The 230,686-nt window shown below is 66.8% G+C and carries 212 protein-coding genes, 1 tRNA gene and 2 pseudogenes (2 of these 215 running past the window's edge); 125 read left to right on the top strand and 90 right to left on the bottom strand.

The window, feature by feature from the left end; translation table 11 throughout:
• The 4 genes from KV110_RS40510 to KV110_RS40495 all read right to left on the bottom strand — a co-directional run.
• A protein-coding gene (locus tag KV110_RS40510) for an SGNH/GDSL hydrolase family protein (protein WP_246634257.1) crosses the window boundary here: on the bottom strand, positions 1-116 show its start. Its footprint begins 799 nt before the window's first position; only the first 116 of its 915 coding nucleotides appear in the window; the start codon lies at positions 114-116; its stop codon lies beyond the left edge, outside the window.
• 85 nt (positions 117-201) lie between these two features.
• On the bottom strand, positions 202-966 hold the full coding sequence (locus tag KV110_RS40505; protein WP_218472370.1) for an AIM24 family protein: 765 nt from the start codon (positions 964-966) through the stop codon (positions 202-204).
• Positions 967-968: 2 nt separating this feature from the next.
• Positions 969-1,667 (bottom strand): AIM24 family protein, encoded by a 699-nt coding sequence (locus tag KV110_RS40500; RefSeq protein ID WP_218472369.1) that lies wholly within the window; start codon positions 1,665-1,667, stop codon positions 969-971.
• A gap of 9 nt (positions 1,668-1,676) precedes the next feature.
• On the bottom strand, positions 1,677-2,300 hold the full coding sequence (locus KV110_RS40495) for an AIM24 family protein (protein ID WP_218472368.1): 624 nt from the start codon (positions 2,298-2,300) through the stop codon (positions 1,677-1,679).
• A gap of 238 nt (positions 2,301-2,538) precedes the next feature.
• On the opposite strand from KV110_RS40495, the gene KV110_RS40490 reads away from it, so the two are divergent.
• A complete protein-coding gene (locus tag KV110_RS40490; protein ID WP_218472367.1) occupies positions 2,539-3,912 on the top strand; it encodes a TerD family protein in 1,374 nt (457 codons plus the stop codon).
• 31 nt (positions 3,913-3,943) lie between these two features.
• Positions 3,944-5,572 carry a TerD family protein gene (locus tag KV110_RS40485; protein WP_218472366.1) on the top strand — a complete coding sequence of 543 codons (1,629 nt, stop codon included), beginning with the start codon at positions 3,944-3,946 and terminating at the stop codon, positions 5,570-5,572.
• Here the strand turns inward: KV110_RS40485 and KV110_RS40480 are convergent.
• From KV110_RS40480 to KV110_RS40470, 3 genes are all read right to left on the bottom strand, one after another.
• Positions 5,554-7,269: a glycosyltransferase family 87 protein gene (locus tag KV110_RS40480; RefSeq protein ID WP_246634854.1), complete on the bottom strand. Its 1,716-nt coding sequence runs from the start codon at positions 7,267-7,269 to the stop codon at positions 5,554-5,556. The genes KV110_RS40485 and KV110_RS40480 overlap by 19 nt on opposite strands.
• A 132-nt stretch (positions 7,270-7,401) precedes the next feature.
• A complete protein-coding gene (locus KV110_RS40475) occupies positions 7,402-9,576 on the bottom strand; it encodes a transglycosylase domain-containing protein (protein ID WP_246634853.1) in 2,175 nt (724 codons plus the stop codon).
• Between the two features lie 676 nt (positions 9,577-10,252).
• Positions 10,253-10,672: a DUF5318 domain-containing protein gene (locus KV110_RS40470; protein WP_218472364.1), complete on the bottom strand. Its 420-nt coding sequence runs from the start codon at positions 10,670-10,672 to the stop codon at positions 10,253-10,255.
• Between the two features lie 170 nt (positions 10,673-10,842).
• On the opposite strand from KV110_RS40470, the gene KV110_RS40465 reads away from it, so the two are divergent.
• Entirely contained in the window at positions 10,843-11,400 is a 558-nt protein-coding gene (locus tag KV110_RS40465) for a PadR family transcriptional regulator (protein ID WP_218472363.1), read from the top strand.
• Positions 11,393-12,490 (top strand): inositol-3-phosphate synthase, encoded by a 1,098-nt coding sequence (locus KV110_RS40460; RefSeq protein WP_218472362.1) that lies wholly within the window; start codon positions 11,393-11,395, stop codon positions 12,488-12,490. The genes KV110_RS40465 and KV110_RS40460 overlap by 8 nt, the downstream gene beginning before the upstream one ends.
• Before the next feature lie 125 nt (positions 12,491-12,615).
• Here the strand turns inward: KV110_RS40460 and KV110_RS40455 are convergent, their stop codons facing one another.
• The 6 genes from KV110_RS40455 to KV110_RS40430 all read right to left on the bottom strand — a co-directional run bounded on the left by KV110_RS40455 (position 12,616) and on the right by KV110_RS40430 (position 19,414).
• Positions 12,616-13,041: a GyrI-like domain-containing protein gene (locus tag KV110_RS40455; RefSeq protein ID WP_218472361.1), complete on the bottom strand. Its 426-nt coding sequence runs from the start codon at positions 13,039-13,041 to the stop codon at positions 12,616-12,618.
• A 10-nt stretch (positions 13,042-13,051) separates the two neighbouring features.
• Positions 13,052-13,510: a GyrI-like domain-containing protein gene (locus tag KV110_RS40450; protein WP_218472360.1), complete on the bottom strand. Its 459-nt coding sequence runs from the start codon at positions 13,508-13,510 to the stop codon at positions 13,052-13,054.
• A 187-nt stretch (positions 13,511-13,697) separates the two neighbouring features.
• Positions 13,698-15,986, bottom strand: coding sequence for a transglycosylase domain-containing protein (locus tag KV110_RS40445; RefSeq protein WP_246634256.1), 2,289 nt, complete (start codon positions 15,984-15,986; stop codon positions 13,698-13,700).
• A 175-nt stretch (positions 15,987-16,161) separates the two neighbouring features.
• Positions 16,162-17,040, bottom strand: a complete 879-nt coding sequence (locus tag KV110_RS40440; RefSeq protein WP_218472358.1) for a carbohydrate ABC transporter permease — start codon at positions 17,038-17,040, stop codon at positions 16,162-16,164.
• A complete protein-coding gene (locus KV110_RS40435; RefSeq protein WP_246634852.1) occupies positions 17,040-17,972 on the bottom strand; it encodes a carbohydrate ABC transporter permease in 933 nt (310 codons plus the stop codon). Before KV110_RS40435 ends, KV110_RS40440 begins: the two co-directional genes overlap by 1 nt.
• A 137-nt stretch (positions 17,973-18,109) precedes the next feature.
• Positions 18,110-19,414, bottom strand: a complete 1,305-nt coding sequence (locus tag KV110_RS40430) for an ABC transporter substrate-binding protein (protein WP_218472356.1) — start codon at positions 19,412-19,414, stop codon at positions 18,110-18,112.
• Between the two features lie 121 nt (positions 19,415-19,535).
• Between KV110_RS40430 and KV110_RS40425 the strand changes: the two genes are divergently transcribed.
• Both KV110_RS40425 and KV110_RS40420 read left to right on the top strand, forming a co-directional pair.
• Positions 19,536-20,402 carry a DUF2786 domain-containing protein gene (locus tag KV110_RS40425; protein WP_246634255.1) on the top strand — a complete coding sequence of 289 codons (867 nt, stop codon included), beginning with the start codon at positions 19,536-19,538 and terminating at the stop codon, positions 20,400-20,402.
• Positions 20,403-20,436: 34 nt separating this feature from the next.
• Positions 20,437-20,955: a TIGR04338 family metallohydrolase gene (locus tag KV110_RS40420; RefSeq protein ID WP_218472355.1), complete on the top strand. Its 519-nt coding sequence runs from the start codon at positions 20,437-20,439 to the stop codon at positions 20,953-20,955.
• Here KV110_RS40420 and KV110_RS40415 read toward each other — a convergent pair whose 3' ends face one another.
• Positions 20,956-21,933: an o-succinylbenzoate synthase gene (locus KV110_RS40415; RefSeq protein WP_218472354.1), complete on the bottom strand. Its 978-nt coding sequence runs from the start codon at positions 21,931-21,933 to the stop codon at positions 20,956-20,958.
• A gap of 103 nt (positions 21,934-22,036) precedes the next feature.
• Between KV110_RS40415 and KV110_RS40410 the strand changes: the two genes are divergently transcribed.
• Together KV110_RS40410 and KV110_RS40405 are read left to right on the top strand one after the other, a co-directional pair.
• On the top strand, positions 22,037-22,402 hold the full coding sequence (locus KV110_RS40410; protein ID WP_218472353.1) for a hypothetical protein: 366 nt from the start codon (positions 22,037-22,039) through the stop codon (positions 22,400-22,402).
• A gap of 41 nt (positions 22,403-22,443) precedes the next feature.
• A complete protein-coding gene (locus KV110_RS40405; RefSeq protein ID WP_218472352.1) occupies positions 22,444-22,764 on the top strand; it encodes a hypothetical protein in 321 nt (106 codons plus the stop codon).
• A 40-nt stretch (positions 22,765-22,804) separates the two neighbouring features.
• Here the strand turns inward: KV110_RS40405 and KV110_RS40400 are convergent, their stop codons facing one another.
• Positions 22,805-23,974 (bottom strand): thiolase family protein, encoded by a 1,170-nt coding sequence (locus KV110_RS40400; protein ID WP_218472351.1) that lies wholly within the window; start codon positions 23,972-23,974, stop codon positions 22,805-22,807.
• A 99-nt stretch (positions 23,975-24,073) separates the two neighbouring features.
• Here KV110_RS40400 and KV110_RS40395 point away from each other — a divergent pair, with 99 nt between their 5' ends.
• The 3 genes from KV110_RS40395 (at position 24,074) to KV110_RS40385 (ending at position 26,229) form a co-directional block, all read left to right on the top strand.
• On the top strand, positions 24,074-24,607 hold the full coding sequence (locus KV110_RS40395; RefSeq protein WP_218472350.1) for a winged helix-turn-helix transcriptional regulator: 534 nt from the start codon (positions 24,074-24,076) through the stop codon (positions 24,605-24,607).
• 412 nt (positions 24,608-25,019) lie between these two features.
• Positions 25,020-25,637 (top strand): hypothetical protein, encoded by a 618-nt coding sequence (locus tag KV110_RS40390; RefSeq protein ID WP_218472349.1) that lies wholly within the window; start codon positions 25,020-25,022, stop codon positions 25,635-25,637.
• 4 nt (positions 25,638-25,641) lie between these two features.
• A complete protein-coding gene (locus tag KV110_RS40385) occupies positions 25,642-26,229 on the top strand; it encodes a hypothetical protein (RefSeq protein ID WP_218472348.1) in 588 nt (195 codons plus the stop codon).
• A 155-nt stretch (positions 26,230-26,384) separates the two neighbouring features.
• Here the strand turns inward: KV110_RS40385 and KV110_RS40380 are convergent, their stop codons facing one another.
• Entirely contained in the window at positions 26,385-27,467 is a 1,083-nt protein-coding gene (locus KV110_RS40380) for an ABC transporter ATP-binding protein (protein WP_218472347.1), read from the bottom strand.
• A gap of 298 nt (positions 27,468-27,765) precedes the next feature.
• On the opposite strand from KV110_RS40380, the gene KV110_RS40375 reads away from it, so the two are divergent.
• The 6 genes from KV110_RS40375 to KV110_RS40350 all read left to right on the top strand — a co-directional run bounded on the left by KV110_RS40375 (position 27,766) and on the right by KV110_RS40350 (position 32,941).
• Positions 27,766-28,560, top strand: coding sequence for an LLM class F420-dependent oxidoreductase (locus KV110_RS40375; protein WP_218472346.1), 795 nt, complete (start codon positions 27,766-27,768; stop codon positions 28,558-28,560).
• 171 nt (positions 28,561-28,731) lie between these two features.
• The gene (locus KV110_RS40370; RefSeq protein WP_218472345.1) at positions 28,732-30,528 is read left to right on the top strand and encodes an ABC transporter substrate-binding protein/permease; all 1,797 of its coding nucleotides are present in this window, start codon (positions 28,732-28,734) and stop codon (positions 30,526-30,528) included.
• An 84-nt stretch (positions 30,529-30,612) separates the two neighbouring features.
• Entirely contained in the window at positions 30,613-31,338 is a 726-nt protein-coding gene (locus KV110_RS40365) for an amino acid ABC transporter ATP-binding protein (protein ID WP_218472344.1), read from the top strand.
• A gap of 90 nt (positions 31,339-31,428) precedes the next feature.
• Complete coding sequence (locus tag KV110_RS40360; RefSeq protein WP_218472343.1) at positions 31,429-31,725, top strand: hypothetical protein; 297 nt, start codon at positions 31,429-31,431, stop codon at positions 31,723-31,725.
• A 31-nt stretch (positions 31,726-31,756) separates the two neighbouring features.
• Positions 31,757-32,596, top strand: coding sequence for an alpha/beta fold hydrolase (locus tag KV110_RS40355; RefSeq protein WP_246634254.1), 840 nt, complete (start codon positions 31,757-31,759; stop codon positions 32,594-32,596).
• Positions 32,597-32,653: 57 nt separating this feature from the next.
• A complete protein-coding gene (locus KV110_RS40350; RefSeq protein WP_218472342.1) occupies positions 32,654-32,941 on the top strand; it encodes a type II toxin-antitoxin system Phd/YefM family antitoxin in 288 nt (95 codons plus the stop codon).
• A gap of 3 nt (positions 32,942-32,944) precedes the next feature.
• Here the strand turns inward: KV110_RS40350 and KV110_RS40345 are convergent, their stop codons facing one another.
• From KV110_RS40345 to KV110_RS40330, 4 genes are read right to left on the bottom strand one after another with little or no spacing between them, the layout of a single operon-like run.
• Positions 32,945-34,207 (bottom strand): CHAT domain-containing protein, encoded by a 1,263-nt coding sequence (locus KV110_RS40345; protein WP_218472341.1) that lies wholly within the window; start codon positions 34,205-34,207, stop codon positions 32,945-32,947.
• Complete coding sequence (locus KV110_RS40340; protein WP_218472340.1) at positions 34,204-35,724, bottom strand: tetratricopeptide repeat protein; 1,521 nt, start codon at positions 35,722-35,724, stop codon at positions 34,204-34,206. Before KV110_RS40340 ends, KV110_RS40345 begins: the two co-directional genes overlap by 4 nt.
• Before the next feature lies 1 nt (position 35,725).
• Positions 35,726-36,754, bottom strand: a complete 1,029-nt coding sequence (locus KV110_RS40335) for a hypothetical protein (protein ID WP_246634253.1) — start codon at positions 36,752-36,754, stop codon at positions 35,726-35,728.
• On the bottom strand, positions 36,754-38,100 hold the full coding sequence (locus tag KV110_RS40330) for a hypothetical protein (protein WP_218479483.1): 1,347 nt from the start codon (positions 38,098-38,100) through the stop codon (positions 36,754-36,756). The genes KV110_RS40335 and KV110_RS40330 overlap by 1 nt, the downstream gene beginning before the upstream one ends.
• 145 nt (positions 38,101-38,245) lie before the next feature.
• Between KV110_RS40330 and KV110_RS40325 the strand changes: the two genes are divergently transcribed.
• Together KV110_RS40325 and KV110_RS40320 are read left to right on the top strand one after the other, a co-directional pair.
• Complete coding sequence (locus KV110_RS40325; protein ID WP_218472339.1) at positions 38,246-38,779, top strand: lipoprotein LpqH; 534 nt, start codon at positions 38,246-38,248, stop codon at positions 38,777-38,779.
• 191 nt (positions 38,780-38,970) lie between these two features.
• Complete coding sequence (locus tag KV110_RS40320; RefSeq protein ID WP_218472338.1) at positions 38,971-41,037, top strand: PhoX family protein; 2,067 nt, start codon at positions 38,971-38,973, stop codon at positions 41,035-41,037.
• A 70-nt stretch (positions 41,038-41,107) separates the two neighbouring features.
• Here KV110_RS40320 and KV110_RS40315 read toward each other — a convergent pair whose 3' ends face one another.
• Positions 41,108-41,842: a glycoside hydrolase family 25 protein gene (locus tag KV110_RS40315; RefSeq protein ID WP_218472337.1), complete on the bottom strand. Its 735-nt coding sequence runs from the start codon at positions 41,840-41,842 to the stop codon at positions 41,108-41,110.
• A gap of 113 nt (positions 41,843-41,955) precedes the next feature.
• A complete protein-coding gene (gene ggh / locus KV110_RS40310) occupies positions 41,956-43,293 on the bottom strand; it encodes a glucosylglycerate hydrolase (protein ID WP_218472336.1) in 1,338 nt (445 codons plus the stop codon).
• Positions 43,294-43,489: 196 nt separating this feature from the next.
• Here ggh and KV110_RS40305 point away from each other — a divergent pair, with 196 nt between their 5' ends.
• Entirely contained in the window at positions 43,490-44,191 is a 702-nt protein-coding gene (locus tag KV110_RS40305; protein ID WP_218472335.1) for an SDR family oxidoreductase, read from the top strand.
• A 68-nt stretch (positions 44,192-44,259) separates the two neighbouring features.
• On the opposite strand, the gene leuS is transcribed toward KV110_RS40305, so the two are convergent.
• Positions 44,260-47,106 (bottom strand): leucine--tRNA ligase, encoded by a 2,847-nt coding sequence (gene leuS / locus KV110_RS40300; RefSeq protein ID WP_218472334.1) that lies wholly within the window; start codon positions 47,104-47,106, stop codon positions 44,260-44,262.
• 341 nt (positions 47,107-47,447) lie between these two features.
• Between leuS and KV110_RS40295 the strand changes: the two genes are divergently transcribed.
• Complete coding sequence (locus KV110_RS40295; protein WP_218472333.1) at positions 47,448-47,855, top strand: SdpI family protein; 408 nt, start codon at positions 47,448-47,450, stop codon at positions 47,853-47,855.
• A 51-nt stretch (positions 47,856-47,906) separates the two neighbouring features.
• Here KV110_RS40295 and KV110_RS40290 read toward each other — a convergent pair whose 3' ends face one another.
• Entirely contained in the window at positions 47,907-48,713 is an 807-nt protein-coding gene (locus tag KV110_RS40290) for an MBL fold metallo-hydrolase (protein ID WP_218472332.1), read from the bottom strand.
• A 144-nt stretch (positions 48,714-48,857) separates the two neighbouring features.
• Here KV110_RS40290 and KV110_RS40285 point away from each other — a divergent pair, with 144 nt between their 5' ends.
• Positions 48,858-49,847, top strand: a complete 990-nt coding sequence (locus KV110_RS40285) for a bile acid:sodium symporter family protein (protein WP_218472331.1) — start codon at positions 48,858-48,860, stop codon at positions 49,845-49,847.
• An 83-nt stretch (positions 49,848-49,930) separates the two neighbouring features.
• Here the strand turns inward: KV110_RS40285 and KV110_RS40280 are convergent, their stop codons facing one another.
• On the bottom strand, positions 49,931-50,698 hold the full coding sequence (locus tag KV110_RS40280) for an MspA family porin (protein ID WP_246634851.1): 768 nt from the start codon (positions 50,696-50,698) through the stop codon (positions 49,931-49,933).
• A 207-nt stretch (positions 50,699-50,905) separates the two neighbouring features.
• Between KV110_RS40280 and KV110_RS40275 the strand changes: the two genes are divergently transcribed.
• From KV110_RS40275 to KV110_RS40265, 3 genes are all read left to right on the top strand, one after another.
• Complete coding sequence (locus KV110_RS40275) at positions 50,906-51,421, top strand: EXLDI protein (protein WP_218472329.1); 516 nt, start codon at positions 50,906-50,908, stop codon at positions 51,419-51,421.
• Between the two features lie 128 nt (positions 51,422-51,549).
• The gene (locus KV110_RS40270; protein ID WP_218472328.1) at positions 51,550-52,530 is read left to right on the top strand and encodes an ATP-binding cassette domain-containing protein; all 981 of its coding nucleotides are present in this window, start codon (positions 51,550-51,552) and stop codon (positions 52,528-52,530) included.
• Entirely contained in the window at positions 52,527-53,297 is a 771-nt protein-coding gene (locus tag KV110_RS40265) for an ABC transporter permease (RefSeq protein WP_218472327.1), read from the top strand. The genes KV110_RS40270 and KV110_RS40265 overlap by 4 nt, the downstream gene beginning before the upstream one ends.
• 64 nt (positions 53,298-53,361) lie before the next feature.
• Here the strand turns inward: KV110_RS40265 and KV110_RS40260 are convergent, their stop codons facing one another.
• From KV110_RS40260 to KV110_RS40250, 3 genes are all read right to left on the bottom strand, one after another.
• Complete coding sequence (locus KV110_RS40260; protein WP_218472326.1) at positions 53,362-54,093, bottom strand: anti-sigma factor family protein; 732 nt, start codon at positions 54,091-54,093, stop codon at positions 53,362-53,364.
• Positions 54,090-54,626: a sigma-70 family RNA polymerase sigma factor gene (locus KV110_RS40255; protein ID WP_218472325.1), complete on the bottom strand. Its 537-nt coding sequence runs from the start codon at positions 54,624-54,626 to the stop codon at positions 54,090-54,092. Before KV110_RS40255 ends, KV110_RS40260 begins: the two co-directional genes overlap by 4 nt.
• Before the next feature lie 147 nt (positions 54,627-54,773).
• On the bottom strand, positions 54,774-55,418 hold the full coding sequence (locus KV110_RS40250) for a YqgE/AlgH family protein (RefSeq protein ID WP_218472324.1): 645 nt from the start codon (positions 55,416-55,418) through the stop codon (positions 54,774-54,776).
• A 115-nt stretch (positions 55,419-55,533) separates the two neighbouring features.
• Here KV110_RS40250 and KV110_RS40245 point away from each other — a divergent pair, with 115 nt between their 5' ends.
• Complete coding sequence (locus KV110_RS40245) at positions 55,534-56,295, top strand: lysophospholipid acyltransferase family protein (protein ID WP_218472323.1); 762 nt, start codon at positions 55,534-55,536, stop codon at positions 56,293-56,295.
• On the opposite strand, the gene KV110_RS40240 is transcribed toward KV110_RS40245, so the two are convergent.
• Positions 56,289-56,600 carry a GNAT family N-acetyltransferase gene (locus KV110_RS40240; protein WP_218472322.1) on the bottom strand — a complete coding sequence of 104 codons (312 nt, stop codon included), beginning with the start codon at positions 56,598-56,600 and terminating at the stop codon, positions 56,289-56,291. The genes KV110_RS40245 and KV110_RS40240 overlap by 7 nt on opposite strands.
• Positions 56,601-56,817: 217 nt before the next feature.
• Here KV110_RS40240 and KV110_RS40235 point away from each other — a divergent pair, with 217 nt between their 5' ends.
• From KV110_RS40235 to KV110_RS40215, 5 genes are all read left to right on the top strand, one after another.
• Positions 56,818-58,404 (top strand): alpha/beta hydrolase, encoded by a 1,587-nt coding sequence (locus tag KV110_RS40235; RefSeq protein WP_218472321.1) that lies wholly within the window; start codon positions 56,818-56,820, stop codon positions 58,402-58,404.
• Positions 58,405-58,479: 75 nt separating this feature from the next.
• Complete coding sequence (locus tag KV110_RS40230; RefSeq protein ID WP_218472320.1) at positions 58,480-59,031, top strand: GNAT family N-acetyltransferase; 552 nt, start codon at positions 58,480-58,482, stop codon at positions 59,029-59,031.
• Positions 59,032-59,231: 200 nt separating this feature from the next.
• A complete protein-coding gene (locus KV110_RS40225; protein WP_218472319.1) occupies positions 59,232-60,194 on the top strand; it encodes an alpha/beta hydrolase in 963 nt (320 codons plus the stop codon).
• A 98-nt stretch (positions 60,195-60,292) separates the two neighbouring features.
• Entirely contained in the window at positions 60,293-60,982 is a 690-nt protein-coding gene (locus KV110_RS40220) for a nitroreductase family protein (RefSeq protein ID WP_218472318.1), read from the top strand.
• 118 nt (positions 60,983-61,100) lie between these two features.
• Positions 61,101-61,463 carry a hypothetical protein gene (locus KV110_RS40215; protein WP_218472317.1) on the top strand — a complete coding sequence of 121 codons (363 nt, stop codon included), beginning with the start codon at positions 61,101-61,103 and terminating at the stop codon, positions 61,461-61,463.
• Between the two features lie 22 nt (positions 61,464-61,485).
• Here KV110_RS40215 and KV110_RS40210 read toward each other — a convergent pair whose 3' ends face one another.
• From KV110_RS40210 to KV110_RS40195, 4 genes are all read right to left on the bottom strand, one after another.
• A complete protein-coding gene (locus KV110_RS40210; protein ID WP_218472316.1) occupies positions 61,486-62,376 on the bottom strand; it encodes an alpha/beta fold hydrolase in 891 nt (296 codons plus the stop codon).
• A gap of 217 nt (positions 62,377-62,593) precedes the next feature.
• Positions 62,594-62,953 carry an MmcQ/YjbR family DNA-binding protein gene (locus KV110_RS40205; protein ID WP_218472315.1) on the bottom strand — a complete coding sequence of 120 codons (360 nt, stop codon included), beginning with the start codon at positions 62,951-62,953 and terminating at the stop codon, positions 62,594-62,596.
• Positions 62,954-63,041: 88 nt separating this feature from the next.
• A complete protein-coding gene (locus KV110_RS40200) occupies positions 63,042-63,524 on the bottom strand; it encodes a peptidylprolyl isomerase (RefSeq protein ID WP_218472314.1) in 483 nt (160 codons plus the stop codon).
• A gap of 160 nt (positions 63,525-63,684) precedes the next feature.
• Positions 63,685-64,482 carry an ArsR/SmtB family transcription factor gene (locus tag KV110_RS40195; RefSeq protein WP_218472313.1) on the bottom strand — a complete coding sequence of 266 codons (798 nt, stop codon included), beginning with the start codon at positions 64,480-64,482 and terminating at the stop codon, positions 63,685-63,687.
• A 159-nt stretch (positions 64,483-64,641) separates the two neighbouring features.
• Between KV110_RS40195 and KV110_RS40190 the strand changes: the two genes are divergently transcribed.
• From KV110_RS40190 to KV110_RS40180, 3 genes are read left to right on the top strand one after another with little or no spacing between them, the layout of a single operon-like run.
• A complete protein-coding gene (locus KV110_RS40190; protein ID WP_218472312.1) occupies positions 64,642-65,571 on the top strand; it encodes an ABC transporter ATP-binding protein in 930 nt (309 codons plus the stop codon).
• The gene (locus tag KV110_RS40185) at positions 65,568-66,419 is read left to right on the top strand and encodes an ABC transporter permease (RefSeq protein WP_218472311.1); all 852 of its coding nucleotides are present in this window, start codon (positions 65,568-65,570) and stop codon (positions 66,417-66,419) included. Before KV110_RS40190 ends, KV110_RS40185 begins: the two co-directional genes overlap by 4 nt.
• Positions 66,409-66,651 (top strand): helix-turn-helix transcriptional regulator, encoded by a 243-nt coding sequence (locus tag KV110_RS40180; protein WP_218472310.1) that lies wholly within the window; start codon positions 66,409-66,411, stop codon positions 66,649-66,651. Before KV110_RS40185 ends, KV110_RS40180 begins: the two co-directional genes overlap by 11 nt.
• Positions 66,652-66,707: 56 nt before the next feature.
• Here the strand turns inward: KV110_RS40180 and KV110_RS40175 are convergent.
• Together KV110_RS40175 and KV110_RS40170 are read right to left on the bottom strand one after the other, a co-directional pair.
• Positions 66,708-67,595 (bottom strand): annotated as a pseudogene (locus tag KV110_RS40175) (NAD(P)-dependent oxidoreductase); the annotation flags it as partial.
• A gap of 63 nt (positions 67,596-67,658) precedes the next feature.
• Positions 67,659-68,540 carry an NAD(P)-dependent oxidoreductase gene (locus KV110_RS40170; protein ID WP_218472308.1) on the bottom strand — a complete coding sequence of 294 codons (882 nt, stop codon included), beginning with the start codon at positions 68,538-68,540 and terminating at the stop codon, positions 67,659-67,661.
• Between the two features lie 176 nt (positions 68,541-68,716).
• Here KV110_RS40170 and KV110_RS40165 point away from each other — a divergent pair, with 176 nt between their 5' ends.
• Positions 68,717-69,034 (top strand): winged helix-turn-helix transcriptional regulator, encoded by a 318-nt coding sequence (locus tag KV110_RS40165; protein ID WP_218479481.1) that lies wholly within the window; start codon positions 68,717-68,719, stop codon positions 69,032-69,034.
• Between the two features lie 127 nt (positions 69,035-69,161).
• On the opposite strand, the gene KV110_RS40160 is transcribed toward KV110_RS40165, so the two are convergent.
• Positions 69,162-70,286: a glycerate kinase gene (locus KV110_RS40160; protein ID WP_218472307.1), complete on the bottom strand. Its 1,125-nt coding sequence runs from the start codon at positions 70,284-70,286 to the stop codon at positions 69,162-69,164.
• Positions 70,287-70,514: 228 nt separating this feature from the next.
• Between KV110_RS40160 and KV110_RS40155 the strand changes: the two genes are divergently transcribed.
• Positions 70,515-70,961, top strand: coding sequence for a nitroreductase family deazaflavin-dependent oxidoreductase (locus tag KV110_RS40155; protein WP_218472306.1), 447 nt, complete (start codon positions 70,515-70,517; stop codon positions 70,959-70,961).
• Between the two features lie 158 nt (positions 70,962-71,119).
• Here KV110_RS40155 and aroQ read toward each other — a convergent pair whose 3' ends face one another.
• Both aroQ and KV110_RS40145 read right to left on the bottom strand, forming a co-directional pair.
• On the bottom strand, positions 71,120-71,560 hold the full coding sequence (aroQ, locus tag KV110_RS40150) for a type II 3-dehydroquinate dehydratase (protein ID WP_218472305.1): 441 nt from the start codon (positions 71,558-71,560) through the stop codon (positions 71,120-71,122).
• Between the two features lie 16 nt (positions 71,561-71,576).
• Positions 71,577-72,176 (bottom strand): hypothetical protein, encoded by a 600-nt coding sequence (locus KV110_RS40145; RefSeq protein WP_218472304.1) that lies wholly within the window; start codon positions 72,174-72,176, stop codon positions 71,577-71,579.
• Positions 72,177-72,615: 439 nt separating this feature from the next.
• Here KV110_RS40145 and KV110_RS40140 point away from each other — a divergent pair, with 439 nt between their 5' ends.
• Positions 72,616-74,253, top strand: a complete 1,638-nt coding sequence (locus KV110_RS40140) for an NTF2-like N-terminal transpeptidase domain-containing protein (protein ID WP_218472303.1) — start codon at positions 72,616-72,618, stop codon at positions 74,251-74,253.
• On the opposite strand, the gene KV110_RS40135 is transcribed toward KV110_RS40140, so the two are convergent.
• The 3 genes from KV110_RS40135 to KV110_RS40125 all read right to left on the bottom strand — a co-directional run bounded on the left by KV110_RS40135 (position 74,250) and on the right by KV110_RS40125 (position 77,325).
• The gene (locus KV110_RS40135) at positions 74,250-74,630 is read right to left on the bottom strand and encodes a DUF3054 domain-containing protein (protein WP_218472302.1); all 381 of its coding nucleotides are present in this window, start codon (positions 74,628-74,630) and stop codon (positions 74,250-74,252) included. The two genes, KV110_RS40140 and KV110_RS40135, sit on opposite strands and share 4 nt — an antisense overlap.
• 81 nt (positions 74,631-74,711) lie before the next feature.
• Positions 74,712-75,800, bottom strand: a complete 1,089-nt coding sequence (locus KV110_RS40130) for a lysylphosphatidylglycerol synthase transmembrane domain-containing protein (protein ID WP_218472301.1) — start codon at positions 75,798-75,800, stop codon at positions 74,712-74,714.
• A gap of 4 nt (positions 75,801-75,804) precedes the next feature.
• Positions 75,805-77,325 carry an adenylate/guanylate cyclase domain-containing protein gene (locus KV110_RS40125; RefSeq protein ID WP_218479480.1) on the bottom strand — a complete coding sequence of 507 codons (1,521 nt, stop codon included), beginning with the start codon at positions 77,323-77,325 and terminating at the stop codon, positions 75,805-75,807.
• 204 nt (positions 77,326-77,529) lie between these two features.
• Between KV110_RS40125 and KV110_RS40120 the strand changes: the two genes are divergently transcribed.
• The 5 genes from KV110_RS40120 (at position 77,530) to KV110_RS40100 (ending at position 81,951) form a co-directional block, all read left to right on the top strand.
• A complete protein-coding gene (locus KV110_RS40120) occupies positions 77,530-78,783 on the top strand; it encodes an AI-2E family transporter (protein WP_218472300.1) in 1,254 nt (417 codons plus the stop codon).
• 5 nt (positions 78,784-78,788) lie between these two features.
• On the top strand, positions 78,789-79,964 hold the full coding sequence (macS, locus tag KV110_RS40115) for a MacS family sensor histidine kinase (protein ID WP_218472299.1): 1,176 nt from the start codon (positions 78,789-78,791) through the stop codon (positions 79,962-79,964).
• A 67-nt stretch (positions 79,965-80,031) separates the two neighbouring features.
• On the top strand, positions 80,032-80,664 hold the full coding sequence (locus KV110_RS40110; RefSeq protein WP_218479479.1) for a response regulator: 633 nt from the start codon (positions 80,032-80,034) through the stop codon (positions 80,662-80,664).
• A gap of 133 nt (positions 80,665-80,797) precedes the next feature.
• Positions 80,798-81,445 carry a DUF1707 SHOCT-like domain-containing protein gene (locus tag KV110_RS40105; protein WP_218479478.1) on the top strand — a complete coding sequence of 216 codons (648 nt, stop codon included), beginning with the start codon at positions 80,798-80,800 and terminating at the stop codon, positions 81,443-81,445.
• A gap of 131 nt (positions 81,446-81,576) precedes the next feature.
• Complete coding sequence (locus KV110_RS40100) at positions 81,577-81,951, top strand: MerR family transcriptional regulator (protein ID WP_218472298.1); 375 nt, start codon at positions 81,577-81,579, stop codon at positions 81,949-81,951.
• 13 nt (positions 81,952-81,964) lie between these two features.
• Here KV110_RS40100 and KV110_RS40095 read toward each other — a convergent pair whose 3' ends face one another.
• Positions 81,965-83,155 carry a helix-turn-helix domain-containing protein gene (locus KV110_RS40095; protein WP_218472297.1) on the bottom strand — a complete coding sequence of 397 codons (1,191 nt, stop codon included), beginning with the start codon at positions 83,153-83,155 and terminating at the stop codon, positions 81,965-81,967.
• 147 nt (positions 83,156-83,302) lie between these two features.
• Between KV110_RS40095 and KV110_RS40090 the strand changes: the two genes are divergently transcribed.
• Positions 83,303-83,761 (top strand): hypothetical protein, encoded by a 459-nt coding sequence (locus tag KV110_RS40090; RefSeq protein ID WP_218472296.1) that lies wholly within the window; start codon positions 83,303-83,305, stop codon positions 83,759-83,761.
• A 34-nt stretch (positions 83,762-83,795) separates the two neighbouring features.
• Here KV110_RS40090 and KV110_RS40085 read toward each other — a convergent pair whose 3' ends face one another.
• Entirely contained in the window at positions 83,796-83,933 is a 138-nt protein-coding gene (locus KV110_RS40085) for a PIN domain-containing protein (protein WP_218472295.1), read from the bottom strand.
• 605 nt (positions 83,934-84,538) lie between these two features.
• Here KV110_RS40085 and KV110_RS40080 point away from each other — a divergent pair.
• Positions 84,539-86,419: a DUF2339 domain-containing protein gene (locus tag KV110_RS40080; RefSeq protein WP_246634252.1), complete on the top strand. Its 1,881-nt coding sequence runs from the start codon at positions 84,539-84,541 to the stop codon at positions 86,417-86,419.
• Here KV110_RS40080 and KV110_RS40075 read toward each other — a convergent pair.
• The 4 genes from KV110_RS40075 to KV110_RS40060 all read right to left on the bottom strand — a co-directional run bounded on the left by KV110_RS40075 (position 86,385) and on the right by KV110_RS40060 (position 92,422).
• Positions 86,385-89,399, bottom strand: a complete 3,015-nt coding sequence (locus KV110_RS40075; RefSeq protein ID WP_218472294.1) for an MMPL family transporter — start codon at positions 89,397-89,399, stop codon at positions 86,385-86,387. The two genes, KV110_RS40080 and KV110_RS40075, sit on opposite strands and share 35 nt — an antisense overlap.
• A complete protein-coding gene (locus KV110_RS40070; protein ID WP_218472293.1) occupies positions 89,400-90,128 on the bottom strand; it encodes an NYN domain-containing protein in 729 nt (242 codons plus the stop codon).
• Positions 90,129-90,207: 79 nt separating this feature from the next.
• A complete protein-coding gene (gene trmB, locus KV110_RS40065) occupies positions 90,208-91,017 on the bottom strand; it encodes a tRNA (guanosine(46)-N7)-methyltransferase TrmB (RefSeq protein WP_218472292.1) in 810 nt (269 codons plus the stop codon).
• 58 nt (positions 91,018-91,075) lie between these two features.
• A complete protein-coding gene (locus KV110_RS40060; RefSeq protein WP_218472291.1) occupies positions 91,076-92,422 on the bottom strand; it encodes a lipase family protein in 1,347 nt (448 codons plus the stop codon).
• A gap of 152 nt (positions 92,423-92,574) precedes the next feature.
• Between KV110_RS40060 and KV110_RS40055 the strand changes: the two genes are divergently transcribed.
• The 5 genes from KV110_RS40055 to KV110_RS40035 all read left to right on the top strand — a co-directional run bounded on the left by KV110_RS40055 (position 92,575) and on the right by KV110_RS40035 (position 98,848).
• Positions 92,575-93,357: an SDR family oxidoreductase gene (locus tag KV110_RS40055; RefSeq protein ID WP_218472290.1), complete on the top strand. Its 783-nt coding sequence runs from the start codon at positions 92,575-92,577 to the stop codon at positions 93,355-93,357.
• 63 nt (positions 93,358-93,420) lie between these two features.
• Positions 93,421-94,554: a hypothetical protein gene (locus tag KV110_RS40050; RefSeq protein WP_218472289.1), complete on the top strand. Its 1,134-nt coding sequence runs from the start codon at positions 93,421-93,423 to the stop codon at positions 94,552-94,554.
• Complete coding sequence (locus KV110_RS40045) at positions 94,541-96,148, top strand: hypothetical protein (RefSeq protein WP_218472288.1); 1,608 nt, start codon at positions 94,541-94,543, stop codon at positions 96,146-96,148. Before KV110_RS40050 ends, KV110_RS40045 begins: the two co-directional genes overlap by 14 nt.
• 242 nt (positions 96,149-96,390) lie before the next feature.
• Positions 96,391-98,223, top strand: a complete 1,833-nt coding sequence (locus KV110_RS40040; protein ID WP_218472287.1) for a phosphoenolpyruvate carboxykinase (GTP) — start codon at positions 96,391-96,393, stop codon at positions 98,221-98,223.
• 421 nt (positions 98,224-98,644) lie between these two features.
• A complete protein-coding gene (locus KV110_RS40035; protein WP_218472286.1) occupies positions 98,645-98,848 on the top strand; it encodes a hypothetical protein in 204 nt (67 codons plus the stop codon).
• Here KV110_RS40035 and KV110_RS40030 read toward each other — a convergent pair whose 3' ends face one another.
• Entirely contained in the window at positions 98,849-100,291 is a 1,443-nt protein-coding gene (locus KV110_RS40030) for an aldehyde dehydrogenase (RefSeq protein WP_218472285.1), read from the bottom strand. It lies immediately after the preceding gene.
• A 210-nt stretch (positions 100,292-100,501) separates the two neighbouring features.
• Between KV110_RS40030 and KV110_RS40025 the strand changes: the two genes are divergently transcribed.
• Positions 100,502-100,804: a hypothetical protein gene (locus tag KV110_RS40025; RefSeq protein WP_218472284.1), complete on the top strand. Its 303-nt coding sequence runs from the start codon at positions 100,502-100,504 to the stop codon at positions 100,802-100,804.
• Positions 100,805-100,806: 2 nt separating this feature from the next.
• On the opposite strand, the gene KV110_RS40020 is transcribed toward KV110_RS40025, so the two are convergent.
• Positions 100,807-101,595 (bottom strand): class I SAM-dependent methyltransferase, encoded by a 789-nt coding sequence (locus KV110_RS40020; protein ID WP_218472283.1) that lies wholly within the window; start codon positions 101,593-101,595, stop codon positions 100,807-100,809.
• A 252-nt stretch (positions 101,596-101,847) separates the two neighbouring features.
• Here KV110_RS40020 and KV110_RS40015 point away from each other — a divergent pair, with 252 nt between their 5' ends.
• A complete protein-coding gene (locus KV110_RS40015; RefSeq protein ID WP_218472282.1) occupies positions 101,848-103,020 on the top strand; it encodes a glycosyltransferase family 4 protein in 1,173 nt (390 codons plus the stop codon).
• 113 nt (positions 103,021-103,133) lie between these two features.
• Here KV110_RS40015 and KV110_RS40010 read toward each other — a convergent pair whose 3' ends face one another.
• Positions 103,134-105,020, bottom strand: a complete 1,887-nt coding sequence (locus tag KV110_RS40010) for an MmpA family trehalose lipid delivery protein (RefSeq protein ID WP_218472281.1) — start codon at positions 105,018-105,020, stop codon at positions 103,134-103,136.
• Between the two features lie 204 nt (positions 105,021-105,224).
• Between KV110_RS40010 and KV110_RS40005 the strand changes: the two genes are divergently transcribed.
• Positions 105,225-106,463 carry a polysaccharide biosynthesis protein gene (locus KV110_RS40005; protein WP_218472280.1) on the top strand — a complete coding sequence of 413 codons (1,239 nt, stop codon included), beginning with the start codon at positions 105,225-105,227 and terminating at the stop codon, positions 106,461-106,463.
• A gap of 69 nt (positions 106,464-106,532) precedes the next feature.
• Here KV110_RS40005 and pgfA read toward each other — a convergent pair whose 3' ends face one another.
• Positions 106,533-107,684 carry a cell envelope lipid trafficking protein PgfA gene (gene pgfA, locus KV110_RS40000; RefSeq protein ID WP_218472279.1) on the bottom strand — a complete coding sequence of 384 codons (1,152 nt, stop codon included), beginning with the start codon at positions 107,682-107,684 and terminating at the stop codon, positions 106,533-106,535.
• Positions 107,685-107,886: 202 nt separating this feature from the next.
• Here pgfA and KV110_RS39995 point away from each other — a divergent pair, with 202 nt between their 5' ends.
• A complete protein-coding gene (locus KV110_RS39995; protein WP_218472278.1) occupies positions 107,887-109,095 on the top strand; it encodes an acyltransferase family protein in 1,209 nt (402 codons plus the stop codon).
• Between the two features lie 16 nt (positions 109,096-109,111).
• Here KV110_RS39995 and KV110_RS39990 read toward each other — a convergent pair whose 3' ends face one another.
• The 5 genes from KV110_RS39990 to KV110_RS39970 all read right to left on the bottom strand — a co-directional run bounded on the left by KV110_RS39990 (position 109,112) and on the right by KV110_RS39970 (position 116,103).
• Positions 109,112-109,549: a DinB family protein gene (locus KV110_RS39990; RefSeq protein ID WP_246634848.1), complete on the bottom strand. Its 438-nt coding sequence runs from the start codon at positions 109,547-109,549 to the stop codon at positions 109,112-109,114.
• Positions 109,550-109,626: 77 nt separating this feature from the next.
• A complete protein-coding gene (locus KV110_RS39985; RefSeq protein WP_393538204.1) occupies positions 109,627-114,066 on the bottom strand; it encodes an alpha-(1->3)-arabinofuranosyltransferase domain-containing protein in 4,440 nt (1,479 codons plus the stop codon).
• 76 nt (positions 114,067-114,142) lie between these two features.
• A complete protein-coding gene (locus KV110_RS39980) occupies positions 114,143-114,313 on the bottom strand; it encodes a DUF2613 domain-containing protein (RefSeq protein WP_083894819.1) in 171 nt (56 codons plus the stop codon).
• Between the two features lie 136 nt (positions 114,314-114,449).
• Positions 114,450-115,544, bottom strand: coding sequence for an isochorismate synthase (locus tag KV110_RS39975; RefSeq protein ID WP_218472277.1), 1,095 nt, complete (start codon positions 115,542-115,544; stop codon positions 114,450-114,452).
• 70 nt (positions 115,545-115,614) lie between these two features.
• Positions 115,615-116,103: a universal stress protein gene (locus KV110_RS39970; protein ID WP_218472276.1), complete on the bottom strand. Its 489-nt coding sequence runs from the start codon at positions 116,101-116,103 to the stop codon at positions 115,615-115,617.
• Positions 116,104-116,201: 98 nt separating this feature from the next.
• On the opposite strand from KV110_RS39970, the gene KV110_RS39965 reads away from it, so the two are divergent.
• From KV110_RS39965 to KV110_RS39955, 3 genes are all read left to right on the top strand, one after another.
• A complete protein-coding gene (locus KV110_RS39965) occupies positions 116,202-117,365 on the top strand; it encodes a glycoside hydrolase family 3 N-terminal domain-containing protein (RefSeq protein WP_218472275.1) in 1,164 nt (387 codons plus the stop codon).
• A gap of 112 nt (positions 117,366-117,477) precedes the next feature.
• Positions 117,478-118,077 carry a TetR/AcrR family transcriptional regulator gene (locus KV110_RS39960; protein ID WP_218472274.1) on the top strand — a complete coding sequence of 200 codons (600 nt, stop codon included), beginning with the start codon at positions 117,478-117,480 and terminating at the stop codon, positions 118,075-118,077.
• A 132-nt stretch (positions 118,078-118,209) separates the two neighbouring features.
• Positions 118,210-119,340 (top strand): DUF5685 family protein, encoded by a 1,131-nt coding sequence (locus tag KV110_RS39955; RefSeq protein ID WP_218472273.1) that lies wholly within the window; start codon positions 118,210-118,212, stop codon positions 119,338-119,340.
• A 63-nt stretch (positions 119,341-119,403) separates the two neighbouring features.
• Here KV110_RS39955 and KV110_RS39950 read toward each other — a convergent pair whose 3' ends face one another.
• Both KV110_RS39950 and KV110_RS39945 read right to left on the bottom strand, forming a co-directional pair.
• Positions 119,404-120,273 (bottom strand): MaoC family dehydratase, encoded by an 870-nt coding sequence (locus KV110_RS39950; protein ID WP_218472272.1) that lies wholly within the window; start codon positions 120,271-120,273, stop codon positions 119,404-119,406.
• Positions 120,270-121,628, bottom strand: a complete 1,359-nt coding sequence (locus KV110_RS39945; protein WP_218472271.1) for a 3-oxoacyl-ACP reductase — start codon at positions 121,626-121,628, stop codon at positions 120,270-120,272. The genes KV110_RS39950 and KV110_RS39945 overlap by 4 nt, the downstream gene beginning before the upstream one ends.
• A gap of 283 nt (positions 121,629-121,911) precedes the next feature.
• On the opposite strand from KV110_RS39945, the gene KV110_RS39940 reads away from it, so the two are divergent.
• The 3 genes from KV110_RS39940 (at position 121,912) to KV110_RS39930 (ending at position 126,227) form a co-directional block, all read left to right on the top strand.
• Positions 121,912-123,234 carry an acetyl-CoA C-acetyltransferase gene (locus tag KV110_RS39940; protein WP_218472270.1) on the top strand — a complete coding sequence of 441 codons (1,323 nt, stop codon included), beginning with the start codon at positions 121,912-121,914 and terminating at the stop codon, positions 123,232-123,234.
• A gap of 398 nt (positions 123,235-123,632) precedes the next feature.
• On the top strand, positions 123,633-124,904 hold the full coding sequence (locus KV110_RS39935) for a hypothetical protein (protein ID WP_218472269.1): 1,272 nt from the start codon (positions 123,633-123,635) through the stop codon (positions 124,902-124,904).
• The gene (locus KV110_RS39930; protein WP_218472268.1) at positions 124,905-126,227 is read left to right on the top strand and encodes a lipase family protein; all 1,323 of its coding nucleotides are present in this window, start codon (positions 124,905-124,907) and stop codon (positions 126,225-126,227) included.
• A 151-nt stretch (positions 126,228-126,378) separates the two neighbouring features.
• Here KV110_RS39930 and gnd read toward each other — a convergent pair whose 3' ends face one another.
• Complete coding sequence (gnd, locus tag KV110_RS39925) at positions 126,379-127,407, bottom strand: phosphogluconate dehydrogenase (NAD(+)-dependent, decarboxylating) (RefSeq protein ID WP_218472267.1); 1,029 nt, start codon at positions 127,405-127,407, stop codon at positions 126,379-126,381.
• 307 nt (positions 127,408-127,714) lie between these two features.
• Between gnd and KV110_RS39920 the strand changes: the two genes are divergently transcribed.
• On the top strand, positions 127,715-129,625 hold the full coding sequence (locus tag KV110_RS39920; protein ID WP_218472266.1) for a VanW family protein: 1,911 nt from the start codon (positions 127,715-127,717) through the stop codon (positions 129,623-129,625).
• 268 nt (positions 129,626-129,893) lie between these two features.
• Positions 129,894-130,154, top strand: a complete 261-nt coding sequence (locus KV110_RS39915) for a hypothetical protein (RefSeq protein WP_218472265.1) — start codon at positions 129,894-129,896, stop codon at positions 130,152-130,154.
• Positions 130,155-130,362: 208 nt separating this feature from the next.
• Here KV110_RS39915 and KV110_RS39910 read toward each other — a convergent pair whose 3' ends face one another.
• Positions 130,363-130,620 (bottom strand): helix-turn-helix domain-containing protein, encoded by a 258-nt coding sequence (locus KV110_RS39910; RefSeq protein WP_218472264.1) that lies wholly within the window; start codon positions 130,618-130,620, stop codon positions 130,363-130,365.
• A gap of 143 nt (positions 130,621-130,763) precedes the next feature.
• On the opposite strand from KV110_RS39910, the gene KV110_RS39905 reads away from it, so the two are divergent.
• The 36 genes and pseudogenes from KV110_RS39905 to KV110_RS39725 all read left to right on the top strand — a co-directional run bounded on the left by KV110_RS39905 (position 130,764) and on the right by KV110_RS39725 (position 164,614).
• Positions 130,764-130,988, top strand: coding sequence for a helix-turn-helix domain-containing protein (locus KV110_RS39905; protein WP_218472263.1), 225 nt, complete (start codon positions 130,764-130,766; stop codon positions 130,986-130,988).
• Between the two features lie 112 nt (positions 130,989-131,100).
• Positions 131,101-131,349, top strand: a complete 249-nt coding sequence (locus KV110_RS39900; RefSeq protein ID WP_218472262.1) for a hypothetical protein — start codon at positions 131,101-131,103, stop codon at positions 131,347-131,349.
• A complete protein-coding gene (locus KV110_RS39895; protein ID WP_218472261.1) occupies positions 131,346-131,663 on the top strand; it encodes a hypothetical protein in 318 nt (105 codons plus the stop codon). Before KV110_RS39900 ends, KV110_RS39895 begins: the two co-directional genes overlap by 4 nt.
• Positions 131,664-131,753: 90 nt before the next feature.
• A complete protein-coding gene (locus KV110_RS39890) occupies positions 131,754-132,536 on the top strand; it encodes an alpha/beta hydrolase family protein (protein ID WP_218472260.1) in 783 nt (260 codons plus the stop codon).
• Entirely contained in the window at positions 132,536-133,330 is a 795-nt protein-coding gene (locus KV110_RS39885; protein ID WP_218472259.1) for a hypothetical protein, read from the top strand. Before KV110_RS39890 ends, KV110_RS39885 begins: the two co-directional genes overlap by 1 nt.
• 16 nt (positions 133,331-133,346) lie before the next feature.
• Positions 133,347-134,051 (top strand): hypothetical protein, encoded by a 705-nt coding sequence (locus tag KV110_RS39880; RefSeq protein ID WP_218472258.1) that lies wholly within the window; start codon positions 133,347-133,349, stop codon positions 134,049-134,051.
• 472 nt (positions 134,052-134,523) lie between these two features.
• Entirely contained in the window at positions 134,524-134,718 is a 195-nt protein-coding gene (locus KV110_RS39875) for a hypothetical protein (RefSeq protein WP_218472257.1), read from the top strand.
• Between the two features lie 605 nt (positions 134,719-135,323).
• Positions 135,324-135,521: a hypothetical protein gene (locus tag KV110_RS39870; RefSeq protein ID WP_218472256.1), complete on the top strand. Its 198-nt coding sequence runs from the start codon at positions 135,324-135,326 to the stop codon at positions 135,519-135,521.
• Between the two features lie 308 nt (positions 135,522-135,829).
• Entirely contained in the window at positions 135,830-138,799 is a 2,970-nt protein-coding gene (locus tag KV110_RS39865) for a polymorphic toxin type 15 domain-containing protein (protein ID WP_218472255.1), read from the top strand.
• A 3-nt stretch (positions 138,800-138,802) separates the two neighbouring features.
• Complete coding sequence (locus KV110_RS39860; protein WP_218472254.1) at positions 138,803-139,444, top strand: GAD-like domain-containing protein; 642 nt, start codon at positions 138,803-138,805, stop codon at positions 139,442-139,444.
• 58 nt (positions 139,445-139,502) lie between these two features.
• On the top strand, positions 139,503-140,174 hold the full coding sequence (locus tag KV110_RS39855; protein WP_218472253.1) for a hypothetical protein: 672 nt from the start codon (positions 139,503-139,505) through the stop codon (positions 140,172-140,174).
• 21 nt (positions 140,175-140,195) lie between these two features.
• A complete protein-coding gene (locus KV110_RS39850; RefSeq protein WP_218472252.1) occupies positions 140,196-140,630 on the top strand; it encodes a hypothetical protein in 435 nt (144 codons plus the stop codon).
• Positions 140,631-140,680: 50 nt separating this feature from the next.
• Positions 140,681-141,064 carry a hypothetical protein gene (locus KV110_RS39845; protein ID WP_218472251.1) on the top strand — a complete coding sequence of 128 codons (384 nt, stop codon included), beginning with the start codon at positions 140,681-140,683 and terminating at the stop codon, positions 141,062-141,064.
• A gap of 175 nt (positions 141,065-141,239) precedes the next feature.
• Complete coding sequence (locus KV110_RS39840) at positions 141,240-141,824, top strand: phage tail tube protein (protein WP_218472250.1); 585 nt, start codon at positions 141,240-141,242, stop codon at positions 141,822-141,824.
• 124 nt (positions 141,825-141,948) lie between these two features.
• Positions 141,949-142,239 carry a hypothetical protein gene (locus KV110_RS39835; protein WP_218472249.1) on the top strand — a complete coding sequence of 97 codons (291 nt, stop codon included), beginning with the start codon at positions 141,949-141,951 and terminating at the stop codon, positions 142,237-142,239.
• Positions 142,240-142,301: 62 nt separating this feature from the next.
• Entirely contained in the window at positions 142,302-142,616 is a 315-nt protein-coding gene (locus KV110_RS39830; protein WP_218472248.1) for a DUF5361 domain-containing protein, read from the top strand.
• A 62-nt stretch (positions 142,617-142,678) separates the two neighbouring features.
• Positions 142,679-145,183 (top strand): hypothetical protein, encoded by a 2,505-nt coding sequence (locus KV110_RS39825; RefSeq protein WP_218472247.1) that lies wholly within the window; start codon positions 142,679-142,681, stop codon positions 145,181-145,183.
• A complete protein-coding gene (locus KV110_RS39820) occupies positions 145,180-146,076 on the top strand; it encodes a phage tail protein (protein ID WP_218472246.1) in 897 nt (298 codons plus the stop codon). Before KV110_RS39825 ends, KV110_RS39820 begins: the two co-directional genes overlap by 4 nt.
• Positions 146,076-147,695 (top strand): Gp37-like protein, encoded by a 1,620-nt coding sequence (locus KV110_RS39815; RefSeq protein ID WP_246634250.1) that lies wholly within the window; start codon positions 146,076-146,078, stop codon positions 147,693-147,695. The genes KV110_RS39820 and KV110_RS39815 overlap by 1 nt, the downstream gene beginning before the upstream one ends.
• A 23-nt stretch (positions 147,696-147,718) precedes the next feature.
• On the top strand, positions 147,719-148,759 hold the full coding sequence (locus KV110_RS39810) for a hypothetical protein (RefSeq protein ID WP_218472245.1): 1,041 nt from the start codon (positions 147,719-147,721) through the stop codon (positions 148,757-148,759).
• Between the two features lie 6 nt (positions 148,760-148,765).
• Entirely contained in the window at positions 148,766-149,839 is a 1,074-nt protein-coding gene (locus tag KV110_RS39805) for a hypothetical protein (RefSeq protein ID WP_218472244.1), read from the top strand.
• Complete coding sequence (locus KV110_RS39800) at positions 149,836-150,891, top strand: hypothetical protein (RefSeq protein WP_218472243.1); 1,056 nt, start codon at positions 149,836-149,838, stop codon at positions 150,889-150,891. The genes KV110_RS39805 and KV110_RS39800 overlap by 4 nt, the downstream gene beginning before the upstream one ends.
• 99 nt (positions 150,892-150,990) lie before the next feature.
• Positions 150,991-152,283: a hypothetical protein gene (locus tag KV110_RS39795; RefSeq protein ID WP_218472242.1), complete on the top strand. Its 1,293-nt coding sequence runs from the start codon at positions 150,991-150,993 to the stop codon at positions 152,281-152,283.
• A 169-nt stretch (positions 152,284-152,452) separates the two neighbouring features.
• Entirely contained in the window at positions 152,453-152,893 is a 441-nt protein-coding gene (locus KV110_RS39790; RefSeq protein ID WP_218472241.1) for a hypothetical protein, read from the top strand.
• 26 nt (positions 152,894-152,919) lie between these two features.
• Positions 152,920-153,372 (top strand): hypothetical protein, encoded by a 453-nt coding sequence (locus KV110_RS39785; RefSeq protein ID WP_218472240.1) that lies wholly within the window; start codon positions 152,920-152,922, stop codon positions 153,370-153,372.
• Between the two features lie 51 nt (positions 153,373-153,423).
• Positions 153,424-154,197 carry a peptidoglycan recognition protein family protein gene (locus tag KV110_RS39780; RefSeq protein WP_218472239.1) on the top strand — a complete coding sequence of 258 codons (774 nt, stop codon included), beginning with the start codon at positions 153,424-153,426 and terminating at the stop codon, positions 154,195-154,197.
• Positions 154,197-154,406 (top strand): hypothetical protein, encoded by a 210-nt coding sequence (locus KV110_RS39775; protein ID WP_218472238.1) that lies wholly within the window; start codon positions 154,197-154,199, stop codon positions 154,404-154,406. Before KV110_RS39780 ends, KV110_RS39775 begins: the two co-directional genes overlap by 1 nt.
• Positions 154,407-154,706: a hypothetical protein gene (locus KV110_RS39770; protein WP_218472237.1), complete on the top strand. Its 300-nt coding sequence runs from the start codon at positions 154,407-154,409 to the stop codon at positions 154,704-154,706.
• Positions 154,707-154,757: 51 nt separating this feature from the next.
• Positions 154,758-155,066, top strand: a complete 309-nt coding sequence (locus KV110_RS39765) for a hypothetical protein (protein ID WP_218472236.1) — start codon at positions 154,758-154,760, stop codon at positions 155,064-155,066.
• 937 nt (positions 155,067-156,003) lie between these two features.
• Positions 156,004-159,186, top strand: a complete 3,183-nt coding sequence (locus KV110_RS39760) for a Tle-like phospholipase domain-containing protein (RefSeq protein WP_218472235.1) — start codon at positions 156,004-156,006, stop codon at positions 159,184-159,186.
• A gap of 42 nt (positions 159,187-159,228) precedes the next feature.
• Entirely contained in the window at positions 159,229-160,146 is a 918-nt protein-coding gene (locus tag KV110_RS39755) for an ankyrin repeat domain-containing protein (protein WP_218472234.1), read from the top strand.
• 128 nt (positions 160,147-160,274) lie between these two features.
• Positions 160,275-161,129 carry an ankyrin repeat domain-containing protein gene (locus tag KV110_RS39750; protein ID WP_218472233.1) on the top strand — a complete coding sequence of 285 codons (855 nt, stop codon included), beginning with the start codon at positions 160,275-160,277 and terminating at the stop codon, positions 161,127-161,129.
• Positions 161,130-161,282: a hypothetical protein gene (locus KV110_RS39745; RefSeq protein WP_218472232.1), complete on the top strand. Its 153-nt coding sequence runs from the start codon at positions 161,130-161,132 to the stop codon at positions 161,280-161,282.
• A 110-nt stretch (positions 161,283-161,392) separates the two neighbouring features.
• Positions 161,393-162,418 (top strand): annotated as a pseudogene (locus tag KV110_RS41740) (ADP-ribosylglycohydrolase family protein).
• A 584-nt stretch (positions 162,419-163,002) separates the two neighbouring features.
• On the top strand, positions 163,003-163,248 hold the full coding sequence (locus tag KV110_RS39730) for a hypothetical protein (RefSeq protein ID WP_218472230.1): 246 nt from the start codon (positions 163,003-163,005) through the stop codon (positions 163,246-163,248).
• Between the two features lie 283 nt (positions 163,249-163,531).
• Complete coding sequence (locus KV110_RS39725) at positions 163,532-164,614, top strand: GGDEF domain-containing protein (RefSeq protein WP_218472229.1); 1,083 nt, start codon at positions 163,532-163,534, stop codon at positions 164,612-164,614.
• Between the two features lie 54 nt (positions 164,615-164,668).
• On the opposite strand, the gene KV110_RS39720 is transcribed toward KV110_RS39725, so the two are convergent.
• Positions 164,669-166,504 carry an acyl-CoA dehydrogenase gene (locus tag KV110_RS39720; RefSeq protein WP_218479469.1) on the bottom strand — a complete coding sequence of 612 codons (1,836 nt, stop codon included), beginning with the start codon at positions 166,502-166,504 and terminating at the stop codon, positions 164,669-164,671.
• A gap of 227 nt (positions 166,505-166,731) precedes the next feature.
• On the opposite strand from KV110_RS39720, the gene KV110_RS39715 reads away from it, so the two are divergent.
• A complete protein-coding gene (locus KV110_RS39715) occupies positions 166,732-167,328 on the top strand; it encodes an alpha/beta hydrolase family protein (protein ID WP_218472228.1) in 597 nt (198 codons plus the stop codon).
• A 121-nt stretch (positions 167,329-167,449) separates the two neighbouring features.
• Here the strand turns inward: KV110_RS39715 and KV110_RS39710 are convergent, their stop codons facing one another.
• The 5 genes from KV110_RS39710 to KV110_RS39690 all read right to left on the bottom strand — a co-directional run bounded on the left by KV110_RS39710 (position 167,450) and on the right by KV110_RS39690 (position 171,869).
• Positions 167,450-167,683: a hypothetical protein gene (locus KV110_RS39710; protein WP_218472227.1), complete on the bottom strand. Its 234-nt coding sequence runs from the start codon at positions 167,681-167,683 to the stop codon at positions 167,450-167,452.
• Between the two features lie 123 nt (positions 167,684-167,806).
• The gene (locus KV110_RS39705) at positions 167,807-168,508 is read right to left on the bottom strand and encodes a class I SAM-dependent methyltransferase (protein ID WP_218472226.1); all 702 of its coding nucleotides are present in this window, start codon (positions 168,506-168,508) and stop codon (positions 167,807-167,809) included.
• 10 nt (positions 168,509-168,518) lie between these two features.
• On the bottom strand, positions 168,519-169,733 hold the full coding sequence (locus tag KV110_RS39700) for an erythromycin esterase family protein (RefSeq protein WP_218472225.1): 1,215 nt from the start codon (positions 169,731-169,733) through the stop codon (positions 168,519-168,521).
• A 102-nt stretch (positions 169,734-169,835) separates the two neighbouring features.
• Complete coding sequence (locus tag KV110_RS39695) at positions 169,836-170,942, bottom strand: glycoside hydrolase family 183 protein (RefSeq protein ID WP_218472224.1); 1,107 nt, start codon at positions 170,940-170,942, stop codon at positions 169,836-169,838.
• Between the two features lie 177 nt (positions 170,943-171,119).
• Positions 171,120-171,869, bottom strand: a complete 750-nt coding sequence (locus tag KV110_RS39690; RefSeq protein WP_393538206.1) for a crotonase/enoyl-CoA hydratase family protein — start codon at positions 171,867-171,869, stop codon at positions 171,120-171,122.
• Positions 171,870-172,003: 134 nt separating this feature from the next.
• Between KV110_RS39690 and KV110_RS39685 the strand changes: the two genes are divergently transcribed.
• Genes KV110_RS39685 through KV110_RS39675 form a run of 3 tightly spaced genes read left to right on the top strand, consistent with a single transcriptional unit; the run spans position 172,004 to position 174,965 of the window.
• Positions 172,004-173,536: a thiolase C-terminal domain-containing protein gene (locus KV110_RS39685; RefSeq protein ID WP_218472222.1), complete on the top strand. Its 1,533-nt coding sequence runs from the start codon at positions 172,004-172,006 to the stop codon at positions 173,534-173,536.
• Positions 173,533-174,297, top strand: coding sequence for a crotonase/enoyl-CoA hydratase family protein (locus KV110_RS39680; protein ID WP_218472221.1), 765 nt, complete (start codon positions 173,533-173,535; stop codon positions 174,295-174,297). The genes KV110_RS39685 and KV110_RS39680 overlap by 4 nt, the downstream gene beginning before the upstream one ends.
• 50 nt (positions 174,298-174,347) lie before the next feature.
• Complete coding sequence (locus tag KV110_RS39675; protein ID WP_218472220.1) at positions 174,348-174,965, top strand: TetR/AcrR family transcriptional regulator; 618 nt, start codon at positions 174,348-174,350, stop codon at positions 174,963-174,965.
• A gap of 30 nt (positions 174,966-174,995) precedes the next feature.
• Here KV110_RS39675 and KV110_RS39670 read toward each other — a convergent pair whose 3' ends face one another.
• Complete coding sequence (locus tag KV110_RS39670; RefSeq protein WP_218472219.1) at positions 174,996-175,787, bottom strand: alpha/beta fold hydrolase; 792 nt, start codon at positions 175,785-175,787, stop codon at positions 174,996-174,998.
• Between the two features lie 136 nt (positions 175,788-175,923).
• Here KV110_RS39670 and KV110_RS39665 point away from each other — a divergent pair, with 136 nt between their 5' ends.
• Genes KV110_RS39665 through KV110_RS39655 form a run of 3 tightly spaced genes read left to right on the top strand, consistent with a single transcriptional unit; the run spans position 175,924 to position 176,803 of the window.
• Entirely contained in the window at positions 175,924-176,148 is a 225-nt protein-coding gene (locus tag KV110_RS39665) for a hypothetical protein (protein ID WP_218472218.1), read from the top strand.
• Positions 176,135-176,431 carry a hypothetical protein gene (locus KV110_RS39660; protein ID WP_218472217.1) on the top strand — a complete coding sequence of 99 codons (297 nt, stop codon included), beginning with the start codon at positions 176,135-176,137 and terminating at the stop codon, positions 176,429-176,431. Before KV110_RS39665 ends, KV110_RS39660 begins: the two co-directional genes overlap by 14 nt.
• Before the next feature lie 42 nt (positions 176,432-176,473).
• Entirely contained in the window at positions 176,474-176,803 is a 330-nt protein-coding gene (locus KV110_RS39655; protein ID WP_218472216.1) for a hypothetical protein, read from the top strand.
• A gap of 101 nt (positions 176,804-176,904) precedes the next feature.
• Here KV110_RS39655 and KV110_RS39650 read toward each other — a convergent pair whose 3' ends face one another.
• Positions 176,905-177,207: a DUF1905 domain-containing protein gene (locus KV110_RS39650; protein WP_218472215.1), complete on the bottom strand. Its 303-nt coding sequence runs from the start codon at positions 177,205-177,207 to the stop codon at positions 176,905-176,907.
• Positions 177,208-177,356: 149 nt separating this feature from the next.
• Here KV110_RS39650 and KV110_RS39645 point away from each other — a divergent pair, with 149 nt between their 5' ends.
• Entirely contained in the window at positions 177,357-178,577 is a 1,221-nt protein-coding gene (locus KV110_RS39645) for an acyl-CoA dehydrogenase family protein (protein ID WP_218472214.1), read from the top strand.
• Positions 178,574-180,010: an LLM class flavin-dependent oxidoreductase gene (locus KV110_RS39640; RefSeq protein WP_218472213.1), complete on the top strand. Its 1,437-nt coding sequence runs from the start codon at positions 178,574-178,576 to the stop codon at positions 180,008-180,010. Before KV110_RS39645 ends, KV110_RS39640 begins: the two co-directional genes overlap by 4 nt.
• Positions 180,011-180,062: 52 nt before the next feature.
• Here the strand turns inward: KV110_RS39640 and KV110_RS39635 are convergent, their stop codons facing one another.
• Entirely contained in the window at positions 180,063-180,554 is a 492-nt protein-coding gene (locus tag KV110_RS39635) for a GAF domain-containing protein (protein WP_218472212.1), read from the bottom strand.
• Positions 180,555-180,652: 98 nt separating this feature from the next.
• Here KV110_RS39635 and KV110_RS39630 point away from each other — a divergent pair, with 98 nt between their 5' ends.
• The 6 genes from KV110_RS39630 to KV110_RS39605 all read left to right on the top strand — a co-directional run bounded on the left by KV110_RS39630 (position 180,653) and on the right by KV110_RS39605 (position 186,972).
• Positions 180,653-182,038 carry a styrene monooxygenase/indole monooxygenase family protein gene (locus KV110_RS39630; protein WP_218472211.1) on the top strand — a complete coding sequence of 462 codons (1,386 nt, stop codon included), beginning with the start codon at positions 180,653-180,655 and terminating at the stop codon, positions 182,036-182,038.
• A 131-nt stretch (positions 182,039-182,169) separates the two neighbouring features.
• Positions 182,170-183,285, top strand: a complete 1,116-nt coding sequence (sfnG, locus tag KV110_RS39625) for a dimethylsulfone monooxygenase SfnG (RefSeq protein ID WP_218472210.1) — start codon at positions 182,170-182,172, stop codon at positions 183,283-183,285.
• Positions 183,285-184,544 carry an SfnB family sulfur acquisition oxidoreductase gene (locus KV110_RS39620; RefSeq protein WP_218472209.1) on the top strand — a complete coding sequence of 420 codons (1,260 nt, stop codon included), beginning with the start codon at positions 183,285-183,287 and terminating at the stop codon, positions 184,542-184,544. Before sfnG ends, KV110_RS39620 begins: the two co-directional genes overlap by 1 nt.
• 50 nt (positions 184,545-184,594) lie before the next feature.
• The gene (locus tag KV110_RS39615) at positions 184,595-185,104 is read left to right on the top strand and encodes an NADPH-dependent FMN reductase (RefSeq protein WP_393538208.1); all 510 of its coding nucleotides are present in this window, start codon (positions 184,595-184,597) and stop codon (positions 185,102-185,104) included.
• Entirely contained in the window at positions 185,097-185,621 is a 525-nt protein-coding gene (locus KV110_RS39610) for a flavin reductase family protein (protein WP_218472207.1), read from the top strand. The genes KV110_RS39615 and KV110_RS39610 overlap by 8 nt, the downstream gene beginning before the upstream one ends.
• A gap of 223 nt (positions 185,622-185,844) precedes the next feature.
• Complete coding sequence (locus KV110_RS39605; protein WP_218472206.1) at positions 185,845-186,972, top strand: methyltransferase; 1,128 nt, start codon at positions 185,845-185,847, stop codon at positions 186,970-186,972.
• A 21-nt stretch (positions 186,973-186,993) separates the two neighbouring features.
• On the opposite strand, the gene KV110_RS39600 is transcribed toward KV110_RS39605, so the two are convergent.
• The 5 genes from KV110_RS39600 to KV110_RS39580 form a co-directional block, all read right to left on the bottom strand.
• Positions 186,994-188,277, bottom strand: coding sequence for an alpha/beta hydrolase (locus KV110_RS39600; RefSeq protein ID WP_218472205.1), 1,284 nt, complete (start codon positions 188,275-188,277; stop codon positions 186,994-186,996).
• A gap of 294 nt (positions 188,278-188,571) precedes the next feature.
• Positions 188,572-188,642, bottom strand: a tRNA-Gly gene (locus tag KV110_RS39595).
• A 505-nt stretch (positions 188,643-189,147) separates the two neighbouring features.
• The gene (locus tag KV110_RS39590) at positions 189,148-189,582 is read right to left on the bottom strand and encodes a hypothetical protein (protein ID WP_218472204.1); all 435 of its coding nucleotides are present in this window, start codon (positions 189,580-189,582) and stop codon (positions 189,148-189,150) included.
• Between the two features lie 337 nt (positions 189,583-189,919).
• Entirely contained in the window at positions 189,920-190,459 is a 540-nt protein-coding gene (locus KV110_RS39585) for a hypothetical protein (protein ID WP_218472203.1), read from the bottom strand.
• Positions 190,460-190,873: 414 nt separating this feature from the next.
• A complete protein-coding gene (locus KV110_RS39580; RefSeq protein ID WP_218472202.1) occupies positions 190,874-191,281 on the bottom strand; it encodes a hypothetical protein in 408 nt (135 codons plus the stop codon).
• A gap of 650 nt (positions 191,282-191,931) precedes the next feature.
• On the opposite strand from KV110_RS39580, the gene KV110_RS39575 reads away from it, so the two are divergent.
• On the top strand, positions 191,932-192,864 hold the full coding sequence (locus tag KV110_RS39575; protein ID WP_246634248.1) for an MBL fold metallo-hydrolase: 933 nt from the start codon (positions 191,932-191,934) through the stop codon (positions 192,862-192,864).
• Here the strand turns inward: KV110_RS39575 and KV110_RS39570 are convergent.
• Both KV110_RS39570 and KV110_RS39565 read right to left on the bottom strand, forming a co-directional pair.
• Positions 192,861-193,571 carry a phosphatase PAP2 family protein gene (locus KV110_RS39570; protein ID WP_218472201.1) on the bottom strand — a complete coding sequence of 237 codons (711 nt, stop codon included), beginning with the start codon at positions 193,569-193,571 and terminating at the stop codon, positions 192,861-192,863. The genes KV110_RS39575 and KV110_RS39570 overlap by 4 nt on opposite strands.
• A gap of 55 nt (positions 193,572-193,626) precedes the next feature.
• Positions 193,627-194,400: an SDR family NAD(P)-dependent oxidoreductase gene (locus tag KV110_RS39565; RefSeq protein WP_218472200.1), complete on the bottom strand. Its 774-nt coding sequence runs from the start codon at positions 194,398-194,400 to the stop codon at positions 193,627-193,629.
• Positions 194,401-194,586: 186 nt separating this feature from the next.
• Here KV110_RS39565 and dcd point away from each other — a divergent pair, with 186 nt between their 5' ends.
• Positions 194,587-195,186, top strand: coding sequence for a dCTP deaminase (gene dcd, locus KV110_RS39560; protein WP_218472199.1), 600 nt, complete (start codon positions 194,587-194,589; stop codon positions 195,184-195,186).
• 2 nt (positions 195,187-195,188) lie between these two features.
• On the opposite strand, the gene KV110_RS39555 is transcribed toward dcd, so the two are convergent.
• The 3 genes from KV110_RS39555 to KV110_RS39545 all read right to left on the bottom strand — a co-directional run bounded on the left by KV110_RS39555 (position 195,189) and on the right by KV110_RS39545 (position 197,059).
• Positions 195,189-195,569, bottom strand: coding sequence for a hypothetical protein (locus KV110_RS39555; protein WP_218472198.1), 381 nt, complete (start codon positions 195,567-195,569; stop codon positions 195,189-195,191).
• A gap of 80 nt (positions 195,570-195,649) precedes the next feature.
• Positions 195,650-196,459, bottom strand: coding sequence for an AraC family transcriptional regulator (locus tag KV110_RS39550; protein ID WP_218472197.1), 810 nt, complete (start codon positions 196,457-196,459; stop codon positions 195,650-195,652).
• 150 nt (positions 196,460-196,609) lie between these two features.
• Positions 196,610-197,059 (bottom strand): hypothetical protein, encoded by a 450-nt coding sequence (locus KV110_RS39545; RefSeq protein WP_218472196.1) that lies wholly within the window; start codon positions 197,057-197,059, stop codon positions 196,610-196,612.
• A 178-nt stretch (positions 197,060-197,237) separates the two neighbouring features.
• Here KV110_RS39545 and KV110_RS39540 point away from each other — a divergent pair, with 178 nt between their 5' ends.
• From KV110_RS39540 to KV110_RS39530, 3 genes are all read left to right on the top strand, one after another.
• Positions 197,238-198,632 (top strand): helix-turn-helix domain-containing protein, encoded by a 1,395-nt coding sequence (locus KV110_RS39540; RefSeq protein WP_479725018.1) that lies wholly within the window; start codon positions 197,238-197,240, stop codon positions 198,630-198,632.
• 110 nt (positions 198,633-198,742) lie between these two features.
• Entirely contained in the window at positions 198,743-199,990 is a 1,248-nt protein-coding gene (locus KV110_RS39535) for a pyridoxal phosphate-dependent aminotransferase (protein ID WP_218472194.1), read from the top strand.
• A 441-nt stretch (positions 199,991-200,431) separates the two neighbouring features.
• Positions 200,432-201,706: a YibE/F family protein gene (locus KV110_RS39530; protein WP_218472193.1), complete on the top strand. Its 1,275-nt coding sequence runs from the start codon at positions 200,432-200,434 to the stop codon at positions 201,704-201,706.
• Positions 201,707-201,911: 205 nt separating this feature from the next.
• On the opposite strand, the gene KV110_RS39525 is transcribed toward KV110_RS39530, so the two are convergent.
• Together KV110_RS39525 and KV110_RS39520 are read right to left on the bottom strand one after the other, a co-directional pair.
• On the bottom strand, positions 201,912-203,213 hold the full coding sequence (locus KV110_RS39525) for a DUF7159 family protein (RefSeq protein ID WP_246634246.1): 1,302 nt from the start codon (positions 203,211-203,213) through the stop codon (positions 201,912-201,914).
• A gap of 138 nt (positions 203,214-203,351) precedes the next feature.
• Positions 203,352-204,674, bottom strand: coding sequence for a UDP-glucose dehydrogenase family protein (locus tag KV110_RS39520; protein ID WP_218472192.1), 1,323 nt, complete (start codon positions 204,672-204,674; stop codon positions 203,352-203,354).
• A gap of 253 nt (positions 204,675-204,927) precedes the next feature.
• Between KV110_RS39520 and KV110_RS39515 the strand changes: the two genes are divergently transcribed.
• Both KV110_RS39515 and KV110_RS39510 read left to right on the top strand, forming a co-directional pair.
• Entirely contained in the window at positions 204,928-206,157 is a 1,230-nt protein-coding gene (locus KV110_RS39515; RefSeq protein WP_218472191.1) for an acyl-CoA dehydrogenase family protein, read from the top strand.
• Positions 206,157-207,305 (top strand): acyl-CoA dehydrogenase family protein, encoded by a 1,149-nt coding sequence (locus tag KV110_RS39510; protein ID WP_218472190.1) that lies wholly within the window; start codon positions 206,157-206,159, stop codon positions 207,303-207,305. The genes KV110_RS39515 and KV110_RS39510 overlap by 1 nt, the downstream gene beginning before the upstream one ends.
• A 54-nt stretch (positions 207,306-207,359) precedes the next feature.
• On the opposite strand, the gene KV110_RS39505 is transcribed toward KV110_RS39510, so the two are convergent.
• On the bottom strand, positions 207,360-208,073 hold the full coding sequence (locus KV110_RS39505) for a lytic polysaccharide monooxygenase (protein WP_246634245.1): 714 nt from the start codon (positions 208,071-208,073) through the stop codon (positions 207,360-207,362).
• Positions 208,074-208,609: 536 nt separating this feature from the next.
• A complete protein-coding gene (locus KV110_RS39500) occupies positions 208,610-211,726 on the bottom strand; it encodes a (Fe-S)-binding protein (RefSeq protein ID WP_218472188.1) in 3,117 nt (1,038 codons plus the stop codon).
• A gap of 453 nt (positions 211,727-212,179) precedes the next feature.
• On the opposite strand from KV110_RS39500, the gene KV110_RS39495 reads away from it, so the two are divergent.
• Positions 212,180-212,890, top strand: a complete 711-nt coding sequence (locus KV110_RS39495; protein WP_218472187.1) for a DUF8020 domain-containing protein — start codon at positions 212,180-212,182, stop codon at positions 212,888-212,890.
• Positions 212,891-212,947: 57 nt separating this feature from the next.
• On the opposite strand, the gene KV110_RS39490 is transcribed toward KV110_RS39495, so the two are convergent.
• The 6 genes from KV110_RS39490 to KV110_RS39465 form a co-directional block, all read right to left on the bottom strand.
• Positions 212,948-213,835, bottom strand: coding sequence for an NRDE family protein (locus KV110_RS39490; RefSeq protein WP_218472186.1), 888 nt, complete (start codon positions 213,833-213,835; stop codon positions 212,948-212,950).
• A 136-nt stretch (positions 213,836-213,971) separates the two neighbouring features.
• A complete protein-coding gene (locus KV110_RS39485) occupies positions 213,972-215,300 on the bottom strand; it encodes a S1 family peptidase (protein WP_246634244.1) in 1,329 nt (442 codons plus the stop codon).
• 109 nt (positions 215,301-215,409) lie between these two features.
• Positions 215,410-216,759, bottom strand: coding sequence for a S1 family peptidase (locus KV110_RS39480; protein ID WP_218472185.1), 1,350 nt, complete (start codon positions 216,757-216,759; stop codon positions 215,410-215,412).
• Between the two features lie 163 nt (positions 216,760-216,922).
• Positions 216,923-218,032 (bottom strand): hypothetical protein, encoded by a 1,110-nt coding sequence (locus KV110_RS39475; protein WP_246634243.1) that lies wholly within the window; start codon positions 218,030-218,032, stop codon positions 216,923-216,925.
• A 47-nt stretch (positions 218,033-218,079) separates the two neighbouring features.
• Entirely contained in the window at positions 218,080-220,725 is a 2,646-nt protein-coding gene (locus KV110_RS39470) for a LuxR C-terminal-related transcriptional regulator (protein WP_218472184.1), read from the bottom strand.
• Positions 220,718-222,430, bottom strand: coding sequence for an Hsp70 family protein (locus KV110_RS39465; protein WP_218472183.1), 1,713 nt, complete (start codon positions 222,428-222,430; stop codon positions 220,718-220,720). Before KV110_RS39465 ends, KV110_RS39470 begins: the two co-directional genes overlap by 8 nt.
• A gap of 294 nt (positions 222,431-222,724) precedes the next feature.
• On the opposite strand from KV110_RS39465, the gene KV110_RS39460 reads away from it, so the two are divergent.
• From KV110_RS39460 to KV110_RS39450, 3 genes are read left to right on the top strand one after another with little or no spacing between them, the layout of a single operon-like run.
• Positions 222,725-224,764 carry an IniB N-terminal domain-containing protein gene (locus KV110_RS39460; RefSeq protein WP_218472182.1) on the top strand — a complete coding sequence of 680 codons (2,040 nt, stop codon included), beginning with the start codon at positions 222,725-222,727 and terminating at the stop codon, positions 224,762-224,764.
• A gap of 60 nt (positions 224,765-224,824) precedes the next feature.
• Positions 224,825-226,687 (top strand): dynamin family protein, encoded by a 1,863-nt coding sequence (locus tag KV110_RS39455; protein WP_218472181.1) that lies wholly within the window; start codon positions 224,825-224,827, stop codon positions 226,685-226,687.
• A 55-nt stretch (positions 226,688-226,742) separates the two neighbouring features.
• Positions 226,743-228,296 carry a dynamin family protein gene (locus KV110_RS39450; RefSeq protein WP_218472180.1) on the top strand — a complete coding sequence of 518 codons (1,554 nt, stop codon included), beginning with the start codon at positions 226,743-226,745 and terminating at the stop codon, positions 228,294-228,296.
• Between the two features lie 28 nt (positions 228,297-228,324).
• Here KV110_RS39450 and KV110_RS39445 read toward each other — a convergent pair whose 3' ends face one another.
• Complete coding sequence (locus KV110_RS39445; RefSeq protein WP_218472179.1) at positions 228,325-228,891, bottom strand: TetR/AcrR family transcriptional regulator; 567 nt, start codon at positions 228,889-228,891, stop codon at positions 228,325-228,327.
• Between the two features lie 74 nt (positions 228,892-228,965).
• Here KV110_RS39445 and KV110_RS39440 point away from each other — a divergent pair, with 74 nt between their 5' ends.
• Positions 228,966-230,198, top strand: coding sequence for an FAD-dependent monooxygenase (locus KV110_RS39440; protein ID WP_218472178.1), 1,233 nt, complete (start codon positions 228,966-228,968; stop codon positions 230,196-230,198).
• 103 nt (positions 230,199-230,301) lie between these two features.
• A protein-coding gene (locus KV110_RS39435; RefSeq protein WP_218472177.1) for an HhH-GDP family DNA glycosylase crosses the window boundary here: on the top strand, positions 230,302-230,686 show its 5' portion. Its footprint extends 260 nt past the window's final position; the window shows 385 of its 645 coding nt (coding positions 1-385); the start codon lies at positions 230,302-230,304; the stop codon falls past the right edge of the window.

The raw sequence follows: 230,686 nt of genomic DNA, 5'->3' as shown, positions 1-230,686 counted from the left end.
AGTGCGACGTACTGAGCACCGGGCTGCGCGGCGGCCACGGCGGTACCGAGCCCAGCGACAGTTGCGGCGGCGGCCGCGATTACCAAGGGGCGGAACAGCTTCGAACGTTGCGCCACGATTGGGGCCACCTTCCGGAATGCTGGCTAGCTTTAGCTGAAGGTAGCATAAATCGGAGCGCGTCTCTCCGCTTGTCGGCGGCGCTCAGTAGCCCTGCTGCCCACCCAACTGCTGGGTGATGACTCCCTGCAGGCGCTGCAGACCGCTCGGCGTGATTCCGCTCTGGATCTGACCCTCGATGGTGCGTACCAGCATGGCGTCGCTGAGCACCTTCTCGCTGGATTGGATCAGCACCGTGCCCGCGCCGGTGAAGTCGAATTGCCGTTCCTCGCCGGAGTTGACGCCGAACCGGGCGGCGCCCGCGGCGAGGAAGTTGCTGACCCAGCGCTGGTCGTAGTGATGGCTGGGGGAGGGACAATCGGCCCAGCCGACCAGCGCTTCCGGGTCCACCCGCAGCGGCGGCTCGGCGAACATGACCGGGCCATTGGAGGAGGCGAGGAACTTGCCGGTGCCGATCAGGGTGAGAAAGCCTGGCACGATGGACTGGTTCAACGACAGACCCGGCTCGAACGCGAGCAGGTTGGCGGCCCGGATGGTCAGGTTGCCGTTGTCTTCGAGGTCATAGGAATTGATGTCGTAGCCGCGGTCGCCGATGATCAGCTTGCCGTGCCCCTCGGCAACGACGTAGTCGCCGGTGAACAGCGGCGCCGAGAACTGTTGCGCGACCATGTGCAGCAGCCCGCCCTGCAAACCGTGGGCGAGCAGCTGGAACCGCATGTCGCCGTAGTAGGCGATCATCGCGCCCTTGCGCATGAACCACGGCTTGTTCAGGTCGATGCAGTACGCGTAGCTGTTCCCCGGAAGATTGTCGCTCTCGCCGAGATTCATCGGATTCAGGATCTGCGTCATGGTCACAACTTCTCTTCCGAGGCCTGCACGTACACGACACCCTGTCCGACACAATGCAATTGCATGGCCTCACCGGCCCCGCGGCCAACCGCGTCGCGCCAGCTGATCGCCGTCTTCAGCTCGGTCTGCACATTGCCGTACGCGGCGACGAATGCCTGCGGATCGACCACGATCGGATTCGGGCCGCCCACTTGCAGTTCCAGGAAACCGCCGTGTGCGAGCAGCACCGCCGAACCTTGTCCGGACAGTTGCGTGGTGAACATCCCCTGACCGGTCAGCGCACCGGTCGCGGCACCGCGCAGCGCACCCATCAGGCCGCCACCGCCCCCGCCGCCACCCGAACTCATCACCGAGACAATGGAACTCTGCAAGCCCGCGGTGTTGGCGAGCAGCCGCGACGCCTCCACCCGCAGCGTCGCCCCCGGCTGCAGCTGGACCACATGGACCTCGAGTCCCGCGAATCCGTAATGCACTTCGCCGGTGCCATGGGCCAGCATGGTGCGCTCGTGCTCACCGGCCATCATCCGGCCCGCCATCCGCATCAGGCCGCCGCCGCCACCCATGCCCTGTCCGCCCGGAATCTGGTGCGGCGCAAAGGAAACGTCACCGGTGTAGAACAGCATCGCGCCGGTACGCGCGGCAACGCCACCCGCCATTCCGACATTGACCTTGACGACCTTGCCGTTGACCTTCTCGAACATCCGCTCGCCCTACCGTTCCGCCGGCTGGATCAACACCACGCCATGGCCGTCCCAGCGCAGCGAGAACGCCTCGCCCGCATCCTGGCCGACGACCGTCCGCCAGGAGACGTCGGTGACGAAGGACTGATTGAGATTGCCGCGCGCCGCGACGAACGCGTCCGGGTCGACCACCAGCGGGTACTGCGGCGCCACCTCGAGGTGGATCAGCGGCCCGCCCGCCGACAGCAGCGCGACCTGTCCCTGCCCGGTCACCGTGGTGGTGAACAGGCCGGCACCGGACGACGCGCCGCGCAGACCGGCGAATCGCACGTCGGTGCGCAGGTTCCCGGCGAACGCGAGCAGCTGCTGCGACTCCACCTGCAGCGTCTCGTTGTTCAGGTTGACGACGGTCACGTGCTGGCCGTTGACCGCGAAAAAGACCCGGCCGTTGCCGGAGCATTCCATCAGCGAAAGCTTCTCGCCGGTGGCGCGGCGCTTGAGTCCGGCGAGCACGCCGTCGCCGCCGCCGAAACCGGCCGCCTTGAACTGGACATTGCCTTCGTAGGCGATCATCGAGCCGGAGATCGCGCGCAGGCTCGTCCCGGCGAGATGAGCCTCGATCACCTTCTTCGATTGTTCGAACAGTTGCGCCATGAGGTGTTTTTGCCTGCTGTCTTGTTCGGGAACATGGACAATCACCACATTCCAACTGCGTGTCGACACAGTAACGGCGCAGTTGGACGGAGTCCATCCGAGGCCTGCGCATGGCCGGAGCGAATGCGGAGGTACGCATTAATCGATGCCCGTAGAAGTGTCGGGGTTTACCTGAGCCGCTGTCCGCGCGTTTCTCGTAGAGTGGCATTCGAACGCACCGACAAGCGAAGGGTCTAACTTGTCCGCAACACTCGCCAAGGGCCAAAACGGTCCGCTGGCCACGAACGACGTGGTGGTCTCCATCCAGCTCACGGCGCCGGCGGATCTGTCCGCACTATTGGTCACCGAGCAGGGCAAGGTCCGCTCCGATGCGGACTTCGTCTTCTTCAACCAGCCGAGCGGGCCCGGGGTCAACCTGCAGCCCGCGCCAACGGGGCAGCCCGCGTCGCTTGCGGTGTCGTTGAACTCGGTGCCGCCGGATATCGCGCAGATTCGCGCGGTGATCACGTTGGACGACCCGAACAGCAATTTCGGCCGGTTCCCCGCGCCAACCGCGATCGTGTCGGACGCGGCGGGTAATCGGTTGTACGAGTACCAGATCGAGGGCTTGAACACCGAGTCGATCGTCATCGCGCTCGAGCTCTACCGCCGCCAGGGCAGCTGGAAAGTGCGCGCCGTCGGTCAGGGGTACGCGGGTGGTTTCGCCGCGCTGGTCACCGACCACGGTGTGACGGTCGACGATTCGTCGGCGCAGTCCGCCCAGCCCGCGCCGCAGGCCGCGCCACCGCCGCCGGCCTACCCGACGCAGCCGCCGCCCGCTCAGCCGCAGAGCTACCCGCCGCCGGCCGCGCCCGCGTACCCGGCTCAGCAGGGCGCACCGGCCGGTGGTTTCCCGCCGCCCGGACCCGGCTACCCGCCGCCGCCAGGACCGGGTGGCTACCCACCGCCCGGCCCCGGTTATCCACCGGCCGGACAACCGGTTCCGCCGCAGCCGCCGCAGCCGCCCGCCGAGGTCAGCCTGAGCAAGGACCGCCCGGTCAGCCTGGTCAAGGGCCAGCGGGTCACCCTGCGCAAGGAGGGCGGCGCCGCACTCACCTTCGTCAAGATGGGTCTCGGCTGGGACCCGGTGAAGAACCGCGGCATGTTCGGCAACCGCACCGTCGATGTGGATCTGGACGCGTCGGTCGTTATGTTCGCCGACACGAATCCGGTGGACGTCGCCTATTACGGCCAGCTGACCTCGAAGGACGGCTCGATCCGGCACCAGGGCGACAACCTCACCGGTGAGGGTGAGGGCGACGACGAGGTGATCCTGGTCGACCTCACCCGGATCCCCGCGCATGTGAGCACGCTGGTTTTCATCGTGACCTCCTACAAGGGCCACACCTTCGAGCAGGTGCAGAACGCGTTCTGCCGCTTGGTCGACGGCACCAACAATGCCGAGCTGGCCAGGTACACGCTGGCGGGCGGCATGCCGTTCACCGCGCTGGCGATGGCCAAGGTGTTCCGGATGGGCAACGATTGGAAGATGCAGGCGCTCGGCGAAGGCTTCCCGGCCAAGCATCCCGGTGAGGCCGTCCCCCATCTCGGCCGGTTTCTGCAGCACGGCTGATCGGGGCGGCGCGGACAGCAAGGCAGCTAACGTGATTCAACTGAAGGCCGGTCAGAACATGCCACTGACCGGTGATGTCGTTCGATTCAGCGCGAAAGCAGAAGGTGCGCTGGACGTTTCGGCGCTGGTGGTGGCGGAGAACCTGAAGGTGTTCGCCGCCGAGGATTTCGTGTTCTACAACCAACCGGCCGCGGCGGGGGTGCGGCTGGACGCGGACGAGGTGACCATTACCCTTGCCGAAGTGCGCGGCGACGCCAAGGCCGTGCTGTTGGTGGTCAGCGCCGATCCGGCCGTGCCGGGTCGACCGGGCGGGCTCGGTACGGTGACCGCGACCCTGTCCGAAAATGGCGCGGCGGCAGCCGAATTCGTGGTCACCCCGTCGGCGGGCGAGGCGGCGCTCATCTGCCTCGAGGTGTACCGCCGCGGCACGGCCTGGCGGCTGCGTGCCGTCGGTCAGGGCTACTCCGGTGGCCTCGGCGTGCTGCTGACGGCGCACGGCGTCGAGGTCGAGGACGATCCGGCCGACCCGTCGGCGCAGACGGGTTCGGCGGCCCAGACCGGCGATGTGCCGCAGCCGAGCGTGCCGCAACAGGCGGGCCCCGGCGTGCACACCATGTCCGGGCCGATGGCGAGTGAGGCCCGCTCGGCCACGGCCTCGCCGCTGGAAGTCGGCCATGGGCTGGAACGCCTGTGGATGATCTTCGAGGATGCCGCCCGTTCGGCGGCCGCACTGGTCTCCGCCCGCGACTACGCGGCCAAGCGGCTGGATCACGAGTTGTCCGTTGCCGTCTCGGATCCCGCGACCAGGAACACCCCGGCCGCCGACGCGGCACGCCGGGCGGCCCAGCAACGCAACGACGAATTGATCGCGACCGCGGAGAGCAACCATCAACGCGACAGTGCGCAGCTCGTGCGCGAGCTCGCCGACGCCGACCTGATGCTGCCGCCCGCGCTGGCGTCCTGGGACTCACCGGCCTGGGACAAGCCGACCGCACCGAGCGACGGCATTCGGCTCGGCGAGCTGTACGCGCTCGATCGCGGATCGCTGCGCGTGCCGTATTGCGTTCCGGTGCCGTTGAATCGGCCGCTGTGGATCGACACCGAATCCTCCCGCGCGGTCGCGCCGGTGGTGGGTGCGTTGCTCGCGCGGCTGCTCACCGCCGCGCCCGGTCGGCGCACCTTGGTCGACATCATCGATCTGACCGGTGCTTTCAGCGGTTTCACCGGATTGCTCGCCCCGGTGCTGAACGGACCGCCGATCACCGACCACACCGAGATCTCGGAGCGGCTCGATGCGCTGGTGCAGGCCGCCGAACTGGCCGAGCTGGCGGTGGCCAGCGGTATGGGCAGCCCGCCGAGCGAACACCGGATTCTGGTCGCGGCCGACTTCCCGCACGGCTACCAGAGCTCCGACGCGCAGCGAATCGGCTCGCTGATCATGCGGGGCGAACTGATCGGGCTCTCGACGGTGATCGTCGGCAGCGACGAATCCGACGCGAGCGACACCACCGTCGCGATGCTGTCACAGTCCTGCAGGCACCTGCCGACGGTGGACGGGACACCGCTGTTCGATCCGTGGACCGGCAGCCCCTGGCAACTGGATCTGGACCTGCTGCCCCAGGAACCGGCGCAGCTGGCGCGCTACCTGCGTACCCACTGAGTCGAGTCGCCGGCCTGCGAGCGCCACTCGCGGGTCGGCGCGACCCGGGGTCGCAGCGGCTCGGGCAGCCACGGCAGCAACGGATCCGGGGCCCGGTCGACGATGCCGCCGATCGGGTCGTCGACGTAGTCGCGGCGCACCAGATCCTCGTCGGGCCGGTAGATCTGCCGAACGACCAAGGCGCACAGGGCGAGCACCGCGATGTCGCGGACTACGACGGTGCCGGTGAACCACTGCTCGGGCAGGCCCTTCTTGTCCAGGCCGAGGTAGTAGAACATCCGTGGCGCCCAGACCAGCGCGTCGATCGTCATCCAGGCCAACAGGATTCGCCGGTGCGGCAGCGCGAGCACGGCCACCGGAACAAGCCATAGCGAATACTGCGGGCTCCACACCTTGTTCGTCAGCAGGAACGCGGCGATCACCAGGAAGCACAGCTGAGCGAGCCGGGGACGTTGCGGCGCGGTGAGCCCGATGTAGCCGATCACCGCGCACGCGGCCACGAACGCGAACAGCGACACCGCGTTCAGGATCACCGGCTGCTGGGCGTGGCTGAGCACCCCGTCGAAGCCGGGCCAACCGGTGAACGAGGTGATCACGTTGTACAGCGAATCCGGGTCGGCGTGCCGAGTGGTGTTGAGCCGGAAGAACTCCCGCCAGCCGTTCGGATACAGCGCGGCGATGGGCAGGTTCACCGCGACCCAGGTGCCGAGCGCGGCGGCCACCGTGACGCCCGCGGCGCCGAGCGGTCGGGCGCTGAGTAGATGGACGCGATAGGGGGTTTCGCGCACCCAGTCCCGCGCGGCCGACCAGCTGTTGACATCGCGCAGGCGCAGCCCGAGCTGGGTGCTCGGCATCCGCTGCATCGGGTCGGCGCGCAGGCAGAGCACCACGATCGGGCCGAGCAGCAGCAGCGGATACAGCTTGGCGGCGCCGCCGAGGCCGAGCAGCAGACCCGCGAGCGCCGGGCGTCTGCGCGCCCAGGCGAGCAGGCCGGTCGCGGCCAAAGCCGTTGCCAGCGCGTCGAAGTTGGTGAACACGTGCACGATCACCAGCGGTGAGCAGGCGACCAGCGCCGCGTCCCAGACCCGGCGTCCGGCCAGCTGTGCGGTGGCCCACACGGTGACCAGCCAGCCGAGGGCGAGGCCGAACGCGACGACGTTGAAGTAGATCACCACCTGCAGCGCACCGGGCAGCGGCGCGGCGTCCCAGGCTTTGGCGATCCGCATCGAAATGTACTGGTACAGGCCGGACAGCACCGGATACTCCATGTACCTGGTTTCCTGGCCACCGTCCGGCGTCTGCTCGATCCAGGCCTTCTTGTACGGGAAGGCGCCCTCGTTCAACCGTTCCGCGCCGTAGAGCGGCACCGTGTCCGAGTAGCACATCGCCACGTACTGGCGTCCGTTGTTCCAGTCCAGCGTGAGCGATCCGTCCCCGGCGGGAGTCTGCTGAATGCAACCGGCCTTGCCGAACCAGCCGAACGCGAGAAACACGACCGTGAACGCCATCAGCACCCGCATCGGCGTCCAGAACCGGGCCCGCCCGATCAGCGCGTGTTCCCCGACCGGCCCGCCGATCACCGTCGACAACTGTGCCGTCAGCGAATCGTTGCGGCTGGGCCGATCGCGCGCATCGGCCGACCGCAGATCCGGCGCGAGCGGGCCGGGCGCCACGTAATGCGCGGCGCCGGAGGGCAGCTCGCTACCCTGCGGCGCGCTCCCGTTCGTCCGCTGATCCACCAGCTGCTGATCAGTCACGGCCCCCGAGGCTACCCGGCGAGCACCTTCGGGCACGCTTCGCACCTGTCCCCCTGGTCAGTTCGAGCAGACCTATCTGCTGCGGGTGGTGGGCGGAGCTCCGGTGGAATCACCCTGCCCCGGGTTGCCGTTGGTACCGGGCCGGGGCGAACCGGTCGCGCTAGGCGAGCCGTCCCTCGGTGCCACCGGCTGGCCCGGCAGCGGGCCCGGATCGTCTTCGCGCTGCTGCTGCTGTGGACGTTGCTGGGGCTGCTGTTGTTGTTGCTGAGCTCCAGGGATCGGGATCGGACCGAACGGGGTGTCGATCGTGGGCGGGATGTAGATCGGCGGCAGGATCGACGGCGCCTCGGTGGTCGGCGGCGGCGTGTACTCCGCGGACCACTCCGGCACACCGGCCTGCCCCTTGATCGGCGCGGGCTTCGGGAAGGTCTCGGTCTTGGTGCCCTGCAGCGCACCGTCCATGGTGGCCTTCCAGATATCGGACGGCAGACCGGAACCGTAGATCATGGCGCCGCCGTAGTTGCGCAGCGGCGAGTTGTCGGTGCTGCCCACCCAGACGGCGGTCGACAGCGACGGGGTGTAGCCGACCATCCAGGCGTCCTTGTTGTCGCCGCTGTCGCCGAGCTGGGCGGTGCCGGTCTTGGAGGCCGACTCGCGGCCACCCGCCAGGTTGTGGTTGCGCGAATACGCCGCGATGGGCTTCATGGCCGCTGTCACGTTGTCCGCCACCGCCGCCGAAACGCGCTGCTCGCCCGCCACCTCGCCGCGATCGAGCAGGACCTGGCCGTCGGCGGTCGTCACCTTCTGCACGAAATGCGGTGCGTGATAGACACCGGAGGCGGCCAATGTCGCGTAGGCGGAAGCCATGTCGAGCGGCCGGGCCTCGTACTGGCCCAGCACGATGCCGTTGTTCGGACCGGAGCCGTCCTTCTCGGTGAGGGTCTTGCCGATGCCAGGGATGGTGTCCGGGATGCCGAGCTTGTGGGCCATGTCGGCGATCTTCTGCGGACCGTTGCCCATGTCGATCTGCATCCGGTAGAAGCTGGTGTTCAGCGAGCGCTTCAACGCCTCCGCGATGGTGCACTTGCCGCAGCTTTCACCTTCGACGTTGGTGATCTTGATGCCGTTGACGGTGAGCGGCGAGCTGTCGTACATCTGCGACAGCGGAATGCCCTGCTCGAGATTCGCCGCGAGACCGAACACCTTGAACGACGAGCCCGGCTGCAGACCGGCGTTCGCGTAGTCCCACCCTCGGCCGTCGTCGCCGCCGTAGTAGGCGCGCACCGCACCGGTGCGTGGATCCACCGAAACGACGGCGGTACGCAGCTGTTCGGGCTCGCCCTGCATCTTCTTCTGGGCCGCCTCGACGGCGGCCTGCTGCGCCTTCGGGTCGATGGTCGTGGTGATCGACAGACCAGCGGTGTTGAGCTGCTGTTCGCTGATGCCCGCGGCGGTGAGCTCCTTGAGCACCTGCGCTTTGATCAGGCCCTCCGGGCCGGTGTCCAGACTGTTGTCCTTGTTCGTGGAGACCGGGACCACCTGCGGATACTGCAGACCCTGCCGTTCGGCCGCGGGCAGGTTGCCGCCGGAGACCATGCCGTCGAGCACATAGTTCCAGCGAGTCTTCGCGCCCTCGGGATTCTTCTCCGGGTCCAGGCCGGACGGCTGCTGGATGGTGGCCGCGAGCACCGCGCCCTCGGCGGGCGTCAGCTCGCCGACGGGCTTGCCGAAGTAGGCCTTCGCCGCCGCGTCGATACCGTAGGCGCCGCGACCGAAGTAGATGGTGTTCAGGTACGCGGCGAGGATCTCGTCCTTGCTCCACTGCCGCGCCATCTTGGCCGAGATGACCAGCTCGCGCATCTTGCGAGTGAGCGAGCGTTCGTTGGTGAGCAGCGCGTTCTTCACGTACTGCTGGGTGATCGTCGACCCACCGCCCGCGCTTTCCTTGCCGAGCACGTTGTCGCGTGCGGCGCGCGCGAAGCCGGAGATGGAGAAGCCGGGATTGGAATAGAAGTCCCGGTCCTCGGCGGCGATCACCGCGTTGCGGACGTGCGCCGGGATCTGGTCGATGGTGACATCGGTCCGGTTTCCTTCCTCCGGAACGACTTTGCTGATCACCGTCTCGCCGTCGGACGCGAAGATGTTCGCGACCTGATTGGTTTTGAGGTCACTGGGTTGGGGTACCGATACGGTCGTGTAGGCGAGGAGGAAGACGCCGCTGGGGATCAGGATTGCCATCGCCATCATCACGTAGATGACGCGGCGCACGATCCGCCACGGCGACTTCTTCTTCTTCGCTCCCGGCCTGCGGCCACCCGGTCCGCCGGAACCGTCACCACCGCTGCCGCCGTTGCGGCGCGGCGGCGGTCCGGACGGCGGGCCGCCCGCGGTCTGCCTGCGTTCGCCGGTGCCGTGGCCAGGGTCGCCGACCCGGCGGGCCCGTTCGGCGGTCGGCCGCGGTCCGGTGGGTGGGCCACCACGTCTGGTCCGTTCGGCCACAGCCTCGGTCAGCGAGTTGGGTCGTTCGATCTTCTGGGTCGCCTGTGGGCCGTTGGGTGCGCCGGGGACGGGTGGTCGTCCCTGCGGCGGACGCTGCGGTGGCGGCGGGCCCGGTCGACGCGGCGGCTGCGGGCCACGGAGCTCACCGGGGTAGGGAGCGGGGCGCTGCGCGGGCGGCGGGCCAGGCCGGGCACCGGGCGGCGGCGGGCCGGGGCGTGGATTCTGATACGGATTGGGACCTGGGTGTGAACTCCGTGGTGGACGGCCGCCGTGCGGATCATCGCCGTAGGGGGAAGTCTCGTAGGGCGAATTCACTGACAAGATCTCCATAACTCGTAACGTTGCTGGTGGCTCGGGGCGGTCGCGACCGCAGCGGACCCGTGCTGGCTCCGCGAGTCACCCGACGGGCAGATGACCAGGCACTTCATTCGGCTGCGGTGCGCCGGTTGGTTCGGGTCCCAGTGCGACGGCGCGGCGGCGCGGGCGTGGTACCGAGCACATAGGACTGCACCAGATGATTCCAGCTGCAGGTCCGGCATACCTCGACGACGTGCACCGAGAACTCCTCGCGGGTCTCGGCGAGGCGCGTCAGCTCCTCTGGTGTGCGAGCCGATCCCGCCACCGGCCCGAGGCCGTCGCCATAGACCCAAGATACAAGCGTGAGCTGTTCTTTCCGGCAGATCGGGCATGTGACCTCGCTCCCCCGACCGTGGAACTTCGCCGCACGCAGCAGGTAGGGATTCGCATCACAGACCTCGGCGACATCGACACGGCCCGCGTACACGTCAGCCAGCAACGACCGACGCCGGAGGGCGTAGTCGACCACTTGCCGCTGGATTCGCACGAGAACCAGAGTAGCGGTGTTGCCGAGGGGCCGCCCTGGCTCAGGGGTATGAGATGGCCGGTAGATCGCGGGTTATATCGACCAGGACTGTGCACGGTTATATCGCTCCGATATAGTTTGGAATCGCATCCATCGGTTAGGTCTGTACAGAGTCAGGGAGGTGAAGCCCGGTGCTTGAGTTGGCAATCCTCGGGCTGCTCCTCGAATCGCCCATGCACGGCTACGAGCTGCGCAAGCGGCTGACCGGCCTGCTCGGCGCGTTTCGGGCCTTCTCCTACGGGTCGCTCTATCCGACACTGCGCCGCATGCAGACGGACGGATTGATCGCCGAGGAGATCCCGGCGGGCGTGGTCGCCCGTCGTGCGCGCCGGGTCTACCAACTGACTCCGGCGGGCCGGGAGCGGTTCAGCGAACTACTCGCCGACACCGGTCCGCAGAACTACACCGACGACGGCTTCGGCGTTCACCTCGCCTTCTTCAGCCGCACTCCCGCGGAAGCGCGGATGCGGATTCTGGAAGGCAGGCGGCGTCAGGTCGAGGAGCGCCGAGAAGGACTCCGGGAGGCGATCAAGAGGGCCAGTGGTTCGCTGGATCGCTACACCCGGCAGCTCCACCAGCTCGGACTCGAATCAAGCGAGCGCGAAGTGCGCTGGCTCAACGAGTTGATTGCGGCGGAGCAATCGACGAAGGCGGCACCACAGAAAGAGGGAAATATCGGCCATGAGTGATGACAAGAAGGCTGACAACGCCACAGAAGTTCGCGTCGCCATCGTAGGTGTGGGCAACTGCGCTTCCTCGCTGGTCCAGGGTGTGCAGTACTACAAGGACGCGGACGAGACCGCGACCGTGCCCGGCCTCATGCACGTCAAATTCGGCAAGTACCACGTCCGCGACGTGAAGTTCGTCGCCGCTTTCGATGTCGATGCGAAAAAGGTCGGCTTCGATCTCGCCGAAGCGATCTTCGCCAGCGAGAACAACACCATCAAGATCTCCGACGTGCCGCCGAGCGACGTTGTCGTGCAGCGCGGTCCGACCCTCGACGGCATCGGCAAGTACTACGCCGAGACGATCGACCTGTCCGAGGCCGAGCCGGTCGACGTGGTCAAGGTGCTGAAGGACAACAAGGTCGACGTCCTCGTCTCCTACCTGCCGGTGGGTTCGGAAGAGGCCGACAAGTTCTACGCCCAGTGCGCCATCGACGCGAACGTCGCCTTCGTCAACGCGTTGCCGGTGTTCATCGCCTCCGACCCGGTGTGGGCCGAGAAGTTCACCAAGGCAGGCGTTCCCATCGTCGGTGACGACATCAAGAGCCAGGTCGGCGCGACCATCACGCACCGCGTCATGGCCAAGCTGTTCGAGGACCGCGGCGTGCAGCTGGACCGCACCATGCAGCTGAACGTCGGCGGCAACATGGACTTCAAGAACATGCTGGAGCGCGACCGCCTGGAGTCGAAGAAGATCTCCAAGACCCAGGCCGTCACCAGCAATCTGAAGAAGGAAATGGGCGCCAAGGACGTGCATATCGGCCCGTCCGATCACGTCGGCTGGCTGGACGACCGCAAGTGGGCCTACGTCCGGCTGGAGGGCCGCGCCTTCGGTGACGTGCCGCTGAGCCTGGAGTACAAGCTCGAGGTGTGGGACTCGCCGAACTCGGCGGGCATCATCATCGACGCGGTCCGCGCGGCGAAGATCGCCAAGGACCGCGGCATCGGCGGACCGGTCATCCCGGCCTCGGCCTACCTGATGAAGTCCCCGCCCAAGCAGCTCGCCGACGACGTGGCGCGCGAGCAGCTCGAAGCGTTCATCATCGAGGCCTGAGATATTGGCCGCGCGGGCGCGCTCGTAGGACTCGCGCTGTGCGGGGCACGGTTAGGCGCGAAGGTGATAGCTGAGGAGCCGCCCCGGAGTTGAAACTTCGGGGCGGCTTGCTGTTCGGGGGATGCTCAGTCCAGCGAGACGTACACCTCTACCGACGTCGGGCCGGTGTAGCGCTCGATCTCGGCGGTGTGCGAGCGGGTGATGGTTCCCGCGCTTTCGGCCTTGCGGACCTGGGCCCATGCGGTGCGCAGCAGGTCGTATGGCTTGTCGGAGACGACGAACTTGGCGTAGCGGCCCTGGGGGACGCGGGTGAGGACGTCGCCGGAGTCCATCTCGTCCATCGAGGCGACCTCGTAGCCGAGTACGGCGACGGCGTGGTCGTTCTGGCCGATGTAGGCGGCCACGCGTGGCACGCTCTTTTCGCGTGCCAGGTAGCGGTCCCAGGTGAAGTTCACCAGGTCGAGGTCGCGCGCTGTCACCTCGCGTCCGGCTAACGGGACGGTCAGTCCGGCGACCAGGCTCTCGTCCAACGTGACAATCTCGAAGTCCACAGTCTTGTTCCTACCCGTCGACTTGATCGTCTGCCAGCGCAACGAAGACTTCGACCGTGCGCGCGTCGGGATAATGTTCCCAATCGCCGGTGTAAGCGCGGACGAACCGGCCCGCGGCCTCGGCATCCCACACCGACCGCCAGATGTAGACGATGGTGTCGCCGAGGTTGTCGCCGCTGGCGGTGAATCGGGCGAACCGGCCCGCGGGCACCCTGGCCAGCACGTCACCGGGTAATAGGTCGTCGAGGCTGCGGCAGCGGTAGCCGACGATGTGGGTCAGGTACGAATTGATTTCCGGCGCGTGGTCGACGTACGCGGTCGTCGGCGGCCCGGGCAGCTGGCGAGCCAGGTTTCGCTTCCACGCCTCTTCGACTTTCGCGCGGCGCGGCCCCTCGACCGCGAGCGCCGGGCTGCGAAGTACTGTTCCCGCCACCAGCGTCTCGGGTTGGTCAACGACATTGAAATCCACCGGCGTAGCCCCTATGTCTCGTCTGTCTCCAATTGGCGGCGTCGTCGCTCGAGCGCAATCCTTCCGCATCGATCCCGCGGCATCAGCGTCGGCCTTGTCCGACACACTCGCTGTTCGCTCTCACTCTGGCAAACGATGCTGCCATGCCAACCGTTCCCCTGGGTGCGGGAAGGTCACAGCATGATCGCTATCCCGGCACCGGAATGCTCAGACCGGGAAATATCTCCACTTCCTTGGGTGCTTGCGGCGCGGGCGGGATGATCACGACCGGCTCCCGCGGCGGGCCCGGCGGCGGATTGAGGATGTCGTAGCCGCCGCCGGAGGGTTTACTCGCCGACGGCGGCCCGGCTCCGGCCCCGTCCGCGGCCGGGAACTGCTCGATCGGGGTGTCGGCCAGCGCCTCGTCCATCACCTGCTTCCAGATGTCGGCGGGCAGGCCGGACCCGTAGATGTCGGCGCCGCGGGCGGTGCGGATCGGCTGCGATTGTTCGGTGCCGATCCAGACGGCCGTGGACAGCGACGGGGTGAAGCCGATCATCCACGCGTCCTTGTTGAGCTTGGACTCGCCGAGCTGAGTGGTGCCGGTCTTCGCCGCGGACGGGCGGCCACCGGCCAGCGCGTGCCCATTGGAGTACGCGGCGATCGGCGTCATCGCCTGCGTGGTGTTCTCGGCGATCGTCCGCGCGATGCGCTGCTGTCCGTCCGGCATCTGCTTGCCTACCCGCTGCTCCGGGGCGCCGCGGTCCAGCAGCACCCGCCCATCGCCGGTCACCACCCGCTGCACGAAATACGGCTGGTGATAGATGCCGGACGCACCGATCGTCCCGTACGCGGACGCCATGTCGATGGGCCGAACGAGGTACTGACCGAGCACGATTCCGTTCAGCGGCCGCCCGCCGTCCTCGGTGAGAGTCTTACCGGGGACGCCGGCGATCTCCTCCGGAATGCCCGCCGCGTGCGCCGCGTCGGCAATGGCCTTCGGCCCGTCGAACATCGACATGGTCAGCCGGTAGAAGCTGGTGTTCAGCGAGCGCTTCAGTGCCTCGGCCATGCTGCACCTGCCGCACGATTCACCGTCAACATTGGTGATCTTGGTGCCCCGGTCGGTGACCGGTGAACTGTCCAGCATGCGGTGCAGCGGAATGCTCTGCTGCTGCGCCGCGACCGCCGCGAACGGCTTGAACGCCGACCCGGTCTGCAGCGGCGCCTGGGCGTAGTCGTAGCCGATGCCGTCGAAGCCGCCGAAGTAGGCGCGCACCGCGCCGGAACGCGGGTCGATCGACACCACCGCGGCGCGCAATTCGGGCGGCTGCCCGGCGAGCCGGTCCTGCACCGCCCCGAGCGCGGCCTGCTGCGCCTTCGCATCGATGGTGGTGGTGATCTGCAGTGCACCGGTGTTCAGCTCGTGCTCGCTGATCCCGGAGGAGCGCAGCTCGCGCACCACCTGGGCACGAATCAAGCCCTCGGGGCCGCGGGCGACGTTGTCGTCGGGAATCTCGCTGAGCGGGATGATCCGCGGAAACACCGTGGCGTCCCGGTCACCCGGTGCGAGGACGCCCATCTCGACCATGCCGTCCAGCACGTACTTCCACCGCGCCGTCAGATCGGGCAGGTGCGTTTCCGGGTCGAGGATCGACGGTGTGCGGACCAGCGCGGCGAGCACCGCGCCCTCGGCCAGGGTCAGCTGGTTCACCGGCTTGTTGAAGTAGGCCTTGGTCGCCGCGGCGATGCCATAGGCGCCGCGCCCGTAGTAGATGGTGTTGAGGTATGCGGCGAGGATGTCGTCCTTGCTCCACTGCCGCGACATCTTGGCCGCGATGATCAGCTCGCGCATCTTCCTGGTCACCGTGCGTTCGGAGCCGAGGAAAGCGTTCTTCACATACTGCTGGGTGATGGTGGAGCCGCCGCCCGCGTCCTCGCGGCCGAGCAGGTTGTCGCGGGCGGCGCGCAGGAATCCGGAGGTGGAGTAGCCGGGGTTGCGGTAGAAGTCGCGGTCCTCGGCGGAGAGCATCGCGTCGCGCACCGGCTGCGGCACCTCGGCCAACGGGATCGGGGTCCGGTTGCCGTTCGGCGGCACGACTTTGGCGATCACCGTGCTGCTGTCGGCGGCCAGGATGGTGGCGATCTGGTTGGTCTGCACCGACGACGGATCGGGGATCTCGGCGCTCCAATAGACGAGCACGGACAGCAGCGCGGGCACCGCGCCGAAAATGATGAACAGCGCGAACAGCAGCCGACGGAAGCGTTCCCCCCGCGTGCGCGGCGGCCGATTCGGGTCGGGCGTGGGCGCCGGGCGCGGTGTCTTGGGCGCCTTCGCCGCGCGTGGCTGTCGTTTGCCGCGGGCGGGAGTGGTGGCCACGTCGTTGAAGCCCGCGATCGAGGTATAGGGCGCTGGCGCAGCTGTGCTTTTCGCGCCGCGCCGCCGCTTGCGAAAGGAGCTCACGACTCGCCCACGCTGACGCTGGCGCTCGTTCACGATCATCTCCTCCCGGAGCGTCGGCCGAAACTCACCTGCACGAACAACGATCGGAAATGGGCCCCACAGGCACGACATTACCCGCGCTCTGGGTGAGCCGCGATGCTATCACCGGGCCACCAGAGTGCGTCGTGATTGCCGACTTTCGCCGGAAAACCCGCCCTGAGCGGGAGTTCTAGCTCTTGACGCCGCCCGCGGTGAGGCCGGAGATGATGCGGCGCTGGAACAGCAGGACCATGATGACCAGCGGGATCGACACCATGACGCCCGCGGCCATGATCGCGGCGTACGGCTCGACCAGCGGGTTGTTGCCGGAGAACCGGGCGACCGCGACGGTCACCGGCTCGGTGGCGCCGCTGGAAAGCAGTCGGGCCAACAGGTATTCGTTGACCGCGGCGATGAACGCCAGGATCGCGGTGGTGAACACCGCCGGCGCCGCCAGCGGCAGCATCACCAGCCGGAACGCCTGCAATTTGGTGGCGCCGTCGATCCGTGCGGCCTCTTCGAGTTCCCACGGCAGCTCGGCGAAGAACGAGGCGAGAATGTAGACGGTCATCGGCAGCACGAACGAGATGTTCGGGATGATCATCGCCTGGTACTTGCCGATCCAGCCCAGATTGGTGAAGAGCTGGAACAGCGGGGTGACCAGCACGACCACCGGGAACATCGACGCGCTCAGGATCAGCCCCGACACCAGGTACTTGCCGCGGAAGGTGAGCCGCGCCAGCGCGTACGCGCCGAGCACGCCGAGCACCAGCGCGATCACGGTGGTGACCGAGCCGATGATCACGCTGTTGGCCAGCGCCTTGCCGAAGTTGTTGCCGCGGCTGGTGTCGAACGCGTTGCGGAAGTTCTCCAGCGTGAGGTGTGTCGGCCACGGCGGGCCGCCGAAGGTGTAATCGGGATCGCGGAACGCGGTGACGGCCATCCAGTAGAACGGCCCGAGTCCCCAGATCAGCACGATCGCCACGCCCACGTACAGCCGCACCGAACGAAGCCGCTGGGTCCACGGAACCGATTGCCCGGCAGGCTTTTCAGCAGTCCGAACCGACATCAGTGCGCCTCCCGCTGTTCTTCCTGGGTCCGAACGGCGTTGGCGCCGAGCACCTTCACCAGCACGAAGGCCACGGCGAAGATCATCAGGAAGGTGATTGTCGACAGTGCCGCCGCGCTGTTGGGGCCTTGCCGAACCTGATCGACCACCAGGATCGACACCACCCGGGTGGACGGGTTGTTCAGCGTCATGATCGCGGGCAGGTCGTACATGCGCAGCGCGTCCATGGTCCGGAACAGCACCGCGACCAGCAGCGCGGGCTTCAGCAGCGGCAGCGTGATCTGGGTGAACCGCTGCCAGGCCGAGGCGCCGTCGACCTTGGCGGCCTCGTACACGTCGGCCGGGATCACCTGCAATCCCGCCAGCAGCAGCAAGGCCATGAACGGCGTCGTCTTCCAGACGTCGGCCACGATCACCGCGAACCGCGCGGGCCATGCGTCGGAGGTCCACAGGATGTGCGTGCCGAGCACCCGGTTCACCACGCCGTCGTACTGGAACATGAACTCCCACAACCGCGCCGTGACCGCGGTCGGGATCGCCCAAGGAATCAGCACCGCGGCGCGCAGCAGCGCACGTCCCTTGAAGGTCTTGCCCATCACCATGGCGAAGCCGAGGCCGAGGGTGGCCTCCAGCGTCACGGTGACCACGGTGAAGAACAGCGTGACGCCGATGGCCAGCCAGAACTGCGACCCGAGGTTGCCGGTCGGGCAGGACACCGTCTCGCCCGCGGCCTGGCACTGCTGGAAAAGCCAGTGCGTGTAGTTCGAGAAGCCCGCGCTGCCGCCCTCGACGAACATGCCCGTCACCGGGTCGAGGCCGGAATCCTTCTGGAAGGACATGTACAACGCGCGGACCACCGGATAACCGATGACCACGGCCAGCGCGAGCAGTACCGGCGCTACGAACAGCCAGGCTTTGCCGGAGCGGCGCATTTCCAATGCCAGGGTTTCGCCGAAGCCACGCTTGCGTGGCAAGAACTCATCATTCGGCACAGTGCTGGCCGCTCCCGAGGGATCCGACACCGTTTCTCTCTCCTACGGGTCTCGTCGGGTCCGTTGCGCTATCCGCTCTACGATCCCGCGGTCTCGATGCCCTTCTGCATGCCGATGATCGCGTCGTCGACGGACTTGTTCTGCTTCAGCGCAGCATAAGCGTTGTCCTGGATGGCCTTCGACACCGCCGGGTAGAACGGCGTGACCGGGCGCGGCACCGCGCTGGCGATGGAATCCTTGAGCGCGGGCAGGTACGGCATCTTCGCGATCAGCGCCGGGTCGTCGTACATCGAGGCACGCACCGAGGGCAACGCGCCCGAGGCGATGATGTGCTGGGCGTCCTCGCTGATCAGGAAGCGCAGGAAGTCGAGCGCGGTGGCCTTGTTCTTGGAGAACGCGCTGATCGCCGCGTTGTAGCCGCCGAGCGTCGACGCGCCGACACCGTTCTCACCGGGCAGCGGGGCGACGCCGAACTTGTCCTTCACCGAGGAGGCCTCGCCGCCGACATCACCGTAGGTGGACGGCCAGGAGCGCAGGAACATCAGCTTGCCCTGGGCGAAGGCATTGCTGCTCTCCGGCTCCTTGAAGGTGATCGCTTCCTGCGGGATGTCGCCGTTCTTGTACGCGTCGACCAGGACCTTCAGTCCGGCCCTGGACTGCGGGCTGTTCACCGTCGGCGTCTTGCCGTCGGCGCCGACGAAGCTGCCGCCGTAGGCGTTGATCACCTCGGCGGTGTTCACCGTCAGGCCCTCGTAGGGCGCGAACTGCCCGGCGTAGCAGCCGATGTTCTGTTCCTTGGCGATCGTGCACTGGTCGAGCAGCTCGGTCCAGGTCTTCGGCGGGTTGGGCACCAGGTCCGTGCGGTAGAACAGCAAGCCGCCGTTGGTGTTTCGGGGTGCCGCGTACAACGTGTTGTTGTAGGTCGCGCTGGCGACCGGCGGCGAGAGCAGCGCGGAGGTGTCGATGGCGAAGGAATCCTTCAGCGGCTGCAGCCAGCCCTTCGCGGCGAACTCGGCGGTCCACGGCACGTCGAGCGCGACGACGTCGTAGTTGGACTGCTTGGACCGCATGTGCTCGACCAGGTCGTCGTACTGCTGCGAGGCGTCGTTCGACTGTTCCTTGAACGTCACCTGCTCGTCCGGGTGCGCGGCGTTCCAGCGCTCGATGAGCTGCTTGACCGCGCCGGTCTCGGTGGTGTCCTTGCCCTCGACATAGGTGATCGGGCCGCGACCGGTGAGGTTCTGGCTCGTCGGACTTCCGCCGCTGTCACTGGAGCAGGCGCTGGTGAACGTCGCCGTCAGCAGCGCGACCGACACGGCCGCGATCGCGGCCGCCTTCGGTACGAGCGACGTACGTAGGGACGACACCTTTTTCACAGCCATCGTGGACACTCCAGATCAATCGTGAGCAGTAGCACACCCTGCCGGTTGCACAACGCAAGATACATGGTGTGGGAGTGACTCGCGGGATTGTGGCCGGAAGTGCTGGCTAGTCTTGCGTGTGATGACTTCGCCGAACCCGGTTCCCGAGCGGATGCTGACACGCATCGGTGGACTGCTGCGCCAGGCCGAATCCACCGATAACGAACACGAGGCGGAGGCTTTCCTCGCCGCGGCGCAGCGGCTCGCGACCCGTTCGTCCATCGATCTCACGGTGGCGCGCGCGCACATCGCGGGACGTGAGCGCAGGCCGACGCCGATTCAGCGGATCATTCCGATCGGCGAGCCTGGCAAGCGCGGGCTGCGCACCTACGTCCAATTGTTCGTCGCGATCGCGGCGGCCAACGATGTGCGCTGCGATGTCGCTCGGACATCGACACAGGTGTACGCCTACGGTTTCGATTCCGATATTGATACCTGCGAGGCGTTGTACGCGAGTCTGCTCGTGCAGATGGTGCGTGCGTCGGACCAATACATCAAGTCGGGGCAGTACCGTTCGGCCACGGTGGAGAAGGTGGTCATCGAAAAGCGCTGGGGGCGAAAGGTGCAACGCCGGGTGCAGGCGCCGGTCGCGGGCGTGACGGCGCGGCTGAACTTCCAGATGGCGTTCGCCGCGCGGATCGGCCAGCGACTGGCCGCGGTGAAGGCGGAGGTCGAGGCCGAGGCGGTGCCGGCGGACAGCACGGCGGCAGGCACCGCGCTCGCGTTGCGCAACAAGGAGATCGAGCTCACCGACTTCTACACCAGCACTTCCGAAGCGCGTGGGACCTGGCGCGGGCCGCAAGCCTCCGCCGGACATTCGGCGGCGGCGCGGCGGGCCGGTGATCGGGCGGGGAAGGCCGCGCGGCTGGGCACCTCGCCCGAACTCGGTGCGCCCCGTGGACAATTGACGACGCGGAAGCCGCGCGGTTCGAACAACGGTTCAGCGTGAGTCGTTCGGGTCGCGTATCGGCGCGGGTAGGACGATGCTCGTGAGCGTGCGGGATTCACAGCGCGCCAAGGTGTACGACGCGGAGCAGTTGGTGCGCGGCATGTTCGATCGCGCGGACGAACACGGCGGTCGCACCGTCGAGCTGTACGGTTCACATCTCACCCTGCCGATCGAACGGCGGTTCGCCTCGGTCGATTCCGTGCAGGCCTACACCGACAAGGTCCTCGCCCTCAATTGGGTTCGGGCCCAATGGGATCGCGCGGGCACGCCGGTCCGGGTCCGGTCCAGGGCCGGAACGACCGCCGCCCACTACGAGGCCGACGACGCTGTCCTCGCGGTACCCCTGTACGCCGGCGGCACCGCGTGGGCCTTGCGGGAATTGGTGGTCCTGCACGAACTGTCGCACCATCTCGAGGCCGCGCCCGGCTCGGTCGCCGCGCACGGCCCCGAATTCTGCACCCGCTACCTCGAATTGGTCGACGGGATCATCGGGCCGGAGGCGGCGCTGGTGCTGCGCGCGACCATGCTCGGCTGTGGTGTGCGCCTGGGGTAGTCAGGCCGGTGGCTCGACCAGTCGCAGCACCCGCTCGAGCCGGTCCCGCCACCACGCGACCCGGTCCGGGTCACGCTGCCGGTACTGGTCGAGCAGGGCGGGATCGGGCTGCGGCGCAGTCCTCGGCACTGGAAGGTATCCGTCGACCGGCCGCAGCGAATCCGCCACCACATCGCCGGTGAGCAGGGACAGTGTGCCGAGTCCGCAGGCGAAGTCGAGTTCGGGGATGGCGCCCGCGAGGGCGAGCTGGGCGGCGAGACCGACGCTGGTTTCCAAGGCCGAGGAGACCACGCAGGGGAGACCGGCGGCCTCGGCGACCCGCAGGGCGCGGCGGACTCCGCCCAGCGGCGTGCATTTCAGGACCGCGATGTCGGCGGCGCCAGCGACGGCGACCCGCAGCGGATCCTCTGCCCGGCGAATGGATTCGTCGGCGGCGATGCGGACGTCGACGCGGCGGCGGACCGCGGCCAGTTCCTCGATGGTCCGGCAGGGCTGTTCGGCGTATTCCAAACCGCCTGCGGCCTTGTCGATTCGGGCGATATGGGCGACGGCGGTGTCGACATCCCAGACGGCGTTCGCGTCCACCCGGACGGCGCCGCTCGGACCGAGCGCGGCCCGCACCGCCTCGACCCGGGCCAGGTCCTCGGCGAGCGAGTCGGGATGGTCGGCGACCTTCACCTTCGCGGTGCGGCAGCCGGATCCCGCGACGATCGCGTGCGCACGCTCCGGGTCGACCGCGGGCACCGTGCAGTTGATCGGAATCCGGTCGCGCACCGGTTCCGGCCACCCCACCGTCACCTGTTCGAGCGCGGTGGCCAGCCAGCCCGCCGCCTCCCGGTCGTCGTACTCGGTGAACGGACAGAAGTCGCCCCACCCGAGCGGACCCCGGATCAGCATCCCCTCGCGCACGGTGATGCCACGGAACCTGGTGCGCATCGGGATCGCGTAGACGATGCTGTCAGCAGCGTGATCGGTCATCGCGGCCCAGCTTAACGAGCCGGCACACCGGGTGGATTCCGCTCATCCGGATCTGAGTAGTTCTGCGGTCGTCGCCGCGCCCGCCTGCCGCGATGCTCAATTCATGACCTGCTACGGCACCACTGCCTACGGGCAGCCGCGGACGCGGACCTGGGATCTGGTGCTTGCCCTGGTGTTGTACGCCTGCACGGCGGCGCTGGGCCTGGTCGCGGCGTACTTCACCGTCTTCTTCGCCTTCGCCACCGATCCGTGTTCACCGAACAAATGTCGTGAGGGCTACCTGGTGGCGGCCTTTGCGGTGTCCTGGGGCGGGACCGCGCTCGCCTTGCTCGGCTCGCTGGTGATGATCATCGTGGCCGCGGTCAAGCGCTGGTACATGTGGTACTGGCCGGTGCTGGCCATGGTGCTGATCGTCGCCACGTTCGTCGGCGGGGCGGTACTGGCCTCGGAGGTCTACCCCCGGCCGTGAGTCGGCCTGCCGGTCGATGATCCTTGCGTCATTCTGGGGGTATGGCGTGGGACCAGTTGCCGAACCTGGCACGCGCGGTGCTGGGTTCGTTGATCGCGATCGTATTCGCCTTGTTCGCCGCGTCTTTCGTGACGCTCTACGAGTTGGTGGCGCGGGATACGCAGGGAGCGCGGTATCTGGCGGTGGCGCAGACCCTCGCCTGGACCGGCATCGCCGCGTCGCTGATCTGGGCGGTCGTGCTGATGGTGGGAAAGCTGCGCAACCGAACGCCGATCGCCTGGACGCCGCTGATCGCGGTGCCGTTGATCATCGAATCCTGGCTGGTGGGCTTTCTGATCGCGCTGGTGCTCGCCTCGGTCTGACGCGGTACCCACCCCACAGCAGGTACCGCGTCAGGACCTGTCAGACGCGTTCGAGAATCATCGCGTTCGACAAACCGCCTGCCTCGCACATGGTTTGCAGGCCGTAGCGTGCGCCGCGATCCTGCATCGCATGCACCAGCGTGGTGGCCAGCCGGGCACCGGAGGCACCGAGCGGGTGCCCGAGGGCGATCGCGCCGCCGTTGACGTTCACCTTGGTCAGGTCGGCGCCGGTGTCGTGCGCCCAGGCGAGCACCACCGGGGAGAACGCCTCGTTGATCTCCACCAGATCGATGTCGGACAGCTGAAGTCCGGCACGCTGCAACACCTTCCGGGTCGCCGGGATCACCGCGGTGAGCATCAGCAGCGGATCGTCGGCCGCGACGGCGAAGCTGTGCAGCCGGGCCAGCGGCTTCAGCCCGAGCTCCTGCGCGCGCTCGCTGGTCATGATCAGCACCGCCGCGCTGCCGTCGCTGACCTGGCTCGCGGTTGCCGCGGTGATCTCCCAGCCGATCTGCGGGAAGCGAGCAGCCATGGCCTCGTCGTAGTAGGCGGGCCGCAGCTTGGCGAGGGTGTCGAGGGTGCTGCCGACCCGGATTCCTTCGTCGGTGGTCAGCCCGTTGATCGGTGCGAGCTCGTTGGCGAACAAGCCGTTTTTCGTTGCCAGCGCGGCTTTTTCGTGGCTACCGAGGGCGAACTCGTCCAGTTGTGTGCGGGTCAATCCCCACTTGGCGGCGATCAACTCGGCGCTGATCCCTTGCGGCACCAGGCCTTCCGGGTAACGCTCGGCGAAGCCGACGCCGGAGAAGTCTTCGGAGCCGATCAGGTTGGCGCCCATGGGGATCCGCCCCATCGATTCGACACCGGCGGCTACGACGATGTCGTAGGCCCCGGAGATCACGCCCTGGGCGGCGAAGTGGATCGCCTGCTGGCTGCTGCCGCACTGCCGATCCACCGTGGTCGCGGGCACGGATTCGGGGTAACCGGCCGCGAGTGCCGCCCGCCGTGTCATATTGGCGCCCTGCTCGCCGACCTGGGTGACGATGCCGCCGATCACGTCGTCGATCAGCGCGGGGTCGATGCCGCTGCGCTGCACCACCTCGTTCAGGCTGTGCGCGAGCAGGTCCACCGCATTGATGTCGTGCAGTGCGCCGTTCGGCTTGCCCTTGCCGATCGGGGTGCGTACCGCCTCGACAATCACCGCGTCTCTCATGGTGCTTCCTTTCGGACCGAGAGCCCGGCGGCCGTGCCTGGCTCTATCAACACATAGTCAGGTTACACCTGGCAATACTTGAGGCAAGTCAGCTCGGCTATGATGTTGGTCATGGCAGCAGTGATGGAAGGGCCGTTGGCCGATCTGAGCTCGTGGCAGCCCGTGGACTGCTCGATCGCCAAGGCGCTCGAGCTGGTGGGCACCCGCTCGGCGATCCTCATCCTGCGCGAGGCGTACTACGGCACCACCCGGTTCGACGGCTTCGCGCAGCGGGTCGGCATCACCGACGCGGCCGCGGCCACCCAGCTCCGCAAACTCACCGAAGCGGGCCTGCTCGCCAAACAGCCCTATCAAGAAGAGGGCAAACGCACCCGCCACGAATACGTGCTCACCACCATGGGCCGCGACCTGCTCCCCGCCGTCCTCGCCCTCATGCAGTGGGGCGACGCCTATCTCCAGCCGGGCCCCGCCCCCCTGCTCCTGGTCGAAGAATCCACCGGCGCCCCCGTCCGCGTGCAGGTTCGCAGCGGATCGGGCCGCGAGATCGCCCTCGAAGAACTCGGTGTTCGCGTCAACGACGAATACCTCGACGTCATCCGCGCCCGCAAAGCCAAGGGTCGAAACACCCAATAGCAATGCGCCGCAGTGTAATCCGACCACGATTCACTGCGCGACACTCCGCTGTATCTGAACACCGATAGCGGGCAATGCTACCGGCGGCCAGACCGTCCTCAGCGTGGTCGGCGGCGCAGAGCCTGGCATCTCTCCGATCGGTAGACGGACATCTCCGGACAAAAGTCCAGGGCAGTCAATGGTTCGTCACCGCGTCCCGTTCGGATCGACGACGTCGTACCAGGCGGCGAGCCTACCTATGAACACCTCAGATGGGCAGGGAGGTGAACACCGAATTGACTGTGCTCCGGTCCGGAAAAATTCTCCGAAACTGGGAACCGATCAGCGGGGCCTGCCGTCTAACCCTGTGACAAAACGAGTTTCGGGCCTGCGCTGGAGCTGTTGACAGGCCAGAACACCAGGGGGACACGTCATGAACCTTTCCCGCACGGCCGGTCTGGCCGCACAGGCGACCCATCTCGGCCGCTCTGCCGGATTCAGTGAATGGACCCGCGATCGCACTCGCAATCGCGGAAACGACTGTGCGACATCGGCTTTTCCGACTGACCGCGGCGCTGACCGGACCCGGGCAGTCACGTCGAGGCCGGGGGGCCGATTCAGTCGAATACTTTTCTTTGCAGTGGTATCGACGATCCTGATGATCACGGGTGTGCAGGCCTCTGGAGTCGCACAGGCCGACTACCAGCCGTGCACCAATTACAGAGTCACGACCAACTGGGGCAGAGTCGAAGTGGACACCAGGCCAGCGGGAGCGGACTCTATCGGCAACATCGCATGGGCCATGTTCATCAACAACACAGCCCATATTCCCGGCAGGTACGACTACCAGATACGGATCAACGGTAAGACTTTGCTGACGGAAGCGCGGCACAAGGACGACAACCTGCACATGACGATTCCTCGGTATCAAGACGGGCGTTACGTATACGAGTCGGGGGACGAAATCCAAGTAATCGCCTCCCACGCCGCTGGCAACGTTCTGTACGTGACCCCTATCAACCGTTGCACCGTCCCCTATTCGGCAGGATAGCTATATGGATCAGGAGATATCGAGGCTAGGCGCCGACCTGCTGGCGGCCGACATCGAGTCGGCTCTCGGCTTCGAGGTGCACATCGACGAAACTATCCCCGAGCATCTCCGCAGCCAACCTTCCCCACCGGCGTGGTGGATCGAATTCACCGTCCCGGCCTTGAACGTCCTCGTTGGCTGTGCCCCTGGCGAGCACACCCCCAGCGGTGTGGCGTGCAGACTGGCCCGGGGAATCCAAGACGACGTCCTGGCTCGTAGCGGAAAGATTTGGCCCGCCGACCCGGAGGGTGGGGACCAGCCGTTGCTTCCCACCGACGACGGATGGCACGGCCCTGGCGGCTCGATACCGTACGGACAGGTCAAAACGGCGAGCAATCCCGATCCGAGCCTCGACGGGGTGGTCCGCTGGTGGCTCCCTCACAGCTACGACGGTCTCATCGCTAGTACGTCCGGCGACGTATGGTTCTCCCTCTGGCAATACCAGGGCGACGAACGACGCATCACACCGGGCATGCCGGTGACATGGACCGTTGGCGAAGGCCGACATGGAAAGTACCGCAAGGCAAGCGAAGTCCGGCCAGCTCAGCCGTAACCGATAGGACCCACTCACCGACGGACAGTGATCGCCGGCGCCGAAGTCAGCAATCCTGCAGGGTCCGCGTGAGCGTGCTCTTCTCGGGGTCGAAGGAATGTGGCGCACAGCCATTCGCTGTGCGCCACATCAGAAGCTATGCAGCTGAACGGCTTTCAGTTCAGGCGGCGGCCGTCTTGGGCGGAGAAGAAGTAGGTGTGGGTGGGGTCGGTGGAGAGGCGCAACCGGGTGCCCTTGGCGGGCGGGTTGCGCCAATCCGCGCGGGCCACAATGGTTTCGCCGACGGCGTTGCCTTCGGAGGTGGTGCGGCCGTAGATGTAGGCGTCGGAGCCGAGTTCCTCGACTACGTCGACTTCCATTTCGATGCCGGAGGCCGCGCCGTCGAGCTCGAAGTGCTCGGGGCGAATGCCGACCGACACCGAGCCCTCGGCGGCGTCGATGACCGAGCGCGGCAGCGGTAGTTCGTGGCCGCCGAGCGAGACGGTGCCGTTCGAGACCGGGAGCGTGAACAGGTTCATCGCGGGCGAGCCCATGAATCCGGCGACGAACACGTTGACCGGATCCTGGTACAGGTCGCGCGGCGTCGCGCACTGCTGCAGCAGACCGTCCTTGAGCACCGCGACGCGGTCGCCCATGGTCATCGCCTCGACCTGGTCGTGCGTGACGTACACGGTGGTGGTGCCGAGCCTGCGCTGCAGCTGCGCGATCTGGGTGCGGGTCTGCACCCGCAGCTTCGCGTCCAGGTTGGACAGCGGCTCGTCCATCAGGAACACCTGCGGCTGGCGCACGATCGCCCGGCCCATCGCGACGCGCTGACGCTGACCGCCGGACAGTGCCTTCGGCTTGCGATCCAGGTACGGCTCCAGGTCGAGCAGCTTCGCCGCCTCCTGCACCCGCTTCTGTGTCTCCGCCTTGGCGACCTTGGCCAGTTTCAGCGCGAAGCCCATGTTCTCGGCGACGGTCATGTGCGGGTAGAGCGCGTAGTTCTGGAACACCATCGCGATATCGCGTTCCTTCGGCTCGGCGTGTGTCACGTCTTTCGAGCCGATCAGGATCCGCCCGTCGCTGACGTCCTCTAGACCGGCCAGCATGCGCAGCGAGGTGGACTTTCCGCAGCCCGACGGGCCGACGAGAACGAGGAATTCGCCGTCTTGGATCTCCAGATTCAACTGGTCGACAGCGGGTTTGGTCGATCCGGCGTAGAGCCGGGTAGCGCGGTCGAAGGTCACCGTGGCCATGACAAAATCACATCCCATCACCGGCAGGAACGTGCCGGACGATCCGAGTAAGGGTTGACCGGCGACATTACTATGTCTGCTCGATTTCCGCTCGAATTGCTCGAGTTCGCGCGCAAGATGGTCGTACTCGGGTGGCGTTGGGCTCGCGCGCCCCCGGACGCGGAATCGCCTGTCGCCCGGCATATCCCGACATCGCAGATCAGAACGCGATCCGCCCCCGCCGAATCGCCGGGCTGGATTTCGGCCGCGCCGGTAGCCTCGATCAGGGAAGTCAATCCGCAGCGACGAGGAGTCATCCATGAGTCGAGCCGTTCGTATAGGAGTACAGCTACAACCTCAGCACGCACCCAAGTACGGACTCATTCGTGACGCGGTGCTGCGGGCCGAGGACGCGGGTGTCGACATCGTCTTCAACTGGGACCACTTCTACCCACTCTCCGGTGACTCCGACGGCGCGCACTTCGAATGCTGGACCATGCTCGGCGCCTTCGCCGAGCAGACCGAACGGGTGGAGATCGGTGCGCTGGTCACCGGCGGCGGCTACCGCAACCCCGAGTTGCTCGCCGATATGGCGCGCACCGTGGACCACATCAGCAACGGCCGCCTCATCCTCGGCATCGGCGCGGGCTGGTTCGAGAAGGACTACAACGAATACGGCTACGAGTTCGGCACGCCGGGCACCAGGCTCGCTCTGCTGAAGGACAACATGGCCCGGCTCAGCGCCCGGCTGAAGAAGCTGAACCCGCAGCCGACCCGGGACATCCCGATCCTCATCGGCGGCGGTGGCGAGAAGAAGACCTTGCGCCTGGTCGCCGAGTACGCCGACCTGTGGCACAGCTTCGCCGACCTCGACGCGCTCGCGCACAAGAACAAGGTGCTCGCCGACCACTGCGCCGCCGTCGGCACCGACCTGTCCCAGATCGAGCGCTCGGTGCCGTGGCCAGGTATCGAGAAGGCCCCGGCCTTCGTCGACGCCGGTGTGTCCCTGTTCACCGTCGGCGTCAGCGGCCCGGGATACGACCTGAGTGAGGTCGAGCAGGCGGTGCGCTGGCGCGACGAGGTGAACCCGGAACCGGTGAGCGGACTCGCCTGAATCCTGGCTGACCTGGATTGCCGGGCGCGATGTGCCCCGGCGACGCCGAGTTCGGATCACGGTGATCCGAACTAGGGCGTTGCTGGTCCGACTTGTCATGGCCCAGGTGGCGGTGCGCGGCCGCTGGGGTAGCTGCGGGTTAGCACTCGGGCGCGGCTAGGGTTCTTCATCATGGCTGGTCTGCCCGCTGTGCGGTCTCGTGCGTTGATCGCCGTGATATTGCTTGCTGTCGGTCTCGCGGCCACGGCGTGCGGTTCCGGCTCCGATGATGCGTCGTCGGCGCGCGATCTGTGTGCGCCGCCGGGAGTGAGCGCGGCATCGCCCGCGCCGACGAACCTGGCTTCCGCGCAGTCCGCGGGCACGGACAAATACACCACCGCGACCACCGCACCGCTGACCTCGATCGATACCTCGAAGCTCGGGCTGATCACGCCGGGCAAGCTCAGCGTCGGCACGCTGTCGGACGCGCCGCCGAGCATCTGCGTGAACGGGCAGGGCTCGTTCACTGGTTTCGACAATGAACTGCTGAAGGCCATCGCCACGAAACTGGGCTTGCAGGTGGAGTTCTCGGGCACCGAGTTCGCCGGCCTGCTGGCCCAGGTGGCGGGCAACCGCTTCGACGTCGGCTCGTCGAGCATCACCACCACCGACGCGCGCCGCCAGCTGGTCGGCTTCACCAATGGCTACGACTTCGGCTACTTCTCCCTCGTCGCCCCCAACAGCAGTGCCATCAAAGGCTTTTCGGACTTGAACCGGGGCACCAGGATCGCGGTTGTGCAGGGCACGGTGCAGGACGAGTACGTGGTCAACACGCTGCATCTGGATCCGGTGAAGTTCCCCGACTACAACACCGCCTACGCCAACCTGAAGTCCGGCCAGGTCGACGCCTGGGTGGCACCGTCGGCGCAGGCGGAGGGCGCGATCAAGCCGGGCGATGGAACCGCGGTGGTGCAGAACACCTTCAGCCTGGACAACTTCGTCGGCTGGGCGGTCGCCAAGACCAACCAGCCGCTGATCGACGCACTCAACAGCGGCCTCGACGCGGTGATCGAGGACGGCACCTACGCCAAGCTGTACAGCGACTGGGTGCCGAGGGAACTGCCGCCGGGCTGGAAGCCGGGTTCCAAGGCCGCGCCGCTGCCGCAGCTGCCGGACTTCGCTGCCCTTGCCGCGGAACATCAGCCGGAAGCCGCCGTGCAGAACGCGCCGAAATCCACGCTGCAACAATTGAAGGACACGTTCTTCGATTGGTCGTTGTACCGCAAGGCCTTTCCCGACCTGCTCAAAACGGGTTTGCCGAATACCCTGATCCTGGCGGTGGTTTCGGGTGTGCTCGGCACCGTCCTGGGCATGCTGCTCGCGGTGGCGGGCATCGCGCGGACCCGCTGGCTGCGCTGGCCGGCCCGGGTCTACACCGACATCTTCCGCGGCCTGCCCGCTGTGGTGATCATCCTGTTGATCGGCCTCGGCATCGGCCCGGTGGCCCGCAATGTGACCGGTAACAACCCGTACTGGCTCGGCGCGGTAGCGCTGGCATTGCTGGCATCGGCCTATATCGGCGAGATCTTCCGTTCGGGTATCCAGTCCGTCGAGCCCGGTCAGTTGGAGGCGGCCCGCGCCATCGGCTTCGGCTACCGGCAGGCAATGACCCTGGTGGTCATTCCGCAGGGCGTCCGGCGGGTGCTGCCCGCACTGATGAATCAGTTCATCGCGCTGATCAAGGACTCCTCGCTGATCTACTTCCTCGGCCTGCTCGCCACCCAGCGCGAACTGTTCGCGGTCGGTCGCGACCTCAACGCGCAGACCGGAAACCTCTCCCCGCTGGTGGCCGCGGGCCTGGTCTATCTGCTGTTGACCATCCCGCTCACCCACCTGGTGAACTACATCGATCGCCGCATGCGCACCGGACGGCCGGACAAGCCGATCGATCCGCTCGAGGCCGCCACGATCACGGAAGGGCGCGGATAGACCATGAGCGAGCGGAGCGAGGGAATCGAAAACACAGCGCCAGGAGGCGATCATGCCGGAACCGAGCGCCAGCGAGGTGGAGGCATGAGTGCCTCCCTCACCGCAACCGGACTGCACCTGACTCTCGGGCACAACCACGTGCTGCGGGGCATCGACATCCACGTCGACGCGGGCAAGACCACCACGGTCATCGGCCCGTCCGGCTCCGGCAAGTCGACGTTGCTGCGCGTGCTCAACCGCCTGTACGAGCCGGACCAGGGCGATGTGCTGCTCGACGGCAAGTCCGTGCTCACCGAGGACCCGGACAAGCTGCGCCAGCGCATCGGCATGGTGTTCCAGCATTTCAACCTGTTCCCGCACAAGAGCGTGGTCGACAATGTCTCGCTCGGCCCGCGCAAGCTGCGCGGACTGTCCAAGGAGGAGGCGCGGGCGGTCGCGGTGGAGCAGCTGGAGATCGTCGGGCTGTCCGACAAGGTCGATACGCGGCCCGCGAACCTGTCCGGTGGCCAGCAGCAACGGGTCGCGATCGCCCGCGCGCTGGCCATGAAGCCGGAGGTGATGTTCTTCGACGAGGCCACCTCGGCACTGGATCCGGAGCTCGTCAAGGGCGTGCTCGCGCTGATGGCCGACCTGGCTTCCGGTGGCATGTCGATGATCGTGGTGACCCACGAAATGGGTTTCGCCCGAACGGTTTCCGACAGCGTGGTGTTCATGGACGAGGGTCAGGTCGTCGAGACGGGCACGCCTGACGCGCTGTTCGACAACGCGTCGACGCCGCGCCTACAGCGCTTCCTCTCCCAGGTGCTGTAGCACACCCTTAGTTAACTTTATTGATGCGCATCTGCTAATGTGTTGTCGCTCACAAATCCATCTGTCCACGCTAGGAAAGAGGGAGATCTGATGACAACGGCGCACATGCAGCACACCGAGCACGACCACGCCCACGGCCCCGGCTGCGGGCACCCGGCGATCGAGCACGGTGACCATATCGACTACGCGCACGACGGGCACCTGCATCGCGAGCACGACGGTCACTACGACGAGTGCGAGCCGAGCGGCCACACCGAGCACACCGACCACGCGCACGTGCACGGCGACAATTGCGGGCACGACGCCGTCCAGCACGGCGACCACGTCGACTACATCCACGACGGCCACCGCCACGCCGCGCACGACGGGCATTACGACGAGCACTGAATGGTCGGTGTGAGGTTCTAGAGTCACCTGCGTGATCGAGGCGATAGAGATTCCCACCGCTGCGGGGACGTTCGATGCGTTGGCCTGCGGGGATGTCGGCGGACGTGAAGTCATGCTGCTGCACGGGTTTCCGGAGGCGGCCATCGAGTGGGAGTTCCAGCTCCATGCGCTCGGCGGCGGTGGGTGTCGCGTGGTAGCGCCTGATCAGCGGGGATATTCGGCAGGGGTGCGGCCCTCGCAGGTCGTCGACTATCGGCTCGATGAATTGGTCGGCGATGTCGCGGCGATCGCCGACCAATTGGGTTGGCAGCGGTTCGATCTGGTCGGGCACGACTGGGGGGCCCACGTCGGCTGGGCGGCAGCGGCGGAGATGCCGGAGCGGATACGCAGTTTCACCGCGGTGTCGGTGCCGCATCCCGCTGCCTTCCGGCGGGCGATGACCGAGGACGAGGATCAGGCGCAACGGTCGCAATACTTTTCGCTGCTGCGCAGGCCGCGGGTGGCCGAGCGGGAGCTGCTCATGGACAACGCGGCCGGGCTCCGGAAAATATTCGAATGGAAGATCCCGGAAGAGCGCATCGATGACTACGTCGAGCGGCTCGCCCAGCCGGAAGCGCTGACCGCGGCGCTGAATTGGTACCGGGCCATGCACCTGTCCGGGCCGACCGCGCCGGTGACGGTGCCGACGCTGTACGTGTGGAGCACCGAGGACAGCACCATCGGCTCCGCGGCGGCCTTGGCCACCGAGAAATACGTGACCGGCCCCTATCGATTCGAAATGCTCGAAGAAGTGTCGCACTGGATTCCCGAGCAGGCACCCGAGGAATCGACCCGGCTGATTATGCAGCATCTGCTCGCGCACCGTACGTGATGCTAACGAGACGGTGACACGCCGATCCAAAAGGGCGCGCCGCTCCGAATGCGGAGCATGCCCAACACGAATACGCGCAATCTGCACGAGCTGTCCTCGGACATCGGCGCCGTCATCCGCGACGTGGTAGCAACCGGCGAAGACGCGATCATCACCGACGGCGGCACCGAAGTGGCGGTGATCATGTCGATGGCCGACTATGAGCGATTGCATCTGTACGCCGAGCTGGCGGACGCGGCGCGGCCGGGCTACGCGGGTTCGACCGAGTTCAGGGCGATGTCGATCTCCGAGATGCTCGATCTGCTCGGTGTGCATCCGACGGTGGTGCGCAACTCCCGTGGCTGAGGCCTACGTGCGCACGGTGGCGAAGGCCGACCACAGTAGCGGCGAGTGTTCGATGGTGCGCTCGGTGCGCCAGGCGGTCAGTCGTTCGCGTTGCCAATCGGCGAGCACGGCGACCGGGTCAGGTTGTTCGTGTGCCGCGTCGATGGCGCAAATGGCCTGTTGCAGGGGATAAGCGTCCGGTGGCGCGCCCGCGATGCGGTGGAAAGCGAGGTCGGTGGGCAGTGGCCAGCGGCTGGCCGTCACCAGTTCGGCGCCGCCGCTGATCATGGCCGCGGTCAGGCCGAGCGCCTCGGTGAAGCGCATGTCGCCGCCGCTCTCGCAGGCGATCAGGGCCACTCGGCTCGGCAACGGCCAAAGGTCGCGGCCATCAGTGGGTTCTGCGGTGCGGGTGTGGGTGCCGAGCAGAAAGTCCTTGGCGGACAACGGGCGATGAGTGCGGGTCGGCACGGCGAAGCCGAGCGTGTCGGCAGTGCAGGCCAAGTGGAGTTCGGCGTCCTCGCTCTGACCGGACTCCGGGGATGCGGCGGTGACGTGGCCGACGTAGATCAGGCGGCTCGCGCCAGCGCATAGCGATGCGCTCAGCCAGGTGCGGTCGGTATCGGTCCGGCGGAAGGCCTCCGTCGGGTCCAGCACCGCGGGCAGCAGGCGTTCCTGTGCGGCGTAGTCGGCAATCCGTTGGGCAAGTGGGGCATCCGCCCGCATGCGACCGAGTACCGAGCCGAGGATCGAGTCGGCGCGGAAGCCGGGGATGCGGGGGTCGAGCACGGCGACGACGGGTGCGCTGTGCGTCTCGGCCCAGCTGCGCGCGGTGCGTCCTGGTGCGTGCACGAGGCTGGCCGGGGCAAGCAGGCTGACGTCCGCGATGTCGATCAGGCGCAGGTCCGGGCTTGGCGCGATGAGCTCCCACGGGACCTGCGCCGCCCGCGGCGACGGTTGCAGTCGGATGTGCGGGCGGATGCCACGCTGATACAGCTCGTACAGCTGCGCGGCCAGGCCGTAGGGCAGCAGCGCGCGCGAAAGCGACTGGGCAACAAGGCACTCGGTGTCATGATCGGCGAACGCACCGGTCGTCATGGCTCGTTCGAGCCCACCGGGTTCGGCCGGGTGCGGTAACGCGTCGGACAGTCGCCGCACGGCCGCGAGCACCGGTTCGCCCGGCAGCATGGCGGCGCCCCGTTGCATGGTGTCCCCGGCCCACCGCCAGGACATGTACAGATCTCCCGCATCCGCCATGCGCAGCACGGCGGTCGGTTGCCCCTGCGTCATATCGTCAGCACCCGGCTGTCTCGGATCACCCGGCCATAGCGTTGTTCGGCGGCGGCGATATACGGCGCCAGCGCGATCCGGCCCTCCGCGGCGAGTGCGAGACGTGGCGGCGGCGAGACCGGAAGGCCCGCGCCCGCCGCGACCTCGGCCAGCGCCGCGCCCAGTTGGAGTGCGGCGGCTCCGGGATGCTGGGCGAGTTCGGGCGGCGGGTCGAGGAGTTCGAGTGGCAGCCGACCGGCGCGGCCGTCGTCGGATCTATCGATGTTCAATGTCGTACCCGCACACTGTGTTTCGATCAAGTCGGCGAGGAGCAGGCCATCGCCCGCCAGGTAGGCGAACCGAAAGGCCAATCGCATGGCGGGGTCGGCGATCTTGCGGTGCCATTGGTCGCGCTGGCTACCGTTGGGCAGGGTGTAGCGCACCGCGTCGATGGCGAGCGCTGCCGGAACGGCCAGGTCGACCGCGCGCGCGAGCAACTCGGCGGAAGGCGAGTCCTCTGCGGCGACAGCGCCTTCCAGCAGCGTCGCATGCCAGAAATCGAGCTGGGCGCAGTGCAAGCCGAGACCGCGTTCGGTGTAGGCGTCGAACGCCTCGGCAAGCAACGCTTCGCATTCCTCGTACTGCCCGGTCTTGAAGGCCACCGTGGCCAGACGCATGCGCAGGTCGGCGGCGTCCAGCACCGCGCAGGACTCGACGAAGTACGCCAGGCTCCGGATGTAGAGGGCCTTGGCCTGCTCGAGATCCTCGCGGCCTTCGGCGAGGAAAGCCATTGTCTTGAGGCCGATTCCGGCACGGTAGCCGAGTCCGGCCTGCTCGAAGTACTGCTGGCTGGCGTGCAGCGGCGCTTCCGCCTCGTCGAAGCGATCGAGGCGAACCAGCATGGTGGCGAGATTCTGCTGGGTCTCGGCGACGGCATTGCGGTCGCCCGCCGCCTCGAACGCGGCGAGGGCCTGCTGGCCGAAGTCAACGGCGAGGTCACGGCGTCCGGTCTCGAAAAACGTGGCGGCCAGGTTCATCAGCGGATGTCCGGCCAGCTGTGGCGCGAACCGCCGTGCCGCGTCGAGCGATTCGGTGGCGAGTTCGGCGGCATCCGCCCAGTGCTGGCGATGCAGCGCGACGGCGGTCAACGACAGCAGACAGGACACCCGCAGGACGCCCTGATCGGTGCTGTCGGCGAGCAATTCGCGCGCCTGCTGCAATGCGTCCTGGGCCGCGTCGAGCTCGCCGAGGTGCTGCAATGCCTGCGACATGTTGACCAGCGCGTTGGGGCGTAGCCGGGGCGCGTCCGCGGGCATGGCGGCGAGTGCCTCGCGATACAGGCTCAGCGATCTGGCGTGGTCGCCGAGTTCGTCGGCCATGCTCGCCGCGTTGACGATGGCGCCGAGGCGGACATCGCCGGTGGTGGTCCGAGCGGCGTCCTCGAAGATGCGCAGCGCTTCGGCAGTATCACCGCGGGTGTACGCGTCGGCACCCGCGGCGAGCTGCGCACGGCCGTCAGCGGCTGTTTCCTCGTCCATGTCAGAAATCCGAATCCGATGCGGCAGCTGCCATTTCGGCGAGCAAAGGCGCGTCAGCGAGGTTATCGGGCGTTTCGGTCGCGCGACTCAGGCGTAGGGCGGCAAATTCGCGCACCCGCTGCCGATTGTCCGGGCCGCTACTTTCGGCGCTGTCCTCGACGCCGACGCCCGGGACGGAAACCTGCACGGCCACGCCGGATTCCGCCCCGACGGGCGCGGTGACCTCCGTGGTCCACGCATCACCGTCGAGCGCCAGCGTTGCCTCGATCGTTCCGGCGGCCGTCCGTACCAGCGCGTGTGGGAGCAGATGCCGCGGCACGTCGCCACGCAGCTGAGGTGCGGCGACCACCCGCACCAGCACCGTCGTGGTTCCCGCACCCCGCACCACGGCCCACGACACAGCGTTGTCGGACGCATCGAGCAGCCCTGGTGGGCAATGGCGCCAATCCCATCCACCGGTGCCTCTGGCCAGCACCAAGACGCCACTCGGCACGGAAGTCGCCGGGCCCGCGGCGAGGGCATAGTCGTCGGTGCGGCCTCGGATACCCGGCAGTTGGCCGGTCTGCGCTACGAAGGACGCATCGGCGCCGTCGACGAGCATCTCGCATTCCCCGGACAGCGCGGCGATCTCGTCCAGCAGCAACCGCTCGTCCAGTGGCGCGATGCCATCGATGATCGACGCAGGCCACCACCGTGCCGCCCAGTGCGCGTACCCGAGCCGCCACGCGCTCGCGACGAGCTCCGGCAAGCCGGGGACGACACCGAATTCGCCGGTGCCACCCGCATCGACCGCCAGCGCGATCTCTTCGCCGAAGACGGCCCAAAGCCACTCTTGCGCGAGCTGCACGTCATCGATGACGGCCGCCGGAATGGTCTGTCCACCGAATAGCTGCCAGGTCAGATGCCCGCCCGCCACCTCCAACACCAGCACATCGCTCCCCGCCGCACCATCGAGGACGGTCGGCGCACCGTCGGGCGCGATGATCCACAGCCCGTCGGCAGCCCGCCGAATCCGCACCGTGTCGTTCATCAGCTCGCCCTCGATTCCGTCGAGTCCGGTTCGGCCGCAATGACACTCAGCGCCTGCTTGACGCGCGTCCGGTGGTCGAGGATGACCGAGCGCGCCACCCCGTCGAGTAGATCCCAAAGTTCGTCCGGATCCGACACCGAGAACTCGCGAACATCCCGACCGTGCAGGCGAACCCACAACCGGCGCAGGTACGGCCGCCACGGCGTGGACAACTCCGCGGCGATGGCGGCCAGGGGCCCGGACGGCGGTGAATCCGTGTCGATCCGCACCACCAGCCGCCGAGCCTGTAGTACGTACGCCTCACGTTGCCAGCGGCTGTTGATAACTCGATGCGCGGTGGTTTCCCGCGGCGGCAAACGCGTCACGCCGAGATGCGGACGGTGCCCTCGTACGGCTGTCCCGATCGGCGAGAGCCCGTTCGCGAGGACGATGCCTGCCGTGGCCGCTACCCGCAGGGTTTCATCCAAAAGTGCCCAGGGCGAACAACTCCGGGCAATCTCGGTCGCCACCAACTCAGGAATGGGCGGCAGCTCAGCGCGTTCGCTGGACGTCTGCAAAGCGGTGAACACGCGCTCGTATACGGTGCGGTCGAACGGCAGGCCGAGGGTGGATTTCGAAGCTCCCGCACCGACCGCGGGCGGCTGGGGCACCAGGTGGGCCGTGAGTCCGAGGCCATTTGCGGAGTAACCGGATCCATTCCGCCACAGTCGTATTCCGGCGTGCGTACCCGCGTGGGTTGCGACGAGGCGATCCAGCTCGGCCTGCCCGTTGGCCGCACTCTGCCCTAGACGGGCAGCGGCACACGCGTCGAGCAACCCGGTCAGTGTAACGGCGTGATCGCCACCTGGCGGACCCGTCAACGGCCGCCGTTGCCAGGCGACTTCGACCAGTGCCGCGAGCTCCGGAGCCCGTTCGGCGACGTAATCCTTCAACGCCTGGGTAGTGCGGCCCGCCGCGTATTCGTGCACATCGCGTAAGGCCGCCTCGGCTACCGCTTTGTCCCGCAACGGATTCGGCATGCCTGCCGTTGTCGCGAGCTCGAAACAGCGCTGAAAGTACAGATCCTGTGGATTCCCCTCGGTGATCCGCAACGTCCGCCGTACCTGTTTGAGCACGGTGAACCAGGCCGCCGTCGCGCGCAGCACATCCGCCGCGGCGTGCACCCGTGCGGCGAGCAACACGGCGCCGTCGGCCGTAACGATCGGCCCGGCACACGCCGGATGCTGTACCGGCCGGATCACCAGCGGATCGAGGATGAGCTTCACCGTGCGGCGCAACGGCCCGCCGTGCGGACCGCTGAGCGGTTCGACGCCGTCGAGCTTGCGCCACACCTCATCGAGCACCATGGCGCGCGGTCGTCGCATCCGACCAGGTTAACGGACTTTTGTCCGATTCGACCCGGGAAAAACCTGGGATCGGTAGGGCGCGAACGGTTCCTACCTTTCTCGTATCGGCCCAGCCACCCCGGGCCGCACGAACCTAGGAGAAACCATGAACACCAAGTCCGTCACCGCCACCCTCGTCGCCGCTGCCGCCGCTGCCACGCTCTTCGTCACCGGTTGCAGCGACGACTCCAGCAGTGCCCCTGCCAAGTCCTCCTCGGCGGCCCCTGCCCCGCAGGCCGATCCGGCGTCGTCGAGCAAGTCGACTGCCTCGGTCGACGGCAAGGCGTTCGACGCGAAGTTCACCACGACGTGCGCCGAGCAGGGCGGCACGCTGGCCCTCGCGCTGACCGACACCGCCAACGCCGCCTACGGCAACCTGTCGGTGAGTGCCACCATCACCGGCACCGACACCGTGCAGGCGGTGGGCATCGCGGGCAGCAAGGGCGGCGACTCGGGCCAGCCCTACGCCGTCGGCTTCGGCAACGGTATGCCGGGCGGCTCGGCCACGCTCACCAAGGACGGCAACACCTACAAGGTCACCGGTGAGGGCGTCAGCGCCGATCTGACCAATCCGCTCGCCGGCCCCAAGACCTCGAAGTTCGACATCACCTTCGCCTGCTCCACCGTCGTCGGCGGCTGAATCGTGCTCGGCCCGCTCGAGTTCCGTTCGAGCGGGCCGACAGCATCGGCACCAACCGCTGGATCACCGCCGCACTCGCCGGGCTGGGCAATAGTGCCGAGTTCCGCGCCAGCAAACTGAGGGTTACCTAATTGGCCAGCTGTTCATCTGTATGTCGTTTCCGGATTGTCCGAATCATTTACCGTTCGGCCGTGAGCCTCAAGCCCCTCGCCCTCTTCGTGAAACACGACGGCCAGTCCGCGCGTGCTTCGGTGACCTGCGAATACAAATGCGCGAACGCCTGCTTCCACGAGGTGCCCAACACCTCTGCCGGTGCGTACTTCGGTGACATCGTCAGCTCCCTGAATCGGCGCGGCCTGATCAAGGGTGGCGCGGCGGCGGTGCTCGCGGTCGGTGCGGGCAGTGTGCTCGCGGCCTGCGGTGACGACGTGGAGAACGCCGGATCGGCCGGGCCGTCGCCGAGCGGCCCGCCCGGAACGGGCACCGACTTCGCCGCGGTCGCGCCGAACAAAGAGGACGCCATCGTGATTCCGGACGGCTACGACCAGTCCGTCGTGATCCGATGGGGTGATCCGCTGTTCGCGGATGCGCCCGCCTTCGACTTCGAAAAGCAATCTGCCGCCGCGCAAGCCAAGCAGTTCGGCTACAACAACGACTTCGCGGCGCTGCTGCCGATCGAGGGCCAGGCGAACGCCTTCCTGCTGGTGGTCAATCACGAATACACCACGGGCCCGCACATGTTCCGCGGCTACGACAAGGAAGCCCCGACCGACGAGCAGATCGCGATCACCCAGGCGGCGCACGGGCTTACCGTGGTCGAGGTGCGCGGCGAGCCGGGCACCGGCAAGCTGACCCCCGCCTTCGGCAAGTACAACCGGCGGATCACCGCGACCACCGAGTTCAAGCTCACCGGTCCGGCCGCGGGCAGCGACCTTGTCAAGACCGCCGCCGATCCGACCGGCACCAAGGTGCTGGGCACTATCGCCAACTGCGCGGGCGGCGTGACCCCGTGGGGCACGGTGCTTTCCGGCGAGGAGAACTTCAACGGCTACTTCGCCAACGCCGACAAGGTGGCCGAAACCGTTGCGACGGCACGGATCAAGCGCTACGGCTTCACCGCGGGCAAGACGCCCAACCACTGGGAGCGCACCGACAAGCGTTTCGATCTGGCGCAAGAACCCAACGAGGCCAACCGCTTCGGCTACGTCGTCGAGGTCGATCCGTGGGATCCCACCTCGACGCCGATCAAGCACACCGCGATGGGTCGGCTCAAGCACGAAGGCGCCACCATCTACGTCACGAAGTCGGGTGACGTCGTCTCCTACACCGGCGACGACGAAAAGTTCGACTACATGTACAAATTCGTATCCACCCGCAAGGTGCAATCGGGCAGCGGTGCGTCGAGCATGCGGCACAATCTGACCATCCTGGACGCGGGCACGCTGTATGTCGCGAAGCTCACCGGCGACCACGCCGACAAGATCGACGGCACCGGCGCCAAGCCCTCGGAACAGGGTTTCACCGGTACCGGCCAATGGATTCCGCTGCTGGAAACCGGTGCGGACGGCAAGGGCAAGTCGCTGGTCGACGGCATGAGCGCGGAAGAGGTCGCGGTGTTCACCCGGCTGGCCGCCGACAAGGTCGGCGCCACCAAGATGGACCGCCCGGAGGACTTCGAGGCCAACCCGTACACCGGCAAGGTGTATGTCGCGCTGACCAACAACGACAACCGCGGCAAGGACGGCAAGCAGGGCCCGGACGAGGCGAATCCGCGCAACCTGAACAAGAACGGCCAGATCCTGGAGATCGACGACGACCACACCGGCACCGAATTCACCTGGTCGCTGCTGCTGGTCTGCGGCGACCCGAATGCCGCCGACACCTACTTCGCCGGCTTCGACAAGTCGAAGGTCAGCCCGATCTCCTGCCCGGACAACCTGGCCTTCGATCCGTACGGCAACCTGTGGATCTCCACCGACGGCAATGCCATGAAGTCGAACGACGGCCTGTTCTCGGTGGTGCTCGACGGCGCGAATCGTGGCGCGACCAAGCAGTTCCTGACGGTGCCGCGCGGCGCCGAGACCTGTGGCCCGGTGGTCACCGAGTCGCGCGTTCTGGTGTGCGTGCAGCATCCTGGTGAGGCCGACGACGCCACGCCGGACAATCCGTTGTCCCACTGGCCCGACGGTGGCACCGCACAGCCAAGGCCCTCGGTCGCGGTCGTGTGGAAGAAGAACGGCGGCCGGATCGGCGCGTAGCGCGCCCCGCCCGTCCCGCGAAACCGCCACTGAACCTGCAGGAGTGGCGGTTTCGCGGTTTTTCCGGATCCTACATATTGGCGAAGCGTGCGAAATCGCCTTGGGCGCCGCTGTATACGTTCAAGTCGGTTGGCCCCGCGATGCCGTCGATGCCACCGCTGTCAGTGGTCTGCCAGAACGTCCAGGTCGGCCAGCCACCCGGCACCTCGGGGGCCTCGTTGCCCCGATAGTCGGCGATCCACAGCGGATATCGGGTGAACTCGTCGGTGTCGGCCATCGCCGTCCGCCAGAAATGCGGATAGGTGTAGACGATCGGGACCCGTCCGGTCAGCGCCTGCACGGTGTTCAGATACCGGCGCGTCCAGTCGATCAGTGCGGCGGGCGGCAGTCCGCCGGTGGTCTCCAGATCGAGCACCGGCGGCAGATCCAGCGCCCCGTTCTGGCCGAGCACCACCGTGGCGTACAGCGCGGCTTGCGGTTCCGGCGGCAGGTTCGGTCGTGCGTAGTGGTAGGTCCCTCGGGCAACGCCCGCCGCCCGCATCAGCAGGCTGTCCGGCACGAAGTACGGGTTGATGTAGCTGATGCCCTCGGTGGCTTTCACCATGGCGAACTCATGACCCGAGCGTCGCACCGCGAACCAGTCGATTAGTCGCCCGTCGATGTGCTGCCAGGACGAGACGTCAGGTCCGGTCGGTGCGGCCGCGGCGGTCGGCGACAAGGTTGCCGTGAGGATGCCCGAAAGGGCGATCAGGGACAGCGCCGTACCGCGGCGACGGATGGTCGAGCTCGAACGAGGGTTGTCCATGGCGTTCGACGATAGCCATTTGTTCTTACTGTGACCAGTGTTGCGGAAGAGGCAGTTGCGCAACGTTTACTTGAACGCGGAGCCGACGTGCCGCAAACCGCTGGTTCGCGTGCTCAGCCGAGCCAGTCGAGCACCGACGCGGCCGTCCACGACTGCTGCATGCTGCCGAGCGGTTCTCCGGTGAACGGCTCGTAATACTCGGCGAAGCTGCCGTCGCTGGCCTGGCGCAAGCCCTCGGCGCGCAGCATGAACGAGCGCTCCGCCCAACCGCGCCTGGCGAACACCCAGGAGAACAGCCAGCTCATCACCGGCCACACCGGGCCACGCCAGTACTCGCGGGAACGGAAGTCCCGCGATACCGGCGAGGTCGACGGCGGCAGCGCGTAGCGCAGATCCGGATGCCCACAGAAGCGCGGCCCCTCGAAGGTGCGCAGCAGGCTGCGTTCGGTGTCGCGCGGCAGCCCGCCACACAGCAGCGGTGCGAACATCGACAGCGTCTCGGTGCCGATCCAGCGCTGCAACCGCACGTCGAAGTCTCTGGCCGCGCCGGAGCGGGCATCGGTGGTCGCGACGACGCCCGCTCGGAACCGGTCGGCCCACGCGTACAGGTCGCGGACGTCGGCGTGCGGTTGCTTGTACTCCTCGCCGATATTCGCGAGCACCTCGCAGGCCAGCGCGAAGATCCCGGTGACGAACACGTCCTCGACGGCGAAGCTCATCGTCGAGGCCAGCTGGTAGTCGTCGTAGCCTGCCCGGCGCATCTGCTCGACCAGCCACAGGTAGCGGTCGTATTCGCGGTCGCTGGGTCGCTGGGTCGGATCGGCGACCACCAGCACGTCCTCGCGGCGATACGGCGGCAGATCGCCAGGGACCACGTTGTCGTAGGCACGGTCCCAGCGCGGCGAGTTGTCCATGCCGGATTCCCAGCCGTGGTACAGCGTGATCCGCCCGGTTTCCTTGGGGTCGCGGGCGTGCGCCAGCCAGCGATGCCAGCGCACCAGGTCCGGCCAGCGGCGGTTCAGGAATTCCTCGGCGACCGCGCGGGTGCTGCGGCCGTGTCTGCGCGAGTGATCGAGGATGCGCTGCACCGCGATGGCGTGCACCGGCGGCTGGGTGATACCGGAGGTGTCCGGGCCGTCGGGCGCGTTGGCGGCCAGCTTGCGGCACTCCCACCGGGCCGGGCCGGGAAAATAGCCGTCGACGCCGTTGGCGAAGACGATGTGCGGGATCATCCCGTTCTTCCACTGCGCGGACAGCAATGTGTCCAGCTCGATCACGGCACGTTCCACGCTCAACGGGGCCAGCCCGACCGCGACGAACGCGGCATCCCAGCTCCACATGTGCGGATACAGTCGCGGCGCGGCGCTGGTCATCGTGCCCAGGTCGTTGCCGCGCAGCAGGTAGGCGGCGCGGGCCGCGAGCTGTGTCGGGGTGAAACCCGGGTGTGCCATCCCCCTATTCTGCGATGCCACCCGCAAGTACGCCCGCTCGGCGGTGTCCGACTCGGCCTCGTCCCACCCGCCGGTGGCGGGCTCGTGCTCGGCGGTTCTCACTCTCGAATGCCCCGTCCGTAATTCGCTGCTCGAGATTCCACTATCGATGTATGCGTGCATCGCTCCGCTTTCGCAGGCTATTACGGTGGGGCTCATGACCAATGCCGTGACCAGCTCTCCGAAGCCGACCGCGCTGATCACCGGTGCCAGCCGCGGGCTCGGCGCCGCCATCGCCCGCGAGCTCGCGCCGTCGCACGAGCTGCTGCTCGGCGCCAGGTCCGCCGACTCGCTGCGCGACATCCTGAAGGAGCTGCCCGACGCGACCGGCTGGCCGGTCCCGCTGACCGACTATGCGGCGGTGGCGGCGGCCGCCCAGTCGATCCGGCGGCTGGACGTGTTGGTGCACAACGCGGGCGTCCAGGATATCGGCAGCATCGCCGAGTCGACCGTCGACCAGTGGCGAAACACATTGGAGGCCAACCTGATCGCGGTCGTCGAGCTGACCAGGCTGCTGCTGCCCGCGTTGCGTGCGGCGGACGGCCATGTGGTGCTGATCAATTCGGGCGCCGGGCTGCGCGCCAATGCGGGCTGGGCGTCGTACGCCGCGAGCAAGTTCGGGTTGCGTGCCTTCGGCGACGCACTGCGGCTGGAAGAGCCGACGCTGCGGGTGACCTCGATCCATCCCGGCCGCATCGACACCGACATGCAGCGCGAGATCATCGCCCATGAGGGACGCGAATACCGACCGGAGGAGTTCCTTCGAGCGGAGACTGTCGCGGGGGCGGTACGCAACGCCGTCGAGACGCCACGGGACGGGCATCCGACGGAGATCGTGCTTCGCCCGGTGTCGGGCTAGGGCAGCCGCTTTGATCGAAGACGCCCTGCACACCGTCTCACCGGGTGCAGGGCGTCTTCGGACGGGGACTACGCGACGATGTTGACGAGTCGGCCGGGGACGACGATCAGCTTGCGCGGGGCGGCCCCGCCCAGCAGTGCCGCGATCTTCTCATCGGCCAATGCGGCCGCCTCGATCGCGGCGTTGTCGGCGTCGGCGGGCACCTGAATTCGGCTGCGCACCTTGCCGTTCACCTGGATCGGGTACTCGACCGACTCGTCCACCAGCAGCGCGGGATCGGCCACCGGGAACGGGCCGTGTGCCAGGGATTCGGTGTGGCCCAGGCGTTCCCACATCTCCTCGGTGATGTGCGGGGACAGCGGCGCCAGCATCAGCACCAGCGGCTCCACCACCGAACGCGGCGCGCCGTCGGGGTAGGTCTTGGTGAGGTGGTTGGTCAGCTCGATGAGCTTCGCGCCCGCCGTATTGTCGCGCAGCGCCGCGAAATCCTCGTCCACACCGGCGATCGTCTTGTGCAGCAACCGCAAGGTCTCCTGCGATGGGGCCGCTTCGGTGACCCGCAACTCGCCGGTCTCCTCGTCGACCACCAGACGCCAGATCCGTTGCAGGAACCGGTGTGCGCCGACCACATCCTTGGTCGCCCACGGACGCGAGGAGTCGAGGGGACCCATCGCCATCTCGTAGAACCGGAACGTATCGGCGCCGTACAGGTCGTACATCTCGTCCGGCGAGACCGCGTTCTTCAGCGACTTTCCGATCTTGCCGTACTCCTGGAACACCTCCAGCTCGGTGCCGGTGGTGTCGGTCCAGAAGAACTTGCCGTCCCGCTCCACCACCTCGGCAGCGGGCACGTAAGCGCCGCGCGCGTCGGTGTAGGCGTAGGCCTGGATGTAGCCCTGGTTGAACAGGCGCCGGTACGGCTCGTACCCCGACACGTCGCCGAGGTCGAACAGCACCTTCTGCCAGAACCGCGCGTACAGCAGGTGCAGTACCGCGTGCTCGATGCCGCCGATGTACAGGTCGACGCCGCCGGGATCGTCCTGACCGTGTTCGGCGGTGCGTGGGCCGAGCCAGTACTCCTCGTTCTCCTTGGCGCAGAACGTTTCCGAGTTCGTCGGGTCGACGTAGCGGATCTGATACCAGGAGCTGCCCGCCCAGTTCGGCATGACATTGGTGTCGCGGCGGTACTTCTTCGGTCCGTCGCCCAGATCCAGCTCGACGTGCACCCAGTCGGTGGCCTTGGCCAGCGGCGGCGACGGCTCGGAGTCCGCGTCGTCCGGATCGAAGGTCACCGGGGCGAAGTCGTCCATCTCCGGAAGCCGCACCGGCAGCATGGATTCCGGCAGTGCGTGCGGCGCGCCGTCCTCGTCGTAGACGATCGGGAACGGCTCGCCCCAGTAGCGCTGGCGGGCGAACAGCCAGTCGCGCAGCTTGTACTGGATGGTGCCCTTGCCGTGGCCGTCGGCCTCCAGCCTGGCGGTCACCGTCGCCTTGGCCTCCTCGACCGACAGCCCGTCCAGGTAACCGGAGTTCACGATCGGGCCGTCGCCGTTGTAGGCCGCGACACTGAGATCGCCGCCCGCCACGACCTCCTTGATCGGCAAGCCGAACGCGGTGGCGAAATCCCAGTCGCGCTGGTCGTGACCAGGCACCGCCATGATCGCGCCGGTACCGTAGCCGCTCAGCACGTAGTCGGCGATGAAGATCGGCGTCGACTCGCCGTTCACCGGGTTGATCGCGTAGGTGCCGAGGAAGACGCCGGACTTCTCCTTGTTCTCCTGGCGTTCCAGATCCGACTTGGCCGCGATCGACTTGCGGTAGGCCGCAACGGCCTCCGCCGGGGTGGCGGCGCCTTCGTTGGTCCACCGGGGATCGGTGCCTTCGGGCCATCCGGCCGCGGTCAGCTTGTCGACCAGCTCGTGCTCGGGAGCCAGCACGACATAGGTTGCGCCGAAGAGGGTGTCGGGCCGGGTCGTGAAGACCTCGATTTGCTCACCGTCGGCGTCGAACTTGACCTGCGCACCGCGGGAGCGCCCGATCCAGTTGCGCTGCATGGCCTTCACGTTGTCCGGCCAGTCCAGGTGATCGAGATCGTCGACCAGCCGATCGGCGTAGGCGGTGATGCGCATCATCCACTGCCACAACCGCTTACGGAACACCGGGAAATTGCCGCGCTCACTGCGGCCTTCGGCGGTGACCTCCTCGTTGGACAGCACCGTGCCGAGGCCGGGGCACCAGTTGACCATCGAATCGGTCTGGTACACCAGGCGATACGAGTCCACCACGGCCGCCCGCTGCGCGGCGGTCATCGTCGCCCAATCCTGCCCATCGGGGGCGGGCCGGGCACCGGTGGCGAACTGCTCTTCCAGTTCGCTGATCGGGCGGGCCCGATCCAGTTCCTGGTCGTACCACGCGTTGTAGATCCGCAGGAAAATCCACTGGGTCCAGCGGTAGTACTCGGGATCGGTGGTCGCGAACGAGCGGCGCCGGTCATGCCCGAGGCCAAGCCGATCGAGCTGGCGCTGCATGGTCGCGATGTTCGCCTCGGTGGTGTCGCGCGGGTGCGCACCCGTCTGCACCGCGTACTGCTCGGCGGGCAGGCCGAACGCGTCGTAGCCGAGCGCGTGCAGCACGTTGCGGCCGTGCATCCGGTGGTAGCGCGCGAACACGTCGGTGGCGATGTAGCCGAGCGGATGCCCGACATGCAGACCGGCACCGGACGGGTACGGGAACATGTCTTGCACGAACAGCTTGTCCGCGGGCGTGGCACCGGCCAGCGGACCGACCGGATTCGGCGCGTGAAAGGTTCCGCGCTCCCCCCACGTCTGCTGCCACCGGCGTTCGATGCGGCCCGCGAGCTCCGCGTTGTACCGATGCTCCGGTACATCGCTTTCGGTTGCACGAGTGTCCTGCACGGCCCTGCCTTCTTGTTATCGCCGATCCCCGACAAACTTCGTCTATCAGGGTAGAACGTGTGCACCGCAGTACTGAAAATCGGGCTGTGCTGACTCCGTCGGCGCGTCCGCGTCCGGGGTTACCCACCCGTCGGGACGGGACTGCGCCGCATCCCCTTCCGATTACTCGCGGGTTGTCGTTCCCATCCGAGCGGTCCCAACAGTGCGTTTGGTTGCTACACCTCGGGCCGGGTGCTGCCCAGTGTGGAAAGCGCTCGTCCGGGGTGGTGCCATGCCGAATGCTGAGCGATTGCGGGGGAGTGGCCAGCGGGTGGCGGACACCGATGCGCTAGCCTGCATGAGTGTTCGTCGTCGCTCTCGTCCTGTTCGTGCTGGCCCTCGTAGCCATCGCAACCGGCGCACTCGGGCTGATCGGCAGGCTGCCGCGCAACCGCTTCGTCGGCGTGCACACCGAGGCCGCCCTTTCCGATGACGAGACCTTCCGCATCGCGAATCGCGTCGCCGCCCCCACCTCGCTGGCGGCCGGGGCGCTGCTGTTCGCCGGTGGTCTCGTCGCCCTCGCCGCGAGCGGCATCGTCGTCTTCCTCGTCGCCGCGGGCGCGGGCGTCATCGCCCTGTTCACCCTCGGCGCCGGCGCCAACGCCGCCGCCTCGACAGCGGCAGCCATCGCCCCGCCCGCCGAAGTCGGCGGCTGCGGCAGCGCTTGCGGCGCCTGCTCCCTCCGCGACGCCTGCCAGCCCGCGACCTAGCCCGAGTCCGAACGGGGCTTTCGCGGACCATCGGCGTGAACGGCTCGAAGCTCAGTCTGCGACTGCTACCTCGGTGGCTGCGAGGTCGAGGGATTCGCCAGGGGCGAGCACGGTGAGCCCGACTCCTGCTTCCGCCGCTGCGGCGCGGAACTTGACCAACGACTGATCGATCTCCACGTAGTACGGCGGTCGGTCGAGGCCGAAGTGTATGGGGACGACCGTGCGGGCGCCGAGTATGTTCCCCGCCAGCACCGCCTGTTCCGGCGTGAGTACAGCGGGCAGCGGACTTCCTGGTTGCAGGTGTGGAAAATTCACTGCCGCACCGTTTATCGGCAGAAACGCGGCATCGAAGGGGCCACAGCGGCGGGCGATCAACCACCACAGACCGTGGAAAATGGTGTCACCGCCGTGGAAGATGCGATGCCCGCCCGCGCTGACTACCCAGTTCACCTGCGGGTCGCCGAGTCCATCGACGGCGGGAACCGCGGTCACCTCGAAGGGTCCGATCGTGGTGGTTTCCCATTCGGACATCACCCGCGTCGTGAGCGAGCTTGCGGCAAAACCGCTTTCGGCCTCGGCGGTCCACACGACATCATCACCCGTGCCCACCATCGGTGCGGGACGGAGCACGATGCCGTCCGGTGCCAGGATGCGGTTCAGTCCCGGCGGGTCGGCGTGATCGAGGTGCAAGTGGGTGACCAGCGCGGCCAGCGCGGTATTCGGCTGCCGCGGTGCGGTCAACGCGTCGTCCGGCAGCAAACTGCGCAGTGGCTCGCTGTCCTGCACGGCATCGATCACCAGTGTGGCGTTGTCGAATTCGACTTCCACACCTGCCCAGCCCAGTCGGCGGATCTTCATCGTCGTCCCTTCGTCGCGCTGTGTGCGCTACCAACTATACGGACGAACGTTCGTGTTTATCCAGTAGGCGGAGCGGGCACGCGATGTGACCAAGTACGTATTTTTCGGTTCCATATGGGAACAGCCCCGGCGTTAGCGTGTGGTGTGCGATTCCTCAGCAAGTTCTATATCGACGGCTTCATCCTGTCGATCCTCGCTACAGTTGCTCTGGCCAGCGTCTTTCCCGCAAAAGGCACGGCCGCCGACGTAGTTGATGTGCTGACGAAGATTGCCATCGCATTGCTCTTCTTGCTCTACGGCACGCGGCTCTCCCCGAAGGAGGCACTGGCCGGGCTCACCCACTGGCGGCTGCACATCATCGTGCTGGCCAGTACCTTCGTGCTGTTCCCGTTGCTCGGACTGGCGGCGCGGTTGCTGGCGCCGAGCGTGCTGACCGACGACCTGTACACCGGGCTGTTGTTCCTGTGCCTGGTGCCGTCGACCGTGCAGTCGTCGATCGCGTTCACCTCGATCGCGAAAGGCAATGTGCCCGGTGCGATCGTGAGCGCGACGGCGTCGAATTTGCTCGGCGTCTTCGTCACTCCGCTGCTGGTCATCCTGTTGATGAACACCACGGGCCAGGCCAGCGTCGACTTCTCTTCGGTCGGTGACATCGTGTTGCAGTTGCTGGTGCCCTTCGCGATCGGGCAACTGATCCGGCCGAAGGTCATCGGCTGGCTGCGCCGGTACGCGGAGCCGACCAAGCTGGTCGATCGCGGCTCGATCCTGCTCGTCGTCTACAGCGCGTTCAGCGCGGGCATGGTGGAGGGCATCTGGCACATGCTCTCGCCCTGGCGGATTCTCGCGCTGGCCGGCGTGTGCTGCGTGCTGCTCGCACTTGTTATCACCGCGACCATGGTGACCGGCCGGGTTCTCGGCTTTTCCCGGGAAGACCGGATCGTCATCGTGTTCTGTGGCTCCAAGAAGAGTCTTGCCACCGGACTACCCATGGCGACAGTGCTTTTCGCGAGCCAGCCGGTCGGCCTGATCGTGCTGCCATTGATGATCTTCCACCAGATCCAGCTGATCGTCTGCGCCGGGCTGGCCCAGCGGTGGGCCAAGACCGCGGAACCCGACCAATTAGTCGCCAGCTGAAGGTCTTTCGCGTAGCGTCGCCAGCGGGTCGATGTATTCGGCGGCCCGACGAACTCGACGTACGCCTCGTCCGAGTTTGCCGCTTACAGCGCGATCGGATCGCTGTAGACGGCATCCGTGGTCTGGCCCGCGCCGGTGACCAGGGTGAATTTCACGAAGGTCCGAATGGTGACCGGTCCGAGCGCCCCCGTGACGGTCAGGTGGGTGTTGGACAGATCGGCGTAGGCGAGCGGCTGGGTCAGGGTGAACTTGGCCAGCGTCGTTTCGGTGATGCCGCCGTGCCCGACCTGAAAAGACAACTGCTGCGACGGCAGGATCGTCGCCTGCGCGCCCAATTCCGCGCCGAGCTGAGCCTGCAACGGGAATTCGACCTGGGCGCCCGGCACGGGGGCGATATTGATCTGCGGCGTCACACCGGCCGAGATCTGCGGCTTCACCGCACCGGTGACCGAGACGGACGGCGAATTGAGCGTGACGGTGATGCCGTTCGGCGCGAAGGCCACCGGATAGCCGACCTCGTAGCCCACCTCCATCACCGCGCCCGCCACTCTGGCGCCCGCGGGTCCGTCGACCTGGCCGATGCCGATGCCGGACAGGAACGCCTCGCGGCTGAACGGGCTGCCGTCCAACGGCGGGATGACGCGCGCGTTGGTATTCGCCTCGGTGGTCATGATGGCGTAGCCGTCCAGGGTCGGTTTGACCTCCTGGTGACCGATCCGGACACCCAGTGCGGCCGGATCGACGAACTCCGCCGACGCGGGGGCAGCCGTGCTCAGCAGCAGGATCAACGCGATAGGGCAACTTCCGAGCAGTGCTCGGGCGGGTAGCTTCCGCTTGGCGTTCGGAGACATCACTACAGCACCTCTTTGCTACTTACCGCTGATATCGGGGTACCGGCTGGCGACCCTGCCACTCGGTCCTGAGCTCAGACGGCGTCGGCTGAGTGCATCTCAGTGAATAATCAGCAACCTACAAGACGGCGCTTCTGAATGGAAGCATTCTCCGCAGACTCGAGCGCGGCGCTTGCGTGTACGTATACATCTACGTATAGTCGTGTCATGCCCAACAAGACGATCTATGTTGCCGATGACGATCTGCCGCTGTTCCAGCGGGCCCAGGAACTGGTTGGCGGCAATCTGTCCGGGGCGGTGACCACGGCGCTGCGCCGATTCATCGAGTTGGAGGAGGGTCGCCAAGAGGGCTACGACGAGGTCGTGGTCCGTGTCGGGCACAACGGTGTCCGGCAGGTGCGGTTCTCCGGCGCGTTGCTCGGCGAATGGCACGACGTCAACGACGAGCGGATGGAAAACGTCCGGGTGTATCGCAGCCGCAAAGGCAAGTTCGTGATGCACGCCCAGTACGCCAAGTGGGACGAATATCCGCAATCCGCCAACTGGCTCAACGATTTGAAGAACTGGCGGCGCATGCTCGGCGTCGGTGAGGAGGACTGGGGCGATTTCATCCTGGAGATCGTGGACTCCATCGACGAATTGAAAGACAAGCTTCCATCGAAGCTGTACGAGCGGGTGGCCGATATCGCGAAACATCCCCAGGTCGAGGACCTCGACATCTAACCGAATTCGGTTACCGCACAGCTGAATAGCAACTACTCGACACCTACCGCCGCACCGGGACACCGGGAGCGGTGCAGATCAGTCATGCGCGCATGCGCATTCCCTTATGTAATTCTGAAAGGACAGCCATGGTCAACGGCCATCGCGCACCCGCCATTTCGGCACTGGGCCTGCGCAAATCATTCGGCGAGAAGGTGGTGCTCGACGGCATCGATATCACCGTCCCCGAAGGCACGGTCTATTCGCTGCTCGGCCCGAACGGCGCGGGCAAGACCACCACCGTGCAGATCCTGAGCACACTCATCCACGCCGACGGTGGCCAAAGCCGGGTCGGCGGACATGATGTCGAGGCAGAACGCGATGCCGTCCGCGCGGCAATCGGTGTCACCGGCCAATTCTCCGCGGTCGACGAATTGCTCACCGGCCGGGAGAACCTGATCCTGATGGGCGACCTGCAGCACCTGCCGCGGCGCGAAACCAAAAGGCTGGCAGCGGATCTGCTGGAACGATTCGATCTCGTCGAGGCCGCCGACAAGCCCGCGTCCACCTACTCCGGCGGCATGACCCGGCGGCTGGACCTGGCGATGACCCTGGTCGGCGATCCGCGCATCATCTTTCTCGACGAGCCGACCACCGGCCTCGATCCGCGCAGCAGGCGGGCTATCTGGGAGCTCATCCGCGGGCTGGTCGACGACTACAACGTGACCGTCTTCCTCACCACCCAGTATCTGGAGGAGGCCGATCAGCTGGCCGACCGCATCGCGGTGCTCGATCACGGCCGGATCGTCGCGGAAGGCACCGCGGCCGAACTGAAACGGCTGGTGCCAGGCGGGCATATCCGATTGCAGTTCACCGACCGCAACGCCTTGTTCGCCGCGTCCGCCGTGCTCGGCGTCGCCGCCCAGGTGGTCGACGACGCCGACATCGACGAAGACCTGACTCTCGCGGTGCCGAGCGACGGCAGCGTGAAATCGCTACGGGCCCTGCTCGATCGACTCGACTACGAGCAGATCGAGGTCGACGGTCTCGCCGTGCACACGCCCAACCTCGACGACGTCTTCCTCACCCTCACCGGCCAGCCGACTCCCGAAAAGGAAACCGTGTCATGAGTACTGTGTCCTATGCCCTTGCCGACTCGGCAACTATGTTGCGGCGCAATCTGACTCACGCGAAGCGATATCCGAGCATGAGTATCGGCGTCATTGTGATGCCGACCGTCCTACTGCTGATCTTCAAGTTCGTCTTCGGTGGCGCACTCGAAAAGTCCTCCGGCGGAAACTACATCGACTACCTCGCGCCCGGCATGCTGCTGATGGTTCCCGCCTACATCACGGCGTCGGTGGCGGTGTCGATCGCGAACGATGCTGCCAAAGGCATCGTGAATCGGTTCCGCACCATGGGCATCACGCAGTCGTCGATGCTGACCGGGCACGTGGTCGGCGCGCTGCTCCAAGCGCTGGGTGGCATCGTGCTGATGGCCGCGGTCTCGCTGCTCATCGGTTGGCGTCCCGATGCCAATGTCGTCGAATGGATTGCCGCGTTCGGTCTGCTCACCTTCACCATCTTCGGACTGAACTGGCTTGCGGTCGCCTTGGGCCTGCTGTCGCCGAACCCGGAGGGCGCGAGCAACATCGTCTTCCCGATCATCATGCTGCCGTTCCTCGGCAGTGGTCTGGTCGGCACCGACACCATGCCGGTCGGGCTGCGCCAATTCGCCGAGTATCAGCCGTTCACCCCGATCACCGAGACCGTCCGCGGCCTGCTGATGGGCACCGAGATCGGCAACAACGGCATCCTCGCGCTCGCCTGGTGCACCGGCCTGACGATCGTCGGATTCTTCTGGGCCAACTCGATTTTCCGTCGCCAGACGGCCTGATCACGAGCGCACGATGAGGGGTATCGATCCCCCCGCCGACTCCGGTGGGGGGATCGTTGCGTCGTCAGACCGTGCCCGACAGCAGCGTCTCACCCGTCGACGCCAATCGGATCTCGACGGCCCGAATCTGATCCGGCGCCTTATCGATGGTCCGATCGATCGTCAGCTCGGTGCCAGGCCCGGCCGGCCACTGATCGAGCTCGGTCTGGCTGCCATCGGTGCCGAGGACGAACAACTTCAGATTCCAGCTGTACTGCTGGTTGCTCGGTCCGTAGCTGCACGACATGACGATCCGTGTCTTACCCTCGGCCCGAACGACTTTGAAACTCGCGGTGACGGGGTTCGGCTTCAGCGGTTGCATGCCGCGTTCCGCGACAACCTGTTCGGGGGTCGTGGTGTCGGACGAGGTGACCGTGGCGACCACCGGAACCGCGATCGCCACGGCGGCAGCGGCCGCCGCCACCGCCGCACCGATGCTCACCCATCTGCTCCGTCGCCTGCGCTGCTCCGCCGCCGCGGCGAGTCTCGGCAGCAACTGCGGTACCGGCGGATTCGCCGCGACCGGGGCCGAGCCGAGTTCTGCCGCAACGGCTTCCGACGGCTCGATCATCGCGAGCGCGGTCTCGGGGTCGACCATGGCGAGCATGCCCGGCATCCCGGCCAACTCGGCGACGGCGGCCCGGCAGGCGGGGCAGCCGGTCAAATGCTCTTCGTACGCACGGCGTTCGGTCCGGGTCAGGGAGCCGAGCACGTACGGCGCATCCCACGTGGTGTAGTCGTCGGTGATATCCGTCATTGGTTCGTCACCCCCATCTCCTGTAGTGCCAGCCGTAGCGCCCGCATGCCGTAGTGCATCCGGGATTTCACCGTTCCCGCCGGGATGTCGAGTTCCGCGGCGATCTGGTGGGTGGAAAGGCCCCGATAGTAGGCCCGCACGATCACCTCGCGGTGATCGGCGCTGAGCCTGCCCAACGCGTCCGCGATCAGCCAGCCGTCCAAGGCGCGATCGGCCTGGTCGGGCGCGGCCTGGTCGGGCGGGCTGTCGGTGCGGAACTCGCGCCGGTTCCGGGCGCTGCGATGCTCATCCACGGCGAGATGGCGCGCCACCGTGAACAGCCACGCACGCGCCGACGTCGTGGACTGATCCAGCACGTTCGGGCGTTGCCACGCCCGCAGCAACGTCTCCTGCACGATGTCCTCGGCCCGTCCCGGGTCGCGCACCAAACCGAGCGTGTACCGCCATAAAGCGGCGGCGTGTTCGTCGTACAGAACCCGGAGCAACTCGGCTTGGTCGTCGGGTTTGTCCGCCTCTCCGAGTACTTTGCGCACAAGTGGGTGCCTCCGGACTTGCGTTGCGGGCCGGCGGGCGGTCACCGGGCCGGGTTCTGGGCGTACCCGATGAGTTACCCATGTTTTCGCCAGATCGGTTGTCCCGTTGCCATGGCTTTCATTCAGGTGTCCGAGGAGTACACGTCTTCAGTTGCGCTCTAGTTCAATGGGATGGGTGGCCAGCAGCGAAAGGGGGAGGGGTTGGCGGCGCAGGACGTGCGCCCAGAGGTCGGCGCGGCCGGTGCTGATCGGGTCGGACGGCAACGCGGAGAGCACGATCCAGTCGTCGTTCTCCAGTTCGCCCTCCAATTGCCCGAAGGTCCAGCCCGCATAACCCGCGAAAATGCGGACGCCCTCGACCAGTCGCCCGATCTCTTCCGGATCGGCGTCCAGGTCGACGAGCACCACCCGGCCATCGATCCGGCGCAGGCCGGGGACGCCGTCGATGGTCGCGCCGACGCGCACGGTGCCGAGGCACAGCGCCGCGTCCCGCTTGACCGGTCCGCCGATGAACAGGGTGCGCGGTGCGGCGGCCACTTCGGTCCAGCGGGGGAGCACGTCGTGCACCGCGGTATCGCTCGGCCGGTTGAGCACCACGCCGAGGCTGCCCGCCTCGTTGTGCTCGATGATGTAGACAACGGTGCGCCGGAAGGTCGGTTCGGCCAGTTCGGTCGCCGACACCAGCAGGGTGCCGGCGCGCACCACCTGCTCGCCGTGCCGGAAATCGCGCCGCTTGCGGTCGCCGTGCCCGCCGCGAGTTTTCCGATCATCCGGGTCGTCTGCGCGTGCCACTCGGACATCATCGCAGTTGTTTCGCCGATATGCGCTTCCGCAGCCGAGTTCAGTGCCCTGAATTTTGCCTCGGGGGCCGGTGCTGGGCACTTGCGGGCGTCGTAGAGTCCGTGTCATGGAACCGCCCGAGGTGCGCCTCGAGAACAGCGACACCGTGTACGACTTCTATCTCGAGCATCGCCAGAATCGGCTGAAAGCCTGGGGTGCATACGCCATCCTGGGCCGTCGTTACCATCCACGGGTCTCCTACGCCGCTGGCGCGCTCGCGGGTTTGCGTGCGGCGATCCGGCAGCGGCGACCGCTGTTGATCTCGATCAATCATCTTTCCGAGAACGATCCGTATACGGTCGCGGCGGCGGCGTGGCGCAGCGCGCTACGACCGGTCATCGGCCGGGTGCGGGTGCTGGCCAAGGACGAATTGTTCGAAGAGCCCGAACAGCGCCGCAAGATCGACATGATGGGCGGAATTCCGGTGTTCCGCGGCAAGGACCACGGGATTCGCGCGGTCAACGCGGCGGGCCAGCGAATGATGGACATCTGCGCGCAGCGGATGGCGCGCGGCGACGGTGTGGCGGTATTTCCCGAGGGCACCTGCAACGACATCGACCCGGCCCAGGTGCAGCCGGTGGGGAGCGGCATCGGGCACATCGCCTTTCGCGCGATGAAACTCGGCGTCGAGCCGGTGCTGGTGTCCATGGGCCTGAGTTACGGGCCGCGCGCCGATCCGGCAGTGCAGCCGACCAAGGAGGAGGCGAAGTCGGCCAGCTTCTATTTCGGCGTGCCGATCACCGAGCTGCCCACCCGGCCCGGTGACATCGCGCGACTGGCCAGAGCCGATCTGCAGCAGGCGTTGAACGGGGCGGTCGCCGCTTACTGAGGCAGGTTCAGGGTGTCGCGCGCCCAATGCGGCACCATCACCAGGTATTCCGGCCTGGTCTCGATGAAGTGGTGCACCATCGGACACATCGGCAGCGCACCGAGCTTGTCTCCGGCGGTGTTGTTCAGCGCCGCCTCGACCAGCACGCGGCCGTAGCCCTGGCCCTCGTAGCGCGGGTAGATCTCGGTGTGCACGAACGCGCGTTCGGACTGCGTGTCCTGGTATTCGACGTATCCGGCATTCGCACCGTCGACATAGAGCTCGAAGCGTTCCAGTGCGGTGTTGATACGGACCTCCGACGACATGGCTCGACGCTACCCCCGTGCGACGTCATCCGTGCATTCTGCAACGCGTGCCGCCGCAACCACTGCGGCCCATCGGCGGTCCGCCGTCGGCAGCGCGCCCTGGTGCCTGACCGGCGGAATCGGTCGCTCGACTTGTCTGTCGCTCGCGACCTGCGCAGAATGCACATGATCGGGGTCGCGCACGGGTGCGTGGTGGCGGCCCGTGGAGGTACGAAACATGATGAAGGTACGGCTGTTTTCGCGGGCCGCGGCTGCTCTGGCCGGGTGCCTGCTCGGCGCATCGATCGTGTCCGGCACGGCCGACGCCGCGCCCGGTCCGTCCTTCGGGGAATGTCCGGCGGGTTCGGTGGTCGCCGGTCACGGCGTGCGGTGTGCCGTCGTCGACGTGCCGATGAATTACGCGGACCCGGACGGGCCGAAGATCCAGGTGACCGTCAGCCGGATCGCGGCAACTGGACAGCGGCGCGGCGCCCTGTTCGCCAACCCCGGTGGGCCCGGCGCGGACGGACTGGACTTCTGGGGGTTGCGGACCGACGTGCTGCCCGCCGAACTTGCCACCCACTACGACCGGATCGCGGTGCAGCCGCGCGGATTGCGCTGGGCCACCCCGTTGAATTGTGCGACCGAGGTGAAGGACGAGGACGGCGCACCGGTGTCGCTCGGCGGTGGTGACCGCAACGCCATCAAGAAAGCGTGCGACGCCGCGCTGCCCGGCTACCTGGACACCATCACCACCGAGAACACCGCTCGCGATATGGACGCGGTGCGGGCCGCGCTTGGGCTGGAGCGGATCAGTTACCTCGGCACCTCCTACGGCACCTATCTCGGCGCGGTGTACGCCTCGCTGTTCCCCGACCGGGTGGAGCGGATGGTGTTGGACTCCAACGTCAATCCGGACTGGGTGTGGACCGAGGAATTCGCGCAGCAGCAGGTCGCGGGCAAGCAGCGGCTGGACGACCTGTTCGCCTGGATCGCCGAGCACAGCAGCGAATACCACCTCGGCGACACCGCTTTGCAGGTCTATCAGAACTGGGTGCGGCTCGCGGTCGACCAAGGTGGTGGCTGGTACGCCAACCTGACCCCGCCGCCCGCCAGTCTCGCCGACCTGCCGGGCGCGTTGCCCGAGCCGCTCGCCGAGATCGCCCGCGACGGCTACACGGGCAGTCTCGAGCAGACCGGAAAACTACAGAACCTGTTGCGCACCTTGATCTCCGGCGGTGCCACCACCCAGGGACCGCTGCTCGGCGCCACCGCGGTCGCCACCTACACCCGCACCTACTGGCCGACGTTCGCCCGCGCGATGGCCGATGTCGCCGCGGACCCGGCGAACGTGCAGCGGCTGCGCACCATCGCGGGCGCCACCTCCACCGACCCGACCGGCCGCTTCGTCTTCGCCGCGATCACCTGCAACGAGAACGCCATCCCCGGCCGCCTCGACGTGATCGGCTCCGCGATCGCCACCATCGCCTCCGGCGGCAACGCGATGGACGCCCGCGCCGACCTGGTCCGCTCCGGAATGGCCTGCGGCACATGGAAGCCCGTCACCGCCCCGATTCCGATCACCGGCGCGGGCCTGCACACCCCACCGCTGGTTCTGCAGAGCCGCCACGACGCCCTCACCAAATACGAAGGGGGCCCCGCGATGGCACGCGCCTTGAACGGTTCCCTCATCACCGTCGAAGGCGGCGATCACGGCAACTTCGGCCGCGGCAACCAGGTGGTCGACGATGCGGTGCTGACCTACCTCCGCACCGGCCAGGTCACCATTACCCAAGCTGCGGAGGCGCCGCTCCCCACGCGCTGACCTCCGGTCACCTCGCCATGGCCGGAAAGACTTGTCCAGCAGACAATCCACCGTCTTCGGGATAGTTGTGGACAGGTGGCAGAACAGTTGCCGTCATGGCCGAGTGCCCCGCCGACTTGCGGCGCGATCGTCCTGCGGGAGTACACCGAAGCGGACGCCCACCTCGCCATCGAGTTGGGTGAAGACCCATACATTCCACTGATCGGCTCCTTGCCCGCCTCCCCCACCGCCGGTCAGGCGCGGGAGTGGATACAGCGACAGCGCGGACACCACGCCGAAGGAACCGGTTTCGCCTTCGCCATCGCCGACGCCGAAACCGACACTGCCGTAGGCGGTATCGGCCTGTGGCTGCAAGACCTGCCGAGAGGCCGCGCCATCGTGGGCTATTCGGTCTCACCGCGGCATCGCGGCCGCGGCATCGCAACCAGCGCTCTGAAGGCCCTGACCACCTTCGCCTGGACCATCCCCACCCTGCATCGCATCGAGCTGTACATCGAGCCCTGGAACATCAGCTCGATCCGAGTCGCGGAATCCGCCGCCTATCTGCGAGAAGGCTTGTTGCACAGCCACCAGGAAATCGGCGGCCGCCGCCGCGACATGCTCCTCTACGCCACCATCCGCCCCTAGCGCGCCAGTGTCGGCCCTTCGTGAAACCTGATGCGGGACAGGGCATTTGTGTTCGCGATTCTCGGCCATCGTCGAGGTGGCGGTGGCAGTATGGACGCGGACGACGGCCTGCGTGGGGGAGTGTCACTGCCTGGTGCGGGGTTTCGTCCCGCTCGCCGACGGGTCTCTGATAAGAACCGTCCCATTCCTCCAGGAGCGTCATGCCCTACGCCTACGATCCCGAATTGGCCCCCTTGGCCGGTCTGCCCGAGCTCGCGCCGCTCGATTTCGCTGATCCCAGTGCCGCGCGGGCCGCCATGCGTGCGGCGGCGGCCGCTGCGCCGCCGTATGAGCCGTCGATCCCTGTTCAGGTGACCGACACGCTCATTCCGGGACCGCCGGACGCGCCGAAGGTGCGAGTGCGGGTGTACCGGCCCGACGGTCCTGATGGTGCCGCCGGGACGCTGCCCGCGTTGCTTTTCTTCCACTGGGGCGGCCTGATCAGCGGTGACCTGGACAGCAACCATGCGGTGGTGCTGCGTCTCGCCGAGCGAGTGGGAGCCGTTATCGTCTCCGTCGACTATCGCCTGGCTCCCGAACACCCTTTCCCGAGCGCCCTCGATGATGGCTACGCGGCGCTGTCCTGGACGGTGCACAACGCGGATTCACTGCGCATCGATCCGCGTCGGGTCGGCGTCGTCGGCGACAGTGCCGGTGGCGGTCTCGCCGCGGGCTTGGCATTGCTCACCCGCGATCGCGGTGGCCCCGCCCTGCGCTGTCAGTCCCTCAACTTCCCCGGTCTCGACGACCGGCTCACCAGTCCTTCCGCACAGGCCTTCACCGACACGCCCGTCTTGGACCGGGCCAGCGCCCAGCACAGCTGGCGTCACTACCTGAACGGCGCTGGGGGCCCGCAGGATTCAGGTGTATCCCCTTACGCGGCTCCCGCCCGGGCCGACGATCTCTCCGGCCTCCCGCCGACATTCATCAGCGTCTGTGAGTTCGATCCGTTCCGGGACGAGGACATCACCTACGCGCACCGCCTCATCCAGGCCGGTGTGCCCACCGAATTGCGCCACTACCCTGGCACTTTCCATGCCAGTACCGCCGTCGAATTCGCCGCCGTTTCGCAGCGAATGATCGCCGACCAGCACGCCGCCCTACGGCGCGCGCTGCACGACTGATTCCGGCCGAAGCGCGAGAGTGTCGTCTGTCTGGCCGAGTGGACGATAACTTCGTCTCGGCGTTGCCCGCCCAGTGCGTTCGGCTCACACTGCAATCCATGACGACGTGGACGCCGCTGCATGGTCAGCCCTATCAGCCGATTCCGTACCACCCGAACCGGATTCCCGTCGAGGAAGCCCTCGTCAGGTCGGCCGCGTTCCGGGAGCGGATGGATGAGCGCCGAACCGTCCGGATGTTCTCCAAGGATCCGGTACCGGAGCAGTTGGTTCTCGATGCGATCGCGGTGGCGAACACGGCCCCGTCGGGTGCGCATCAGCAACCGTGGACGTTCGTGCTCGTCGAAGATCCCAAGGTGCGGGCCAGAATTCGCGAGGCAGCCGAAGCGGAGGAGCAAATCTCCTATAACGGCCGCCTCGGCGAAGAATGGTTGTCCGCCCTCCAACCGCTCGGCACCGACGAACACAAACCACATCTCACTGACGCCCCTTACCTCTTGGTGGTCTTCCAGCAGCGCTTCGGCCTCCGCCCGGACGGCACCACTTACAAGCACTACTACGGCGACGAATCGGTAGGCATAGCCGTAGGGATGCTGCTCGCCGCCCTGCACATTTCCGGCCTTGCCGCCCTCACGCACACGCCGAGCCCGATGAAGTTCCTCGCCGAAGCCCTCGAGCGGCCCCGCAACGAAAAGGCTTTCGCGGTAATCCCTATCGGCTACCCGGCAGACGACGCCGTCGTACCGAACCTCGTCCGCAAGTCCATGGACCAGGTCCTCGTTCGCATCTGAGGGCATCAGCACAACTGACGGCGCGCCCGCTGACCCCAACGCTGGGGGCAGCGATCCTGTGGTATCAGCCGTAAGGTTCTCAAGGCTCTATCCCGACAGACGCCGCAAAAGGAGTTCCATGAGAAAAGCGATTACCGCAGCCGCCCGAATCGCAGCCGCTGGTGCGTCGGGACTGGCCTTCGTAGCGGTCATCGGGTCCGGTACCGCCCAGGCGGCCCCGCAGGACTGCGTCGTCGAGCGGAACCTCTTCGGTGCCTCGGCGGTCTGCCAACCCGACGGCGGAACCAATTACGTCCTCCGCGTCGACTGCTTCGGCCTCCACGCCACCGGCCCCTTCCCGCTCTACGGCGTTGGCCCCTACTCCCAACTCAGCTACCCCTTCACCCCGTCAGGTGAGCGCATCACAACAGCGTGCACCGGCGTAGGCCCCGGCGTCGTCGCCTTGGCCACCAACGCCTACGTGGAGATCTACCGCGGCTAGGAATGTCGCATGGCCCCGACGCCTAGGCGGTGGTCGGGGCCAGTTGGTCGTGCTGCTGGGCGAATTCCAGGATCCGGCGGGTGAGTTGCCGCGGGATCTGAAGAAGCACACCGTGTCCGGTGCCGGGGTAGATCACGGTCTCGGCGTCCGGCATGTGCTCGGCGATGCGGCGTGCCGCCTGTTCGGGGTCCGCGACGAGGGTGTCGGCGCCGAACATCACCAGCGTCGGCGTGGTGATGGATTGCAGCTCAGCGTCTTTGAGTACCCTGGCCCACCCGATCCGCATCCGATACTCCAAAGCCGGTTTCGCCAAGGCGAATTCCAACTCATGTAACCGCACCCCCGGCGTCAGCCACTCAGCCATCTTCCGCAAGTTCTTGTCGGACTTGCCCTTCATCCCGAACGCGAGCATTTTCAGCAGCACGCTCCACTTCGGCTTGACGAAGACCCCGCCGGGCTCGATGAGTGTCACACTCGCCAGCCGCCCCGCCTCGTGCAGCGCGACCAGGCCCGCATGCCAGGCGCCATGCGAGTAACCGACCACGTGGACCCGATCGAGACCAAGCCCCGCCATCACCTCGTCGAACCATGCGGCGAGGCCGGTCTCATCCCGTAGCGGGACGGTCTGCACGCTGCGCCCCGCGGTGCCGATGGTGTCCAATGCGTACACCACGCGGTCCCGGGCAAGGTCTTCGATGATGGAATGCCAGACCAGTCCGTTGCCCCCGATCGGATGAAGCAACACGATGGGCGTCTTCGCGCCGGAGCCGGAATGCCGGACATGGGTCGAACCCAACGAGGTTTGAATGTCGAGCGTCGTGGCGGGCAGCGGCCACAGCGTTTCCAGTGCTTCGTATGCGCGTAAAAAGGTCTCGCGCGCCTGGTCGTTCTTGAACTTCCCGATCTTCGTCATGAGTGCTCTCCCCTCTTGGTGGTATAAACGTACCATGTAAATGGTATGGGCGTACCATCATCCGAGGCAGGGGCAAAGGGTTGGGGGTGTGCGTGCCACGGTTGGTCGACCGTGAAGTGCGGCGGCGCGAGATCGCCACTGCGGCAGAAGCGCCCGCGCTGGTCGAGTGGCTCCTCGACCGCATGCTCGATTCAGTCCGCTGCCGGTTTGGCAGCGTTCAGCCAGAGGTCGACCGGTTCCAGTCCGGCACCTCGGCGATCAGTTCCTCGGGCGCGGACAATCGCCAGGCCTCGAAGACCAGCTCGGACAGTTCATCGAGGTCGATACCTGCGAGCTGGACCACGACCCAGCCGAAACCGCCTGCGGTGAACTGTTCTTCGAAAACGTCGGGTCGTTCCGACACCAGCGCCTTCTGTTCGGACAGTGTCTGTTTCAAGCCGACGGTCTGGGTGCGCGGCCAGTAGTAGCCGAAGAGTTTGCCGCGCACCTTGTATGAGGTGTACTTCTCGCCCTTGGTGCTCTGCACGTCGACGAGCTTGCCCACTATCTCGAAGAACTCGTCACTAAGCACAGCCACCGTGGACCCCTCAAAAGTCAGAGTCCGCAATATACCCGGGTCGACCGACTGTGCAGTTCCCGACTCGACCCGTGAAGCCAGCGGGGGATCAGCGGATCACGGTGGCCGATTCGATGAGAACCGGCTGGACCGGTACGTCCTGCGCGCCCGTCCTGACCTTGCCGATCTGGTCGACGACGTCCTGGCCCCGGGTCACCTTGCCGAACACCGCGTATCCCCAACCATCCTGACCGGGATAGTCGAGGAACGCGTTGTCGTTGGTGTTGATGAAGAACTGGGCCGACGCCGACTGCGGGTCGGACGTGCGAGCCATCGCCACGCTGTAGGTGACGTTCTTCAGTCCGTTCTTCGCTTCGTTCTCAACTCTGTTGGGTGCGGGCTTTTCTCGCATCGTCTGGTCGAGACCGCCGCCTTGGATCATGAAGCCATCGATCACGCGGTGGAAGATCGTGCCGTCGTAGTGACCGTTGTTGACGTAGGTCAGGAAGTTCCTGACGGTCTTGGGCGCTTTCGCCTCGTCGAGTTCGAGCTCGACGTCACCCATGGAGGTTCGGAGCAGGACCTTGATCATGTTTCCCCACTTTGTGCATCAGGCCCAGTCCCGCAGTCGCCCCTAGGGACTCGTGCTCCAACTGAGCTGGACACGGACCAGTGCAGCTTACCGGGGCGCGGCCACGAGAAATCGCGTTCGGCCGCTGTGCATCAGGACTGCCCGCACCGCGCGGTACCGACTAGACAGTTGGTTCCGGCAGTGTCTCGCCCGTTTCGAGCAGGGTCTTGAGTCCGGACAAGATGCTCGGCCAGCCACCGCTGATCTCCGGCAGGACAGTGCTACCGGGCTGGAAGCCGTCGTGCACCACCGTCAGCTTCACCACCCCGTCACCCGCGGGTTCGATCTCGAAAATCACCTTCGACCGCGGCTCGCGGGCCCACTCGGCCACCTTGTCCGGCTTCATCTCGAAAGCGTCGGCAAAAGCGGGGTCGAAGGTGTGCCAGGTGTAGGACAGCTTGGTGTACGGCTCGGCCACCAGCACCACCTGCTGGGGGTCTTTGCTGGACCAATCCCGTTGGTGCCAAACCATTTCCGATCCCGGCTGCCAGTCGGTGTCGAAACTGGCGCCCCAGTACTGCTTCGTGAAAGCCGGATCGGTCAACGCCTGCCACAGTTTCCGGTCGGTGGTCTTGATGTAGGTCGTGTAGACGAATGCGTTGTCGCTCATGGGATTTGCCTCCAGTGCTTTTTTCAGATCGGCGAGTGCGTGTACCCGGGCGCGGTCGTAATGGGCGATCCAGCGCTCGGTGATGGCGTTGATGGGTTCGGCGTTGAGGTAATGCAGTTTTTCGCGGCCGCTGCGGCGGGTGCTGATCAAATTTGCCGCTTCCAGCACGGCGAGGTGTTTGCTGACCGACTGGCGCGCCATCGCGAGTCCCGCGCATAGTTCGCGCAGGGTCTGCCCGTTGCGTGCGTTGAGGCTGTCGAGCAGCCGTCGGCGATGGGGATCGGCCAGCGCTTTGAATACCTCGTCCATGCCACCTTCCTGTTATATGCAACCAAATGGCTGCATGTCTGAGATTAGGCAGCTGATTGGCTGCATGTCAAGGATCGCGCGGCGTCAATAAAGCATTGGCGCGGCGAAATGTAGTAGATATGCTACGAGTTGACAGAAACCCACAACAGGGAGGGCACCATGGCAGTGGGTCAGGGCGTCGTACTAGACGTCGAGAAACTGCGGATGCGCTACGGCACCACAGACGTCCTGCACGACGTGACATTCCAGGCGCGGCACGGCGAGGTGCTGGTGCTGCTCGGCCCCAACGGCGCGGGCAAAACCACCACCATCGAGATCCTGGAAGGCTTCCGGATGCGGTCGGCGGGTCGCGTCGAGGTACTCGGTGCCGATCCGGCGCACGGCGACGAAGCGTGGCGAGCGCGCGTCGGAGTCGTCCTGCAATCGTGGCGTGATCACGGCAAGTGGCGGGTCCGGGAACTGCTCGACTACCTTGGCGCCTTCTACGCCCCCTACAGCACCGACCGGATCCAACGGCCTTGGGACACCGACGAACTCATCGAGGCGGTCGGCCTCACCGAGCGGGCCAACGCCAGGATGAAAGACCTGTCCGGCGGCCAGCGCCGCAGGATGGACGTGGCGATCGGCATCGTCGGCCGTCCCGAAGTGCTGTTCCTGGACGAGCCGACCGCGGGCTTCGACCCACAGGCCAGGCGCGAATTCCACGACCTGGTCCACCGGCTCGCCGACGACCACCGGACCACCATCCTGCTCACCACCCACGACCTGGACGAGGCCGAAAAGCTCGCCGACCGGATCCTGATCCTGGCGGGCGGCCGGATCATCGCCGACGGCACGGCCGACGAACTCTCCCGCCGGATCGCCGGCGAGGCCGAGGTGAGCTGGACCAATGACGGGCAGCGGTTCGTGCACGCCACCGCCGAGTCGACCAAATTCGTCCACGGACTGTTCAAGCAATACGGCGAGGCGATCGGTGACCTCGAGGTCCGCCGCGCCTCCTTGGAAGACACGTACATGACACTGGTGCGCCGATTCGAATCCGGTCAGGTCGAGTCCGAGGTGCACACACTCGAGGAGGTAGGGCGATGAACCCGGTGCTGCTAGCCGTTCGTCAGGGCTGGACCCGCGGCATGATCGAGACACGGCAGACCCTCACCAACGGCCAGGACCTGTTCGGGATCATGTTCTGGCCCGTGGTCATGCTGGTGATCCTGTTCTTCATGCGGGACGCCTCGTTCGAATCGAGCGGCCTGATGCTCGGCGCGCTGGCCCTGCCCAGTGTGATCGGCATGCTGGTCGCGGTGAACGGGTTGGTCGGTATGGGGCAGCAACTGAGCCTGGACCGCGAGGACGGAACCCTGTTGCGGGCCAAGGCCACCCCGAACGGCATGGTGGGCTACCTGGTCGGCAAAATCATTCAGGTGTCCGGGTCGGTGATCATTCCCAGCGTCATCATCCTGATTCCCGGAATGTTCCTGGTCGAGGGGCTTGCGCTGGACAGCGTCGGGTCCTGGTTGGCGTTGATCTGGGTCGTAGTGCTCGGGTTGCTCGCCACCTTGCCCGCCGGTGCTGTCTTCGGATCGATGTTCTCCAATCCGCGCAGCTTCGCTATCATGACGTTCCCGATCATGGGAGTGGTCGCGGTGTCCGGCATCTTCTATCCGATCACTTCGATGCCCGGCTGGTTGCAGGGTGTGGCCCAGGTGTTCCCGGTGTATTGGCTCGGGCTCGGCATGCGCTCGGCGATGCTGCCCGACGAAGCGGCGGCGGTTGAACTCACCGGCTCCTGGCGGCAGCTGGAAACCGTTGGGGTGCTCGGCGTCTGGGCGGCCGTCGGGTTGCTCATCGCGCCGGTGGTGCTGCGCCGGATGGCGCGCCGCGAATCCGGGTCCAGCGTGGCCGAGCGCCGGGACAAGGCGATGCAGCGTGCCTACTGAGGTCATCTACAACCGCATCGCGATGCTGCGGGCCGAGCGCGGCATCTCGCGGCGGGAGTTGGCGGAGGCGCTCGGCGTGCACTACCAGACGATCGGTTATCTGGAGCGCGGCGAGTACAGCCCCAGCTTGCACCTTGCGCTGCGGATCGCGGCGTACTTCGAGGTGACGGTGGAGGTCATCTTCTCCACCACCCCCTTCCCGCGCCTCGGCTCCAGCGCCGAAACCGCCTGATCCGCAAGTGGATAGGTGTCAACGCCGTCCGGCACTATGTCGTGCCGGACGGCGTTCTATGGCTGGTCGCCTCGCATAAGGGCGAACGTAGGGACTGGGTGTCCACGCCGTTCGCTCGCGGCAATGGCCTGCTGCCAATAACCGTGGACAGTCTCGGCAAGCGCGGTATCGACACCGACTGCCTCGCCGGTCTCGATGACGTGCCGCGCGCCTGCCGCCATCATCCGGAGATTTGCGGCGTCGCCCCAGCCGCCTGCCTGCGCCGCCGCGGCGAAGCCCGTGTACACACCGTCGAGCTGTCCCATTGATCGCTGCGCGTAGGGCAGGAAGCGCTCGATGGTCTCGCCGGAGCGCTCGATCATCGCCAACGCCTGCTCGAAGCCGAGTAGCAACGGGTTGAAGATGGCAAGCACCGCTTGGTAATAGAGCTGAGCTAGGCCCTCGTCATCGCCCAGATACTCCGGTGCGCCGAGCACTTGCAGCAGGTCGCGATGCTTCTCGAAGACCGTGGGCGGTCCTGCGAAGAACACGTACGACTCAGGGTTCGCGAGGCCGTCACTCTGCGCCATGACACCACCCGCGAGGAACGCGCCGCCTCGCGCGCGGACCCACGCTCCGGCATCGCGAGTGTTGGCTGGGGAGTCGGACGAGAGATTGGCGAAAACCTTGCCCGCCAGGCGATCTGGTACCGGGCCGAGCACGTCGAACATCGCGGCGTAGTCGGTAAGGCTCACGACGATCAGCTCGTTCGCGTCCAGTGCTTCGGCGACCGTCGCGGCGCGCGTGGCACCGAGTTCTACCATGGCGTCGGCCTTTTCGAGGCTGCGGTTCCACACCGTCACCTCGACGCCTGCGCCCAGGAAAGTTCGGATCATCGCCTGGCCCATCGGTCCGAGGCCGATGACGGTCACGCTTCGATCGGACATGTTGTGTGCCTTTCGGGTCGGGGATGACCGCCGCCGGTGCGCTCGCGGCGGTCATCGGTCCCGGATCGTGCTGCTCGTCGACTACGCCTGGCCGCCGCGGATGATCTCGTAGGTCGAGACCGCCGTGCCCTTCGCCTCGCTGGCCGCAATGGCCTTGCGCCAGAACGCCTGTGCGGTGTGGGAGAACGTCGCATCGACACCGACCTCTTCGCTGGCGTCGATGATGTGCTGTGCGCCCGCGTCCATCATCTTCAGGCTCGCCAGCGTGGCCCAGCCGCCGTTCTGGTTCGCTACCGAGAACTCTTCCATGAAATAGGGGAACGCGGCAGCGGAGCGGACGGCGAACGGGACGAACTGCGCGATGTCGTTGCCGGAGCGCTCGATCATCGCGGTCGCCTGGTCGAAGGCGAGCAGCCACGGATGGAAGATGGTCAGCAGCGCCTGGTAGAAGACCTGCGCGAGACCGTCATCCGCGCCGAGGTACTCCTGCGGGCTCAGCGGCCGCAGCAGTTCGGCATGCGCGTCGAAGACCTCGCGTGGGCCGCTGTAGAAGATGTACGACGCCGGATGGGTGATGTTGTCGCCGGCCGACATGACGCCGCCGGAAATGAACTGCGCACCGTGCGAGCGCACCCACTCCGCGCCCTTGCGTGCCTTCTCGGGTGAATCGGAGGACAGGTTGGCGATCACCTTGCCCGCCAGGTGGTCGGTTGCCTGGCCGAGCACGTCGTACATGGCGGCGTAGTGGGTGAGGCTCAGCACGGTCACGTCGTTGGCGTCCAGCGCCTCGGCGACCGTGGCGGCGCGCTTGGCGCCGAGTTCGACCATCGCGTCGACCTTGTCGGTGCTGCGGTTCCATACCGTCACCTCGACGCCCGCGTCGAGGAAGGCGCGGACCATCGACTGTCCCATCGGCCCGAGGCCGACGACGGAGACGGAGCGGGGGCTGGTCTGTTCGGACATTGTGTGTCCCTTCGGTTCTGGATCGGATGCTGTCGGCGCCGGGCTCAATAGTCGTTGCCGCAGGTAGAGTCGGGAAGACCGAACGTTCAGGTGGGGTTGCTTACCTAGAGGTTCGAAATGCGGTCAGAAGGAGTGCGGTGGACGTGAACGGTGACGCAGATCACGACGTGTGTGGCATGTCCGTGGCGATCGATGTCGTCGGCGGGAAGTGGAAACTGCACCTGATGTGGGCGCTCAGTGCCAGCCCGCAGCGCTTCGGCGAGATCCGCCGCCTGCTCACCGGTGTCAGCGAGAAGGTGCTCGCCGAAAACCTGCGCCAACTCGAGGCGAGCGGTGTCGTACATCGCGAGGTCTACCCAGAGGTGCCGCCGCGCGTCGAGTACTCCCTCACACCACTCGGTGAAGAACTGGCCGTAGCCCTCCGTCCGCTCGAAGAGTGGGGCGACAAGCACCGCCACGAACTCCTCGGCAACCTTTTGGCTTCCGCGAGTTAGCGCGCGTCGAGACTCGGCTTCCGGTGGCGCGGCTGGCAATCGGTCTCAGTGCTGGCGAACGAAGCGGTGGCTGTCTGGCGGTGCTGTGAGCTGACGCGGCCGGTGATCGGTTGCGGTGCAGCAACTATCAACACAGGTGGAGCGCTGCTATCTGGGCCCCGACTTGCTCGAGAAGTGGGGCCGCGTTGGCGATCGAGCGGGTGGGGTCTGGTTCGAGGTCGGTGAGGGCGTGGCAGGCGGTGAAGCCTGCTGCTCGGATCTCTTGTGCGCCTAGAAGTGTGCGGCCGACGACGGCGATCGCCGGAACACCGGCTTTGCGCGCGGCTTCGCAGACACCCATGGGTGCCTTGCCGTGCAGGCTTTGGTGGTCCAGCGAGCCCTCGCCGGTGATGACGAGGTCGGCGTCGGTCAGCAGGGCGGGGAAGTCGAGCAGTTCGAGAATCACCTCGATGCCGCTGCGCATCTGTGCGCCGAGGACGGCCAGCGCGCCGAAACCTGTTCCGCCCGCGGCTCCGGCACCGGGGTGGTTCGTGAAATCCGGGCCCGCGAGTCGCGCCCAGTTCGTGAGTGCGGTCTCCAGAGTGTCGAGATCGGCTGTGCTTGCTCCCTTTTGGGGTGCGTAGACCGCCACCGCGCCTGCGGGCCCGAGCAATGGATTGTCCACATCGCATGCCAAGGTGAACGTGGCGGACGCGATCCGGGGGTGCAGGCTCGAGCGGTCCACTCGTGCGGCTCGGGTCAAAGCCGCTCCGCCATCGGGTAATTCGTTGTCGTCGGCATCCAGGATGCGGGCACCGAGTGCTCGCACCATGCCCGCGCCGCCGTCGGTGGAGGCGCTGCCGCCGAGACCGAGAACGATGTCGGTGACGCCATGGTCGAGCGCGTGCGCGATGACAACGCCAAGGCCGAAGGTGTTCGCGCCGAGCGGATCTGGTTGATTCCCAGGCAGTTTCCCTAGTCCGACGACGGCGGCCAATTCGATGACGGCCGTCGCGTCATGCCGTGCGTACGACGTGCTGCCGGGGACACCCGTCGGACCGGGCGCGATCAATTCGACCCGTGACCACCCCGCCGCCACGAAGGCATCGACGGTCCCGTCTCCGCCATCGGCGACCGGCACCCGACGGATCTCCACTTCAGGCACCACCCGCGCTAGGCCTGCGGCAAGCGCCGCCGCCACCTCGGGTGCGGTCATCGACCCCTTGAACTTGTCCGGGGCGAGCACCACCCGGCGAACGGCCTCGCGCGTCATCCCCACATTCTCGGCCACGTCCGGCGCTCCCGCCCCCCCGCACGTCTCTCCGCCGCCCAACTCACAAACCATCCACACGGTTCACAGGGTCTGTACACCCTGTGAACCGTGTGGACACCGCTTCTCAACTGGGCATACCAGAAGAGAGAGCAGTGCTCTTGACTTTGTATCCATGGAAATGGAACACTAGTCACAACAGAGAGCAGTGCTCACGGAGGAGTTGGAACCATGGACCACAGCACCCGCTACATCGGCCCGGCAGGCCTGGACCCGGTCATGAATCGGATCTTCAACTGGCTGCCCAAGCTCGGCATCAGCGTCATGGGCTCGCGGCTGCTCGCCGTCCGTGGTCGCAAGAGCGGTGAGTGGCGGACCACGATGGTCAACCTGATGGTCCGTGAAGACGGCGCCCGTTTTCTCGTCGCGCCACGCGGACACACCCAGTGGGTACGCAATCTCCGCGTCGCTGGCGGCGGCGAACTACGACTCGGCCGCAAGACCGAGCCATTCACCGCCACCGAAATCCCCGACGAGGACAAGGTCCCCCTCCTGCGCCTCTACCTGCAAAAGTGGGGCTGGGAAGTAGGCAGATTCTTCGAAGGCGTAACCAAGGACGCAACCGACGCGGAACTCGCCGCCATCGCCCCGGGTTTCCCGGTCTTCCAAATCAACTGACCCCACCGGCCCACCCCGACCTCCAAACCTGCACTCCGCGTCCGCAATTGCCGACTATTTGTGCACGGCTGGCCGTTTGGACCTCAAAATGGTCCGTATGGGTGCGATGTAGGTGCTTTCGGACCAGGTTGACGATGGCATCACCCGGGCCGAGCGGATCAAGCTGAGCGCACCAGGAATTCGATTGCCGCCGCGTAGCCCTGAATGCCCATCCCGGTGACCACCGCGGTGGCGATGGGGGAGATGTAGGAGTGGGCCCGGAACTCCTCCCGGGCGTGCACATTACTGATGTGCACCTCCACGATGGGGACTTCTGGGATCACCAGTGCGTCCCGCAGCGCCACCGAGGTGTGGGTCAGGCCGGCGGGGTTGATCACGATGGCCGATTCGACGCCGCAGGCACGGTGGATCCGATCGATCAGGGCGCCTTCGGAATTGGATTGGAAGGCGGCGATCTCGCGGCCGTAGCGGTGCGCGGTCTGCCTGCAGAGTTCGACCACGTCATCGAGCGTCGCGGACCCGTAAACCTCCGGCTGTCGGGTGCCGAGCATGTTCAGGTTCGGGCCGTTGAGGACCAGGATCGGGCCGGGTGCGGACATGCACGCAACTTTAGCCCTAGAGACCCTGCGGTCCTTCCGAGCGCAGGTCGTCCACCTTGCGCATGGCGTCGCGCAGTTCCTCGAGCCAGGATTCCGCGTGCTTGCCCGCCAGTTTCACGGTCCAGGCCAGCGCGTCGGCACGGGAGCGCGCGACGCCCGAGTCGACCAGGGTGTCGAGCACCTTGCGTTCGGGCTGGCGCAGCCGGGTCATGACGGGGACCGCCAAGTGGGTGAACATGATCCGCTCGCCATCCACCGACACACCCCACGCGACGCTGCGTCCGTAACGGCGCTGTGCCTCGTCGGCGATCCGCATGCGGGCCGGGCGCGTGGACTCGCGGAACCGCGAGACGGCACCCTCCTTGGTTGCCCGCGGAACTTCCTCGGTCGGCGCGTCCGCGTCGCCTTCCACGGGTGTCTTCTCCGGCTGCGGGATCGGCAGTTCGCCGATGACGACGATCTCGTCCCGGTCGATCTCGATGACGGGTTGGCCGGTGAACCAGTCCTCGGGCAACCTGCCCGCGAACCAATCCGGCACGTCCGCGGGATCCGGCAGGTCGGCTTGCTGCCAGCCGCCCGGTCGTCCGAAGCCCCGTCCCCGGTGTGTGTGCCTCATGTGAAGATCACCTACTTACTCTTCAGTGTTACTTGCAGTGATTACAAGATTACGTCGCAAACGAGGTCAATGGTTCCGCTCTGTGCGAACAGAGTTCGTCGCTGGTTAACGGGAGTGATTTGCGGTTCGCCGACGCTGGCTCTGGGTACTCACTGATCCGAAACGCCGAGTAAGGCAGTAAGCGCACAACTTTGCGTGGGGTCCCGGTACGGTAGCGGCGCCGGTTGTCGCCGCAGCACTGGACAACGATCATGATGGGTCCCCCGAGATGGGAGATTTCGGGCACAATTGAGATGCTGAGCATGGGTAATATCCTTGCGGCGTAGGCACCGCAGACAGGTCTTTTTCAGGTACGGTGGTCTTGTTACTGGAGTGACAAGAGTGAAGAGTGGGCGACATGGATGTGTGGGGATCCCGCCGCTTTCGCGTCCGGGGCGCTATGGCACTCATGGGAGTGGCGGCGCTTGCGATCGCGATGGGATCGTGCGGGATACACGAGAGCAAGAATGAGGCCGAGGCTGTCGTCGAGCGCTTCACCGAGCTGCTGGACAAGCAGGACTACACCAGGGCTTCGGAGCTCACGTCGTACCCCTCGGCGGCTTCGGCAACCCTGAAGCAAATGTTTTCCGGATTGCAGCCGGGCAAGGTGGACTACAAGAAGACGCAATTCATCGGCCTCGACTCCGAAGCGGCGATCTTCAGCATGAACGCCGACTGGAACTTCGGCGAGAACAAGAACTGGAACTACAGCCTGCAGGGCAACGTGCGCAAGCTGGCCATCGGCTGGCGCATCTCCTGGGACCCGGCGATCGTCATGCCGCAGCTCGACCACAACCGCACCGTGCGCCTGGTGCGGACCCAGCCGTCGCCCGCGCCGCGGGTGAACGACATCGCGGGCCAGCCGCTGATGACCGAGCAGATCATCAACGTGATCAAGCTCGACCCGGCGAAGATGCCCGACCCGATCGCCTCGACCGACGCGCTGGCCAAGGCCATCGAACCGGTCGCGCCGCTGATCACCGGGCCGTCACTGATGCAGCAGGTGGCCACCTCACAGGGCAAACCGGTGGTCGCGGTCAACCTGCGCGAGGCCGACTTCGAGCTGCTGGAACCGGCGATGGCGCCGATCCCCGGCGTGGTGATGGAAAAGCAGCCGCGACTCATCTCCGCCGACCGCCGGATCTGGTCGCCCATGCTGGACGCGCTGCGCAAAGTGCAGCAGGAAAGCCAGGAGCAGCACTCCGGTTGGGGTGTGCAAATTTTCGAGCAGGACGGTCGTTTCGTCACTCAGCTCGCCGGCGTGCAGGGCCCGCCAGGCCCGGACATCGCGGGCACCATGGACCAGCGCTTGCAGCGCGCCGCCGAGGACGCGGTCGTGAGTTCGGCGACGCCGTCCTCGATCGTGGCGATCCAGCCGTCCAGCGGCGCGGTGGTCGCGGTCGCCCAGAACAGTCAGGCCAGTGAACACGGTCCGGTGGCGTTCACCGGGCTCTACCCGGTCGGCGGCAATATCGAGCTGTTCCGGAACATCACGGCCGTCAGCAAAGGCAAGGCGCCGCACGACGTTTCGGTGCAGGAGGCGGCCGAGGCGGCGACCGCGCTCGGCGTCGGCATCGACTTCAAGGTACCTGGCTTGGACGAGGTGACCGGAAGGCTTGCGGTCGCGGGCCGCAGTGCCGAGCAGGTGCGCCAGGGCGGCGGCTCGGACGCGGTGCTGGCCAGCCCCTTCGGGATGGCCATCGCCGCCGCCGCGATCGCCCGCGGCGAGGTGCCGCGCCCGCTGATCGAGGTTGGCCGGCCGAGCACCACGGACGCGCAGCTCGCCCCGCTGTCGCCGGAGGTCGCCGACCGGTTGCGTGGCATGCTGCGTGACTCGACCAACGCCCCCGAGTTCGCGAGCCTGCGAATGTACCGCGATGTCAGCGGTTTCAGCGCGACCGCGGGACGGGACGGCTGGCTCATCGCGCTCATGGGCGACCTGGCCTTCGCCATCCACATCAACGACGTGGACAGCGGAGACGCCACCGCGCGAATGGCCGCGCGGATGCTCCAGTCGCTGGCCGCTCCGGAGACTTAATTCAAGGCTTGGATGGCCGCGCGCCAGCCGAGCAGGAACAGCGCCAGCACACAGGCCGCGACCAGGACGAAGCTGAACGCAGTTCCCTGACCGCTGATCACGCGCAGCAGCATGCCGCCGCAGAGGGTGCCGAGCCAAACCAGAATTCCGGTGGGCCACAACGCGGTTCCGTCGAACCGCGCGTCGCGCCCCGCGTCACCGAACACCCGGCTCGCCGCGGCCACCGCCACGATCCAGCCGATCGCCAGGCCGATGGCGAACGGCCACAACGTACGAAGTAGCCCGGCGAGCACCGCTTCCTCATGGCTACGCCTGCCGATCGCACAGAACAAGATCACCAGCAGCGCATCTACCAGCAACGGCACCAGTTTCTTCACGCCGGCAAGCGTAGTGGGACAGCCAGTGCCAGATGTGAAGCACCTGCGGCGCAGCGTGTTCGCGCCCACGCGGCCGATAATTCAAAACCGGCGCTGGGAGAATTCCTTCTCGAACTCGGCGTCGTCGTCCTGCGGTGTGCGGAACAGGAACAGGAACACGATCCAGCCGACGATCGCCACCAGGATGAAGCTCACCAGCCGGTAGACGAACGCGGCGGCGACCGCCTGCGCGGCGGGTAGTCCTGCGGCCGCGGTGAGCCCGTAGATCAGCGTCGCGTCGACATAGACGATGCCGCCTGGCGCGAACGGGATCGAGCCGACCGCCTTGCCGATGGCGAACGCCAGCAGCAGCCCGGCCAGGCGGGGATCGGCGCCGACGGCGTAACACGCGGCGCCGAGACAGGCCACGTCGGCGAACCGGTGTACCAGCGCCCACACGCCGACCAAGGTGCCGTCGCGCTTGCCGAGATCCACCGACTCCAACTGCGAGAGCACGTCCCGGAGTTTGTTGGTGCCCTGGTCGGCCGAGCGCTTGCGCAGCCGGTTCACCAGGCCGAGCACCTTGCGCAGCAGCGCTTCCAACGACCCGGGATTGCGCGAAACGTAGTTGCCGCCCACAACCAGCGCGACCACCGCGGCCAGCGAAAGGATCAGCTTGAACGGCCCGATGGTTCCGCCGGACAGCAGCGTGCCGCCCACCCCCAGCAGTGCGAGGCCCGCCGCGGCGACCACACCCGAGAACACCAGCTGCCAAGAGGCGACGATCGGACTGGCACCGAAGCGCCGGGTCTGCCGATAGGTGAAGGCGGTGGAGAACACCTGCCCCGCGGGCAATGTGACGGACATGGCGGTGGCGCCATAGACCACGGCGACAGATTTTCGCTGACTTACCTCGACACCCCCGGCGTGCAGTAGCTGTTTCTGCACCCGCCCGAATCCGCTCATCGACAATGCCTGCAGCCAAATACAGGCGGCGACCCACCCCCAGTGAATATCGCTGAGTTTGCGCCACGATTCGTGTAATCGCGGCCACAGATAGATGCCCTCGGCGATCAATAAGGCCAGCAGGGCGACGCCGAGCACCCATTTGGCCCACCAGAATTTGCCACGGCGGCGCCCGGCCGTGGGCGGCGGAGGAGGTTCCCCTGCCAGTTCCCCATTGGCCGTCACCCGGTCAGCCTAACGAACGCACCGTTTCGGCGTCTGCACTGTCCGGCACGTCGATGCCTTCCTTCGGATAGGCGAGAAGTGTTTTCCGGCGCCGTCCGCGCAGCTGTACCTCGTCGCCGGTTTCCCACTTGTCCTGCTCGCTTTCATCGGCGAAATACAGCGCGCTGCCCGAGGCCAGGGTGCGTCCTGGCTGGTCTTTGGCGAGTTCGGTCAGCCGTGATGCCTCGTTGACCGGGTCGCCGATCACCGTATATTCGAAACGATTTGCCGCACCGATATTTCCGGCGACGGCAAGGCCCGCCGAGACGCCGATGCCGATATCGAGGCCGGGTACTTGCCGCAGCACCGCACGCAGTTCGCGGGCGGCGGCCAGCGCGGCGGTCGGCGCATCCGGCCGGTCCAGCGGTGCGCCGAAGATGGCCAGCGCCGCGTCGCCGACGAACTTGTTGACGAAGCCGTTGTGTCGGTCGATGACGTCGACCACGATCCGGAAGAACTCGTTGAGCAGGCTCACCACCTCGGTCGGCGGTCGCTCGGCGGCGGTCGCGGTGGAACCGACCATGTCGACGAACAGCACCGCGACGAACCGCGTTTCCCCGCCGAGTTCGGTGCCGTAGTCGAGGGCGCGCTGCGCGACTTCCTCGCCGACGTGCTGACCGAACAGCTCCTGCAGCTGGCGGCGCTTGGCGGCCTCTTCCATCATCCGGTTGAAGCCGACCTGCAGCAGCCCGATCTCGCTGCCGTCGAACACCTCGACCTGGACGTCGCGCGCGCCCTCCTGCACCCGGTCGATGGCCTGGCTGAGCTGGCGCACCGGGTCGGAGATGCTGGAGGCGGTGAGCATGGAAAGGGCCAGCGCTTGCATGATCACCACGCCGCAGAGCAGCAGGATCGAGATGGCCAGCGATTGGGCGGAGAACTTCACGTCCGAGGAGATCTGGGTGATACACAGCAGCACGATGGCGATGGTGGGGGCGAAAGTGCCCATGCCCCAGGTCATTGCCATCCTGGTGCCGACGCCCGGCGTCAAGGTGTGGTCGAACGTGCCCGCGGTCAAAGCGGCCGCGGCGACCGGGCGAAGGATGCGCTCACCCAGCATGTAGGTGAAGCCGAACACGATGGTGGCGGCCATGCACAGGGTGACGATGACCGCGCCCGCCAGCTTCGGCTCGTCGGTGATGATCAGTAAGGCGAGGATCGCCCCGCCGATCAGCCACAGCGCCAGATGCAGAATGGCCTGGCGCAGCGGGGCGTGTAGCGCGGCCATCTGTTCTTGGCGGCTCGGTGGACCGCCGCGCATCTGCCAGCGCATCACCGGGCGCAGCATCAGCGCGGACGCAGCCATGCTGAGCAGGCCGCCGGTGATGAAGACCAGGGCAGGGACGAGCAGGCCGGTGCGCCTGGCACCGTCCTGCGATCCTTCGGGGACGGGCAGGCCGTACTGGATGAACGCCCACACCAGCACCGCACCGAAGGCATTGGCCAGCAGCATCGATGTCAGGTACAGCGGCCAGCGCGTTCGCATGGTCTGTTTGACCGCTTCCAAGGGCGCTGACACAACCAACAATCTAGCGTTTCGATCATGTGCGGCTCTGCGCGGCGCTGTTCAGCCGACTAGGCGACCGCCACACCTCAGCGCGGCCGGACGCGGACTGTGAGCCGCGATTCACCCGGCTCGGCGCATGCTGAGGACGGACAACGCCGTGCCGCGCTCGTTATGCTCGGCCAGGTGACGGACCCCAAGCCAAGCTCGAAGCGGAAGCCCTCCGTGGCCCGGCCTGCCGCGGATTCGGTGCATCCGATCGTTCGGGTGTCAGCGGAGTGGGGTTGGCGACTGCTGATCCTGTTCGCGGTGGCGCTCGCACTGGCCGCGATCGTGCAGAAGCTGGCGACCGTGGTCATTCCGCTGGCCATCGCGCTGCTCGCGGCGGCGCTGCTCGCGCCGCTGGTGGACTGGCTGCAACGGCTCGGGGTGCCGCGGGTGGTCGGTGTGTTCGTCGCGTTGGTCGGGTCGCTCGGGCTGGTGGCCGGGGTGATGACCTTTGTCGTCGAGCAGTTCGTCGCCGGTGTGCCGCAGCTGTCCGACGAGTTCACCAACAGCATTCACAAGATCCAGGACTGGCTGATCACCGGGCCGCCGCATCTGAGCAACGATCAGATCCGCAATGCGGGCGACCAGATCGTCAAGACGATCCAGTCCAATCAGGACCGGCTCACCAGCGGGGCGCTGACCACCGCGACGGTGATCGCCGAGCTGTTGACCGGCCTGTTCCTGACCTTGTTCATCCTCATCTTCTTTCTCTACGGTGGCGATCAGATCTGGAACTTCGTCACCAGGATCGTGCCGACGCCGCAGCGCGAGCGGGTGCGCACGGCCGGTCAGCTCGGGTTCGGCACCCTGGTGGGATTCGTGCGGGCCACCGTGGCGGTCGCGGCGGTCGACGCCATCGGCATCGGCGCCGGGCTGGGCATACTCGGTGTGCCACTGGCACTTCCACTGGCCTCGCTGGTGTTCATCGGCGCGTTCATCCCAATCATCGGCGCCTTCGTCGCCGGGTTCGTTGCGGTGTTCATCGCATTGGTGACCAAGGGATTGATCACCTCGCTGATCGTGCTCGGCATCATCATCGCGGTGATGCAGCTGGAAGGGCATGTGCTGCAACCGTTGCTGCTCGGCCGGGCGGTGAGCATCCATCCGCTGGCGGTGGTGCTGGCGATCACCGCGGGCGTGGTGCTCGGCGGAATCGCTGGCGGTCTGCTCGCGGTGCCGTTCGTCGCGGTGATGAATACGGCCATCCGGTCGCTGCTCGCGGACAGTCCGGAGGAAATGTTCGAGGAACTACAGACCGGCGAGGACCTATATGACGCCGAACCGGACGAACCGGAGCCCGGCCGGTTCGATGTGGCGGCGACATTGGCGAAAGAAGCGGGGGAAGGCTCGGCCGCCGCGCCGGAATCCGATGACGGCGGGCCGAAGGGCTGAGTTCGATGGTGCGTCGCAGCGCTGAGCCGCGGTCGTCCGACGTGGCGACCACGCCGCTGTGGCGCGCCGCGCAGGCGTTGCGGTTGGTGACGCTGCTGTATGCGGTGGGGCAGCAGATCGCGTCGGTGCCCTACTACCAGAACCAGCGGTTGAGCTGGGTGCTGATCGCCCTGATGGCGGTGTGGTCCGGCGCGTCCGCGATCATGCTGTCGCAGTGGCAAGTTCCTGATGTGCGGCGGCTGCGCGTCTGGGTGGTGTTCGGCGACCACGTCGTGGTGATCGCGCTGATGGCGTCGACCCGGCTGGTCGCCGATTACGGCTGGTACCACGGACATCAGACGCTGCCGACGACCCTGTGGGCCACCAATGCGGTGATCGGGGCGGCAATCCTGCGCGGACCCGTCGCGGGGATACTGTCCGGCGCGTTGATCGCGTCGGTCGCGCTGACCGTGCGCGACCAGTGGGGACAGGACGTGTGGACCGATGCCACGGTACCGGTGCTCGTATCCGTCGGCCTGGCGCTGGGTTTGGCGGCGAACACCGCGCGCCGTGCCCAGGACCAGCTCGAACGCGCGGTCCGGCTGACCGCGGCCACCGAAGAGCGGGAACGGCTTTCGCGCGAGGTGCACGACGGAGTGCTGCAGGTGCTCAGCTACATCAAGCGGCGCGGCACCGAGATCGGCGGACCCACCGAGGAATTGGCCCAGCGCGCCGCGGAACAGGAAGTGGCGCTGCGGGTGCTGCTCAGCGAACAGGCCGATCGCGGGGATTCCGGTGGCGCCGAAGTCGATCTGCGTCCGCTGCTGACCGTGCACGCGAAGCCGTCGGTGTTCGTCTCGACGCCCGGTGATCCGGTGCTGGTCGGGCGTTGGGCGGGCACCGAGATAGCGGCGGCCGTTGCGACAGCGCTGTCCAATGTCGAACTGCACGCCGGCCCTGACGCGAAAGCCTATGTACTGCTCGAAGACACGGGGGACGAGCTGGTGATCAGCGTGCGCGACGATGGCGTCGGCATCCCGCCAGGCCGGTTGGCGGAGGCGGAAGCGGAAGGGCGGCTCGGGGTTTCGCGGTCCATCGTCGGCCGGATCGGGGCGCTCGGCGGGACCGCCGACCTGCTCACCGAGATCGACGGCGGGGTCGGCTTCGGCACCGAATGGGAATTCCGGGTGCCGCGAACATGACCCGGCACAGACGAGGAACAGGAGGTGGGCCGTGACCGATGACGCTGCGGCCGAGGCCATTTCGGTCATGGTGGTGGACGACCATCCGATGTGGCGGGACGGGGTCTCGCGCGACCTCGCCGAGGCCGGATTCGAGGTGGCCGCCACCGCGGACGGGGTCGGCGCGGCGACAAGGCGGGCGGCGGCGGTGCGGCCCGCGGTGGTGCTGATGGACATGCAGCTACCCGACGGAAACGGCGCACAGGCCACCGCCGAGGTGCTGCGCGTCTCGCCGGACAGTCGGGTGCTCGTGCTCTCGGCGTCGGCGGAACGCGACGATGTGCTCGACGCGATCAAGGCCGGTGCCTCGGGTTATCTGGTGAAGAGCGCGTCGGCGGCGGAGCTGATCGAGGCCGTGCGCGCGACCGCCGCCGGACAGCCGGTGTTCACCCCCGGGCTCGCGGGCCTGGTGCTCGGCGAATATCGGCGCATGGCCACGACACCAGCGGCCCCGGACGAGCCGCACCGCCCCGCACTGACCGAGCGGGAGACCGAAGTGCTGCGGATGGTCGCGAAAGGCCTGTCCGCCAAGCAGATCGCGGCACGTCTCGGCCTGAGCCATCGGACCGTGGAAAATCACGTCCAGGCGACGCTGCGCAAGCTTCAGCTGGCCAACCGGGTCGAGCTCACCCGCTACGCGATAGAACAGGGGCTCGAGTAAGCCGGGCCCCCGCACCCGTTGGTAGTACGCCGGAATCCGGGATTGCCCTGATACACGACGGCCGTCGGATCGGTAATCTCGAACTATGGGCGGACCCGAATCGGTATCCAACAGCGTCGGCTCCGGCGACGCGATCGGTGACCGGGATCTACGCGTGTCCGACGTCGAGCGTGAGCACGTCGGTCAGCTGCTGCAGCGGGCCGTCGGGCTCGGCATGCTCTCGCTCGGTGAGTTCACCGAGCGGATGGACACGGCGCTGGCCGCGAAGACCCGCGGCGAGCTGAATGCCGTGCTGATCGATCTGCCGGGAGTCCGGCTGGCCGGTCAGCCCGCCGCGCCGCCGTCGACCTTCGTCAACACCGCGCCGTCGTTCGTGAAGCACCGGCCGGTGCCGCCACCGGCCGGTGGGCATCCGGGGGCGGTGATCCGCGCGCGCCTGTCCGGGGTGAGCAGGCGCGGGCCCTGGCATGTCGCGCCGTCGCTGCGGCTGAACAACTTGCTCTCCGGTGTCACCCTGGACTTCACCGAGGCCATCATGTCGACCCAGGTGGTCGAGGTGAACTTGGACGACTACTTCAGTTCGCTCACGCTGATCGTGCCCGCGGAGGCGACCGTCGACCTCAATGACGTCGACCTGATCGGCTCCAGCGTGAACAACAAGGTCCGTACCGGTCCGCCGATCGGCCCCCTGCACCTGGTGGTCCGCGGTCGCCTCCGCTTCGGTTCGATCACGGCCAAGCACCCCTTCATCGCCCACTGGCGCCGCCTCATGGGGCACTGACGCGAATCATTTGAAATCACTTGGCAATTCGGTCAGCTGCTGGCACCGTGCGGTGCGTGAGAGTCATACGGGTACGGTAGAACCTCACATCGATGTGAGATTCAAGTCGTGTGGCGAAGGTGAGGTGGCGGATGCGGATCGGGGAACTCGCCCAGCGCACCGGGGTCAGCGAACGGTCGTTGCGCTACTACGAGGAGCAGCGGCTGCTGGGGTCCGATCGCACGCCGGGCGGGCATCGGGACTATCCCGAGCGGGCGGTGGATCGGGTCATCCATATTCAGGAATTGTTCGCGGCCGGACTGAACAGCAAGACCATCGCGCAGCTGCTGCCGTGCATGCGCGATGTGGATGGCGGGCCGAACGAAGCCGCCACGCCGGAACTGGTCGCCCAGCTGGCGATCGAACGCGAGCGGATCGACCGAACCATCAACGACCTCATCCGCTCGCGCGAGGTCCTGGACGACGTGATCGACCGGGCCGCAGCACGATTCGCGGAGAAAAGTTAGACCTTGCGGCTCGTCACGTATTGACACCGATACGCCGGGCGAAGGCGCGCAACGGAACTCGCCGGTCGTGGTCGAGCAGTTCGGACACGATGTGCCGCGGCAAGGACTGGTATTTGAGCCAGTCAGGTCCGCCGACCCGTTCGGCGGTGAGCAAGGTGTCGAGTGCGCGCTGGTGCTGACCAGTGCGGGTCAAGGCGACGGCGGTGTCGGTGAGGTGGCGGGCTCGCGAGGCTTGCGGGAGACCGCCGTTCGCGGGCATGGCCTTCGCGGCCGCCAACGCCTCCGGGTACCGCTCGGCGGACACGTTGACGTCGACCGTCTGCATGACGACTTGGGCAGGGCCGAAATAGGTTTCGTAGTCCCGGCGATCGCCGCCGATCCGCAACGCGACCTCGTTCGCCGCCTCGACCAGCGACAATGCCTCCTGCACCTGCTGCGCCCGGCCCGCGGCGGTCGCGCCCTGCAATACCAGCGATCCATACGCCGACAGATGGGCCTGCGTGACCTCCCCGGCGGGCTCCAAACTCGCCGCCGCACGCAGCGCCACACCGCGCGATTCGTCGTAACGCCCCTGGACCAGCAACTGCCAGGCGACCGAGCCGCGAATGGTGCCGAGCAACAGCGGGTCGTTGCCCTCCTCCGCCGCCGTGAGTGCGTGCCGGATCGCCAGGAACGCCGGATCGGTCTGACCCAGGTGCACCAGGGTGCAGCCGGTGACCCAATACATCCGGGCCAGCAGCTCATTCGCGAGCGCGACCGAACCGTTCCGTGCGGCATGGACGGTGGCCCGCAACTGGGTGAGCCCGGACGGCAGGATCGAGGTGAGCAGCTCGTAGCGGCCGACCCAGTAGGCGCCCCACGCGTAATCGACGGCGCGGCGGGCGTCGTCGAGGCTGATCGCCGCCTCCTCGTTCGTCTCGCCGAGCAGATCGTCCACCGGTGTCAGTGCCCGGCGGATAGCGACGATGCCCGAATCGGGATCGCTGGACGGCACACCCGCGCGTTTGCCGATGAGGTCGGCGATGTCCACGTCCAGTGCGCGTGCCAGCTTCTGCAGGCTGGCGATCGAGGCGGTCTGGCGGCCGCCCTGCTCGAGTTTGCGCACCAGGTCGACGCTGACACCCGCCGTATCCGCGAGTTGACGCTGGGTGAGCGCCTTGCCGCGGAACATTCGGATGCGAACGCCGATCGACGAATCGTCCATGTACCCAATTCCTTTTGTTACAGCTGGGTTTCAGGGTACGACGCTAAGTCATTGCGATCGAGCAAAGTGGGACATTACGTACGACTCGTCGGCCGCTGGTTGGAATACCGTTGCCTTTCTGCAACTTTGATAGCAAAGGGCGAAACCATGTTCGAGCGCTGTCATTCTCCCCTGGAAATCGCGCATCTGCTGCGCCATCTGTACGGGCTGCCGGTCCAGCTCGTGGCAGGCCGCCCGATGGTCACCACCGGCTCCGTCCTCGGTGCCATCGTCATGCCGCCCGAACTCGGCCGTGAAGTCCTCGCCGCACTTGACCACACGAACGCCGCACCCGTGATCGCCGACCCCGGGGCACGCAGCTGGACCTTCCTGGTCGCGCCACCCAGCCCCGCCCGCCCCGTCGAGGTCCCGGTCCGCCGCAGCCTGGCCGCCCACCAGGTCGTCGTTATCCCCGGCGGCCGCAACATCATGCTCCCCACCACCGACTCCCCCCTCGGCTGGCACTGGGCAGCCGAACCCACCCCCGGCGCCCTCCGCATGCCCCCACGCACCGCCGTGATCAACGCCGTTCACCAGGTAACCACCCTGCAAACCAGCACCCCTTGAACCCCGCCGCCGACTCGCCTCCACCTGGGTGGGGTCAGTCGGCGAGCCCGGCCCGCACCACCCACTGACTCGGTTGACCGGTGACTGCCGCGACGATGTCATAGTCGCCGTCGTAATGCAGCATTGTGCACTCGTGGCGTTCCGCGGTGGCCGCAATCACCAGGTCGGGCATGGACAGCGTGCGATGTCGTTGCTCTGAAGTGGACAGCCATTCGGCGTAGCCGTCTGCGGATGTATTCGGCGCCGACGTCCGTCTGGAGCGGCTCGTCGGCCGACCGTCGAGTCGGTCGGACGCCGGGCCACGTGGATCGGTGCGGCCGAAGTCGGGTAGATATCTGGTGTCTACCGGGGGTAACTACTCATGTTCGTGGGTGGGGTGGGGGTGAGCATGGGGTCATGACCACATCTATCGATCCGGCGCTGATTTCGCGCATTTCGGGGGAATTCTCTGCGTTGGGGGCGCAGATGGGTGTGCTCGGGCGGGATTTGGAGTTGTTGCGGACTCAGGTTGCTGGGGATCCAGCTGGGGCGCAGGGGGTTTCGGTGGAGGGGGGTGCATCCACGGCGGGTGAGTCGAGCGAGGGTGGTCGGGTTCCCGAGTCGCCGAGGGCGGGTGCTTCGGCGCAGATGTGGCCCGGGGGGCCTGCCCAGCCCGGCATGGTGCCGCCTGGCTCGGCGGTGCCTTCGGCTCCTGTTTACGTGCCGAGGTTCGCGCCTCCGCCGGGCGCGGTATTCGGTTGGGCCCCGCAGGGCGCACCTATGCCACAAGAGGCACCCATGCAACCGAGTGCCCTCACGCCGCAAGGCGCACCCACGCCGCAGGGTGCGCAGATGCCGCAGGGTGCGCAGATGCCGCAGGGTGTACCCGCGCCGCAAGGCGCGCAAATGCCGCAGGGCGCAACTACACCCCCGGGCGCGCAAATGCCGCAGGGCGCCCGTACCCCAATGCCCGCGCGCGGGATGGCGCCGCCGATTCCTCCGCCGGGGACACGCCCGCCGCGTCCGGCGAAAAGCGGCCCGCCGGTGCCGCATACGTCGTGGTGGCAGCGAGACGGTGTGATCAGTCGGCTGCTCGCGGTGGCGGGTGTGGCCGTCACATTGATCGGCGTGGTGATGCTGCTGGTGCTGGCCGCGCAGGCTGGATTCTTCGGGCCGGTGCCGAGAGTTGTCGCGGGCGCGCTCTTCTCGGCCGGACTGGTGGCGGCCGGGATGCGGGTAGTCGGGCGCACCGGCGGCCGGGTCGGTGGGATCGCGTTGGCGGCCACCGGTATTGCGGGCGCCTATCTCGATGTTGTTGCGGTGACCACGATTTACCATTGGCTGTTGCCCGCGATCGGCTTCGCGGTCGCGCTGGGGGTCGCCGCCATCGGTGTCGCGCTGGCGATGCGGTGGCAATCGCAGCCGTTCGCGGTGTTGGTCGTGGTCGGCGCGGCAGTGCTGTCGCCGGTGTTGACCACGGAGTTGGCGCTGCTGGCCTTCCTCATCGTCTTGCAGTTGGCCTTTCTACCGGTGCAATTGGTGCGGGACTGGCCGTACCTGCATGTGGTTCGGACGTTGCCCGCGGTGCTCGCCTCGTTCTTGTTCGTCGCGAGCGCGATTCTGGGTGGATTTTCGGCTGACGAGCGGCCTCTGCTGCTCATCGCCGCCGCGGCGGTTGCGGTGGTGGGGTTGGCCGGGACCGTATCGGTGGTCCGGCGCAGGCCCACCGACGTGACTGCCTCGCTGATGTTCGCGCTGGCGACGGTGCCGATGCTCGCCGCACCGGGGATGTATTCGACCGATCGACCGATCGCCGCGCTGATCGCGGGCATCTTCGCGACTGTCCTGCTCGCCGTGGCGGGGACCGCGTTGGTGCCGAAAGTTGCCGCGGTCACCAAGCTTCCGGGCCACACCGCAGTGGTCGCCGCCGTCGCCGGGTCGATCGCACTACTCGAGGTCTGTGTCTCGGTGACCGATCCGCGGACCTTGCCGACCGCGTGGTTCTTGGTGGCCCTCGCCTTCCTCGGCCTGGCCGGGCAGCGGCGCTCGGGCGTCACCGCAGGCATCGGCGCGACCTTCGCGGTACTCGGCGTCTTCGCCTTCTTGACTGTCGCGGGCCCGGAAGTCCTTGCCTCCCAGCAGCGTTCGGAGGCGAACTTGGGCGTCGCGACGGTGCTCGGCGCGGTGCTCGCCCTCGCGGTCGTCGCCGTTGCCGTCTGGTGCGCGCGCCAACTGCCCGGTCTCCGGAATACCGCCGAGTTGCAGTGGATCGCCGCGAGCATCGCGGGCCTGTATTCGGTCACGGCCGCAACGGTTTCGATCGGCGTCGCGACCGGTGCGGCCGATGGCTTCCTCACCGGCCACAGCGCCGCGACCATCCTGTGGATGACAGCCGCCACCGCCGCGCTGTTCTACGGGCTGCGCAATCTCGGCAAGGCCACCGCGGTAGCCAAGCTCGCCCTCGGCTCCGGATTGCTGGTCACCGCGGCAGCTTTGGCCAAGCTGTTCCTGTTCGACCTGGCCACCCTGGACGGCCTGGTGCGCGTCGCCGCCTTCCTCGCCGTCGGCGTCCTACTCCTCATCGTGGGCACCAGGTACGCCCGCGCTTTCGCCGAGGCGGCCGCGAACTCGCGCGAAGCGGGGGCTACTCCCGTTCGCGGCGACGGAGGAGTTCGTTGACGCTGACGGTGCGGCCGTCACCGCCGTGGTGGCGGCCCTCTTCGGGCTTGCCGGTGCGGCGGGAGGAACGAAGTCCGGCCATCCAGTCTTCGATGCTGTTGCGGTTCGGGTCGCCCGCGTCGGCGGAGTCGACCGACTCCGCGGGAGCCGGGTCCGGAGCGGCGTGGTGGGTAGGCCGGTCCGGCGCGGCGGTGCTGTCCTGCGATGTCGGCCGAGGCGGGACGAACTCGGAGTAGGTCGGCGCGGACGGAATCGGATCTACCGAAGGGGTCGGCTGCGTCGGCTCGAACTTCGCCTCGGGACGTCGGGAGGGGTCGAAGGACACCGCGGGCGGCTCGAAGGACGTCGCCGGTGGCTCGAAAGCGGCAGGAGATTCGAACGCCGAGAACGACGATCCCGAGGATGTTTCGGGCCGGCCGCTGCCGGACGAAGCAGGCGGAGCGGGCCGCGGACCGGTGGGATCGTGCGGTATCGCCGGGAACGGCACGGGCCGCTGCGCATTCGGCTCTGACCCGGTAGCCGACGGCGGCGCAGCCGGTCGCGGCATGCTCGGGTCCGACAGGAAGCCCGGGGACGGTGTCGGCCGCTGGCGAGTCGGATCGAGCGGGGCGGGCGCCGGTGTCGCTGGCGGCGGCTTGGGGGCAGCGGGCGGAATCTTGTCGAGACGCCGAGTGGGCGCCTCGGCTTCGATCTCCTCCACCGTGCGCGGGCGGCGCGGCTTGCGCGGGCGATTGCCATCGTTGATGGCGGGGATCTGCATGGTGACCGGGTCGGTGATCGGGGTGGTCTTGACCAGGTCGACGACCTCACCGCCGCCGGGGCGCTCGTCGTCGAGAATGGGCTCGCCGAGGCCGATCTTCTGCTGGATCTTCTTCATCCAGGCCGGCGCCCACCAGCAGTCGTCGCCGAGCAGCTTCATCGTCGCGGGCACCAGCAGCATGCGCAGAATGGTGGCGTCGATGAACAGCGCGGCGATCATGCCGTACGCGAGGTACTGCATCATCACCAGATCGGAGAACGCGAACGCGCCGGTGACCACGAGCAGGATAAGGGCGGCCGCGGTGATGATGCGCCCGGTCTGCGCGGTGCCGATGCGGACCGCCTCGGTGGTCGAGGCGCCCTGCGTGCGCGCTTCCACCATCCGCGACAGCAGGAACACCTCGTAGTCGGTCGAGAGGCCGTAGATCACCGCGATGATCAGCACCAGCACCGGCGACATGATCGGCTGCGGGGTGAAGTTCAGCAGACCGGCACCGTGCCCGTCGACGAAGATCCAGGTCAAAATGCCGAGCGTGGAACCCAATCCGAGCGCACTCATCAGCGCGGCCTTGATCGGCAACACCAGTGAGCCGAAGGTCAGGAACATCAGCAGCGTGGTGACGAACAGCACCAGCGCGATCATCCATGGCATCCGATCAAGCAACGCGTCGATGCTGTCCTTCTGGATGACCGGCTGACCACCGACGTACATGGTCACGTCGTCGGGAACGTCGATCGAACGCAGATATTCGATGGTCGGGTCGGCGTCCTCCGAGTCGGCGAGGGTCGCGCTGGTGCGATACACATTTTGATCGGTATTGGAGCGCGACGGCACCTCGAAAGTGCCCGCGAGACCGGGCGCCTGCTTGGCCTCGGCCCACGCCTTGCCGACATTGGCGCTGTTCGACGAGACGAACACCAGCTGGATCGGATCGGATTTGCGCAGCGGGAAGATCGAGTCGAATTTCGCCTGCGCGAGCCGGGTCGAGTTGTCCGGCGGCAGGTACCGCTCGTTGATGCCGCCGAACGCCAAATTCTTGACCGGAATGATCAACAGCAGCAGCAGGATGCAGATCGGGATCGCGATCTTGAGCGGATGCTGCATCACCCAGCGGGTGGATTTGCCCCAGAAGCCGTTCTCGACTTCCTCGGCCGTCTTGGTCTTGCGGAATCGCTTGAGCCCGAACTTGTCCACTCGCGGTCCGAGCACACCCAACATGGCGGGCAGGATGGTGATGGACGTCAGCGCCGCCAGCGAGACCGTGGCGATCGATCCGTAGGCGATCGACTTCAGGAAGCCCTGCGGGAACAGCAGCATGCCGCCGAGACTGGCGATGATCATGGTCGCGGAGAACACGACGGTGCGGCCCGCTGTCATCACCGTCCGGCGCACCGCGGCGGGCGTGCCGTACCCCTCGGCGAGTTCCTCACGGAATCGGCTCACGATGAACAGGCCGTAATCGATCGCGAGACCGAGACCGATCATCGACACGACCGGCGCGACGAACGAATTCACCTCGGTGAATTCGGTGAGGAACAAGACGATGCCGTTGGCGCCGATCACCGTGAGGCCACCCACGATCAGCGGCAGCCCGGCGGCGATCAGGCCGCCGAAGATGAAGAACAGCAGCACCGCGACGGCGGGGATGGCCAGGATCTCCATCCGGTGCTGGTCGTCGGCCATGGTGTCGTTGAGCGTGCCCGCGACCGCCTGCAGCCCGGCGACCTGCACATCCACCCCCGGAATCGTGAAGACGTCCTTCACTTTCCGGAAGTTGTTCAACATCTCGGTGTCGTTGTCGCCCTTGATGGCGATCGAGGCGAAGGTGTATTTCTTGTCCTTCGAACCGAAGGTCAGCGGCGACGCTGGCCCGGTTTCGGTCTGCCAGTAGGCGCCGTTGATCTTGGTGATCTCCGGGTGTTCGCGCGGCAGACTGTTCAGGCTGTCGAGGACCTTTTTCTTGAACTCGGGATCATCGATCGTCTTGCCCTCGGGCGCGGTGTACAGCACGATCACGTCGCTGGTGTGGTCGCGCCCGAAGGCGGCGTCGGCGATCCGCGCACCCTGTGAGGATTCCGAGTTCGGATCATCCCACCCGCTGGAGCTGAGATTGTCTCCCAAACCGAGGCCGTACCCGCCCAGCGCCAATAGCGCGGCCGCGACGATGCCGATGACGCCGAAGCGCAGCTTGTAGACCAGATCGCCCCAGCGTGTGAACACTTAAGCGACTCCTTGCGCTGGGCGAGAGGTGAGCAGCGCCGACAGCGGCCGGAACGGCTGCAGCCAGGCGCCCTCGTCGGGCAGCGAGTCGAGGCTGACCCTGGGCAGTGGTTCACGGAACACGCCCGGGATGTCCTCGAGATCGATGAACTCGAGGGTATCGGATGTGACGGCCCAACTCGCATGCTCGCGGAAGCCGAGTATCTGAACCGGTATTCCGGCGGCGGCGAGTTCTTCGAGTGGTTCACGGAACGCCTGGCCGTCGGCCGAGGCGACCATGATGCCGGCTAGGCCGGCACCGCGGCTGCGCATTTCGATGTGCGCGAGCATGTCGGCGTCGACATCGGAGTCCTCGTCGATCTTGGGCTTGGCGAAAACCGCGTAACCGACATTGCGCAGTGCCTCGACCCACGGCCGCACCACGTCCGCCGTGCCCGGCGCGATGTTGGTGAAGACGGTGGCTTCCGGTTCGACCCGGTGCACGCTGCCGACCGAGAGTTCGGCGGTGCGGGCCAGCAGCCAGCGGCCGAGCGCGTCGAACCGGGGGCGATAGGCCGCCGTCGGCCGCCCACCGAGGATGGCGCCGAGACCCATGTCGAGGTTCGGGGCGTCCCACACCAGCAGGACCCGGCGCACGTCCGGCGGTACGCCGCCCAGACCTTCCGCTCCGGTTCCCGGCACCTCCCCGGCAACATCGACCACCTCGTGGGCCATTTCACTAACGCTCATGCCTCCGCCTCGCTGACGCTCGGCTCCGTCATGACCGTCAGGCCGGCTGAGCTAATCGTTCGCTCGCTGCGCTCGCTCATTATCCGATCTTCCCCCATATGAGCTCTGTGATGGCGCTACCGGCACGATGTGCCTTGCCTTCGAATTTTGTGACCGGCCTTTCGAAGCCGATCGGCGCGGTGTCCCTGTTCTCCGCGCTGACCCCACCCGTGGTCTCGTTCAAGCCTCTGAGCAGCGGTTCTTCCGCACCGACGGCAGCAATGTGTTCCGCGTAATCCGCGTGGTCGGTCGCGACATGCAACACACCGCCCGGTTTCAGTCGATCGGCGATCAAGGCGAATGTCGCGGGTTGCAGCAGGCGCCTTTTGTGATGACGCGCCTTCGGCCACGGATCGGGAAAGAAAACTCGGACGCCGGTTAGCGACTCCGCAGCAATCATGTTTTCCAGCACATCGACGGCGTCGCCGCGTAACAGCCGGATGTTGTCGATCTGTTCGCGTTCGATGCGCTGCACCAGTTGGGCGAGGCCGGGTTTGTATACCTCGATGCCGATCAGATTCAGGTGCGGTTCGGCCTGCGCCATCGCCGCGGTGGCGGTGCCGGTGCCGCAGCCGATTTCGACGACGAGCGGCGCTTCGCGGCCGAACCAGGCGGCGGCGTCCAGCGGTTCGTCGGCGACCTCGCGGCCGATCGTCGGCCACATCCTGGCCCACGATTGCTGCTGGGTCGCGGTCAGCGCACCCCGGCGCGACCGGAAACTGGTCACCCGTGGGTACAGGCGGGAGCCGGTGCTGTTGCGGGGCTCGCGCTCAGCCGGGGCCGAACCTGTGGACGGCGGGCCCGGAACTGACTCGGCAGTATGGTTCGCGGCGTCGTTCACGGCGTCCATTGTCCAGCATCGGCGCAGCGGCGCGGCAATCGACTGTGGCTTGCGGCCCAGCGGGAGGTCAGGCGGCGCGTGCGCGGGCGATCCTGGCCACCGGCTCGCTCTCCTGCCGCAGCGGGCGGCCGAGCGCGACCTTGGCCGCGGTCACCAGCATCTCGTACAGCCCGCGCGCTCCGGTCAGCGACGCGGCGACCGACCACACGGTGCTGTCGCCCTCGTCGCTCACCGATTGCCCGGCCAACCGGTCCGCGAGCCAGTCGAGGCTCATCGGGGTGGACAGCGGCAGCAGGGAGAAGTGTTCGCTCAGCCGGTCGCGGACATAGGTGACCATGGCGCCGCCGCGCCGGTAGCGGTCGACCTGGCCGTCGATGCCGTCCATGTGGATGACCTGGTCGTGCACCGGCTGCACCACGAGCAGCGGGCAGGTAGGCGTCGAATTGCCCAGGCGCAGATCGTCGAACATGGCCTGGAATTCCGGCGTCGCGAGCACTTCGTCGAGCGGGCGGGTCAGATAGTCGTCCATCCGCTTGTTGGCGAGGCCGAAGATGGCGCCGAACGGCGTCGAGGTTTCGGCGCGGGCGACGAAACGCCTGCCGTCGAGGGTGAGTTCGTTCTGCATCATCGCGCCGAGCACGGGATAGAGCCTGCGCAGGGCCGCGATCACGATGGCGGGCAAGCCCGCGTAATTGGAGCCGTTCAATCGGGCGAACACCTGGCCGGGGTCACCAACCGGTGCGCCGAGGACCGCGCCGACGATGTCGAGTTCCGGTGCGTAGGTTGGCGCCATCTCGACCATCCACGCGCTGGCCATGCCACCACCCGAGTAGCCCCACACCGCGATCGGGGTGCCGGGGCCGAGGCCGAGCGGCGCGAACCGCTGTGCCGCGCGGACGCCGTCGAGCGCGCGATAGCCGGGTTCGCGTGGTGCGCCGAAGTTTCCGCGCGGGCCCTCGTGGTCGGCGATGGAGACCGCCCAACCACGGCGCAGCGCGTTCGCGACGAGCAGCCACTCGAACTGGGTGACCGAGCCGAGCGCGCGGGCGCCGTAGCGCAATGCGTAAGAAGGGGAACATTTCTCGGTGACCGCGTCCATCGCGGTCTGAAAGGCAAGCAGCGGCCGGTCTTCTCGCGGCTCCGCGTCGAGCGGCAGCAGGACCGTGGTGATCGCCGCTTCCGGTGTGCCGTGCATATCGCAGCTGCGGTAGAGCAGTTGCCAGGCCGAGACCTGCTGAGGCACAACGCCGAACAAGGCGAGCTCGATCTTGCGGCTGCGCAGGATGGTGCCGGGCGGCTGCGCCGCGAATCCCTTCGGCGGCCGATGGAACGGATCGGTACTCGGCAGCAGTGGCTTTCGTCCCGCGCCTAGGGCAGGCTCCGATTCGCCAACGCCGATGACATCGGCAGTCATCGCGACCTCCTCATCGATGAGGTCGGTTGCCGCCTTCGAAAAGCGAAGCTACGCACCAACTATGGCGCCGACCACTGCTATGCAGGGTAAATGACCGCCTGCGGGTCTGGGAAGCCCGTGGCTCGAGGTAGCGCCGCACTAGACTGCCCGGTATGGGCAGACCGACAGTGTTCATCACCGGTGCCGCGGCCGGAATCGGCCGGGCGACGGCTCTGCTTTTCGCTGCGCAGGGGTACCACGTCGGCGCCTACGACATCGACGAAGTCGGCCTCACCAGGCTCGCGGCCGACATCACCGGCGCTGGTGGCAGCGTGCACACCGGAGTGCTCGATGTGATGAACGCCACTCAATGGGCCGAGCGGCTCGCCGAATTCCACGCCGATGCCGGTCGACTGGACATCCTGATCAACAACGCGGGCATTCTGCGCGCGGGCCCGTTCGAAACCCTCGAACTGGCTACGCATCAGGCGATCATCGACGTCAACCTCGGCGGCGTGCTCACCGGTACGCACGCCGCGTTCGAGTACCTGCGCGACACTCCCGGCGCCACGGTGGTGAACCTGTGTTCGGCCTCGGCGATCTATGGCCAGCCGGAACTCGCCAGCTATGGGGCGAGCAAGGCTGCGGTCAAAAGCCTCACGGAGGCATTGGATCTCGAATGGGAGCGGCACGACATCCGGGTGATCGCGATCTGGCCGCTGTTCGTGCACACCGCGATGGTGGACGGGGTGGAAACCGGAACGACCAAGTCGCTCGGCGTGCGGCTCACCGCCGATGACGTCGCGACGGGCATCTGGGAGGCCACCCGCAAGCGCGGCCGGCTGCCCCGGGTGCATTACGAGATCGGCGCGCAGGCGAAGGTCCTCGCTACCGCCGCCAAGTACGCGCCGAACTGGGCCGTGCGCACCGTGAACAAATACTTCAGCGGCAGCTGAGCGGTCGTCGCTTCCAACGCCTGCGACTTCTGCAAGAATTGCGCACCGTAGAGGGGGTGCAGCATGCCGACAGTCACCGAGTCCGACGGGCCGTTGCGGGAACGCGGGGTGCCAGCGCGCGAACACGACCAGCTCGACCGGCTGCTGGCCGACCTGCGGTTCGGCACGGGTCGGGACGCGCAGATCGGTTACGCCGCTGGCGCCGCCGTCAGTGCCTGGCGCAAACCGCCGCGCATCCAGGTGCTTGGCCGTGCCCACGCGGGCCGGTCGACGGTGCTGCACGCGCTCGCCCTCATGTCCGCCGTGGAGAGTGATCCGGTCGACGAGCCGGACATGCCCGATCCGGTGTTCGACGCCGACATCGCCGTCTACGTTCTGTCGGCCGCGCCGTCGCCCGCGGACCGCCGCGTTCTGGCCACGCTGCCGCCGGAGCGCACCGTCGTGGTGTTGAACAAGGCCGACGCGATCGGCGCCCGCTGGGGCGACGCGGTCACCGCCGCCGAAAAGTACAGCAGGGAGATCGGTATTCCGGTGCTTCCGGTGGTCGCCTCGCTGGCCATGCGGACACGGGCCGGTGCGATGACCGACGCCGACCTGGCCGCGTTGCGCAGGTTGGCCGCCGATGATGATGCCGCGCTGACGCTTTCGCCGGATCTGTTCGTCGCGCCCGGCCCGGACCTGGCCGTTCGCGAGCAATTGCTGCAACGCTGGGACCTCTACGGCGTCACCTGCGCGCTCGCCGCACTGCGCCACGATCCGGCGCTCGCCCCGCAGACGGTGCTGCAAATCCTGCACGCGGCAAGCGGAATCGACGCGCTGCACCGCCTGCTGCACCGCCGCTACGAGCAGGTCTCCGCGCTGCGTGGCGGTGAACTCCTCGACGAGCTGACCCGGCTGGCCGCCAGGGCGATTCCGGAGGGAACCAGCAAGGCCCGAGACATTTTGGAGGCCTATCTATTCGGCGACGACGCCCGGTGGCTCGGCCTGTGCGCGGGGCTGGCACACCCAGGTGTGGCCCATCTCGCGGCGGGTTACCCCGCCCCGGCTCCCGCCGACGCCGACGACGCCATGGCCCGTGCCGCCCGCTGGCGCGCCGTCGTCTCCAGCGACATGCCACCGGTCGCCCGCCGCGCCGCCCTGCGCGTGCACAACGGCTACGTCCGACTATGGGAACGGATGAGCAGTGCCGGTCTCTGAACCCCCGCCCGGCCCGGACCGGTTGCCCGGTCCGGCCACTGCTTCAGATCGACCGCTCGACCTGCCCGCCGACCCGCCCGCCGCCGCCACGGCCGAACCAGCCGCAGGCCAACCGCCTGAGCTGGAAGCAGTTGTGGCGCGCTGGAATCCGCAGGGTATCGCGCTGCTGCGCGCCGTGCGAGGGACCGGTGCGGCGGGCGCGGTGACATTGATCGGACCCGCCGATGCCAATACCGCGCTGTTGCGCACCGAATTGGCTCGCTTCGAACCACGCATCGATCTCACGGACCCGGTGGCCGACGCCAGTGCGGCGGTGGAGACCACGTCGCCGTCGGGGACCGCGCCGTCGCCGGTCGCGCTGATCCTGTTGGACGCGGGAACCACGATCGGCGCCGACACCTTGCGCATCGTGCACCGCCTGCGCGCGGACGGCACCCGAATCCTGCTCGCCATGAACGGCATTCACGCCTACCAGGATTGGCGCTCGGTGCTGGCGCGTGATCTGGAACTGCTGGCCGCGCAGGGTGTGGCGGACCTGGACATCCTGCCGGTCTCGGCGCGGCTGGCGGCGGCGGCGCGTACCGCGGGTGATGCGGGTCTGCTGGATCGATCCGGGTTGGGCGCGCTGCACGCGGAACTGACCGCCGCGGCCGCGGGCGCGGAAGCCGAGGGCGGTGGCCGGGTCGCGGCGGTGACCGCACGGGTGCTCGCCGACACCAGAGGGCGGGTCGTCGAGCAGGTGGCCGCGCTGCGCTCCGGCGCGGAGGCGGCCCGGCTGCGGGAGGAGCGTGCCGTGCTGCTCGCCGGACGCGATGGCGGCCGGGCCACCGCCATGTCCACACTGCGCGGCCAGCTGCACCTGGCTCGCCTCGACTTGATGACCGAGGTGGGCGCCCGGATCCGGGCGCTGCACGTCGCGACCCGCGCCGACCTCGACCGGATGCGCCGCAACGAACTCGGCGACTACCCGGAACGGTTGCAGCAGGCCACCACCGAACTGACCGGTGTGGTCGACCACGCCATCGATCAGCGGCTCGCCGAGCTCGCGACCCATATCGACGGTGTGACGCAGGCGCCGATCCTGCCGTCGCGCCGTCGCGACCCCGCGCCGCGGGTCGGCCCTGACCCCGATCCGCGGCACCGTGGTGTCGAAGATCACCTCATGATCGTGCTCGGCGCGTCGGCCGGTGTCGGCCTCGGCAGGCTGTTGGTTTCGCCACTCTCGCTGGTGCCCGCGCTGGATTTCGCAAGCTGGCCGGTGACCCTGCTGCTCGGCGGCGGCGCGGCCGGCTGGGTGGTGCGGGCCCGCGGCCAGCTGGCCGATCGCGCGCACGTGCGGCAATGGGTCTCCGACGCGCTGGTCAGCGTAAAAGCCCAGCTCGAACAGCGAGTCGCGACCGCGCTGGTGGAAACCGAAACGGCGCTGGCCGACCGGGTGGTACGGGCGAGCGCCGCCCGCATGGTGGAGACCGATCGGCGCGTGGCGGAGTTGGAGGCTCGTTTACGACGTATGGTCGCCGAACAACCCGGCCAACTCGCGGCATGCGAACGGGATATCGCGATCCTCGATCGATGGATCTCGCTGGTTGATTAACTCTTAAGAATGGGTACATAGTGACGAACCCGATTCCGTACCGGCCGTCACATCGCGTTAACCTCTAATCAGGAACTTGGGCGTCCGCTAAGTCCTCGTCCGCCGTCCAGCCGGGGCGCGCTTTCGACTGGTCGTAGCGGGTGCCTTCCCGCCAATGGTGGCGCTCGGTGTGTTCGCGCTGGTCAAGGGCAAGCCCAGGCGGCGACACATCGTAGGGACCGCCCATCTCAGGAGAGTTTTCAATGACCTCAGCGACCATTCCTGGTCTTCGTGGATCCGACGGCAAAGCGCCGACCGAGCACAGCGAACTACTCGCCTGGGTACAGGAAGTCGCCGAACTCACTCAGCCAGAGCGAGTGGTCTGGGCCGACGGTTCCGACGAAGAATGGGACCGCCTGACCACTCAGCTCGTCGAGGCGGGCACCTTCAAGCAGCTCGACCCGAAGAAGAAGCCGAATTCCTTCCTCGCGCTCTCCGATCCTTCCGACGTGGCTCGGGTCGAGTCGCGCACCTACATCTGTTCCAAGAGCGAAGCCGACGCCGGTCCGACCAACAATTGGGTCGACCCCACCGAGATGCGCGCCACCATGACCGAGCTGTACCGCGGCTCGATGAAGGGCCGCACCCTGTACGTGGTGCCGTTCTGCATGGGCCCGCTCGGCGCCGAGGACCCCAAGCTCGGCGTCGAGCTCACCGACTCCGAATACGTCGTCGTCTCGATGCGCGTGATGACCCGGATGGGCAAGGCGGCGCTCGAGAAGATGGGCACCGACAAGCCCTTTGTGAAGGCGCTGCACTCGGTCGGCGCGCCGCTGGCCGATGGCCAGGCCGACGTGCCGTGGCCGTGCAACGACACGAAGTACATCACCCACTTCCCGGAGGACCGCGAGATCTGGAGCTACGGCTCCGGCTACGGCGGCAACGCGCTGCTCGGCAAGAAGTGCTACTCCCTACGCATCGCCTCGGCCATGGCCCACGACGAGGGCTGGCTGGCCGAGCACATGCTGATCCTCAAGCTGATCTCCCCGGAGAACAAGGCCTACTACATCGCCGCCGCCTTCCCGAGCGCCTGCGGCAAGACCAACCTCGCGATGATCCAGCCCACCGTGCCCGGTTGGCGCGCCGAAACCCTCGGCGACGACATCGCCTGGATGCGCTTCGGCAAGGACGGCCGGCTCTACGCGGTGAACCCGGAGTACGGCTTCTTCGGCGTCGCGCCGGGCACCAACCGCAGCTCCAACCCGAACGCCATGGCAACCATGGAGGCGGGCAACACCGTCTACACCAACGTCGCGCTGACCGACGACAACGATGTGTGGTGGGAAGGTCTAGAGGGCGAGCCCGACCACCTGATCGACTGGAAGGGCAACGACTGGTACCGCCGGGAGACCGAAACGCTTGCCGCCCACCCGAACTCGCGCTACTGCACGCCGATGTCGCAGTGCCCGATCCTGGCTCCCGAGTGGGACGATCCGCAGGGTGTGCCGATCTCGGCGATCTTGTTCGGCGGGCGACGTAAGACCACGGTCCCGCTGGTCACCGAGTCGTTCGACTGGCAGCACGGCGTTTTCATGGGCGCCACCCTGTCGTCGGAGCAGACCGCGGCGGCCGAGGGCAAGGTCGGCACCGTGCGCCGCGACCCGATGGCGATGATCCCGTTCATGGGCTATCACGTCGGCGATTACCTGAACCACTGGATCAACCTCGGCAAGAACGCGGACGCGAACAAGCTGCCGAAGATCTTCTACGTCAACTGGTTCCGGCGCGGCGCCGACGGCCGCTTCCTGTGGCCCGGTTTCGGCGAGAACTCCCGCGTGCTGGAGTGGATTGTCGGCCGGGTCGACGGCACCGCGGAGGCGGAAGCCACCGCGATCGGCAATGTGCCGGTCGCCGCGAACCTGGATCTCGACGGTCTGAAGGTGGACCCTGCCGATGTCGACGAGGCACTCAAGGTCGATGTCGCCGAGTGGCGCAAGGAGATTCCGCTGATCGAGGAATGGTTCGAATTCGTCGGCGACAAGCTGCCGTCCGGCGTGCGCGATGAATTCGAGGCGCTGAAGCAGCGTTTGGCATAATCGCCCGGCAAAAGACAACGCCGCCCACACCATTTCCATTGGTGTGGGCGGCTTCGTTTGTGCGACAGGCTATTCGGTGCAGCTGGGCATGCTGCCACGGCCAGATCACAATGACAGATCAATGATCGGTTGTTGTGCGTGTTTCCCGCCGCGCGGACCCCATGTTGTGGTGCTATGGGTAATGGTCGAGTGTTCACACGGTGCGAGCGCCCAAAGGTTTGCCAAGACGCGGTATGGGGTAGTTGCCCGGTGCGCGAGGTTTGCGCACAAGTGGCCTATGCTTGCCGTGTTCTTGGTCTCATGACCTGCCAGTCCGATTGCTAACTGTTAACTGATCGACTGAACTACTTCCCTATCGACATCGGGTTTCCGCGATGCTCGCGGCGAACGATGGGATCGACGCGCGAGAGGTGGTTGGAGCATGACCGATCTGGAGACCGGGGCGTCCATCGCGCCCCTGGTTGCTGGTTTCGAACTGGCAACCGCTAGCACGCCGCTGCGCCGCGCTGCCGGGCGTTTGCAGGCCGTCCTGCCCCCGGGCTGGCGCGTCGAGATCGTCGACGCGCCGAGCCTCACGGGTCGCGACAATGAGCCCGTCCTGCGGGTGGTTATGCCGACCGACTGATCAGCCCGCCCAGCCCATGGGCATCAGCACCGACTTCTGCTCGCAGAACGAGTCGAGGCCCTCCGGGCCGTTCTCCCGGCCGAGTCCGGAGCTCTTGTAGCCGCCGAACGGCGCGCTGGGGTCGAACGCGTACCAGTTGATCGCGGATGTCCCGGTCCGCACCCGCGCGGCGATCTCGGCACCGTGCTCGACATCCGCGGTCCAGACCGATCCGGCCAAGCCGTAGACCGAGTCGTTGGCGATGGCCACGGCTTCGTCCTCGGTCTCGTAGGGGATCACCGACAGCACGGGGCCGAAAATCTCCTCCTGGGCGATGGTCGACTTGTTGTCCACGTCGGCGAAGATCGTCGGCTCGACGAACCAGCCACGATCCAGGCCCGCCGGGCGACCGCCGCCGAGCGCGAGGCGCGCGCCCTCCGCCTTGCCCTTGGCGATGTAGCCCTCGACCCGCGCACGCTGGCGCTCCGAAATCAGCGGGCCCAGTTGCACGGTCGGATCATCGGGAACGCCGACCTTCATCGTCTTCACGTGTTCGACCAGCGCGTCGAGGATTTCGTCATACCTGCCGCGCGGCGCGAGGATTCGGGTCTGCGCGACGCAACCCTGACCGCTGTTCATCAGGCCGGAGAACGCGAGCACCGGGATGCCGGCGAGGTCCATGTCCGGCAGCAGGATGGCCGCGGACTTACCGCCGAGCTCGAGCGAGACACTCTTGAGCTGTCCGGTGGCGATCGCGCCGATCTTCTTGCCCACCGCGGTACTGCCGGTGAAGGTGACCTTGTCGACGCCGGGGTGCGAAATCAGGTACTCGGCGACCTCGGCCTCGGCGGGCAGTACCGAGAGCACGCCCTCCGGCAGGCCCGCCTCGGTGAAGATATCGGCCACCATGTTGGCCGTGATCGGCGTCAGCGGTGCGGGTTTGAGCACCACCGTGCAGCCAGCCAGCAACGCAGGCGCGAGCTTGTTGGCCGCGAGGAAGAGCGGGACGTTCCATGCGGTGACCGCGGCGACGACGCCGCGCGGCTCCCGGCTGACGCGTGCGGTGCCGAACAGACCGGTGCGAGTTTCGTTCCAGGGGAACGACTTCGCGAGTCCGGCGTAGGCGTCGAGCGCGGCGACCGCCGGAATCTGGTTGAGCGTCATCGCGATCATCTGCGGTGCGCCCATCTCCGCGGTGAGCGCGGCGAGCAGGGCGGCCGAGCGCTCCTCGATCAGCCGTGCGGCGCGGGTGAGCACCTGGGCTCGCTCCTCCGGCGGGGTCGACGGCCACGAACCGTGATCGAAGGCGTGCCGCGCCGCGGCGACCGCGGCGTCGACATCGGCCCGATCCACCGCGGGGACGCTGCCCACCGGCTCGACCGTGACCGGCGAGATGACCTGGACGCGCTCGGCGGTGGCTGGCGCGGTCCAGCGGCCGCCGATGAACAAGCTGTCGTAATGCATGAGAACACGTTACAGTTTTGCCCCTCGGTTGTCTGTAACCTGTTCCAGTTCGGTATTCCGGTAGTCCCGCTGAGCAGGACGAATCCCAACCTGTCGGTTCGCTTTTCATCGAACGCACTATTGCGTTCTGTTGCTGGACGGAGGATGCTAGTAGCTACTGATCAGCTCGCTCGATTTCTGAACCGATACCACCATTGGGGAGAACGAGTCATGGCGGTGCAAGTGGTCGGCCGATCGCTGATGACCAGCGACCAGACCGAACATCAAGCGAAGAGCGTTGGCGCAGGCGGCTGGGTCGTCTCCTTCCTGCCCGGCCGGACGCTGACCATCGAGCAAGCGACCGCAGCCATGCAGGCAGCCGAGGCCGTCGCCGTCGTCGGCGCGTTAGCCGACCAAGTCGGGCTGACCACGCTGGAGACCGTCGGGCTCGCCATTCAGGAATCGCCGTGGAGCCAGCCGCTGCACGAGCCGTGCGGGCGGCGCTCCTGGCGGCGCGGCTGGCTGGAGCACTAGCGCTACTTCTTGGCCGCCACCACGACGAGATTGCTCACCAATAACTCCCTTACCACCGGGATGCGGACCAACCACCACGCCCAGCGCGGGTGATAGCGCGGGAAGATCGTCCGCACGTCCGCGGAAGTACCCGCTGCCCAACGCAATCCGTCCGCCGCACGCACCGCGAACAGCGACTCGCCGAACCGGTTCTTCGGTTCCCGGCCGTGCTTCCGGCGATACCGGCGCGCGGCATATTCGCCACCGAGGTAATGCCACGGTCCGGTTTCGTGTCCGCCGAACGGGCCGAACCAGACCGTGTACGACAACACGATCAGTCCACCCGGCCGCGTCACCCGCACCATCTCGTCCGCCATCAGCCACGGCTTCGACACATGCTCGGCGACATTCGAGGAAAAACAGATATCCACCGCGTCGTCGCGGAACGGCAACGCCATCCCCGAGCCGCGCACCGCACCCGCCACCGACAGCCCGGCCGCGTGCATCTCCGACGGATCCGGCTCCACCGGGATATACCGGGCACCCGTCTTGACGAACTCGTCGGCGAAGTAGCCCGGACCGCCCCCGACATCCAGAATCGTCGCGCCCGTCAAAGCCCGGCCCGTGAGATCGGCGTAGAAATCGCCGATCATCGCCGCACTGTCCTCGGCCAGACCGCCATAGAACACCGCGGGATCGGACTGCTCGAACCGGAAACTACCGAGCAACCGCAGTGATCGGCGCAGTGTCGCCCGGCGCGCGAACCGGGGCGCGCGCCGTCGCACACCATCGGAGGGCGTTTCTTTGAGCACGGCGCCGAGTCTCGCATAACCCCGCAGGCCCGCTGTGCACCACTCTCGACGGCGGGCGCGACGGTGGATCCCGGTCCACCCGCAGTTGCCGGTGATATGCGCCAGGGTGCTCCGGTGTTCGGCGATGTCCGTTCGGCGCATCGCCGACCACGCGCGATCTGGACAACGGACCGCGTCACACCGCGTCGGTTAGGGTGTAGCGCGATATCCGATGTTCCCGACCGGGACACCCTGACCGAGAGAAGCTCGACCGTGCGCGAAGTCCTCCTGCTGTGCTGGCGTGACACCGGGCACCCGCAGGGCGGCGGCAGCGAACGGTACCTCGAACAGGTCGGCGCGCAGCTCGCCGCCCGCGGGGTCAAAGTCACCCTGCGCACCGCCCGCTACCCGGGAGCACCGAAGCGCGAGCACATCGACGGCATCGACATCAGCCGGGCGGGCGGCCGCTTCTCCGTCTACCCGCGGGCACTGGCCGCGATGGCGCTCGGCAGGCTCGGCCTCGGGCCGTTGCGCGGCGTACGGCCCGACGCGGTCATCGACACCCAGAACGGCATCCCGTTCTTCGCCACGGCCGCGACCAAGGCGCCGTCGGTCGTGCTGGTGCATCACGGGCACCGGGAACAGTGGCCGGTCGCGGGCCGGCTGGTCGGCCGGATCGGCTGGTGGATCGAGTCGCGGCTGTCGCCGCGGGTGCATCGGCGCAACCAGTACCTGACCGTCTCGCTGCCCTCGGCCGAAGAGCTCGGCACCCTCGGCGTCGAGCAGTCCCGGATCGCGGTGGTGCGCAACGGCGCCGAGCCCGTTCCCGCGGACGCCCCGACCGGCGCCACCGCGACCCGCACCGCGAACCCGCGCATCGTGGTGCTGTCCCGTCTGGTGCCGCACAAGCAGATCGAGGACGCGCTCGCCGTCGTCGCCCGACTGCGCACCCGCGTCCCCGGCCTGCACCTGGACGTCATCGGGGACGGCTGGTGGGCCGACAACCTGAAGGCCGACGCCCGCGACCTCGCCATCGCCGACGCCGTCACCTTCCACGGCCACGTCGACGAACGCCGCAAACACGAACTGCTCGCCCGCGCCTGGGTGCACGTGCTGCCCTCGCGCAAGGAAGGCTGGGGCCTCGCGGTGATCGAGGCCGCCCAGCACGGCGTGCCCACCATCGGCTACCGCAGCTCGCGCGGCCTCACCGACTCCATCGTCGACGGCGTCACCGGACTGCTCGTCGACGACGTAGCCCAATTGGCCGACGCGGTAGGCGAACTCCTCGACGACCGCGCCGCCCGCACCGTCATGGGGGAGAAGGCGCGCTCCCGGGCCCGCGAATTCTCCTGGGAGCAAACCGGGAACGGCGTGTACGAAGTCCTCGCCGCGGCGGCCCGAGGCGAACACACCTCCGGCTTGATCGCGCTCCGCCCCGACCACTGACCCCGACGTCGATCGCCCACCAAGGGTTGTCCCATGATCATCGGAACATCACTGAGGCCGCACTCGCGAAATGGCTCAGCCATGTCCCGTCGATCATGCGGCGTGCTCGGTGGTCAGCGTTTGCGGGGTAGTCGGCGTGCTGCGGCGAGGAGTGGGCCGCCGATGAGCAGTGCTGCCCAGAGGGCGTGGGCGGCAATGACGAGGCTCCGGCGTATCGGCGGGTCATCGCGCTGTTCGATGGCGCCGGGTACCCGGTATAGCGCGAGGTCGGCGTCGTCGTACACCGGATCGAGTTGTGCGAGCGTAGTTTTCGACTCGCCGAGCGGTCCGGGTGTGCGGCGCTCGACCAGCACCCAGCCGACGCCGTGACCTGCCAGCTCCTGAGCCGAACCGCCTTGCAGCAGTAAGGTTTCCACCGCGCGGGCGCGGGCGCCTTCGCCGGACACGGTGCGGCCACGGACCGGGAGCTCGCCGGTCTGCAGCACGTCGCGCGGCAACATGCGCGGCGCGGGATCCAGTACCGGCGCCGTTCCGCTGTACCGGAACTTCCGGAACATCCCGCCCGGCAGTACCGCCACGTCGCCTGGACCGGTCATCCGCCCGGCGAGCTGCTGCCATCCGGCCGGATAGTGCACCGGCCGGAGCGCACCGCCGACACCCCAGGCGAGGTCGAACAAGGGCAGCACCAGCAGAGCGATGAACGCTGTTGCGACCCAACGCGTCATCGTTGGGTGCTGGATCGTCTGCGGGACAGTGGTCTCGGTTAATGCGCCACGAGTGGTGACATGACCCGCCCTCGGCGAGGCAAGCCCGTCCGGTGCGGGGGACTTCGACGGGGTTGAGTCGGGCTGCCGACCGGATCCAGTCGCGGCGAATCGCTCGACAACGCCGCCGCAGGCCGCCGCGGCGCACAGCGCGTAGGCGGGGACGGCCAGGGCGACATACTTTTGAGTGTCCCGCAGCAGTCCCGCACCGGGCACGTGGGCGACGAGCCACTCCATGATGTGCATGCCCCACGGCGTCGCGCCGAGTGTGGGGAACAGGATGGCGAGTCCAGCGAGCACCAGGAGCGCCCGGCGGACATATCGGTCGTTGGCGTCGGCGGCGCCGGTGTAGACCGCTCGCAAGCCCGTCGCTACGACGGCGAGCAGCGCGACGGTGCCGATCAACGCGAGAAGTGTTGTGCGCGAGTCGGGTAATGCCTCGCCGTTCCAGATGCCACCGAGCCCGGCCAGGCTGGTCAGTGTGCCGAGGCTGGGTTCCGCGCGCGCGGCGAACGCGGCAATGCCCGCCGGATCCGATGGTTCGCTGCCCGCACCCGACAGCGCGGTCGCCGTCAACCATGGCGCGGACGCGACGACGAGTAGCGCCGCGGCTCCGGCCAGCCGTCGTCGCCCCACCAGCACGAGCGCGGTGATGCCCGCGAGCAGTGCACCGGTCGGTGTGAGCCCTGCTGCGGCAAGGCATCCCGCCAAACTCGCCCACGCACCCGCGGTCTCTCGCCGTCCGGCAGCGCGGACCGAGGCGGTGCGAATTCGATACGCGGCCAGGACAACCCAGGGCAGCGCGGCATATCCGGTGAGCAAACTCCAGTGGCCCTGCAACAAGCGTTCGGCCACATAGGGATTCCACAGGGCAACCGTGGTGGCGACGAACTGCGCACTGACCGGCGCCCCCAGTAACTCGCGCGCCAGCACGGCCGCACCGTAACCCGCGGCCCACAGCGCGACGAGCAGGATCACTTTGACGATCAATCCGCCGTCGACGATCGGCGACAACACCGCGAGCAGCGCATCCTGTGGCACCGCACGAGGCGCGGCATCCCCGAGCCCGAGCGCCGAATCCGTCAGATACGAGCGCGGCGTACTCACCGCATCCCGCAGCAACAAATACCCCGACCCGAGCAGCGGCCCCATGATGAGCAAGGCCAGCACCGCGCTGTACCCCGCCGGGCCGAACCGCGCCCACCGCTCGCGTCGCCAACGGCCGCTCTCGCTCACGCTTGTGCACCCTACGTTCCGCGCGGCCCCCGGCTCTACCCGCACGCCGTCGCAGCCCCGTTGTCTGCGCCCCGTCGTGGCCAGCCGCGACCCACAGAGCTTCCACACGGTTCACAGGGGGATATGGCCTGTGCACCGTGCCGAAGCCCTGTGATCTGGGGCCGCGGCGGGGTGGGACGGCGCTGGTGGCGGCGGGGTGGGACGATGACACACGTGTCTGCGGTCCGTCGGTTTCCTGTGGTGGCGGATCTGACGTTGGTGACGGCGGGGGCGATGACCGCCAACGTGGCGGGATATCTGCTGCAATTGCTGGCCGGGCGGTGGCTGGGGGTGTCCGGGTACAGCGAGTTCGCCAGCCTGCTCGCGGTTCAGCTGTTGTGTGCGGTGCCCGCGCTGGCGTTGCAGAACGTGGTGGCCAGGGAGTTGGTCCGGGGCGCGAGTGCTGCTGCCCTGCGTGGCTTGCAGTGGCGGTGCGCGGTGATTGTCGCGGTGGTCGTTGCGGCGCTGGTGCCGGTGGTTACCAGTGCGTTGAACGTCGGTGTTGCCGCCTGCGCGGCGGCGCTCGGTGCCGCGCCCGCATTGGTGTTGCTGTCCGGCGAACAGGGAGTACTTCAGGGCGGCAGGCGGTTTCGGGCATTGGGTGTGGTGCTCGGCGCGGCGGGCATTGCCCGGGTCGCGCCTGCGCTCGTCGTGCTCGCCTCCGGTGGCGGCGCGGCGCTGGCCCTGTGCGCCGCGGCGTTGGGTATCGCGGTCGCCGCGGTATTCGGCCGGTTCGTCGCCGGGTCGCCGCCATCACGGGCACGTACCGGCGCCACCGACGAGGACGAGGTCGTCCAGGCCATCGGCGTACTGCCGGTGCTGCGGGCCGCCCAGGTGCAAGCGGCGTTGATGGCGTTGTCCTCCACGGACCTGATCGTGGTCCGGATGGTCCTCGACGACGCGGACGCCAGCCGCTACGCACTCGGCACCATTGCCGCGAAAATCGCGTTCTGGTTGCCCCAGGCGGTCGGCGTCGTGCTGTATCCGCGGATGGCCCAACCGACCCACTCCGCGCGTGCGATCAGATCGGCGCTCGCGGTGCTGTCCGGCATCGGTCTCGTCGCCGTGCTCGGCGCCGCCCTCGCCGCACCGCTCGCTCCGCTGCTGGCGGGCCAGGACTACGCCCCCATTCAAGGACTGCTCTGGCTGTTCGCGCTGCACGGCGCGATCCTCGCGGTCCTGCAGGGCGCGATGCTTTCCGCCATCGCGGTGGACCGCACCGCCCTCGCCACGCTGACCTGGCTCGGCCTCGCCGTCGAAGTGACGCTGATGGTTTCGTTCGCCCGGTCTATCCCGGCGCTCATCACCACCGTCGCCGCGGTCGCCGCCGTGACCACGATCGTGGTCGCGGTAGTCGTCCTGCGTACTGCCGACCACGACCGCGCGCTACCCTCGCCGCGCTGACGGTCGAGCCACGAGGAAAAGAATACGGCCCCCTGGTCATTGACCAGGGGGCCGAACTCCTCAGCTAGCTCAAGGCTTGGTGATATTGATCTGCTCGGTCGGCGGATCATTGTCCACCCGACGCGAACCACCAGCGGCCGGTGCCGTGCCACCGGGACGCTGGCTCAGCGGTCCACCGCTGCGCGCCGGTGCGGGCGTCGAGCCGCCACCACGCACACCGAGGAACACACCGACGATCAGCGCGATCACACCGAGCACGCCGAGCACGATCGGCATGATCCGCCCGTACAGCGACAGCTTGTCGATGTTCTCCTTGGCCACCGCGATCTGCGATTCGATGGTGTTCTCGTCGAACACGATGTGCGACTTCAGCGCGGTGACCTCCGGCTTGTCACCGGAACGCGCGTAGAACAGATGGAGCTGCTCGCCGCCCTTGATCACGGTGCCGGTCTCCGGCTCGACCCACACGTCGCGGGTGTTGGTGTACCAGCGCGACATGGTGATGTCTCCCTCGCCGGGCACACCCCACTTGGCGGCGGGGAAGGTCAGCTTGTTGGTCGGCGCGGGCACCACGTCGTTGAGATTGGTCGCCGGAATGGTCTGCTGGAAGTGGTAGACCTTCATGCTGTTGATCTCGGCTTCGCCGACGTAGTTGATGTCGAAGGTCTTGCGCGCGTTGAGATCGAAGTACGGATAGGTCTTCGCCTCGGTGCCGATCGGGAACCGGTACTGCAGACCGGTGTGCTGCACCGGGTCGGCCACCGGCTGCAACTCCTTGTTCACCGTGACCGCGATCGAACCGTTCGGGTTCTTGTCGACCGGCTCGCCGGTCTTGCGGTCGATGGTGACCCGGTCGATGGTCGCGGTGAGCAGGCCGGTGTCGCCCTGCTTGTCGATGCGGCGCAGCGTCTGACCCGCCTGCACCGTCATCTCGGTGGCGTCGGAGGGCTCCTCGACGGTGAGGAAGCGCTGCGAGACCAGCGGCACGTTCGAGTCGATCTTCGCGGCACCCTCCGGCGCGGTGAGCGACTTGGAGTCGAGCACCAAGCTTTCCTCGCCCGGCTGGTTGGTCGCGATGGTAGTGATCTCGAGATCGAGAGGAGTCTTCGCCAGTTTGCCGACGGTGTAGGTCGGGATCAGCAGCGCGGCGACAATCAGCAACGCGCCGAGACCCACGAGCAGGCAGGCCACCGTCCTTCTGGTTCCGGCACTCAGTGCCATGCAAACTCTCCTCGTCGTAGAACAGGGTCGTTCCGGCGAGTACGGCGGGCCTCCCGCGGCACTCGTGAGCCCCGACACTAACAGTCCGGTGACGTACCATGCGGCGCCGAGGCCGGAAAAGGCCGAGAAATCGCCCGAGTTTAGCGCGAAATGTGAAACACGGAGTTATCACCTGAGAATTGGCAAGGCAGACTGGAGTCCGATGACCGCAACATTGCCAACCTCCGCCGCTGCCGCCGCCCCGGCGACCGAATCGGCCTGCTCGCGCGGGTTTCTGCCCGCGCTCGAAGGCATGCGTGGAATGGCCGCTCTCGGTGTGTTGCTGACGCACGTCGCGTTCCAGACCGGAGCCGCTGGCACTCCGGTGCTCGGCCGAGTGTGGGGACGGTTCGACATGGCGGTCGCGGTGTTCTTCGCACTCTCCGGCTTTCTGCTGTGGCGCCCGCATGCCGCGGCGGCGCGCGGGGTGGGCAGCGCGCCGTCGCTCGGCTACTACCTGCGGCATCGCGCCGCCCGCATCCTGCCCGCGTATTGGGTGGTGGTGTGCGCGGTGCTGGTGCTGCTGCCGAGCGCGGCCGGGACGGCGTCGGTGCGGGTGTGGGTGTCGAATCTGGCGCTGCTGCAAGTGTTCGTGCCATTGACGCTGACCGACGGGCTGACCCAGATGTGGAGTCTGTCGGTCGAGGTGGCCTTCTATCTGGTGCTGCCGTTGCTGGCGTTCGCGGTGGTGCGGTTGCGCGGTGCTGCCGTGTGCTGGCGGGTGCCGGTGCTGCTCGGCCTCGCGGTCGTGTGCCTGGGTTGGAACTTCATTCCGGTACCGACGCCGGACGCGATTCATTCCGACAATTGGCTGCCCGGATATCTGCCGTGGTTCGCGATGGGAATGGTGCTGGCCGAACTGTCTTTTGGTAGCGAACAGCTATCGAACTGGCGGAGACTCTTGGGTAATCAGCTCCTGATGTGGAGCATCGCGCTGATCTTCTTCCTGGTCTCGGCAACCGATATCGGCGGGCCCGCCGGACTGACGCACGCCGAACCGTGGCAGTACGCGGCGAAGATGGGGCTCGGCGCGATCATCGGCTTCGCGCTGCTCGCCCCGCTGGTGCTCGGTGATACGTCCCGGCCGCATCGGTGGCTGGAATCCTCGGTGGCCGCGACCATCGGGCGCTGGTCCTACGGGATCTTCATCTGGCACCTCGCGGTGCTGTGGGTGGTGTTCCCGGTGTTCGGGATCCTGCCGTTCAGTGGGAGTTTCGGATACGTCCTGATCCTCACGATCGCGTTCACGCTGCCCATCGCGGCCGCCAGTTACGCCCTGATCGAGGAACCGGTGCGCCAGTGGACGCGCCGTCGCGACCGCGCGAAGCCGATGCGGGAATTCGACGAGGACAACCGGCTCGCGGCGCCGTGAGCCGAGCGATGGCGGGTCAGGTATCCAGCTGCCGATGCATGTCGAGCAGATGGTGCCGGAGCTCGTGCAGGGTGTGTAGCGCCAGCCAGCGCAGCGACTGTTCCTGCGGCTCGGGGTAGGGGAAGATCAGCGTCCGTTCCCAGTCGTCGCCGCTCAGTCGTTCGAGCACATTGGCGAACAGTTGTGCGGCATCCCGGATCTGGCGGCCGACGTCGGAGGGTCGCTGGTCCGCGTAGCCGTCGTGCTCGGCCCGCTCGTCGCGGCCCATCGGCGTGGCCTCCGGCGTCGTCATCCGCCGGGCGGCCAGCGCGCGTTCCCGTTGCAGGAGAAGGACATCCCGCATGTGGCAGGCGTACTCCAGGGGCGACCAGACCTCGGCTCGCGGTCGTCGCCGTAGCTTCGGGGAGTCGGTGAGGAGCAGGTCCGCGTATTCCACGGCATGCTCCCTGGCCAGCGGCGCCACGTCGGTCGCGCGGGTCAGGTCGTAGACGAAACCGCATTCGGCACATTCGTTCACGCGGCGTCACACTATCAACGAGGTGTGTTGCGGCGCAGCCCGAATGGTCGAGCCGGTGGTAGCGCGGCGATGCCTACCGCGATCACGGCGAGCAAGGCGGGCAACTGTGCCCACAGCGAACCACCCATGTAGCCACCGGAAGCACGCCATGGGCCGGTCGAGAGTGCTGCCGCCGAGAGTGCCGTGCCCACGCCGGCTACGACGACCAACGCTCGCGGTGCGAGGCGTGGGTAGCAGCGGACGGCGGTGAGTGCGGCCGCGGTGACAGCGGTGCCGACCGGGCCTGCGATCACCGTCACCGCTGCCGCCAGGCCGATCACGCCGAGCCAGCGGGTACCCCAGGTTCGTGGCGCGGAATCCGCTCCGCCGCCAGCGGAATCCGGGTCGCCGCCAGCGGAGTCCGGAGCGCCGACGGCCGAAACTGGTCCGCCGCCAGCGTTATCCGGTTCGGCGCCACCGTCATCCGGCTCGACGACTGCTTCGGGCGAGCCCGCCACTGCCGAGTCGGTCCGCTCCGGCGTGGTATTCGCCTCGGAGTCAACCGGTTTCGCGGCACCGGCGCGGCGGGGGATGGCCAGGAACAGCAGGGGCAGAAGTAGGAGGAGGCCGCCGAAGATGCCGAGCCGGTACCAGCGGTCGATGGGGAAGGAGACGGTGACCGGGCCCGTCGCGTCGGGTGGAAGCAGCCAGGCTTGTTGCCAGCCGTCGATGACGACGGGCTCGAGTGTGCGTCCGTCGGAAGTCGTTGCGCGCCAGCCGACATTCGTGCTCAAGGGCAGTACCAGCACCCGGGTTCCGGACGCGGACCGGACCGGGGCGGTGGGTCCGGCGCGGTCGAGCCGCAGTCGGTCGACGAAGAACAGATCGGTGGGCCCGACGGTGACATCGGCGCGCCCCTGCGGGATCATCAGCTCACCGGAATCGTTCGGGAAGAAGTCGTTCGGGCAGACACGCGCGGGAATCGGTGCACCGGAGCGCAGTTCGTCCGCGGTGGCGGTGACCGTGGTGCGCAGCAGTTGCCCGTCGATATTGATGGTGGGCCCGACTTCGCACGGGACGGTGATTTCCCGGTCTAGTGCCGCGGGTGCGGGGTAGTCCGGGCCGAGTACCGTCACCTCGGCCAGGCCCGGCGGCTGCGACAGGGCGAACCCGAGCGCGGTCTTGTCGAGCACCGGTCGCCAGGTCCGGATGCTGAGCTCGATCCGATCGGTCACGTAGGGGTGCAACGAGACTCGGGCCGGACTGCCGGGGTCCAGCTCGCGCACCTGTGGACCATCACCGAGATCGACCACCACCGAGGTGGGCTCGGCAGGCAGACCACCGAGCGACGGGGTCAACTCCAGCCCGGTCACCAAGGCGGGTTCGGGCAGTTCGATGGTGAGTGTCGGCTTGGCGCCGGTCAGCACCCGCACCGAGTCCTCCGGCGCGGTCCAACTGGTGCGCGGATCGCCATCGGTCGCGGCGAACGCGGCACCGCGCAGGTCTCCGACATCGGCCTTGCCTCTGGCGACCGGACGGTCGTGGTCGGTGAGCAGTGCCTCCAGCGCGGGACCCTGCCGGGTCCGGACAGTCAACTCGGGCGTGACAGCCATCGGTTCGGGCACCGAAAGGGTGCGCTGGAAGGTGCCCGGCTCCTCCGGCGCCAAGCCGAGGGCCTTACTGCACCGCACCCGGTCCGGCGCATCGAAACAGGCACTGCGCCCAGGGAATTCCTGACCGAGATCCCATCCGCGGACCTGGGCACCCGCCGGTGTCGGCGGCAGCACGGTCCGGTGCCGGATGTCGACACGGACCGGCAGATCACGGACCGAGTAGTCGTCCAACGTGAGCTCGCTGATGCCGAACTGCCCACCGCGCTTGCCGCTTTCGGTGCGGATGGCGGTAATGGTGACCCACCGCGTCTTGCCTGCGGGCAGCGAAACCGATACCGGTGCACCGGGTTCGGGGATCCGAGTGGTGACGGTGCCGTTCGCGGTACGCACCTCGACCCACTTCACCGGGTCGCCGATGGCGGCCGCGCTGGTGTGAAAGCTCAGCTGACCGGCGTTGACCGGCTTCGCCAGGTCGAGCCGAAGCCATTGCCCCAGCGCGGATTCGGAGCCGTTGCTGATCCACGCCGTGGCCGGGTCGCCGTCGACGACGGCCGCGGTCGAGCTGCCCGGCGCGGCACCGCCGAGCTGGGTGGCGTCGGCGGCCGAGCTGGATGCGGTGATGGTGGCCCCCGACCATTCCCCACGCACCAGGTCGGCGCCGGGCACCGGATAGTCGCGTACCAGATTGTGGGTGCGGCGCGCGTCGTCCGGTGCGCGGACCGCGGAGTTGTGATTGTCCACGCGACCGAAGTCGGTCTCTCGATCCATCGGGGTATCGGTGACCGTGACGGGTCCGATCGGCAGTCCGGCACGGGTCGCGTCGGCGGCGAGCATCGCGGGGGTGTCGGTGGTGCCAGGGTCGCGATGCAGCCGTTCGAGTACTTCCGGCCCGCCCTGTACGACGGGTACCGCGTCGAGCGGCACCGTGTACGCGCCGGGGAACGACTGCGGCGCACCGGTTCCGCCGCGCACCTCGGTCGGCGTGCCCGGCTTCGGCGCCTGCACCCGGTAGATCTCGACCGCCGGGTACGGCGGCCGCAGATCGCCGTCCGCGACCAGATCCTCGGCGATGACCGCGGGCTCGATCGGCGCACCGAATTCGGCCACCTTCGTCAGACCGGGCGCACCGTCGAGCGCGCGGTGCGCCAGCATCGGACGGGTCGAACGCGAAGTCTCCGGGTCGAGATCGTTGCGCAACACCAGAACACCAATCCCCTGCCCGGCCAGTGTCGCCGCCAGGCCGGTCGACGGCCTGCCGTCGGCGATCAGCCGCTGCACCGAATCCATCGCGCGGATCGTGCCGGGCGGGTTCAGCGGCACGGCGTCGCGGACCGCCCACGGCGTGCTCGCCAACGCCTGCAACGGCTCGTCGCGCGTCAATCCCCACACCTGACTGCCGAACGGCGCCCCGGGCACCACCAGCGCGCGCGTGTCGGCGGCGTTGTGCGCCAACCAGTCCGCGGTCTGCTGCCAGTAGGCGGGCACTTGGTCGTAGGCGCCGCGCGGGGCCAGCCTGCCGGTCCAGGCCAGCGAGGTGGACAGGGCGAGCGCGGTCAGGATCAGCGCCGCCACCGCGACCACCCGATCCCGCTCCGGATGCGCGAACGCGCTGCGCCACACCGGCATCGGCACCGAGGCAGGCAGCGGCACCCGGGCGAGTAGCTGAGCGAGGCCGAGCACCAACGGGATTCGGATCAGCGGCTCCAGCTTGTGCACATTGCGCAGCGGCGCACCCCCGGAATCCAGGAAGACGCGCACCGACTCCGCGAACGGCCCGCCCAGCTCACCGACATACCCGGCGCAGATGCCGACCAGTCCGACGCACAGGATCAGTGTCAGCCGCCCCCGATGCGGCATCGACCGCATCGCCAACCCCGCCATGCCCGCCGCGGCGAGCAGCCCGGTGGCCAGCACCGCCGCGGGCTGGGTCACCAGCACCGCACCCGCGATGCGCTCCGGCGAGACGAACGGCGTCCAGCTGTCCGTGCCGCGCAACACCTCGGCCAGCGACGCCCATTGCGTTGTCACCCCGGAGGATTCGATGTAGTCCAGGAACGGCGGACTCACCTTGCCGAGCAGCAGCAGCGGCACCGCCCACCAGCAGGTGGCCAGCACCAGCAGCGGAATCCAGGCCCTGGTGAACCGCCACCACTGCCGGTTCGGGCGATACGAGGCCCACCACAAGAATGCGGGCAGAAACGCGGCGACCGTCGCGACCGCGTTCACCGACCCCATCAACGCCAGCGCCAGCGCACTCCCGGCGGCCGATTCCGCGCCACCGCGGCGCGCGCGTCCCGAACGGGCTCGGCCAAGTGCGGCCTCGGGCGAGTGACCTGGATCGACGGTGCGCCGTCGATTGCGATAGCGGATACCGAGCGCGGCCGGTGCGAGCAGCACCCACGGCGCCAGCATCATCGGCAGCGTCTCCGAGGAGATGGAACCGAGGGTGGTCAGCACGCGGGGGGACAGCGTGAACGCGATGGCCGCGACGATGCGGGAGCCCCGGGTGCCGATGCCGAGGGTCTCGCAGAGCCGGATGATGCCCCAGAATCCGGCCAGCAGCAGCAGTGCCCACCAGATCCGCTGGGTGGCCCAGGCGGGCAGGCCGAGCAGATGGCCGAGCGAGAAGAACGCGCCGTGCGGGAAGAAGTAGCCGTAGGCCTGGTTCTGCACCTGGCCCATCGGGGCCTGGCTGCTCCACAGGTGGCTGGCGCGTTCGAGGAAACCCAGCGGGTTCTGCGCCAGGTCGTATTTGGTGTCGGCGACCGTGCGGCCGGGTGCCTGCAGGAAGGTCAGCAGAAACGCCGCGAGCACAGTGCCCGCGAACCAGCGTCTACCCAGCGGCGCTTGCGAGCCGCGGATGCGCGAGGCCGCAAGGTGCCGCCGCGACGCCGCGGCGGGTTCGCGCGAGTCGGCGGGTGAAGCGGGGGTCAGCGGCTCAGCGACTGCCGTACTCGACGTTGTTCAGCAACGAGGAGTCCTTGTCGCCGCTGCGGTCGATGTCCGGACGCGAGTTCTGCTGCACCGCCACCGTGACGAGGAGCACCGCGATCACGCCGAGTACGGCGCCGCCGACAGCACTCGCAACACCAGGAACAGCAAACTTCATTGCGGCACTCCAATACATCGATGCAGGCACATTCCCGGTCAACCTAGCAGCCCGCTGCCGTATTCGGTGCGTTCAGCCCGTCGATTCCCGGCGATAGCCAGCGCGTACCGCGGTGGCGGCGGTGCTCACCCGCGAATCAATGCGCCGGGATGACGCAGTTCAGGCTGCCGAGGAGAGTGCGGAGTTTGGCGGTGGTCTCGTCGAGTTCCGCCTTCGGGTCCGAGGCGGCGACGATGCCGCCGCCCGCGTAGGCGTGCACCGTCCGGCCGTCGGCCGACAACTCGGCGCTGCGGATGGCGACCACCCAGGCGCCGTCGCCGGACGCGTCGCACCAGCCGACCGCGCCACCGTAGAAGCCGCGGTCTTCCTCCAGCTCGGCGATGGTGTCGAGCGCCAGGTCGGTCGGGGTGCCGCACACGGCGGGCGTGGGGTGCAGCAGCAATGCGAGATCGAGGGCGGTGGTCGCTGGATCGCGCAGTCGTCCGGTGATCGGGGTGGCGAGGTGCCATACCTCGTGCGTGCTGATCAGTTCCGGTCCGTCGGGGATGAACAGTTCAGCACAGACCGGGCTGAGCTTTTCCCGGATCCACTCGATGACGAAGGCATGTTCGTCGCGATTCTTGGCGCTGGCCAGCAGTTCCTGGGCCTGGGCCGCATCGGCGGCGGGGTCGGCGAGACGTGGCAGGGTGCCTGCCAGCGGACGCAGCGTGACCGTGTCGCCATGGCGGGCGATCAACACCTCGGGTGTGGCACCGACCAGCGTCGCGCCGACCCGCCCGGCCGGTGTCAGGTCCACCGCGAACACATTCGCGTGTGGATGCCGGGTCAGCAGGTGGGCCGCGACGAGCTCGGGCTCCAGCGCGGCAGCCGCCTCGGCGAGCACCGACCGGGCCGCGACCACCTTGCGCAGCGGCTGCGCCGGATCGTTGAGCTGCTCGATCAGTTTCGTCACACGCGCGATATGTTCGGCGGCACTGGGGATTTCGGTGACGAACTGCACGGCGGGCAGTTCGGGAAGCGCCGAGGGCCGCCATGGGCCCACCGTGCGTTGCGCACGTTCGGGCACGCTGAGAGCGGCGGGCCGCCGCGGATCGAACGGTAGTGCCCCGACAATCAGTTCCGCGCTGCCATCCCGTAGCGCGGCCACCGCGTGCCCGGCCTCATCGAAGGCGACCCGGCTACCGAACGCCCGGACAACCCCCTCGGCCTGAGCAAGCAGGAATCCATCCATGATCCCTCGACCCTAACTCCGCGCGCCGCACCTCAACCCGCCGAGCGACCCAAATCTCAGTCGCGGCGCGCTAACCCGCTTTGGGGGTGGGCTCTTTGCCGGGTGGGACCATGAGAACCGGCCGGTGGCAGTGTTTGAGGACGGCGTCGGCGACGCTGCTGTGCAGGAGGGCGCGGATGCCGGTGGCGCCACGGGTGCCCGCGACGATGATGTCGACGTCCAGGTCGTCGGCGCATTCGACGATGGCGTTCCAGATGGTCGTCGTGCATTCGGCGGTGCGCGCCTCGGCATTGAGCCCGGCGAGTTTGGCCAGCCGGACGCCCTCGGTATTGATGGTGCGGGCGTCGACGTAGGCGACGTCCTCGATCTCCTCATCGGGCACCCATTCCGGCTGCATCACACCGGACAACCCGGACAGGCGGGCGGCTTGCCGCACCATCGGCTCCCACGCGGTCAGCACGATCGCTCTGTTCGCACTGAGGAACCGCCCGGCGTATTCGATGGCCCGCTTGGCGTTCTCGGACCCGTCGTAGGCAATGAGCATCAGATCGCAGGGCACGATGACCTCCTGGTGGGAGACTCACGGCTATTGAACAAGGCTACCCTGGCCGAGCCCGGCCTACCCGCTGCCGCGCGCGATCAGTACGGTTTACTTCCATGCGGAAGACGCCTCTGCTCGTGCTCGCCGTGCTGGCCGCCGTCGCGACCGCCTGCTCGTCCGGCGGTGGCAGCGACTCCGCGCCTTCGCGACCGGTGATTCCCGAGTCGACCTCCGAATCGCCCACGCAGGCAACCACATCCGGGAAAAAGGCGTGCACGGACGGGTACCTCGCCCAGTTCACCTTGCGGCAGAAGTTGGCGCAGCTGTTGACAGTTGGCATCACCGGTCAGGCCGACGCGGCGAATGTGGTGAGCACCGAACAGGTGGGCGGCATATTCGTCGGCGGCTGGACCGACCTGTCGCTGCTGAGCACGGGCCAGCTCGACCAGGTCAAGCAGACGGCCAAGGTGCCGCTCATGGTGACCATCGATGAGGAAGGCGGCCGCGTCTCCCGGGTTCGGAGTCTGATCGGCGAGGCGCTCTCCGCCAGGGCGACGGTGCCCGCCATGTCCGCCGAACAGTTCTATCAAGAGACACTGACCAGGGGTCGCAAACTGAAGGACCTCGGCGTGACGGTGAACTTCGCCCCCGATGTCGATGTGAGCAGCCAGCCCGACGATTCCGTCATCGGCGACCGTTCCTTCTCCGCCGATCCGGCCGTGGTCACCGAATACGCCGACGCCTATATCCGGGCCATGCGTGAGGTCGGTGTCGGCACGGTGCTGAAGCACTTCCCCGGCCACGGCTCCGCCTCCGGCGATTCGCACCGGGGCGCGGTCCGCACGCCGCCGCTGGCCGACCTGCAGACCGTCGATCTCGTCCCGTACCGTGCCCTGATCAATTCCGGCGCGGGCGTGATGGTCGGCCACCTCGACGTTCCCGGCCTCACCACCCCTGAGGTGCCCGCCAGCATCAGCCCGCAGGTGATGACGCTGCTGCGCGAGGGCCGTGACTACGGCGCCGCGCCGTTCCAGGGGCCGATCTTCACCGATGACCTCGGCGGCATGGCCGCGATCACCAACCGTTTGTCCATCGCGGACGCCGTGGAGGCCGCGCTGGTCGCCGGTGCCGACAACGCGCTGTGGATCACCACCGACGCGGTGCCCAGCGTGCTCGATCAGCTCGAGCAGGCCGTGTCGGCGGGCCGCTTGCCCGCCGCCCAGGTCGACGCGTCGGTGCTGCGGATGGCCGCGTTCAAGGGCGCCCTTCCGCGCTGCTGAGGCCCGGTTCCCGCGACGGCTGAGGCACGGTTCCCGCGACTGGTGAGCAAATCCGACCCGCGGAACTTACCTTGGAGTAATATATGAACTTCACCATGCGGTAGGAGAGTGGATGGCGGGCGGAACGAAGCGACTTCCTCGGGCGGTTCGTGAGCAGCAGATGCTCGATGCCGCGGTCGAGGTGTTCTCGCGGAAAGGTTTCCACGATACGTCGATGGACGCCATCGCCGCCGAGGCCAAAATATCCAAGCCGATGTTGTACCTGTACTACGGCTCCAAGGACGAATTGTTCCGCGCCTGCATCCAGCGCGAGGGACTTCGCTTCATCGAATCGGTGGTGCCCGCAGGCAACCCGCAGCTGACACCACACGAACAGGTGCGGGTCGCGCTGGAGGGTTTCCTCGGCTTCGTCGACCGCAACCGTCGCTCCTGGCAGGTGCTCTACCGCCAGGCCATCGGGCAGCAGGCGTTCGCGTCCGAGATCGAGAATGCCCGCGAGCGCGTCATCGAACTGACCGCCAAGCTGCTCGAATCCAGCGCGAAACACCCAGAACCCGGCACCAACTTCGACGTCGTCGCGGTCGCCGTGATCGGCGCGGGCGAGGCCATCGCCGACCGGGTGGCCAGCGGCCGCATCGAGGTCGCCGAGGCCGTCGACCTGCTCGACGATCTCGCGTGGCGCGGTCTGGCGGGGCGCAAGAAGGCGGAGTAGCAGCACCCGCACGTCGCGAGCCGGGTCGAGGGGCCGCGCAGCGGTTGCCGCGTGGTCGCCTGCCTGCCAGAGTGCGAAGATCATCGAGTACGGACCGGTTCGCTCGGAACGAGCCGGGGGAACGGGGCGGAATTGTTCGGGTTGCTCAGGCCGTGTGCGCACGGCGCGGCGAAGTACGGCATCGATGCGGCGGAGTGGCGCACGCATATGTGCGGGTTGTGTCTGGGGCTGCGCGACGGGCACGGTCAATTGGCCCGTGCGACAACGAATGTCGACGCGATCGTGCTGAGCATGCTCACCGAGGCGCAGTCCGGCGGTGCGGTCGAGCGCAGCACGGCGGGACGGTGTGCCCTGCGCGGCATGCAACGGGCGTCGGTCGCGTCGGTGGATGCACCCGGTGTGCGGCTGGCGGCGACGGCTTCACTCTTGCTGGCAGCGGCCAAGATTCGTGACCACGTGGCGGACGGTGACGCTTCCGCACTGGCGCGTAAGCCGATGGGAACCGTGTCCACCCGGTGGGCCGGGCAGGCGCGGGTGAGTGCGCAGCGGATCGGGCTAGATGTCGAACCCTTGGTCGCCGCGCTGAGTGCACAGACGCGGTTGGAGCAGGCGGCGCTTGATCTGGCGATGACGGATCGGGCGGACTCGTTGGCGCGGTTGACCGCGCCGACCCAGTTGTGCGCATCGGAATTCTTCGCGCACACAGCCATTTTGGCCGATCGCCCGGACAACGTGGACGCATTGCGTACTGCGGGCTGGCAATTCGGCCGGATCGCGCATCTCGCCGATGCCGTGCAGGACTACGAGCGAGACCTGGCGCGCGGCCGGTTCAATCCGCTCGCCGCCACCGGGACCACCATGCCGCAGGCGTATGACTTACTGCGGGAATCGGATTCACAGCTGCGCGCGGCGGTCGCGGCGGCCGAATTGGACGCGGTTCCCACCGTCCGCTGGATGCTGCTGGATCCGCTGGCCTCGGTGCTCCGCAGACTTGGCCACGGCATCGGCACCATCGCCGGTCACACCTGCGCGGTATCCCACAACCGCGGCGAGGTCCAGCTGAACTCGCGGCGCACCGGGCACCGCCGTCCCGGCATCGGTGAGTCCCTGACCCTCATCCTCGGTTCGTACTGCACCGGGTACGCCTGCTGCGCCGACCACACCCAGCCGTGCACCGGCAACCGCAAGGACGCCTGGATCAAACGCTGCGATTGCGATTGCGGCTGCGGCGACTGTTGCGGCTGCTGTGATTGCAACTGCTGACCGATGAAACGACCGGAGCCGCACCTGCCGTGAAAGAAGGTGCGGCTCCGGTGCTTTCGTGCGTCAGCGCAACGTGGCGGTGAGGTGCGGGAACCCCTTCTTCGGGTTCAGTACGGCTAGATCCCAGCCGCCTGCCACCTGATCGGCATAGACGTTCACCGTCGAAGGCAGGAAGATCGGCTTGCCGAACTTCACCGAATAGGTGGTCTTGCCGGGGACGCGACCCTCGATCGTGCCGAGGATGTGCGCGGCCGACCACATGCCGTGCGCGATCGGCTTCGGGAACCCGAAAGCCTTGGCGCCCAGCGCCGAAGTGTGGATCGGGTTGTGGTCACCGGACGCCGCGGCGTACTGGTTGATCGTCTTCTGATCGACCCGCCAGGTGCGCAGCGGCGGCGGCGGAACCTCTTCCGGCTTGGGTTCCGGCTTCGGCCCACCCGAGAGCGAGGTGCGCTGCTGGTGCAGGAAGGTGGTGACCTGCCGCCACACCGGTTCCCGGCCGACGCTGATCTCGGTGATCGCGTCGACGAGCAGCCCCTTCGGGTGCTCCCGCAGATTCTCGATGTGCGCCTTGATATCCAGCGGCTCACTCACCGAAATGTCGCGGGCCCGCTCGATCACGTTCTCCGCGTGGACCGCACCGACCGCGACGAACGGAAAGTCGCGCTGCACAACCAGTTGCATCACGATCGGGAAGGTGAGGATGAACGGATACGTCAGCGGCAGCGCATCGCCGAACCGCAGGCCGGTCGCCCGGCAGTAGGCGGCCAGATGATCCGGATCCACCTGCAGACCATCGAGCTGAATCGCCCGATCCGGCAGCGTCGACTTACGCGCCGAAACCAGCGGCAGCGGAACCGCACCCAGCGCGGCCTTCAGATACAGCGGGCCGTTCTTCGGCGGTTCCGTCAGCGTGATCTTCTGCGTCATCATGCTCCGATCAGGCTCTGCCCGCAGACGCGAACGACGTTGCCGGTCACCGCGTTCGACGCCGGGCCGGCGAAGTAGGCGATGGTCTCGGCGACGTCGACGGTCTGCCCGCCCTGCAGCAGCGAGCTCATCAGCCGACCGGCCTCGCGGGTCGCCAGCGGGATGGCGGCGGTCATCGCGGTCTCGATGAAGCCGGGCGCCACCGCGTTGATGGTGATGCCCTTCTCCGCCAGCTTCGGCGCCTCGGCGTTGACCATGCCGATGACGCCGGCCTTGGAGGTGCCGTAGTTGGTCTGGCCGCGGTTGCCCGCGATGCCCGCGATGGAGGACACGTCGATCACCCGACCGCCGTCCTTCAGCGCGCCACGGGCCACCAGGCCCTCGGTGATCCGGTGCGGCGCCGCGAGATTGACATTGAGCACCGAGTTCCAGCGGCCCTCGTCCATGTTGGCGAGCAGCTTGTCGCGGGTGATGCCCGCGTTGTGCACGACGATGTCGATGCCGCCGAAGCGCTCGGTGGCGAATTCGGCCAGCTTCGCCGCGGCGTCGGGCGAGGTCACGTCGAGCGCGAGCGCGGTGCCGCCGACCTTGTTCGCGGTCTGCGACAGCGCCTCACCGGCGGCCGGGATGTCGGCAACGATCACCGTGGCGCCGTCGCGGGCGAACACCTCGGCGATGGTCGCGCCGATGCCGCGCGCGGCACCGGTGACCACCGCGACCTTGCCCTCCAGCGGGCGGTCCCAGCTGGTCGGCGGGGTGGCGTCGTCCTTGCCCACCCGGATGACCTGGCCGTCGACGAATGCCGACTTGGCCGAGAGCAGGAAGCGCAGCGTCGATTCCAGGCCGGTCGCGCCGGTCGATGCCTCGGGGTGCAGGTACACCAGCTGTGCGGTGGCGCCGCGCAGCAGCTCCTTGGCCACCGAACGGGTGAAGCCCTCCAGCGCCCGCTGCGCGATCTGCTCGTCCACGCTCGACGCCAGCTCGGGGGTCGTGCCGATCACCACGATGCGACCGGACGCGGCGATGCTGCGCATGGCGGGCTGAAAGAACTCGTAGAGCTGCGACAGGTCTTCGATCGTGCCGATGCCGGTCGCGTCGAATACCAGCGCGCCGAGTTTCGTTCCCGCGCTCGGGGAATCGACGAAGGTGTAATCCGAGAGCATGGCGCGCACCGGCTCGGCGACCCGGCCCTTGCCGCCGAGCAGCACAGGTCCGGGCAGGGCGGGCTCGCCCTTCTGGTAGCGACGCAGGTTCTCCGGCTGCGGCAGCCCCAGCTTGCTCGCCAGGAACTGACCGGGGGCCGAGTGGACGAACGATCCGTAGAGGTTGGGAGCACCCTTGCTCTTGCTGGCTGCCACTGTTCCTACCTTTTCTGTGTTGACAGGCGGCGTGCACGGTCCCTGGCGAGGTTACGCAAGCTACCCCCTCCACCGACTGTCGCTCACGCCGCGATGTTCAGTTCTCGGGTCTGGTGGTACCCGGCAGTGGACCGCTGGCACACATTTGCGGGGTACGGTGTCGACAACAAACTTACTCCAGAGTAAGTTTAATGTAAACCAACCGCGACGGGGCGCCGATCAGTGGAGATTTCCACGCGGACTCCGGAGCGCCGGACACCCCCAACGAGACCTGGAGACTCGAGTGACAACCAAATCCCGTTCGGCGAAGAGCACCGCCAAGACCGGTAAGACAACCCGCCCGGTCGCGATCGTGGGCGGCAACCGGATTCCGTTCGCTCGCTCCGACAAGGCATACGCGCACGCCTCCAATCAGGACATGTTCACCGCCGCGCTGGACGGCCTGGTCAGCCGCTTCGGGCTGCAGGGCGAGCGGCTCGGCATGGTCGTCGGCGGCGCCGTGCTGAAGCGGGTCGGCGAGCACGGCATGATTCGCGAGAGCGTGCTCGGCAGCAAGCTCAGCCCGTACACCCCCGCCCACGATCTGCAGCTGGCCTGCGGCACCGGCCTCCAGGCCGTCGTCACCGTCGGCGACGCAATTGCCCAGGGCCGCATCGAAGCCGGCGTCGGTGGCGGCACCGACACCACTTCCGATGCTCCAATTGGGGTGAGCGATGCCATGCGCGAGTGGATGCTCGACGCCAACCGCGCGAAGACCAACAAGGACCGGCTCAAGCTGGTCGGCCAACTGCGCCCGAGCATGCTCGGCATCGAGATCCCGCGCAACGCCGAGCCGCGCACCGGGCTGTCCATGGGTGAGCACGCCGCCATCACCGCCAAGGAGTTCGCCGTTCCGCGCGAGGCGCAGGACGAGCTGGCCTACCTGTCGCACAAGAACATGGCCGCCGCCTACGACCGCGGCTTCTTCGACGATCTGGTCACCCCGTTCCTCGGGCTGACCCGCGACGACAACCTGCGCCCCGGCTCCACCGTGGAGAAGCTGGCCACCCTCAAGCCGGTGTTCGGCGTCAAGGCGGGCGACGCCACCATGACCGCCGGTAACTCCACCCCGCTGACCGACGGCGCCTCCACGGTGCTGCTGTCCAGCGAGGAATGGGCCACCGAGCGCAACCTGCCGGTGCTGGCTCATCTGGTCGACAGCGAGGTCGCGGCGGTCGACTACATCCACGGCCCGGACGGCCTGCTGATGGCGCCCACCTACGCGGTGCCGCGGCTGCTCGCCCGAAATGGCCTGACCCTGCAGGACTTCGACTACTACGAGATCCACGAGGCGTTCGCCTCGGTGGTGCTCGCGACGCTCACCGCGTGGGAGTCCGACGCCTACTGCAAGGAGCGCCTCGGCCTGGATGGCGCGCTCGGCTCGATCGATCGCGGCAAGCTCAACGTCAACGGCTCCTCGCTGGCGGCCGGCCACCCGTTCGCCGCGACCGGCGGCCGCATCGTCGCCTCGACCGCGAAGATGCTGGCGGAGAAGGGATCCGGCCGCGCGCTGATCTCCATCTGTGCCGCGGGCGGACAGGGCGTCGTCGCCATCATCGAGCGGTAGTACGGAAAACAGCTGACAGCAGGTGGCATTCGGTCGTCCCTGACGACCGGATGCCACCTTTTTTGTCGGTCAGCGCACCGCCTGTTCGTGCTGTGAGGTATCTCATGGATTTCATCGAAGGATTTCGCCAGAGTTGCCAGCGCTCGTCGGGCGATTAATAGCTACTAGCAGGCAACTTAAGTGTTACACCTTTCCTTCGATTGCCGACCATTCGTCATATCGGCGCTTGCTAGGGGGCTGATCTCTGTGTTTACCTGCACGTCACCTACTGTGCTATCGGTGCTGTGCAATCGAAGAGGCGCTATATCGACGTCTTATCGACATGTGGCTACCGGCAGGACATCTCCTCGGCTTTACGAATTACTCGAATCGAGCTAGAGAGGAAGGCTGAACAGCTGATGCGAATCGGTATGGCGCTGCGTGCCACGGCACTGGCTCTCGCCGCCGCGGTCGGTCTCGGTCTCGCGGGTACGGCCCCCGCGGGAGCAGCCGGGGATGTGGACCGCTACCTGGATCTACCGCTGGTGAACCGGGATGCCTCGACCGGTCCCGGCGGAGTCAACCCCGAACTGCCCTACGACCCGGTCGAGCTGCGCAGGTTGCTGGACGAGGCGCGCGCCCAGGGAGTGGCGCCGACGAGGTACGCCGCCCTGCTCTATCAGTACTGGCTCGTCGACGCGACGAACAAAGCGGGCATCGATCTACGGTCCTGGGATCCACGGACCGGCGTCGAGGCCAACCGCGGCAACCTGATCAAGTCCTACCGCTACTACGAAGACCTGCAGTTGAACCACCGCGAGCTGCAATGGGCGGGCATGGGCGGTCAGGTCGGCGCCGACTTCGGTGGCGGGCTCATCGATTTCGAGTTGATGGGCAACATCTACGCCCTGCCCGGCCTTTCCGAGTCCGCGCGCGGCGTCGTCGCCGCGGTCGACCAGGCCGCCGGTCCGCAAGCGGTAGCGCAACTTCCGCGCGGACTGATGGCGCTGGCCGAGGCGGGTTCGCAGATTTCGCCGGAGGACCTGCGCTACATCATCGGGATGATCCTGGTGATGCAGAAGAACATCTTCTCGGACCTGATGCCCATGCACGACGCCTACGTCACCGAGGGCCTGCCCGCCTTGGCGGAGTTCCAGGCGGCCGGGTTGTTCGGTGACGAGGTGATGAACGCCTGGCGCGACGTGGCGTCCGGCGATCAGGACCGGATCGCCGCGGGCAACGCGAGTCTGCTGCGCCGCGAGCAGTATTGGGCGATCCGCGACCAGTGGGACGAGGTGCGCAACTACAAGGGCAGCGTCGGCGAGGCCATCACCTACGTCAGTGGTGCCGCCGGATCGCCGTCGGTCGCCGGTGTCGCGCCACCGCGCGAGTTCCATCCGGTGCGCATGCCGGTCACCATGGCCGACGGACGCCCAGGCCTGCTGACATTGCCGCTACCGGACTGGAATTGGTCGGAATTCGACGCGCGCTGGGACTACATCACCTCGGAGCTGCTGCCGAAGTATAAGTTTCAAGTCGAGAACAACTGGCCCGCATTGGAAGCCGTGATGCGGACACCGTACGAGGTGCAGATGGAATCGCATCGACCGCTGTTCAATATCCCGCAGCTGCTGGATTCCGCGGCCAGGCAGATTCAGGTGACTCCGATCGACACGATGGCGGTGCGCTAGATGAAACGCTTTACCGTGGCCGTTGCGACGGCCGCCGCGCTGGTGTTGTGCGCGGGAACCGCTGCGGCGGAACCAGAGATGTCCACGCCGGGACTGGACAAGGTCTTCAACGGATTCGTCGTCGGGCAGATCGACAACGCCAAGCCGGTTCCGCCGGATCAGGCATTCCAGGCGTTGCTCGCCAACGACCCGTTCTACCAAGAGCCGCCGCTGACCGGTACCGAGCAGCCGGGGACGTTGCTGAAGGCCAAGAAGGTCGACGTGATGTTCCTCGGCGTCACCCCGCCCGATATCGAGGCCTACAAGCTGATGTACGTGACCACCGCCAATGACGGTGTCACGCCGACGATCAGCACCGGAATCCTGATGATCCCGAATCACGGTGTGCCGGTGTCGGAGAAGAAGCTGATCTCCTATCAGGAGGCCAACGACAGCGTCGGTTGGTCCTGTCACCCGAGCACGCAGTGGACCGGCGGTGACCCGCTGGACGGCTCGTCCTGGTCGGCGCTCGGCCCGCTGGCGCTGATGTTCGACAAGGGCTACGCGGTGATGATCTCCGATGTCGGCAACGACGGCGATCGCAGGCCGCATGGTGTTTTCGCGGGCAAGTTCGCCGCGCACGCCCAACTCGACGGTGTCCGTGCGGCATTGGCGCACTCGGACGCCGGACTGAACCCGAAAGCGCCGGTGGCGCTGTTCGGCATAGCCGGTGGCGGTGTCGGTGCGGCCTTCTCCGCCGAGTTGCAGCCGACCTACGCGCCGGAGCTCGACGTGAAATCCGCTGTGCTGGAAGGGATGGTCGTCAACCCGCGCAACTTCATGCGGGTCGCCGACGGTTCGGTGGGCTCCGGTTTCGCGCTGGCCACCCTGCTCGGCTTGGAGCCCGCGTACCCGGAGATGCAGGTGAACGCGAAACTGAACCCGGCGGGCGTCGGGCTGGCGAACTTCTTCCGCACCCAGTGTCAGACACCCGCCTACTTCGGGCTGCCGTTCCTGCCGCTCAACACCCTGTTCACCTCGGGCCTCAGCCCGGCCGACGAACCGGCGTTCCAGCGGGCGTTCGAGGAGAACATCCTCGGCCGATCCGGGACGCCGAAGGCCAAGGTGGCCATCACCTCCTGCGCCGCCGACGACTCGCTGATGTCGCTGGTGCCCGCCAAGGACTCGCGGGAGCTGGCCGACATCTACCGGGCCGGTGGCACCGACGTGACCTACCAGCCCACCGATTGCAGCATGGTCCGCATGCTCACCGACCTCTACGGCTGGGGCACCGACCTGTTCGGCATGCAGACGATCGACTGGATCGACCGCAACTTCGACTGAAAGGACTTCGCTGCCATGGCAGTTCTCTACGGAATCAATTACTTGTTCTGGTTCGGCCCGCTAGCCGTCGCCAAGCTGCTGGCCCAGGCCGCGGGCTTCTAGCCGTCCGGCGCGAACGACCGCGGCTCCCGCTGGGAGCCGCGGTCGTCGTCTATTTCCCAGGCAGCTCGTGGTGCCCGCCGAACGCCTTGCGCATCGCCGACAGCATCTTGTCCGCGTAGAGCGATTCCCCCCGGGACGAGAACCGTTGGAACAGCGCCGCACTGAGCACCGGCACCGGAACGCCGGTGTCGATGGCGGCATCGATCGTCCACCGGCCTTCACCCGAATCCGAGACCCGGCCGCCGTACGAATCGAGGTTCGGATCGGCGTACAGCGCGCTCGCGGTGAGGTCCAGCAACCACGAGGCGACCACCGAACCGCGGCGCCACACCTCGGTCACCTCGGGCACATCGATGTCGTACCGGTAGTACTCCGGGTGCTCGAGCGGCGTCTCCTCGGCGGAGAACTCGCCGGTGTGCTCGGCGCCGTAGTTGGCCTTGTGCAAAATGTTCAGACCCTCGGCGTAGGCGGCCATCGCGCCGTACTCGATGCCGTTGTGCACCATCTTGACGAAGTGCCCCGCGCCGGCCGGCCCGCAGTGCAGGTAGCCCTGCTCGGCCATCGACGGCTCGCCGGTGCGTCCCGGTGTCCGCTCGGCCGCCTCGACGCCGGGGGCGATGGATTTCAGCAGCGGGTCGAGGAATTTCACCTGTTCCGGCTCGCCACCGATCATCAGGCAGAAGCCGCGGGTCAGGCCGAAGACGCCGCCCGAGGTGCCGATGTCGACGTAGTGGATGCCCTTGGGGCGCAGCTGTTCGGCTCGCTTGATGTCCTCGTGATAGCGGCTGTTGCCGCCGTCGATGATGATGTCGCCTGGCTCGAGCAGTGCGGCCACCTGGTCGATGACGGCGCCGGTCGCGCCCGCCGGGATCATCACCCATACCACCCGCGGCGTCTGCAGCGCCCGCACGAAATCCCCGAGGTCGGTGGTGCCCTGGAAGTCGTCCCCCAACTCTTGGCGCAGCACGTCGATCTGGTGCGGGCGACGTTCGTAGCCGACGGCGGTGTGCCCGTCGTTGACGATGCGACGCACGATGTTGGCGCCCATCCGCCCGAGACCGATCATTCCCAGCTGCATGCCATCCATCTCCTCGTGTGCGCGGTGGCCGGACACTCGTCGTTCTCGATTGTCTCGCGTCGATCAGATCCTGGTTCGTCCGGCTGTGTAACGCACCGCGCGTCGCTCCGATAATCAGATCGGCTCCGCGTAGTTGCCAGACCCCCGACCCGGCAACTGCGCGGGGCCCTTTGCGTGTCCCACCGGGATCTTTGCAAGGAATTAGCTGCACTTCGGTGCTCGCCTGACGTTGTCGGCGTGGACCACTATCGTTGGCGGAGACTCGCATCGTGTGGGTCCCATTTCAACCGAACGGGGAGGACGGTTCGTGACGAGCCAGTCGAGCACCGGACGCCGCGGCCCACAACCGGCGGGCGAGGTCGGTTTACGTCAACTGCTCGAATCGGCCCAGGCCCACGAGGCAAACCAGCCCCAGGAATGGGGCGGCGACTCGGCGCCGACGGAACCACTACAGATCACCCCCGCCAGGCGGGCCACCCATCGGGCCGAGTCCGGCGCGCGGCAGGCACCGCCACGGCGCCCCATCTCCGGTCCGCCGGCGAAGCGGCTGAACCGCACCGTGGTCAAGCGGGCGGGCATCGCGGTCGGCGCGGTACTCGCCGCGGCCGGGATCGGCTATGCGGTGGACTTGGTGTTGTCCTCGGGGGAGGTGCCGCGCGGCACGATCGTCGCGGGTGTCGATGTCGGTGGCCTGGATACCGACGCCGCGGACGCCGAATTGCGTGCGGAACTCACCCCGCGAGCCGAGCGAGAGTTGCCGCTGCGCATCGGTGACGTGCAAACCAGGCTCGTCCCCGGCACCGCGGGACTGGGTGTGGACTGGGACGCAACCTGGGCGCGCATCGGCGGGCAACCGCTCAACCCCGTCACCCGGCTCACCTCCTTGTTCACCACCCGCGACGTCGCGGCCGTCACCGCCGTCGACGACGCGGCGCTGGATCGCCAGCTGACGGCGCTGCGCGTGCACGATCGGCCGTCGGTCGAGGGCACCATCGCCTTCGACAAGGCCAGACCGGTCGCCGTCGCGCCGGTTCCCGGCCGGGTGCTCGATATTGCCGCCGCGCGCGCCGAGTTGATCGACAAGTGGATCGCCGGTGCCGCGCTCGATCTCCCGGTGCACCCCGCGCCGCTGACCGTGCGACCGGAAGCGGTCGAGCAGGCGCTGCGCGATGTGGCCGAGCCGGCGGTGCGGGCGCCGATCGTGTTCGCGGGCAAGGGCGCGTCGGCCAAGCTCGATCCGGAGCAGATCGCCACCACGCTGTCGTTCGTGCCCGATGGGCAAGGCGGGCTGGCGCTTTCCGTCGATCAGAACGTCGCGGTCGGTTTGCTGGCGCCCCAGCTCGCGCCGTCGGAGATCGAGGCGAAGGACGCGACGTTCGCGCTGCACGGCGGCAAACCGACGGTGGTGCCCGCGGTCGTCGGCGACAAGATCAACTGGCCGAAGACGTTCGAGCAGTTCACCGCCCTGCTGGCCGCGCCACAGGAGCGGACCGGTCAGGCCGTCTACGAAAAGATCGAGCCGAAGCTGACCACCGAAGCGGCGCAGGGGCTCGGCATCGTCGAGACCATGGGCAGCTTCACCACCAACGGATTCAGCGGTCCGTCCGGAGTGAACATCAAGGTGGTCGCCAAGAAGGTGAACGGTGCGGTGGTGAAGCCGGGAGACACGTTCTCGCTCAACGACTTCACTGGACCACGCGGCACCGCCGAAGGCTACGTGGAGTCCGGCATCATCGACCACGGCAGGCCGAGCACCGCCGTCGGCGGTGGCATCAGCCAGTTCGCCACCACCCTCTACAACGCCGCGTATTTCGCCGGCATGGAGGACGCGGGCCACACCGAGCACAGCTATTACATCTCCCGCTACCCGGCCGCGCGCGAGGCAACCGTCTTCGACGGCGCGATCGATCTGCGCTTCCGCAACAACACCCCGAACGGCGTCTTCATCGAGGCCGTCACCACGGATTCGGAAGTGACCGTGCGCCTCTGGGGCACCAAGACACTCAATGTCGAATCGGTGACCGGTGAGAAGAGCAAGCCGACCGAGCCGACCACCATCAAGCTCCCGAAAGGCAAGGACTGCATCGCCTCCGAGGGGGCACCGGGATTCACCATCTCCGACACCCGCATCATCACCGACCGGCGCACCGGTCGGGAGGTCTCCAGGACGACTCGGACGGTCAAATACGATCCGATCCCCGTCGTGAAATGTGAGTGACCGCACCGACTTCGGGGCAACGCCCCTTTCCTTCGAGGTGCCATCCGTCGTACCGCGCTGCCTTCGGCGCACCCTGAGGCAAATGTGTGGCTATCCTCCAGCGCGTCGCTGGTAAGCCAGGGGCGCAACGAATCATTCTGCGGCAGGGCGACTTTGGTGAGCGACCCCCCGACTAATGGGATATAACTACGCCAGATTCCGGGACGCCAGTCCGGTTCTGTCTCGGAGTTGGGGCTCAAGGTAGAGCGAAGTGAAGGGGATAACAGTCGTGGACCAGATCGACTCAGTCAGACCGTTTGCGGCAGGGCGGGGAACCAACGCCGCAGTCACGCTGGGTACGGCTATCGGGGATGAAGTGGCCCTGCGAGTTGTGCAGGGCATTGGCACGCTGTGCGACGTCGTACTCGCGGCGTGGGTAATGGGTGTCGAGCCGATCGAAGCGGTTCTCCAGTACGCCGAAGCTTCCATCGGTGTTGCCGTCGACGACACGGTGGTGGTCGACGGGGGTGCGGATCCGCGCTGCGCGTAGCGCGGCGCCCGTACGGCAGCGGGGTGCCGTACGGCCCTCTCAACCGGCGGTTTCCGTCGATTTTCAGCGGCTCGTGCCGCTTTCCGGGCGTGACTTGTTGCGCCGCAACAGTTTGTCCGAAGTAGTTTCGACTTACTGTCGGGCGCAGTAGCTTTCGCGCCGCCGAGACTCGAAGTGACGGCGGGCGGCGATGTTCGGTGCTGCCGCGTTACTCCTCGGGGCGCTCCACGTCGCGCAGCGCCAGCGCCACGAACTCCCGCATCGGAATATCGAGCGCGGTGCACAACGCGTGCAACTGCTGCATGTCCGGCGATCGGTCGCCGTTCTCGAAGCGTTGAATCGTGCTGACGCCGAGACCGGTCAGTGCGGCGAGTTGCGGGCGCGTCAGATCTCGCCGAGCTCTGGCCGCCCTGAGCTCTGCCCCGACCGCGCGGTTGATGTCCGAAGCCACCTTTTTCACACCCATACGGACCATTCTGAGGTCCGAACGGCTACCTGGCAAACGACATGCCGGAAAAACGCCGAGGATTCCCGCAGCTACCGACTGTTTCGTCAATAAAGGTCCATGATGAGTTGCAGCAGGTCCAAACGGACCTTACTGTGCTCCATATGGAACATCTAGACCACATGGTTGCCGGGAAAGTGCGGCGCGCCATGTCCGACGCGGGACTCGGTCTCGGGGACTTGGCTGCACGTTCCGGGCTACCGGCATCCGACCTGCGCAGCCTGCTTGCCGCGCACGGCTCGTTCACGGTGGACGAGCTTGTTCGGATCGCCGCGGCGGTGGATTGCCGCATCCTCGACCTGCTGCCCGATGAAGGGGATGCGGGATGACCGTCACTGATGCCCATCGGTCGCCGGGCAGGTCCGGTCGCGCAGAAGTGGCGCGACCGACCAAACATTTTGTGACGCAAATCACTCCGGCTCCAATGGTGGATGGGCAGTGTTGAGCGATCGATCAGCTACCGCAGCGACGGCGCTCGAGCACGCCGTGCGGAATGTGCCGAGGCTCGCCGGATTCAGCGCGTGGCGCCCAGGGATCTCCGGCATTCCCTATCTCAGCGGCGACGAACCGCATGCCGTCGTCGTGGTTCTCATCCACGATCCACGGGACGCGCGGGTGCGTAGCGCGACACTCGTCGCCACGCCGGACCCGGCAGCACCGCCGATCGACGACGAGCGGCGGCCGCGGTGAGCAAGCTGTCGCGAAACCGGCGCGCGAACCCCGCCCTCGACATCTTCCGGCACCACATCGGTGCGCGCGTCACGTACACGGGAACGACGGCCGAACGCGGTGCCGTCGAACACGGCGTCGTCGTCGATGTGGATCGCCGAATGGTGTACGTCGACTACGGCTATCCGAATCCCCTGTGCGCCGAACTAGGCAACGCCATCGCCACCCACCCGTCGAACCTCCGGCTGGAAACCACTGCGGCGCAGACCGACAGCTGCGATCACTGCCGCTCGGCGGCAGCACGCCCCGGCCCGGCATCTCTCGCGCCCCGCTGATCCGCGCTTCTCATTTCACCTTCTCCGACCTGATCGGGCGCCGCCGTCATGGGCTCATCCGGTCATGTCATTCACGAAAGGACAAGGCTCGTGGCCATTTTCGGCCGCCGACTATTCGGCAAACTGCTCTCTCCCGGTGAGGTCATCGATGTACTGATCGTCGGCGGAACCTGGAATTCGAAGGGTGATCCGATCACCGCCGCTTTCGCCGAAGCCCTCGACCCGCGGCGCTTTGTCGTGCGAATGGTGCCCTATCCGGCGGACTACGGGCGACACGTCGCCTTCGCGGACAGCGTCGCCGCGGGTCGGCGGGCGCTGATCGAAGCGATCGAAGCAACCCCCAATCGAGTACTGCTGGCCGGTTATTCACAGGGCGCGGGTATCGCGGGCGATCTCGCGGCCGACATCGGGCAGGGCCACTTCCCGCACTTGGAGGTGGTTGCGTGTGCGCTGATCGCGGACCCGTTGCGTCCGGCCGGTCGGTGCCTCGGCAGTGATCCGGGCGGCTACGGCGTCGTCGGTCAGCGGGACATCGCCAATATTCCGGCGTATTGGGTTGCCGCGGCGGGGGATCCGATCACCGCACTGCCCGCGGGCAACCCGCTGCGCCTGATCGCCGACCTCAGTGCGTATTTCAGCCTGTCCAGCCCGGAAGCCATGGTGCGCTGGGGGCACAGCCTCATCGAGATCGCGACCCGGCGGCAGTTACAACGGTGGTGGTCGCCGGAGCACTGGCGCAGTTGGGGCGGTGCCGTCGCGTACGCCCGCGGTTACCTGTTCGACGGGCGGCACACCGACGCCTACCTCCGGCACGGCCTCGCCCGGCTGCTCGCCGAGGCGATCAACCGTGAGGTGGTCGAGGGAACCCGCTGATGCCCTGGTTCCAAGTCGACGACCAGCTCGGCTTCCACCCCAAGGCCGTCGCGGCGGGCAACGCCGCGATGGGCCTGTGGGTGCGGGCGGGTTCGTGGTCGATGCAACAGCTCACCGAGGGCTTCGTGCCCGCCGCGATCGTGCGCGGCCTCGGCTCGGCGGCGCAGGCGAAAAAGCTTGTGGAAGTGGGGTTGTGGAGTATCGCGGACGGCGGCTATCAGTTCCACGACTGGACCGAACGACAGATGTCGAAGGCCGAAATCGAGGACCGACGCCGCAAGCGAGCCGCCGCGGGACGCAAAGGCGGACAGGTTTCCGGGCAGTCTCGACAGCTTCGAACGCAAGCAAGTGCTTCAGCTGTTGCTCGAACAACCGATCCGGCAGCGGCTTCGGCAGTTGCTCGGCCCATTGCCGATCAAGTGCCCGAGCCGATCGCAACCCCTGTCCCTGCCCATGACCCTGGAAATTTTTCCAGGGGAGCGCGATCCGCTCCGCCCGTTCGCCAATGCTCGGTGCACCGCCACCATCCGGCGCCACCGCCGTGCGGTGCCTGCGCCGACGCCCGGCGAACCAGGGAACGGTGGGACGCCGCGCATGGCGACGACCTTCGTACCGATGCGGTGCAGCGCCGCGAGGCCGCCCGCCGCTGCGCGATGTGCGACGACGCGGGCTGGCGCCATCCACCGGCCGAACTGCTCGCCGTCAACCCCGATCCGCCCGTGCTCCGCTGCGACCACCACACGGTGACGTCGCTCGACCACTGGCATTCCACCGAAGAGGAAGCGACACCATGACGACAACCATTGCGCAATGCGCTGCCGAGGCCGGTTCCTGATGATCGAGCACCCCAACCACCTCTACCTCGACCGCATCGAACTGCGCGCCCTCGCCGAGCTGCTCCGCGAAATCCCCGATCTCGCTGAGGATCTCGGCATTTCGCTCACCCGGCAGTCGCGGCTCAGCACGCGCGGCGACTATCGGATGAACCGTAGGCCGAGCGAGCAGCCACTGCCATACAACCCCGCAGCCTCCCGTGCCGCCGACGAGTTGCACGCGGTACTGGTGTCCTGGGTGCGACTCGTGTGTGAGCACCGTGGTCTCGAATACACCGGTTCCCCGTCCACTCCAGGCCTGGCTCGGTGGCTCGACCGAAATCTCATCGCGTTGGCCATGACCGAAGGCGCGGAGAGCGCGCCCGGTGAGATCCGTACGGTGGTGCAGGCCGCCCTGTGGATAGTCTGCCCGCCCGCCGCGCCGGTTGTGCTGGACGAGGCAATGGTGACGAAGGCGCGACAGCACCGGCTAAACGCGTCCGGGATCGCCACGCTCGCAAAGGAACTCGGCGACGAGTATCAGGGTCTCACCGTGCGGCGCATCCAAACACTCAGGGACGCTGGGAAAATCGCGCCGCTACCCGGACCGTGGGCGCCGGGGTGGCCGGAGTTGTACATCGTGGGTGAAGTGTTGGACGAACATCTGGCGTATCCCATTCGACGCCGAGCGCGAGTCGGGTGAAAGGCTCGAATTGAGCTACTTCAAAACGTAATTCGGCGCAGGTCGGCTGGCGGTCGCGGAAAGTTACAGTGATTACTTATGAAATGAATCACAACATAACTCTCGCTTTGCTGGGTAGCTATAGGTGAGCAGAATTGTCCAGTGCCCATGCTCCGGGGTTGCTGGATCTGTCGTCGAGACCGCAAGGGATCACCGGTGCCGGGTGCTACTGACAGGGCGTCAAGATGCCGGTTCGTGGATGAAGGCCGTGCGCCGCACGGTGTACCGCAGAAGTCGCTGTGGAACATCAGATTTGCAGGCATTGTTCCGAAATACTCGTGGTGAGTCCCCCGCTATCGATGGGCAATTACACCTCCCTTCCCGGAGTGGCTGAAGGGTCGCTAGCCGACGAAACCCTGTGATAGAAAAACCTTGCTCGGCTACCAGCAGGTCGCCGATGGAGGGACAAATTCTTCAAGGGGAAGATTTCTAAATGAGCAAGATTCGCGTGTTCGGCCTTGTGTTCGCTGCTACCGCCGGCATCGTCATGGCCGGTTCGGGCCTGGCTTCGGCTCAGGACACCGGCACCACCCCGCCGGTGGAAACCGGCTCGGCCACACTCATCGTCGACCTCGCCAAGCTGCTTGCGACGGGCTCGTCGGGCAAGCCGGCCCCGACCACGCCGTAGTCAAATCATCGGGTATGTCCTGATTCTCATCAGGTGACATATCCGTCCAATGGGCAGACATGATTGCCCCGCCTCGCAAGAGGTGGGGCAATCGTCGTTTCCGAGGGCGGACAACACCGGACGGCGTGCTCGAAAGTAGCCATCTACCTGGTATTTTCGCGTTATCCTGTATCCAGGGGTTGACATCCCGCGCGCTTTAGGTGAAGCTTTGTGCAGCGCCATAGCTGCGCCTTCATCCCGAACTCTTCGGGAAACTTCCTTACCCCAATCGCATCCGCGCTTTCGCTAGCTGCGGCCTGACCACTTCGGTGGTCGGGGCTGCGAATGGTGAAGCAGCAGCGCACTTCCGCTCTACCTCACACGTGTGGCATGCCCCCGAAACATCTTCGAGATCGATGACAAGCGGGCAAGAGCCTGCCACATACCCGCCCCGGTTTCCGCTCCCGTCTCCCGCCGACCCCTCTCGCTCGCGGTCGTAGACGGAAGAAGCGACCGGGGCGTTTCGCCCCACCCCCGGACACCCCTGATCGGGGGTGGGGCTCAACTTTCCAGCGACGCCGCAAACCGATCGGCACCGCGGACCTTTCGACAATCCGAGGTCTGACATGGACACCTCCCTCCTGGCATTGCTCGAGATGGCAGACCACGCCACTCCGGCAACCCCACTCACCATCGACCAGTCCCACGAGTCGATGCGCGTCCACCGCGCCTGCTCCATCGACCACTGTCGACGAAAAGCCCTGGCGTTCAACACTTTGATCGCCGCAGGGCGGATCGTCCCCGACTCATCCCGTCAGCGCTGACGAGAGGAGGTGAACCCATTGCTCACCATCATTCTCGACCTGCTGAAACTGGCCTACGATCTCGCGCCGTTCGTCCTGCCGCTGCTGGGTCTGTGAGGCCTTCCGCGGCCGCGGCCATCGCCGCGAAGGCGACGTCCGTTCGAACCAGGCCCATCTACAGCGCGCCCTATGGCCATGACTGAACCTGCATGCCTGCAGCGTATTTCGCATGCCGAACGCTGGGCGTCTGTCTGCACTTGTCGCTCGAGGATATCGGAGTGATCGGCATTCGCCCTTGCCGGGCCTGAACGAGTTAGCGAGGATCCGACATGGCGACGAATACTGTTCGTCCGACGGTGGAAACCTTTCCGCGATGGGTTCCTGCGCGTACCTCGAGCCTGGCGGCAATGTCGAACAGCGGTCTGGCAGCAGAGTATTCGGACGGCACCGATGCGCTGCGCGGTGGCCGCGTACACAACTTTCATGGCATGACTCCGAATTCGTCTGCGCGAATGGTCGATCGCGTATTCGTACGCAAGGAACTCACTGCCGGTAGCGCCGGAATGCGTTCTGCGGCGCAAACTGTCGACTCGCCTGCGGTCGATGATGCGCAGTTTGCACCGCTGTCCGTGCCGCCAGTGCGGGAGATCAACGCACCCGTAACGGGTCCGTCGCCATCCGTACCGGTGGTGCTGCCCCGGGCGAAGGAAATCGTTGACCCGCAGGCATTCACTCCTATGGACGAGTTCGGGAACCGGCCGCCGCAGGCCGACACGGTTCCGAACCCGAACAACAACGCGCTTGCACCGGCGCCGGCACAGTCCGGTCCGTCACAAAATGGCCCCGCGAGCGTGGCGCCGACCGCGCCCGCCGCTCCGGCCCAGCCGAATCAACCAGCACAGCCCGCACCCACACCTGGCCCAGATATTTTTGGATTGCCTGATACCGAAGGTCGCAAGCCAGGTGACGAGTGGGACACGACTCTGCCCGACGGCCGGATTGTGCACAACCGAATTCCGTTCGGAAACGGCAATCAAACCGTTGATCAAACGATCCCCGATGGAAAGGGCGGCTTCACCCATTCCCGAGTCGCGGGTAACGGCACAGGGGGCTGGCAGCGCTGGAATGTCAATGCTGATGGTACTGCCTTCTATGGCAGCAAAGACAATCATGATTCCGGCATGTATGCCCAAGATTTCAACTCGGGCACTTCGACATCCGGCGCACCTAATCGGACGTATGTAGCGACGCCGGACTACAAGGGCGTTCAGAATCCATCCTTCGATGAGAACGGAAATTTGGTCGGTGTCGATGTTGCTGTGCCGAACGAGTACGGGCTCTACGACAACTACCATTACGACAATTACAACAATTTGACGGTATCCAGTGCCAGACCTGACGGAAAAGGTGGCATCGAAAGTATCTTTGTCGGTCAGTTCGACAGCAACAATGAGGGTTGGCAACTAGGGGCCGACGGCAAACGTTGGGAGGTCGGCAAGGATCTCGAAGGCCGCACCATTATGGGTCGGACAGAACAGTCGGCCGCCGGTACCCACATCTACTTTGTCGACCATCGCGGTGTTCTATTCGACACCTTCCACGGTATCGGATCGGAGAAGTCGTACACCGACATCTACGATGACAAGAAGGCATTTGTTCGACGGTACCGTGACGGTGTTGTCGTCGACTACGACCCGAACGGAAATCCCCTGTTGGTTCGGTTGCCCCCGGACCGCCGCGATACTGTGCAAAAAGGCTGGGACTGGACTGTCGGCGTCGGCAACAGCCTCAAGAGCTGGGGTACGGACCTGGTGTCCAATTTCAATTTCGCGCCCGGTCTGCTCGCTGTCGGTAATCCGACGAATCCCGCCTACCGAGCGGCAGCCGCCGATCATTATGAGCGGTCGTCGGCCGCGGTCGCCGCACCTGGCCGTCTGGTGTGGAACGGAATCGTAGATTCTGGCGCCACCGTCTACGACTGGTGGCGATACAAGGTTGGCGGCGCCATGTACGGTTTGAGCGGCGACCCGATCACGCCTGCTGGGCAGGCTCGCCTGCAGGTCGCGCGAGAACAGATGGAGAAGGCGCCGACCGACTGGGCGGCGGCCCTGGCTGTCACCACGTTCCTGCCGATAGGTGCGGCTCCTGTTCGTGTCGGGACAACCGCACTACGCAGTGGTGAGATCGCAATCGCCGAAGCCGCCGCGGCGGCGGCTGCCAGACGCGGTCTGCCATCGATCCTCGGACGGGCACTGCCCAATTCGAGTGCGCATAACTGGCGAAGCCTTCCGGATGTCGCGAAGAACAGTTTCGACTCGATGCGCAATCTGCCGAGTTTCGCCGCCAACGGATTTCGAAACATGCCGGGGGTGACCAGCACTGGCGAAGCGCTGCGAAACATACCGGCCAACTTGGTGACGAGTCTCGAGCGATTCCGTACTTTCCCTGAAAGATTCCAAGTCTGGCGCGATGTGAAGATCGAGGGGCTCATCGAGTCGGTGGCACGGCTTGAAACAACTGCTCGCGCGAGTATTTACAATACGCGTACCGGACTGAATGATCTATTGTCCGGTCTCGGTCCCCGCCTCGAACCCCAGTACGCCACCGGAGCCCGCAGCCTACCTGAACTGGATAATCTGCTTGCAGATGCGCTGCGAGCCAGGTTTGCCGCGTCCCACGGCCCAGGGCGTGGTCTCACCGCACTGGCCAGTGGCCCGGTACCCATGCCGAACAATGCATTCGGGCCGGTGCGGCCGCGCACGACGTCGACGCATACAGTGGCTTTCAACCGAGGTCAGACCGCAAATACTCGGCATAAGGTGGCCGAGACAGCCCGCCAAATTGCTGGCCAGGTCGCCGGCATCAACAAGATGACCGCCAACGAGTTGCTGCACAATATGAAGACGGTTTCTCGTAAAGGGAAGGCTCAAAAGGCGGCAAACAAGGATTATAAGGAAGCAATTCTTGCCGAAGAGCAGTTGAAAGCCCTTCTGCTGCTGCGAGACGATCCGGCAAAGCTCGGCGGTAAGAAGCCAGTACGCTATGCCGAAGAACAGATGAAGGCGCGTACAAAGAATTTGGCGGCGCTGCATGAGCAGGACATCGTTGCCGGCGGCCTGGATGTGATCGGTCTCGACGCCAAGGGGCTGCCCAAGATGGGTGACACTTTCGTGAACTCCTCGCTGGGCAGCCAGTGGGCGGTTCGAGGGTTGGCCGACGACCTGAGAAGGTACGCTGAGGGCTTGGTTCGAGCGGGCCAAGGCGACCATCTGTTGAATGTCGAGTGGATTCTGAGGTAGCGGATGTCTTTTCCGGTCGAGGATGTAACCCGGAAGTGGGGTCGTCCGAGTTTTTCTGTTCCCACTCCTGAGGAACGGTTCGAGAAGTACGCCGGTCTGCTTCCGAATTTTCTGCTCGACCTGTGGCGTGAGCTCGGTTTCGCTGGTTTCCGGAAGGGGTTGCTGTGGCTCTGTGATCCCGAGGAGTGGCAGACGGTGGTGGATGAGTGGACGTCGGGTGTCGACTTGCCGTTCGGTGACGACAAGTGGATCGCGGTGACCAGATCGGCGTTCGGGAGGATGACACTCTGGGGGCAACGGACCGGATTGAGCCTGACGATCACCCCTTATTCCGGTTGGCTGATGCCTATGGACAAGTCAAAATATATGTCGGACGACTACATGCGGGATGCGCAGATTCTCTCCGCATTGTCGGCGGCGAGCCAGGACGTCTTGGATCCGGATGGCGACGACGACAAGCCGTTGTTCAAGAGGGTATTGAAGCGGTTGGGTCCGGTTGGCCCGGACACCATGTATGGATTTGTTCCGGCTCCTGCGCTCGGCGGGCCGATGCTGCCCGATCACGTGCAGATCGTGGACGCCGCAGTGCATATGCAGATCCTCGGCCAGGTCACACCGCGAACAATCATGATGAATCCGTACTAACTGACAGTCGCCGATCAGCCCGGCGAGAGCCATATTTCGTATCTCTAACCCAGCTCCGTTGTCGGAGTTGGGTTTTTTCATGCCCCTTTCGGGGCAAACGCCGACCGAGGGGCAAAAAACGTTGTCTGACAAGGAAATTGTCGAATCCATCCAGTTCGCCAATCATCAGCCGCCGCCGGAATACGTGAAGACCGATGCCGGACAGCTGGTTACGCCGGAGTTCCTCGCGTTCATCCAGCAGGCCCTGAGCGGGAAGCTTGCCGAGTCAGCGGACACCGCCGAGCTGGATCCGCAGGTGAAGGCGCTGGCCGAAGAGCTGTCGGTGATCCACCTGCCGGAATGGCGGAGCAAGCAGTCGCCGAAGACAGCGGAACCGACCGTGACTGGGATCAAGCAGGCGACGCGGGTCGCTGAGTATCTCGTAAAACGCGGTGTACGAGTGCATCCCGAGCTGGAGGAGATCCGCTGGGCGGCCACGCCGGGCGGTGCGCCCGGTGCGTTCGATACCGGCCTGCATGTCACCAAGGACGAGAACGGCGAGTGGCCGGTACCGGATCCCGAGTCGTTCTACGACCTCGACGACATCCAGGCCAGTCAGACCGACGACGGCCGCTGGTATGCCGTCCATCCCCGCGGCCTGTCCTTCGAGGCCGCGACCAAGACCGAAGCCTATGCGGGAGTCGTCGATCAACTGCGCCAGCGGATCGAGCAAGCCCGGCATGAGGCATAGCCACGAAAGGGTGGTAGCGCGATGACTGAACGAATCGTGTTCCCCGACATCGAGAAGACTCTGGTCGATTACCTGACGGCGCAACTCACCGCCGCTTCCGACACCGCGAAGGTGGTCACCCGGATTCCGGAGCCGCGGCCGTCGCGCATGGTGCGGGTCACGCGGAACGACCGGAAATTGCGGCAGGACGTCGAAGATCGAGAAGGTCGCCGCGGCCCGAACCTGATCCTGGATCGTCCCCGCGTTGTACTCGAATGCACCGACGATTCCGGTACCGCGGCTAGTTTGGCCGGATTGGTCCGCGCCATCCTCTCGGCTGCCGCGCCGGGTTACCTCGGCAGTGTGTGGTGCGAGTACATCGAGGATGTCGGGCTCGAGAACGATACCGATCCGGCGACCGCTGCCCCACGGCAGGTAATCGTCGCCGACCTGATCGTTCGCGGCAAAGGGCTCTGAAATGTGTCGCAACACAACATAACTGATCGCCTGAACAAGGAGAGATAGCAGTGGCGCAACGAGAAATCAGCCTCAAGAAGGATGAAACCCTGCTGGTGAAGTGGATGGCGGAGCCGTTCCGGTATGCGCGGCTGGTCCGCGCCGTCTCTGACCGCTTCCCTCGAAACTATGTCTTCGACCTTCATCCAGCATTCGAATATGACCGCACGCAATACGCGCAGATCGAGATCGAGTTCCAGCGCGATTACTACGATGCCAATTTGATGAACGGCGCCGAGAAGGAAAGGGTCCGTTCTGTCGGTGCGTCTTTTTGGGGCGGCAAGACAGTGAAGCAGCTACTCGTATCGGAGCTTGCGGAGCCCTTTTATGCCGACGGATACGAGATCGTCGACTGGGGCGGTTTCGCGGTCCCCGATGATCACCCCGCTAACTAGGCTTGCTGGCTCGGGGATATGGGTCACGGCGCACTCTTTGCCGAAACCGGGCAAGCATCCTGTGGCGACATCAAACGTGCGAGGCATAGCCCTCGCCTGACTCCCCCTCATGGGAGCCACAACTGAATATCGAAATCCCATGGGCCTGCGCAACAATCCCAAGGGAGAAATGAACATGGCTGTACCTTCTAGCAAGTACATCGGTACCGGTACGCCGGTCTCCGTCTCCGGCGGTGTGCTGGTCGCCCCGATCAACACTGTGCTGCCGGTCGGCGCGAGCGCCAAGCCGGTCGACGCGTTCAAGCCCCTCGGCTATGTCTCCGAGGATGGCATCGAGTCCAAGGGCGAGCGCAAGATCGAGCAGGTCAAGGACTGGAACGCCGACATCATCGCCAACCTGCAGACCGAGCACTCGGTCCGCTTCGGCCTCACCCTGTACGCGGTGTGGGACGAGGACGTCCTCACTCAGGTGTTCGGAGACGGCAATGTTGTCCCCACTGCGGCGTCGGCGACCTCGGGCAAGCTGTACACGATCAAGGAAACCGGTTCGGTGCTGCCCCGCCGCGCATGGGTGTTCGACATGCTGAGCGAGAACAAGAAGATGCGCATCGTGCTGCCGAATGCCTCGATCTCGCAGGTTCAGGAGCGCAAGTTCGTGTCCAAGGAACTGGCCGGCTTCAACATCACCATCGAGGCGTTCAAGGACGACGCCCAGGTCAAGGCCTACCGCTACCTCGACGACGGCATCAAGACCGCCTGATAAAGCCCCCAGCGGTGGCGGGTTTCACACCTATGCGCAGGCCCGCCCGCCACCGTTGGGCCCTTATTTCCCAACACTTTCCACTGCCTGCGCACCTAAACGTCATGAAAGGGTCTGCGAACCAATGACTTCCCCGAAAGCTCCGATTACCCTCAACCGCCCGCTTCAGGTAAAGGACGACTTCGTCTACCGAGTCGACGGTGTCGAATTGCACCTGCCGTCCCTGTCCTACCTCAAGCCGGGCCTGATCCGCCGAATCCGCCGCCTCGGCGATGTCGACGCGATGTACACGCTGCTGGAGCTGACTTTGTCCGCCGAGTCGCTCGCCGTGCTGGATGAGATGGATCCGGATGCCTACCACGAGTTGCTCGATGCGTGGCGCACCCACTCGGGAGTCAACCTGGGGGAATCCTAAGCCTCGATGCTCTTCTCGAAGAGCATTGCGAGGCTATCGAATACGACCTGATCACGCTCGGCTTGCGATTGCATCAGCTCGGCACCGAAGTGCTCGGCTGGCGTGAGCTGAAGGCGATCATCCGATGGCTGCCCGCCGAATCCGCGCTGTTCCGTGCGATGAACCCCGACACCTACCGCTGGCAACTCGACCAGTTCTTGCTCGCCGACATCACCGATTCACTGCGCTGGCTCGTGTGGGCGAAAACCGACGACGCCAGAAATGGGCGCAACCGTCCGGAACTTGTGCCACGGCCGGGCGTGAAGTCCGATCGCGAGCGAGTCGGCACGCCCACCGGCATCGGCGAGATGAACGAGTTCCTCAACTGGGACGAGTAATTGCTCGCGGGTGTTGATCTGCGCACACGGCCGAGAAAGTAGATGCGAATGTGGAGAAACAAATGAGCTCCGATGTGCGGACTCCGCCGGACTCGAAGCGCCCTTCGGCCGCGCGCCCGCCGGTGATGGCGATGCCGGACATCCTGGCCATGGCCAATAGCGGCCAGCCCGCCCCCGGACAGAAGGTCTCGTTGCCGAGCGGGGCGGTCTGGGAGGGCGGGAAGGTCACCGGCACGTCGGTCATCACCCTCCCCGGCGACGATCCGATCCTGGTGGCAGGCGACTCGTCGGTGTCGGCGAACGGGATCACCGGCGATTCCGTCCAGATCGGTTCGCTGGCACAGGCTTTCCAGGAAGTCCTCGGTGCGGTACCGAGGTTCTTCGCCAACTGGATCGCGACAGGCGCACTCAACCGCTATGCCCCGGAGGCCAAAGACGCCAAGACCCGGACCCGGATCGTCCGGATCAGCTCGAGGGCGACACTGTCCGGTCCGGTGGGGGACCGCAACGGCGACAACGATTCCGGCGACGAGGTTGTCGATGAATCGGGTGTGCCCGGCTCGGGCATTGAGGACCGGACGCCGCAGCGATTCGCGAACGGCGGCATGGTCTCCGGGTCGGGTGGGCCACGGCAAGACAAGGTTCTCGCCCGGTTGTCCCCCGGTGAGTTCGTGGTCAATGCCGCGGCAACGTCGAACGCGTTGCCACTGCTGGCCGCGATCAATGGCGGCTGGGTGCCGTCCCCGGCCTATCTGGGCGGCATGCTGCCGGGCTTCGCCGACGGCGGCTTGGTCGGCGCCGGAGGCTCGGCGGCGCAGTCGTGGCGAGATCTGCTGCGCAACCCGATCGCCCCGGCGGGCCCGGACGCTCCATTCCGGCCGCAGGATTTCGGTCTATTCGGCTTGGTCGCAGATGTGCTGGGCGGCATCGGGAATGCCGCCATTAACGCGGGCGGCGCCACCGGTGCCGCGCTCGGTTCGATAGTCGCACCTGCCTTCGGGCCGGGCGGCGTGCTGAGCTCGGTGTTCGGGTCCGCAGGTACGGCAGGCGCCCCGACCCAGGAGTCGGTGACTCGCTCCGATCCGCCCGACCTCGGCGAACCCAATCCGTTGGGTGCCGCCATGCAGGTGCGGACGCAGGGCACGCCGGGGGCACTCGGCTTCGGTCGCGCGTACCAGGCGCCGATCGGGACCGCGTCGACCGGCAGCGAGGCCGAGTCGGTGCGCACCGGGGGCGTCAATCCATTGGGGTCACTGTCCACCGCCCTGGCGCACGGCATCGTCGGTGCGGCAACCGACGCGGGCAGCCGGGTCGGTGCCGCATTGGGCACAGTGCTCGCGCCCGCACTCGGACCCGACGGCTCGTTGGCGCCGGTAATCGGCGCCCAGCTCGGCAGCCTGATCGGCGCGAAGTTCGGCGGCAGTCTGTCCGCGTCGATGACGTTGACCGGCGAATCCGGCGGACCTGGTCTCGGTGCCAGTGGGCCGACCAGCCTCGGCACCGGGGAAAGCGGCAGCGGTGATGGCGGAAATTCGGTCGTGCCCCAGCAGACGGTTGAGAGCGCCGAAGCATCCGGTGGGGGGTCCTCGTATTCCGGTGGCGGCTCGTACATTTACGGTGCCCACCCCGCTACGGCTCAATCCCCGTCAGGTTCGTATCTGGTCCGCAACCGCCCGAACAACAACGGGCTGCCGAGCGGGCAGAGCACTGGGTCCCTCACTCCGGGCTCGAGTGACTATGTGCCGCAGGGTGATTCGCCGATCGCAGGAACTCCGGCAGTCGGCGCGGCCGGATTCGGTGCACAGTCACTGGCGCTGAGCGACGAGATCTACAACCCGTATACCAGCAGTTTCAAAGATTTCCTCAACGTCGCGGGCGGCAAGCTCGGCGGGGACGCGGCCTCCGTGCTCGCGCCGCTGCTGGGTCCGAACGGCAACCAGATCATCGAAGCAGGCGCCCAATTCGGCGCCCAGCAGGGCGACGCGCTCGGCGACCTCTACAAGAGTGTCGATCCCGAAGGCAAGTGGTCGTCGAGCATCGCCGCGGTCGTCAAGGAGTACACCGGTATCGACTGGAGCCCCACGGGCGCCCAGACGCCGACGCCGCAGATGACCCGGGATCAGCAGGCCGGCCTCGCCGCCTTGCAAGGTGGCATCGCCGGCCTGCAGCAGAACGGCCTGGTCGGCGGTATCACCGGCGCGATCAAGGGCGCGGCGTCGACAGTCGGCAGCACGCTCGGTACCGCGGCCGGAACATTGGTCGCCCCGTTCCTCGGTCCGCTGGGCGCGCTGGCTCCCGCGGTCGGCTCGATGATCGGTTCGATGGTCGCCAACACCGCCGCGGAGTTCATCACCAAGCCGATCGAAATCGTGGCCAGCGGGGTGAAAGAGGAGCTCGGCAGCGGTTTCGGCCTGACCAACCTCGCCAAAGGTCCGGGCGGTCGGACCGCCAGGGGAGACATCTACAACTTCAACGGCATGGACCCCAAGAGCGCCGCCATCGCGGTGGAGCGGGTTCGCCGGCGTCGCACGGTGGCGCAACAACGCGGAGGAGGGCTCGGCCGATGACCCACCAACTTTTGGACAACAACCAGTACACGAAGGTCGTCCTGTGGGACGTCAACGGCCGGGTGTGGCACCTGTCCGGCGCGAATGCCGGTCGGGAAGGTGTTCGGCTGTCGAACCAGACCGGATATATGTTCGCCCCGGTACAGCTGCTCGTCAACGAGGGTGCCCGCCAGGACGGCGCGACCTTCCAACGGTCGATCCGCGCGAAGAAGGAGTGGGATTTCATCGCCGTGATCTCCCCGGCCGCGAAAAGCTCTGGCGCGCACGCGGCCCGGGACTTCTTCGCCGTGCACGACGCGTGGTTCCGTGGCTGGAGTACCGACAAGCCGTCCACCATCGGGTTTTTCACCCGTCATCAGGGCTGGCGGTTTCAGCAGGTGCAGCTCGACAGCGCACCCGAAGCCGTCGGCGAGATCGATCCGGCCCGCAATGCCGTTGCGCTGTACAAGATGTCGGCGACGGCAATGGATCCGCTGGAACGGCATTTCGACGAAACAGCGGTGTGGACCAATACATTGGGCCTCAACGAGGGCAAGGTGCGGGCGCGCAATGCCGCCGACCAGCCTGCCTGGCCGCGCTACACGATGAATGGTCCAGGGCGCTGGGCGATTCTGGATCCCACGGGAGGCGACCAACCCCGGTTGGTGCATACGCCGAGGCTAACGGCTAATCAGACGCTACGGATCGATACTCATCCGCGTCACCGCACCGCTCGCTTGTACTCGGCGGGTTCGGAGAAAGTCCAGAATGTCTGGGGCCAGTTGGCCGGTCGGCGCTGGCTCGCCGCGCTGCCGCCATGGAGTGCCACCGACATCATCGTCCAGGTCGACGGCGGCAATCTGCAGTCCAGCCTGATCGTCTCGGTCACGCCGCGATCGTCGAGGCCGTTCTGATGAGCATGCCGGCATGGGACCCGCAGGGCGAAGCACTGCGAATGGACAAAGCGTACAAGGACGAACAGGACAAGCTGCGCGATCCCGACGTCCTGGTGCGCTATTGGAACAAGTGGATGCAGGAGGTCGGCGAAGAGCACAGCTACCTTTCGCTGGAATTCACCTACCCCCGCAACGCGCCCGGCGGGCTCAAGATGATCTGCCCGCGCGACATGGTCCACTTCGACCACCTCTTCAACAACGAAGACCGCGAAGACGCCACCATCCCGATCACCGTGAACACCAAGGGGTTCCGCTGGGACGGCTACATCACCAAGGCGTCGATCGTGCGGGACGAATACGGCGTCGAAACCGTCGACATCGAGGCCATCCACTGCTGGAACCACATCGCGACGATCTGTTGCTGGGCAAGCCCTTTCGCCCCGATCCTCGCCCAGTTCCCGCGGCATATGATCCAGTTCGGGCCGGTCCGCACGATTATCACCAACTATCTGACGACCAACCTGATGCGCCTGCAGGCGCCGGGTTGGGTGCCGCCTCTGCATGCCAACAAGCCGGAGTGGGGCGGCACCGGCAACCTGCTCTTCCCGATCGCTGTAGTGCCGGTGGATCCGTTGCACGACACCAGTAAATGGAGCGCGGCCTCGGCCCGCTTCGACATGGCCGACAAGCTGTTCGCTCCCATGCTCGAAGACTCCGGTGTCATGCTGACCGCCCGGTTCTTCCTGCCCGACGAAGATGAACAGCCGGCGCCGGAATGGTTCTACCTGGACCGGCCGACCGTGGTGCTGGAGACGGTGGACAAGTCCGGCGTCACCGGCCCTACGGGCACTCTGCTAGACGGAATCCGGTCCTGGATCGAGGAATTCACCGGCGACGGCACCACGCCCGTGCGCTATCCGAACCTCGACTCCGCCACCGAATACGAAGCGGTGTACGGAGAACGCCTCAGCCAGGGCACCTTCCGGAACTATCCGTGGGTCTGGTACTTCGAAGGCGAGTACTCCGGGATCGGCAAATCCGAGATCGCACTGCACAAGCCCACCGCTACCGACATCATCATCGGCGGCCGATCGCCCGGTTGGGTGAACGCGGGCATCGAATTCGTGATCAAGGGTTTGCTGTCGCTCATCGGGCTCGGCTGGCTGTACCGCGGTCAGCTCAACGACGTATTCCTCGCATGGAATGTCTACCGCAACATGGAGCGGGTAGACCGCGCAGGTCCGTACGCCTTCCGCGAGCTGTACATCTCGGGTAGCGACAAGGCATTCAACCTCGACGGCCTGGTCGCCGCCCGCCAGGGCATGCACCTGACCCGCGGCTACACCAGCAAGCGGGTGACCGTCGAGGACAACGCCCCCTACATCCTCGGTCAGGACTACGGGCTCGGCGACCAGATCGGCTTCGCCTTGGACGGGAAGATCTTCACCGATTACGTGACCGAGCTGACCTTCACCGACGACCGCGAGACCGCCGCGAAATGGCACATCGTGGTCGGCGACGGATCGGATGAAGAGGACTCGATCGTCAAGGCATGGCAGCGGCTCGGCCGCGTCGCCGCCGCGATCAAGGATCTGGCTACCGACGTCGGCGCCGATCTCGACCTGCTCATCTTCTGAGCCCTTTTCGAAGAGGAGAAACCATGGCGGACATAACTTTTCCCGCCCACATCACCATCAGGCGGGTGCCCGACGTCGACGGGCTGCCCGTCCTGGCCGCGCAGACGACCATCTCTGACGGCTCCGCGAAACTGGCCCTCCCGCCCGGCCCGCCCGGCGAGCCCGGCAGGCGGGGTCGACCACGCACCACGTTCCGGAAAATGGGCACGATCCCCAACGCGGCGGCCCGGCCGACCGGGCTGGGGCCGGAGGATCGCGGCAGCTGGTGGCATCGGCTCGACGACAACGGCATGGACGTCTGGACCGGTACCGAGTGGCGGCATTCACCGGATGCGGTCGGGCCGCAGGGACCGGTCGCCGCACCGACCACGATCACCGTCACGGAGACGAAGCACCAGGAGAACCTGACCGTAGCTGCCGTCGAGTTCACCGGGGCGGGGGCGGAGCAGAAGGTGAAGGTGACCGCCCCCGCGGGTCTGCGCGGACCGAAGGGGCCGCCGGGTGCATCCGGACCGATCATCGAATCCCCGGACTATGACAAGGTGCGGGCGCCGGGTGTGGGCAGTGTGTTCGCCTACGACCGGTCCAGCCGGAAATTCCGGTCGTCGGCCGCGCCCCTTGGGCTCGGTCCTTGGTCGTGGTACCAGGAAGACTTCGCGCCCGAACGGCAGGAGGCCACCGGCCGAGTCGAGGGCGGTACCTTCACCATTCCGCCACTGCCCTTCCGATGGCGACCCGTCGTATATGGGCACATCTACAATCGCGCGGACCCCAACCCGGAGCACTCCGCGGAAACGACCGTGCGGCTACACCATTCGCAGGGCGAGATCGTCGCCACCTGTATCGCCTCCTCCGGCGATTGGCTGTACCTGCCGGTCGTCCCGTGCTATCGCGATGGCACCACGTCGAAAGTGCTGTCGCCGACCTCGGATTTCGCGACAGTTCCCGCAGGGCAGCCCGCGAATCTGCTGGTCGCGGTCGAGAAGGTCGGCGCCGGCAGCGGCAAGATCGGATTCTCGCCCACCCGCGCATCGATCGTCGTCTTCGCAGAACCAATCGAGTGAGGTGAGATGTCTACTGTAAGAGAGTATTTCGCATCCACGCAGATCCGGGGTATCGACGAAGGTGTCGGTGCGGCGGGTGTCGTGCAGTCCATGCACGGTACGCCGCGCGACGGTTCCTTGGAACTGATGACCGGCACGCCCGGCAAACGGGGTGAGCAGGGTGAGCCCGCTCGGCCGTTCCGTTGGGAAGGTGACATCGCGGATCAGACCGCGCTCTCGGCGCTCACCCCCAAGCTGACGATGGCGCATGCGGGCAAGGCATGGCGGATCCTGTCCACCGGGGCATTGGTGTACTGGAACGGCAGCGGATTCGACGAGTTCGCCGCGGCATTCGGTGCCGCGGGACCCGACGGACAGCCGTGCACGATTACCATCGGCGCGGTGGATACGGGACCCGTAGGGTCCGAGCTCCAGGCGTCGGTGACCGGCACCCCACCCAATCTGACGCTGAATCTGACGGTGCCGCGCGGCATCAAGGGCAGCAAGGGTGAAGTCGGCGGCCCAGGGCCGATCCGCAACGCACCGGACTACGCGGACGGTCCGCACGTAGATCGCGCCGTACCGGCATGGGACCCGACCGTTGGGAAGTGGAAGCCGCGGCCGTACCCCGGCCTACGCGGACCGTGGACCATCCGCGAGGGGCGTTCCTGGGACGGTGGTCCGGGCTTCGTCGCCTCGGAGGTCGGTATCAGCGCCCCGACGAAAAACATTGCCCAGCTGAACATCCCGGCACAGGACACCGACTGGCGTCCGATAGTCAGCGGTGGTGTCGTCGTGCGTCCCGACGAGAACTGGAATCAGGTCACCACCCGTATCGATGCCGAAGTACGCATCGGCTCGGTGACCGGCCAGCTCGTCGCGCTCGGCACCGGCTTCGTGACCGGTGCCAGCACTCTCGCCCGGTTCCAGCCGCACTACGCGGTGCGCGGAATGACCCCGGACAGCACCGTTGGTGTCGTACCCGCCCGTCAGCCGGTGACGCTGCATGTATTGCTGCGCCGGTCGGGCACGGCCAACTACGACTACTTCATGGAGGACGCGTCGATCGTGTGCCTGGCCCGGCCCGTGGGGGCGCTGTGAACACCGACAACGCTGGGAACAGCGAACCGACCGTCGTCTACGACGACGACATCATGATCACCATGCGTGGGGTCGCCGACTCGATCGGATTGCCCTACACGGTGAACCCGTTCGAGTTGGTCGATCGGGAAGCTCTGATCGAACTTCGCGAAGGCAACCAGGGCGCGGTCGGGCCGGAAGGCGAGGCGGCGTGGCCCTGGTCGTGGCAAGGCGACATCGCCGATGTGGCTGCCCTGAACCAACTGAAGCTCACCACGGCGGACGCGCGCAAAGCATGGCGCGTCGTCTCGGAAAACAGCATCTACTACTGGACCGGAATGGGATTCGTCGCCTTCGACGAGGCCTTCCGCACGGTCGGTAGTCGGGGCGCGCCGAACCAGCTGACCGGCACCGCGGTCACCGGAGCCACCGGCTCGGCCGCGGCCGCCAGGATCACGGGCACCGCACCGGCTCAGCAGTTGGAGATCACCTTCCCGCGCGGTGCGACCGGTGACGTCGGTGATCCGGGGGTGAGTGGCCGGATCCGGGAAGCGTCCGATGTTCTGATCAACGAGGAACGCCCGCTCGGCCAGGACCATGTACTCGCCTGGGATGCCGCTACGCAGAAATTCCGTCCTGTACCCAGCCCGAGGCCGAACGGGCCGTGGGTGATCGGGGAAAAGCAGTTCGCTGCCGCAAACAACGTTACGGACGAGACGAAGACTCTTGCCGCTATTACGATTCCGGCGCAGCCGACGGCATGGCGCCCGCTCGTCGAGGGCGGCGTGCAGGTGCAGACGGAACAGCCGACCCGGTGCAATGTCGAGGTTCGTATCGGCAAGCCCACAGGCGATCTCGTCGGATACGGGTGGAGTCACCGAGTCCCGCGCATCAACTACGTGCTGGTCTCGCCCGGCTTCCAATATCCGACCAAGCCCGGGTCGACATACGGCGTGGTACCCGCGAACCAGACAATCACGCTGTACGTCGTCGCACACCGGGTGGAGGGCAGCGGGGGCTACAACGTCTACGCCAACTATTCGCATATCCACGTTCGCGCGCTACCTGTGTAGCCGCCGACCCATCTCCGCACCGGCTGCACAGACGGCCGCTGTCATTTTCCGCAAACCGGTACGCCGTTTGGCTGCCTGCTGTCCGAAAGGCATTGATCCATGGCCGATCTGCCCCCGTTGAAGTACGGCAAAGTCGTCGGGCGCTTCCTCGCGAACGTCCTCGACGACGGCGACGTCGGTGACACCCCCGAGTTCGTGCCGCTGACCGGCTCGCTGACCTTCACTGCCGACGCGCCGAAGGTGCTTGTCCCCGGCGCACAGTTGGGCCCGGCGACCTATGTCCAGCTGCCGAGTCACTACGAATGTCAGCTCGACGAGTGGGGTTTCATCACCTGGCGCGGTCGGCGCGGGGTGCGGCTCGTCGCACCCAGCGCTGCCACGAATCCCTCGCAGTGGACCTGGCGGGTGTCGTTCGACCTGTCCTACGACGGTGAACGGGTTCCGATGGAATCGTTCAGTTTCGCTGTGCCCGAGTATGTTCCGGGACCCGATCCGGAAAAGCCGGATACCGGTTCGACCGGCCTGGTCGATCTGACGCTGGTGTCGCCGGTGCCCGCCTCGGCCGGTAACGCCGTTGTCATGGGACCGCGTGGTGAAGGCATCAGGATCGATGGGCAGGTCGGCACCTATGCTCAGCTGCCCGCTACTCCTGTTGAGGGTGCCCAGTACGTAGTGCGGGCGGATGGGCTGCTGTACGTCTATCACGCGGCGGCGGGTGGCTGGTTGCCGAATGGGCAGGGTGTGGTCATCCGTGGCCCGGCGGGCGCCACCGAGTGGGCAGGCATCGCCGGTAAGCCCGCGACGTTCCCGCCGACCATCGGTGATACCGCGACCACCGCTGTCGCCGGTGACGACCCGCGCCTGACGAATCCGCGGCCGCCGACCTCGCACGCCCACCCGGCCAACCAGATCTCCGATTCGACCGCGCTGGGCCGTTCGTTGCTGACCGCGGCCAACGCAGCGGCCGCTCGCACGGCGATCGACACGATCGCCAGCACGGATACCCGGCTGGCCGACGCCCGCACACCCACGCCGACCGGGCAGATCTATGACATCGCCTTCAAGTCGCACAGCGGAATTCGGGCCGCCGGTCCCGGCAATGTGATGCCGGAGGGGCTGCGGATCGAGCGCAAGATCGCGGTCAGTTCGGTGACCTACCGAGGCGAAACCGCAGGCACCGCAAACCTAGTCGTCGAACTGCGAGTGAACGGCACGACGGCGGTGACGGGGTCTTCGGCCACCATCACCCCGGCGAATCAAGTTGGGGATACCACGATTCCGCTGAACTGGACCTTCAACCCGGGTGACCGGGTCACCGTCTCGATCACCACGCTGGACACCGGCACCGGCAAGGGTTTGCAGGCCAGCCTCAAAGGAGTGACCGTCGCATGACGTCGATGTATGTCGGCTGGCCGAGGTCCGCCGAACCGCCCGTCAATGAATTGCCCGTTTCCGTCGGGTCTGGTGCGAGGCCGAAGCCACCGGAACCGCCCGTAGAGGACCCCGCCGCTGTTGAGCCCGAAAGCGACACGGCCGCTTCTCCTTCGGCCGAGTCGTAGCGATGCCGTTCATCGTTGCGGCCGGCGTGGCCGAATCCGCGGTGCCGATGGGCATGAACAAGAACGGCAATCAGTCGGTCGCCGGTGGTAGCTCGAACGTCAGGCTGACGGACTGGGTCGTTCGCAGCGGATTCGGCGACACCGTCATCAGCGCGAATCACGAACTGGTCGCCAGCGGCCCGGCAACGGTGACCGTGAAATGTCGCCTGGAGGTGTCCGGTGACCTGTCTTTCAACGAGTCGCGGAGCTTCGACGTGATGCTGAACAACGACCCGGCCAAGACGTTCACCAGCGCCGTCACCTCGGTGATCATCCCGGACACGACGTTGACCCTGGCGCGCGGCGACCGGATATGGCTGCGAATGACCGGTTCGAAGTTCAACTCGTACCACACCACTGTCGCGGGCGGAGTGAACAGCTACCTCTACTTCAGCCCTTCCTGAATCCCTCATCGCTTGCGGAGAATCTGATGCCATTCGTCATCGTCGCTGAAACACCAGGCTTTCTGCCGGTCCGTATGACCAAAAACGGCACCCAGCCGATGCCCGAGGCGTGGAGTCAAATCACGAATTGGATTCCTGACACGGGTGGGTATCCGGGCTCCGTCGTCGTCGGAGCGAACAATGAGGGCCTCAAGGCGCTCGGCGACCAGAAATCCGCCTCGGTGGCTGCCTCGATTCCCTTTACGGGCGCTACCAACGGCTTCGGCGGCAACACAAAGTTGCAGGCTCGGCTGCGGGTCAATTCGGCGATCGTCGCGACCACGGATCCGCCGCTGGATGGGCCGTCGGGCACCTTGGCGGTCAGCGCGACCGTCGATATCGCCGCGGGCGATGTCGTGACCGTGGAGGCACTCTCTTCATTTTCCGCGGGCGGGGCGGCGGGGGCCGTCTCGGCCGGCGCGTACGTGCGGATTCAGTGATCCGCATGTAAAAGCGCTGCGGCACAGCCTTATTAAGAAAGAAGGACGACTATGTCTTGGACCGGTGATCCGGTATGGCTTGCGGACGTGCTCCGCGAGGAGGGTCTGCGGGTCGTCGAATTCCCCGGGTGGCGGGAACGTGGCCACGGGGATTTCGGTGACATCTGGGGCATCGTTGCCCACCACACCGGCAGCTCGCATTCGCCGCCGAGCGAAATCGCTTACGGCGTACCTGCTTTGGCGGGGCCGCTATCGCAGATTCATCTGGCGCAGGACGGCACGGTGACCGTGGTCGCGGCCGGGGTGGCCTGGCACGCCGGTGCGGGTTCGTGGCCTGGCCTGCCGGAGGACAACGCCAACTTCCGCACCATCGGTATCGAGGCCGTCAACAACGGCACCGAGGGGTGGTCGGACGCGCAATACGACGCCTATGTGGGCTGCTGTGCGGCAATCCTGCGCAAGCTCGGCCACGGGGCCGATCGCGTGATCGGCCACAAGGAATGGGCCGGACCCAAGCAAGGCAAGTGGGACCCCGGCGGCATGGATATGGACCAATTCCGCGCTGATATCGCGGAACGAATGAAAGGTGGTGCACTGATGGCACTTTCGGATATGGAGCAGCGGGAACTGCTCGACAAGCTGCGTCGGGTGCACTTCGAGCTCACCTACGGCTTCCAATCCCGCGTTGCCGACTCGGAATACCGCGACACGGTGGCCGGCTATGTGCTCAACTCCGACGCCGCGGACTTCCGTAACGAGCAGCGTCTCAAGGCGCTCGAACTCAAGCTCGACCGGCTGCTCGATGCGGCGGAAGGGCGGATCTGATGACCGGCTACCGGATTCCCGAGCCCGCCCTGATCCGTTCGGTACTCGTCGCCGTCACCGGGGTCATCGCCTTCGTCCTCGGCCACCAGATCGATACCGCGTGGATCGAAGCCGTACTCGCCGTCTACGGCCTGCTCACCCCCGTGCTCGCCGGCCTGCTCATTCGACCGGCGGTGACCCCGGTCGACCGGCAGGAAGGCAGGCTATGAATGACCCAGCACTGGATGAATCCCGAACTGGTGCAGGCGTTCGGGATCGCGGTCGCCACCGTCATCGGGGCGATCACCGCCTGGCAGGCGCGTGAGGTAGGCAAACTCCGCACCCGCGTAGACATCCTGGAAACCCAAGCGGCAGACGACAAGAAGCGCTTCCGCGAAGCGATCCGCCTGATCCGCGCCCTCCAGCAACACATCGACGAACTGCGCGGCTTCCTCCGTCTGCACGTCCCCGGCCAAGAGCCGCCGAAGGCCCGCTACAAAATCCCATCCTCGCTCCAAGAGGAAATCTGAAGCAGGACAACCCCGCCGACCACGGGCGACCGCACAGAAAGCTGAATACCCATGCCTGAAACGTTCATGGTCGTAGAAGTGCAACCCACCCTCTACGGCGACACCATCCACATCCCCGGGTTCAAGCGAATCCAGGAAGTCGAATGCGACGAGCGGTCCAACACCGTCCGGCTGGTCATTCGGTACGACAACAACAGCGTCGAAGTGCACAAGCTTCGCATCGGCATGGGTGGTGACGAGTTCAACGGCTACTGGGAACTGGGTGTAAAGCGCCTGCGCGACGGCCACCAAATCCTCTACTACGAGCACAAGGTTTACCGCAACGGTACGTGGATGGCAGTCGACCCGCCTGCGGCGTAGGCACCGATCGCGGATCCCCCCGACGGTCGACGTCCACATCTGAATATTGCCGAAACGATCAGCGGCCCGGAGTGTTCCGGGCCGCTTTGTCGTCTTCGCGGCCCGCCGTGACCGGCTGCCCTTCCCTCAAATCCTGATTGCGATCGAGGTCCGTTATGGCGAGTGGTTCGGCTTGGCCGACGCAAACCGAGGTGGCGCCGTGGGCGTCGGCGCGTACCGCGCACCTGGCCTCGTTGTCGGCAGGCGGTGTGGCCGGCGCGGTGGAAGACACTCTGCGCGGCATCGAACACAGCCGACCGCGACTGACCGCTTTCCGCGCGCGTCCACGCCGCAGTTCTCCAAGCGGTACTTCCAGCGCTCGTGCTCAGTCTTACCGCGCGATGTGCGTCGGTGCTGGTGCCGTCGAGTCGGTTCTCAAGCAGCCGTGTTGGTCTGCGCGTAGCGCCAGGCCCGTGTCGTCGCGCGTTCCAGCAAACGATCCGATCCGGATCAACTGAAATACCGCCGCGGACCTGGAAATTCGAGCTGCCGCGACATACCTACCTCCGTTCTGTGAGTCGAGGACCTGCGCCCTTTCTCGAACCAATCGACGTATTGAGGTGCCGAAATGGCGAATCATGATTCCGTATGGCCACCGCTGGACGGTGTTCCTACCTGGGTCGGCGCCCGAGCTGCGAGCTTGTCGTCACTCACGAACAGCCTTGTGGCATCGGCCAATTCGTCCGACGAGCGGTTCGGGGGACGGGTCTTCGACTTTCACCGGATGACTCCGTCGAGCGCTGGCCGGCAACTGGATCGGATCTTTACCGGTACCGAGATGATGGCGTCGGCCCGGGCATCGGCAGCGTCGGAGTTGTCCACAGCGGCAGCGCCTTTCGGTGCGCCTGGGGATGTTTCCGGCCCACCCCCGGAACCGCCGGCGCATACGAGACCGGCGGTGCCCGGATTGATCAAGCCGGTGAGTCTCGAGCGGGGGCTGGGCGCGCCGGACCCGCAGACGGAAGAAGAGCGGAATCGGCGAAACGAGGCGGATCGGGAGTACTGGCGGCAGCGTGCTGAGCAGGGGAGGCAGATGTCGCCGGAAGCTGTTCCGCCGCAAGGCCCGGCGGCCAATGCGGCTCCGGCGGGACCGCAATCGGTGCCGACCACTACGGTCCCGTCGCCACCCGCCGCCCAGCCGGACCAGACAGTCAAGGACAAGCCTGCCGCCGACAAGCCGGCGGACAATCCGCAGCCGACGATTCCGATCGAGGGGCCGGCAGATCGGCGGGCACTGGAGGGCCTGCAGCCTGGGCAGAGCCGGGTGCTGCCGAGCGGCGTGACCGCTACCGCGGGCCCTGACGGGACCACCTCGTTCGCGACTGTTGACCCGAACACCGGGCACGTCACCACCAAGACCTTCGACAAGTACGGGTCGTGGGTCGCCACCGCTGAAGCGGATCTCGTAGCGGGAACCGGCGGGCTGAGCCGGGATACCACGATCACCGATCGTCACGGTGTCAGCAAGGTCCGTTCCGTCGACGACGGTTACGGAAACATCGTTACCTGGACGGCGAATCCGGATGGTTCGCATTCGGTGCAATACGCCAACGGCCTGATCGTCAAGGAACCGGCACCAGGGTCGGCGACCCGCCCGGAGGTCGTTCAACTGTCGCCGGACGGTCTCGGCGGCGTATTCGCGACCGTCGACGCGGACGGCAATCCTGTCATCGGCGAATTCCAGCCCAGCCGCTTTGGTCCGCCGCTCACCAGGATTATCGATCCTGACGACCCCGAGGGCCAGCGCACCAAAGCCTGGATCCTGGCAGTGCCGGGCCCGAACGGGATCTCGAGCATCGTCGAGGACGAGAACGGCGTCACTGTCATCGACCCGGACGGCACTCGGACACCAGTCAATTCGCGTTTCATCGCGCCGCCACGCCGAACCCACGCCAACGAGATGTTCGATGCATCGCTCGGCCGTTGGGTACCGGCGCCACCGGCCACTCCGGCCGGGTTGCAACCTGACAAGTCAGCCCCCGCATGGGTTTACGCGACGGGCCCGGCCGAGCTGATCAATCGTCTCGGCACGACGGAAGTCCGCCTGCCCCAGGGCGGTTCGGACGGCGGCGACCGCCCGTGGACCGATGTGCGCATCCTCGACGCGGCAGGTCGCGAACTCGCCCACTACAGCGAGTGGGGCAATGGCAACAAGACCTACCGGCTCGGCCTCGACCACACCGTCACCATCGGGCCCGACGGCAACGTTATCGATCCGAAGCACATCGATCGCTCGCCGCTGTTCAACATTCGCGATTACCACAAGGCCGACGGTTCGATCGTCTTCACCGAGTCCAACACCCTGGGTGTCGACCTGCCGCGGATCGCGCTACCGCCAGGCGTTCCCGGAAAGGGGTTGTACGCCTACGGCGATCGTCTGATCATTCAGACGAACGACGGCGAATTCCATTGGGTCGACCCGACTCCCGAAGCGCCGACCACGGTGCTGCCTGCCGAGCGCAGTATTCATCGGCCGTGGAACTACCGAGACGCCGCGGGCAACCCGGCACCGGCGTTCCAAGACAGCGACGGAAACCACCACTTCAATGTCAACGGCCAGGAGGTCGTTTTCAGCCCTGACCAGCGGCAGGTGATCGACCAGCCGAACTCGTTGCGGCCCAGTGGAACTGGCGGTCTATATATCGACGACCGTGGGCCCGGCGGTTTCAATATCGGGGTCAAGCGCCTACAGGTGCCGCCCGGTGTACCCGCGATCGGACTGTGGGAACTCGATGACGGTCGCCTCGTAATCCAAGACCGCTTCGGCGGCAACCACTATGTGGCCCCCATCCCCGCGCCGGCACCACAAAGCTTGGGAGGGGCACTATCTGGGCTTGCCCTGAGCTTGGCGGGCACTGTGGGCCCCCGCGGCGGTGCCAACCGACCGAAGATCGATACGCTCCCGCGCCCCACGAATGTGAATACCGAAGGATGGTTCGGTCCGGGCAAGCCCGCTGTCACGACCCCGACGAAACCGACGCTTGCGGAGCAATTCCGCGGTTGGTTGCCGTCGAACGGCGGCGGACGCGTCGGGGACGAAGCGGTCGGACCCGTTAAGCCATCGCCGCAGGAACGGGTCGGCACGTCACGTGTGCCCGATCGGCAGAATCCGCTGTTGCAGGTCGAAACCAGGGTACGGGCCGAGGAGACGACGGTCGGTCCGCCCCGTCCTCGGGTCAACGCCCGCACGTCGTCCGAGGAGCCGCAACAGTCTGGACCTGCTCAGCCGCCACGGCCGCCCGGCAACGATACAAATGGCGGAAGTGCCGGTGGCGACGGTGGCGGACCACGCGGCCCACGCGTCGGCGGGCATGGCGGCGCCGATGGTGAGTTGCCTTGGCGGCGCGTCATCACCTACGCGCGGTTGGCCAAGGACGTCTACAACACGGTCTCTACGGCCAGGATCGGCGGCTATAAGCGAGTACAGGTCGAGGAGCTCGCGACTACCAGAGCGAAGCCAAAATATTTCAATACCAACAGTGGGTTGGTTGCGGCGCTCTACCGGAACCGAAGAGGTGATCTCGTTCTCGCCTTCAAGGGGACAACGCCCACGAAAATGGCTGATTTGAAGGCAGACGCCCAACAGGCCACCAAGGGTGAGACCGATATGTACGACGATGCGATCACCCTCGCCAATCGAGTAAGGAAGTCCTACCCCCGCAGCAACTTGGTAATCGTCGGACACTCTCTCGGCGGTGGTCTCGGCGGTGTGAGCATACTGGCGACAGTTGGTACGAAAGGAATCACGTTCAACGCGGCAGGTGTGCACAACAACTACATAAGGTTGCTGACTGGTCGGGATCCAGCCGAGGTGCGCACCGAATTGGCGGAGACCGGCAGGATACTCAACTATGTGGTGAAGGGTGAGTTGCTCACCGGTTCGCAGGAGGGGCAGAAGGTGGCTCGGACTATCCGATTCCTTCAGGGCAGGTACGGCCCGGAGGCGTTCCCGGAAGCGTTGGGCCGCACGATAATTCTCGAACCGGAGCCGGGCATGTGGTCTCTGAAACGTCACTTGATGGACTCCGTCCTGACGGCACTGTACAGATATCTGGAAGACGGCAATGATGGCGACTCGTGAGCAGGTGCCGTGGGTGTTGTGCCAGCGGGAAGGAAGCGAGAGATGAGCAATTTTGCCGAGGGGTTCACCGACCCTGGAGTGTCGAAGTTGGCCGCGGCGGTGGTCGAGGACAATGTCGGGAAGGTGAACGAGCTCTTGGCAAAGGGCGCCGATCTGAGCGGCGTCGGCATCTGTGGGTGGAACGTGCTGATGCTGGCGTTGGCGGCGCGGAAGCGTGCAGCGTTCCGTGCATTGCTCGATGCTGGTGTCGATACCACACATCGGGATGAGGACGGTGCGACAGTCCTCCACTTCGCGGCCAGGATCGATGATCCGTGGTACATGCAGACGCTGCTGGAATACCCGGTCGATGTCAACGTCACCGATCTGGACGACGGGGTGACCCCGCTCATTGCTACGAGACGGAACTACGAGCAGTTCCAGATGCTTCTGGCGGCCGGAGCAGACCCGAACATCCCTGACCTCAGCGGTGACACCGCCCTACACCACGCTGCGATGCTGATGCTTTACCGGCAGATATTGGATCTGCTGGAAGCAGGGGCAGATCCCACCAGCAGCAATGGCGATGGCGATACCTTCCAGGACTATTTGAACAGCATCGATCCTTTGGATCAGGGGCCGGAAATGCGGGAGGAGCGAGCCCAGATCACGGCATGGCTGCAGGAGCACTCCATCCCTGTCGAACCACTTCCGGAGGAAATAATCCAGGAGCGGTCATCTGGTGCCCGGCACCGTGCCGTCGGTCATATCGGCGACGGGGCAGGCGGCTGGACCCCAACGTTCACGATCGATTCCAGCGAGTTCGACGATGTCATCGAGTTCGGCAAGGCGATCGAGTCGGCCCTGAACGAGCTACAGCAACACAACATTCCGGCCAAGGTGGTGCAAAGACGTTACCCCGCAGGCGATCCCATCTTCAGCCTGCCGTCCTGGGAGGAATACCGCAGTCGAGCGGATTAGTTCAGTCACGATAGTCCAGAGTTATCCGCGGACGACGCGGTGTTCAGCCTGCCCACCCAGTCGGAGCATCAATGAGCGATTTTGCCGAGGGGTTCACCGACCCCGGTGTGTCGAAGTTGGCCAGAGCCGTGGTCAAGGACGATGTCGGGAAGGTGAACAAGCTCTTGGCGAAGGGCGCTGATCTGAGGGGGGTCGGCATCTGTGGGTGGAACGTGCTGATGCTGGCGTTGGCGGCGCGGAAGCGTAAAGCGTTCCGTGCGTTGCTCGATGCAGGTGTCGACACCACCCACCGTGATGAGGACGGCGCGACTGTCCTGCATATCGCGGCGCGGATCGAAGATGCGTGGTATATGCAGACTTTGCTCGAATACCCGGTCGATGTGAATGCCATCGACCCGAGTAGCGGGGCGACTCCGCTCGTTGCGGCCAGGGGCAATTACGAGCAGTTTCAGATGTTGCTGGCCGCCGGAGCCGATCCGAATATTCCCGACCTCTCCGGTGGCACCGCGCTGCATCACGCTGCAGAGCTCGCGCGGTATCAGCAGGTATTGGACCTTCTCAACGCCGGGGCGGATCCGAATCGTGCCGACGAATCGGGCAGGACATTCCAGGGGTACCTGCACCGCCCTGACCCGCTGGACCAGGGCACTGAGATGCGGACCAAACGCGCCCAGATCACGGCATGGTTGCGCGACCACGGCATCCCTATCGAGCAGGTCCCGGAACACATCGCCCGGGCACGCGCCGCCGGTGCCCGGCACCGTGCCGTTGGTCATGTCGGCGACGGGGCAGGTGGCTGGACCCCGGCGTTCACGATCGATTCCAGCGAGTTCGACGATTTCATCGAGTTCGGCAAGGCAATCGAGTCGGCCCTGAACGAGCTACAGCAACACAACATTCCGGCCAAGGTGGTGCAAAGACGTTACCCCGCAGGCGATCCCATCTTCAGCCTGCCGTCCTGGGAGGAATACCGAAGTCGGTAGGTGGTGAGGTTCGGCTGGAGCGGGCACACGGTGTTCCGTAGCGGGCCGGTATGGCCGGACAATCTCATGGCGGACCTGGCCGTGATGCTGCGGGTGGTGTGCGAAGTCGGCATGGGGGTGCCTGATTGGGTTGTGGATATCGGCGCGCGGTGAGTTCGAACGACGCGGAGGTTGCGGGTAGCTCGCAACTCGCCAATCAGAGCGCGGCTCAGGTTTATTGGCCAAGCGCGTGCGCACCTTGCTCATGAAGGGCTGATTTGAAAATGAGGGCTGCCCGAATGACCGCATTTGAATTTCGAGCAGATAAGCGATCCGACGAATTTCTCCGTTCCATCGCTCGTAAGATGATGGAGAAGTTCGGCATCGCTAAAGATGAAGCGATCGTAAGGATAAATGCCAGGTTCGGTGGTCAAACGCTGCGGCGTTTCGCGTCGCTGCGCGGGCTGGCGCTGGGGGATGCGTTCGGGTCGTGCTATGCGGATCCGATCAATCAGGCTGCGCTGCGGGATCGTTCGTTGTTGCCTGGTCCGTGGTTGTGGACCGACGATACTGAGATGGCGTGCTCGACTTTTGCCGTGCTCGGTCGGTACGGGCGGATCGAGCAGGATGCGCAGGCGGAGTCGTTTGCCCGGCATCACGATTTTTACCGCCGGTACGGGCCGGGGACGAACCGCATTCTGCGACTGATGAGCTAGAAGGGCGGTGATTGGCGGACGCTCGCAGCCGAGGCGCGGAACGGGCAGGGGTCGTGGGGCAATGGCGCGGCTATGCGGGTTGTGCCGTTGGGTGCCTACTTCGCTGATGATTTCGGCAGGGTTGTGCGTGAGGCGGCAGCATCGGCGGAGGTGACCCACCTGCACCATGAGGGTGTTGCCGGTGCCATTGCCGTGGCAGTCGCTGCGGCACTTGCGGTTTCGGATCAGGACAGGCACGGTACTGCCTTGCTGGACGCGGTCGCCGAGTGCACTCCGCCAGGTCTCGTCCGTGATGGCATCCTCGACGCGAGGACCATGCGTGATGCGGGAGCGGCCGCCGCATTGGGTAACGGGCGTGCGGTATCCGCGCCGGACACAGCTCCGTTCTGCCTGTGGATTGCTGCCCACTTCCCTGAAGATTTCGGTGCGGCATGCTGGGCGACCGTTGCGACCGGCGGTGATGTCGACACGACCGGTGCCATCGTCGGCGGCATCCTCGCTGCCCGCCTTGGCATTTCGGGTCTGCCTGCGGAATGGCTCCACCGGTGCGAACCACTGCCGATGTGGGTTTCGGGTGGGAGTGAGCGAACGTGACAAGACTTCCCTGTGTGCTGCGTCGTCCGAGGGGCATCGCGGTCACTGGTAAAGCTATCCTGGTGGCGGACGAGCACGGAATCGAGCGGCTGCAACACTGACCCCGGAGTGGATCGGTGCCGCTTGGTATTGCGGGCGGTATTCGGCGGATCGCCCACCGTCGTTACATTCATTCCGTATGCAATGAATCACAACTTAGCCGTTGGATTGCTGGGAGTGTTCGATTCTCGGGGTGGATGAATCTTCAAGGATTAGTTGGTGTGCCAACTATTTGCTGGCACAACTGTCCAGTCATCGATTTGGTAATGCCGAATGACTATCACCCTGTCTGAAGCGCTGGATATCAGCGTCGATCCCGCGTGCCCTCAAGCATGTTGCCGGTAAAAATTGGGGCACAACCTGGCAATATCCAGCTCACATCGTGAAAGTTATCCTGCCCTCATCATGCAATCATCGAGCAATCAATGGCGGAAATCCGCGATGGCTGAACGGTCGCTGGGAACTGAATGGGAGTGGTAGAACTAGCTGCGGCCGATGCCAATGGGGTTTTCGGCTGAAAGAGATTCTGTAAAGGAAGCAGCTAAATGAGCAGAATGCGTGTGTTCGGGGTCGTGCTGGCGGCGGCGGCCGGTGTTGTCCTCGCCGGGTCGGGTATCGCGGGTGCGGCACCGGGCATCGCCCTGGAGCCGGGGACCAGTGTGCAGCCGGTGGTCGCCCCGGGCGAGCCGGATCCGACCGGTGGGACCGGCTCGAGCAAGGCGGTTGTCGACGTCATCAAGGCACTGTCCACCGGTTCCAAGGGTGCCCAGCCGGCACCGACCACCCCGTAGGTAGCCGATAACTACAGCCCCGCATAGCGCTGGGGAGGACGGCGGGGCGTCCTGAATTCCGCGAAGCGGCCCGGAGCGATCCGGGCCGTTTTGTGTTTGATCAACTCGGCATCGTGCCTGTTCAGCCGTAGTGCGCGGCCATCGCCCGGTGTGCTGACCAACACATACACCCCCGTTCCGCGCCAGCCATACACTTGGGGCAATCAGCTGGTGGGATTCCGATGGCGAAATCTCGCGCTCGGCGTTTGTGCAGGAATTGACCCCTCTGCGCTAGGTGGTGGCCGTGGCTCATGGTCGCGTGATGCTCGAGGCTTGGTGGGCCGATCCGGCCGACTACAACTGGCTGGCGCGCGCCCTCGATTCGCACGCCGCGGTGCGCTGGTCGAAGGTGGTTGTCGGCGCGGGCGGGCTCGTATTGGCGGGCATCGCCATGCTGGCGTCGTCGGCCGACACAGGTCCGCCAGGGCGGCCTGGTCAGGCGCTCGACTGGATTATCACCGCGTTCGCGCTGTTCTGGGCCGTGCGGTGGTGGTTGTTCCCGTGGCCGAGCCGGACCGAATCCGTCGCGCTCTTCGCCGCCGCGGACCTGTCGATTACGGTGGCCTGCCTGCAGGAATCGAACCGGGTGTACGGCGCGCTCGGACTTGTCCTGCTGGTCATTACCGGCGGCTATCTGGCGGTTATGCACAATGCCAAGGTCCTGGCCCTGCATGCGGGCTGGACGATGTTTTCGGTCATCGCGCTGACGTCTCGCATAGTCGCCGTGGGTGGCGATCCGATGGTCGCGCTGGCGATCGTGCTGATCTCGGTGGCCGCGGGCGTTGTGCTGCTGCCTTCGATGCAGTTCTGCTACTGGGTGCTGCGCTTGGACGCGGTGACGGATCCGTTGACCGGGCTGTTGAATCGTCGCGGGTTGGAACTGCACTTGTCGAAGTTGGTCGCGTCCGGTCGTCAGTCCCCGGCCTGCGCGATCGCGCTCGATCTCGACCGGTTCAAGGACATCAACGACCGCTTCGGTCACGGGGCAGGCGACGAGGTGCTGGTCCGGACGGCGAAGCGGCTGCGCCGCGCGGTGGGCTCCGAGCTGGTGGTCGCGCGGACGGGCGGCGAGGAGTTCGTGATCTTCGGCCACCTGGCGGCACAACAGGCCCGGACCGCAGCGGAGTTGGTCCGCCTGACCATCGCCGAACCGGCGGAGCCGGTCGCGGTGACCGGGAGCATCGGTGTCGCGGTTTTCGACGGGGTCTGCGATGCGCCGTCGCCCGCTTATCTGCTCGAGCGCGCCGACGACGCGATGTATCGAGCCAAACAACTCGGCGGCAATCTGGTCGTCGTCGACGAACTCGTCGAATCCAACGCCACCTGACAACGAAAACGGCCCGGAGCGATCCGGGCCGTTTTCGTGATTATCGCGACAGGATCAGAACGCCGCTTCGTCGAGCTCCATGATGTCGTTGTCCAGGTTCGACAGCACGGTGCGGACCGCGGTCAGTTCCGGCAGCATGTTGCGCGCGAAGAACTGCGCGACAGCGACCTTGCCCTGGTAGAACGACTCGTCGGCACCGGAGGCGCCATTGTCGAGCGCCTTGATGGCGATCTCGGCGTGCCGCAGCAGCTGCCAGCCGATGAGCAGGTCGCCCACCGCGAGCAGGAAGCGCACCGAACCCAGCCCGACCTTGTACAGCTCCGACGGGTTCTCCTGCGCACCCATCAGGTGCCCGGTCAGCGTCGCCGCCATGCTCTGCACGTCCTCGAGCGCGGTGGCCAGCAGCTTGCGTTCGCCCTTGAGCCTGCCGTTGCCCGCCTCGGACTCGATGAACTGCTGGATCTGGCCCGCCACATGCGCCAGCGCCACGCCGCGGTCACGCGCGATCTTGCGGAAGAAGAAGTCCTGCGCCTGGATCGCGGTGGTGCCCTCGTAGAGTGAGTCGATCTTCGCGTCGCGGATGTACTGCTCGATCGGGTAGTCCTGCAGGAAGCCCGAGCCACCCAAGGTCTGCAACGATTCGGTCAGGTACTGGTAGGCCCGCTCGGAACCGACACCCTTGACGATCGGCAGCAGCAGGTCGTTGACCCGGTCCGCCAGATCGGCGTCGGCACCCGAAACCTGCTCGGCGACATCGGGATCCTGGTGCGCGGCGGTGTACAGGTACACCGCGCGCAGGCCCTCGGCGTAGGCCTTCTGGCTGGCCAGCGAGCGCCGGACATCCGGGTGATGGGTGATGGTCACGCGCGGCGCAGCCTTGTCGGTCATCTTGGTCAGGTCGGCACCCTGGACGCGCTCCTTGGCGTACTCGAGGGCGTTCAGGTAGCCGGTCGACAGGGTGGCGATGGCCTTGGTGCCCACCATCATGCGTGCGTTCTCGATGACGTCGAACATCTGCGCGATACCGTTGTGCACCTCGCCGACCAGCCAGCCCTTGGCCGGAATGCCGTTGCCGCCGAAGGTGACCTCACAGGTGGCCGAGACCTTCAGGCCCATCTTGTGCTCGACACCGGTGACGAAAACGCCGTTGCGGTCGCCGAGTTCGCCGGTCTCGTGATCGAAGTGGAACTTCGGTACGAAGAACAGCGACAGACCCTTGGTGCCCGGACCCGCGCCCTCGGGGCGCGCCAGCACCAGGTGGATGGTGTTCTCGAACATGTCGTCGGCATCGGCGGAGGTGATGAAGCGCTTCACACCCTCGATGTGCCAGGTGCCGTCTTCCTGCTTGATCGCCTTCGTGCGGCCCGCGCCGACGTCGGAACCCGCGTCGGGCTCGGTGAGCACCATGGTGGCGCCCCAGTCGCGATCGATCGCGATCTTGGCCCACTTCTTCTGCTCGTCGGTGCCGTTGTTGTGGAAGATGGTGTTGAAGCCGGGGCCGGCGGCGTACATGTACGCGGCGGGCTGCGCGCCGAGGATCAGCTCGCTGATCGCCCAGTGGATGGTGCGTGGGACGCCGAGTCCGCCGAGCTCCTCGGGGATGCCGAGCTTTTCCCAGCCACCTTCCTGCAGGGCGCGGAAGGACTTCTTGAACGACTCGGGGATCGAGACGGTGTGCGTTTCCGGATCGAAGACCGGCGGGTTGCGGTCGGCGTCGGCGAACGACTCGGCGAGCGGACCCTCGGCCAGGCGACGCACCTCGTTGAGCATCTCCTTGACGGTGTCCGTGTCGAGGTCGCCGTAGGCGCCGCTGTCCAGGATGGAACCAAGGCCCAGGACCTCGAAGAGGTTGAACTCCAGGTCGCGGACGTTGCTCTTGTAGTGACCCATGTCAGTACTCACTCTCCGTTGAGTTGGTGCGGTCGGTTGGTTGGCCGTTCCCGCCCGTTTATCGCTCCACCGGTAGCCGGTTTTCGGCATGCTACTCGCGGGTAACTTACAAGCCATATTACCGGCCAGTAATGGGCTGGCAAAGGGTCGAGCGGGCAATGTGACGCGAAAAACAGCGACACGCGCGCCGACGGCGAGCTGACACGCCGACGCGGTTACCGTGAAGTGTGCGAATCGAGACGAGTGCCGGACCGGCTGACATCGAGCTCGACCGGCCGCGCAAGCCCGCCTTCCTGCTGTTGCTCACCCATGGCTCGGGCGGCGGGGTCGAGGCAAAGGACATCCTGACGGTGCGCGACGCGGCGTTGGAACTGGGCGGCGCGGTAGCCAGGGTGGTGCAGCCCTACCGGGTCGCCGGTCGACGGGCACCTGGGTCGGCGGCGCGGCAGGACGAGGCGTGGCTGGAGATCGTCGCCGCCCTACGGGCTCGTATCAAGAAGGTTCCGCTGATCCAGGGTGGGCGGAGCAACGGGGCTCGGGTGGCCTGCCGGACCGCGATCGCCGCCGAGGCGCGCGGGGTGCTCGCGCTGTCGTTTCCGCTGCATCCGCCGGGGAAGCCGGAGAAGACCCGGCGCGAGGAACTGCTCGAACCGGGTGACATCGAAGTGGTAGTCATCAACGGCGGCAGCGATCCGTTCGGCATCCCCGATGCCGCCGACGTGGCGGAGGTGCGAGTGATTCCTAATCAGCCGCATTCCTTCCGCACCGGATTCGACGTCATCGCCGACACGGTCACGCCCTGGTTGCGGCGCTGGAGTAGGTAAGGCCAGCCGTCGAGCAGTACGGCCATGCCGGACCTGCTCGCTACCGCAGCGGAACGGTCGGCCCTGCCGAATCGGCTCCGCGCTGTCGCGGTCGGTCACTCGTCTCAGTGCCGGTGGGGTATCACAGGCAGTATCTGGCGCCGTAGGAAATCGACTGCACGAGGCAGGCCAAGGATGCGGCATCACTCGACCCGGGCGATACGCCGACGGGAGTCGCCTGCGTGCCGACCGGGGCCGCCTGGCTGCTCGGCGCGGGCTCCAACGGAATTCCGCTGGGCGCCGCATTTGCCGCCCCCGCACCGGCTGTCAAGGTAATCGCTACGGCGACAACGGCTTTCAGCACGGCACGGTTCATCAGCTAGCTCCTTTGCGGCGAATGGATCACCAACACGCTAGCCAGCGTTTCGCGCTGCGGGCACGCCCCTAATGTCGTTGGCCGCAGCTTCGGCGGCGCAACCGCATGGGTCATCGAACCGCCTCACGATGCCGATTCGATCTCCTCCGATCCTGCCGTCGGCCGAGTGGCGATGACAAGCGCATCGATGGCGTCGCGCCCCTCGGTTGGCCGGTGGACGCGCTCGGCCAGCCGGACCCGAATGCGGTTGGCGGCGGCAGCCGGGCCGAGGTCGGCGACGATATCGTCCGGGGTGAACAGGACCGATGGATCCTGGGGACCGCCGTACCCCTCGGTGATGTTGGTGGTGTCGTGGCCGAGGACGAGCAAGGTTCCATCGGGAACAAGCAGGTCGGCGGCACTGCGGAGCACGGTGCGCCGCTGCTGTGCGGGCAGGTGCAGGAAGACCATCAGCACCAGCTCGAACGGGCCGGTGATCTCGGCGGCGGCGAAATCGGTGACGTCGGCGCACTGCCAGGTGATGCGGCTGCGCACCGAGCGGGACAGCCGGGTGGCGACGGTGCGGCCCTTGTCGACGCCGACCTGGGAGTAGTCGACGGCGTGCACCTGCCAGCCATGGGTGGCGAGCCAGAGGGCGTTGCGACCCTCGCCGCAGGCCAGGTCGAGGGCCCTCGGGAGTTCCGGCGGTTCCCCGTCGGGACTGTCGGGCTGTAGCGGCGTGCGTCGCTCCAGCCCGTAGACGTGCTCCACCACGGTGCTGTTCGGTGGTGCGCCCCAGACCAATTCAGTTTGCGCGTAGCGCTCGTCCCAATCGGTCGCATCCATGCCCGCGAGTCTATTGATCGTCGATCGGCAGCCAATGGACCGGCGAGGTTTCCCGAACATGCACCAGCACATCGAAAGCGTCGGCCAGCGACGCCAGCGCGATGTTGGCACCGGCATCCTCGGCGGGGTCGTAGATGCCGCTGATGACGCGTGCCTTGGCCGGGCCGCGGCGCCAGTGGTCCACAGCTTCGGGCGCGTCGGCGTGCAGGTCCACGTAGTAGGCGGGCAGGTCGACCGCACCGAGGGCCGCGTCCATCAGATCGGGCAGCGGGTCGGGCGCTACGGCCATGCCGAGGTCGCCGTGGTGGAAGCCGAGCGCCACCGAGGCGTACCCGGCGCCGAACTCGTCGCGTAGATAGGCGCCGGTACCGCGGAATCGCGCTGCCCCCAACTGTGCTCCGAGGGCTGCGGTGTGGGCGATGCCATCCCAGTAGACGATCTTCGCGCCGGTGGCGCCTTGCCGATCGATCACCCGCTCCCCGGCGATCCGCTCATCGCGAGCGAACCCGCCCTGCCCGGCGACGCTGTTCTCGTGGAAGTCGAGAATCAGCCGGGCGCGCGTGTGCGCCTCTTCGTATTCCATTGTGGTCGGCAGGGTTTCGAGCAAGGCGAAGGCATCTCGTGCGTGCTCGGCAAACGGGCGGCCCGGATGAATGCCCTGATGGCGCTGGACATGCTCGTCCACTTGGTGGGCGGTGCGAATCGGCGCGAGATGAGCTTCGAAGGCGGCCAGCCGATCCGGTGCGACTCGGCGAACATAGTCGAGCACCACGTCATAGTCCGCTGGCTCCGCGCTGGGCGGCTGGACGCCGAAGACGCGTACGGGGTCGTCCGGGTGGGTCTGGTTGAACGCGCGGATCCATTCCAGCGCCGCAACGGTTTCCGTGGTCCGCCACGGCCGCCACGAGCCAGCCAGCACCGTTTCGGGATCACCGGCTCCGTTGCGTACGTACTCGTCCCACCGCTCGCCGGAACGGGCACTGTCCTGAATCGCCAACTCGCGGAATCCGTGTCGCCCGACCAGCGCGCGAAAGATGCGCTCTTGCAGCCCATAGATCTGCCGGGAGAACCGCGTCGACTCGCCGAGCCCGACGACCGTAGCGGCCCCGAGCCGATCGATCAGCGGATCCAGGTCCGCACCGGTGTAGCCGGGATCGGTATCGGCGATCGGTTGGGCGTTGGCACTGAGCCATTCGCGCACGATCTCGGGGGCGGCGGTTGCCATGGTTCCTCCTGAAGACGACGATCCGACGCGGTCCAGCCTCATACGTGAAGTCGTGTTGAGGTCAAGGACCGCGCCGGATCGCGCGGGAACCTGTTGGGGCGGCTACAAATGAGTGCGCATGAGCAGCACGTTGTATTGGCTGTGCACGGTTGTGAGGTAGTACAGATCAGACCCGGTCTGATACGGGAAGATCGACGGTGCGTACGCGCTCGGCAGCTCCCTGGTGTCGATCAGCACCTCGGGATCGCTCCACGGCCCGCTCGGCGCGGGTGCGCGGCGCAGCACCACCGAGTTGAACGGGTCGGTGGTGAGTGAGATGTATTGGCCGAGATAGGCGTTGTACATCACCGACAGTTCACCGACACCCCACATGATCGGTGCCGCCGCGTTGACGTCGCCGCGGCGCCACCCCTCGCCGTCCCAATATTCGTAAGCACCGAGATCGGCGATTTCGGTTTCGGGAACGCGTGCGACATAAGCGGCTTGGTTGCGTCCGGAGGGTGTGCCGTACTGGTAGACGAAACCATCGTCTTTGAGGAATGCGCTCATCTGGAAGTTGCTGTTGCCGCCCTCGTTCGGACGGCGGGTGGCGGGCAACTCGCCCCAGGTCTCCCCGTTGTCGCCGGAGGCGGCGAGGCCGGAGAAGTTGGTGCTCCACTGTCCGACATCGTCCCAGCTACGCACCGACATGAGACTCATGAATTGGACACCGCCGACCGAGATGCCCGCGGTGGGGATGCGGCTGATCTCCAGGAACGGGATCTTGGGGCTCGGGACGAGGTCGCGCGCCTGACCGAATACGTCCCGGACCACGCTGTCGAAATAGATGCCGCCAGACGGGTCCTTGGTGTGGCTGCGCATCAGGATGTTCGAGCGCCACGACCACATGCTGCCCGCCAACAGGTTCGGGAAGCCGACGCCCGCGGTGTCCCCGAACGCGGTCAGCAACTCTCCGTTCCCGTTGTCCCACATGATGCCCAGGTCGGTGCCGAGCACGTTGTAGGTGTGGGTGTTGTTCGGGCTGGCCATGCCGGTCATCTGGAAGACCGCCTTGGTGCGGCCCATCAGGTTGGGCAGGCCGGTGGAGCCGTTGAGTACCGGAATCGGATTGATGGTGTTCGGATTCGCGGTGGCCGGGGTAGTGGCCGTGAGAAGCAAGGCCGAGGCACCCGCCAACGCTGACAGCAAGAGCAAAGGGGTCTTGGTCAAGGTCTGTGAGCCCTCCGGATTCGCGCCGAGAGCGGTGCGAAACACGGACGTCCCGCGATATACAGACCCTTTCGCGGTGTGCTACGCACCACAATCGACTGGCTGGCATATCTGGCGAAATGCTAGCAGCGAACCAGAGGCTAATGTGGCGTACGTCCCAAAATAGGCCGTCTACCTCTACTGTTCCGAAGCCTTTCCCCGCTTCATGGCCAGCCGAATGATCAACGGCAATTGAGTCGCCCGCTCCAGTGCGAAGGTGTGGCGTGTCGAGGCGTGCCACGCCTTGTCGAACAGCCGCTTGGCTCCGGCGACGGCGTGCGGGGAGCGGGTCGCGATCCGCTCGGCAAGCTTCTCCGCCGCCGCGACCGGGTCCGCGGTGACCTCGGTGACCAGGCCGATCCGCTCGGCGTAGGCGGCGTCCACGGTGTCCGCGGTCATGGTCAGCAGCAGCGCCTTGTCGACGCCGACCAGTCGGGACAGGGTGGCCGCGCCGGTCATGTCGGGAACCAGGCCGTGCTTGGCCTCCATCACCGAGAATTCCGAATCCGGGGTGGCGAAGCGGAAATCGGCGGCCAGTGCGAGTTGTAGTCCGCCCCCGTAGCAGCGGCCGTGCACCGCGGCGATCACCGGAACCCGCAGCCTGCGCCACGCCCAGCAGGCTTCCTGGAAGGTGTTGGTGCCGCGCCAGGGCAGCGGGACGAAGCTGCGCACGATGGACAGCGGGTCGCCGGTCGCCTTGGCGATGTCGAGGCCGCTGCTGAAGCTCGGGCCGTTGCCGGACATGATCACCGCGCGCACGTCGTCGCGACCCGCGATGGTGTGCGCGGTGTCGATCAGGTCGCGGAGCATGTCGATGGTGAGGCCGTTGTGCTTGTCCGGTCGATCGAGCGTGACGTAGGCGCGGTCGCCGTCGAACCGCAGCGCGATGTTGGTGCCCATTCCCGGATCTTACCCGTGAGTCAGTTCGGGTCCAGCGGCCCATTGCCCGGCCATCCGGACTCTGTTCTAATCGAACGCAAGTTACCGTCAATGCTGACGGTAACCGATGGAGCGGAGGAACAATGCTGCCAGCGGGAATGGATCCCCGAACGCCGGTTCTGGTCGGTGCCGGGCAGGTCGTGCATCGGAACGGCGAGCCGGGATTGCCGGGACCGGTCGAACTCGCCGCCGAAGCCCTGCGCCGCGCGGGCGCCGACAGCGGCACCGGTGATCGGCTGGTCCGAGCCGCGGACCTGATCGCGGCCGCGGCGCCGGTCAGCAGGCCGTACGCGGACCTCGGTGCGCTGGTCGCCGCCGAACTCGGTGCGTCGCCGAAGCGGACGATCCAGTCGGTGCGCTTCGGCGGCGACGCACCGCAGCGCCTGCTCAACACGGTCGCCCAGGCCATTGCCGATGGAAAGTCCGAGGTTGCGCTCATCACCGGGGCCGAAGCGGTGGCCTCGTGGAACGCCTCGACCCGAGCGGGTGCCGCGCTGGATTGGCCGGAGCAGTCCGACGAGGTGCGGCCGAGCGAACTCATCGGGTCGGACCGCGCGCCCAACTCCGAGATGGAAACCGCGGCCGGGCTGTGGGGACCGGTGTACTTCTACGCGTTGATGGAAACCGCGCTGCGCGGCAGGCTAGGGCTGAGCGAGGACGAGCACCGCACCCGAACCGGTGAGCTGTGGTCGCGGCTGTCCGCCGTGGCGGCGGCCAATCCCTATGCGTGGCAGCCCACGGCGCAGTCGGCCGCCGACCTGGTGACCCCGACGCGTGCGAATCGGATGGTGTCTACGCCGTATCCGAAGCTGCTCATCGCGAATCTGTCGGTGGATCTGGGCGCCGGATTGATCGTGTGCAGTGCGGCCGCCGCGGCCGCGGCCGGGGTGCCTCGGGACCGGTGGGTATTCCCACACGGCGGAGCCACCGCCACCGATGAGTGGTTCGTCTCCGAACGCGCGGACATGGCCGCCTCGCCCGCCATCGCGGCGGCCGGGCGGGCCGCACTCGGTGCGGCCGGTATCGGCATCGACGACGTCGCGCACATCGACCTGTATTCCTGCTTCCCGGTCGCGGTACAGGTCGCGGCCGAGGCGCTCGGCCTGCCCATCGATGATCCCGCGCGACCGCTTTCGGTCACCGGCGGGCTCACCTTCGGCGGCGGCCCCGGCAACAACTACAGCACCCATTCGATCGCGACACTGGTCGGCCTGTTGCGCGAGGATCCGGATGCCTACGGCCTCGCCACCGCGCTCGGCTGGTACATCACCAAACACGGCGTCGGTGTGTACTCGGCGAAACCTCCTGCGCGACTGTTCCATTCGATCGAGGCGGAGGTGCCCGCGGCACGGCGGGCGGCGGCCCCGGGCTACACCGGCCCGGCCACCGTCGAGGCGTACACCGTCGCCTATCGCAAGGGCCCCGCGCCAGACCACGCCGACGAACCCGAGGCCGTCGTGGTGAGCGCCCTCACCCCGAGCGGTGCCCGCATACTGATCCGGGCGTCCGACGCCGAGACCGTCGCGGCGTTCGACGGCGGCGACCCGCTCGGCGCCGCAGCCGATATCACCGCCGCCGACAAGCTCACCTTGCTCACCGAGAGGACCGCCCGATGAATGACCTGATACTGGTTGAACGGCGCGACGCGATCACCGTGCTGACCGTCAATCGCCCGGAGGCCCGCAACGCCATCAACCTGGCCACCGCACAGGCCATCGAGACCGCCGTCGACGAATTCGAAGCCGACGACGCCGCCCGGGTGCTGGTGCTCACCGGCGCGGGCGGAACCTTCAGTGCGGGCATGGATCTCGTCGCCGCATCGAAGGGTGAGATGCCGATGACGCAGCGGCGCGGGCCGCTGGGGATTGCCGCGAAACCTCCGGTGAAGCCGATGATTTCGGCGGTCGAGGGTTTCGCGCTGGCCGGTGGTTTCGAGTTGGCGCTGTCCGGTGACCTCATCGTCGCCGCCAGTAATGCCCAGTTCGGTATCCCGGAAGTCAAGCGCGGCTTGGTTGCCGCGGGCGGTGGAGTGCTGCGCCTGACCCAGCGGCTGCCGCGCAGCATGGCCGCCGAGCTCGCGCTGACCGGTGGGCGGGTCGGCGCCGAACGGCTCTATCAGTTGGGCCTGGTCAATCGGATCGCCGAGCCGGGCGCCGCATTGGCGGTCGCCCTCGAGCTCGCCGCCGAAATCGCCGCCGCCGCACCGCTCGCGGTCGCCGCCAGCAAGCGGATCATCGATGAGTCGCCCGACTGGACGGTGGCCGAGGCATTCGCCAAGCAGGGTGAAATCGCCTTGCCCGCACTGTTTTCCAAGGACGCCACCGAGGGCGCGCTCGCCTTCGCGCAGAAGCGTGAACCCCAGTGGCAGGGCCGCTGACCTCCGTGCCGGATCGCGTCCGGGAGACGCAGGCGCAGCGCCGGACGCGCATGCGCACGCGACTCCTGGACGCGGCATTGGAAAGCCTGGTCGAGGTCGGCTACGCGGGCACCACCACGCTCGCGGTGCAGAAGCGAGCCGGGGTGCCGCGCGGCACGCTACAGCATCATTTTCCGACCAAGGCGGATCTGCTCGCCGGTGCGGTCGAGCATCTCGCCGCCCGCCGATTCGACCAACTGACAAGGGAATTCGAGGACATCCCGGCGTCAGCGGATCGGCTGGAGACCGCGGTCGAGCTGACCATGCGGATGCTCAGTGGGCCGTCGTTCCTGGCCGCGCTGGAGATATGGGTGGGCGCGCGCACCGATCCGGAACTGCTCGCCGCGTTCCTGCCGCTGGAGCATCGGCTGTTCGAACTGATGCACAACAGCATTCGCGATGTCTTCCGCGCGGAGTTCCCGGACGACCCTCGGGTGCCGACGATCACCGAGTTCACCATCGAGATCATGACCGGGCTTGCCATGCGTGTGTTGTTGACCGGCGAGGTGGGCCGGAACCGAATCATCGAGCACCGCTGGCGGAATGCGGTGCGCATCCTCTTGGGGACAGCTCACCCGGACACGTTGACCGCGCCGCGCTCGCAGCCGACCTCGTCATCGGGGCCTTGATCGGGCTACCGCGGACTCGAGCGGCGACCGCTACTTACCGTGGGCGCCGATGGTGTCCAGCACCACCTTCGCGCACCCGGCGGGATCGTCGTAGAACGGTGTGTGGCCGCTGCCGTGCAGGGTGACATGGTTCGCGTTCGGCAAGACCGCGCGGGCCCGTCGACTCTGCGTTCGGTACGTCAGCAGGATGTCGCGACTACCCCAGGCGACAGTGACGGGAATGCTTGCCAGGCCCCCGTTTTCGGGCGGCTTCGCGTCGGCGAACGAGGCCATGGCTTGCTCGAATCCCGGTGCGTCGGCCGCGCCGTTCGCGGTATCCATGGCCACCTGGGCATCGACGGCCCACGGTTTGCCGAAGACCAGCCTCAGGAACGCCGTCCGGCCCGCGGCGGTGCCGAGGACGGTCGGCAATGCGGGGTTCAGTCGGATCGCGAGCAGCCGGGACTTGCCGAGTGACTGCTGGCACCAGATGCGACCAGGCTTGTCCCAGAACGCGATCGGCGAAAAGGCGGTAACGGAGCGGGCGAGTCCGCGGGCGCCGAGGTTCAGCGTGATCAGCCCGCCCATCGAATTGCCTGCCAGGTGCGGCCGCTCGATTCCTTGTGCCGCAAGGAATTCGGCGAGCGCATCGGTGAGCAGGTCGACGGTCGTTGTCGCGAGCGGTGCCGAGGCGCCGAAGCCGGGGAGATCCACGGCGATCACATCGTAGGATCGGGCGAGGGTGTCGATGATCGGCTCCCACACCTGCCACCGACTGCCGATGCCGTGCACCAGCACCAGCGGTTCGCCCGCACCGACCCGATGGTGATTCAACGTCGTCATGCCAGCCATCCCAACTGTTCGCTCGGCCAGTGCGCTCACCCTAACAGCAGTCGGTCGCCCTCAGTTGATGGTCACCGCCGGTCACGCGGCAATCGAGCCTGGCCCGAGTGCCCGGGGAAGCGGTAAGGTAATTGGTATGGCAACGCGTAAGGTGACCCTTTCGCTGGACGAGGCTGCCTGGTCTTTCGCCGAGCAGGCCGCGGCCCGCGCGGGCATGTCGCCATCGGCGTGGATATCGAAGGCCGCGCGGCGCGAGGCCGTGCGCACCGGGTGCGGTCCGGCGCCGGACGTGACGTCCGAAGCCGCCGCGGACGCGGCCGAGCTGGCCGCCGCCGAGGAGGCGATGCGTGCGGCGGGGTGAACTGTGGATCTACAACCCGCATGGTTCGCCGCGTCGGCGCACCGTCGTGCTCATCAGCAGTGACGGCATCAACGAGTCGCCGAGGCCGTGGCTGATCGCCGCCGAGGTGGTCGAGGACGATCCGCGGGACATCCTCGCGGTGCCGGTGGAGCGGTACGGCTGGGTGCACGCCGGAAATATCGGTCGCATCTTCCGCGGCTGGCTCGCCGAACGGCTCGACGACATGGAATCAGAGGCTCTGGAACGCCTCGACACGGCGTTGCGCGCCGCGATGGATTTGTGAAAACTACGACGACAGCGTTTATTCGACAGATAGAGGATTCAGGTGCGGATCTCCCTGATCGCCGCAGCGCTCATCGCGCTGCCGGTGCTCGCGGCATGCGGCAACGACAATGCGGCGGCAGCGCCGACGGTGACGCAGGCGGACCTCGCCAAGTCCCTCCAGGACAAAGGCATCAAGAGCAAGCAACTTGCCGACTGTGCCGCCAAACTCTTTGTAGAACAGGGCATCTCGCAGGAAGGCTTGCGCGTCATGATGAGCGACAAGTACGACACCACGGCGCCCGACCAGCAGACCCTCGGCATGAACGCCGACGACGCGCAGAAGGCACGCACGGCGAGCTCCCGCATAGCCACCGAATGCATGACCCGCTGACCCATCCATAGTTGACGCGCACACCCTTTGTTCGGCGTGCACACCCGCTATAGGTGGTGTGCACCTGCGACAGTGGGTGTGCGGCCCGCCGTCGCGCCGGGTCAGACGGCGACGACCAGCTCGATCCGCGGTCGGGAGCCCGCGGTGAGTTCTTCGGCGGTGCGGATCGCCTTCTTCAGCGGAAGTAGGTAGGTGGCACGGGACTTGTCGGGGAACAGGGAGGTCGACCAGCGGCTGATGCCGATGGTGACGTGCACGCGGACCGAACCGAACCCACCGGCGCGGTGGGCGTACTTCTCCTCGATCTCATCGGCGATGTCTTCGGGTAGTGAGATGAAATGCCAGGACATCTCGCCGGAGTGTTCCCACACCTCCGCCGTGAACGAGTACTCCGATCCAGCCACCTCGCGACTGTAACCAGACCCACCGACAACCACCGCGGACCAGCATCGTGGTGCTGACGGACAGCATGCGCGCTTGGGAGCTGTGCCGCATTACGATCGCGGTGCGCGCAACCCGTGAGCTGATCCGCGGGGTGCGCCATCGTGGGGCGATGACATCCATCGAGACCGAATCCGCCACCGATTCCGAACTGGATGCGGTCTTCGGACCGATCTTCGAGCGTATCGCGCAGGGCGCGGTGGAGCGGGAGGTCGACCGCCGACTGCCGTTCGACGAAGTGGGCCGGCTGCGTGCGGCGAAATTCGGCGCATTGCGGGTGCCGGTCGAGTTCGGCGGGTACGGCGTCACCGTGCGCCAGCTGTTCCGGCAGCTCATCGAGTTGGCGGCGGCCGAATCGAACCTGCCGCAGGCGTTGCGCGTGCATTTCTCGTTCGTCGAGGACCAGCTGCTCGCCGAGCCGGGGCCCAGCCGTGAGCAGTGGTTGCGGACGGCGACGAGCACGCTGGTCGGCAATGCCATCACCGAACCGGGCGTCGGCGCGGTGGACCGCTACCGCACCCGGCTGACCAAGGACGGCGACCGTTGGCTGCTCAACGGCGTGAAGTACTACAGCACCGGTTCCCTGTACGCGGACTACATCCTGGTCGCTGCGGACCGGGATGGCGAGCGGGTGGGGGTGCTCGTCGACGCCAGCGCCGCGGGCGTGCGTCAGCACGATGACTGGGACGGCTTCGGACAGCGGCTCACGGCCAGTGGCACCACGGAATTCACCGATGTCGTGGTGGCCGAGGAGCGCATCCTCGGCCCCGGCTATGGCGCTCCCGGCCCGACCTACGCGACCTCCTATCTCCAACTTGTCCAGCTGTCGGTGCTCGCGGGCATCGCGCAGCGCGCGGAGCGAGACGCCAGGGAGTGGGTGGCGGGACGCACGCGCAGTTACTCACACTCCGCCGCCGATCTGCCGCGCGAGGATCCGCTGGTACAACAGGTGATCGGTCGGCTGTCCGCCGCCGCGTTCGCCGCCAAGTCGAGCGTGCTCGCGGTCGCCGACATCCTCGACGAGGTGCTCGCGAGCGGCGCGAAGGACGAAAAGTCTTTGGTGGCAGCCGAACTCGCCGCCGCGCAAGCGCAGATCGCGGTGATCGACCTGGTGCTGCCCGCCACCACGCTGCTCTTCGAAGTCGGTGGCGCCTCGGTCGTCTCGGAGCGCCAGCGGCTGGATCGGCACTGGCGCAACGCCCGCACCATCTCGGTACACAATCCCGCCATCCAGAAGGCGCGGGCGATCGGCGATCACCTGCTCAACGGCGCCGACCTGCCGTTCGCCTGGAGCGCGGGCGAACGCAAGCCAGCGGCAGGAGCGGCCCAATGACCCGCCGAATTCGGTTCAACGCCTTCGACATGAACTGCGTCGCCCACCAATCACCGGGACTGTGGCGGCATCCGGACGATCAGTCGCACCGGTACAAGGAACTGAGTTACTGGACCGAGCTGGCAAAGCTGTTGGAGCAGGGGCGTTTCGACGGCATCTTCATCGCCGACGTGCTCGGCACCTACGACGTCTACGGTGGCAGCGATATCGCGGCACTGCGCCAGGGCGCCCAGATCCCGGTGGCCGATCCGCTGCTGCTCGTATCGGCCATGGCCGCGGTCACCGAGCACCTAGGGTTCGGTATCACCACCGGCACCGGATTCGAGCATCCCTTTCCGTTCGCGCGCCGGCTCTCCACGCTCGACCACCTGACCAATGGCCGCATCGGCTGGAATGTGGTGACGGGTTACTTGCCCTCGGCAGCACGGAATTTCGGTGCGGACGACCAGCTGGACCACGATGAGCGCTACAACCAGGCCGACGAATACCTCGAGGTCCTGTACAAGCTGTGGGAAGGGTCATGGGAGGACGACGCGGTGGTTCGCGACGCCGCCCAGGGCATCTACGTCGACCCGGCGAAGGTGCACCACATCGGCCATCAGGGCAAACACTTCACGGTGCCCGGCATCCACCTCTCGGAGCCGTCACCCCAGCGCACGCCGGTCATCTATCAGGCGGGCGCCTCGACCCGCGGCGTGCGGTTCGCCGCCGAGAACGCCGAAGCCATCTTCATCGCCGGGCCGTCGAAACGGATTCTCGCACAAACGGTTTCCCGGATCCGCGGCGCGCTGCGGGAGGCGGGCCGCGATCCGTACTCCGCTCGGATCTACGCACTGGCCACCATCATCACCGGCGCCTCCGACGATGCGGCACAGCGCAAGCACGAGGAGTACCTGTCCTACGCCAGCATCGAGGGCGGTCTCGTTTTCATGTCCGGTTGGATGGGTATCGATCTGTCGAGCTACGACCTGGACGACCCGATCGGACAGGTGCAGAGCAACGCCATCCAGTCCGCCGTCGCCGCTTTCCAGGAGTTCGACGACGACGGCCGCGAGTGGACGGTGCGGGATATCGGTCGATGGGCGGGCATCGGCGGCATGGGTCCGGTGTTCGTTGGCTCCGGCGCGACCGTCGCGGATCTGCTCCAGGAGTGGGTCGCGGACACTGACCTCGACGGCTTCAACCTGGCCTACGCCATCACACCCGGGTCCTTCGAAGACGTTGTCCGCCACGTAGTTCCGGTACTGACCGAACGCGGTGCCTACGCCACCGAGTACGTGCCGGGCACGCTGCGCAATGCCCTGTTCGGAACGGGCGACCGGCTGCCGGACGAGCATCGCGGTGCCCGCTACCGCGTGGGCGCTTCCGGCTCTACCGTGCTACCCGATGAGGTTTCCCGCCCCGGGGCGGCGATCGCTACACCGAGCCCGTAGCCGTCCGGTGCCGTTCCGGCGAGCGCCCTGGTGTCCGCCGGAACGACCCGGACTAAGCGGACGGTAGCGAATCGAGGAATGCCCGCGCGATGGATTCCAGCCCGCGCTGGTCGATTTCATCGAATCGGCCCGGCTTCGGGCTGTCGAGGTCGAACACTCCGACCAGCGCGCCATTGTGCACCAACGGAATAACGACTTCCGAACGCGTCTCGGCATCACAGGCGATGTGGCCGGGAAAGGCATGCACATCGGGCACCAGTTGTGTTTCCCTGGTCTGTGCCGCCGTCCCGCAGACGCCTTTTCCGATGGGGATACGGACGCACGCGGGTTTGCCCTGAAATGGGCCGACCACGAGTTCTCGACCGTCATAGAAATAGAACCCGACCCAATTCAGTTCGGGCAGCGCATGGAAAACCAGCGCCGAGAGATTGGCGGCGTTGGCGACGCGGTCGACCTCGCCTGCCACCAGCGCTGCTGCCTGCGCGGCGAGCTGGTGGTACTGCTCGGTGCGGTCTCCGGTCAGGTCGGCAATGGTGAACGACATAGGCCGAATGGTACGCCTGCGAAAACATCTGGCCGCTGATCGATTCTCGCTGATCGCAACACTCACGAGGGCCTGGTCACACCCAGGATGATCCGAACATGACAACGCAGAATTCCGTCCCCCGTTCCACCCGTTCGGCCGCGGTAATCGGTGCCGGCCAAACCGGCGTCACTGCGGCGCTAGGTTTGCTCGACGCCGGTTTCGACGTCACCCTCTACAGCGACCGCGACCAGCGCAGTCTGCGCGATGACGTCCCCGCTACCGGCACCGCGCTCGAATTCGGGATCACCCAGCAAGCCGAGTCCGCGCTTGGGCTGGACACCTACACCGGCCGGGCACCGCGGCACACCGGACTCAGTGTCCGCATCGCCGGGCCGGAAGGTGCCGAATTGATCCAATTCGATGGCCATTTCGACGGCTACGTCGGCGTCGCCGTCGACACCCGCCTGAAGGCCGACGAACGACTGACCGCCTTTAAGGAACGCGGCGGCCGCTTCGTCGTCGAGCAGGTGACCCCCGAAACCCTCGACACGATCGCCGCCGCCAACGCCCTCACGCTGGTCGCCACCGGCCGCGGCGGTCTGTCCGACCTGTTTCCGATCGACCCGGCGCGCACGCCCTACGCGGCGCCGCAGCGTTCGCTGCTCACCGTCACGGTGACCGGAATCGGCCACGGCAAGGACGTTTTCGCGCACCGCAGCCCGGCGGGCGGGGCGCACAGCGGCTTCTCCATCCTGGCCGAGCAGGGTGAGGCATGGTGGGGCCCGTACTTGCACAAGGACGCCGGACCGAGCTGGGCGTTCCTCGGCTGGGCCCGGCCGGGCAGCGAATGGGAAACCCGTTTCGCCGCAGCGGATTCCGCCGATTCCACACACCGGATCGTGCAGGACTTGTACCGCGACTTCATCGATTGGGATCTGCCGGAGGTGCTCGCCACCCAGGTGATCGCCGACGATCCGCATTCCTGGCTCAAGGGGGCGGTCCGGCCGGTGGTCCGGTCCGGTATCGGTCACACGGCGAGCGGGCACGTGGTGGCCTCGCTCGGCGACACCTCGGCCGCGTACGACCCGATCGCGGGTCAGGGCGCGCAGAGCGGGCTCATCCAAGCCCAGCGGCTCGTCGCGGCGGCGGCGGTGCATGACGGTCCGTTCGACGAGGCGTGGCTCGACGCGCAGTACGCGGGATTCCTCGCGGTCCGCGGCGATGCGGCCAACAAGGTCACCCGGCTGTTCCTCGGCGATCCGGAGCTGGCCGAGATCGGCAACCAGCTCTTCGCGGCCGCGAGCGTCGATCCGAAGTTCGCCGCTGCCCTCGTCGGCCTGCTGCACCACCCGCAACCGTTCCTCGAAGTCGATTCGCTCGACGCGGCCAACGCCTTCATCACCCGCGTCACCGGCGAAGACGCGGCGGCGCTGCTCGGCCGCTTCGCACCGGCCGGAAAGTTCGCCAGGTCCACCTTCGCCGACGCCCTCGCCACCGCCTGACAACACCGACCTGAGATCCGAACACTTCAGCACAGCGATCCGATCGCACAGATTCAAACCCTCGTGCCGGTCGGATCGCGGTGCTGGAGTGGGAGGAGATCGACGGCTACCCCCGACACCATGGAGCAGCTATGACCACGGAGCAGATTGCCGAAGAGATCAAATTCGCCTACTGGGTGCCCAATGTCAGCGGGGGGTTGGTCACCAGCGATATCGAACAGCGCACCAGCTGGGACTTCGCGTACAACAAGAAGCTGGCGCAGACCGCCGAGAACAACGGCTTCGAGTACGCGTTGTCGCAGGTGCGCTACACCGCCTCGTACGGCGCCGAGTTCCAGCACGAGTCGACCTCGTTCAGCCTCGCGCTGCTCGGCGCGACCGAACGGCTGAAGGTGATCGCGGCCATCCATCCCGGCCTATGGCATCCGGCGGTGCTCGCGAAGTTCGGCGCGACCGCCGACCACCTGTCGAACGGGCGGTTTGCCATCAATGTCGTATCCGGTTGGTTTGCCGGTGAATTCACCGCGCTAGGCGAGCCGTGGCTGGAGCACGACGAAAGGTACCGGCGCAGCGCCGAATTCCTCGAGGTGATCCGCAAGATCTGGACCGAGGACAAGGTGAACTACGGCGGCGACTTCTACCGGATCCGCGATTTCACGCTGAAGCCGAAGCCGCTCAACACCGCCGAGCGCCCGAATCCCGAACTGTTCCAAGGCGGTAACTCGACCGCGGCCCGCCGCAACGGCGGCCGCTACGCCGACTGGTACTTCTCCAATGGCAAGGATTTCGACGGCGTCACCGAACAGCTGGATGATCTGCGCGCCGTCGCTCGAGCCAACGACCGGGAGGTGAAGTTCGGTCTGAACGGCTTCATCATCGCCAGGGACACCGAGAAAGAAGCGCGGGACACCTTGCGCGAGATCGTCGAGAAGGCGAACAAGCCCGCGGTGGAAGGGTTCCGGGAGGCGGTGCAGCAGGCGGGCGCGTCCACCAAGGACCGCAAGGGGATGTGGGCGGACTCCACCTACGAGGACCTCGTGCAATACAACGACGGGTTCCGCACCGAGCTGATCGGCACGCCGGAGCAGATCGCCGAGCGCATCGTCGCCTACCGGGAGCTCGGCGTGGACCTGATCCTGGGCGGCTTTCTGCACTTTCAAGAGGAGATCGAGTACTTTGGCGCGAAAGTGCTTCCGCTGGTACGGGAACTGGAGGCCGCCCGGCGGCCGGTCGCGGCGGTGAGCTGATGACCATCTCGGCCGCCACCGGATCTGTCACTCGCACCACCGAGGTCGCGGCCGATCGAATAGCTTCAGCGGCACAGGCTTTTTCGGTCGCCGAATACCTCGCGGCGGACTTCGCGTCGGGGGCCGCCGCGCGGGACCGCGGCCGGATCCTGCCGCACCAGGAGGTGGAGCGGCTCGCGGCCAGCGGGTTGCTCGCCATCACCGTGCCCGCTGAACACGGCGGCGCGGACCTGCCACCCAGCGCCGTGGCGGAGGTGGTGCGCCTGCTCGCGGCCGCCGATCCGAATATCGCGCAGATCCCGCACAGTCACTTCGTGTACCTGAATCTGGTGCGCCTGGCCGGTTCGGCGGAGCAGCGCGAGCGCTACTTCGGCCAGGTGCTCGACGGTGGGCGGATTGCCAACGCCCAGTCCGAGCGTGGTGGAGCCACCGTCGCTGACATCGCCACCACCCTGCGCCCGGTCGGGGACCGATTCCGCGTCGATGGGCGCAAGTTCTATTGCACCGGTTCGTTGTTCGCGAATCTGCTCGCCGTGCTCACCAAACTCGACGATGTGGCGGGGCGCAGCGGGCTGGAGCCGGGGGAGTACATCGTTTACCTGCCCGCCGATACACCCGGCGTGCGGATCATCGATGACTGGAACGGCGTCGGCCAGCGCACCACCGGCAGTGGCACCGTCTCGCTGGAGGACGTGGTGGTCGAGCGTGATCAGCTGATCCGTCGTTCCGCAGCCGTGCACGCGCCGACCGGCTACGGCGCGTTCGCCCAACTCCTGCACGTGGCTATCGATGCGGGCATCGCCCGTGGCGCGCTCTCGGCGGCAACGGAATTCGTGCGCACGACGAGCCGTCCGTGGTTCGAATCCGGTGTCCAGCGAGCGATCGATGACCCGCTGCTGATCCAGCGTTTCGGTGAGCTTTCCGTCGCGGTGACCGCCGCCGAGGCGACCCTCGGTGCGGCGGGCGAAGCCGTCGACAAGGCCACGAATATCGAACGGGGCGATGCCGCCGAACTCGCCGCTCGCGCATCGCTCGCGGTAGCCGCGGCCAAGGTGCTCGCCGACCGTGCGGCCAACGATGTGTCCAGCGCGTTGTTCGAGGTGAGCGGAACGCGCAGTGCGGCAGCGGATCTGAATCTGCACCACTTCTGGCGCAACGCCCGCACGCACACATTGCACGATCCGATCCGATGGAAGTACCAGCACATCGGCCGTGCGCTGCTGCACGGCACCGCGCCGCCATTGCACGGCGTGATCTGACCGGTCTACGGTCGAAACAGCAGGTGGATGAAAAGGATACAAAAGTGACAGTGACGGTCGTCGTAGGCAATCCGAAGCCCGCCTCCCGCACCCTGGCGGCGGCCACGCTGGTCGCGAAGGGGTTGAGACCCGAGGTAGCGCCCACGGTGATCGACCTGGTCGACTTCGGTGCCGCCCTGCTCGGCTGGGGCGACCCGAACGTGGCGGCCGCCGTCCGCACCGTATCCGATTCGGAGCTGGTTGTTTTCGCCAGTCCGACGTTCAAGGCCACCTACACGGGCCTGTTGAAACTGTTCCTCGAACAGTTCGACGGCGGCACCGGGTTGGCGGGTGTCCTCGGTGTTCCGGTGATGCTCGGCGCGGGCCCCACCCACGCGCTGGCGCCGGATCTGCTGCTCAAGCCGGTGCTCGTCGAACTGGGCGCCACCGCGGCGTTGCCCGGCCTGTACCTGTCGGACCGGACTTTCCACGAGGACGGCGCGATCGACCGCTACAGCGACCGATGGCGGCCCGTCGCGCAGGCACTGGCCGCGACCACGAAGGTGACGAATCATGCATGAGCTCTTCGAATTTCCGGCGGACGGCGGCGGATTACGGCGCGCCTTCGCCAATTTCCCGAGCGGCGTGGTCGCGGTGTGCGCCGAAATCAACGGTGCCCCACACGGTCTCGCCGTCAGCACGTTCGTCCCGGTCTCGCTCGACCCGCCGCTGGTGTCGTTCTGTGTGCAGAACTCCTCTTCGACCTGGCCCAAGCTCGCCGCCGCTGGTCATCTCGGCCTGAGCCTGCTCGGCACCGATCAGCAGGACGCCGCCCGCACGCTCGGTGGCCGCAACGGTGACCGGTTCCGCGGCACCGAACTGCACCGCGGTACCGGCGAGGCGCTGTTCATCGATGGCGCGTCCGCCTGGATCGAAGGGGTCCCGGAGGCGCACGTCCCTGCGGGCGACCACGCGGTCGTCATCCTGCGGATCCACCGCATCGCCACCCGCACCGATGTGGACCCACTTGTCTTCCACGGCAGCAAATTCCGTCGATTGCACGCGGACACCAGGGAGCGCAGCGATCTCGCCGGGTGACTCCACCGCCTCGGTCGACGCGCACTTTGCCCTGGTCGTAGCGGTCCGCGCGACGTGTGGGAAACTGGAATCGCATCTATTCGGAAGGGTCGGTCATGGCATTGGGCATGGTTCTCGGTGACGTTTCCTCGCGCACTTCGACGCCGTAGGAACACCCAACCTCAGTAATTCCTCGTCGCGGTGCACTCCGTGCCCCTGCATTTTCGACAACGAGGAGTAGCCGATGTCCACGATGACCTGGACCGAAGCCGATACCGTCCGATCCGCCCCGTGGCATTCCGAAAGCGCGACACCCGTGCCGAGCCGGATCGTGGTGGCCGACGATCGGATGACCGCCGAGACCGCCTACCGCCTGGCCTGTGAGGGCACCGGACTGCTGTGGCGTGGTGACTATCACAATGCCAGGCAGCTACTCAAGGCGATGACCCGCCGAGTCGACCGGAAAGCCCCTGGCCCAGGCAATAGCCCGGCCGAGTCGTTCCGGCTGCAGCGCAGGGCACGCAACCATCGGGCGCGGGTGCTCGGCAAGCTGCTCGTGCAGCTCGAGGCCGATCACACACTGGCGCTGCGCCGCGCTCCCGATGTTCGCAAGGCCTGCGACGACGTGTACGGCCCGGCACACGAGCCCAAGCTCATCGCCCTCACCGAATTGCTCGGCGTGCTCGGCGCGGCGCAGTGGCGGGAAAAAGGGGTAGCGATACCCGCCATCGACGCCCACATCTACCCGCACTACGGCGTGTTCTCACCGATCCGCGGCGAATACATCGATCTGGTCGCGCGCACTCCGCTGCCGACGACCGGCAGCGGCGTGCACACCGCCTTCGACCTGGGTACCGGCACCGGCGTGCTCGCGGCGGTGCTGGCCCGCCGCGGCATCGACCACATCGTCGCGACCGATGACAGTCCACGCGCCCTGGTCTGCGCCCGCGAGAACATCGACCGGCTGGATCTCACCCGATCCGTCGACATCGTCGGACCCGCGCTCTTCCCTGCGGGTCGCGCCGACCTGGTCGTGTGCAACCCGCCGTGGCTACCGGCCCGTCCGACCTCCGCGATCGAACACGGCGTGTACGACCAGGACAGCGGCATGCTGCGGGGGTTCCTCTCCGGCCTGACCGCCCATCTCATCCCCGGCGGCGAAGGCTGGCTCATCCTCTCCGACCTCGCCGAACACCTCGGTCTACGCACCCGGTCCGACCTGCTCGCCATGATCGAACAAGCGGGCCTGCGCGTCATCGACAAAACCGACACGACGCCGCGTCACCCCCGTGCCCAGGACACCACCGACCCGCTGCACGCCGCTCGCGCCGCGGAAGTCACCTCCCTCTGGCGTCTCGCCGCCGACGCGTAGCGGCGAACGCGCCGACGTGGGTCAGGCTGCGGGGCAGCGGGGTTGGGGGAGGGTGAGGTGGATGAGGTATTGGTCGGCGGCTGTGGTGGTGCAGGGGGAGCGGTCGTAGATGCCGTGGCCCCAGCCTTCGTAGGTCAGCAGGGTGGCTCCGGGGGTGTTCTTTTCGACGCCTAGTGCCCACTCGTACGGTGTGGATGGGTCGTGCAGGGAATTGAGGATGAGAATCGGTGGGGCGTCCGCGATCCGCGGGAGGTGCGGCGGATTCGGCGGTGCGATCGGCCAGCTGGAGCACAAAGCGCCTGCGCCCCAGGCGAAGTGGGAGCGTAGGGTTCCGGCGTTGGCATTCTGCTCGCGCCACAGTTGGATCCATTGGTCCTGATCGGCGATGTCGAAACGCCAGTCGGAGCAAAAGGCGACTTCCGGTAGCGGAGCTGGAACACCTTGCCGCTGTGGGAATTTCGGTGTCAGCGGACTGCTTGCGGGTTGGTCGGCCAATGACCGCAGCTCCGTTGCCAGCAGCGACCATTCGGGACGGAAGAGTCGTTTGACCACCTGCGTGCTCAGGTCGGCAGCACCCAACGGTTTGGTCACGTCGGTGAGGTCTCGGAGCTCACCGCGTGCGGCCTTGGCGTACACCTCATCGAGGATTTGATCGACGTCCGAACCGTGCAGCACGCACTGCGCCTCCCGCGCACACCAGGAAGCGAACTCATCGAAAGCGTCCCTGCCCGCCCGCGCTTCGCTGGCCATGAACGCAGGGCCGTCCAAGCTGTGGTCGTCCACGCTGTCCAACAGCATGGCCCGCAACTGTTTCGGGAACAGCTCGACGTATGCCTGTGCGGGCATCGTCCCGTAGGACCGGCCGTAGATACTGATCTGGTCCACACCCAGCGCCGACCGCAACGCTTCGATGTCGCGCGCGACACTCACCGCGTCGAGATGATCCATCAGCGACCCGGTGTACTGCCGACAGCTCGCCGCGAGATCCCTTGCATACGACTGAACTTCATCGATGCGCCCACCCAGGTCCGGCACCACGTTCGGCCGAGACGCCGCCAGTCCCGCATCACACCGCACCGGATGACTGCGCTTCACCCCCCGCGGATCGAGGCTGACGATATCGAACCGCCCGCGCAGCTCCGCGGAAAACTTTCCACCCTTGATGATTTCGTCCACCCCCGAGGTACCGGGCCCGCCGGGCAGCGACACCAACGTGCCGACCTTCTTCGACGGTTCGTCGGCCCGATCCCGCACCACCGCGACCTCGATCTTCTCCCCACCCGGATCGGCCCAGTCCACCGGCACAGTGACTGCGCCACAGTCGAACTCCACATTCTCCGGACAAGGCTGCCAATTCAACGAGGGCGCCGGGCTCGTGGCGGACGTGCAGGCGGTCAACGCCCCAGCACCCAGCCCACCAACAAGGGCCACGGCTAACACAGTGCGACGAAAGTACATGCCCCAGATCGTCGGTCCCGCGACCCAGCCCCCACATCCCCCTGTTGAGCCACCCCGGCTCCCCCCGCAGTACTGCGCGCTACCCGATGGAGTCCATGAAAAAGACCCTGACCAGTAATTTGGCCAGGGTCTCCGGTACAGAGCCGATGACGGGAATCGAACCCGCGCTGTCTGCTTGGGAAGCAGAAGTTCTACCATTGAACTACATCGGCCTGCGCATCAGCGCGTCCGCGAGCCTATCAGACCAGCCACTGCGTCGGTCAACTCTGATCTCGATCGGTCCGGAACCAGCCTGATGGAGGCTCAACTCCGGATTTACTCCGGATTTTCAGCTGAGGTTGGGGCAGCGGCCTAGAGACCTCCACCCCGCCCCAGCGCCTGACCGCCGATAAGCGTGCCCTAACGGCGCTCAGAACTACCACCGGCTGTACCCAAGTCTCAATATGCGTACGTCCCCCAGCTCCGAGAAGGTCGAGTGCAACCCGGCTACGGAGGTAGTCGAAGGACCGTCGAATGAGGGGCTCGAGGCCTCGTTGCCGCGCCTTATTGAGTTCGCTCGTGAGTAACGACAGCAGGTGCCGCACATCAGCTAGATCTCTCCGAGCCTGGCTACGTTGGGCCGGGTCAGGTCTCAGGAGCGAACACCGGGCACATGCGTGCTCGTGTGCTTCCCCGGAATTTCGCTGTGTTGCCGGCCCAACCGGTTGGGGGCCAGTACTATTCGTGAACCGTCCACATCGGGAAGGTCTGGGCGCACCCTCTCCCGCTGTCGGTGACCTCGATCTCGATGGTCCGCTCACCGCCGTCGATCGGCGCGGCGTCGGCGACGCCGATCGGCACGGCATGCAGCGTGTGCAAACCAGGGTTGTACGGCGTCCAGCTCACGATGACGTCACCGGTGCCGTTGGCTTGGATCGCGTTCGGTGGATCGAAGCTCCCGCCTTGGCTGTCGTAGAAATGGATGTAGGCGCCGGGATCGGTCGTCGCAAGCGCCGTGTAAGCGCAGTCCGTGACGAAGGTCGGCGGATCCCCCGGCGTAACTGTGAAAGTGGTGGTCGCGGCAGGCGCGGCGGAAGCGGTCAGCACCAGCGCGGCCGCCATCGTGCCCATCGCCGATAGCGCACCTGCGGCGGACCGATGTGATCGCAACATGAGGAGTCCTTTACTTGCGGATAGTGCGCTCGGCCTGGCCGTGGTCTTCCTCGCCGAGGAAGACCACCTGGAACCAGTAATACTCGGCCCAGCGCGCAGATGGTTGATCACGCGTTGATGGTCATCAGCGGTGAGCTCGGCAGGAGCGCCTTGCGGGCGATCTTTGCTGAGACGGCACCGCACCCATCGGACTCGGCTCGGTTCCTTGTCCAATGGCGCGGCGGTCACGAGATTCCCATGCGTTCCGTCGCCCAGTTCCCAGCCGCCGTCTCGTCCTGGGCGGGGATTCGTCTAGTCCAGTGCAGTGGCGGAGTCACCATCGGGAATAGCGGAGCTGTTAGAGGGCGCAGCCGATCACACGGGCATCCTCGAGCGGAACGCCGTGCCTGTTCACGCAGTCGATTGCGTCGTCGACCCCCATCAGGCGCCACCCCTCCGGTGCGGAGTACTTGAACATGTATACGACCGGGTGCAGGGTGCCTTCCGGTTGGCTCAGCGCCGTCGCGTAGTTCCCGCTGCACCGCGCATTCTGGAGATCGGCCAAGGGATACTTGGGCGATGCCGTCATTCGCAGCGTGGTGATGAGGTATTCGCGAGTAACCACGGCGCAAGGTTTGGCCGTCGCCGGCGCGGTCTGCGGCGCCGCCGAGGTGGCGGGCTCCGGCTCCGCGGCGGCAGGTGGGGTGGTCTTGATGGCGGGTGCAGTGGTCTCCGCCGTGGGCTCGACGGTTCCGGGGGCGGGTGCTGTGCCCCGAGCGGATGTGGAAACGGTGCTCGATGCCGAAGGGGCGGCATCGGAGGCGCCCTCGCCACCGCACGCCGTGAGAGCCACCGCGAGGGTGGCCGCCGCGGTCGCGAGCAGAACAGATCGGGTCATATTTCCTCCGCGCTAGAGGCCACCCAACTGGCAGCCACTTCCAGATCATCTGAGCGCGTAGCGATTTCATTACAACCGCGAACTATGTTGGAACTCACAGGCCGAATCCGATGCCGGGCAGCGCTATTCGGCAGAAGATAGCTGCACGCTATGCTTGCTGGTCGGAGTATGTAATCGAAGATAATCGCAGAGGGCCGAATCCTGTTGCGGCAGAAGGAGAAGTTCTACATTGAACTACATCGGCCTGCGCATCAGCGCGTCCGCGACGCCTATCAGACCAGCAACTACGACGGTCAACTCCCTTGTTCAGGAATCCGGATTGGGCCTGCAAACACATCGCTGATCCGCGCCTGACCTGGTCGAGCACAGCGTCCGCAGTCGTGAGCCGATCCACCTCCGCGCCGCCAAGCGTCCTTATCGACCCGGGTCGTACTCGTAGGCGTTCGGCGGCAGCCCCGGCCGAGTAGGGGTCTGGGTGATGCGCGCGTCGATCGCGAAGCCGATCTGTCCCAAGGTCAGCGGCATCATGCAGTCCCGTGCGGGATGGGTGTACAGCTCCCGCCCGGGTGTGGGATCGGCGAAGCCGGTGACCGACTTGTTGTAGGCCCCCAGGATCGGTCCGCCGGACAGATTCAACCCGACGCAATCGACTTCGAGAATGTAGGTGCCGTCGCCACCGCAGTGCGCCGCCGCGCGGGTCGGCGAGCGATCCAGCGCGCAGTCCCGCGGTTCTGCCGCTGCCGGTCCGGTCGCGGCCAGCGTCATCGTGGCCGCACCGGCGACCAATAGCGACGCACCGATCACACTTCGCATCATGCCCATCGCCAGCTCCTCCGGTTGCCGTTGTCGACCAAGCTATTTCGGCCGTCCTGCCGTTCGAAGCGCGACGCGCCAGGGTGCTCCTATTCGGCGTCGCCCCAGCATTCAACCACTGTCGTGACGGAAATTGAATGGATCTAGGGCCCGAAATCGATTCGGCCCGCGCCGTTCCCGGCGGCTCTCGAGCTGCGGTATCGCATCGCGACCGCGATCGCCTGACGGCCGCGTCAGCCACCGACCGCCGCCACTCCCATGAGGCCACTCGCTCATCGCTGTCTGCTATGGCCGATATCCGCAAGGTTTTTGGCCGAAGACCGTATGTACTGCTCTCCCAAAGCAGTTCAGGACGACTTGATCGAACCGCGCGCCCGGTTCGGCAGCCTGAGTGAATGTTTCGCCCCCCGCCCACGGTAAGTCTCGCAATGGCCGCACAGTGTCATCCATTCGAGCGTGCCCTCGTTCAGTCCCTGTTCACCGGCCCGCCGCCGCCAGCAACCGGTGGCGTTAGTTGTCTGCCGCGACGATGTCGGAACTCGCGTTCTCTTTCTCGACCGACATACCTAGCACCGCTTAGCCGATGGCCGAGCCGCGAATCTCGAATTATCCGAACGGTATTCGCGCGCTACTGTCAGATTTCGAACGAGGAGCAGCTGATGACCGAAACCCGCTTTGCCCCTGGATCGCAGGCCGAGAGGCTGCGTCGGCCACCGCGGCTGCGCACCATTCGTCATGGACTGATGAAGCTCACTTACGTCCCCGATGGGGCGGTCTTCTTGAAGCCGCGCGGCTGGTTACCCGATGCCACCGAACAGGATTGGGTCACCTACGCCGATCACCTCGACGCCGACGGGCATCTCGTCGCGGGGATCGGCGGGTTGCTGGTGCAGTACGGCCGACGCGCCTTGCTCATCGACGCGGGCATCGGGCCGGTGGTCGCGCCCGACCACCCGGCTAATCCGATGACCGGCGCGACCTACGGGGGTGCGTTGGTGCGCAACCTCGCTCGTCTCGGCGTCGCCAACCGGATCGAAGCCGTCGCGTTCAGCCACCTGCACCTCGACCACTTCGGCTGGACGCTGCAACCGTGGCCCGGTGGTACGGCGCCGTTCGGCGAGGCCCGCTACCTGGTCGCCGAACCCGAATGGGAATTCTGGCAATCGCTGGCCCCCGACTTGGTCGAGGCGCTGCCCGACTGGGCGAAAGCAAGCATGACCACCCCGGCGATGCTGGCCGCGATGGCGCCGCGGGTACAGCCGATCCTCAACGGCGACGAGATCTTCCCCGGTATCCGCGCCCAATCGATTCCCGGGCATTCTCCGGGCCATACCGCATTCGCCATCAAATCCCTGGGTCGTCGCCTCGTCATGATCGGCGACGCGCTGCACTCTCCCGTCCAGGTTGCCCACCCCGAGTGGACCAGCGCCTCGGACTTCAACCCCGTCGAGGGCATCCGCCGTCGCCGCATCCTGGTCGACCGCCTGGCCACCACCGGCGACCTCGCCTTCGGCATCCACTTCGCCGATGTCCCGTTCGGCCGAGTCCACCGCGATCCCGACGGCCGCACCACCTGGATCCCGGTCGGTTAAGCCGCGTCTCGCGACGCACCGGAGTACTCGAAACCAGCGGCAGCGCGGTCCTGCCGCTGGTTGAGATACCGGTAGGCGAGGAAGCACAGGACGACCCACATGGCGCCGAGGGTCCAGCCGCCGAGCACATCGGTGGGCCAGTGCACGCCGAGGTAGATGCGGGAAAGCCCCACTGCGGCAACGAAGGTGACGGCGGCGACGGCCGCGACCCAGCGGATGGCGGGACGGCGGATCCGCGGGATCAGCAGTAGCGCGAGGGTGCTGATGACCACGATCGAACCCAGGCTGTGGCCGGAAGGGTAGGCCAGGTTGGTCTTCGCGATGATGTGGTTGACGACGGGTGGCCGCGGTCGATCGATGAGGTGCTTGCCGCCATCGGTCAGCGCCCATGAACCGAGGCCGGTGACAACGACGAGTGCGGCCTCCCGCCACCGGCCCAGTTTGGCGAACGCGAGGACGGCCAGCGTCGCCACGATGGTCATGGCGACGGTGCCGCCGAGGTAGCTGACGGTGATCGCGAGGGGCGTCAGCGTGCCGTTGCGATGTTCGATCGCCCAGTTCGACAGGGGTGTGTCGATCATGGTGAGTCCGTCCCGGTCGAGCACATTGCTGGTGAGTCCGAGGGCGAACACGGCCAGCACCCCGGCCAGCACGGCGAGCGCGGGGATCCGGTGCCAGATCCGGTCCGGTGGGGGATTCGTGGTCACCCTCCCACGATCCCATCTCCACGCTGTGGATTCGCTGAGGATGCGCCGCGGCCGGTCAGAACATGCTGTAGCCGCCGTCGATCATCAGGGTGTCGCCGGTGTGATACGCGCTGGCGGGGCTGGCCAGGTACACCGCGACCGCCTCGAAATCGGTGGGGCGTCCCCAGCGTTTCGCGGGGATGCGGGGCTGGACGCGGTCGCGGAAGCGGTCCCACGCGAAAACGCCGTCGGTCATCGGGGTTTCGATCCAACCGGGCAGCACCGAGTTGGCCCGGATGCCGTGTTTGCCGAGTTCGACGGCGATCGAGTTCATGATCGCGATCAGCCCGGCCTTGCTGGCCGCGTACGACTGACCGCGCGGAACACCCTGACGGGCAGCCAGACTGGCGGTGCCGACCAGGCTGCCGGCCGTGCCTTGGGCGACCATGACCTTCGCCGCCTCGCGCAGGGTGACGAAGGCGGCGTCGAGATTGATCGAGGTGACCCGGCGGAACTCGCTCAGGTCGGTCTCCAGGAACGGCGTCATGCCCTGCATCACACCGGCATTCACGAAGCACGAATCGATGCGGCCGAGTTCGTCGGCGGTCCGGGCGATGGTGTCGATCACCTGCTGCTCGTCGCCGACATCGCAGGACAGCGCGAGCACGCGACCGCCGTACCCGCGCAGGATGTCGGCGGCGTCGGCATTGCGCTCGGTATTGCGGCCGACGATGCACACGTCGGCGCCCGCCCGCGCGAGCCCGCGCGCGAAGCCGAGGCCGATGCCGGAGTTGCCCCCGGTGACGACGGACACGTGGCCGGTCAGGTCGAACAGCGGGGCCTCGGTCATCCGGTCCATCCCTTCGGTCGCGGGCAACAGTGCCCGAACGAGTGCGAGGATAACCGCGCCATGCGGGGAAAAGCCACGCGGCGGCGCACTGTAGTTGGGCGGCTGGTGCCGATGTAGTTGGGCGGCTGGTGCCGATGCCGCTGTGCGGCTGACGAGCACCGGCGAGCAGGCGCTACGCTGCTTGCCGTGCTGCTTTCCGATCGTGACATCCGTGCGGAGATCGCCGCTGGGCGTCTCGGCGTCGAGCCGCTCCTGGAGAGCCTGATCCAGCCGTCGAGTATCGACGTGCGGCTGGACGGGATGTTCCGGGTGTTCGACAACTCCCGCTACACCCACATCGATCCCGCGCAACGGCAGGACGAGCTGACCAGCCTGGTCGAGCCCGCCCCCGGTGAGCCGTTCGTGTTGCATCCCGGCGAGTTCGTGCTCGGCTCCACCCTCGAGGTGTGCACGCTGCCGGACGACCTGGCCGGTCGGCTGGAGGGGAAGTCGAGCCTGGGCAGGCTCGGCCTGCTGACCCATTCGACCGCCGGTTTCATCGACCCCGGCTTCAGCGGCCACATCACCCTGGAGCTGTCCAACGTGGCCAACCTGCCGATCACCCTGTGGCCCGGCATGAAGATCGGCCAGCTGTGCCTGCTCAGGCTGACCAGCCCGGCCGAGCACCCGTACGGCAGTGCCACCGCGGGCTCGAAGTACCAGGGCCAGCGTGGCCCTACGCCGTCGAAGTCTTACCTGAACTTCCCGCTGCCCGCCGCGATAGTGGACGCCGCGGAATCGCGGTAGACCTAGATCCTCTCGTGCGCTTCGGCGGGGGCCTCGGCGCGCCGAAAATAGCGACGACTCGATCCAGGAACCCACAGCAGCACGAACACGACCACCGATAGCGCCCAACCACCGATCAGGGCTAGGTGCACGCTGGGAAACAGCACCCACACGACGAACCGCCCGAGGAATTGCGCGCCGAGCAATACCGTGATCGTCACCCGGGCCCAATTCTTGCCGCGCAGTAGTGGCAGCAGAATGGCGGCATAGAGCGGTGCGCCGATGAGGTGGAAAACGGTGCCGACGTTCCAGCTGAACGGCGAGGACACCAGGACGAGAACATGATTGATAGCGTGAATGCCGATGCCGATGGCGGCCACACGCACGGTAATCGGTGCGGACATCGCGGATTTTCCTTCGCGGTCGAGGTGCGAGAAACGCTACGTCTCGCCCTACGTCGCGGTATTGGACGAATGGGACACGCTCAGTCGAGCAGGCGGCCGGGCGGCGCACCGGCGAAGCGCCGGAAGTCTCGGATGAGATGGGATTGGTCGTAGTAGCCGAAATCGCCCGCGAGCGTGCTCATATCGCGCGTGGGTTCGCTCGCCAATGCGGAGAGCGCGGCCGAGAAGCGCAGCAGCGAACCATAGTCCTTCGGCGGCAGGCCGACCTGCTCGGCGAATCGGCGCCGGAAATGCCGTGGGCTCCAACCGCTTTCCGCAGCGAGGGTGGCTATCGGCAGGAGGCCCCGCGATCGTCGCAATTCCCGGACCGCATAGGTCACCGCGGCGTCTTCGCGATCGTCCGCCGCTGCCGAGCGTTCCCGCAGATACTCGGCCACCAAAGCGAATCGTGCGGGCCAGGTGGGGATTTCGGCGAGGCGTTCGGCCAAGCGGCGCACTGCGCGACCGTGAAATTCGGCGAGTTCTACTGCGCCGTTGCGTAATTCGTCCATCGGAACACCCAGCAACCGGCGCGCCGTCAGCGGATCGAGTTGCACCTGCACGCTGCGCATCCGCCCGGCGTGCCCGGCCGTCCCCGCCCGATCGTGCAAGCCGATGACCAGCGCGGTGGGGTCCAGACTGCGCCCCTCGAAGGTCCCCTCCAGCGCGAACACGAGCTTGACAGTGCCGCCCGGAATTTTCCTGCGCCGCACCGGGTTCGGCTCCAGCACATCGAACCCGACGCAGCGGACCACCTCGAGGCCGGTGAACGCCGAGGCAGGCGCGGAGACGAGCTGGTGCGAGCGCACCTGATACGTCCCACGCAGGTCGCTCAGCCGATCACTCCGCATCCCTCAACACTAAAGCGGATGCCGCATCTTGGCTCGCCCTCCGTGCTGGTGGGCCACCGGCCCGAGTCCGCCCCGTCGACTGCCAAGAAAGGGGCGGACTCGGCCCGGTCCGGCGCCGGGCGGCAAACGGGAACCGATCGCGGCGCGTGATCAGTCCCCGCCGCCCGCTCCCACCGCCAGCGCCGTCGTGATGATGACGGATAGCGGTGGCAGCGTGTCGCCGCGTCTCGGCGGGGATACCCAGAAGCACCCTTCCCGGGTCCACCTGCCAAGACCGGTCGGCAACATCACGGCGCTGCCGATGGCGGGAATGCCGATATCGAGACGATTGAGCACCTCCAATACCTGCGTTCCCGGCCTACTGTCCGGCTCGGCCACAAAGCTCCACCGGATCTGCCTGGCCAGCATGGGCCCCCTGGTCCCCTGCTGTTCCAGTGCGGCCCGCACCTTTTCGGCGCGGGCGGTTGGCAAGTGGACTACGCAAACGCGGCCGGTGATCGGCAGCATGACGAAGCCGCCACGCTCGGCCACCGGCAGCCCGAACTCATGCCGATAGAACGCCACCCAATCGTCAACAGTCCTGAGCTTCTCCACATTCACGGCGAACTCCTTGCCTCCCGCCTCCCAGGGTCCCGGTCACCCGCCGAATTCGGTATTGCCCGCACGCCCGCCTTCTACTGCCCTTCCGCTGCCTCTGATACCAGCTCTGTTTCGTATGTAGCCGTGCTCACAAACCCCTCGTACCCTGGGAAAGAGTTCGTTCGGAAGGGATGACATCGTGGTCCGGCAATGGTCAGGTAAAGAGGCCCGTGCCCTTCGCGATGCCAAACGCATGAGCATCCGGCAGTTCGCGGCCCATCTCGGGGTACACGAACGCCTGGTGTCGAAGTGGGAGGCCGGTGGCGTCCGGGTCCATCCACGTCCGATCAATCAAGCCGCTCTCGATACATCCTTGGCCAGGTCCGATGACGTTGTGCGGGCACGGTTTGCGGCAATGATCGATCAGCCGATGGCCGATCGACCGACCGCACCTGGATTCGATGCGCCCGCCGATACCTCGGCGCGCGCCCAATATTCGAGCGACGCGGACCTTTTGGCTCTCATAGACGCCGGTGCGATGAGAGGTGATGCGTTAGCAGCGATTTCGGAGAGGGATCTGATCATGGCGGCTGCCCATGAGGCCAGCGAGCACGCCGGCCAGGCCGAGAGCACGAATGTGGGTGCGACCACTTTGGAACAGCTCGACGCCGATGTCACCCGCATCGCGAACGACTACGTGCACATCCCCCCCGTGCCGATGATGGTCGAGATGCTTCGGGTGCGACGCCGGGTGTACCGGTTGCTCGAGGGGCATCAACGCCCCGCGGACACCAGTCACCTCTATCTACTGGCGGGCACCCTGTCGGGTCTGCTCGCCAACGCCAGTACCGACCTCGGCTATTACGACGCCGCGGGCGAACAGATCCGAGCGGCCTGGGCCTATTCGGAACTGTGTGGTCACAACGGGTTGCGGGCCTGGACCCGTGGCATGCACGCGCTCATCGAATACTGGTCGGAGCGCCCGCGCCGCGGCGTGCTGCTGGCGCAGAGCGGGCAGGAGTTCGCCGAGTCGGCGACGGCGAAGGTGCGCCTGCTCAATATCGAGGCACGGATCTGGTCGAAACTCGGCAGCTCGTCCGACGCCGATCGCTGCATCCGCGCCGCTGACCATGCACGCGAGGTGTCCGAGACCGACACGCTGCACGATGAGGTTGGCGGCGTGTTCGGATTCAACGCCGCGAAGGCGCAGTACTACGCGGGCGCCACCTATATCCATCTCGGCCAGGCCGAGCCCGCGCTGGCCGCCACCCAGCGCGCGATCGAGCTGTACGCGAGCGGTCCATCGGAGCAGCGCTCCTACGGCGCCGAGTCGCTGGCCCGGGTCGACTGCGCTGCCGCGCACCTGATCAACGGCAGCCTCGACGGTGCGGCCGAGGCGCTGCAACCGGTGCTCGGCCTCGCCGAGGACAAGCGCATCGCGCAGTTGGAGGAACGCCTGACCGGGGTGCGTAGACGGATCGCGGGCCCGAACTTCCGGGACGCGGTCGAGGCACGCTTCCTGGACGAGCGGATCGAAGAGTTCTGCGGCTCGACCGCGGCGAAGGGGATACCGCCTGGCAACCCGGCTTCCTGAGGTGCTGATCACATCGTTGGATCCGGCGGCGGGGTCGCTCACGCCGTCCCAGTGAAATCGGGGCAATCGATCCCGAGCGGGGCGATTATCCGGTTGCGCCGGGTGGCACCATGGGACGGGTGAGCCCTAGTCATCTACCGCATCGCCCGCTGGAGCAGTCGACGAAACTGCAGAACGTTGTCTACGAGATCCGTGGACCGGTGCACGCGCAGGCAGCACGGCTGGAGGCGGAGGGTCATCGGATCCTCAAGCTCAACATCGGCAACCCCGCCCCGTTCGGGTTCGAGGCGCCCGATGTGATCATGCGCGACATCATCGCGGCGCTTCCGTATGCCCAGGGCTACTCGGAATCGAAGGGCATCCTGTCGGCCCGGCGGGCGATCGTCACCCGGTACGAGCTGGTGCCCGGGTTCCCTGAACTGGACGTGGACAGCGTCTATCTGGGCAACGGTGTCTCCGAGTTGATCACCATCACCATGCAGGCGCTGCTCGACAACGGTGACGAGGTGCTGATCCCGGCGCCCGACTACCCGCTGTGGACCGCGATGACCAGTCTGGCCGGCGGCACGCCGGTGCACTATTTGTGCGATGAGTCCAGCGGCTGGCAGCCCGACATCGCCGATATCGAATCGAAGATCACCGACAAGACCAAGGCGCTTTTGGTGATCAACCCGAATAATCCGACCGGCGCGGTCTATTCCGCGGAAATTCTTCAGCAGCTCGTCGATATCGCGCGCAAGCATCAGCTGCTGCTGCTCGCCGACGAGATCTACGACAAGATTCTCTATGACGATGCCAAGCATATTTCGGTGGCCTCGGTGGCGCCCGATCTGCTGTGCCTGACCTTCAACGGTCTGTCCAAGGCGTATCGGGTGGCGGGCTACCGGTCGGGGTGGCTGGCCATCACCGGTCCGAAGGAGCACGCCGCGGGTTTCCTCGAGGGCATCGATCTGCTCGCCTCCTCCCGCCTGTGCCCGAATGTGCCTGCGCAGCATGCGATTCAGGTCGCCCTTGGCGGGCATCAGAGCATCGAGGATCTGATCCTGCCCGGCGGGCGGCTGCTGGAGCAGCGCGACGTCGCGTGGGAGCGGCTCAACATGATTCCTGGTGTCTCGTGCGTGAAGCCGAAGGGCGCGCTGTACGCGTTCCCCAAGCTGGACCCGAATGTGCATGAGATCCATGACGATTCGAAGCTGATCCTGGACCTGCTGCTGCAGGAGAAGATCCTGATGGTGCAGGGGACCGGCTTCAACTGGCCGAACCATGATCATCTGCGGATCGTGACACTGCCGTGGGCCAGGGATCTGGCGGTCGCCATCGAGCGCTTCGGCAACTTCCTGTCCAGCTATCGCCAGTAGGTTGCGGCCTTGCATCCGTGCAACCGCGCTGCCCCGCTTCTAGCCTCTAAACAGACCGAATGTATGGATACAAGCGATGTTTGGAGACTAGCTAGCGCATTAGAAGTACTTTTGTGTACAGTAGGACTTGGCACTTTCGAGTGCCCGGCCGGGTTGCCTACCCCCCTGGGTTAACCCGGTCTTCGGTTCGGCCGCCTACCCCCCTGGGCCGCCGGCCTGTGGGCGGCGGAGACATCCCCCTGCTCTCCGCCGCCCCCTCCGAATTCTCACTCCGGCCTCGATGCCGACTCCCACCTCGGCTTATTCGTCGCCCGAGCCCGCTTTTGAAAATGAAATCCTTTAAGCTCGCTCCGGGCAGCCGACTCGCGCTGAACAGCCGGTCCTGCCCGCTGGGAACACACCCAGCGCATACGACGGACAGGGTAGGAGCCCCGCGCAGTCATGAGTGAGCACCATCACCATCACCACGACCACTCCGGTCCGATCGCGATCGGTGACACCGCTGCCCGGGTGGTCGTCGGGTTGCTGACCGTTATCGGCGCCGTCGTATTACTCGGAACCGTCCTGCTGTGGCCGGGCAAACAGCACATCGACATCCCGCTGCCGATGCAGAACGCGGGCGGCGGCGCGGTGCAGACCGAGGCGGGCACCGTGGTCATGCAGGACATCGGGCCGTGCGGCAGCTCCTCGATCGGCAAGGTGTTCGTGGAGAAGCCGGAGCCGCCGCGCAACAATGCCTATACCTGCCAGCGCAGCCTGATCGACATCGAGTCCGGGCCGCACAAGGGCAACAAGACGCTGTTCGAAATCGCGCCGGGCCCAGGACAACCCGATCTGCACGCCGGGGACGAGCTGCGGCTGGTGCGGCAGACCGATCCCAGCGGTACCCCGATGTACTCGTTCGAGGACTACGCGCGCGGGTTGCCGTTGACGCTGATCGCGGTGGTCTTCGTCGTGGTGATCGTGGTGGTGGCGCGCTGGCGTGGGCTGCGTGCCCTGCTCGGGCTGGTGTTCGCGTTCGCGGTGCTGGTGATGTTCATGTTGCCCGCGTTGCTGGACGGCAAGCCCGCGATTCCGGTCGCGCTCGTCGCGGGCTCGTTGATCCTCTACGCGGTGTTGTATCTCGCGCATGGATTGAACCTGCGGACCAGTTCGGCGCTGCTCGGCACGCTCACCTCGATGGTTGTCGCGGCGGCGTTGTCCTGGGTGGCGATCAAGATGACGCATCTCACGGGTCTGTCCGAGGAACAGAACACCAACGTCGCCACCTACCTCGAGCATGTCAGCATCACCGGGCTGCTGCTCGCCGGGTTCATCATCGGCTCGCTCGGTGTGCTGAACGACGTCACCATCACCCAGGCGTCGGCCGCGTTCGAACTGGCCGCGCTCGACGAGTCCGCGTCCCGGCGGGAGATCTTCACGGCCGCGATGCGGGTCGGCCGCGACCACATCGCCAGCACCGTGTACACCCTGGTGCTCGCCTACGCCGGTGGTGCGCTGCCGCTGTTGCTGCTCTTCAGCGTCGCGGGCCGTTCCATTCGCGACGTGCTGACCGGCGACGCGGTCGCCATCGAGATCGCCCGCTCATCCGTCGGCGGCATCGCCCTCGCCCTGTCCGTCCCGCTGACCACGGCCATCGCGGTAGTGCTGGCCCGCCCCTTCGGCCACCACAAACCCACCCACCCCCCACGCCGCGCCCGCCACGCCCGCACCTGATGTCGTAGCCGCACACCCATAGTGGCAGCCGCGCACCCTCAATACCGGGTGTGCGGCTCACGCAAGGGGTGCGCACACCTACGCGAGTTGGGAATTCGCGGCTGTTGCTGCCGGACACCTGGTTCGGTTGCCGAGCACCCGGTTTGGCTGACGCTCACCCTCTATACCGGGTGTGCTGCTGAGGCAAAGGGTGTGTACACCTAGCTCAGCGGGCCGGAGGGGGCGGGAAGGGGAAGACCTCCGGGGGGATCGTGGGGACCACGATCGGTGGAAGGCCGGGAACGACAATGGTGTTCGGGCCGGGTGCGGGAGGTGGCGGGGGTTCGGTGGTGGCCCGGCGCGGTGGGGGTGCCGCGACCGATTCCACCGCGGATTCCGTCGGGGTGGTCGGGGCGACCGCGATCTGCGGGTCGAGGGTGGTGGTGCGCGGTGCCGAGGTCGTCGGCACCGTCGGCGAGCCCTCGTTGTGTGAATCGCGTTGCAGCACTTGCGGGCCGTAGCCGAGGCCGAGTCCGATCGCGGCAACCACCGCGAGAGCGCTTACGGTCAGCACCGCACCACTGATCTCGCGCTTGCGGCGGGCGGGTGGCGCCGATAACCAGGCCGGGGACAACTCGGCGTCGAGCACCGGGCTGACCGGGACCTCAGGCTGAACCGGCCTGGCGAGCAGCGCGGCGCCGCGGGCTACCACCGTCTCCGGGCTCTCCGGCACGATCACCGGAACACCCATCCAGCGTTCGAGAACCCTGGCTACCAGCGGGATCCGGGCGCATCCGCCGATGGCGAGCACACCGTGCACCGGCCGATCGGAACGGGTGATCACGTCCCGCGCCATCCGCGCCGACGATTCGATCGCCAACATGATCAGCGACTCGAAGTTCTCCTGTGCCAGCAGCACCAGGCCCTGTTCACTGGGCAACGCGACCGCGGTGTTCGTGGACAGCTGTTCTTTTGCCTCGCGACACAGTCCGTCGAGGGTGGCGAGACCGGCCGCGTCCGGCGGATGCGCGATTCGGCCCGAGGCGATCTGTTGTTCCCGGATCAACGAGTCGAGGTAGTCGCCACTGATATCGCTGGTGCGCTCGCTATGGCGGATCTCACGCGTCTGGGTATCGACCACGCTCACCGAAAGCCCGGAGCTGCCGAGGTCGTACACCACCAGCGAGGAAATGCCCCGGATATCTCCGGTGGACTGGGCGAATTCGAGCGCGGCGACGACTTCGGGAACAAGTTCGTAATTGGTGAGCTGCTGGCGTGCCATGGCCGCGCGAACAGCGCGCGCGTGCTGTTCGCTGCGATACGCGATGGCGGTGGCGGTGATACCAGGAGTGGTTTCCAGCGTGACGCCGATCGCCTCGGCGGCCAGTTCCTCGACGGTCTGCTCGGTGACCGGAATGGTTTGCAGATCGAAGGAGTGCGGCTGGACGTGGCCGTGGGGGTTCGCGGTGTGTGGCCGCGCCATACGGACAGCGCCGGCCCCCACCGAAACTCCCAGTACCGAACTCATCAGCTGCCCATCTCGTTCACACTTCACGACATGCGAGCCTGCGCGAAGGCCCGCTCCCCGGACCATACCGTCGACGAGCGTCTGTGCATACGGCAGGACTATGCGTCCAGACGTAGGCCCCGCCTTCGCGACGCAACTCTACGGTGTGCCGAGTCCCGCGTACACCCATCCGGCCGCACGCCAGTTGGCACGATTGAGACAGTTCCTTCCGTCGATGATCGATCGGGTCCGGACTACCCGTGCCAAATCCTCCGGTCGCAGTGCGGTGAATTCGTCCCATTCGGTGAGTACCAACACAACATCCGCGCGTTCGCACGCCTCGGTTACCGAGGTGGCGTAGTTCAAGGTGGGGAACACTCGTCGCGAATTCTCCAGTGCCTTCGGGTCATACACGGTCACCACCGCGCCGTGCAGCTGGATCATGCCCGCCACATTCAGTGCGGGTGAATCGCGCACGTCATCGGATTCCGGTTTGAACGCCGCGCCGAGCACCGCGACATTCGCGCCCAACAAGGAACCGCCGCAGGCGCGCGCCGCCATGTCCACCACCTTGGTGCGGCGACGCATATTGATGTTGTCCACCTCACGCAGGAACGCCACCGCGTGGTCGGCGCCGAGCTCGCCGGACCGCGCCATGAAGGCCCGAATGTCCTTCGGCAGACAACCGCCGCCGAAACCCAGTCCGGCATTGAGGAACCGGCGGCCGATGCGCGCGTCGTAGCCGAGCGCGTCGGCGAGCATCGTCACATCCGCACCGGTCGCCTCGCAGACTTCCGATACCGCGTTGATGAACGAAATCTTGGTCGCCAGAAAGGCGTTGGCGGAAACTTTCACCAATTCGGCTGTGGCCAAATCGGTCAATAGGAAGGGCACCTCGTCGGCGATCAGCTCCGCGTAGACCTCGCGCACCAAGTCCTCCACCCAGTCGGCGGCCGCGCGCTCCCGATCCACCCCGAGCACAAGACGATCCGGGCGCAGTGTGTCCTTGACCGCGAAGCCCTCGCGCAGGAACTCGGGGTTCCACGCCACCTCGATCTCGGTAGCGGTGAGCTGGCGCGCCCTGGTGCCGAGCGCCGCGGCCGTGCCGACCGGCACCGTCGACTTGCCGATGATCACCGACGGCCGCTCCAGCATCGGCGCGAGCGTGTCCACCACGGCGTGCACGTACTTCAGATCGGCGGCGTACTCGCCCTTCTTCTGCGGCGTCCCCACCCCAAGGAAATGCACCTCGGCGTGCGCCGCGGCCTCGGCGTACGACGTGGTGAATCGCAGCCTGCCCGCATCGAGGTTGCGCCGCAGCACGTCCTCGAGTCCGGGTTCGTAGAACGGCACCACGCCATCGGACAGCTTCGCGACCTTGCCCGGGTCGACATCCACCCCGATGACGTCATGCCCGAGCTCGGCCATGCACGCCGCGTGCGTGGCCCCGAGGTACCCGGTTCCGAAGACTGTGCATCGCATGATCGATTGATAAGCCCCCCTGATGGCCACGCCGCATCACCGAGGCAAGAGTCACGGCAACGGTAGGTGTACATGTGGCGACATATATCCGGATGAGAGCTCTGACCTGCCAAGATGGCAGGTCGACCACTGCGATCCTTTTAATTGCTGGCGGGTGACATCAGTTTGATACAGTGACGGGACATACGTAGGTTCCGTCTCGTTCGGCCTGGGCCGGCGTTGACGCATTGGTGCACACCCTCTGGGAGGGCTGATGGAATTCGACTGGTCAGCGGCCGATTTGGCGTTTCGGGACGAGGTACGGGCGTTTCTCGACGCGAAGTTGACGCCGGAGTTGCGGCGGGCGGGGCGATTGGCGACGAGTGTCTACCCCGACCACGAGGCCAGCATGCAGTGGCAGCGCATCCTGCACGAGAAGGGGTGGGCGGCGCCCGCTTGGCCGGTGGAGTACGGGGGATGTGGGTGGAGTTTGACCCAGCACTACATCTTCAATCGGGAGTCGACGCTGGCGGGGGCGCCCGCGCTGTCGCCGATGGGGATCAAGATGGTGGCGCACGCGATCATCGCGTACGGGACGCCGGAGCAGAAGGACTTCTATCTGCCGCGGATTCTGACCGGGGAAGTCTTCTTCTGCCAGGGGTATTCCGAGCCGGAGGCCGGGTCCGATCTGGCGTCGCTGACCATGGCGGCCGTCGACGACGGTGACGATTTCCTGTGCACCGGCAGCAAGATCTGGACTACCCATGCGACGGAAGCGAATTGGATCTTCTGCCTGGTGCGCACCTCGCGTACCGGGAAGAAGCAGCAGGGCATCACCTTCCTGCTGATCGATATGACCACGCCCGGCATCGAGATCCGGCCGTTGGTGATGACCTCCGGTGAGCAGGTGCAGAACCAGGTCTTCTTCGACAACGTGCGGGTACCCAAGCGCAACGTGCTCGGACAGATCGACGAGGGGTGGACTGTCGCGAAGTACCTGCTGGTGCACGAGCGCGGTGGCGCCATGGCACCGTTCCTGCAGGCGATGGCGCAGGAAATCGCCGTCGACGCGGCGGAACAGCCTGGGCCGGACGGTGCTCCGCTGATCGATGACCCGGCGTTCGCCGCGAAACTGGCGGAGGCGCGGATTCGCACCGAAGTACTCGAAATATTGGAGTACCGCACCCTTTCGGCGATGTCACGCGGGAAGAATCCGGGCCCCGCCGCCTCGATGCTGAAGATCTTGGCGACCGAGTTGAGCCAGAAACTGACCGAATTGGCGCTGGAAGCCGCCGGTCCGCGCGGTCGCGTGTATCAACCGCACGCCACGAAACCGGGTGGCCCGATCGCGGAGTTCATACCACCCGCGGACGGCTACCACAGCGGCGCGGAATGGCAGGCCGTCGCGCCACTGCGCTACTTCAACGACCGAGCGGGCTCGATTTACGCGGGCAGCAACGAGATTCAGCGAAACATCCTCGCCAAAGCAGCATTGGGGCTCTGATGGACTTCACGCTTACCGACGAGCAGGAACTGCTCCGCACCGCGATCGCCGGATTCCTCGGCGCCCGGTACGAATTGGAAAAGAGCCGCAATGCGGCCAAGCTTGGCGGCGGCTGGCAGCCCGCCGTGTGGCGCGGATTCGCCGACGAACTCGGCATTCTCGGCGCGACCTTGCCCGAGCGGGTCGACGGAATGGGCGGCGGGCCGGTCGAAATGATGGTGATCGCCGAGGAACTCGGGCGGGCACTGGTCGTCGAGCCGTTCGTGGACACGGTTGTCGTCGGTGCCGGACTGTTGAACCGGTCCGGTGGCGATCAGGCCGATACGATATTGCGGCAGATCGTGACCGGCGATGCGCGCACCGCTTTCGCCGCCCTGGAACCGACTTCGGGCCAGACGTTGCACGATGTATCGACAACCGCACGGCGGGACGATGATTCGTGGCTGCTCGACGGTGCGAAGACCGTCGTGACCAGCGCTCCGTTGGCGACCCACCTGCTCATCACCGCCCGCACCGCCGGTGATCGGCGTGATCAGCGCGGAATCTCGTTGTTCCACACCGCGTTCGATGCGAACAACCCGCCCGCCGGAGTCGAGGTGCACCCATATCGGACCATCGATGATCGGGTCGCCGCCGACCTCGTTTTCACCGGCTTCCGGCTGCCCGCCGACGCATTGCTCGGCGTCGAAGGAACCGCCTGGGTCGCCATCGAACCCACCGTGGACGACGCGATCGCCGCCACCGCCGCTGAGGCCGTCGGCTGCCTGCGCAAGGTGCTCGCCGACACCCTCGACTATGCCAAGCAGCGACAGCAATTCGGCCAGCCGATCGGCAGCTTCCAGGTCCTGCAGCACCGCATGGTCGACATGTACATGGAACTCGAACAAGCCATCGCCGCCGTCTATCTCGCGATCTACTCGCTGGAAGCCGACGCCCCGACCCGGGCCCGCGCCGTCTCCGCCGCGAAGGTCACCATTGCCAGGGCCGCCCGCTTCATCGGCCAGAACGCCGTCCAATTGCACGGCGCCATGGGCATGACCGAAGAACTGGCCATCGGCCACTACTTCAAGCGCCTGACCGCCATTGAGCACGAATTCGGTTCCAGTGATCAGCATTTGGCCCGGTACGCGGCATTGACGCGACCGTAGGCGCCACGCGGCCCGGTCCTCGATGCAGGATCGAGGACCGGGACTCGGGTCAGCTCAGAGCTTCTGCCACAGGGCTGGCGTGTTGGCGGGTTCCCAGCCAGGGTTCGCGGTGTGTGACTGCAAGCAGCGGTAGCGAGCCCCGTCGTAGGTGACTTCGCTGCCGACCTGGTAGCTCCGGCCCGGAGCCCATTCTTGGGAGCCGGGTGGCGTAGTCGTCGGCGGCGTCGTCGTGGTTGTCGGCGGGACCGTCGTTGTCGTGGGCGGCACGGTGGTCGTCGGCGACGGTGTGGTGGTCGGCGTCGATCCGCCGCCTATCTGCAGATCGACGCAGGCGTAGAAGGCGTTGGCGGTGTCTCCGATGTTCCAGATGGCCAACAGTTTCTGGCGCCCGGTGAAGTTACCGAAATTCACTGTGTGCGTGACGGTTCGGTCGGGCTGTTGGTTATTGCCCGGGACGAGGGTGACCCTGGTGTTGCCGATGTAGTACTCCCAGTTGGCCGTGCGGTGCCGAGCGGTGTTCGTCCAGGTGAAGCTCGCCGAGTTGCCGACAGCGTGCACCTTCCACGGCTTGCTGTCGTCATTCAGTTCGGCGAATTGGGCGTTGTTGCCATGGCAGTTGCGCAAGCCCTTCGGCCCTTCGACACTCTGCGGCTCGTACTTGATCGGACCGCACGCCACGGTCCCGGCCGCGCACTGTGCTTGCCTGCTGGCCGGTGACGAAACGTACCCGTGCGCACCGGCCGTCCCCGCCGGGAACAGAACCGCCAAGAAAGGTGCGATCCCTACTGCGGCCCCGAGGACAGTCAGTTTTCTTCTAGTATTCATGGCGCTCCTAATAGCCTGAGCAGCAGAGGCCGGCATGCTGGTCAGTATCAAACGTGCAGTCAGCGAAAGCATTTCGAATTCGAATGCGATAAAGACGATATGCCGCTCCCCGGACCAGGCAAAGACCTCGAGTTCGCGGCCTCGGCAACCAAGGCTCATTCGGTATCGGAGCGCAGCTCGGATCGGCAGTGCGAGAAGGGAACTGGTGAAAGTCCCGGCACAGAAATGACACGTCCCCAGTGCCTCCCCAGTTATCGCAATCGCCTCGGCTGCACCGCTACCGGCCAGGCCGTCGTCTCAGGTCCGACAGAATTGCGGAATAAGTGCCGAGTTCATACCGATCGCGGCGCGAGTCGGTCGACCCGTTGCACTATTCGAAACGCCTGGAGTTCGTCGCCGAAGTCCCGCGGGCGAAAAGGTTCAGCCCGGGTCTGTTGGACAGACCCGGGCTGAATGCCGCGTTAGTTTAGTTGTTGCTCTCAGCTCTTGCGGCCGGGAGCCTTTGCGCCGGACTTGAAGCCGAGGCCGCCGGGCTTGGCAGCCGGAGGAGTGGCTTCGGGGGCGCCGTTGCCGTTGGCGGGCTGACTCGGTTCCGCGGTGGGTTCCGGCGCGGTGGATTCCGCGGCGGGTTCTTCGGCGGGGGCGGGGTCAGCGGGGGCCGACGGGGCGGTGCTGCCGGGCGCCTTGGCGCCGGGGCGCTTGAAGCCCGACTTCATCGCCAAGCCCTTGGCGGGGACCGTCGGCTTGGTTTCAGTGGGTTCCGAAACCGGTTCGGCGGCGGCTGTTTCCGGTGCGGGCGTGCTCGCCGCGGGTGCGGCCGGAGCCTTCGCACCCGGTGCCTTGGCTCCCGGTGCTTTGGCTCCCGGTGCCTTCGCGGCACCCTTCATGCCCAGACCCTTCACCGGCTTGGGAGCGGGTGCCTCCGCAGCGGATTCGGGCGCGAGGGCGGATTCAGCTGCCGGAGCCGCTGTGGCACCGGGTGCTTTGGCGGCCCCCTTCATGCCCAGCCCGCCCGGCTTCTTCGCCGGACCCTTCATGGCCAGGCCCTTGACCGGCTTGGCCGGTGCCTCGGGAGTCGATCCAGCTTCGGCCGCAGTCGACTCAGCTTCGGCCGCAGTAGATTCCGCCGCTGTGGCTCCGGGTGCCTTGGCGGCGCCCTTCATACCGAGCCCGCCGGGCTTCTTGGCCGGGCCCTTCATAGCGAGTCCGCCACCACCGGGTGCCTTGGCCGGGCCTTTCATCGCTAGTCCACCGCCAGCCGGTGCCGCCTTCGCGGGGGCTGGTGTCTCCGGCTCGGGCTCCGGTTCGGGCTCGGAAACCTCTTCGACCACAGGGGCTTTCGGCTCTTGGATGACGGTGAGGTTCTCGGTGAGCCGGGCCGGGTCGACCCGGTCGATGGCGTCCAGCATGAGCTGAGCGACGTCGACGACCTCGACTCCTTCACCCTCGCCCTTTTCCTGGCGGGCGGTGACGCCGTCGTTGAGCATGACGCGGCAGAACGGGCAGCCGGTCGCGATCTTGCCGGGAGTGGCACCGGGGTTGGCCGCGAGGGTGTTCAAGCCCTCGTCCACCCGGTCGACGTTGATGCGCTTGCCGAGCTGCTCTTCCATCCACATGCGCGCACCACCGGCACCACAACACATGGAACGTTCACCGTGGCGCGGCATTTCGACCAAGGTGGAGCCGGAGGCTTCCATCAGTTCCCGCGGCGCGTTGTAGACCTTGTTGTGCCGACCGAGGTAGCAGGGGTCGTGGTAGGTGACGTTCTGCGACACCGAGGCGACCGGGATGAGCTGCTTCTGGCGAACCAGACGGTTGAGCAACTGCGTGTGGTGCACCACCTCGTAGTTGCCGCCCACCTGCGGGTACTCGTTGTTGAGCGCGTTGAAGCAGTGCGCACAGGTGACGACGATCTTCTTTTTCTTGTCCTCGACGCCCTCGAACACCGAGTTGATCACTTCGATGTTCTGCGCGGCCAGCTGCTGGAACAGGAACTCGTTGCCCGCGCGCCGGGCCGAGTCGCCGGTGCAGGTCTCCTCGGCGCCGAGCACCATGAACTTCACGCCCGCGGTGGCGAGCAGCTCGGCGACCGCCTTGGTGGTCTTCTTCGCGCGGTCCTCGTAGGCCCCCGCGCAGCCGACCCAGAACAGGTAGTCGTAGCCGTCGAAGCTATCGGCGTCCTTGCCGAACACCGGGATGTCGAAGTCGACCTCGTTGATCCAGTTGAGCCGGTCCTTGGCGTTCTGGCCCCACGGATTGCCCTTGTTCTCCAGGTTCTTGAACAGACCGGCGAGCTCGGACGGGAACTCCGATTCGATGAGCACCTGGTAGCGGCGCATGTCGATGATGTGGTCGACGTGCTCGATGTCCACCGGGCACTGCTCGACGCACGCGCCACAGGTGGTGCACGACCACAGCACCTCGGGATCGATGATGCCGTTGACCTCGACGTCGCCGACCAGCGGACGCTCCGCCTCGGCCTTCGCGGCCTCGGGGATCTTCGCCAGCGCGGCCTCGTTCGGCTTGCCCTCGGCGTCGACCAGCCCGATCTCGTCGCCGCCCATGTCCTTGCGGCCACCGGCCAGCAGGTACGGCGCCTTGGCGTTGCCGTGGTCGCGCAGCGACATGATCAACAGCTTGGGCGACAACGGCTTTCCGGTGTTCCAGGCCGGGCACTGCGACTGGCACCGACCGCACTCGGTGCAGGTGGTGAAGTCCAGCCAGCCCTTCCAGGAGAAGTCCTCGATCCGGCCGGCACCGAAGGTGTCGTTGTCCGGGTCCGCGGTCTCCATGTCGACCGGCTTGCCCTTGGACATCATCGGCTTGGCCGCACCGAGCGCGACGCCGCCGTCGTCTTCACGCTTGAAGTAGATGTTGAAGAACGCCGAGAACCGGTGCCACGCCACCCCCCAGGTGATGTTGCGGCCGACCAGGTAGAGGAAGGCCATGCCGGACATCAGCTTCACGAAGGCGAACAGCGCGACCATGGTGGTGTTCGCGGGCAGCAGCTTGGCCACCTGCATGGTGAAGAAGTCGGTGGCCGGGTTCGAGTGGCCGTAGGCGGCGATCTTGCCCGCCTTCACGAAGATCATGCCGAGGCCCTCGATCAGCACGATCAGCTCGATGACGTAGGCGGGACCGAACTTCGAGCCGCTGAACCGGGAGAGGCGTTCGGGCAGTCGCGGATGGTTCAGCTGGCGAATGACGATCAGGGTGCCGATACCGACCACGGTGCCGATGCCGAGGATCTCGTCCCACAGGTGGTAGATCGCCCAGTCGCCGAAGATCGGCCAGTGGAAGGCGGGGTCGAAGGTCTGGCCATATGCCTCGAACCACAGGATGGCGCCACCCATGAAGCCGATCATCACGAGCCAGTGCGCCCAGCCCACGGTGCGGAACTTGGCCATCCGCGTGTGCGCGAGGAACTCGATGACCATTTGCTTGAAACGCGGGAAGAACGGTCGCCAGCGGTCCGGTGCGGGTTGTCCGACCATGATGGCGCGGACGATATTGCGGACGCCGCCGATGAACGACGCCCAACACAGGAGGCTGAGCGTCGCCCCAATCGTGCCCAGCGTCACTGTCAGGGCATTCATGTCGCGACCTTTCTCTAGAGGCAACACGAGCGCGGGCAGTTCGGCACCGCCCGATTGGCTCGTATCCTAACCGGCAGTAAGTTACCCACCGGTAACATATGCTACTTGTCGTACGATTTGCACCTGAGCTATGCCCCCTCTTGCTGGGGCTTGACTCAAAATTTACCTGTGATGAACGTCACAGAGGGTTTGCCGATCCAGCTGCGTGTTCAGGTGATCAACACCGTAAACGTCGAGGCACCCGGCCTAGTCGGTAAGGACAGGCTTAGTCATCAAGGCGCGTAATGCATCTCGCTTCTCGGTCGCCGGTGGATTACGCTCACGTCGTTCTGTCTGCTGTGCCTGTCTTCACACTGCTCGGGGAGGACCCGGGGCGACCGCCCGGGTTTGATGAAGAGCTCTCGCGTGAGGGGGATCGGCTGGTGGACGACCTGATGATGGATTGGAAACTGAATGAACCTCCGCAGAACCACCGCGGGTGCCGCGTTGGTCATCGGCGCGATGACCATCGGTCTTGGGACCGCGCATGCCGAGCCTGTCGCCGCTCCGGCCGACCCCGGCATCAACTACTCCGTCAAGCTGGTGGACAAGACGATCGTCGCGTCGCTCAAGGGGGGAACCTTCTCGGTCGAGGAGAAGGCAGGCGCTACCGCTGAAGATCCGAAGACCAGCATCGCCAACGTCCGCGACGAAAAGGGCAACACCCTGGTGTCGTTCCCGCTCGAAGTGGACGTCGACGGCAAGCTCGTTCCGGTCAAGACCGAGGTGAAGAACGACGGCGCCGTTCTCGAGGTCACCCCGCAGAAGCCGGAAGGCCTCGTCGTGTCCGCCACGCCGGTCGCCGCCAAGCCGGTTGTCGCGCAGGACATCGCGTCGCCGATCGAGAACCAGCGCGCGCAGAACGAATTCGCCAGCAACTTCGGTATCGCCACCGCGATCGGTGGCTTCGTCGGCACCGCGATCGGCGCCATCATCGGTTGCGTCATCACCCTCCCGGTCGGCTGCATCCCGGGTCTGCTCACCGGCGCGGGTGTCGGTGGCATCCTCGGCACCATCGCCGTCGGCGGTCCGACCCTGGTCGCCGCTGGTGTGGAGCTGCTGAACACCATCCAGGCTCCGGACGGCACCACCAAGTGGGCCGACAAGCCGCTTCCGGCCAAGTAAGACCTACTGCCTGACAACGAGCCCGCCGCTCCTCGGAGCGGCGGGCTCGTCGGCGTTTCAGGCGGCGAGATCCAGGGTGCCGTTGAACGACACCTCGCCCTTGCGCCGCCCGAACCGCCCGAAAGACCGCTCCGCCATGACGAACGAACCGTCCTCGCGCACCAGCAGCACCGTGCTCGCCCGGGTCCCGTGTACCGCGTCCGCGATGAACCGGGACGACAGCACCCGCTCCCTCGGACGCGAAACCCCGGTGTTCGGCAACTCCTCATCCGGTGCCTTGCTGCGATCGCCCAGCACCTCGAAATAGCGCTGCACCGCACCGGGATCGGACTGCACCACCGCCCGCAGCTCGCTCACCCCGCCCCGTACTTTGGGCCAGATGGGCTGTGAGGCGGTCAGATCCGTGTTTCCGGGGGTAAGACCTGCCGAGCTGACGAACATGCCGTTGGAGAGCCCGTGGAAGCCGGGAGCGAGTTCCTGCGGCGGCACGGCACTGCGATTGGAATGCCACCAGAGCGATTCCAGGTCCGACACCACCAGGTTGTAGCCGTTGTAGTCGTCGGGGGCGGCCGCCACGTCGAGCACGTACTTTTCCGGGCCGGGGAAATCGACGCCGGGATGCCGATCCGAAGCACCGCGCAGAAAGTCCATCAGCAGCGCACCACGGGACCGGGCGTCGGCGCGTTCATCCTTCGGGTTGCGCACGTTGGTCACCGTCGCGAAACGATTGTGCCGCTCGGGATCTCGGGTCAACCCGAGCCAGGTACCCGGCGGATCACCCGCGGCCTTGTTCTTGGCCCCCTGATCGCGCCCGGCGAGCAGGCCGGGCACTTCCGGCCACCACCGCATGGACTCGGTCGGCCGGGAGTAGAACTCGTCGCGGTTGGCCGCGACGATCAACCGATAGTCCGGATGGGCGCGCCAGCCGATCAACACCAAACACATGCAGTCCAGGATGCCGGAACATTGCCGGACGCAGCACCGCATTGGCCACCCGATGGGCCGCGCAAGGCCAGTGGAAACGTCCAGAGACAGCGAAAAGGCCGACAGCGCAACGCTGCCGGCCTTGACGACTACGACATCACTCGGTGCGAATCCGCAGGCCGGGGTTGTCCGAGAGCACCACATGCACCGGCTGCGCGAACAGTTGCGGCGCGTTGCCGGTGAGGGCACCGATCAGGTTGGGGATCTCGCAGATCGGGTAGTCGGCCACCGACGAGGCGCTGGAGATGCCGAGGGCGAGCCGACCGGACACGATCGGGCCGCCGCTGTCGCCGGGCAGCGCGCAGATGTTGGCCGAGAAGGCCTGGGTGAGCTCACGCTCGCCGACCTGCACGGTCTGGTCCACCGCGTTGACCACGCCACAGCTGAAGCCGGTACGCGAACCGGACTTGCAGACCGGCGCGCCGACGACCGGGGTCGCGACGCCGTCGATGCGCACCGAAGCGGCGCCGGGCACGCGCACCTCGTTGTTGGCGAAGCGCTCTCGCGACTGGTCAGCGATCCGGACGATGGAGTAGTCCTGCGCGCCGAGGACCGACTTCTGGAACCGGCCGAGCTCGTTGCCGAGCCGGTCGCCGTTCAGCTCGTGCACCCGTGCGGCGTTGTCGTTGCCCGCGGACGGGATGTCCGGATTGCAGTGGCCCGCCGTGATATTCACGATGTTGCCGGTGCGGTCGGTGCCGTTGAAGCCGAGCGAGCAGCGCAGCGAAAGGCGTCCGGCGACCGAGGCGTAGCCGTCGCCGCCCGCCAGCACGCCACGCGCGTCACCGGCGATCTCGCTCGCCTGCGGCAGCGTCGCCTGCTCACCGGCCACCGGCGGCGCCATCACGATGACCCTGGCCGGGTCGATGAAGCTCGGCATCGGCAGGCCGACCTTGTCGACGCGCACCGCGATGCTGTTGTTGACGGTGTCGATCACCGCGCCGCGCACGAGAGCGGAGACCTCAGCGGGCTGTCCCTCCAGCCACCGCTCGAACGCGCTCTTCTCGCCACGCAGCGCGGACTCGCTCTTCGCGACGTTGCGGACCTCGAAACCCGCTGACTCCGCGGCCTTCTGCGCCTCGTCGGCACCCGGTCCCTGCGCCAGTGCGACGACCGCCTTGCCGCCATCGTCGAGCCACGACCCGGCGAAGACCGCCGGGTACTGCCGCTGCGCGGTGGTCGCGAATGCTGCCACCTGCTGGGCCACGTCGGCGCGGCGCAGGTACTCCTCCGGGGAAATCTTCAGATCACGGGCGACCGCGGCAACCAGTTCGGCGGGCAGGTTCGGAGCCGGATCGGGTTGTGCCGTCGCTACTGCCGCGGTCGGTCCGCACAGCAAGATCGCCGCCGAGGCGGCGATCACTGTTTTTCGGACCCGGGTCTGTCGCGCAGCTGATCGGAGATGACCTATACGTGGCAGGAGCATGCCCAGACTATATGGGCTCCAGCCCGGTATGCCTACTTATAAAGAGGGTCTGGTTGGTTTGATAGTCACAAATTTTCGGTATGCCGATCGCCACACTGTGTGAAGCGACTCACCCGGCGCTGGGCCGGGTGCGTACCGCGATGCCGCTGCCGAGTCCGCCGCCCGAGGAAGCCTCGATATCGGCCAGGATCGGCCGGATCGGAATGCCGAGACTCGCGGTGCCGCCGTACTGCGCCAACGCGATATTGGCCTCGTTGCAATCCGGTGCCTCCGCCGCGTTGGAACCACTGGTGATGCCGAGGGCGAGGGTGCCGGACACGATCGCACCGCCGCTGTCGCCGCCGAGCGTGCAGGCCGAGCTGGCGAAGCCGCGCACCGTCTTGCTCTCGCCCTCCGCGGTGTACAGCTGGGTCTCGACCCGATCGGCCACCACGAAGCCACAGGTGAAGGTCGAGGACTGACCGGACTTGCAGACCGGCGCGCCGGTGATCGGGTCGGCGGTGCCGGTGATGGACAACGTGGTGCCGTTGGCGCCGCGCACCGTCGGCTGGTCCATGCCCGCGCGGACCGCGCGCTCGTTCAGCTTGATCACCGAGTAATCCAGCGCGCTCGGCCCGCCGAGTTTCGCCTGCACGAAGCTGCCCAGCTCCGGGCTGGACGGGATGTCCTTGACGTTGGGGAAGTAGACGCTGGCCTCTTGGCTGACCTTGCCGATATTCGGATCGCAGTGGCCCGCACTGATATTCAGCGCGTTGCCGGCCGCGTCCACGCTGTTGAAGCCGAACGAGCAGACGTCGACGCCCTTCAGTTCGGCGTCATGCAGTGACATCGGGGCGCTGATGTAGGTGTCGCCGCCCATCGGCCGCCGCTCGATCGCGCCGCCGCTGCCGGGCGAGAGGATGACCTTGATGTTGGCGATCAGGGTCGGCAGGTTCAGCACATGCCCGGCCGGGGTGTTGGCGACGCTGAGCACCAGCTGGCTGTTGAGGAAGTCGATGGCGACCGAATTGATCGCCTGGGAGATCTCGCGGGGCAGCGTGCCGATCCACTGATTCAGTTGCATCAGCGACCCTTCCAGGCCGTCCGCGGAGACGGGGGCGAGCCGGGTCTGGTAGCCGTCGGCCGCGGCGATCTTGGCGGCGTCCAGCGAGGTCACCGCGACGGTGGGTTTGCCGTCGGGTCCGATCCAGGCGCCCGCGAAGGAATCCGGGCGTTCCGAGCGGAAATCGCGGGCGTAGTCGCGCAACTGCTGGGCGCGGGCCGCACGGTCCAGGTACTCCGTCGGTGTCATCTTCAGGTCGCGCGCGATCGCCTGCACCAGTTCCTGCGGCAGGGAGTCGGCGGTCAGCTGCGCTGGTGTCGCTGACGCGGTGGTGGTGCAGAGCAGGGGTGCGAGGAAAACGGTCGAAGCGATAGCGACAGCTTTGACCGCGGCGCGGCGCGCCACCAACTTGCGCATGAAATCCCTTCGTTGGCACGCACGTGCCAGCTCAATCCGCGGCAACGGGCCTGAAATCCGTTGGCTCACAGTCCTCCAGCAACAGACCGGGTGCCTGTAATTCATCCGACAACACCGGTCAGCGGATCACTTTAAGGCACAAACCGGGGAAGGGCTCTACTAATCACCGACTGCCCGGTATCTGCAGGCCGGGGATCGACGGGATCTCCGGCAGCGGCTGGAAAGGAGACGTGGTGGAGGTCGGCGTGGCCGGCCGGGTGCGGGTGGGCTCGGGAGTGGTTGTCGGCGGCTCGGTGGTGGGTGGTGGCGGCGGTGGCGGTGTCGTCTCCGGCGGTGTGGTCCGGGTGATGATCACCGGCGCCTCGGTGGTCGTCGGCGTCACCGGCACGGTCGGGAAGTTGATCGGCGGCGCGGGCGGCGTCGGGCTCACCGACACCTGCTCGGACTTGGCGTCGCGCATCGGCGGCACCGGCGTCTCGCCGTCGTCACGGAACAGCACGGCCACCGCGAAGCCGCCGAGGACGAGGCCGATCAGTGCCGCGGCGCCGATCAGCAGCGGGAGCTGATTGCGGTTCTTCGCAGGCGGCGCCTTCGGAGCGGGCTTTTCCACTTCGTCGCCGTCCTGCGGCGGCGGGGCGGGTTCGGCCATCGGGATGGCCGCCGAATACGCCTGCGGCTGCGGGTCGGACGCGGACACGGCCGGGATGATGACGGTGTCCACCGTCGAGTTCTCGGCGTGGGTCGGATCCGGTGGCGTGGTGCCCGCCGGGGTGGAGAGCACCGCGGCCAGCGCCGCGCGGGCGGCGTCATAGGCGAATGTGCTGCCCGGCTCGTCCACCCCGTTGCTCGGCAGATCGGCTTCGCTGACCAGCAGCACGGACCGCAGACCCAGATAGTCCAACGCCTCGCGCAATGCCTGCACGTACTCGCGCGGCCAGTCACCCGGATGCGTCGCGTAGAACTCGGCCGGACCGTTGAGGTGGTCGGCGGTCAGGTTGATCAGGCAGAACAGTGCGGTCGCGACCAGGTCCTCGGCCCGATAGGCCTCGCCGTCGTCGACCGAGATGCCCGCCGGATCGCCCACCGCGGGCACGAAACCGGTGATCGCATGGGCGTTCGCGTCCGGCGGCGGACCGCCGAGTGTGGCGTCACCGTCGTCGGACATGTACAGCAGCGACTCGCGGACGATGAACAACGGTTCTTCGCCGCCGTCGGTGACGACCGCCGCCGTGCACTCGTCCTCGGCGATGCGTAGGCCCACCCCTGTGGCCATCCTCAGTACCTCGCTTCGGCGTCCCGGCTGACGAATCCGCATTCTGCTCACACCAGCAGGGAGCCGTGTCCCATGGCGCGGAGCATCGACAATAGCTCCGATCGAGACCTGGCACCGATCCGGCGCCGAATACGGGCGACATGATGCTCCACCGTCTTGGCGGAAATGTACAGACGGGCGCCGATCTCACGGTAGGTCAGTCCGAGAAGTACCAGCTCGGCTACCTCTCGTTCGCGTTCGCTGAGGATCGCCGTCGGCTCGCCGACCGCCGGATCGGCGGCGGGTTCGGTGCCCTCCCGCGGCGGTGTCGGTGCCTGCGGCAGGACCGGGTCCTGCGGCTTGGCATCGGCGCGGACCGTGCGGGCCAGCTTGAGCAGTGCGGTCGCGGTCGCCGAATCGGCCGCGGCGAGGGCGGCCTCGCTGGCCAGCCTGGCGGCGTCCCAGGTCATGCCGATCTCGCTCAATCCCGCGACGGCCGCTTCGACCGGCGCCGCCGATACCTGGCCGCGCAGCACCAGCACCCAGGTGCGGCCCGCGTCGGCCAGTACGGCGGCGTGCCGGTCGCCCGCTTCGGCCGCGGCCTTCAAGGCCCTGGCATGGGGTAGCAGCTCTTGCGGGTGCTCGTGCAGGATCGCGGCCTGCACGCCGTACCAGTGAAAGGCATTGGCCCAGGCGGGCGGATCGGCCAACCGGCGAAGCAGTGCCAGCGCGGCGTCGACCAGCGGCGCGATGCGTCGCTCGTCGCGCAACCGGATACCGGCCAGCCAGAGTTCGCCGATCGGGAGCAGCGCGAGCAGGTCGGCCTCCACGTCGTCGAACAGCGGGTAGGCCGCCTGCCAGGCCCGCGAGAGCGCGGCGTGATCGCCGGTGCGCCGGGCCAGGCCGACCGCGACACCGTGGGCGAGCAGGCGGTCCCGGACATCGAGCGCACGGTGATCGAGCGCGGCGACGGTGGCGGCGGCGGACCGCTCGTCTCCGCCGAGCATCGCCGACCAGGCCGCGAGCACCTGGAGTTGATGGCAGCGCAGGCCGCTGGCGGTGGCGCGGCGCAGCGCGTCGCCCGCGCGGCGCGGCTCGCCGGTGCCGAGGCAGAGCAGCGTCGCGATGGACACCGCGGTGCAGGGCAGGAAGCGGTCGACGCCGGAGTCGGCGTGTGCGGCTTGGACGAGCGCGGAGACCGCCGCGGCCGTGCCGTTGACGGAAAGCATTGGTGTGGTGGATGTTCCGTGGTCACCACGCTCGCCGTGGCGGAGCGAACCGGCGAGTGCGGTGGCGATCAGCCTGGCATGGGCGTTCGCCTCGGTCGGCGGCCACTGCGTCGCCGAGCCGGACATCGCCGCGGCGCCGGACACGTCTCCGGCGAGCGAGAGGACGGTGGCGCCGATGGCCCAATCCGCGCCGACGCGTTGCGCGCCGAGCCACGAATACAGTTGGGCCGCACGGCCGACCAGGCCGCGGCGGGTCAGCGCCGCGGCGCAGATCCGCACCGCGTCGGCGAGTTCCGCGCTGGACACGCCCGAACGGGCGAGTACCGGCTCGGCCAACCGCATGGCCGTTTCACCGTCACCGTTGCGGCCTGCCGCCTCGGCCCAGCGCAGCGCGATGCGGTCGGGATCGGCACCGGTCGCCGCGGCTGCCGCGTAGTAGCGCACCGCCTCGCGACCCGCCTTTTCCGCTGCGGCGGCGAGGAATTCGGCCAGGCGCTGGTCGCGCACGCCGGATTCGGCGAGCAGCAGGGCGGTGTGGTCGCGCAGCAGGCCCGCGTCCAACCGGGCGCCGAGCAGCCTGCGCTGGACCGCGACGAAGCGGCGGTCGCCCAGCAGCGTGCGCAGCGGGCCGACCGCCGGAGTGAGCAGTAGATCGGCATCGGTGACCAGCGCGCTGGCCCTGGCGCGATCGATGAGATGCTGTGCGGCAACGGGTTCCACGCCGAGCACCTCGGTCAGCTCGCTGGCATCCAGGCCCGCGCCGGTGGTGGCCACGACGAGGGTTTCCAGCAGATCGGGCTCGAGGTTGTCCAGTAGCGAGCGAGCCCAGGCGGCGACGGCCGCGTCGACCGCGCCGATGCCCGCGTCGAGCCGGGCCGAGCAGGCGGCGGTCAGCGCGGCGACCACGCCGCCGCGGATACCGTCGGTCTGCCGGTGGATGTGCTGGGCCACCTGGCGCGGCACCATCATGCCGAGTTCCCTGGCGAACGGGGCGATGTCGGCCACTCCGAGGGCGCGCAGGTCGACCACCCGGCCGCGGCGGGCGACGGTGTCGGCCAGCGTCCGCAACCGGAGGTCGTGCGGGCGCGGCTGGGCCGCGACCACTACCGTGCGCTGTCCGGATTCGACTGCGGTGCGGAGATATTCGAGTTCCAGCGAGCCCAGCGTGTGGGCGTTGTCGACGATCAGTGCCGGACGGAGCTCCGCGGTACGGGCGGTCGGGCGGGTGGTGCGGGTGCCGAAACCGTTAGGGGAGCCGACGGCCGGGCCCGCACCGTTGGTAGTGTGCGTGGCCTCGACGGCCATGGCGTCCTGCAGCGGGATGCCGCGCGCACGCAGGCGGGCACGAATCTCGTTGAGCAGGGTCGATTTACCGGTCTGCGAGCGGCCGCGAATGAGATAGACAACCGGCTCTCGGTCGGCCGACTCCAGTTCCCGGAGAATATCCCGTGCCGACGGCAGGGTGTCGAACGCGATATCAGCCACCGTTTCCTCCGAGGATCTGGCCGGGCGCGCGCAGCACGGTGCCGACGCTGTTGCCGACGGAGTCGACCGTGTCGTTCAGGACGCCGGTCGGCAGGCTCGGTGCGTTCGGCGGTGCCGGTGGCGCGGGTTGGTTGCCAGGTGCTGGCGCAGGTGCCGGAGCGGGCTGCGGATGCGGCGCCGGTTGCGGCGCACCGGGTTCCGCGGGCGGCGCGGCGGGCTGTCCGGGAGCGGGCTCGCTGTGCACGACGGCCACTGTCGTCGCGGCAGGTGAGCCTGGCTGCGCGGCATCAGGTTTCGGGTGACCGGCGGTGACGGGAGAAGAGTTGGTCGCGGCGACCGGCGCGTTGGGATCGCCGGTTTGTCCGCCGGTGGTCGCGGCGATCTCCGCGGCACCCGCCGGGGAAGAGTGCTCGGCGGGGGCCGGGTTCGGGCTGAACTGGGCGCCCGTGCCGATCGCGACAGTGCCGGTCGCCAGTATCCCTAGGACGACCACGGCGCCCGCGACGATGGCGGCGCGCCGCCTGCCGCTGAGCCGGGGCTGGTCGGCTACCTCTACCTCGGGCAGGGACGAGAGCGCCACCGAGGGAAGCTCTTTGGTCTTCGGCGCGGCCGCCGCCGGCGGTGCGGCGGGCAGGGGTGCCGCGGTGACGGACGCCAGATCCGCGGCCAGCGCGGCCGCACCGAGGGCGCTGGTGTGCGCCGGCTCGGGTGCCGCGACCACCGGGCGGCCGAACTCGGTGGAAATCAATTCGGCGACCAACGGGATCGCCCCGCCGCCACCGGTGAGCAGCACCCGGCTGATATCGGCGATGTCGAGCCCGGCCCGATGCACCGCGTCACGGATCAGGTCGATCGAGGTCAGCAGCGGTGCACGGAGCAGGTCCTCCAGTTCGCCGCGGACCAAACGGACGTTGCTGCTCTGCGTGTCCGCCGGATTCAACCGCGCTCGCACGACCGTCGCGGTATTTATGGAGAGCTCTTCTTTCGCTGTTCTGCAGCGCGCGCGCAATGCTGACAATTCCCGCTCGACTACCGGGTCGAACGGATCGAAATCATTTGCGGGCGCGGCGTTTGCCAGAACATAGCGCAGGGTCAGTAGATCGAATTCGGCACCGGCGACGTCCGTGGTACGCAACGGTGTGCCGAGCAGGCTCGCCTGATCGCCGGTGCGGACCACCGAGACGGTCAGGCCGGTGGCGCCGAGGTCGTACACGAGCACCGCGCCGTCGCCGAGCGGGCCGTGCGCCGACTCCAGCCAGCGGACGGCGGCGGTCGGCTCTGGCACCAGGGTCACCTCGTGCAGACCCTCTCGATCGAGGGCGGCGCGCTGGATGTCGACGGTGTGCCGAGTCCACCACGCCGGGTGACATGCGACTGTCGATCCGTACGCTCGTGCGTCCGTGCTGATCTCGTCCATCAGGCAGGCGATGGCGGCGGCGACGAGGTCGGCGGCGGAATGCGCCGTGCCGTCCTCGGCCAGCATGTCCACCGGATCACCGACCCTGGCGAGGAAGCCCTCGACCAGCACGTCGCGGGAATGCCGTCCGGTGGCTCGCGCGTCGGCGCCGAAGGTGGGCGGGGTGTCGGCGGCCAGCTGCAGCACGCTGGGATGGGTGACCACGCTGTCGCTGTCATCCCCCGCTGCCGCCACGGCCACCGAATTCGACGCTCCGACAGTGATGCCGAGCGCCAGACGCTGTGTCATTCGTGAACCCCGTTCGAAAAACTCTGTGGCCCGATGTCGCTGTGTAGTCCGATGTGCGAAAGGCAGTGCGGGCACGCCGACGCAACAGTTGTTTCGGTTGCTGGCCGTCCGCCGTTACCGGCGCGGGGGAAGTTCCGGGGAAATTCCCCTAATGCCGCGCTTGCCCCTAAGGGCGGCCGGGGGTGAGTCATAGGGGTCGGCCCCGTTACGCGTAACGAGCGGCGCCCCTAGCGTGAAATTCATTCCAACGACTGCGGATCGCGGAGGTCCGCCGGCTCTCAGGAGATGTTTCTGATGACACCCAACGCGATTCTCGAGTTCATCCTCAACTTGCTGCGCGACCACGAGGCGGCGGTCGGCTACTGCGCCAACCCGACCCAGGCGCTGGTGGCGGCGGGTTTGCCTGCGGTCAGCCCGGAGGATATTGCCGCCGTCGCCCCGATGGTCGCCGAGTCGGCACTGGTCGCGGGCGGCTCCCAGCTGTCGGCGATCGTCGCCGCCGGCGCCCAGACCGGGGCTGCCGCCGTGCTCGGCGCCGCGGGCACCGTGGGCGCCGCCGCGGCGGCGAATGCCGGGCTGAATGTCGGCGCCGACCTCGGCATCGACCTCGGCGCCCAGGTCGGCACGGGCATCGACCTCGACGCGGGCCTGAACACCGCGGTCGACACCGGCCTGCAGGTCGGTGCCGACCTCGGCGCGGGACTGTCCGCGGGACTCGAGTCGGTCGCCGGCGTCGGCGCGGATCTGTCCGCCGCGATCGGCGGGGCCATCGGTGCGGGCGGGCAGGTGGTGACCGACCTCGGGGCTGGCCTGCAAGGTGCGGTGGATGCCGGACTGCATGCGGGAACGGGGCTCGAAACGAGTTTGTCCGCGGGTGTCGGGGGTGCGCTCGACGCGGTGGGGCAAGCCACCACCGGCCTCACCACCGGCCTCGATGCCGCTCTCGGCGCGGACGGCCAGGTAGGCGCGGATCTCTCCACCGGTGTGCAAGGCGCGGTGAACGCCGCGACAGGCTTGACGACCGGCCTCGATGCGGCGGTCGGGGTGGGTGCCGATCTCGGTGCCGGAGTGACGACTGGCCTGCAAGGCGCAGTGGATGCCGGTGCGCAGGCGGCAGCGGGTTTGACCACCGGACTCGGCAGCACTCTCGACGCGGGTGTCGATCTCGGCGCCGACGTGACCACTGGTCTGCAGGGCGCTGTGGATGCCGGGACGCAGGTGGCCGGTGGGCTGTCCACCGGACTCGGTGCGGCGGTGGACGCGGGGACCGATCTCGGCGGCGGTCTTTCGACGGCTGTGGATGGCGCGGTGAACGCCGGGGCGCAGGTGGGGTCGGGTCTGGAGACCGGGCTGTCCGGCGCGGGCGCTGTTCTCGGTGCGGGTGCCGAGCTCGGTACCGAGTTGGGGACGACTGTGGATAGTTCGATAAACGCTGGGGCCCAAGCTGGTTCGGGCCTGACGGCCGGTTTGTCCACAGGCCTCGATGGTGCCCTCGATGCCGGTGCTCAGGCCGGGGGCGCACTCGGCGGCGGGCTCGAGGTGGGCGGGCAGGCGGCGACCGGGTTGGCGACCGGCTTGTCCACCGGGATCGGAGCCGCGGCGGATGCCGGTGCCGGACTCGGCGGTGGGATCTCCGCTGGACTCGAGGGTGCGGCCGGTGCCGGTGCGCAGTTGGGGACAGGTCTGGAGACCGGTCTCGGCGGCGGCATCGATCTGGGTGGACAGGCGGCGACCGGTCTCGAAACCGGATTGTCGACCGCGATCGGTTCGACTGCGGACCTCGGTGGAGGTTTGTCCACAGGTATCGGTGGCGCGGTGGATGCCGGTGCCGGACTCGGCGGTTCATTCGGCGGCGCGACCCAGGGTGCTGTGGATGCCGGTGCGGGCTTCGGTGGTTCGCTCGGCGGTACAACTCACGGCGCTGTGGACAACAGCTTGACCCTCGGTGGCACAACTCAGGGAGCTGTGGATTCCGCTGCGGGACTGGGTGGTTCCCTCGGTGGCACGGCCCAGGGGGCTGTGGATACCGGCGCGTCCCTCGGTGGTTCGGTCGGTGGCAGTACCCACGGGGCTGTGGATGCCGCTGCGGGACTGGGTGGTTCGGTCGGCGGCAGCGCGCAGGGTGCTGTGGATACCGGTGCCGGGCTGGGTGGTGGTGTCGGTTCGACCGCGAACACCTGGTCGTCGGTGGATGTTTCGAGTGCGTTCGGGTCGGGGTTGGACAGCACCGTCGGTGCGCATGGCGACACCGGGTTGTTCGGCGATACGCATGCGGACGCGGATCTGACCGGCAGCGCCGGTGCGGATCTCAGCGGCGACGCGATGCTGCACTGACGGACACACTGATCTGACCGAAAAAACATCCTGCTCCCACTGAAAGAGGTCACCGCCGCGATGGGGACGCCCGCACCGCCCGCCACGCCACCGGCGATACCGCTGCTGTCGGTACTCGGCGAAACCATCGCGGCGGCCAAGGCCGCCGGTCGCAACGATCTGGTCGGCCGCCTGGAAGTGGCGGCCGATCGGGTCCGGGACCCGCGCCGTCGCATTGTCGTTGCGGGACAGCTGGATCAGGGCAAGAGTCGCTTCGTCAACGCGCTGCTCAACCTGGAGATCTGCCCGGTGGGTGACGACGTGACCACCACGATCACCACCCTGCTCGCACACGGACCCGAGCCGCGAGCGGAGTTGGTGCTGACCGGCCCCGGCGGCGACTCCGGCGGCCCGGAAACCCGAGTTCCGGTGCCCATCAACGAGATCGGGACCATCACCGCGCGCTCGCCGCTGGCGCAGGGACGACGAGTTCTGCGGCTGGAAATTCAGGTGCCCAACCCCTTGCTCGCCGACGGCATCGTGCTGATCGACACCCCGGGCGTAGGTGGACACGGAAGTTCTTATGCGGCAAGCGTGCTGAGCATGGTGCCGACGGCCGACGCGGTGCTGGTGCTCTCCGACGCATCCACCGAACTCACCGAACCGGAACTCGCCTTCCTGCGCCAGGTGCACGAACTCTGCCCCGCCGTGGCGCTGCTGGTGACCAAGACCGACATGTACCCCCACTGGCGGCAGGTGTACGAGGCCGACCGGCAGCACCTGGCGAAGGCGGGGCTGGCGGTGCCGATGATCGGGGTGTCATCGCTGCTGCGCAGCCACGCGCTGCGATTGCAGGACCAGCAACTGGGCATCGAATCCGGCTTCGGCCTGCTCTACCAGTTCCTTCGAGACCAGGTGGTGGCCCGTGACCAAGTCGCTACCCGCAGCGCGGTCGCCCGCGAACTTCGTTCCGCCGCCGAGCATTTGGCGCTGGCACTGGGCAGTGAGCTGGTCGCGGTGCGCGATCCGGCACGTGGTGCCGCGGCGGTCAGGGAACTGCAAGCGGCGCGGACATCGGCCGAGGAACTGCACCGCCGCACCGCTGCGTGGCAGCAGACGCTCGCCGACGGCATCACCGACCTGGCTGGCGACGTCGACCACGATCTGCGAGACCGGTTGCGCGGCATCACCAGAACCACCGAGGAGTGGATCGATGAACACGACCCCGGCAGGCATTGGGACCGCATTGCCGAATACCTCACCGGCACCATCGATACGGCGATCGGTGACAACCTGCTGTGGACCCATTCGCGCGCCCGCCAACTCGCGGAACGGGTCGCCGAGCATTTCACCGAGGTCGGTTCCGCCGATCTCCCGGACGTCCGGCCGGACTCGGCGGACGGCAGTCATGTCGGCGCGGGCACCCTGGCCGACCTCGAGCCCGATATCGGCTTCGGCAGCAAACTGCTGGTCGGCATGCGCGGATCCTACGGCGGCGTGCTGATGGTCGGGCTGGCCAGCACGTTCGCCGGGCTCGCGCTGCTCAACCCGATCTCGCTCGGTGCCGGACTAGTGGTGGGCGGCAAGGCGTTCCGCGACGACAAGCAGGCCAGGCTGGCCCGGCGCCGGAACGAGGCGAAGGCCGCCGTCCGCCGCTTCGTCGACGACGTGGCGTTCCAGACGGGCAAGGAATCCAAGGACCGGCTGCACCGCATCCACCGAGCGCTGCGCGACCACTACGCCGGGGTGGCCGAACGCAGCCTGCGGTCGATCGACGATTCACTACGGGCCGCGCAGGAGGCGGCGACGATGGCGAATGCCCGTCGCGCCGAGCGCGGCGCCGTGCTGGAACGGCAGCTGCGTGTGGTCGCCGAGCTGGGCCGATACGCCGACGCCATGCAGTCCGCGTTGCCGAGCGCACCGGTCGGTACGGTTGCGCCGTGAGTGAGCGTCAGCGAGTGAACCGAGGGCACGGCGCGCCTTCGCGAACGGCGGAGTCGTGAGGCGAGAGGTCGGCGCGGCGCCGGCGATAGTTGCCGAGGCACATCGGCTGGTTGGTGCGGCCCGTGCGGCGTTGGCCAGCGAACCGAGGCCGCGGGCACTGCTGGCCGATTGTGCCCGCCGGTTGGACCAACCGCTGCGCGTCGCGCTGGCCGGATCGTTGAAGGCGGGCAAGTCGACGCTGCTGAATTCCCTTGTCGGGCAAGATATCGCGCCGACGGATGCGACCGAGTGCACCAGGGTGGTCACCTGGTATCGCTACGGTTCCACGCCCAGCGTGACGGCGCACGCGGGCGACGGCGCCCGGGCGAACGTGGTGGTGCGCCGCGGTAGCGGCACGCACGGACTGACTTTCGACCTGGCCGGGCTGACCTGGAACGCGCCCGCGCCGCGTGAGGTCGACCACCTCGAGGTGGAATGGCCCGCGGCGGCCCTGGCACACACGACGATCATCGATACTCCTGGCACGTCCTCGCTGTCGCGTGAGGTGTCGCAGCGCACTGCCCGGCTGCTCACGCCGGGTGCGGATCTGGAGCAAGCCGAGCAGGGCATCGCGGTTCCCGGCGCCGACGCGGTCGTGTATTTGTTGCGCAGGCTGGACGCGGCCGACGTCCGGTTCCTCGAGCGGGTAGGCGCCGGAACCAGTGCCGCGCCGGGGCTTTCCGGTCTGCCCGGCCCGCTCGGCGTCGTCGGCGTGGTCTCCAGGGCGGACGAGATCGGCGCGGGACGGATCGACGCCTTGCATTCGGCGCGTGAGGTCGCGACCCGCTTCGCCGGTGAACTGGAGCGAACGGGCCTGTGCCAGGCGGTAATTCCGGTGGCCGGACTGCTCGCGTTCGCCGCCGCCACGCTGCGTCAACAGGAGTACGCCGCATTCGAAGCGCTGGCCGGTGTCCCGGTCGACGAGCTGAGCACGGCACTGCTCTCCGCGGATCGCTTCGCGCGTCCCGATATCGCATTGCCGGTGGCGCCGCAGGTCAGGGCTCAGCTCGCGGAACGCTTCGGTCTGTTCGGCATCCGGATGGCGGTCACCCTGATTCGGCTCGGCGTGCGCGACTCTGCCACGCTGGCAGCGGAATTGACCGCCCGCAGCGGCGTCGACGAGCTGCGTTCGGTGCTCGACGTCCAATTCGGCCAGCGCGCAGATCAACTCAAGGCGCATTCCGCCCTCACCGCGCTCGCGCGGGTGCTGACCGCTTACCCGGGCAGCGCGGCCGACGCCTTGCTGCCCAGGGTGCGCACCCTGCTCGCCGATGTGCACGGTTTCGCCGAACTCCGCTTGCTCGGCCGGCTCCGCACCGACGAATTGGCCTTGCCGCCAGCGGATCTCGCCGAACTGCACCGCCTCATCGGCGGCTCCGGCATCGCGCCGCACCTGCGTCTCGGCCTTCCGGTCGATGCCGCACCCGCGGTCCAGCGGGACCGAGCCGTCGCGGCGGTCCGCAAATGGCGGGCCCGGGCCCGCCACCCGCTCGCCGATCAATTCACCAGCACGGCCTGCCTCACCGCCGCCCGAAGCGCGGAAGGCACCCTCGGCCTGTTGCCCGAGTAGGTCGGCGGTCGCTTACTCGGTGAACCTGCTACTCGGTGATTCTGCGCAGCGCTTCCGCCAGGTCCGCGCCGGTCGGTGCGTGCTCGGGATCGATCAAGTACTGGGCGGCCAAGCCGGTCAGTAAGGCTTGGTAGAAGGTGCCGATCGCGCGACCCTTCGTCTCGTCGGCTTCGTCGATGTGCTCGAAGAGGCGGGCGAGACCGCTGCGCGCCTCGGCCAGGCCGGCCGCGAGCTGATCCCTGGTCGCCGGATCGTGCCCGGCCTGGGCAATGGTGTCGAAGGTGGCCGCCCATAGGCCGCGATGAGTGCCGATCGAGTCGATGACCGCCGTCCAGTTCGTCGCGAACCGGTCCAGCGGCGTCGCCTCGGGCCGCGCCGCGTCGGTCAGCACGCGTTCGAGTTCGACGCCCCACTCGCGGTTCGCCTGGGCGAGTGCCTCGTTCAGCAGTGCCTCTTTGGACCCGAAGTGGTAGCCGATGGCCGCCATGCTGACCCCGCCCGCGGCGGTCGCGATATCGCGCACGGTGGTGCGGGCGTAGCCCTTCTCGAACAGGCAGCGCCGCGCGCCTGCCAGCAGATCCTCTCGGTTTCCCATAGCCGACATGCTAGCGCAACCGTCTTAGGCATTTGTCTTGCGCATATGCCTAAGACATACGTACAGTTCTCCTCATGAGTAGCGAAGTCCCCAAGACCGTCCTCATATCCGGTGCCAGCATCGCCGGACCCGCGCTGGCGTTCTGGCTGAACCGCTACGGCTTCGCCCCGACGATCGTCGAGCGCGCACCCGCGCTGCGCGACGGCGGTCAGGCGATCGACGTGCTCGGCACCGGCACCGAGGTGATTCGGAAGATGGGACTGCTCGGGCGGGTGCACGAACACAGCACCGGCAAGCGCGGCACCTCCTATGTCGACGCCGCGGGCAAGCCGCGGGCGAACATCAGCAGTGAGGTGTTCAACGGTGTCGGCGCGGGCGGTGACTGCGAGATCCAACGCGGCGATCTGGCCCGGGTGCTGTACGAGGCCACCCGCGACGATGTCGGATACCTCTTCGGGGACAGCATCACCTCGCTCACCGAGGACGAGAACGGCGTGCACGTCACCTTCGCGCGGGCCGAGTCGCGCAGCTTCGATCTGGTCATCGGCGCCGACGGCGTGCACTCGAACACCCGCAAGCTGGTGTTCGGCCCGGAGGCGGACTTCCTCCGGCACATGGGCTACTACATCTCGATCTACACCACTCCGAACCTGCTCGAACTGGACCACTGGGAGTTGGACTACAACCTCCCCGGCAAGATCGCGGGCAGCTACAGTGCCCGCGGAAACACCGAAGCCAAAGCGATTTTCGCCTTCGAGTCGGCCCAGCTCGACTACGACTACCGCGACATCGAGCAGCAGAAGCGGATTGTCGCGGACACCTTCGCCGACGCCGGCTGGGCAGTGCCGCGCCTGCTCGAACATCTCGACGATGCCGAGGATTTCTACTTCGATGCCATGACGCAGATCCGGATGGACACCTGGTCCAAGGGGCGGATCGCGTTGGTCGGCGATGCGGGCTACTGCGCGGCGCCGCTGTCCGGTCAGGGCGCGAATTTGTCCCTGGTCGGCGCCTACCTCCTGGCCGGGGAACTCGCCGCTGCCGGTGGCGACCACACCGTCGCCTTCGCCCGGTATCGGCAGGAGCTGCTGCCGCTGGTCGAGGCCTGCCAGACCTTCGCCGAGGGCGTCGGCAAATGGTATGCGCCGCCGACCAATTCGATGATCTGGTGGCGCGACGTCAATGTCCGTCTGCTGCCTTACCTGCCCTGGCGTGGCCTCATCGGTGGTGCTCCGCAAAAGGTCGCTCGCACCATTCCGGCCAAGGACTACCGCGCCTACGAGACCGCTCCGGCCCGCAAACCGTGAACGACGAACATGCACCTTCCTCGTAACTCGGACGCATGTGCGGCGCTCGGTGTGAATCCGGTGCCGTCGGGTACGCGACCGGTACCCGAACGAGGAGGTCGCGATGAGTCAACAGAAAGTAGTGAACGCGCTGCTGGACCGAGCCGGGACGGGGTACGCCGCCGAGGCGGGTATTCAACTGGCCGACAAGCCCGCGCCATTGTTCCAACTGCTCATGCTCGCCGAACTGCTGAGCACCAGAATCTCCGCCGACATCGCGGTGGCCGCGACCAGAGAGTTGATCGCGACCGGCTATCGCACCCCGCAGCGGGTCGCCGACGCCGACTGGCAGGAACTCGTCGACGCGCTCGGCCGCGCCCACTACCGCCGCTACGACGAGAGCGCCGCCACCCGCCTCGGCGCCAACGCTTCTCAGGTCCTCGACCACTACGACGGCGACTTGCGCAAGCTCGCCGAAGAGGCCGAGCACGACCCCCAACGCGCCGCCC

Origin of the sequence: Nocardia iowensis, from assembly GCF_019222765.1 — a bacterium.
GTDB lineage: Bacteria > Actinomycetota > Actinomycetes > Mycobacteriales > Mycobacteriaceae > Nocardia > Nocardia iowensis.
Note: the sequence above shows the minus strand (reverse complement) of the source record. Positions and strands in the feature narration are given on the sequence as shown.

Coding starts and splice junctions, on each gene's coding strand:
- KV110_RS40505 (WP_218472370.1), bottom strand. CDS start 966: ATGACGCAGATCCTGAATCCGATGAATCTCGGCGAGAGCGACAATCTT.
- KV110_RS40500 (WP_218472369.1), bottom strand. CDS start 1,667: ATGTTCGAGAAGGTCAACGGCAAGGTCGTCAAGGTCAATGTCGGAATG.
- KV110_RS40495 (WP_218472368.1), bottom strand. CDS start 2,300: ATGGCGCAACTGTTCGAACAATCGAAGAAGGTGATCGAGGCTCATCTC.
- KV110_RS40475 (WP_246634853.1), bottom strand. CDS start 9,576: ATGATGGCGATGGCAATCCTGATCCCCAGCGGCGTCTTCCTCCTCGCC.
- KV110_RS40460 (WP_218472362.1), top strand. CDS start 11,393: ATGAGTGATGACAAGAAGGCTGACAACGCCACAGAAGTTCGCGTCGCC.
- KV110_RS40440 (WP_218472358.1), bottom strand. CDS start 17,040: ATGTCGGTTCGGACTGCTGAAAAGCCTGCCGGGCAATCGGTTCCGTGG.
- KV110_RS40435 (WP_246634852.1), bottom strand. CDS start 17,972: ATGCGCCGCTCCGGCAAAGCCTGGCTGTTCGTAGCGCCGGTACTGCTC.
- KV110_RS40430 (WP_218472356.1), bottom strand. CDS start 19,414: ATGGCTGTGAAAAAGGTGTCGTCCCTACGTACGTCGCTCGTACCGAAG.
- KV110_RS40425 (WP_246634255.1), top strand. CDS start 19,536: ATGACTTCGCCGAACCCGGTTCCCGAGCGGATGCTGACACGCATCGGT.
- KV110_RS40420 (WP_218472355.1), top strand. CDS start 20,437: ATGCTCGTGAGCGTGCGGGATTCACAGCGCGCCAAGGTGTACGACGCG.
- KV110_RS40415 (WP_218472354.1), bottom strand. CDS start 21,933: ATGACCGATCACGCTGCTGACAGCATCGTCTACGCGATCCCGATGCGC.
- KV110_RS40410 (WP_218472353.1), top strand. CDS start 22,037: ATGACCTGCTACGGCACCACTGCCTACGGGCAGCCGCGGACGCGGACC.
- KV110_RS40405 (WP_218472352.1), top strand. CDS start 22,444: ATGGCGTGGGACCAGTTGCCGAACCTGGCACGCGCGGTGCTGGGTTCG.
- KV110_RS40400 (WP_218472351.1), bottom strand. CDS start 23,974: ATGAGAGACGCGGTGATTGTCGAGGCGGTACGCACCCCGATCGGCAAG.
- KV110_RS40395 (WP_218472350.1), top strand. CDS start 24,074: ATGATGTTGGTCATGGCAGCAGTGATGGAAGGGCCGTTGGCCGATCTG.
- KV110_RS40390 (WP_218472349.1), top strand. CDS start 25,020: ATGAACCTTTCCCGCACGGCCGGTCTGGCCGCACAGGCGACCCATCTC.
- KV110_RS40385 (WP_218472348.1), top strand. CDS start 25,642: ATGGATCAGGAGATATCGAGGCTAGGCGCCGACCTGCTGGCGGCCGAC.
- KV110_RS40380 (WP_218472347.1), bottom strand. CDS start 27,467: ATGGCCACGGTGACCTTCGACCGCGCTACCCGGCTCTACGCCGGATCG.
- KV110_RS40375 (WP_218472346.1), top strand. CDS start 27,766: ATGAGTCGAGCCGTTCGTATAGGAGTACAGCTACAACCTCAGCACGCA.
- KV110_RS40370 (WP_218472345.1), top strand. CDS start 28,732: ATGGCTGGTCTGCCCGCTGTGCGGTCTCGTGCGTTGATCGCCGTGATA.
- KV110_RS40365 (WP_218472344.1), top strand. CDS start 30,613: ATGAGTGCCTCCCTCACCGCAACCGGACTGCACCTGACTCTCGGGCAC.
- KV110_RS40360 (WP_218472343.1), top strand. CDS start 31,429: ATGACAACGGCGCACATGCAGCACACCGAGCACGACCACGCCCACGGC.
- KV110_RS40350 (WP_218472342.1), top strand. CDS start 32,654: ATGCCCAACACGAATACGCGCAATCTGCACGAGCTGTCCTCGGACATC.
- KV110_RS40345 (WP_218472341.1), bottom strand. CDS start 34,207: ATGACGCAGGGGCAACCGACCGCCGTGCTGCGCATGGCGGATGCGGGA.
- KV110_RS40340 (WP_218472340.1), bottom strand. CDS start 35,724: ATGGACGAGGAAACAGCCGCTGACGGCCGTGCGCAGCTCGCCGCGGGT.
- KV110_RS40335 (WP_246634253.1), bottom strand. CDS start 36,754: ATGAACGACACGGTGCGGATTCGGCGGGCTGCCGACGGGCTGTGGATC.
- KV110_RS40330 (WP_218479483.1), bottom strand. CDS start 38,100: ATGGTGCTCGATGAGGTGTGGCGCAAGCTCGACGGCGTCGAACCGCTC.
- KV110_RS40325 (WP_218472339.1), top strand. CDS start 38,246: ATGAACACCAAGTCCGTCACCGCCACCCTCGTCGCCGCTGCCGCCGCT.
- KV110_RS40315 (WP_218472337.1), bottom strand. CDS start 41,842: ATGGACAACCCTCGTTCGAGCTCGACCATCCGTCGCCGCGGTACGGCG.
- ggh (WP_218472336.1), bottom strand. CDS start 43,293: ATGGCACACCCGGGTTTCACCCCGACACAGCTCGCGGCCCGCGCCGCC.
- KV110_RS40305 (WP_218472335.1), top strand. CDS start 43,490: ATGACCAATGCCGTGACCAGCTCTCCGAAGCCGACCGCGCTGATCACC.
- KV110_RS40290 (WP_218472332.1), bottom strand. CDS start 48,713: ATGAAGATCCGCCGACTGGGCTGGGCAGGTGTGGAAGTCGAATTCGAC.
- KV110_RS40280 (WP_246634851.1), bottom strand. CDS start 50,698: ATGTCTCCGAACGCCAAGCGGAAGCTACCCGCCCGAGCACTGCTCGGA.
- KV110_RS40275 (WP_218472329.1), top strand. CDS start 50,906: ATGCCCAACAAGACGATCTATGTTGCCGATGACGATCTGCCGCTGTTC.
- KV110_RS40270 (WP_218472328.1), top strand. CDS start 51,550: ATGGTCAACGGCCATCGCGCACCCGCCATTTCGGCACTGGGCCTGCGC.
- KV110_RS40265 (WP_218472327.1), top strand. CDS start 52,527: ATGAGTACTGTGTCCTATGCCCTTGCCGACTCGGCAACTATGTTGCGG.
- KV110_RS40260 (WP_218472326.1), bottom strand. CDS start 54,093: ATGACGGATATCACCGACGACTACACCACGTGGGATGCGCCGTACGTG.
- KV110_RS40245 (WP_218472323.1), top strand. CDS start 55,534: ATGGAACCGCCCGAGGTGCGCCTCGAGAACAGCGACACCGTGTACGAC.
- KV110_RS40240 (WP_218472322.1), bottom strand. CDS start 56,600: ATGTCGTCGGAGGTCCGTATCAACACCGCACTGGAACGCTTCGAGCTC.
- KV110_RS40235 (WP_218472321.1), top strand. CDS start 56,818: ATGATGAAGGTACGGCTGTTTTCGCGGGCCGCGGCTGCTCTGGCCGGG.
- KV110_RS40225 (WP_218472319.1), top strand. CDS start 59,232: ATGCCCTACGCCTACGATCCCGAATTGGCCCCCTTGGCCGGTCTGCCC.
- KV110_RS40220 (WP_218472318.1), top strand. CDS start 60,293: ATGACGACGTGGACGCCGCTGCATGGTCAGCCCTATCAGCCGATTCCG.
- KV110_RS40215 (WP_218472317.1), top strand. CDS start 61,101: ATGAGAAAAGCGATTACCGCAGCCGCCCGAATCGCAGCCGCTGGTGCG.
- KV110_RS40210 (WP_218472316.1), bottom strand. CDS start 62,376: ATGACGAAGATCGGGAAGTTCAAGAACGACCAGGCGCGCGAGACCTTT.
- KV110_RS40200 (WP_218472314.1), bottom strand. CDS start 63,524: ATGATCAAGGTCCTGCTCCGAACCTCCATGGGTGACGTCGAGCTCGAA.
- KV110_RS40195 (WP_218472313.1), bottom strand. CDS start 64,482: ATGGACGAGGTATTCAAAGCGCTGGCCGATCCCCATCGCCGACGGCTG.
- KV110_RS40190 (WP_218472312.1), top strand. CDS start 64,642: ATGGCAGTGGGTCAGGGCGTCGTACTAGACGTCGAGAAACTGCGGATG.
- KV110_RS40185 (WP_218472311.1), top strand. CDS start 65,568: ATGAACCCGGTGCTGCTAGCCGTTCGTCAGGGCTGGACCCGCGGCATG.
- KV110_RS40170 (WP_218472308.1), bottom strand. CDS start 68,540: ATGTCCGAACAGACCAGCCCCCGCTCCGTCTCCGTCGTCGGCCTCGGG.
- KV110_RS40165 (WP_218479481.1), top strand. CDS start 68,717: ATGTCCGTGGCGATCGATGTCGTCGGCGGGAAGTGGAAACTGCACCTG.
- KV110_RS40160 (WP_218472307.1), bottom strand. CDS start 70,286: ATGACGCGCGAGGCCGTTCGCCGGGTGGTGCTCGCCCCGGACAAGTTC.
- KV110_RS40155 (WP_218472306.1), top strand. CDS start 70,515: ATGGACCACAGCACCCGCTACATCGGCCCGGCAGGCCTGGACCCGGTC.
- aroQ (WP_218472305.1), bottom strand. CDS start 71,560: ATGTCCGCACCCGGCCCGATCCTGGTCCTCAACGGCCCGAACCTGAAC.
- KV110_RS40145 (WP_218472304.1), bottom strand. CDS start 72,176: ATGAGGCACACACACCGGGGACGGGGCTTCGGACGACCGGGCGGCTGG.
- KV110_RS40140 (WP_218472303.1), top strand. CDS start 72,616: ATGGCACTCATGGGAGTGGCGGCGCTTGCGATCGCGATGGGATCGTGC.
- KV110_RS40125 (WP_218479480.1), bottom strand. CDS start 77,325: ATGCGAACGCGCTGGCCGCTGTACCTGACATCGATGCTGCTGGCCAAT.
- macS (WP_218472299.1), top strand. CDS start 78,789: ATGGTGCGTCGCAGCGCTGAGCCGCGGTCGTCCGACGTGGCGACCACG.
- KV110_RS40110 (WP_218479479.1), top strand. CDS start 80,032: ATGGTGGTGGACGACCATCCGATGTGGCGGGACGGGGTCTCGCGCGAC.
- KV110_RS40100 (WP_218472298.1), top strand. CDS start 81,577: ATGCGGATCGGGGAACTCGCCCAGCGCACCGGGGTCAGCGAACGGTCG.
- KV110_RS40095 (WP_218472297.1), bottom strand. CDS start 83,155: ATGGACGATTCGTCGATCGGCGTTCGCATCCGAATGTTCCGCGGCAAG.
- KV110_RS40090 (WP_218472296.1), top strand. CDS start 83,303: ATGTTCGAGCGCTGTCATTCTCCCCTGGAAATCGCGCATCTGCTGCGC.
- KV110_RS40085 (WP_218472295.1), bottom strand. CDS start 83,933: ATGCCCGACCTGGTGATTGCGGCCACCGCGGAACGCCACGAGTGCACA.
- KV110_RS40080 (WP_246634252.1), top strand. CDS start 84,539: ATGCAACCGAGTGCCCTCACGCCGCAAGGCGCACCCACGCCGCAGGGT.
- KV110_RS40070 (WP_218472293.1), bottom strand. CDS start 90,128: ATGAGCGTTAGTGAAATGGCCCACGAGGTGGTCGATGTTGCCGGGGAG.
- trmB (WP_218472292.1), bottom strand. CDS start 91,017: ATGGACGCCGTGAACGACGCCGCGAACCATACTGCCGAGTCAGTTCCG.
- KV110_RS40060 (WP_218472291.1), bottom strand. CDS start 92,422: ATGACTGCCGATGTCATCGGCGTTGGCGAATCGGAGCCTGCCCTAGGC.
- KV110_RS40055 (WP_218472290.1), top strand. CDS start 92,575: ATGGGCAGACCGACAGTGTTCATCACCGGTGCCGCGGCCGGAATCGGC.
- KV110_RS40050 (WP_218472289.1), top strand. CDS start 93,421: ATGCCGACAGTCACCGAGTCCGACGGGCCGTTGCGGGAACGCGGGGTG.
- KV110_RS40040 (WP_218472287.1), top strand. CDS start 96,391: ATGACCTCAGCGACCATTCCTGGTCTTCGTGGATCCGACGGCAAAGCG.
- KV110_RS40035 (WP_218472286.1), top strand. CDS start 98,645: ATGACCGATCTGGAGACCGGGGCGTCCATCGCGCCCCTGGTTGCTGGT.
- KV110_RS40030 (WP_218472285.1), bottom strand. CDS start 100,291: ATGCATTACGACAGCTTGTTCATCGGCGGCCGCTGGACCGCGCCAGCC.
- KV110_RS40025 (WP_218472284.1), top strand. CDS start 100,502: ATGGCGGTGCAAGTGGTCGGCCGATCGCTGATGACCAGCGACCAGACC.
- KV110_RS40005 (WP_218472280.1), top strand. CDS start 105,225: ATGACACACGTGTCTGCGGTCCGTCGGTTTCCTGTGGTGGCGGATCTG.
- pgfA (WP_218472279.1), bottom strand. CDS start 107,684: ATGGCACTGAGTGCCGGAACCAGAAGGACGGTGGCCTGCCTGCTCGTG.
- KV110_RS39995 (WP_218472278.1), top strand. CDS start 107,887: ATGACCGCAACATTGCCAACCTCCGCCGCTGCCGCCGCCCCGGCGACC.
- KV110_RS39980 (WP_083894819.1), bottom strand. CDS start 114,313: ATGAAGTTTGCTGTTCCTGGTGTTGCGAGTGCTGTCGGCGGCGCCGTA.
- KV110_RS39975 (WP_218472277.1), bottom strand. CDS start 115,544: ATGGATGGATTCCTGCTTGCTCAGGCCGAGGGGGTTGTCCGGGCGTTC.
- KV110_RS39965 (WP_218472275.1), top strand. CDS start 116,202: ATGCGGAAGACGCCTCTGCTCGTGCTCGCCGTGCTGGCCGCCGTCGCG.
- KV110_RS39960 (WP_218472274.1), top strand. CDS start 117,478: ATGGCGGGCGGAACGAAGCGACTTCCTCGGGCGGTTCGTGAGCAGCAG.
- KV110_RS39950 (WP_218472272.1), bottom strand. CDS start 120,273: ATGATGACGCAGAAGATCACGCTGACGGAACCGCCGAAGAACGGCCCG.
- KV110_RS39935 (WP_218472269.1), top strand. CDS start 123,633: ATGCGAATCGGTATGGCGCTGCGTGCCACGGCACTGGCTCTCGCCGCC.
- KV110_RS39930 (WP_218472268.1), top strand. CDS start 124,905: ATGAAACGCTTTACCGTGGCCGTTGCGACGGCCGCCGCGCTGGTGTTG.
- gnd (WP_218472267.1), bottom strand. CDS start 127,407: ATGCAGCTGGGAATGATCGGTCTCGGGCGGATGGGCGCCAACATCGTG.
- KV110_RS39910 (WP_218472264.1), bottom strand. CDS start 130,620: ATGGGTGTGAAAAAGGTGGCTTCGGACATCAACCGCGCGGTCGGGGCA.
- KV110_RS39905 (WP_218472263.1), top strand. CDS start 130,764: ATGGAACATCTAGACCACATGGTTGCCGGGAAAGTGCGGCGCGCCATG.
- KV110_RS39885 (WP_218472259.1), top strand. CDS start 132,536: ATGCCCTGGTTCCAAGTCGACGACCAGCTCGGCTTCCACCCCAAGGCC.
- KV110_RS39880 (WP_218472258.1), top strand. CDS start 133,347: ATGCGCTGCCGAGGCCGGTTCCTGATGATCGAGCACCCCAACCACCTC.
- KV110_RS39875 (WP_218472257.1), top strand. CDS start 134,524: ATGAGCAAGATTCGCGTGTTCGGCCTTGTGTTCGCTGCTACCGCCGGC.
- KV110_RS39870 (WP_218472256.1), top strand. CDS start 135,324: ATGGACACCTCCCTCCTGGCATTGCTCGAGATGGCAGACCACGCCACT.
- KV110_RS39865 (WP_218472255.1), top strand. CDS start 135,830: ATGGCGACGAATACTGTTCGTCCGACGGTGGAAACCTTTCCGCGATGG.
- KV110_RS39860 (WP_218472254.1), top strand. CDS start 138,803: ATGTCTTTTCCGGTCGAGGATGTAACCCGGAAGTGGGGTCGTCCGAGT.
- KV110_RS39850 (WP_218472252.1), top strand. CDS start 140,196: ATGACTGAACGAATCGTGTTCCCCGACATCGAGAAGACTCTGGTCGAT.
- KV110_RS39840 (WP_218472250.1), top strand. CDS start 141,240: ATGGCTGTACCTTCTAGCAAGTACATCGGTACCGGTACGCCGGTCTCC.
- KV110_RS39835 (WP_218472249.1), top strand. CDS start 141,949: ATGACTTCCCCGAAAGCTCCGATTACCCTCAACCGCCCGCTTCAGGTA.
- KV110_RS39825 (WP_218472247.1), top strand. CDS start 142,679: ATGAGCTCCGATGTGCGGACTCCGCCGGACTCGAAGCGCCCTTCGGCC.
- KV110_RS39820 (WP_218472246.1), top strand. CDS start 145,180: ATGACCCACCAACTTTTGGACAACAACCAGTACACGAAGGTCGTCCTG.
- KV110_RS39815 (WP_246634250.1), top strand. CDS start 146,076: ATGAGCATGCCGGCATGGGACCCGCAGGGCGAAGCACTGCGAATGGAC.
- KV110_RS39810 (WP_218472245.1), top strand. CDS start 147,719: ATGGCGGACATAACTTTTCCCGCCCACATCACCATCAGGCGGGTGCCC.
- KV110_RS39805 (WP_218472244.1), top strand. CDS start 148,766: ATGTCTACTGTAAGAGAGTATTTCGCATCCACGCAGATCCGGGGTATC.
- KV110_RS39795 (WP_218472242.1), top strand. CDS start 150,991: ATGGCCGATCTGCCCCCGTTGAAGTACGGCAAAGTCGTCGGGCGCTTC.
- KV110_RS39790 (WP_218472241.1), top strand. CDS start 152,453: ATGCCGTTCATCGTTGCGGCCGGCGTGGCCGAATCCGCGGTGCCGATG.
- KV110_RS39785 (WP_218472240.1), top strand. CDS start 152,920: ATGCCATTCGTCATCGTCGCTGAAACACCAGGCTTTCTGCCGGTCCGT.
- KV110_RS39780 (WP_218472239.1), top strand. CDS start 153,424: ATGTCTTGGACCGGTGATCCGGTATGGCTTGCGGACGTGCTCCGCGAG.
- KV110_RS39775 (WP_218472238.1), top strand. CDS start 154,197: ATGACCGGCTACCGGATTCCCGAGCCCGCCCTGATCCGTTCGGTACTC.
- KV110_RS39770 (WP_218472237.1), top strand. CDS start 154,407: ATGACCCAGCACTGGATGAATCCCGAACTGGTGCAGGCGTTCGGGATC.
- KV110_RS39765 (WP_218472236.1), top strand. CDS start 154,758: ATGCCTGAAACGTTCATGGTCGTAGAAGTGCAACCCACCCTCTACGGC.
- KV110_RS39755 (WP_218472234.1), top strand. CDS start 159,229: ATGAGCAATTTTGCCGAGGGGTTCACCGACCCTGGAGTGTCGAAGTTG.
- KV110_RS39730 (WP_218472230.1), top strand. CDS start 163,003: ATGAGCAGAATGCGTGTGTTCGGGGTCGTGCTGGCGGCGGCGGCCGGT.
- KV110_RS39720 (WP_218479469.1), bottom strand. CDS start 166,504: ATGGGTCACTACAAGAGCAACGTCCGCGACCTGGAGTTCAACCTCTTC.
- KV110_RS39710 (WP_218472227.1), bottom strand. CDS start 167,683: ATGAACCGTGCCGTGCTGAAAGCCGTTGTCGCCGTAGCGATTACCTTG.
- KV110_RS39705 (WP_218472226.1), bottom strand. CDS start 168,508: ATGGATGCGACCGATTGGGACGAGCGCTACGCGCAAACTGAATTGGTC.
- KV110_RS39700 (WP_218472225.1), bottom strand. CDS start 169,733: ATGGCAACCGCCGCCCCCGAGATCGTGCGCGAATGGCTCAGTGCCAAC.
- KV110_RS39685 (WP_218472222.1), top strand. CDS start 172,004: ATGCTGCCAGCGGGAATGGATCCCCGAACGCCGGTTCTGGTCGGTGCC.
- KV110_RS39680 (WP_218472221.1), top strand. CDS start 173,533: ATGAATGACCTGATACTGGTTGAACGGCGCGACGCGATCACCGTGCTG.
- KV110_RS39675 (WP_218472220.1), top strand. CDS start 174,348: ATGCGCACGCGACTCCTGGACGCGGCATTGGAAAGCCTGGTCGAGGTC.
- KV110_RS39670 (WP_218472219.1), bottom strand. CDS start 175,787: ATGACGACGTTGAATCACCATCGGGTCGGTGCGGGCGAACCGCTGGTG.
- KV110_RS39665 (WP_218472218.1), top strand. CDS start 175,924: ATGGCAACGCGTAAGGTGACCCTTTCGCTGGACGAGGCTGCCTGGTCT.
- KV110_RS39645 (WP_218472214.1), top strand. CDS start 177,357: ATGACATCCATCGAGACCGAATCCGCCACCGATTCCGAACTGGATGCG.
- KV110_RS39640 (WP_218472213.1), top strand. CDS start 178,574: ATGACCCGCCGAATTCGGTTCAACGCCTTCGACATGAACTGCGTCGCC.
- KV110_RS39635 (WP_218472212.1), bottom strand. CDS start 180,554: ATGTCGTTCACCATTGCCGACCTGACCGGAGACCGCACCGAGCAGTAC.
- KV110_RS39630 (WP_218472211.1), top strand. CDS start 180,653: ATGACAACGCAGAATTCCGTCCCCCGTTCCACCCGTTCGGCCGCGGTA.
- sfnG (WP_218472210.1), top strand. CDS start 182,170: ATGACCACGGAGCAGATTGCCGAAGAGATCAAATTCGCCTACTGGGTG.
- KV110_RS39620 (WP_218472209.1), top strand. CDS start 183,285: ATGACCATCTCGGCCGCCACCGGATCTGTCACTCGCACCACCGAGGTC.
- KV110_RS39610 (WP_218472207.1), top strand. CDS start 185,097: ATGCATGAGCTCTTCGAATTTCCGGCGGACGGCGGCGGATTACGGCGC.
- KV110_RS39605 (WP_218472206.1), top strand. CDS start 185,845: ATGTCCACGATGACCTGGACCGAAGCCGATACCGTCCGATCCGCCCCG.
- KV110_RS39590 (WP_218472204.1), bottom strand. CDS start 189,582: ATGTTGCGATCACATCGGTCCGCCGCAGGTGCGCTATCGGCGATGGGC.
- KV110_RS39585 (WP_218472203.1), bottom strand. CDS start 190,459: ATGACCCGATCTGTTCTGCTCGCGACCGCGGCGGCCACCCTCGCGGTG.
- KV110_RS39580 (WP_218472202.1), bottom strand. CDS start 191,281: ATGGGCATGATGCGAAGTGTGATCGGTGCGTCGCTATTGGTCGCCGGT.
- KV110_RS39575 (WP_246634248.1), top strand. CDS start 191,932: ATGACCGAAACCCGCTTTGCCCCTGGATCGCAGGCCGAGAGGCTGCGT.
- KV110_RS39565 (WP_218472200.1), bottom strand. CDS start 194,400: ATGACCGAGGCCCCGCTGTTCGACCTGACCGGCCACGTGTCCGTCGTC.
- KV110_RS39555 (WP_218472198.1), bottom strand. CDS start 195,569: ATGTCCGCACCGATTACCGTGCGTGTGGCCGCCATCGGCATCGGCATT.
- KV110_RS39550 (WP_218472197.1), bottom strand. CDS start 196,459: ATGCGGAGTGATCGGCTGAGCGACCTGCGTGGGACGTATCAGGTGCGC.
- KV110_RS39535 (WP_218472194.1), top strand. CDS start 198,743: ATGGGACGGGTGAGCCCTAGTCATCTACCGCATCGCCCGCTGGAGCAG.
- KV110_RS39530 (WP_218472193.1), top strand. CDS start 200,432: ATGAGTGAGCACCATCACCATCACCACGACCACTCCGGTCCGATCGCG.
- KV110_RS39525 (WP_246634246.1), bottom strand. CDS start 203,213: ATGAGTTCGGTACTGGGAGTTTCGGTGGGGGCCGGCGCTGTCCGTATG.
- KV110_RS39520 (WP_218472192.1), bottom strand. CDS start 204,674: ATGCGATGCACAGTCTTCGGAACCGGGTACCTCGGGGCCACGCACGCG.
- KV110_RS39515 (WP_218472191.1), top strand. CDS start 204,928: ATGGAATTCGACTGGTCAGCGGCCGATTTGGCGTTTCGGGACGAGGTA.
- KV110_RS39510 (WP_218472190.1), top strand. CDS start 206,157: ATGGACTTCACGCTTACCGACGAGCAGGAACTGCTCCGCACCGCGATC.
- KV110_RS39500 (WP_218472188.1), bottom strand. CDS start 211,726: ATGAATGCCCTGACAGTGACGCTGGGCACGATTGGGGCGACGCTCAGC.
- KV110_RS39495 (WP_218472187.1), top strand. CDS start 212,180: ATGAACCTCCGCAGAACCACCGCGGGTGCCGCGTTGGTCATCGGCGCG.
- KV110_RS39490 (WP_218472186.1), bottom strand. CDS start 213,835: ATGTGTTTGGTGTTGATCGGCTGGCGCGCCCATCCGGACTATCGGTTG.
- KV110_RS39485 (WP_246634244.1), bottom strand. CDS start 215,300: ATGCTCCTGCCACGTATAGGTCATCTCCGATCAGCTGCGCGACAGACC.
- KV110_RS39480 (WP_218472185.1), bottom strand. CDS start 216,759: ATGCGCAAGTTGGTGGCGCGCCGCGCCGCGGTCAAAGCTGTCGCTATC.
- KV110_RS39475 (WP_246634243.1), bottom strand. CDS start 218,032: ATGGCCACAGGGGTGGGCCTACGCATCGCCGAGGACGAGTGCACGGCG.
- KV110_RS39465 (WP_218472183.1), bottom strand. CDS start 222,430: ATGACACAGCGTCTGGCGCTCGGCATCACTGTCGGAGCGTCGAATTCG.
- KV110_RS39460 (WP_218472182.1), top strand. CDS start 222,725: ATGACACCCAACGCGATTCTCGAGTTCATCCTCAACTTGCTGCGCGAC.
- KV110_RS39455 (WP_218472181.1), top strand. CDS start 224,825: ATGGGGACGCCCGCACCGCCCGCCACGCCACCGGCGATACCGCTGCTG.
- KV110_RS39445 (WP_218472179.1), bottom strand. CDS start 228,891: ATGGGAAACCGAGAGGATCTGCTGGCAGGCGCGCGGCGCTGCCTGTTC.
- KV110_RS39440 (WP_218472178.1), top strand. CDS start 228,966: ATGAGTAGCGAAGTCCCCAAGACCGTCCTCATATCCGGTGCCAGCATC.